At 72.8% G+C, this 230,686-nt stretch carries 151 protein-coding genes, 1 tRNA gene and 4 pseudogenes (1 of these 156 cut by a window edge); 75 read left to right on the forward strand and 81 right to left on the reverse strand.

Going from position 1 to position 230,686, the window contains the following annotated elements:
• The first annotated feature begins 286 nt into the window (after positions 1-286).
• Positions 287-1,180, forward strand: a complete 894-nt coding sequence (locus tag ABT354_RS11470; protein WP_351492606.1) for a glycoside hydrolase family 19 protein — start codon at positions 287-289, stop codon at positions 1,178-1,180.
• Positions 1,181-1,282: 102 nt separating this feature from the next.
• Here the strand turns inward: ABT354_RS11470 and hemB are convergent, their stop codons facing one another.
• The 4 genes from hemB to ABT354_RS11490 form a co-directional block, all read right to left on the reverse strand.
• Positions 1,283-2,272 (reverse strand): porphobilinogen synthase, encoded by a 990-nt coding sequence (gene hemB, locus ABT354_RS11475; protein WP_351492080.1) that lies wholly within the window; start codon positions 2,270-2,272, stop codon positions 1,283-1,285.
• Positions 2,273-2,392: 120 nt separating this feature from the next.
• Positions 2,393-2,938, reverse strand: coding sequence for a DinB family protein (locus ABT354_RS11480; protein WP_351492083.1), 546 nt, complete (start codon positions 2,936-2,938; stop codon positions 2,393-2,395).
• A 40-nt stretch (positions 2,939-2,978) separates the two neighbouring features.
• Positions 2,979-4,103 (reverse strand): transaldolase family protein, encoded by a 1,125-nt coding sequence (locus tag ABT354_RS11485; RefSeq protein ID WP_351492085.1) that lies wholly within the window; start codon positions 4,101-4,103, stop codon positions 2,979-2,981.
• Positions 4,069-4,677, reverse strand: coding sequence for a dTDP-4-dehydrorhamnose 3,5-epimerase family protein (locus ABT354_RS11490; RefSeq protein ID WP_351492088.1), 609 nt, complete (start codon positions 4,675-4,677; stop codon positions 4,069-4,071). The genes ABT354_RS11485 and ABT354_RS11490 overlap by 35 nt, the downstream gene beginning before the upstream one ends.
• A gap of 416 nt (positions 4,678-5,093) precedes the next feature.
• Here ABT354_RS11490 and ABT354_RS11495 point away from each other — a divergent pair, with 416 nt between their 5' ends.
• Positions 5,094-6,326, forward strand: coding sequence for a class I SAM-dependent methyltransferase (locus ABT354_RS11495; RefSeq protein ID WP_351492090.1), 1,233 nt, complete (start codon positions 5,094-5,096; stop codon positions 6,324-6,326).
• 90 nt (positions 6,327-6,416) lie between these two features.
• Here the strand turns inward: ABT354_RS11495 and ABT354_RS11500 are convergent, their stop codons facing one another.
• Both ABT354_RS11500 and ABT354_RS11505 read right to left on the reverse strand, forming a co-directional pair.
• On the reverse strand, positions 6,417-7,424 hold the full coding sequence (locus ABT354_RS11500) for an aldo/keto reductase (RefSeq protein ID WP_351492093.1): 1,008 nt from the start codon (positions 7,422-7,424) through the stop codon (positions 6,417-6,419).
• A 53-nt stretch (positions 7,425-7,477) separates the two neighbouring features.
• A complete protein-coding gene (locus ABT354_RS11505) occupies positions 7,478-8,473 on the reverse strand; it encodes an NAD-dependent epimerase/dehydratase family protein (RefSeq protein ID WP_351492094.1) in 996 nt (331 codons plus the stop codon).
• A gap of 456 nt (positions 8,474-8,929) precedes the next feature.
• Here ABT354_RS11505 and ABT354_RS11510 point away from each other — a divergent pair, with 456 nt between their 5' ends.
• Positions 8,930-10,180, forward strand: a complete 1,251-nt coding sequence (locus ABT354_RS11510) for an IS701 family transposase (RefSeq protein ID WP_351492097.1) — start codon at positions 8,930-8,932, stop codon at positions 10,178-10,180.
• A gap of 74 nt (positions 10,181-10,254) precedes the next feature.
• Here the strand turns inward: ABT354_RS11510 and ABT354_RS11515 are convergent, their stop codons facing one another.
• From ABT354_RS11515 to ABT354_RS11555, 9 genes and pseudogenes are all read right to left on the reverse strand, one after another.
• On the reverse strand, positions 10,255-12,177 hold the full coding sequence (locus tag ABT354_RS11515; RefSeq protein WP_351492099.1) for a helix-turn-helix domain-containing protein: 1,923 nt from the start codon (positions 12,175-12,177) through the stop codon (positions 10,255-10,257).
• A gap of 416 nt (positions 12,178-12,593) precedes the next feature.
• Complete coding sequence (locus ABT354_RS11520; protein ID WP_351492101.1) at positions 12,594-13,316, reverse strand: class I SAM-dependent DNA methyltransferase; 723 nt, start codon at positions 13,314-13,316, stop codon at positions 12,594-12,596.
• A gap of 22 nt (positions 13,317-13,338) precedes the next feature.
• Entirely contained in the window at positions 13,339-14,613 is a 1,275-nt protein-coding gene (locus tag ABT354_RS11525; protein WP_351492103.1) for an activator-dependent family glycosyltransferase, read from the reverse strand.
• 15 nt (positions 14,614-14,628) lie between these two features.
• On the reverse strand, positions 14,629-15,966 hold the full coding sequence (locus ABT354_RS11530) for a cytochrome P450 family protein (protein WP_351492105.1): 1,338 nt from the start codon (positions 15,964-15,966) through the stop codon (positions 14,629-14,631).
• A complete protein-coding gene (locus ABT354_RS11535) occupies positions 15,963-22,295 on the reverse strand; it encodes a type I polyketide synthase (protein WP_502983389.1) in 6,333 nt (2,110 codons plus the stop codon). The genes ABT354_RS11530 and ABT354_RS11535 overlap by 4 nt, the downstream gene beginning before the upstream one ends.
• A gap of 400 nt (positions 22,296-22,695) precedes the next feature.
• Positions 22,696-27,120 (reverse strand): annotated as a pseudogene (locus ABT354_RS11540) (type I polyketide synthase); the annotation flags it as partial.
• A gap of 77 nt (positions 27,121-27,197) precedes the next feature.
• Positions 27,198-38,534, reverse strand: a complete 11,337-nt coding sequence (locus ABT354_RS11545; RefSeq protein ID WP_351492110.1) for an SDR family NAD(P)-dependent oxidoreductase — start codon at positions 38,532-38,534, stop codon at positions 27,198-27,200.
• A gap of 64 nt (positions 38,535-38,598) precedes the next feature.
• Positions 38,599-44,355, reverse strand: a complete 5,757-nt coding sequence (locus tag ABT354_RS11550) for a type I polyketide synthase (RefSeq protein WP_351492112.1) — start codon at positions 44,353-44,355, stop codon at positions 38,599-38,601.
• The gene (locus tag ABT354_RS11555) at positions 44,352-57,500 is read right to left on the reverse strand and encodes an SDR family NAD(P)-dependent oxidoreductase (protein ID WP_351492114.1); all 13,149 of its coding nucleotides are present in this window, start codon (positions 57,498-57,500) and stop codon (positions 44,352-44,354) included. The genes ABT354_RS11550 and ABT354_RS11555 overlap by 4 nt, the downstream gene beginning before the upstream one ends.
• 630 nt (positions 57,501-58,130) lie before the next feature.
• Between ABT354_RS11555 and rfbA the strand changes: the two genes are divergently transcribed.
• The 8 genes from rfbA (at position 58,131) to ABT354_RS11595 (ending at position 69,016) form a co-directional block, all read left to right on the forward strand.
• Positions 58,131-59,018 (forward strand): glucose-1-phosphate thymidylyltransferase RfbA, encoded by an 888-nt coding sequence (gene rfbA / locus ABT354_RS11560; RefSeq protein ID WP_351492116.1) that lies wholly within the window; start codon positions 58,131-58,133, stop codon positions 59,016-59,018.
• 69 nt (positions 59,019-59,087) lie between these two features.
• Positions 59,088-61,394, forward strand: coding sequence for an NDP-hexose 2,3-dehydratase family protein (locus ABT354_RS11565; RefSeq protein ID WP_351492118.1), 2,307 nt, complete (start codon positions 59,088-59,090; stop codon positions 61,392-61,394).
• 114 nt (positions 61,395-61,508) lie between these two features.
• Entirely contained in the window at positions 61,509-62,360 is an 852-nt protein-coding gene (locus ABT354_RS11570) for a putative RNA methyltransferase (protein ID WP_351492120.1), read from the forward strand.
• Between the two features lie 117 nt (positions 62,361-62,477).
• Positions 62,478-63,845 (forward strand): cytochrome P450, encoded by a 1,368-nt coding sequence (locus ABT354_RS11575; RefSeq protein WP_351492123.1) that lies wholly within the window; start codon positions 62,478-62,480, stop codon positions 63,843-63,845.
• A gap of 233 nt (positions 63,846-64,078) precedes the next feature.
• A complete protein-coding gene (locus tag ABT354_RS11580; protein ID WP_351492125.1) occupies positions 64,079-65,482 on the forward strand; it encodes a cytochrome P450 in 1,404 nt (467 codons plus the stop codon).
• Positions 65,479-66,549 carry a terpene synthase family protein gene (locus ABT354_RS11585; RefSeq protein WP_351492127.1) on the forward strand — a complete coding sequence of 357 codons (1,071 nt, stop codon included), beginning with the start codon at positions 65,479-65,481 and terminating at the stop codon, positions 66,547-66,549. The genes ABT354_RS11580 and ABT354_RS11585 overlap by 4 nt, the downstream gene beginning before the upstream one ends.
• On the forward strand, positions 66,546-67,607 hold the full coding sequence (locus ABT354_RS11590) for a polyprenyl synthetase family protein (protein WP_351492129.1): 1,062 nt from the start codon (positions 66,546-66,548) through the stop codon (positions 67,605-67,607). Before ABT354_RS11585 ends, ABT354_RS11590 begins: the two co-directional genes overlap by 4 nt.
• A gap of 68 nt (positions 67,608-67,675) precedes the next feature.
• On the forward strand, positions 67,676-69,016 hold the full coding sequence (locus tag ABT354_RS11595) for an activator-dependent family glycosyltransferase (RefSeq protein WP_351492131.1): 1,341 nt from the start codon (positions 67,676-67,678) through the stop codon (positions 69,014-69,016).
• Positions 69,017-69,265: 249 nt separating this feature from the next.
• Here ABT354_RS11595 and ABT354_RS11600 read toward each other — a convergent pair whose 3' ends face one another.
• From ABT354_RS11600 to ABT354_RS11620, 5 genes are all read right to left on the reverse strand, one after another.
• Entirely contained in the window at positions 69,266-70,537 is a 1,272-nt protein-coding gene (locus ABT354_RS11600) for a glycosyltransferase (RefSeq protein ID WP_351492133.1), read from the reverse strand.
• Between the two features lie 93 nt (positions 70,538-70,630).
• Positions 70,631-71,818, reverse strand: a complete 1,188-nt coding sequence (locus ABT354_RS11605) for a hypothetical protein (RefSeq protein ID WP_351492135.1) — start codon at positions 71,816-71,818, stop codon at positions 70,631-70,633.
• A 29-nt stretch (positions 71,819-71,847) separates the two neighbouring features.
• Positions 71,848-72,843, reverse strand: coding sequence for an NAD-dependent epimerase/dehydratase family protein (locus ABT354_RS11610; RefSeq protein ID WP_351492137.1), 996 nt, complete (start codon positions 72,841-72,843; stop codon positions 71,848-71,850).
• Complete coding sequence (locus ABT354_RS11615) at positions 72,840-73,067, reverse strand: ferredoxin (protein WP_351492139.1); 228 nt, start codon at positions 73,065-73,067, stop codon at positions 72,840-72,842. The genes ABT354_RS11610 and ABT354_RS11615 overlap by 4 nt, the downstream gene beginning before the upstream one ends.
• Before the next feature lie 125 nt (positions 73,068-73,192).
• The gene (locus tag ABT354_RS11620; RefSeq protein WP_351492141.1) at positions 73,193-74,410 is read right to left on the reverse strand and encodes a cytochrome P450; all 1,218 of its coding nucleotides are present in this window, start codon (positions 74,408-74,410) and stop codon (positions 73,193-73,195) included.
• A 322-nt stretch (positions 74,411-74,732) separates the two neighbouring features.
• On the opposite strand from ABT354_RS11620, the gene ABT354_RS11625 reads away from it, so the two are divergent.
• The 8 genes from ABT354_RS11625 (at position 74,733) to ABT354_RS11660 (ending at position 81,229) form a co-directional block, all read left to right on the forward strand.
• Entirely contained in the window at positions 74,733-75,503 is a 771-nt protein-coding gene (locus tag ABT354_RS11625) for a TylF/MycF family methyltransferase (protein ID WP_351492143.1), read from the forward strand.
• Positions 75,496-76,134, forward strand: coding sequence for a dTDP-4-dehydrorhamnose 3,5-epimerase family protein (locus ABT354_RS11630; RefSeq protein WP_351492145.1), 639 nt, complete (start codon positions 75,496-75,498; stop codon positions 76,132-76,134). Before ABT354_RS11625 ends, ABT354_RS11630 begins: the two co-directional genes overlap by 8 nt.
• A gap of 53 nt (positions 76,135-76,187) precedes the next feature.
• Complete coding sequence (locus ABT354_RS11635) at positions 76,188-77,435, forward strand: cytochrome P450 (protein ID WP_351492148.1); 1,248 nt, start codon at positions 76,188-76,190, stop codon at positions 77,433-77,435.
• A complete protein-coding gene (locus ABT354_RS11640; protein WP_351492150.1) occupies positions 77,429-78,520 on the forward strand; it encodes an NAD-dependent epimerase/dehydratase family protein in 1,092 nt (363 codons plus the stop codon). Before ABT354_RS11635 ends, ABT354_RS11640 begins: the two co-directional genes overlap by 7 nt.
• Before the next feature lie 6 nt (positions 78,521-78,526).
• Positions 78,527-79,648, forward strand: coding sequence for a DegT/DnrJ/EryC1/StrS family aminotransferase (locus tag ABT354_RS11645; protein WP_351492153.1), 1,122 nt, complete (start codon positions 78,527-78,529; stop codon positions 79,646-79,648).
• A 101-nt stretch (positions 79,649-79,749) separates the two neighbouring features.
• A complete protein-coding gene (locus ABT354_RS11650; protein WP_351492155.1) occupies positions 79,750-80,385 on the forward strand; it encodes a TetR/AcrR family transcriptional regulator in 636 nt (211 codons plus the stop codon).
• Between the two features lie 147 nt (positions 80,386-80,532).
• Positions 80,533-80,605: transfer RNA gene (locus tag ABT354_RS11655), tRNA-Arg, on the forward strand.
• Positions 80,606-80,809: 204 nt separating this feature from the next.
• The gene (locus tag ABT354_RS11660; protein ID WP_351492157.1) at positions 80,810-81,229 is read left to right on the forward strand and encodes an SANT/Myb-like DNA-binding domain-containing protein; all 420 of its coding nucleotides are present in this window, start codon (positions 80,810-80,812) and stop codon (positions 81,227-81,229) included.
• Positions 81,230-81,305: 76 nt separating this feature from the next.
• On the opposite strand, the gene ABT354_RS11665 is transcribed toward ABT354_RS11660, so the two are convergent.
• Both ABT354_RS11665 and ABT354_RS11670 read right to left on the reverse strand, forming a co-directional pair.
• Complete coding sequence (locus ABT354_RS11665; RefSeq protein WP_351492159.1) at positions 81,306-84,455, reverse strand: NACHT domain-containing protein; 3,150 nt, start codon at positions 84,453-84,455, stop codon at positions 81,306-81,308.
• A 160-nt stretch (positions 84,456-84,615) separates the two neighbouring features.
• Positions 84,616-85,611: a LuxR C-terminal-related transcriptional regulator gene (locus ABT354_RS11670; RefSeq protein WP_351492161.1), complete on the reverse strand. Its 996-nt coding sequence runs from the start codon at positions 85,609-85,611 to the stop codon at positions 84,616-84,618.
• Between the two features lie 277 nt (positions 85,612-85,888).
• Here ABT354_RS11670 and ABT354_RS11675 point away from each other — a divergent pair, with 277 nt between their 5' ends.
• The 4 genes from ABT354_RS11675 (at position 85,889) to ABT354_RS11690 (ending at position 89,498) form a co-directional block, all read left to right on the forward strand.
• Positions 85,889-86,197 carry a hypothetical protein gene (locus tag ABT354_RS11675; RefSeq protein ID WP_351492164.1) on the forward strand — a complete coding sequence of 103 codons (309 nt, stop codon included), beginning with the start codon at positions 85,889-85,891 and terminating at the stop codon, positions 86,195-86,197.
• A 303-nt stretch (positions 86,198-86,500) separates the two neighbouring features.
• The gene (locus ABT354_RS11680) at positions 86,501-86,701 is read left to right on the forward strand and encodes a hypothetical protein (protein ID WP_351492166.1); all 201 of its coding nucleotides are present in this window, start codon (positions 86,501-86,503) and stop codon (positions 86,699-86,701) included.
• Between the two features lie 53 nt (positions 86,702-86,754).
• Positions 86,755-87,966: an aggregation-promoting factor C-terminal-like domain-containing protein gene (locus ABT354_RS11685; protein ID WP_351492169.1), complete on the forward strand. Its 1,212-nt coding sequence runs from the start codon at positions 86,755-86,757 to the stop codon at positions 87,964-87,966.
• Between the two features lie 245 nt (positions 87,967-88,211).
• Positions 88,212-89,498, forward strand: a complete 1,287-nt coding sequence (locus ABT354_RS11690) for a CHAP domain-containing protein (RefSeq protein ID WP_351492171.1) — start codon at positions 88,212-88,214, stop codon at positions 89,496-89,498.
• A gap of 423 nt (positions 89,499-89,921) precedes the next feature.
• Here ABT354_RS11690 and ABT354_RS11695 read toward each other — a convergent pair whose 3' ends face one another.
• The 3 genes from ABT354_RS11695 to ABT354_RS11705 form a co-directional block, all read right to left on the reverse strand.
• Complete coding sequence (locus ABT354_RS11695; protein ID WP_351492174.1) at positions 89,922-90,920, reverse strand: adhesin; 999 nt, start codon at positions 90,918-90,920, stop codon at positions 89,922-89,924.
• A 448-nt stretch (positions 90,921-91,368) separates the two neighbouring features.
• Positions 91,369-93,252, reverse strand: a complete 1,884-nt coding sequence (locus tag ABT354_RS11700; RefSeq protein ID WP_502983390.1) for a DUF8823 domain-containing protein — start codon at positions 93,250-93,252, stop codon at positions 91,369-91,371.
• 258 nt (positions 93,253-93,510) lie between these two features.
• Positions 93,511-96,210 (reverse strand): D-alanyl-D-alanine carboxypeptidase, encoded by a 2,700-nt coding sequence (locus ABT354_RS11705; RefSeq protein ID WP_351492176.1) that lies wholly within the window; start codon positions 96,208-96,210, stop codon positions 93,511-93,513.
• Between the two features lie 231 nt (positions 96,211-96,441).
• Here ABT354_RS11705 and ABT354_RS11710 point away from each other — a divergent pair, with 231 nt between their 5' ends.
• From ABT354_RS11710 to ABT354_RS11720, 3 genes are all read left to right on the forward strand, one after another.
• Complete coding sequence (locus ABT354_RS11710; RefSeq protein ID WP_351492178.1) at positions 96,442-97,161, forward strand: GOLPH3/VPS74 family protein; 720 nt, start codon at positions 96,442-96,444, stop codon at positions 97,159-97,161.
• 371 nt (positions 97,162-97,532) lie between these two features.
• On the forward strand, positions 97,533-98,393 hold the full coding sequence (locus ABT354_RS11715) for a helix-turn-helix domain-containing protein (RefSeq protein ID WP_351492180.1): 861 nt from the start codon (positions 97,533-97,535) through the stop codon (positions 98,391-98,393).
• Positions 98,394-98,642: 249 nt separating this feature from the next.
• Complete coding sequence (locus tag ABT354_RS11720) at positions 98,643-98,852, forward strand: DUF397 domain-containing protein (protein WP_351492182.1); 210 nt, start codon at positions 98,643-98,645, stop codon at positions 98,850-98,852.
• A gap of 87 nt (positions 98,853-98,939) precedes the next feature.
• Here the strand turns inward: ABT354_RS11720 and ABT354_RS11725 are convergent, their stop codons facing one another.
• A complete protein-coding gene (locus ABT354_RS11725; RefSeq protein ID WP_351492184.1) occupies positions 98,940-99,785 on the reverse strand; it encodes a hypothetical protein in 846 nt (281 codons plus the stop codon).
• Positions 99,786-99,881: 96 nt separating this feature from the next.
• On the opposite strand from ABT354_RS11725, the gene ABT354_RS11730 reads away from it, so the two are divergent.
• Both ABT354_RS11730 and ABT354_RS11735 read left to right on the forward strand, forming a co-directional pair.
• The gene (locus tag ABT354_RS11730) at positions 99,882-100,667 is read left to right on the forward strand and encodes an SDR family oxidoreductase (RefSeq protein WP_351492186.1); all 786 of its coding nucleotides are present in this window, start codon (positions 99,882-99,884) and stop codon (positions 100,665-100,667) included.
• A 356-nt stretch (positions 100,668-101,023) separates the two neighbouring features.
• Positions 101,024-102,613, forward strand: coding sequence for a sodium:solute symporter family protein (locus ABT354_RS11735; RefSeq protein ID WP_351492188.1), 1,590 nt, complete (start codon positions 101,024-101,026; stop codon positions 102,611-102,613).
• On the opposite strand, the gene ABT354_RS11740 is transcribed toward ABT354_RS11735, so the two are convergent.
• The 4 genes from ABT354_RS11740 to ABT354_RS11755 form a co-directional block, all read right to left on the reverse strand.
• On the reverse strand, positions 102,504-105,182 hold the full coding sequence (locus ABT354_RS11740) for an NACHT domain-containing protein (protein WP_351492190.1): 2,679 nt from the start codon (positions 105,180-105,182) through the stop codon (positions 102,504-102,506). The genes ABT354_RS11735 and ABT354_RS11740 overlap by 110 nt on opposite strands.
• 264 nt (positions 105,183-105,446) lie before the next feature.
• Positions 105,447-106,574 carry an ADP-ribosylglycohydrolase family protein gene (locus ABT354_RS11745; protein ID WP_351492192.1) on the reverse strand — a complete coding sequence of 376 codons (1,128 nt, stop codon included), beginning with the start codon at positions 106,572-106,574 and terminating at the stop codon, positions 105,447-105,449.
• Positions 106,575-106,710: 136 nt separating this feature from the next.
• The gene (locus ABT354_RS11750; RefSeq protein ID WP_351492194.1) at positions 106,711-107,280 is read right to left on the reverse strand and encodes a hypothetical protein; all 570 of its coding nucleotides are present in this window, start codon (positions 107,278-107,280) and stop codon (positions 106,711-106,713) included.
• Between the two features lie 170 nt (positions 107,281-107,450).
• Positions 107,451-110,033, reverse strand: a complete 2,583-nt coding sequence (locus tag ABT354_RS11755; protein WP_351492196.1) for a bifunctional FO biosynthesis protein CofGH — start codon at positions 110,031-110,033, stop codon at positions 107,451-107,453.
• Positions 110,034-110,085: 52 nt separating this feature from the next.
• Between ABT354_RS11755 and ABT354_RS11760 the strand changes: the two genes are divergently transcribed.
• The 4 genes from ABT354_RS11760 to ABT354_RS11775 all read left to right on the forward strand — a co-directional run bounded on the left by ABT354_RS11760 (position 110,086) and on the right by ABT354_RS11775 (position 114,061).
• Positions 110,086-110,919: an alpha/beta fold hydrolase gene (locus ABT354_RS11760; RefSeq protein WP_351492198.1), complete on the forward strand. Its 834-nt coding sequence runs from the start codon at positions 110,086-110,088 to the stop codon at positions 110,917-110,919.
• 61 nt (positions 110,920-110,980) lie between these two features.
• A complete protein-coding gene (locus ABT354_RS11765; RefSeq protein ID WP_351492200.1) occupies positions 110,981-111,214 on the forward strand; it encodes a hypothetical protein in 234 nt (77 codons plus the stop codon).
• Positions 111,215-111,542: 328 nt separating this feature from the next.
• Positions 111,543-112,922 (forward strand): FG-GAP and VCBS repeat-containing protein, encoded by a 1,380-nt coding sequence (locus ABT354_RS11770; protein ID WP_351492202.1) that lies wholly within the window; start codon positions 111,543-111,545, stop codon positions 112,920-112,922.
• A gap of 110 nt (positions 112,923-113,032) precedes the next feature.
• Positions 113,033-114,061 carry an ArsR/SmtB family transcription factor gene (locus tag ABT354_RS11775; RefSeq protein WP_351492204.1) on the forward strand — a complete coding sequence of 343 codons (1,029 nt, stop codon included), beginning with the start codon at positions 113,033-113,035 and terminating at the stop codon, positions 114,059-114,061.
• A 23-nt stretch (positions 114,062-114,084) separates the two neighbouring features.
• Here ABT354_RS11775 and ABT354_RS11780 read toward each other — a convergent pair whose 3' ends face one another.
• Positions 114,085-114,912: a TIGR03619 family F420-dependent LLM class oxidoreductase gene (locus ABT354_RS11780; protein ID WP_351492206.1), complete on the reverse strand. Its 828-nt coding sequence runs from the start codon at positions 114,910-114,912 to the stop codon at positions 114,085-114,087.
• A gap of 172 nt (positions 114,913-115,084) precedes the next feature.
• Between ABT354_RS11780 and ABT354_RS11785 the strand changes: the two genes are divergently transcribed.
• Complete coding sequence (locus ABT354_RS11785) at positions 115,085-116,764, forward strand: CehA/McbA family metallohydrolase (protein WP_351492612.1); 1,680 nt, start codon at positions 115,085-115,087, stop codon at positions 116,762-116,764.
• Between the two features lie 53 nt (positions 116,765-116,817).
• Here the strand turns inward: ABT354_RS11785 and ABT354_RS11790 are convergent, their stop codons facing one another.
• From ABT354_RS11790 to ABT354_RS11820, 7 genes are all read right to left on the reverse strand, one after another.
• A complete protein-coding gene (locus ABT354_RS11790) occupies positions 116,818-118,377 on the reverse strand; it encodes an APC family permease (RefSeq protein ID WP_351492208.1) in 1,560 nt (519 codons plus the stop codon).
• A 651-nt stretch (positions 118,378-119,028) separates the two neighbouring features.
• Positions 119,029-120,519, reverse strand: a complete 1,491-nt coding sequence (locus ABT354_RS11795) for an aldehyde dehydrogenase family protein (RefSeq protein ID WP_351492210.1) — start codon at positions 120,517-120,519, stop codon at positions 119,029-119,031.
• Complete coding sequence (locus ABT354_RS11800; protein WP_351492212.1) at positions 120,516-122,255, reverse strand: N-acyl-D-amino-acid deacylase family protein; 1,740 nt, start codon at positions 122,253-122,255, stop codon at positions 120,516-120,518. Before ABT354_RS11800 ends, ABT354_RS11795 begins: the two co-directional genes overlap by 4 nt.
• A 143-nt stretch (positions 122,256-122,398) precedes the next feature.
• Positions 122,399-123,523 (reverse strand): LLM class flavin-dependent oxidoreductase, encoded by a 1,125-nt coding sequence (locus tag ABT354_RS11805; RefSeq protein WP_351492214.1) that lies wholly within the window; start codon positions 123,521-123,523, stop codon positions 122,399-122,401.
• A gap of 177 nt (positions 123,524-123,700) precedes the next feature.
• Positions 123,701-124,498, reverse strand: coding sequence for an SDR family NAD(P)-dependent oxidoreductase (locus tag ABT354_RS11810; RefSeq protein WP_351492216.1), 798 nt, complete (start codon positions 124,496-124,498; stop codon positions 123,701-123,703).
• 28 nt (positions 124,499-124,526) lie between these two features.
• On the reverse strand, positions 124,527-125,492 hold the full coding sequence (locus tag ABT354_RS11815) for a TIGR03619 family F420-dependent LLM class oxidoreductase (RefSeq protein ID WP_351492218.1): 966 nt from the start codon (positions 125,490-125,492) through the stop codon (positions 124,527-124,529).
• A 180-nt stretch (positions 125,493-125,672) separates the two neighbouring features.
• Positions 125,673-126,356 (reverse strand): pentapeptide repeat-containing protein, encoded by a 684-nt coding sequence (locus ABT354_RS11820; protein WP_351492221.1) that lies wholly within the window; start codon positions 126,354-126,356, stop codon positions 125,673-125,675.
• A gap of 175 nt (positions 126,357-126,531) precedes the next feature.
• Here ABT354_RS11820 and ABT354_RS11825 point away from each other — a divergent pair, with 175 nt between their 5' ends.
• Positions 126,532-127,392, forward strand: a complete 861-nt coding sequence (locus ABT354_RS11825) for a glycosyltransferase family 2 protein (protein WP_351492614.1) — start codon at positions 126,532-126,534, stop codon at positions 127,390-127,392.
• Between the two features lie 93 nt (positions 127,393-127,485).
• On the opposite strand, the gene ABT354_RS11830 is transcribed toward ABT354_RS11825, so the two are convergent.
• Positions 127,486-128,715 (reverse strand): amidohydrolase family protein, encoded by a 1,230-nt coding sequence (locus tag ABT354_RS11830; protein WP_351492223.1) that lies wholly within the window; start codon positions 128,713-128,715, stop codon positions 127,486-127,488.
• Between the two features lie 306 nt (positions 128,716-129,021).
• Between ABT354_RS11830 and ABT354_RS11835 the strand changes: the two genes are divergently transcribed.
• From ABT354_RS11835 to ABT354_RS11875, 9 genes and pseudogenes are all read left to right on the forward strand, one after another.
• On the forward strand, positions 129,022-129,819 hold the full coding sequence (locus ABT354_RS11835; protein WP_351492226.1) for a polysaccharide deacetylase family protein: 798 nt from the start codon (positions 129,022-129,024) through the stop codon (positions 129,817-129,819).
• A 331-nt stretch (positions 129,820-130,150) separates the two neighbouring features.
• On the forward strand, positions 130,151-133,108 hold the full coding sequence (gene afsR, locus ABT354_RS11840; protein ID WP_351492230.1) for an SARP-family global regulator AfsR: 2,958 nt from the start codon (positions 130,151-130,153) through the stop codon (positions 133,106-133,108).
• Positions 133,109-133,693: 585 nt separating this feature from the next.
• Positions 133,694-134,104 carry a hypothetical protein gene (locus ABT354_RS11845; RefSeq protein ID WP_351492231.1) on the forward strand — a complete coding sequence of 137 codons (411 nt, stop codon included), beginning with the start codon at positions 133,694-133,696 and terminating at the stop codon, positions 134,102-134,104.
• Between the two features lie 414 nt (positions 134,105-134,518).
• Entirely contained in the window at positions 134,519-136,153 is a 1,635-nt protein-coding gene (locus tag ABT354_RS11850; protein WP_351492233.1) for an ATP-binding protein, read from the forward strand.
• Complete coding sequence (locus ABT354_RS11855; protein WP_351492235.1) at positions 136,150-136,581, forward strand: roadblock/LC7 domain-containing protein; 432 nt, start codon at positions 136,150-136,152, stop codon at positions 136,579-136,581. Before ABT354_RS11850 ends, ABT354_RS11855 begins: the two co-directional genes overlap by 4 nt.
• Positions 136,578-137,087, forward strand: a complete 510-nt coding sequence (locus ABT354_RS38045; RefSeq protein WP_502983391.1) for a DUF742 domain-containing protein — start codon at positions 136,578-136,580, stop codon at positions 137,085-137,087. Before ABT354_RS11855 ends, ABT354_RS38045 begins: the two co-directional genes overlap by 4 nt.
• Positions 137,062-137,643, forward strand: a pseudogene (locus tag ABT354_RS11865) (GTP-binding protein); the annotation flags it as partial. The gene ABT354_RS38045 and the pseudogene ABT354_RS11865, both read left to right, overlap by 26 nt.
• A gap of 317 nt (positions 137,644-137,960) precedes the next feature.
• Positions 137,961-139,205, forward strand: coding sequence for a cytochrome P450 family protein (locus tag ABT354_RS11870; protein WP_502983392.1), 1,245 nt, complete (start codon positions 137,961-137,963; stop codon positions 139,203-139,205).
• Positions 139,202-140,440, forward strand: a complete 1,239-nt coding sequence (locus ABT354_RS11875; RefSeq protein WP_351492239.1) for a cytochrome P450 family protein — start codon at positions 139,202-139,204, stop codon at positions 140,438-140,440. Before ABT354_RS11870 ends, ABT354_RS11875 begins: the two co-directional genes overlap by 4 nt.
• A gap of 7 nt (positions 140,441-140,447) precedes the next feature.
• On the opposite strand, the gene ABT354_RS11880 is transcribed toward ABT354_RS11875, so the two are convergent.
• Entirely contained in the window at positions 140,448-142,154 is a 1,707-nt protein-coding gene (locus ABT354_RS11880) for a FadD3 family acyl-CoA ligase (protein ID WP_351492242.1), read from the reverse strand.
• A 102-nt stretch (positions 142,155-142,256) separates the two neighbouring features.
• On the opposite strand from ABT354_RS11880, the gene ABT354_RS11885 reads away from it, so the two are divergent.
• Genes ABT354_RS11885 through ABT354_RS11895 form a run of 3 tightly spaced genes read left to right on the forward strand, consistent with a single transcriptional unit; the run spans position 142,257 to position 144,640 of the window.
• Entirely contained in the window at positions 142,257-143,405 is a 1,149-nt protein-coding gene (locus ABT354_RS11885) for a lipid-transfer protein (RefSeq protein WP_351492244.1), read from the forward strand.
• A gap of 27 nt (positions 143,406-143,432) precedes the next feature.
• On the forward strand, positions 143,433-143,876 hold the full coding sequence (locus ABT354_RS11890) for a Zn-ribbon domain-containing OB-fold protein (protein ID WP_351492246.1): 444 nt from the start codon (positions 143,433-143,435) through the stop codon (positions 143,874-143,876).
• Complete coding sequence (locus ABT354_RS11895; protein ID WP_351492248.1) at positions 143,873-144,640, forward strand: enoyl-CoA hydratase/isomerase family protein; 768 nt, start codon at positions 143,873-143,875, stop codon at positions 144,638-144,640. Before ABT354_RS11890 ends, ABT354_RS11895 begins: the two co-directional genes overlap by 4 nt.
• 194 nt (positions 144,641-144,834) lie before the next feature.
• On the opposite strand, the gene afsK is transcribed toward ABT354_RS11895, so the two are convergent.
• On the reverse strand, positions 144,835-147,315 hold the full coding sequence (gene afsK, locus ABT354_RS11900; RefSeq protein ID WP_351492250.1) for a protein serine/threonine kinase AfsK: 2,481 nt from the start codon (positions 147,313-147,315) through the stop codon (positions 144,835-144,837).
• 370 nt (positions 147,316-147,685) lie between these two features.
• Between afsK and ABT354_RS11905 the strand changes: the two genes are divergently transcribed.
• Positions 147,686-148,333, forward strand: coding sequence for a TetR family transcriptional regulator (locus ABT354_RS11905; protein WP_351492252.1), 648 nt, complete (start codon positions 147,686-147,688; stop codon positions 148,331-148,333).
• Between the two features lie 57 nt (positions 148,334-148,390).
• Here ABT354_RS11905 and ABT354_RS11910 read toward each other — a convergent pair whose 3' ends face one another.
• The 3 genes from ABT354_RS11910 to ABT354_RS11920 all read right to left on the reverse strand — a co-directional run bounded on the left by ABT354_RS11910 (position 148,391) and on the right by ABT354_RS11920 (position 157,534).
• Positions 148,391-149,131, reverse strand: a complete 741-nt coding sequence (locus ABT354_RS11910; protein WP_502983393.1) for a L,D-transpeptidase — start codon at positions 149,129-149,131, stop codon at positions 148,391-148,393.
• A gap of 262 nt (positions 149,132-149,393) precedes the next feature.
• Positions 149,394-156,242: a SpaA isopeptide-forming pilin-related protein gene (locus tag ABT354_RS11915; RefSeq protein WP_351492254.1), complete on the reverse strand. Its 6,849-nt coding sequence runs from the start codon at positions 156,240-156,242 to the stop codon at positions 149,394-149,396.
• 305 nt (positions 156,243-156,547) lie between these two features.
• The gene (locus ABT354_RS11920) at positions 156,548-157,534 is read right to left on the reverse strand and encodes an AraC family transcriptional regulator (RefSeq protein ID WP_351492257.1); all 987 of its coding nucleotides are present in this window, start codon (positions 157,532-157,534) and stop codon (positions 156,548-156,550) included.
• Between the two features lie 176 nt (positions 157,535-157,710).
• Between ABT354_RS11920 and ABT354_RS11925 the strand changes: the two genes are divergently transcribed.
• Positions 157,711-158,604, forward strand: a complete 894-nt coding sequence (locus ABT354_RS11925) for an NAD(P)H-binding protein (protein ID WP_351492259.1) — start codon at positions 157,711-157,713, stop codon at positions 158,602-158,604.
• A gap of 63 nt (positions 158,605-158,667) precedes the next feature.
• On the opposite strand, the gene ABT354_RS11930 is transcribed toward ABT354_RS11925, so the two are convergent.
• Together ABT354_RS11930 and ABT354_RS11935 are read right to left on the reverse strand one after the other, a co-directional pair.
• Positions 158,668-159,210, reverse strand: a complete 543-nt coding sequence (locus ABT354_RS11930; RefSeq protein ID WP_351492261.1) for a nitroreductase family deazaflavin-dependent oxidoreductase — start codon at positions 159,208-159,210, stop codon at positions 158,668-158,670.
• Positions 159,207-160,505 (reverse strand): acyl-CoA dehydrogenase family protein, encoded by a 1,299-nt coding sequence (locus tag ABT354_RS11935; protein ID WP_351492263.1) that lies wholly within the window; start codon positions 160,503-160,505, stop codon positions 159,207-159,209. The genes ABT354_RS11930 and ABT354_RS11935 overlap by 4 nt, the downstream gene beginning before the upstream one ends.
• An 815-nt stretch (positions 160,506-161,320) precedes the next feature.
• Here ABT354_RS11935 and ABT354_RS11940 point away from each other — a divergent pair.
• On the forward strand, positions 161,321-162,505 hold the full coding sequence (locus ABT354_RS11940; protein WP_351492265.1) for a thiolase C-terminal domain-containing protein: 1,185 nt from the start codon (positions 161,321-161,323) through the stop codon (positions 162,503-162,505).
• Positions 162,506-162,579: 74 nt separating this feature from the next.
• Here ABT354_RS11940 and ABT354_RS11945 read toward each other — a convergent pair whose 3' ends face one another.
• Together ABT354_RS11945 and ABT354_RS11950 are read right to left on the reverse strand one after the other, a co-directional pair.
• Positions 162,580-163,140, reverse strand: a complete 561-nt coding sequence (locus ABT354_RS11945) for a hypothetical protein (RefSeq protein WP_351492267.1) — start codon at positions 163,138-163,140, stop codon at positions 162,580-162,582.
• Between the two features lie 107 nt (positions 163,141-163,247).
• Positions 163,248-163,826 (reverse strand): TetR/AcrR family transcriptional regulator, encoded by a 579-nt coding sequence (locus ABT354_RS11950; RefSeq protein WP_351492269.1) that lies wholly within the window; start codon positions 163,824-163,826, stop codon positions 163,248-163,250.
• A gap of 139 nt (positions 163,827-163,965) precedes the next feature.
• On the opposite strand from ABT354_RS11950, the gene ABT354_RS11955 reads away from it, so the two are divergent.
• Together ABT354_RS11955 and ABT354_RS11960 are read left to right on the forward strand one after the other, a co-directional pair.
• Positions 163,966-164,667 carry a pyridoxine/pyridoxamine 5'-phosphate oxidase gene (locus ABT354_RS11955; RefSeq protein ID WP_351492271.1) on the forward strand — a complete coding sequence of 234 codons (702 nt, stop codon included), beginning with the start codon at positions 163,966-163,968 and terminating at the stop codon, positions 164,665-164,667.
• 40 nt (positions 164,668-164,707) lie between these two features.
• Complete coding sequence (locus tag ABT354_RS11960) at positions 164,708-165,574, forward strand: hypothetical protein (RefSeq protein WP_351492273.1); 867 nt, start codon at positions 164,708-164,710, stop codon at positions 165,572-165,574.
• An 18-nt stretch (positions 165,575-165,592) separates the two neighbouring features.
• Here ABT354_RS11960 and ABT354_RS11965 read toward each other — a convergent pair whose 3' ends face one another.
• From ABT354_RS11965 to ABT354_RS11975, 3 genes are all read right to left on the reverse strand, one after another.
• Complete coding sequence (locus tag ABT354_RS11965) at positions 165,593-169,282, reverse strand: TIR domain-containing protein (protein ID WP_351492275.1); 3,690 nt, start codon at positions 169,280-169,282, stop codon at positions 165,593-165,595.
• 312 nt (positions 169,283-169,594) lie between these two features.
• Positions 169,595-169,876, reverse strand: a complete 282-nt coding sequence (locus ABT354_RS11970) for a hypothetical protein (RefSeq protein ID WP_351492278.1) — start codon at positions 169,874-169,876, stop codon at positions 169,595-169,597.
• A complete protein-coding gene (locus tag ABT354_RS11975; protein ID WP_351492280.1) occupies positions 169,869-170,048 on the reverse strand; it encodes an AAA family ATPase in 180 nt (59 codons plus the stop codon). Before ABT354_RS11975 ends, ABT354_RS11970 begins: the two co-directional genes overlap by 8 nt.
• A gap of 615 nt (positions 170,049-170,663) precedes the next feature.
• On the opposite strand from ABT354_RS11975, the gene ABT354_RS11980 reads away from it, so the two are divergent.
• The 3 genes from ABT354_RS11980 (at position 170,664) to ABT354_RS11990 (ending at position 173,588) form a co-directional block, all read left to right on the forward strand.
• A complete protein-coding gene (locus ABT354_RS11980) occupies positions 170,664-172,202 on the forward strand; it encodes an alpha/beta fold hydrolase (protein ID WP_351492283.1) in 1,539 nt (512 codons plus the stop codon).
• Positions 172,203-172,372: 170 nt separating this feature from the next.
• Positions 172,373-172,870, forward strand: a complete 498-nt coding sequence (locus tag ABT354_RS11985) for a hypothetical protein (RefSeq protein WP_351492285.1) — start codon at positions 172,373-172,375, stop codon at positions 172,868-172,870.
• Positions 172,871-172,967: 97 nt separating this feature from the next.
• Positions 172,968-173,588, forward strand: coding sequence for a LysE family translocator (locus ABT354_RS11990; RefSeq protein ID WP_351492287.1), 621 nt, complete (start codon positions 172,968-172,970; stop codon positions 173,586-173,588).
• Positions 173,589-173,634: 46 nt separating this feature from the next.
• On the opposite strand, the gene ABT354_RS11995 is transcribed toward ABT354_RS11990, so the two are convergent.
• The 4 genes from ABT354_RS11995 to ABT354_RS12010 form a co-directional block, all read right to left on the reverse strand.
• Complete coding sequence (locus tag ABT354_RS11995; protein WP_351492289.1) at positions 173,635-173,829, reverse strand: DUF397 domain-containing protein; 195 nt, start codon at positions 173,827-173,829, stop codon at positions 173,635-173,637.
• Positions 173,826-174,017 (reverse strand): DUF397 domain-containing protein, encoded by a 192-nt coding sequence (locus tag ABT354_RS12000; RefSeq protein ID WP_351492291.1) that lies wholly within the window; start codon positions 174,015-174,017, stop codon positions 173,826-173,828. Before ABT354_RS12000 ends, ABT354_RS11995 begins: the two co-directional genes overlap by 4 nt.
• Entirely contained in the window at positions 174,014-174,832 is an 819-nt protein-coding gene (locus ABT354_RS12005; protein ID WP_351492293.1) for a helix-turn-helix domain-containing protein, read from the reverse strand. The genes ABT354_RS12000 and ABT354_RS12005 overlap by 4 nt, the downstream gene beginning before the upstream one ends.
• 814 nt (positions 174,833-175,646) lie before the next feature.
• Entirely contained in the window at positions 175,647-176,093 is a 447-nt protein-coding gene (locus ABT354_RS12010; RefSeq protein WP_351492295.1) for a Zn-ribbon domain-containing OB-fold protein, read from the reverse strand.
• 219 nt (positions 176,094-176,312) lie between these two features.
• Between ABT354_RS12010 and ABT354_RS12015 the strand changes: the two genes are divergently transcribed.
• The 3 genes from ABT354_RS12015 to ABT354_RS12025 all read left to right on the forward strand — a co-directional run bounded on the left by ABT354_RS12015 (position 176,313) and on the right by ABT354_RS12025 (position 180,787).
• Positions 176,313-177,524 (forward strand): flavin-containing monooxygenase, encoded by a 1,212-nt coding sequence (locus ABT354_RS12015; protein WP_351492298.1) that lies wholly within the window; start codon positions 176,313-176,315, stop codon positions 177,522-177,524.
• A gap of 225 nt (positions 177,525-177,749) precedes the next feature.
• Entirely contained in the window at positions 177,750-179,993 is a 2,244-nt protein-coding gene (locus ABT354_RS12020; protein WP_351492300.1) for an acetate--CoA ligase family protein, read from the forward strand.
• Entirely contained in the window at positions 179,984-180,787 is an 804-nt protein-coding gene (locus tag ABT354_RS12025; protein WP_502983394.1) for an enoyl-CoA hydratase/isomerase family protein, read from the forward strand. The genes ABT354_RS12020 and ABT354_RS12025 overlap by 10 nt, the downstream gene beginning before the upstream one ends.
• Positions 180,788-181,011: 224 nt before the next feature.
• Here ABT354_RS12025 and ABT354_RS12030 read toward each other — a convergent pair whose 3' ends face one another.
• Entirely contained in the window at positions 181,012-181,878 is an 867-nt protein-coding gene (locus ABT354_RS12030; RefSeq protein WP_351492305.1) for a hypothetical protein, read from the reverse strand.
• A 291-nt stretch (positions 181,879-182,169) separates the two neighbouring features.
• Here ABT354_RS12030 and ABT354_RS12035 point away from each other — a divergent pair, with 291 nt between their 5' ends.
• Entirely contained in the window at positions 182,170-183,015 is an 846-nt protein-coding gene (locus ABT354_RS12035) for a phytanoyl-CoA dioxygenase family protein (RefSeq protein ID WP_351492307.1), read from the forward strand.
• A pseudogene (locus ABT354_RS12040) lies at positions 183,012-183,485 on the forward strand (DUF6309 family protein); the annotation flags it as partial. The gene ABT354_RS12035 and the pseudogene ABT354_RS12040, both read left to right, overlap by 4 nt.
• Positions 183,486-183,572: 87 nt before the next feature.
• On the opposite strand, the gene ABT354_RS12045 reads toward ABT354_RS12040, so the two are convergent.
• On the reverse strand, positions 183,573-184,319 hold the full coding sequence (locus tag ABT354_RS12045) for an SDR family oxidoreductase (protein ID WP_351492310.1): 747 nt from the start codon (positions 184,317-184,319) through the stop codon (positions 183,573-183,575).
• A gap of 81 nt (positions 184,320-184,400) precedes the next feature.
• On the opposite strand from ABT354_RS12045, the gene ABT354_RS12050 reads away from it, so the two are divergent.
• Together ABT354_RS12050 and ABT354_RS12055 are read left to right on the forward strand one after the other, a co-directional pair.
• Positions 184,401-185,735: an aspartate aminotransferase family protein gene (locus ABT354_RS12050; protein ID WP_351492312.1), complete on the forward strand. Its 1,335-nt coding sequence runs from the start codon at positions 184,401-184,403 to the stop codon at positions 185,733-185,735.
• Between the two features lie 44 nt (positions 185,736-185,779).
• Complete coding sequence (locus tag ABT354_RS12055; protein ID WP_351492314.1) at positions 185,780-186,421, forward strand: flavin reductase family protein; 642 nt, start codon at positions 185,780-185,782, stop codon at positions 186,419-186,421.
• Positions 186,422-186,522: 101 nt separating this feature from the next.
• Here the strand turns inward: ABT354_RS12055 and ABT354_RS12060 are convergent, their stop codons facing one another.
• A complete protein-coding gene (locus ABT354_RS12060) occupies positions 186,523-187,875 on the reverse strand; it encodes an MFS transporter (protein WP_351492618.1) in 1,353 nt (450 codons plus the stop codon).
• 59 nt (positions 187,876-187,934) lie between these two features.
• On the opposite strand from ABT354_RS12060, the gene ABT354_RS12065 reads away from it, so the two are divergent.
• A complete protein-coding gene (locus ABT354_RS12065) occupies positions 187,935-188,948 on the forward strand; it encodes a GlxA family transcriptional regulator (RefSeq protein WP_351492316.1) in 1,014 nt (337 codons plus the stop codon).
• 27 nt (positions 188,949-188,975) lie between these two features.
• Here ABT354_RS12065 and ABT354_RS12070 read toward each other — a convergent pair whose 3' ends face one another.
• From ABT354_RS12070 to ABT354_RS12080, 3 genes are read right to left on the reverse strand one after another with little or no spacing between them, the layout of a single operon-like run.
• The gene (locus tag ABT354_RS12070) at positions 188,976-190,025 is read right to left on the reverse strand and encodes an alcohol dehydrogenase catalytic domain-containing protein (RefSeq protein ID WP_351492318.1); all 1,050 of its coding nucleotides are present in this window, start codon (positions 190,023-190,025) and stop codon (positions 188,976-188,978) included.
• A complete protein-coding gene (locus ABT354_RS12075) occupies positions 190,022-191,263 on the reverse strand; it encodes an acyl-CoA dehydrogenase family protein (RefSeq protein ID WP_351492320.1) in 1,242 nt (413 codons plus the stop codon). The genes ABT354_RS12070 and ABT354_RS12075 overlap by 4 nt, the downstream gene beginning before the upstream one ends.
• A gap of 34 nt (positions 191,264-191,297) precedes the next feature.
• Positions 191,298-192,203, reverse strand: coding sequence for an SDR family oxidoreductase (locus ABT354_RS12080; protein ID WP_351492322.1), 906 nt, complete (start codon positions 192,201-192,203; stop codon positions 191,298-191,300).
• A gap of 103 nt (positions 192,204-192,306) precedes the next feature.
• Here ABT354_RS12080 and ABT354_RS12085 point away from each other — a divergent pair, with 103 nt between their 5' ends.
• Positions 192,307-193,230 carry a cyclase family protein gene (locus tag ABT354_RS12085; protein ID WP_351492324.1) on the forward strand — a complete coding sequence of 308 codons (924 nt, stop codon included), beginning with the start codon at positions 192,307-192,309 and terminating at the stop codon, positions 193,228-193,230.
• A 102-nt stretch (positions 193,231-193,332) separates the two neighbouring features.
• Here the strand turns inward: ABT354_RS12085 and ABT354_RS12090 are convergent, their stop codons facing one another.
• The 4 genes from ABT354_RS12090 to ABT354_RS12105 form a co-directional block, all read right to left on the reverse strand.
• Positions 193,333-193,794: an ATP-binding protein gene (locus ABT354_RS12090; RefSeq protein ID WP_351492327.1), complete on the reverse strand. Its 462-nt coding sequence runs from the start codon at positions 193,792-193,794 to the stop codon at positions 193,333-193,335.
• Positions 193,795-194,287: 493 nt separating this feature from the next.
• Complete coding sequence (locus ABT354_RS12095) at positions 194,288-195,343, reverse strand: acyl-CoA dehydrogenase family protein (RefSeq protein ID WP_351492620.1); 1,056 nt, start codon at positions 195,341-195,343, stop codon at positions 194,288-194,290.
• A 48-nt stretch (positions 195,344-195,391) separates the two neighbouring features.
• Complete coding sequence (locus ABT354_RS12100) at positions 195,392-196,519, reverse strand: acyl-CoA dehydrogenase family protein (RefSeq protein WP_351492329.1); 1,128 nt, start codon at positions 196,517-196,519, stop codon at positions 195,392-195,394.
• A complete protein-coding gene (locus ABT354_RS12105; protein WP_351492331.1) occupies positions 196,519-197,808 on the reverse strand; it encodes an amidohydrolase family protein in 1,290 nt (429 codons plus the stop codon). The genes ABT354_RS12100 and ABT354_RS12105 overlap by 1 nt, the downstream gene beginning before the upstream one ends.
• 170 nt (positions 197,809-197,978) lie before the next feature.
• Between ABT354_RS12105 and ABT354_RS12110 the strand changes: the two genes are divergently transcribed.
• A complete protein-coding gene (locus tag ABT354_RS12110; protein ID WP_351492333.1) occupies positions 197,979-199,475 on the forward strand; it encodes a class I adenylate-forming enzyme family protein in 1,497 nt (498 codons plus the stop codon).
• 272 nt (positions 199,476-199,747) lie between these two features.
• The gene (locus tag ABT354_RS12115) at positions 199,748-200,338 is read left to right on the forward strand and encodes a lytic polysaccharide monooxygenase auxiliary activity family 9 protein (protein WP_351492335.1); all 591 of its coding nucleotides are present in this window, start codon (positions 199,748-199,750) and stop codon (positions 200,336-200,338) included.
• A 193-nt stretch (positions 200,339-200,531) separates the two neighbouring features.
• Here the strand turns inward: ABT354_RS12115 and ABT354_RS12120 are convergent, their stop codons facing one another.
• Entirely contained in the window at positions 200,532-201,047 is a 516-nt protein-coding gene (locus ABT354_RS12120) for an EF-hand domain-containing protein (RefSeq protein ID WP_351492338.1), read from the reverse strand.
• Positions 201,048-201,185: 138 nt separating this feature from the next.
• Positions 201,186-201,563, reverse strand: a complete 378-nt coding sequence (locus ABT354_RS12125; RefSeq protein WP_351492340.1) for an STAS domain-containing protein — start codon at positions 201,561-201,563, stop codon at positions 201,186-201,188.
• A 231-nt stretch (positions 201,564-201,794) separates the two neighbouring features.
• Here ABT354_RS12125 and ABT354_RS12130 point away from each other — a divergent pair, with 231 nt between their 5' ends.
• Together ABT354_RS12130 and ABT354_RS12135 are read left to right on the forward strand one after the other, a co-directional pair.
• Entirely contained in the window at positions 201,795-202,373 is a 579-nt protein-coding gene (locus ABT354_RS12130) for a sigma-70 family RNA polymerase sigma factor (RefSeq protein ID WP_351492342.1), read from the forward strand.
• Positions 202,340-203,647, forward strand: coding sequence for a zf-HC2 domain-containing protein (locus ABT354_RS12135; RefSeq protein WP_502983399.1), 1,308 nt, complete (start codon positions 202,340-202,342; stop codon positions 203,645-203,647). The genes ABT354_RS12130 and ABT354_RS12135 overlap by 34 nt, the downstream gene beginning before the upstream one ends.
• 89 nt (positions 203,648-203,736) lie before the next feature.
• Here the strand turns inward: ABT354_RS12135 and purU are convergent, their stop codons facing one another.
• Both purU and ABT354_RS12145 read right to left on the reverse strand, forming a co-directional pair.
• Positions 203,737-204,588, reverse strand: coding sequence for a formyltetrahydrofolate deformylase (purU, locus tag ABT354_RS12140; RefSeq protein ID WP_351492347.1), 852 nt, complete (start codon positions 204,586-204,588; stop codon positions 203,737-203,739).
• Between the two features lie 116 nt (positions 204,589-204,704).
• On the reverse strand, positions 204,705-205,151 hold the full coding sequence (locus tag ABT354_RS12145; protein ID WP_351492622.1) for an SCO4402 family protein: 447 nt from the start codon (positions 205,149-205,151) through the stop codon (positions 204,705-204,707).
• A gap of 179 nt (positions 205,152-205,330) precedes the next feature.
• Between ABT354_RS12145 and ABT354_RS12150 the strand changes: the two genes are divergently transcribed.
• A complete protein-coding gene (locus ABT354_RS12150) occupies positions 205,331-206,803 on the forward strand; it encodes an ABC transporter substrate-binding protein (RefSeq protein ID WP_351492348.1) in 1,473 nt (490 codons plus the stop codon).
• A gap of 27 nt (positions 206,804-206,830) precedes the next feature.
• Here the strand turns inward: ABT354_RS12150 and ABT354_RS12155 are convergent, their stop codons facing one another.
• Both ABT354_RS12155 and ABT354_RS12160 read right to left on the reverse strand, forming a co-directional pair.
• The gene (locus ABT354_RS12155) at positions 206,831-208,138 is read right to left on the reverse strand and encodes a hypothetical protein (RefSeq protein WP_351492350.1); all 1,308 of its coding nucleotides are present in this window, start codon (positions 208,136-208,138) and stop codon (positions 206,831-206,833) included.
• Positions 208,139-208,494: 356 nt separating this feature from the next.
• Positions 208,495-209,877: an NsdA family TPR-like regulatory protein gene (locus ABT354_RS12160; RefSeq protein ID WP_351492352.1), complete on the reverse strand. Its 1,383-nt coding sequence runs from the start codon at positions 209,875-209,877 to the stop codon at positions 208,495-208,497.
• 425 nt (positions 209,878-210,302) lie between these two features.
• Between ABT354_RS12160 and ABT354_RS12165 the strand changes: the two genes are divergently transcribed.
• The 4 genes from ABT354_RS12165 to ABT354_RS12180 all read left to right on the forward strand — a co-directional run bounded on the left by ABT354_RS12165 (position 210,303) and on the right by ABT354_RS12180 (position 214,472).
• A complete protein-coding gene (locus ABT354_RS12165) occupies positions 210,303-211,001 on the forward strand; it encodes a bifunctional DNA primase/polymerase (RefSeq protein ID WP_351492355.1) in 699 nt (232 codons plus the stop codon).
• A gap of 82 nt (positions 211,002-211,083) precedes the next feature.
• Positions 211,084-211,959 (forward strand): ABC transporter ATP-binding protein, encoded by an 876-nt coding sequence (locus ABT354_RS12170; protein WP_351492357.1) that lies wholly within the window; start codon positions 211,084-211,086, stop codon positions 211,957-211,959.
• Between the two features lie 29 nt (positions 211,960-211,988).
• Positions 211,989-213,623, forward strand: coding sequence for a transporter (locus ABT354_RS12175; protein WP_351492359.1), 1,635 nt, complete (start codon positions 211,989-211,991; stop codon positions 213,621-213,623).
• Positions 213,624-213,905: 282 nt separating this feature from the next.
• Positions 213,906-214,472 carry a hypothetical protein gene (locus ABT354_RS12180; RefSeq protein WP_351492361.1) on the forward strand — a complete coding sequence of 189 codons (567 nt, stop codon included), beginning with the start codon at positions 213,906-213,908 and terminating at the stop codon, positions 214,470-214,472.
• A 33-nt stretch (positions 214,473-214,505) separates the two neighbouring features.
• On the opposite strand, the gene ABT354_RS12185 is transcribed toward ABT354_RS12180, so the two are convergent.
• Positions 214,506-214,850: a peptidase inhibitor family I36 protein gene (locus tag ABT354_RS12185; RefSeq protein WP_351492363.1), complete on the reverse strand. Its 345-nt coding sequence runs from the start codon at positions 214,848-214,850 to the stop codon at positions 214,506-214,508.
• Between the two features lie 180 nt (positions 214,851-215,030).
• On the reverse strand, positions 215,031-216,179 hold the full coding sequence (locus ABT354_RS12190) for a hypothetical protein (protein WP_351492365.1): 1,149 nt from the start codon (positions 216,177-216,179) through the stop codon (positions 215,031-215,033).
• A gap of 378 nt (positions 216,180-216,557) precedes the next feature.
• On the opposite strand from ABT354_RS12190, the gene ABT354_RS12195 reads away from it, so the two are divergent.
• Positions 216,558-217,103: a subtilase-type protease inhibitor gene (locus ABT354_RS12195; RefSeq protein WP_351492367.1), complete on the forward strand. Its 546-nt coding sequence runs from the start codon at positions 216,558-216,560 to the stop codon at positions 217,101-217,103.
• Positions 217,104-217,222: 119 nt separating this feature from the next.
• On the opposite strand, the gene ABT354_RS12200 is transcribed toward ABT354_RS12195, so the two are convergent.
• Entirely contained in the window at positions 217,223-218,236 is a 1,014-nt protein-coding gene (locus ABT354_RS12200) for an alpha/beta fold hydrolase (protein WP_351492369.1), read from the reverse strand.
• Between the two features lie 854 nt (positions 218,237-219,090).
• A complete protein-coding gene (locus ABT354_RS12205) occupies positions 219,091-219,783 on the reverse strand; it encodes an iron-dependent transcriptional repressor DtxR (protein ID WP_351492371.1) in 693 nt (230 codons plus the stop codon).
• A 312-nt stretch (positions 219,784-220,095) separates the two neighbouring features.
• On the opposite strand from ABT354_RS12205, the gene ABT354_RS12210 reads away from it, so the two are divergent.
• On the forward strand, positions 220,096-220,851 hold the full coding sequence (locus ABT354_RS12210; RefSeq protein WP_351492373.1) for an SIS domain-containing protein: 756 nt from the start codon (positions 220,096-220,098) through the stop codon (positions 220,849-220,851).
• Positions 220,852-220,884: 33 nt separating this feature from the next.
• Here the strand turns inward: ABT354_RS12210 and ABT354_RS12215 are convergent, their stop codons facing one another.
• Together ABT354_RS12215 and pdxH are read right to left on the reverse strand one after the other, a co-directional pair.
• Positions 220,885-222,282, reverse strand: a complete 1,398-nt coding sequence (locus ABT354_RS12215) for a PAS domain-containing protein (protein ID WP_351492375.1) — start codon at positions 222,280-222,282, stop codon at positions 220,885-220,887.
• 465 nt (positions 222,283-222,747) lie between these two features.
• Positions 222,748-223,494, reverse strand: a complete 747-nt coding sequence (pdxH, locus tag ABT354_RS12220) for a pyridoxamine 5'-phosphate oxidase (RefSeq protein WP_502983395.1) — start codon at positions 223,492-223,494, stop codon at positions 222,748-222,750.
• A 231-nt stretch (positions 223,495-223,725) separates the two neighbouring features.
• Here pdxH and ABT354_RS12225 point away from each other — a divergent pair, with 231 nt between their 5' ends.
• Positions 223,726-224,817 (forward strand): citrate synthase 2, encoded by a 1,092-nt coding sequence (locus ABT354_RS12225; protein ID WP_351492378.1) that lies wholly within the window; start codon positions 223,726-223,728, stop codon positions 224,815-224,817.
• 30 nt (positions 224,818-224,847) lie between these two features.
• On the opposite strand, the gene ABT354_RS12230 is transcribed toward ABT354_RS12225, so the two are convergent.
• The 4 genes and pseudogenes from ABT354_RS12230 to ABT354_RS12245 form a co-directional block, all read right to left on the reverse strand.
• Positions 224,848-225,597, reverse strand: coding sequence for an enoyl-CoA hydratase family protein (locus ABT354_RS12230; RefSeq protein ID WP_351492380.1), 750 nt, complete (start codon positions 225,595-225,597; stop codon positions 224,848-224,850).
• A complete protein-coding gene (locus ABT354_RS12235) occupies positions 225,594-227,207 on the reverse strand; it encodes a 4-coumarate--CoA ligase family protein (RefSeq protein WP_351492626.1) in 1,614 nt (537 codons plus the stop codon). The genes ABT354_RS12230 and ABT354_RS12235 overlap by 4 nt, the downstream gene beginning before the upstream one ends.
• Positions 227,208-227,448: 241 nt before the next feature.
• Positions 227,449-228,621: an acyl-CoA dehydrogenase family protein gene (locus ABT354_RS12240; RefSeq protein WP_351492382.1), complete on the reverse strand. Its 1,173-nt coding sequence runs from the start codon at positions 228,619-228,621 to the stop codon at positions 227,449-227,451.
• 653 nt (positions 228,622-229,274) lie between these two features.
• Positions 229,275-230,686 (reverse strand): annotated as a pseudogene (locus ABT354_RS12245) (acetyl/propionyl/methylcrotonyl-CoA carboxylase subunit alpha) (its annotated part continues 475 nt past the right edge of the window); the annotation flags it as partial.

Genomic DNA, 230,686 nt, shown 5'->3' on the forward strand with positions numbered 1-230,686 from the left:
CATCCGTCGTCGCCGGGGCCGATGCCTTCAGGTGCGGGGGTGGTGGTCGGCTCGTGGAGGCGGGCCCCGGCCCGCTTCTCATGTTCCGACGCCAACACCGCTGCATTTACTGCGGGTTACTGCAAAAAGGCATTGGTCTATACCTTGACTGGAACCCGTCCCGAACGCTTGGGTGTGCGTACACCCCGCAACGGCGTGCCCAGAGCGGACCCCCGGTGTCCCCCTGGGTCCCACAGGCATGCCCGTTGACGCGCGAAAGGGAAAAATTCTCGTGCTCAGATCACGTATGAAGGCGCTCATGGTCGGCGTCGTCGCCGTCGGATCGCTCGCGGCCACGGTGCTGATGCCCGCCGCGACGGCGAACGCCACGACCCCGAACGAGTGCGCCGAGGCGCCCGCCTGGTCCGCCGGGGCGAACTACAGGACCAACGACATCGTCAAGTACACCGATGGCTCGGTCTACATCGCGGAGCGCAACAACCCGGGCTACAACCCGGTCGTCAGCACCTACTACTGGGACAAGTACGTCTGCGGCACCGGCACCGGCAACCCGCGCCACAACAGCTTCGTGGTGACCGAGGCCCAGTTCAACGAGATGTTCCCGCGCCGGAACCCCTTCTACACGTACCAGGGCATGGTGGACGCCATGCGGGCGTTCCCGAAGTTCGCCAACACCGGCACGGACACCATGCGCAAGCAGGAGGCCGCGGCCTTCCTCGCGAATGTCGGCCATGAGACGGGCGGCCTCTACTACATCAAGGAGATCAACGAGGCCAACTACCCGCTCTATTGCGACCGCGACCAGCCGTACGGCTGCCCGGCGGGCCAGTCCGCGTACTACGGCCGCGGCCCCATCCAGCTCAGCTGGAACTTCAACTACAAGACCGTGGGCGACTACCTCGGCAAGGACCTGCTGAACAACCCCTGGCTGGTCGAGCAGGACCCGGAGATCGCCATGATGACCGGCCTCTGGTACTGGAACACCCAGGACGGCCCCGGCCCGATCACCGGCCATGACGCGATGGTCAGCGGCGCCGGCTTCGGCCAGTCCGTGCGTTCCATCAACGGCGCCCTGGAGTGCGACGGCAAGGGCCCGCAGTATGTGCAGAGCCGCGTGACCCGCTACGAGCGCTTCACCCGGATCCTCGGCGTGCCGACCGGCCCGAACCTGTACTGCTGATCCATCCCCGGCCGATCCCCGGCTGATCCCCGGCTGATCCAGCAGGGGGAAGGGGCCCCGGACCTCAAGGTCCGGGGCCCCTTCCGCATGACATCCGGCCCGTCAGAGCCCGCGGGCGACCTCGGTGGCCCAGTAGGTGAGGATCATGTCGGCACCGGCCCGCTTGATACCGGTCAGGGTCTCCAGGATCGCCTTGTCCCGGTCGATCCAGCCCTTCTCCGCGGCGGCCTCGACCATCGCGTACTCCCCGCTGATCTGGTACGCGGCCACCGGAACGTCGACCGACTCCGCGATCTTCGCCAGCACGTCGAGATACGGCCCGGCGGGCTTCACCATCACGATGTCGGCGCCCTCCGCCAGGTCGAGCGCCAGCTCGCGCAGGGACTCCCGGACATTGGCCGGGTCCTGCTGGTACGTCTTGCGGTCCCCGCGCAGCGAGGAGCCCACCGCCTCGCGGAAGGGACCGTAGAAGGCGGAGGAGTACTTGGCGGTGTAGGCGAGGATCGACACATCCTCCTTGCCGATGGTGTCCAGGGCGTCCCGGATCACCCCGACCTGCCCGTCCATCATCCCGCTGGGGCCGACCATATGGACCCCGGCGTCCGCCTGGACCTGGGCCATCTCGGCGTACCGCTCCAGGGTGGCGTCGTTGTCGACCCGGCCCTCGGCGTCCAGCACCCCGCAGTGGCCGTGGTCCGTGTACTCGTCCAGACAGAGATCCGACATGATCACCAGATCGTCGCCGACCTCGGCCCGGACATCCCGGATGGCGACCTGGAGAATGCCGTCCGGGTCCGTACCCGCCGTACCGAACCCGTCCTTCTTGGACTCCTCCGGCACCCCGAAGAGCATGATCCCGGCGACCCCGGCCTCCCGGGCCTCCACCGCCGCCTTCCGCAGCGTGTCCCGGGTGTGCTGGACCACCCCGGGCATGGCGGAGATCGGCACCGGCTCGGCGACACCCTCCCGCACAAACGCGGGAAGGATCAGATCGGCGGGGGCCAGCCGGGTCTCGGCGACCATGCGCCGCACAGCGGGGGTGGTCCGCAGCCGTCGGGGCCGGGCCCCGGGGAAGGATCCATAGGCACTCATGCCTCTACGCTACGCCCCGCGCCCGGGGTCCCCGTCACGGGGAGCCCGGGTCCGGGGGCCCGGGGGAACCGGGTCCCGAGCGGTGGGGAGCCCGGGTCCGGGGCCGCCCTCGGGCCACCCTCAGGAGCGCTCCCCCGCCGCCCTCAGGGCACCGCGCAGATGGATCACGCCACCGATCTCGGCGACATTCTTCGCCAGCTCGAAGTTGACCCAGGCGGCGATCTCGGCGAGCGTCAGCCCCTCACCGAAGGGCAGCCCCCGGGTCCGCTCCGCGGAGTCCAGCTCCCCGTCACCGAGCGCCACCAGCTCCGCCCGCCAGCGCCCCTTGAGCCCCTCCAGCCACTCCACGGCCTCCCGGCCGCCGCCGGGCCAGCCGATCTCCTCCCTCGGCGGCGCCCCGTCCCCGAAGCAGTGCTCCAGGACGGTGGTCCACCAGTAGCCGATGTGCCAGGTCAGCCAGGCGACCGTGGTGGTGGGCACCGGCTCGGGCTCCACCTGGGCCCAGTCCGCCACCCAGCGCCCGGCCGGGTCCTTCCGTACCGTCCACGCCCCCGGGGCCGGCTCCCAGAGACACATCTCGTCGTCCACCGCCCCCGCATGGTGCTCGAACAGCGCCCACACCATGTCCAGTTGCCTGATCAGAAGATCGCCCCGCGCATCGTCCATCCGCCGACCCTGCCACCGCCCCACCCCCCGCTCAACCGCATTACCGGCCGAGGGCCTCCCCGACGGCCCGGCACAGCTCGGTCCACTCGGCGCGCGCGGCCGTGAGCTGGGCCTGCTGCAACTCACGGCCGAGGAGCCGCACATCCACCCCGTGACGGCGCAGGGTGGAGAGCACCCGGCGCGCGTGCGGCTCCGTACCGCTGACGGTGTCGCCGCGCAGCTCGGCCCGGCTGCGCACGGCGTGCAGGATGCCGGGCCCCGCCGAGAAGGCGCTGTTCCAGGCCACCAGCTCCTCCAGGTAATGGACCGCGTCCCCCACCGGCGCCTCGGGCGACGACCAGACGAAGTGCAGGGGGCGGGCGCCCGCGCGGACCAGGGAGCGCCAGCGGGCACCGTCCATCAGCTGTTCGCGGCGGTGGTGCAGCAGCCGGGCGATGGCCACCGCCCAGTCCTCGCTCGGCCCCGCGGGGCCGAGCCGGGCGGCGATCGACTCGTCCAGCAGCCGCAGCGGGACGGAGGCGGTGAAGTGGATCCCGGCCGGATCGTGGCCGGCGGCGCGGGCCCGCTCCAGACCGGTGAGGAACTCCTCGAAGAGCAGGTCGAACTGTTCGAGCGAGAACAGCGAGCGGACATCGACACCGATGCCCCGCGCCAGCAGATCGCCGACCAGCGCCACCCCGTCCAGGGCCGGGTGCACGGAGAACACCGCGTTGGGCCGGTCCACCGTCCAGCGCATCGCCGAGGCCTCCGCGACCGCCCTGCGGGCGTCGGCACAGGGGTCCAGCGGTACGAAGACACGGGCGCACAGCCCGCCGCTCCCGGAGTGGTGCGGCAGCAGTGTGTCGCAGGCGGTGCGCGCGTCCTCGCAGAGCAGGCTGTGCACCGCCTCACCGGTCGACACCCGGCGGGACGCCAGATCGGCCAGGTGCGCACGGTAGGCGTCGCCGCGGCGGAGGGCCTCGGAGACCGCGGCGGGCTGGACCGCGGCGGCACAGGCGCCGACCTCATGGATCACCTGGGCGAGCCGGCCGGTGCGTTGCAGCTCGCGGGTGACGCCCTCCAGGCGCAGACAGACACCCTCCGCCGAGAGTCTGACCGCCTGCCGGGTCGGCGCGCACAGACCGGTGCGATCAGTCGTCGGGGGAGGGATCGGCGTGGTACACACGCAGGCAGTCCTCGTAGGTGGGTAGCAGACCGGCGGCCTCGGCCGCGGCGAGGGACGGGGCGGCCTCGTCCCGGAGCGACCGGATCGGGGGTCCGGACAGATTCCAGGGAAGGTCCAGGGCGGGGTCCAGGGCATCGACGTCGATGATGGTGCCGTGGACGTACTCCTGTGTGCACAGGTAGTTCACGCAGGTGTCGTCGGCGAGGGCGACATAGGCCAGTCCCAAGCCGTCGGGCAGATACAGGGCGGTCGCGGTGTGCGGGTCCTGCCGGACGACATCATGGTGGCCGAAGGTGGGTGAGCCCACCCTGAGGTCGACGACCATGGTGAGCGCGGCGCCCCGTACACAGGTGACGATCTTGCCCTGGCCGGGCGGCAGTGCGGTGCCGTGGATACCGCGCAGCACACCTCGGTGGGAGACGGTGAAATGGACCTGTCGCACCTCGAACGCGTGACCGGTGGCCGCGCGCAGCGATGTGTGGCGCAGCGCCTCGTAGAACAGGCCCCGCTGGTCGGGAATGGGTTCCGGCTGGATGCGGTAGGCATCGCGGACGGCTGTTTCCGTGATGAGCATGGTGCGATTCCCCTGTCGTGCGGGGTGCGCGGAGCGCGGGCGGAGGGGTTCAGCCGGTGGACGGCGGCAGCTCCCGGGTCGTCGGGGTCCGCCGGTCCTGTCCGCCCTATCGAGGAGCCATTCCAGGATCCGGAGTATCCGACCCTGCCGGTGAACTCCTCGGAATTCCGCCGCGGCGGCATACGGCGGTGGAAATGCCCGGGAACAGGGCGGATGAAGAGGCGATGCGAGCCACGCGGAACCCTTCTGCGGGAGTACGGTGCCACAGATTAGGAGGGCGGGTCGGCCGGGGCAATACCGAGGTGACACAGTACGGTTTCCCGCAGATCCGGGCGGGCCGTGGACGTTTCGTCCCGATGTGACACAGTGCCCTTCGGTTCGGCGGCCGACCGCCCGCGCGGCGGGAGGATCCGGTAATGATCATCACTGCGTGCCGCATCTGCGGCAACCGCGAACTCGTGCCGGTACTGGACCTCGGGGAACAGGCGCTGACCGGGGTGTTCCCCACCAGCCGCGACCAGGTCGTCCCCGCGGTGCCGCTGGAGCTGGTCGTCTGTTCCCCCGCCGGGTGCGGGCTGGTCCAGCTGCGCCACACCCCGGATCCCGGGCTGATGTACGGCGCCGGGTACGGCTATCGCTCGGGCATCCGGCCCTTCATGGTCAATCATCTCCGGAGCAAGGTCGCGGCCGTCCGGGAACTGGTCGCGCTGGGCCCCGGGGACCTGGTGGTGGACATCGGCAGCAATGACGCCACCCTGTTGCGCGGCTATCCCGGGGACGGCCCTCGGCTGGTCGGCATCGACCCGACCGGTGAGAAATTCCGCGACCGCTACCCGGAGAACGCGGAACTGATCGCCGAATACTTCTCCCGCGACATATTCGAGGACCGGTTCGGCACGGCACGGGCGAAGGTCGTCACCTCCATCGCCATGTTCTACGATCTGCCGGATCCCCTGCGTTTCATGCAGGACGTCCATGACATTCTCGCCGACGACGGCATCTGGGTCATGGAGCAGAGCTATCTGCCCGCCATGCTGGCCGCCGACGCGTACGACATCGTCTGCCATGAGCATCTTGAGTACTACGCCCTGCGGCAGATCGAGTGGATGGCGGACCGGGTCGGCCTGAGCGTGATCAAGGCCGAGGAGACCGATGTGTACGGCGGCAGCCTCTGCGTCACCCTGGCCAGGAACCCCGGACGGTACCCCCGGGACGAGGCCGGGCTCGCCCGGATCCGGGCGGCGGAGAGCGCGGCGGGTCTCGACACCACCGCCCCCTTCGAGTCGTTCGCCCGGCGGGTGGAGAACCAGCGGGACGCCCTGACCGGCTTTCTCGCACGGTCGCGGCAGGAGGGGCGGACGACCCTGGGATACGGCGCCTCCACCAAGGGGAACGTGATCCTCCAGTACTGCGGGCTGACCGAGCGGGACCTGCCCTGCATCGGCGAGGTCAGCCCGGAGAAGGCGGGCCGCTTCACCCCGGGGACGGGGATCCCCATCGTCTCCGAGGAGGAGGCCAAGCGGCAGAAGCCCGACCAGCTGCTGGTCCTGCCGTGGATCTACCGGGACGGCTTCATCGAGCGGGAGCGGCGCTTCCTCGCCGACGGGGGCAGGCTGGTCTTCCCGCTGCCCGCGCTCGACGTCGTCTGACGACCGCATCGGTCGGTGCACCGCCGACCGATACGCCGCCGGCCGGTGCGCCACCGGCCGATGCGCCACCGACCGGTGCGCCCGCCGGGCTCACCCGGTCCCGGCCGCCGGGGGCAGGGCGACATCGCCGGGGGCGGGGAAGAGGGCGTCCAGCTCGGCCAGTTCGGCGTCGTCGAGGACCAGGTCGAGGGCGCGCAGGGCGGAGTCCAGCTGAGCGACGGTGCGCGGCCCGATCACCGCGCCGCTGATCCCGGGCCGGGACAGCACCCAGGAGAGGCCGACCTCCGCGGGCTCCTTCCCGATACGGTCGCAGAACCGCTCGTACGCCTCGATATTGGCCCGTAGCGCAGGCAACAGCTCCTGCGCCCTGCCCTGGGCCGACTTCACGGCCGTGCCCTCCGCCAGCTTGCGCAGCGCCCCGCTCAGCAGCCCGCCGTGCAGGGGCGACCAGGCGAACACCCCCACGCCATAGGCGCGGGCGGCGGGGATCAGCTCCGCGTCGGCCCGGCGGCACGCCAGGTTGTAGAGGCTCTGCTCGGAGACCAGCCCCAGGAAGTGGCGGCGGGCGGCGGTCTCCTGGGCCGCGGCGATATTCCAGCCCGCGAAGTTGGACGAGCCGACGTAACAGACCTTTCCGCTGGTCACGAGGTGGTCCATGGCCTGCCAGATCTCGTCCCAGGGCGCGGCCCCGTCCATCCTGTGCATCTGGTACAGATCGATGTGGTCCACATCGAGGCGCCGCAGTGACTGCTCGCAGGCCGCGACGATATGACGGGCCGACAGCCCTCCGTCATTGACCCGGTCGCTCATGTCCTCGCCGACCTTGGTGGCGAGGAGGACGTCCTCGCGCCGGACACCGCTCTTCGACAGCCAGCGGCCCACGAGTTCCTCGGTGTGGCCCTTGTGGACGCGCCAGCCGTAGATGTTCGCCATGTCGACGCAGTTGATCCCCCGGTCGAGCGCTTCGCTCAGCAGCCGCGAGGCGTCGGCGTCCTCGACCCGTCCGCTGAAGTTCACCGTGCCCAGCCAGAGCCGGCTCACCAGCGTCGCGCTGCTTCCGAGCCGTGTGTACGGTGTCCGCTTCCGAGCCTCGCTCACGCTCGGCCACTTCCCTTCGACTCGACCATCGGGGCGCGCGGGGCCGGTGCCCGTCACCGCTCGCGCGATGTGCCCGCCTCCGCGGCGAGCACCGCGGCCACCAGCTCCGCCAGCCCTTCGCGCAGGGGCACGACGGGGGACCATCCCGTCACCGCGCCGAAGGCCGCGGGGTCGCATTCCGGGGTGTGGAAGTCGCCCGCTTCGGCGAAGTCGGGCGGCTCCACGGAGAGGACCGGGACGGGCGGCCGTCCCGTCCGTTCGGCGACGATGTCCGCGAGGGTGCGGAACACCTCGCCGAGGGGGATCCGCCGGCCGCTGCCCACGGACCAGTCGCCGCCCTGGAGCCCCGGCAGCCGGTCCAGGGCCCGGACGAAGGCATCGGCGGCGTCCCGTACATGAAGGAAGTCGCGTTCGACGGAGCCGTCGTGCCACATGGTGAGCGGTTCCCCGGCGAGGGCGCGCCGGGTCATCGCCGCGAGCACGCCCCGCCCGGGGGAACCGGAGAGCGGGGAGCGGCCGTACACGGTCGACATCCGCAGGACGACGCCCCGGACGGTGCCCCGTGCGGATCCCTCGCGCAGCACTTCCTCGGCGGCGATCTTCTGGCGTGCGTAGGCGGCGCGGGGACGGCCTCCCGACGGGCCGGCCTGGACGGTACTGGCGAAGACCACCGCGGGGGCGTCACGGGTCCCGAACGCCCGGACGAGGTCGCTCATCAGACCGACGTTGACCCGCTCGGACTCCGCACCGGCCGCGCGCCAGGAGCGGTCGCCGTCCACCTGGGCGGCGAGATGGAGTACGGCGTCGGCTCCCTCGACGACTCCGGCGAGAGCGCCGGGCCGGGCGAGGTCCACCCGGCACCGCTCGATATCCGCCACGGCCTCGGTGGGTACGGGGCCGGCACCCCTCGCCACCGCGCGGATCGAGACCGGCAGTTCGGCCAATCGGTCGACGACGGCGGACCCCACGAATCCGGATGCGCCGAGCACGACGACCAACGGCCTACGGGTGTTCTTCGACTGGTTGAGCAACGCGGCAGCGGGCTTCACTTGGCTCCTTATCCGCTCCTCACCGGTAGGCCGAACCTAGCAGAGGGGTGATCACGTGGACGAGGTTTGACGTGCTAATTCACCGTCCGCGGCGATGAATTGGCGAAGGTTTGTCAGGTCGCCGCACCCCGGGCGCCGAACGGCGGGCGCAAGGCCCCCGGCCGGGTCGTGCGCCGGGGCGGCACGGTTCCCCGGCCACCGCGCAGACCGCTCCGGAAGGGACAAACGGAATCGGCCACGGTGGCCGGACCACCCCCTCCCGGCCACTGTGGGGGCGTACCGCGCCACAACGGTGAACCGGCCACCACCGCGGGCGGCGAAGTGGGTCGCCCGCCGACCTGTGACGGCGCGAACCGGCCGACAAGGCTGAGACCACGACGAGCCCGTCCTCCGAGCGCTGTGCACTCCCCACGGTCCACCCGCCGTGCGCCCCCCTCTCATTCTCCGAGGAGTTTCATGGGGACTCTGATCACCGCCCCGATGACGCACCACGATCCGGCCCGCCCCTTCGAGTCCCACCTCACCCAGGAGCTGTGCGACTCGGTACTGGCCTCACTCCGCCGCCGCGACCAGCGGCACAAGGGACAGCTCTATGTACGGGGCCTGCTGACCACGCAGGGCCGCAAGACCATGCGCAACCTCGCCACCAGCACCCGCGAGCCCACCGCCGCGCAGAGCCTGCACCACTTCATCTCCGTATCCACCTGGGACTGGTCCGAGGTGCGCACCTCGCTCGCCCGGCGGATGGAGAGCGCCCTGGCACCGCACGCCTGGGTGGTACAGCCCATGGTGACCCCGAAGAGCGGGGTGCACTCGGTGGGGGTCCAGCGGCGTTTCATCCGCCGGCTGGGGCAGGCCGTGACCAGTCAGCACAGCCACGGTCTGTGGCTCGCCGGACAGACCACCGCCGCCCCGGTGAACTGGCAGCTGTCCGTGGGCGACGACCGGCCCCGGGATCCGTCACCCGGTGTACGCGGCGGCGCGCCGGAGCCCTCGGACGGCACCCGGCCCGGTCCCGGGGACGACACGGCGATCTCCGTGGTCCTGGAGGCCGCTTCCTGGGGGCTCACCCCACGGCCCGTGGTGATCGACGCCCGGGATGTGCCGCCGGGGCCGCTCATCGCGGCGTTCACCGCCGCCGATCTGCCCTTTCTGCTACGGGTGAGCGGCAACACCCCGCTGCTGGCCCCGGATCTGTCCGGCGGGCAGCGCAGGGTGCTCACGGCTCCGGCCGAGCATCTCGCCACCCTCGCCAGGTCGCAGCAGCGGCCCGTCGACTGGGTCGACCCGGCCATGCCGCAGGTGCTGCGCACCGGTCTCGCCGCCGTACTGCCGGTGCTGTGGCCCGGGACCACCGGTCCCCGTCGCCCCCGTCCGCACGGGGTGTCCGCCGTCGCGCCCCGCCGGTCCGGTGGCGCGGAGCTGCTGCTGATGGGCGAGTGGCAGCCGAACCGGCGCCGGGTGGCGGAGCTGTGGCTCACCAATATGACCCGCGCGGGCCGCGGCACCCTGCTGCGGCTGAGCAAGCTCACCCGCCGGGCCGAGACCGATTTCACCCGTGTCTGCCTCGATGTCGGGGCCCAGGACTTCGAGGGCCGCTCCTACCACGGCTGGCACCGGCATATGACGATGGTCTCCCTGGCCCACGCCGTACGGGTGTTGCAGCGGGAGGACCACGACCACGCCGGTCTCGAACGGTCCGGATGACGGATCACCGGCCGGTCCGGGTGACGGATCACCGCCGGTCCGGGTGACGGATCACCGCCGGTCCGGGTGACGGATCACCGGTCCCCGGAGGTACAGGGACCGGCGTCCGCCGTCGGCGATGTGTGCCGCGTCCTGTGCAGCCGCAGCGCCAGCTGTAGCTCCAGGGCGTGGTCCGGCTCCTGCCAGTCACGGCCCAGTAGCTGGGTGACACGTTCCAGTCGGCGCGAAACGGTGTTCGGGTGGACATACAGCAGCTCGGCCGCCCGGGTGGGGCTGCACGTCGCCCGGAAGTACGCCTCCAGCGTCTCGACGAGCACGGTGAAGCGCTGGCTGTCGTACTCGATCACCGGGCCGATGGTCCTGTTGACGAATTCGGTGACGTCGTAGTCCTCGGCGAACAGCAGGCCGAGGAAGCCCAGATCCCGTGCGCAGGCCGCCCGCCCGTCGCCGCCCATCGCGATGAGGGCCTCCACACAACGCATCGCCTCCTGGTAGAAGCGCCGGACGCTCCCGGGCCCGTCGGCGGGACCGGCGGCACCCACCGTCACCGGGATCTCCAGCGCGGCGTGGAACCTGGCCGACACCTCGTGCGCCATGGCCGCCGGGTCGTCCCCCGGCAGCAGCAGGACGACACAGTCCTCCCGGCGCATCTTCAGCCCCCGCCTACGTTCCACCCAGGCGGTGACCCAGGACATGGCCTGCTCGGGGACCGGGGTGTCGGGACGGGCGATGACCACGACATGGGGGCGGTCCAGCATCACCTGGAGCCGCCGGGCGCGGGCGACCGCGACCTCCGCCGGATGGTCGATGCTGATCAGATCCTCCAGCAGGTCGTCCCGCCATCGGTGGTCGGCGGGCGCGGACCGCCGCAGCGCCATCACCATGCTGATCACATTGGCCACCGGGAGGAGCAGCTCCGGCGGTCCGGAACACCCCGCCTCGTCCGAGCGGTACAGGAGACAGCCGGGATCGGAGCGGGCGGTCAGCATCGCCATCCAGGTGCCGTCGGCGAGGGCGACGGGCCGCCCGGACTTCTGGACGTCGGCGAAGGCCCGTTCCACCTCCGCCCCGCGGGGCCGGCTCATGGGGCCGGAGGCGCTGATGATCCCGCCGTACCGGTCGTGGACCGCGAGCGCACCCCCCAGCTCATGGGCGCACTGATCGAGCACCTCGGCCAGGTCGGCACCTTCGAGGGCGAGTTGCAGCAGGCGCCGCTGGGTGCGGGCCGAGCGCGGCTCGTCGGGCGGAGGAGCCGCGCCATCGGCCCACCGATCGTGGACGGTCTCGTCCGGCCGCGGCCGGGTCCGGCCCGACTTCACGGCGACGGCCGCTATGTCGGCGAGCGACTGGAGCAGGGCCACATCGCCCGGCAGGAAATCATGGGTGCTGCGGTCCGCCACATAGAGGACACCCAGCTGCTCGTTGTCCGCCCGCAGGGGCACCGACAGCACGGCACGCAGCCCTTCCGCCCGCACCATGCGGTCGACGGTCAGGTCGTGGTCGAAGCGGTCCTCGGTGAGGTAGTCGACCGCCCAGAACGGCCCCTGGTTCTTGACGACGGCTCCGCCGAGCCCGCGCATGACGGGCACCCGCAGGCCGAGGAAGTGCGCGGTGACGGCCCCGTCCACGGCGCTGACCACGACATCCCCGCCGGTCCGGTCCAGCAGGGCGATACAGGCGAGGTCGCTGCGCATCAGCAGCCGGGTCCGCCGGACGATCTGGTCGAGCGCCGCCGCCGGATGGGGGGAGCGGGTCAGCTCCCGCATGACATCGATGATCCCCGCCAGCTCCGCCTCCCGGCGCCGCCCACGGCTGATACGGTCCTCGATCTGCAACGCCAGGCGTTTGGCACGGGCGAGATGTTCGACGGTCTCGCAGTCGGCACCCGCGTCGCTCGCCCGCTGCACCAGCTCCTCGTACCGCCACGCCGACGCGTCCGCGGTGAGGAGCTCCAGGAAGCGCAGCGCCTCCGTGATCCCCTCTAAGCGCTCCTCCACCACAGGTGTCCCCCCTGTCCCTGGTCGTCTGTGCCGGGACCGGAGATCCCGGGGCCCACGCCCCAGGTGCGGAGGGGGCACGGAGGCCGGGCGGGGCCCTGCATGATCGGCCCGGTCCTCGCCCACCGCCGCACCATCGATCACCATCGGTCTCCGGACTCACAGCATCGGTAAAGGTCTCTACCAAGGTTCCCCGCTGCTCACGCCGTAACCGGAAGCGTTCGCCCGGTCACGGCACTAGGATTAAATGATCACCCCGCTCGCCCGTCAAGACGCCCGGCGAAAGCGGTTGATCGCATCAATGTGTTGAGCACGCATCTTTTGATCGCGGACGCCCGGCCCTCCTCGGGGGCCGGACAGAGCCCGGCGGGCCGAGCGAAGGGATCGCGTCGGGAACGGGCCGCGCCGGATCCCCCTCAGTCCCGGACGCCGATGAAGAGCCCGCGGTCGGTGGGGACCCCGGGGAGGTACTCGACGGAGAGCCCCGCCCGGGCGAAGGCCGCCTCGTACCGCTCCCGTTCGAAGAGGGTGATCCGATGGCTCTCCCGCAGATGCTCCACCCCCTGGCCGGGGACGCCGACGAGATAGTCCACATCGATCCGGGTGGCGCCGTCCTCCACCACCGAGTGGGAGAACCGGGCGATCGAACGGCCCTCGGCCTCCACCAGACTCGCGCCGACATATCCCGGCGTGAAGTTCTCCGGGAACCACCAGGGATCCACCAGCACCACCCCGCCGGGCGCGAGATGGGCGGCGAAGCGGCCGATCGCCGCGTCCAGCTCCGTCTGGTCCGCCATATGGCCGATCGAGCTGAACATGCAGATCACCGCGTCGAAGCGGCGGCCGAGGGCGAAGTCCCGCATGTCCCCCCGGTGGATACGGGCACCCGGATTGCGCCGTCCGGCGATGGCCAGCATGTCCGGGGCGATGTCCACCCCCGCCACCTCGGCGAAGATGTCGCCGAGGTGCCGCAGATGCATCCCCGTGCCGCAGGCCACATCCAGCAGGGTGCGGGCCCCGGGATTCCGGGAGCGGACGAGCGCGGCCAGCTCCCCGGCCTCCGCCGGGTAGTCCTTCCCCTTGCCCTGGTGCACCAGGTCGTACAACTGGGCCATGTGGCCGCTGTATTCGAGGATCATGCGTGAACTCCTTGTACGGGGGTCAGCCGCGGCGGTGTACCGAGGTGAGCTGTTCGAGCCGGGGGACGAGCGCGGCCGGAGTGGGCGCGGCGCGCATCTCCTCGCCGAGGCGTCGCGCGCGCTCGGCCGCGCCAGGGCTCTCCAGCACCTGCGCGATGGCGTCCCGCAGGGTGTCCACCCCCAGGCTCCCGGGGGCCAGCTCGATACCGGCACCGGCCTCGGCGAGCTGCCGCGCCTTCAGCGGGGCGTCCCACAGCGAGGCGACGACGATCTGCGGAACGCCATGCAGGGTGGCGGTGAAGCAGGTCCCCGCCCCACCGTGGTGGACGATCGCGGCGCAGCTCGGCAGCAGGGCGTCCAGGGGGACGAAGTCCACCACGCGCACATTTGCGGGGAGGCCCGCGGCCTCCGGGAGCTGCGCGGTGTCCAGGGTGGCGACGATCTCGGCGTCCAGGTCGGCGAGACCGGCGAGCAGCTCGTGGAAGGGCACGTCGTCACCGCCGTAGGTCTCCCGGGTGGAGACCCCGAGGGTGAGACAGACCCGGGGGCGCGTGGGCGGCTCCGCGAGCCAGTCGGGCAGGACCGAGGGGCCGTTGTACGGGACGTACCGCATCGGCACGACCTCGCCGGGCACGGGCAGCCGCTGGCTCGGCGCGCTGGGGTCGATCGTCCACTGCCCGGTGATCAGTTCCTCGACGACGTCCTCGGTGGCGGTGAGTCCATGCCGCTCCAGTGTCCAGGTCAGCCACTCGGCGATGGGGTCCTCGCGCTCCTCGGCGGGGCGCTGTGCGAGCAGCCCGGTGAACTGCCGGCGGGCGTTGAGGACGACGTCGGGGCCCCACAGCAGCCGGGCGTGGGCGGCGCCGACGGCATGCGCGGCGATGGGTCCGGCATAGGTGAACGGCTCCCACAGGACGAGGTCCGGGCGCCAGGAGCGGGCCAGCGCCACCATGTCGTCGATGGTGCTGTCGCCGTTGAGCGGCGCGAAACAGAGGGCCGACATGATCGTCTGCTGTCCCAGGGCGTGCTCCCAGGACTTCGGGGCGTCCCGGGTGTCGACGAAGTCCAGACCCTGCTGGTAGCGGACGATGTCGTCGCCGATCTCCGTGATCAGCTCGATGATGGCGGTGTCGTCCCCCACGGGTACGGCGGTCAGCCCGGAGCCGGTGATGGTGTCGGTCAGCGACGGCTGGCTGGCGACCCGTACCTCGTGCCCGGCGGCACGCAGCGCCCAGCCGAGGGGAACCAGGTTGTAGTAGTGCGTGTTGTGCGCGAACGAGGTCAGCAGAATACGCATCGAGGCGCTCCCTCCTCAGGCGCCAGGGGCGGCGGACGGGTCGGATGCCGCCGGGGCGGCGGCGACGGGGAAGCGGGCGTACCCGTGCAGCACGGGTGAGCGGCGGCGCCGGACGACCGGGCCCGCGGCGCGCAGGCCGGGCAGCCGTGCGGCGAGCGCGCCGAGCGCCGCTTCGGCGACGGCGGCGATCAGTGGTCCGCCGAGGCGGAAGTGCAGATCGGCGGGGAGCCCGAACGGGCCGGGCGAGGGCCGGGCGAGATCGAAGGGGGCCGGGTCGGTGTCGCGGTTGACGGCGGCGACCAGGATGACGAGCCTGCCACCGGCGGGTATCCGCTCCCCCAGGATCTCGGTGTCCTCCCGGGCCACCCGCTGTTCCAGACGTACGGGTGGCATGACGCGCAGGGTCTCCGTCACCGCGGCGGGGGCGAGGCCGGGGTCCTGGGCGAGCGCGGCCCACTGTCCGGGCCGCTCCAGCAGCGTCCGTACGGCGTTGCCGACGAGGGTGGCGGTGGGTTCGGCGGCGCCGACGGCCAGGGCGCGGGCGGCGGCGACCGCCTCGGGGTCCCGGCCGGCCGCCGACCTCCCCAGGACGGCCGTCAGATCGGCCTCGGCCTTCGCCAGGGCGACGGCGTCCGCGAGGAGCTGCGGGCACAGCAGGCTGTCCAGGGTGCGGCGGCAGCCGGCCAGCGCGTCGGCGAAGGGTTCGGTGAGCGCTTCCGGCACACCGAGCTGTTCGCGGATCACCAGGGCGGGCAGCCGGCGGGCGTACGCGTCGAGGAGGTCGGCCGTGCCGCCGAAGGCGAGGGAGTCGGCGAGGGGGTCGAGGAGGGTGCGGGCGTGCCGCTCGGCCGACTCGCGCAGCGCCCGCCGGTGCGGCGCCGGCATCAGCGGCCCGCCCCAGGCGGTGCGGGCGGCCAGCCGTCCGAAGGCCGCGCGGTCCGCGTCGAGCGCGGTGCCGGCGAGCGGCAGCTCCCGGGCGCCGGGGTGCGGGCCGTCGCCGGTGCGGCCGTCGAAGTCCGGCGAGTCGATCACCGTGTCGGCGACGACCCGGCTCGCCGTCACCCAGGTGTCCGGCAGCTCGCCACGGAAGAGCGGACCGAGGGCCCGTACGCGCTCCTCGTAGGGGCCGGGGTCGGCGGCCTCGGCCCGCAGGATCAGCGCGTAGGGGTCGCCGCAGGTGCCCGCGAACCACTGGGCCGCGCGGGTCAGCTGGAGCCGCCGGCCGGTGGCGGCGAGGCCGTCCGTGGCCGATACGTCCGCGGTCGGTACGTCCGCGGCGGGCGCGGGCGCGGTCGGTGGGTGCGTGTTCGGTACGTCCGCGGTCGGTGGGTGCGTGTTCGGTGCGGGGCTCACTCGTTCCTCCCATCGTCGGTGGACCCGGCCGCCGGGCCCGGACGCGGACCGTCGAGCCAATCGAGCACGGCCCGCGCGGCGGCGGGCGCGTACTCGCCCATCAGCGAGAAATGCGTACCGGGCAGCTCCCCGGCGGTATGGGCGTACTCCCAGCGGGACTTCCAGCCGTCCGGCTCGCCCGCCCACGCACCGAACGGCTCGGAGGCGCGCAGATGCAGAACCGGTGCGCGGGTGGGCGCCGGCGACCAGTCCAGGAGCATGCGGTGGTAGGCGCCCACCGCGCAGAGGCGGGTGTCGTCCAGCGGCACGGCGGCGCGGTCGGCGACCAGGTCCAGCATCTCGTGACGCCACAGGCCCATCGCTCCGGGGTCGCGGGGTGTGTAGATGTCCACGAGGACCAGGGCGGCCGGGCCGGCGTCCCGGGCTTCGAGCCGAAGGGTGAGGGCATGGGCCATATTGGCGCCCGCCGAGTGTCCCAGCAGGGCGAAGGGCCGGCCGGCGGTGTGCCGGGCCACGGCGTCGGCCTGTGCGTCGAGGAGCACGTCGAGCGAGGCCGGCAGCTTCTCGCCCGCCGCGAAGCCGGGTTGGGGCAGCGCGGCGAAGTCGCACCGCCCGTCGAGCGCGCGGGCGAGGGGCAGGAACTCATGCGGGCCCGACCCGACGGAGGTACCGGCGCAGCCGATGAGCAGCGGCCGGGCCGGGCCGGTGGTACGGGTGGCGCCGCTCATGGCGACCGGGGTCAGGGGCTGTTCGCCGACGGTGTGGAAGGCGGGGCGGAAGGCGGCGGCCGCGGCGAGCAGGTCGATGGCCTCGCCGACCCGGCGGGTCCGGAGGGCTTCCTCGTACAGGGCGGTGAGGCCGCTCCGTACGGCGGGCGGTGCCGTGTCACCGCCGGCGCCCTCGGCCGCCCTGTCCGTCGCCCCGTCCGTCGCCCCGGCGGGCCGGTTCCCCCACGCGCCGGTGAGCAGGCCGGCCAGATGACCGGCGAGCGCGCGGGGGGTGTCATGGTCGAAGAGCACACCGGCGGGCAGCTCGATCTCCAGCGCCGCGCCGAGACGGCGGCGGAGCCGGACGGTGGCCAGGGAGTCGAAGCCGAGCCCGAGGAACCGCTCGTCGGGGGTGATGTCCTCGGGGCCGGGGTGTCCGAGGAGGCCTGCGGCCTCGTCGCGGATCAGCGCCAGCAGGGCGGCCGGGCGGTCTTCGCGGGCCAGCCCCCCGATGAGGGCGGCGGCCCGGGGAGCGGTCGGCTCCGCGGCCGGCGGGGTGTCCGCGAGGCCGGGGGCGGGCTCCGTCCCCGGCAGTTCGGAGATGAGCGGGCTGGGCCGGAAGGCGGTGAAGCCGTCCGTGAAGCGGGGCCAGTCCATGTCCGTGACGGTGGGGCAGGGCTCCTCGCCGTTGATGGCGCGGACCAGGACATCGAGGGCCGCCGTCGGTGCCATGGCGCGCACCCCGCGACGGCGGAGGTACTCGGCGCCCCCCTCGTCGCCCATGCCCGCGCCCGCCCAGACCCCCCAGGAGACGGAGGTGGCGGGAAGGCCGTCGGCCCGGCGGCGCTGGGCGAGGGCGTCCAGTTCGGCGTTGGCCGCGCCGTACGCGCTCTGGCCGGCGCTGCCCCAGACCCCGGCGCCGGAGGCGAAGAGCACAAAGGCGTCCAGGTCGTGGGAGCGCGTCAGCTCGTCGAGGTGACGGGCCCCGAGGACCTTGCCGGAGCAGACCTCGGCGAACAGGGCGGCGTCGGTGGCGCCGAGGGGGCTCACCTGCGGGACGCCGGCGGTGTGGAAGACCGCGGTGAGCGGGGTGTCCGCCGGTACGGCGGCCAGCGCCCCGGCCAGCGCGTCCCGGTCCGCGACGTCGCAGGCGGCGAAGGTGACCTTGACGCCCAGCTCCAGCAGCTCGGCCTCCAGCGCGGCGGCGGTGGGGCCCCGGTGACCGCGCCGGCTCAGCAGCACCAGGTGCTCGGCGCCGTCGCGGGCCAGTCGGCGGGCGAGATGCCCGCCGAGGGCGCCGGTGCCGCCGGTGACCAGCACCGTGCCGCGCGGCCGGTAGCGGGGGCCGTCCGGGTCGGCCTCGGCTCGGACCAGCCGGCGGCCGTGGGCGCCCCGGTCCCGTACCGCGATCTGGTCCTCGGGGCCGTCGAGCAGCCGGACCGCGGACGCCCAGTGGGTGTCCTGTGCGGAGCCGGGCATATCGAGCAGCCCGCCCCAGCGCGCGGGCATCTCCAGCGCGGCGGTCCTGCCGAACCCCCACAGCTGGGCACCGGCGGCGGTGGGCCGCTCCGTGCGCGCCACGGCCACCGCGTCCTGGGTCACGCACCACAGGCGAGCGGACACGGCCTCATCCTCCATCGCCTGGGCCAGGGCCAGGGTCGCCAGCACCCCGGTGGCCACCGGCCCGTGCCGGGGCTGTTCCCGATCATCGGCGCCCAGCAGGGACAGCACGCCCGGCACGGGGGCGACTGTGTCACCTCGGAGCGGGCCCGGCAGGGACCGGGCGAGGGCGGCGGCGAGCGAGGCCCGGTCGGCGGCGGCCGTGTCGACGGCGAGGCGGGTGACGACGGCTCCGGTGCGGGTCAGCGCCTGCTCGGCGGCGTCGGCGAGCCCGACACCGCCGCCCCGGTCGGGATGGACCACGAGCCAGTGTCGGGGGGCGGCCGGGCGGCCCGGGTCCCGGGGCGCGGCCGGGGGAAGGCGCCGCCAGTCGGTGCGGTAGCGCCAGTCGGCGAGAGCGCGCGCGGCCGGGGTGCCGGGTTCGATCCAGTACCGGCGGTGCTGGAAGGCGTACACCGGCAACGGAACGCTCCGGGCGCCCGAGCCCGCGAAGAGCGCGGTCCAGTCGACGGTGGCACCCCTGGTGTACGCGGTGGCCACCGCCCGCAGCATGCTGACGACTCCGGCGTCCACCGCGACCACCGATCCGGCCCCGCGCCCGGGAGCCCGGCGCAGCACGGGCACGATCACCACCTCGGAGCCGCCACCCCCGACGAGATCGGTACCCCCGGGGCCCCCGGAGGTCTCGGAGACCCTGAGAGCCTCGGCGGTCCCGGGGGGTTCGGTGGCCTTGGCGGCCTTGGCCGCGCCGGAGGCCTCGGGGCTCCCGGAGTTCCCGGCGATCCCGGGGACCCCTGGGACCCCGGGGATCTCGGCCGTCCTGATGGCCCCGGAGAGCCCGGGGGTCCCGAGGACCTCGGCAGTCTCGGCAGCGCCGGAGGTCCCGGAGATCCTGGAGGCCCCGGCGAAATCGGTGACCCCGGAGGTCTCAGGAACCCTGGAGGTCTCGGAGACCCTGAGAGCCTCGGCGGTCCCGGGGGTTTCGGTGGCCTTGGGGGCCTTGGCCGCGCCGAAGGACTCGGGGCTCCCGGAAGCCTCGACCGTCTCGGTGCTCCCGGAGGTCCCGAGGAACTCGGAGTTCCCGGCGATCCACGTAACCCCGGAAGCCCCGGAGATCCCTGGGGTGGTCCCGAGGGCCTCGGCTGTCTCGGCGGAGCCGGAGGTCCTAGAGGCCTCGGCCATCTCGGAGGTCCCGGGGGCCTCGGGGACCTCGGTGGCCTTGGCCGCGCCGGAGGACTCAGGGCTCCCGGAGGCCGCGAGAGTCTCGGAGTTCCCGGCAATCCGCGTAACCCCGGGGAGTCCGGCGCCCCCTGGGATCCCGGGGATCTCGGCCGTCCTGGCGGCGCCGGGGGCCTCGGGGGTCACGAGGACCTCGGCCGCCTCGGCCGCCTCGGCGGTGCCCGGGGCCAAGCACTCCTCGGCCATCGTGCTCAGCGACGCGTCCGGGCCCAGTTCCACGAAGGTGGTCACGCCCTGGGCGCGTGCCGTGCGCAGGGTGTCGTGGAAGCGCACGGTCCGCCGGATGTGGCCCACCCAGTAGTCGGGGTCGCACAGCTCCTCGGCGGTGACGGGCCGCTCGCCCGTCGTATGGGCGACGATCGGGATGCGCGGGACGCGGTAGCGCAGCCCGGCGGCGACCCGGCGGAAGTCGGCCAGCATGCCGTCCATGAGGGGCGAGTGGAAGGCATGGCTCACCCGGAGCCGCTTGATGGCACGGCCCTGTGCGGCGAACCGACCCGCCAGTGCCGTCACCGCCTCCTCGGCGCCGGATATCACCACGGACCGGGGGCCGTTGACCGCGGCGACGCCCACCCGGTCCCCGGCGTCCGACCCGGCCAGCAGGTCGAGGACCTCCGCCTCCGTCGCCCGTACGGACACCATCGCGCCGCCGGGCGGCAGGGCCTCCATGAGCCGGCCGCGCGCGGCGACCAGGGCGCAGGCGTCGTCCAGGTCGAGGATCCCGGCGGCATGGGCGGCGGCGATCTCACCGACCGAGTGGCCGAGCAGCCGGTCCGGCCGCATGCCCCAGCTCTCCAGCAGCCGGAAGAGCGCCACCTCGACGGCGAACAGCGCCGCCTGGGTGTACCGAGTACGGTGCAGCAGCTCCGCGTCGGGGCTGCCGGGCGCGGCCTCCAGTACGGCGGAGAGCGGCCGGTCGAGCCCGGGGTCGAGCCGTCGGGTGACCCCGTCGAGCGCGGCGGCGAAGACCGGGAAGGCGGCGCGCAGTCCGCCGGCCATCCCGGCGCGCTGGCTGCCCTGCCCGGTGAACATGAACGCGACCTTCCCGTCGCGCCGCCGCACTCCGTCGACCACCGCCGGTCCACGGCCACCGGCCGCGAACTCCCGCAGTGTGTCCAGCAGTTCGGCGCGGGAGGAGCCGAGGAGCACGGCCCGGTGCTCGAACGCGGTACGGGTGGCCACCAGCGAGTAGCCGATGTCGAGCGGACGGGCGTCCGGCTCCCCGCACAGCCGGCGGTGGAGCCGGCCCGCCTGGTCGCGCAGGGCGGCCTCGCCGCGCCCCGAGAGGACCCACACCACGGGGACGGCGGCCGCCGGCTCACCCGGCGCGTCGACCGGCCCGCCCGGCTCGTCGGGCGGCGGGGGCGCCTCCTCCAGGACGATGTGCGCATTGGTCCCGCCGACCCCGAAGGCCGAGACACCGGCCCGCCGGGGGCCGCCCGCCCGCTCCCAGGGGACGGCCTCCGTCAACAGCCGCACGGACCCCGCCGACCAGTCCGCGTGCGGGGTCGGTTCCTCCGCGTGCAGGGTCCGCGGCAGCACCCCGTGCCGCATCGCCATCACCATCTTGATGACACCACCGACCCCCGCGGCGGCCTGGGCGTGCCCGATGTTGGACTTCAGCGACCCCAGCCACAGCGGCCGGCCGGGCGGGCGCTCCCTGCCGTAGGTGCCGATGAGGGCGCCCGCCTCGATGGGGTCGCCGAGCCGGGTGCCGGTGCCGTGCGCCTCCACGGCGTCGACCTGGTCCGCGGTCAGCCGGGCATCAGCGAGCGCCTGGCGGATGACCCGCCGCTGGGCCGGGCCGCTGGGCGCGGTCAGCCCGTTGCTGGCGCCGTCCTGGCCGACCGCCGAGCCCCGGACGAGACCCAGGACCCGCCGGCCCTCGCGCCGTGCGTCGGACAGCCGCTGGAGCACCAGCACCCCGACACCCTCCGCCCACCCGGTGCCGTCCGCCGCCGCCGAGAACGCCTTGCAGCGCCCGTCGGCCGCCAGCCCCTTCTGGCGGGAGAACTCGACGAACGCCGCCGGGTCCGGCATGACCGCCACCCCCGCCGCCAGCGCCCGCCCGCACTCACCGCGCCGCAGCGCCGCGACCGCCACATGCAGCGCCACCAGCGAGGAGGAGCAGGCCGTCTCGACGGTCATCGAGGGACCCTCCAGCCCGAGGGCGTACGACACCCGCCCCGACAGCACCGCGTCCGCGCTGCCCGCCAGCAGATGGCCCTCCGAACCCTCCGGGACCCGGCCGGGATCGGAGACATAGTCGGCATGCGCCGCGCCCACGTACACCCCGGTCCGGCTGCCCCGCAGCGTCCCGGGTGCGATCTCGGCCCGTTCGACGGCCTCCCAGCAGACTTCGAGGAGCTGGCGCTGCTGGGGATCCATCACCACGGCCTCCCTCGGCGAGATACCGAAGAAGGAGGCGTCGAAATCGGCGGCTCCGGCGAGGAACCCGCCCTCGCGGCAGTAGGTGGTCCCCCGGGCGTCCGGGTCGGGGTCGTAGACACCGTCGACGTCCCAGCCCCGGTCCGAGGGAAACGGCCCGATCGCGTCCGTCCCGTCGGCGACCAGCTCCCACAGCGCCTCGGGCGAGTCGACGCCACCGGGATAGCGGCACGCCATACCGACGATGGCGATGGGCTCATGGGCGGCGTCCTCAAGTTCACGCGTGCGCTGCCGGAGCCTCTCGACCTCCTTGACGGAGGTACGCAGGGCCTCCACCAGCTTCTCGGTGGAGGTCTGGGAGGAGGACATGGCCATGGGTGGGTGTTCCTCTCGGAGTGGTGCGGAACTGTCCGGCGCGGTGTACCGACGGGGAAGGGACGGGAGGGGAGGGGAGGGGAAAGGACGGCGGGTGCGGTCAGGAACCGGACCCGCCGAGTGCGAGGGCGATCAGCGCGTCGCTGTCCAACTCGTCGATGGCGTCCAGGGCTTCGGCGGTGTCGGCGCCGGTGGATTCCGAGGACCGCACCCGTGACGGTGGCGTCCGGACGGCCCCCTCCTCGCGGGCCGAGGCGAGCGCGAGCAACTCGTCCAGCACCCCCGCCTCCCGCAGCACGGCCAGCGGCAGCGAGGCCAGCGCCGTCCTGATCCGCTGCTCCTCGTCCCGCTCCCCCGCCTCCCGGCGACGGTCCTCCCACACCTCGGCCAGATGGCCGACGACCGCCTCCGGGGTCGGATGGTCGAACACCAGGGTCGTCGGGAGCCTGGTGCCCAGCGCCCGGCCCAGCCGGGTGACGACCTCGACCGCCGTGAGCGAGCTGAACCCGAGATCCTTGAAGGCCTGATCGGCGGGTATGCCCTCGGGCCCGGCATGGCCCAGCACGACGGCCACCTCGCGGCGGACCAGGTCGAGCAGCAGCTCCCGCAGCTCCACCGGGCCGACGCCGGAGAGCCGTTCCGACAGCCCCTGCCCGTCGTCGCTCCCGTTCCCGGGCCGCTCCTCCGCCAGGCCCGTGCCCGGCAGATCGGCGATCAGCGGACTGGGCCGGAACGCGGTGAACGACCGGGCGAACCGGGGCAGATCCAGATCCGCCACGACCACACAGGTGTCCTCGCGTCCCAGGGCCGTACCGAGGGCCTCCAGGGCTCGTTCGGGAGCCATGGCGCGCAGCCCGCGTTCCCGGAGGAACTCCTCGCCCTCCCCCTCACCCATGCCGCCCTCGCCCCACAGGCCCCAGGCGATCGAGGTGGCCGGCAGACCGTCGGCACGGCGCCGCTCGGCCAGCGCGTCGAGCGCCGCGTTCGCCGCGCCGTACGCGCTCTGGCCGCCACTGCCCCAGACACCGGCGCCCGATGTGTACAGCACAAAGGCGTCGAGATCCCGGTCGCGGGTGAGTTCGTCCAGATGGTGTGCCCCGGCCACCTTTCCACCGTGTACGCCGGCCATGTCGTCGACCCGCAGGGACAGGAAGTCGCCCGAGTGCGGAACGCCCGCGGTGTGGAAGACGGCGGTGGGCGGATGCTCCCGCAGCAGGGCGGCGACCGCGTCCCGCTCCGCCATGTCGCACGCCACCACCGTGACCCGCGCACCGAGCGCACCCACCTCCGCCACCAACTCGGCGACGCCCGGTGCCTCCTCGCCCCGGCGGCTGGTCAGCACCACATGACCGGCACCGTTCGCCGCCAGCCACCGCGCCACCCGACCGCCCAGCGCACCCGTACCCCCGGTCACCAACACCGTCCCCCGAGGGGTGTACGCACGGCCGTCACCGGGCGCTCCGCCGGCGGGCGCCAGCCTGCGGCCGTAGACACCGGAGGCGCGTACGGCCACCTGGTCCTCGGCCGCCGCTCCGGACAGCACCCAGACCAGCCGGCGCAGACAGACGGCGTCCGGCACGTCGGGAAGGTCGACCGCGCCGCCCCACACCCCGGGGAGTTCCAGCGCGATGCCACGGCCGACCCCCCAGACCTGCGCCCCGGCCGTGGACGGCCGCTCCCGGGCCGAGACGGCGACGGCCCGGCGCGTGACGGACCACAGCCGCGCCCCCGTACCCGTATCGGATACGGCCTGCGCCAGGAGCACCGTGCCGACGGTGGCACGGTCGAGTACGGGACGGTCCGGGTACGGTCGCTCGTCCATCCCGAGCAGGGAGACCACGCCGTCCCAGGAACCCGAGAGCCGCGCGGCGAGCCCATCGCGCCCCAGGGCCACGGGGTCGGCCACCAGCCGCTCCACGGTGGCGCCGTGGTGGGTGAGCACATCGGCGATGTCCTCCACCGGTACGGACTCCACGCCCTCCGGTACGACCAGCAGCCAGCGCCCCGACAGCCGAGGGGCCTCACCCGCCGACAGCCCCTTCCACACCACCCGGTAGCGCCACGCCTCGATGCCGGTGGGCCGGGCACCAGGGCCCCGATCCAGGCTGCGCGGGGTGCTCTCGATCCAGTAGCGGTGGCGTTGGAAGGGGTACGTGGGGAGGTCGATCCGGCGGGTGGCGAGTCCGTGAGAGGCGTAGGCGGCCTTCCAGTCGACGGTCACTCCGGCGACGAAGGCCTCCGCCATCGACGCCCAGAGGCGGGACAGGCCGCCTTCGCCGCGTCGGAGGGTTCCGACCGCGACGATGTCGTCGCGGGATGCCCGGTCGGCGAGTTCCTGGACGCCGATGGTGAGTACGGGATGCGCGCTCACCTCGACGAACGCGCCGAAACCGTCCGCGAGGAGCAACTCCACGGCGTCGGCGAACCGGACCCGCTGGCGAAGGTTCCGATACCAGTAGCCAGCATCGGCAGACGCCTCAGCGACACGGCCGGGGTTCACTGTCGAGTACCAGGGGATGACCGGCTCACGTGCCACGACCGGCGCCAGCAGAACGGCCAACTCTTCCTCGATCGCCTCCACCTGGTCGGAGTGGGATGCGTAGTCCACCGGCACCCGGCGCGCCCGAACCCCCTCCGTCTCGCAGGCGGTGACGAACTCGCCGACCGCTTCCGCCTCGCCGGAGACGACCGTGATCCCGGGGCCATTCACCGCAGCCACGCCCAGTCGGCCGTCCCAGCTCGTGAGGCGTTCCTCCACCACACTCACCGGCAACGCCACCGACGCCATACCGCCCGCACCGGCCAGGACCCGGCCGATGGCCTGGGACCGCAGCGCCACCACCCGGGCACCGTCCTCCAAACTCAAAGCCCCCGCGACCACAGCCGCCGCGATCTCACCCTGCGAATGGCCCACCACCGCATCCGCCACCACACCCGCAGACGCCCACACCCCGGCCAGCGACACCATCACGGCCCAGGTCACCGGCTGGATCACATCCACCCGGTCAAGATCACCCCCCGAGCGGACCACATCCAGAAGGTCCCACTCAACAAACCCGGAGAGAGCCTGGGCGCACTCGGCCATCCGCGCCGCGAACACCGGCGACGCGTCCAAAAGCTCCGCGCCCATCCCCGGCCACTGGGTCCCCTGCCCGGGGAAGACCCACACCGTCCGACCCACCGACCCCGCCACACCCGAGAAGACGGGAACCCGCAAGCCTTCCAGCAGGCCATCGCGGTCCGAGGCCACCACCACGGCACGATGACCGAACACCGAACGATGAGCCGCAGACCAACCCACCTCACCCAGCCCAACGGAACCGCCCCGCTCCACCACCGAAGCAAGACGCCCCAGACCCGCCCTCAGACCGTCCGCCGACCCGGCCGAAACCACCACCGGCACGGGGGCGGCAAACGAGGAAGGCTCAACTTCCGGCTCTTCGGGAGCCTGCTCCAGTACGACATGCGCGTTGGTCCCACTGACCCCGAACGCGGACACACCCGCCCGACGGACCCGCTGAACATCCGGCCAATCCCGCGCCCGGTCCAGCACCTCCACCGCACCCGACGACCAGTCCACATGCGACGACGGCGTATCCACATGAAGCGTCTGCGGCAGCACCCCGTACCGCATCGCCATCACCATCTTGATGACACCCGCGACACCTGCGGCCGCCTGCGCATGACCGATGTTCGACTTCAACGACCCCACGAACAGCGGACGGTCCGCCCCCCGCCCCTGCCCATAGGTGGCGAGGAGTGCCTGTGCCTCGATGGGGTCGCCCAGGCTGGTCCCCGTACCGTGTGCCTCGACCGCGTCGACCTGGTCGGGGCCGAGGCCCGCGTTCTCCAGCGCCTGGCGGATCACCCGTTCCTGCGACGGGCCGTGCGGCGCCGTCAGGCCGTTCGACGCGCCGTCCTGGTTGATCGCGGAGCCCCGTACAACACCCAACACGCGGTGTCCCAGCCGCCGCGCGTCCGAGAGTCGCTCCACCAGCAGCATCCCCACACCCTCGCCGGGGCCGAAGCCGTCCGCCGTGTCCGAGAACGCCTTGCAGCGGCCGTCCGGGGAGACACCCCGCTGCCGCGAGAACTGCACGAAGACCGCCGGGGTGGCCATGACCGTCACACCACCGGCCAGGGCGAGATCGCACTCGCCCTGCCGCAGTGCCTGCACGGCGAGGTGGAGTGCGACCAGCGACGCCGAACACGCCGTATCCACCGATACCGCAGGGCCCTCAAGCCCCAGCACATAGGAGATCCGGCCCGAGCTGAAGCTCACGACCCCGCCGGTCAGCAGGTCGCCCTCCAGCTCGGCCGTGGAGACATCGATGTCCCTGGTGTAGCCGCCGTCCCAGGCGCCGACATAGACGCCGGTACGGCTGCCGCGCAGGCCCCGGGGGTCGATGCCCGCCCCCTCCAGCGCCTCCCACGAGGTCTCCAGCAACAACCGCTGCTGCGGATCCATCGCCAGCGCCTCACGCGGCGAGATACCGAAGAAGCCCGCGTCGAACTCCCCCGCCCCGTGCAGGAAACCGCCCTCGCGGCAGTAGGTGCGGCCCACCGCGCCGGGGTCGGGGTCGTACAGGCCCTCGACGTCCCACCCCCGGTCCACCGGGAAGCCGGAGACCGCGTCCGTCCCCGACTCCACCAGGTCCCACAGCTCCTCCGCCGAGCCCACCCCGCCCGGAAGACGGCAGGCCATCCCCACGATCGCGATCGGCTCATGGGCCCGTTCCTCCACCTTCCTCAAGCGGGTGGTGGCCCGGTGGAGTTCGATGGTGGCCCGCTTCAGATAGGCGCGTAGCTCCTGCTCGTCAGCCATGTTTCGTCACCCCGTGGTTCGGATGGTCGGTGTGGGCGGTGGTGGGGAGGGGCGGTTCGGAACCGCTCGCCGGGGAATCAGAACCGCTCGTCGAGGAAGGCGAACAGCTCCTCGTCGTCGGCGGCGTCGAGCGCTCCGCTCACCTCGTCGTCGGACCCGGGGACGGCCGCACCGCCCGTGGTGCCGCCGATCCGGTGCCACAGTCCGGAGAGGGCGGCGAGCCGGTCGGTGATCTCGTGCCGGGTCGTGCCGTCGGGCAGGGCGGTGTCGAGCCCGCCCTCTTCGGTGAGGCGGGTGAGGCGGGCGAAGAGCTTCTCCAGGCGTTCCAGCTCGGCCGTGAGCGAGAGGTCGCCGTCCTCGTCGCGGGGGCCCCGGTGCCGGGCCTCCTCGGTGAGACGGGCGTGCAGATGCCCGGCGAGCGCGGCGGGGCTGGGGTGGTCGAACACCAGCGTGGTGTTGAGCCGCAGCCCCGTGGCGGCGGTCAGACGGTTGCGCAGCTCCACCGCCGTCAGGGAGTCGATGCCCAGCTCGCGGAAGTTGCGGTCGACGGCGATGTCGCCCTTCTCCTCGTAGCCGAGTGCCGCCGCCGCATGGGTGCGCACGGCCTCCCGTACCGCCTCCAGCTGTTCGGCGGCCGGCAGAGCGGCGATCCGGTCGCCCAGGGTGCTGCTCACCGTCGCCGCCTCCGGTCGCTCCGGTGCGGGGGACGGGTGCGGGCCGCGCCGGTCCCGTACCAGACCGCTGAGGAAGGGCGGGACCTCTGCCTGGGCCCGGAGCGCGGACCGGTTGATGCGGATCGGGACCTGGAGTGCCGTGTCCCAGCGGTGCGCCTCGTCGAAGAGTGCCACGCCCTCGGCGTCGGTCAGGGGCAGGATGCCGCCACGGGCGAACCGGCGGCGCATGCCCTCCTGGTCCAGGTGTTCCACCATACGGCCGGCGCGGGCCCACAGCCCCCAGGCGAGGGAGAGGCCGGGCAGCCCCTCGTCCCGCCGGTACTGGGCGAAGGCGTCGACAAAGGCGTTGGCGGCGGCGTAGCCGGCCTGCCCCGGGCTGCCGAACAGCGCGGAGGACGACGAGTAGAGGACAAAGGCGGACAGGTCGAGGTCCCGGGTGAGTTCATGGAGGTTGAGGACCGCGTCGACCTTGGGCCGGAGGACGGCGTCCATCCGCTCGGGGGTGATCGAGGGCAGGGTTCCGTCGTCCAGTACACCGGCGGTGTGGACGACGGCGCGGAGCGGGTGGGCGGCCGGGATCGCGTCGATCAGGGCGGCGAGTTGCTCGCGGTCGGCCACGTCACAGGCGCGTACGGTCACCTCGGCGCCGAGTTCGGTGAGTTCGTGGGCGAGGTCGGCGACGCCTTCGGCCGCCTCGCCCCGGCGCCCGGCGACGATGAGGTGGCGTACGCCGTGGGTAGTGACCAGATGGCGGGCGACCGTGCTGCCGAGCGTGCCCGCGCCGCCGGTGACGAGTACGGTGCCCTGGGCGTCGAAGTCGGGCGGCAGGGTGAGGACGAGCTTTCCGGTGTGCCTGCCCTGGCTGAGCGAGCGGAAGGCCCGCCGGGCCTGCCGTATGTCGTGGACGGTGAGCGGCAGCGGTCGCAGGACCCCGGCCTCGAACAGGCCCATCAGCTCGGTCAGCATCTCGCCGACGGCCTCGGGTCCCGCCTCCATGAGGTCGAACGGCCGGTAGACGGTGCCGGGGTGGCTGTCGGCGACGGTACGGGGGTCGCGGACATCGGCCTTGCCCATCTCCAGGAAGTGACCGCCCCGGGGCAGCAGGCGCAGCGAGGCGTCCACGAACTCCCCGGCGAGGGAGTTGAGGACGATGTCGACCCCTTCGCCCCCGGTCTCCGCCAGGAAACGGTCGGCGAAGTCCAGGGTGCGGGAGTTCGCCAGCCGCCGGTCGGTCAGGCCGAGCGCGCGCAGGGTGTCCCACTTGGGGGTACCGGCCGTCGCGTACACCGTCAGACCGAGGTGCCGGGCGAGCTGGAGGGCCGCCATGCCGACCCCGCCGGCCGCCGCGTGGATCAGCAGGGACTGGCCGGGCTTCGCCCGCGCGAGCCGGTTGAGGGCGTAGTGCGCGGTGAGGAAGACGGCCGGGACGGAGGCGGCCCGGGCGTAGGACCAGCCGTCCGGGATACGGGCCACCATGCGGTGGTCGGCGACGGCGTACGGGCCGAAGCCGCCGGTCCACAGACCCAGTACCCGGTCGCCGGGCGCGAGGCCGGTGACATCGGGGCCGACCTCGGTCACCACACCGGCGCCCTCGGCGCCCATGACGCCGTCGCCGGGGTAGGTGCCGAGCGCGATGAGCGTGTCGCGGAAGTTGAGCCCGGCGGCCCGTACGCGGATCCGGATCCGGCCGGGCGGCAGCGGCTCCAGGGTGTCGGGCGCCGGTTCGAGGCGGAGTCCCTCCAGGGTGCCGTCGCCGCCGGTGCCGAGTCGCCAGGCGGCGCGGTCCACGGCCGTGGCGGGGTCTGCGGTGGTGGCGGTGCCGGGGGCGGCGGGCAGCTCCAGGGTGTCCGGGGTGTCCGGGCCCATGGGGGTCAGGCGGGGGGTGTGGACGTGCTCGCCACGGACCGCGAGCTGGGGTTCCCCGCAGGCGAGCGCGGCGGCGAGCGCGTCACCGCTGACGGTGGCGTCGTCCGCGCCGAGGTCGAGCAGGACCATCCGGCCGGGTTCCTCGGACTGGGCGGAGCGCACCAGACCCCACGCGGCGGCGGACGCGGTGTCCCGTACCTTCTCGCCGGGGGTGGTGGCGACCGCGCCCCGGGTGACGAGGACCAGCCGGGACGGCAGCCGTTCGGCGCCCTTCAGCCAGCTCTGGACCGTCTCCAGGGCCATGTGCAGGGTGGCCCGTACAGCATGCGGGTCCGGGGCACCGGCATGGCACGGCAGCGGAACGGCCACGATGTCCGGGGCGGCGCCGCCCGGGGCGTGGGCCTCGAACAGCGATGCCAGGTCGGGGTGGGTGTCGCAGGTGATGCCCGCGCCGAGGAGGGCTGCGGCCAGTCCGCTGGGGTCGTCGCCGATGACGGCCCAGCGCCGGCCGGGTCCGGGGGCGGCGGGCCGTCGCTCCCACCGGACGCGGTAGAGGTTTCCGCCGCCGGTGCCGTGCCGTCCGGAGCCGGGTCCGCCGCCCCGCCCGGTGAGCCGGTCGGCGGGGACCGGGCGTACGACGAGTTCGTCGACGGACAGGACGGGCCTGCCGTCGGCGTCGGCGCAGACCAGGCGTACGGCCTCCGGACCGGCGGGGGAGACGGTGACGCGCAGCCGGTCCGCGCCGGTGGCGTACAGGCGTACACCGCGCAGGGCGAACGGCAGCCGGGCCTGCCCGTCGGCGGGGAAGAAGGCGCCCAGGCTCATGGTCTGGAGGGCGGCGTCCAGCAGGGCCGGGTGGATGTCGTGGGTGTGCGCCTCGCCGGTGGCGGGTCCCGGCAGGGCGACCTCGGCGTGGACGGTGTCGCCGTCGCGCCAGCCGCTCCGGAACCCCCGGAAGGCGGGGCCGTAGTCGTAGCCGCGTTCGGCGAAGGCGGTGTAGAAGGCGGCGGGGTCGGGGACGCCGGCCGCCGCCGCCCCGGGCGGTGGCCAGGCGGCTCCCGGGGTGCCGGCCTCCGGAGTGGCGCCTTCTGGGGTACCGGCCTCCGGAGTGCCGGTGTCCGCCGGGTCGACCGTGGCCTGGGCGTGCAGGGTCCAGGGGGACATCGGCGGGACGCCCGCCTCCTGGGAGTGGACGGTGACCTGACGGCGGCCCTCCCCGTCGGCGGGTCCGACCAGGAGACGCAGATCCACCGGGCCGTCGTCGGGCAGCACCAGCGGCGCCTGGAGGGTGAGTTCGTCGATCCGTCCGCAGCCGGACCGGGCACCGGCCCACAGGACGAGGTCGACAAAGCCGGTCGCGGGCAGCAGGACCGTCCCCAGCAGGGCGTGTTCGGACAGCCACGGCCGGGTGTCCGCGTCCAGCCGGGCCGTATAGACATGGCCTGCGGAGTCGGGCAGTTCGACCCCCGCACCGAGCAGGGCGTGACCGGCGTCGGCCAGTCCGGCCGAGGTCATGTCACCGCGCCGGGCGGACGGGTGGTACCAGTAGGGCTGCCGCTGGAAGGGATAGGTCGGCAGATCGACCCGCCGGGCCCCCGGCCCGTACAGGGCCCTGGCGTCGATGTCGACGCCCCGGCCGCACGCGACGGCCAGCGCCAGGGCGAGGCCCCGCGTACCGCCCTTCCCCCGGCGCAGGGTGTGCAGGACGGCGGCGGGGACACCGGTGTCGGCGACGGTCTGCTCCAGCGACACGGCGAGCATGGGGTGCGGGGCGGACTCCAGGAACACCTGGTGGCCGTCGGCGAGCAGCGCCCGCGTGGCCTGGTCGAACTCGACCGGCTCACGCATGTTCCGGTACCAGTAGTCGGCGTCCAGCCCGGCGGTGTCGAGCAGGCCGCCGGTGACGGTCGAGTAGAACGGCACGGCACAGGACCGGGGCGCGACCGGCGCCAGATCCCGAAGGAGCCGCTCGCGCACCGCCTCCACCTGGGCGGAGTGCGAGGCGTAGTCCACGCCGGGGATCATCCGCGCGCGGACGCCGTCGGCGGCCAGCTCCGCCAGCAGCTCGCGCAGCGCCTCCGGGTCGCCCGCGACCGCCGTGGTCCCCGGGCTGTTGACGGCCGCGACCGAGAGCCGGCCACCGAAGCGCGCCAGCCGGGTGCGTACCTGTTCGGCGGGGAGCGAGACGGCCATCATGGCGCCCTTGCCGGCCAGGGTCAGCGAGGCCCGGCTGCGCAGGGCCACGATCCGGGCGCCGTCCTCAAGGCTGATCCCGCCCGCGACACAGGCGGCGGCGACCTCGCCCTGGGAGTGGCCGACGACCGCCGACGGCCGGACCCCGGCGGCACGCCAGCAGGCGGCCAGCGACACCATCATGGTGAAGAGCACGGGCTGGACGACGTCGACCCGGTCGAACGACGGCGCCCCCGGCAGCTGCCGGAGCACATCCAGGACCGACCAGTCGAGGAACCCGGCGAGGGCGGTGTCGCACGCCTCGGCGGACTCCCGGAAGGCCGCCGACCCGTCCAGCAGCCCCTGGGCCATGGCGGGCCACTGGGAACCCTGGCCGGGGAAGACGAACACCGTGCCGTCGCCGGGACCTGCGGCGAAGCGGGTGACGTGGCGGTGCTCCCGGCCCAGGGCGAGGGCGTGCAGGGCGGCCAGCAGCGCCTCCCGGTCCTCCCCGCCGACCACGGCCCGCCGCTCCAGCCGGGCGCGGGCGGTGAGCAGGGTGAGTCCGGCGTCCTCGGGGCGGATGCCGGGATCCCCGACGAGGGCGGCGCGCAGCCGGTCCGCGTACGCCTGGAGTGCCTCTTCGGTACGGGCGGAGAGCACCAGGGGGGCGGGGTCGGACACGGCCGAGGACGGGGCCGGGGACGGGTCGGCGGCTGGGGACGGGGCCGACGCGGGCGCCGGGGACGGGCGGGGGGCCTCCTCGATGAGAACATGCGCGTTGGTGCCGCTGATACCGAAGGCGGACACCCCGGCGCGGCGCGGTACGGCGCCCTCGGGCCAGGGCACGGGCTCGTCGAGGAGGGCGACCGTACCGGCCGACCAGTCGATGCGCGGGCTCGGCTCGTCGATGTGCAGGGTGCGCGGCAGAACGCCGTTGCGCAGGGCGAGCACCGTCTTCATCACCCCGGCGACCCCGGCGGCGGCCTGGGCGTGCCCGATGTTCGACTTCACCGAGCCCAGGTGGAGCGGCCTGTCGGGCGTCCGGGACCTGCCGTACGTCGCCTGGAGCGCCTGGGCCTCGATGGGGTCACCGAGCGGTGTGCCGGTGCCGTGCGCCTCCACCGCGTCGACGTCCTCGGCGCGCAGACCGGCGTCGGCGAGCGCCTGGCGGATGACCCGCTGCTGGGAGGGGCCGTTGGGCGCGGTGAGGCCGTTGCTGGCACCGTCCTGGTTGACCGCCGAGCCCCGGACCACGGCCAGCACGGGGTGACCGAGCCGTTCGGCGTCCGACAGCCGCTCCAGGAGCAGCACTCCGGCGCCCTCGCCGAGCACCACACCGTCGGCCGCGCCCGCGAAGGCCCGCGACCGGCTGCCGGGCGAGAGAACGCGCTGCCGCGAGAACTCCACCAGCATGTCGGGGGTGGACATGACCGTCGCACCGCCGGCCAGGGCCATCGAGCACTCGCCCCGGCGCAGGGCCTGCACGGCGAGATGGAGCGCGACCAGCGACGCCGAGCAGGCCGTGTCCACGGTCATGGCCGGCCCTTCGAGGCCGAAGACATAGGAGAGGCGGCCGGACATCACACTCGCCGAGTTGCCGGTGCCGAGATAGCCGTCGAAGCTCTCCTCGCCGTTCTGTAGCAGGCCCAGATAGTGCTGGCCGTTGGTGCCGACGAAGACGCCGGTACGGCTGCCGCGCAGACCGGCCGGGTCGATGCCGGCCCGCTCGAACGCCTCCCACGAGGTCTCCAGCATCAACCGCTGCTGTGGGTCCATCGCCAGCGCCTCACGCGGCGAGATCCCGAAGAAGGCGGGGTCGAAGTCCGGTGCCCCGTGCAGGAAGCCGCCCTCCTGGGCATAGGTACGGCCGTCCGCGTCCGGGTCCGGGTCGTACAGCTCCGCCGGCTTCCAGCCCCGGTCGTCCGGGAACCCGCTGATCGCGTCGCCCCCGTCCGCGAGCAGCCGCCACAGCTCCTCCGGGGTGGTCACTCCCCCCGGGAAGCGGCACGCCATCGCGACGATGGCGACGGGTTCGGACTCCTGGGCGGAGGCGGCGGAACCGGCGGCGGCCGTCGGTACGGGGACAGCGCCGTCGGCGCCGTCGCCCGCGAGGTGCGACTGGGCCCGTTCCCGCAGATGGCGGGCGAGCGCGGTCGGGTCGGGATGGTCGAAGACCAGGGAGGCGGAGAGATCGAGACCGGTGGCCTTCCGCAGCCGGTTGCGCAGTTCCACGGCGGTGACGGAGCTGAAGCCGAGAGCCTTGAACGGCTGCCGGGCGTCGATCGCGTCGGGCGAGGGCTGGCCCAGTACGGTCGCGGCGTGCCCGCGCACCAGGCGCAGCAGAATCCTCAGCCGTTCCTCGTCGGACCTGCCCGCGAGCAGCCGTACGATCTCGGGGCCGTCGGCGCTGTCGACCCTGTCGGTGCTGTCGGCGCTGTCGGCGGGGGAACCGCCCGGCTCCGTCGTCGTCCCGGCGGTCCGGAGGCGGCGCGCGTCGGGCAGCCCGGCGAGGAGCATCGACGGTCGTACGGCCGCACGAGCGGCGGCGAACCGCTCCCAGTCGGCCTCGGCGACGGCCACGGCGGCCAGGCCCCGGCCCACGGCACGGGAGAGTTCTTCCACCGCGCGCTCGGGGTCGAGCGGGGAGAGCCCGGCCCGTCGCATCCCGGCGACGACCGGGGACTCCTCGGTCTCCGCTCCCCCCGTCTCCGGTGTGTGCCACGGAGTCCAGGCGACGGAGGTGAAGGGGAGCCCCCGGGCCCGGCGCCGCTCGGCGAGCGCGTCCAGCTGGGCCGTACCCGCCGCGTAGCCGCACTGGCCCGTACCGCCCCACACACCGGCGACGGACGAGAAGACGACGAAAGCGTCGAGCCCCTCGGTGTCCGTGACCGCGTCCAGGCAGGTCACCAGGGCCGTCTTGGCGTGCAGCGCCTGGGCGAGGACCGCCGGGGAGGTCTCGGCCACGGTACTCAGCGGCACCGGTGGCGGCACGGCCAGCACGGCGGCCGGTGCCAGATCGCCGACCAGCGCACGAACGGCGGCGGCGTCCGCCACATCGCAGGGCACCATGGAAACCCGCCCGTCCCACCCGGCCTCGTCGGTGGGCGCGGCGGGGAGGGAAGCGGTGGGGCCGGCCAGGACGACCCGCTCGGCACCGTCGGCGAGGAGCCGCCGGGCCAGCGGCTCCGCCACCGCCGCGACCTCCCCGACCACCAGGACCGTGCCCCGGGGCCGCCAGCCGGCCCCGGCCGAACCGGCCGTGACCCGCACCAGCCTGCGGCCGTACGCCCCGGCGCTCCGGATCGCCAGCTCGTCCTCCCCTCCCCCGGGTCCACCGGGAGCGGCCAGCACACGGGCGGCCCGGCGGAACGACCGCGCGTCAGGCCCGGAACCCGGCCGCCCCGGATCGGCCCGGAAGTCGATCAACCCACCCCAGAGGTGGGGGTACTCCAGGGCCGCCACCCGGCCGAGACCCCAGATCCCGGCCTGTTCGGCGGACGGCTCCTCCCTGGGCAGCACACCCACCGCGTTCCGCGTGACCGTCCAGAGCCGGGCACCGACGGCGGCCTCGCCGGCCGCCTGGACCAGCGTCAACGACGCGGCCACGCCGAGCGGGAGAGCGGGATGGCCGGGGTGCGCCCCCTCGGCCAGTGGAAGGAGGGAGACGATGCCCCGCAGCGGACCCCCGTTCCGCTCGTCGGCCGCCTCGGTGAGCAGGGCGCGCATACGGGAGCGGTCGCAGGCGGGATCCACGGCGAGCGTCATGACCTCGGCGCCGAGGTCGGCCAGAGCACGCGCCATGCCGTCCGCGATATGCGTCGCGGACGGGTCCTCGGCGGGCGCCTCGCCCTTGAGGAGCAGCCAGCGTCCCGACAGCCGCGCCCCGCTCCCGTCCTCGTGGACCGCCTTCCACGACACGCGGTAGGAGAGATCGTCGGCGCTCTCACGCGGGGTGGATTCGATCCAGTAGTGATGGCGCTGGAAGGGGTACGTGGGGAGGTCGATCCGGCGGGTGGCGAGTCCGTGGGAGGTGTAGGCGGCCTTCCAGTCGACGGATACGCCCGCGACGAAGGCCTCCGCGATCGACGCCCAGACCCGGGACAGGCCGCCTTCGCCGCGTCGGAGGGTTCCGACCGCGACGATGTCATCGCGATCCGCCTGGTCGGCGAGTTCCTGAACGCCGATGGTGAGTACGGGGTGCGCGCTCACCTCGACGAACGCACCGAAGCCGTCCGCCAGCAGCAGTTCCACGGCGTCGGCGAACCGGACCCGCTGGCGCAGATTCCGGTACCAATAACCTGCATCGGCAGACGCCTCGGCGATGCGGCCGGGGTCGACCGTCGAGTACCAGGGGATGACCGGCTCACGTGCCACGACCGGCGCCAGGAGACCGGCCAACTCTTCCTCGATCGCCTCGACCTGGGCGGAGTGGGATGCGTAATCCACCGGCACCCGCCGGGCCCGCACCCCCTCCACCTCGCAGGCGGCGACGAACTCACCCACTGCCGAGGCTTCACCCGAGACGACAGTGATCCCCGGACCGTTGACCGCAGCCACGCCCAGCCGGCCGTCCCAGCTCGTGAGGCGCTCCTCCACCACACCCACCGGCAACGCCACCGACGCCATACCGCCCGCACCGGCCAGTACCCGGCCGATCACCTGCGAACGCAGCGCCACCACCCGGGCACCGTCCTCCAAACTCAAGGCCCCCGCGACCACAGCAGCCGCGATCTCACCCTGGGAGTGGCCCACGACCGCATCCGCCACCACGCCCGCCGAGGCCCACACTTCGGCCAGGGAGACCATCACGGCCCAGGTCACCGGCTGGATCACATCCACCCGGTCCAGGTCGGCACCGGAACGGACCACATCGAGCAGATCCCACTCCACGAACCCGGACAGGGCTTGGGCACACTCGGCCATCCGCGCCGCGAACACCGGCGAGGATTCGAGCAGCTCCGCACCCATCCCCGGCCACTGGGTCCCCTGCCCGGGGAACACCCAGACCGTCCGCCCCACAGAACCCGCCACACCCGAGAAGACGGGAGCCCGCAAACCTTCGAGCAGGCCGTCACGATCGGAGGCCACCACCACCGCACGATGACCGAACACCGAACGGTGAGCCGCAGACCAACCCACCTCACCCACCGAACCGCCTCGCTCAACTACGGAAGCAAGACGACTCAGACCGGCCCTCAGACCGTCCGGCGACACACCCGAAGCCACCACCGGTACGGGGGCGGCAAGCGAGGAAGGCTCGACTTCCGGCTCTTCGGGGGCCTGCTCCAGTACGACGTGGGCGTTGGTCCCGCTGACCCCGAACGCGGAGACACCCGCCCGACGGACCCGCTGAACGTCCGGCCACTCCCGCGCCCGGTCCAGCACCTCCACCGCACCCGAAGACCAGTCCACATGCGACGACGGCGCGTCCACATGAAGCGTCTGCGGCAGCACCCCGTACCGCATCGCCATCACCATCTTGATGACACCCGCGACACCTGCGGCCGCCTGCGTATGACCGATGTTCGACTTCAACGACCCCAGCCACAAAGGCCGATCGACAGACCTGCCCTGCCCGTACGTAGCGAGCAGCGCCTGCGCCTCGATCGGGTCGCCCAGCCGGGTCCCCGTCCCATGCGCCTCGACGGCATCCACATCGGACGTCCCCAGACCCGCGTTCTCCAGCGCCCGGCGGATCACCCGCTCCTGCGACGGGCCGTTCGGCGCCGTCAGCCCGTTCGACGCACCGTCCTGGTTGATCGCAGAGCCCCGTACCACCGCCAACACCCGGTGACCCAGCCGCCGCGCGTCCGACAACCGCTCCACCAGCAGCATGCCCGCGCCCTCGGCCCAGCCCGTGCCGTCGGCCCCGTCCGAGAACGCCTTGCACCGGCCGTCCACCGCCAGCCCCCGCTGACGCGAGAACTCGACGAAGACGGTGGGGGTCGCCATCACGGTGACCCCTCCGGCCAGGGCGAGATCGCACTCGCCCTGCCGCAGCGCCTGCACCGCCAGATGCAGCGCCACCAGCGAGGACGAGCATGCCGTGTCGACCGACACCGCAGGGCCCTCAAGGCCCAGCACATAAGAGATCCGGCCGGACGCAACGCTTCCGGATGTCCCCGTACCGAAGTACCCGCCCATGTCGTCGCCGAGGGCGGCGGGCGTGGAGCCGCTGCCGTAGTCGTGGTACATCACCCCCGCGTAGACGCCGGTCGGTGAACCGCGCAGGGTGTGGGGGTCGATGCCCGCCCGCTCCAGCGCCTCCCACGAGGTCTCCAGCAACAAACGCTGCTGCGGATCCATCGCCTCCGCCTCACGCGGCGAGATACCGAAGAAACCCGCGTCGAACTCCCCCGCCCCGTGCAGAAAACCACCCTCACGCACATACGACTTCCCCGCCGCATCAGGATCCGGGTCGTACAACCCCCCGACATCCCAACCCCGGTCCACCGGAAACCCGGACACCGCGTCCGACCCCGACTCCACCAGATCCCACAACTCCTCCGCCGACCCCACCCCACCCGGAAGACGACAACCCATCCCCACGATCGCGATCGGCTCGTGGGCCCGCTCCGCCACCTCGCGCAGCTTCTCCTGGGTGTCGTGCAGCTCCGCCATGGCGCGGCGCAGATAGTCGCGCAGCTTGGTCTCGGTGGAGGTGGATCCGGTCGCGGAATCGGAGTCGTTCGTGGACACAGCTCTCCTGAGAAGGGGGTCGTAGTGCGGTCGTCGGCTCAGGCCGGGTGCATCGGCCGGGTGGTCACGGCCGGAAGCCGTTGTCGAGCAGGTCGAACAGCTCGTCGTCGGATGCCGCCCGCAGACGGTCGCCGACGGCGCCCGCCGTGGGGGCGGTACCGGCGGCGGGGCGCCCGGTTCCGGTGACGGTGGCGAGGAGTGCTTCCAGTCGTCGGGTGACGCGGTCCCTCAGATCGTCGTCACCGTCGCCGGTGTCCGCGCCGAGGGCCCGGTCGAGTCGGTCGAGGGCGTCGAGCACGGCGCTCCCGGGGCCGGGAAGGACCTGGTCGAGATGGGTGGCGAGAGCCTGGGGGGTGGGATGGTCGAAGACCACCGTGGCCGGGAGGCCCACTCCGGTGGCGGCGGCGAGCCGGTTGCGCAGCTCCACCGCCGTCAGGGAGTCCAGGCCCAGTTCCCGGAAGCTGCGGTCGGGTGTGACGGCCGTGGTGTCCGCGTGCCCCAGCACGGCGGCGACCTCCTCCCGTACCGCCGAGGTCAGGGCGGCCAGCCGTTCGGGGCGGGAGGCTCCGGCCAGGCGTTCGGCGAGGGGCTCCGCCGCCTGCGGGGCCGTGGCCCGGGCGGTCACCGGCATGGGCGCGACGAGGGGGCGCAGCAGCTCGGGTATCCGCTCGGGGCTGTCGTGGTCGCGCAGGGCCGCCGGGTCGACCCGTATCGGCAGGAGCACGGCCGGGTCCCCGGCGCCGCCGACCGAGGCGTCGAGTGCGGCGAGCCCCTCGACGGGGTGCAGCGGGACGATCCCGATACGCCGCAGACGCGCGGTGTCCACGGCGCCGAGCGTCCCGGCCATTCCGCCGCCGTGCCAGGGGCCCCAGGCGAGGGAGACCGCCGGCAGCCCCTCGGCGCGGCGCCGTACGGCGAGCGCGTCGAGGTAGGCGTTGGCCGCCGCGTATCCGGACTGGCCGGCGCTGCCGAGGGTGGCGGCGGCGGAGGAGTAGAGGACGAACGCGGAGAGGGGCAGCCCTCGGGTCAGTTCGTGCAGATTCCAGGCGGCGTCGGCCTTGGGGCGCAGCACCCCGGCCAGGCGCTCGGCGTTCTGCGCGGTGACGACGCCGTCGTCCAGGACCCCGGCGGTGTGCACGACGGCGGTCAGCGGCCGGTCGGCGGGGATGCCGTCGAGTACGGCGCGCAGGGCGTCCCGGTCCGCCGCGTCGCAGGCCACGACGGAGGCCTGGGCTCCCAGCGCGGTCAGTTCGGCGACGAGTTCCCCGGCGCCGGGTGCGGTGGCTCCGCGCCTGCTGAGCAGGAGCAGATTCCGTACGCCGTGGACGGCCGCGAGGTGCTTGGCGGCCAGGGCGCCCAGGCTTCCGGTGCCGCCGGTGATGAGGACGGTGCCGGTCTTCCCGGGCCAGGCGGGTGCGGTGCCGGCGGAGGTGACCCGTACCAGGGTGGGGTGGAGCAGGACGCCGTCGCGGAGGGCCAGCGGGCGGCCGAGCGTTGCGGCCGCCGACAGGTGCTGGGACAGGGGGGTGCCGTCGGTGTCCAGCAGACCGACACGGTGGGGGTGTTCGGCCCGTGCGGAGGAGAGCAGACCCCAGGCGGCGGCGGCCGAGGGGTCGATCCGGCCGTCCCCGGTGTCCACCGCCCGGTGGGTGACGAAGGTGAGCCGGGTTCCGCCGTGGCGTTCGTCGGTGACCCATCGCCGGACGAGGGTGAGCGCCCGCAGCGCGGTGTCGTAGGCGGTGTGCGGCTCGGGGCCCGCCGTGCCGCCGAGGTCGACCAGGAGGGGCAGCCCGTCCCGGCCGCTCTCCTCGGCCGCCTTGTCGAAGAGGGCCTCGTCGGTGGGGTCGGCCCAGCGGACGCGGGTCTCCTCCCCGGGTCCGGCCGGGGTGGTGGCGGGCTGCTCCGGGAGGGCGGTCCAGCGCTGCCGGTGGAGCGGGGGAGGTGCGGCGCCCGCGACGGCGAGCCGCTCCGGGTCGGTACGGCGCAGGGCGAGCGCGTCCACCGTGAGGACGGTGTGCCCGTCCGGGTCGACGGCCGTGACGGTGATGGTCCCGGGTCCGGCGGCGCCGGGGGCGGGGGCGATACGGACGCGCAGGGTGTCGGCGCCCGTACGGTGCAGTCGGACGCCGCTCCAGGAGAAGGGCACGAGTCCGTGTTCCAGGCCGAGGCCGCAGGTGGTGGCGTGGAGCGCGGCGTCCAGGAGTGCGGGGTGGACGGTGTAGCGGTCGGCGCCGTCGGCGTACGCGCCGGGCAGTCGCACCTCGGCGAAGGCCTCGCCGTCGCGCCGCCAGGCGGCGGTCAGGCCCCGGAAGGCGGGGCCGTAGCCGATTCCGGCGTCGGCGAAGCGCTCGTACTCGGTGGCGATGTCGAGCGGCTCGGCGCCCTCCGGCGGCCACACAGTGCCGGGGCCGGTCGGGGCGGTGGACGGCCGGGCCGGGCCCAGGGTGCCGGAGGCGTGGCGGATCCATCCGTCCTCGCCCGGGGTGTCCGCGCCGGCCCGCTCCGAGTGGATCCGCAGGGCACGGTCGCCTCGGTCGTCGGGGGCGCCGAGGTGCACCCGCAGACGTACCGCCGTGTCCGGGGGAAGCACCAGGGGGGTCTCCAGGGTCAGTTCCACGACGGTGCCGCCGGTGCCGTCGGCGGACACGGAGCCGGGATCGGAGCCGGCCGAGGTGTCGGCGGCGTGCTGGGCGATGTCCAGCAGGGCGGTCGCGGGGACGACGATCCGCCCGCCCACCGTGTGGTCGGCGAGCCATGGGTGGCTGCGCGCGGACAGACGTCCGGTCCATACCGTGCCCTGGCCCTCGGGCAGGGCCACGGCGGCGGAGAGCAGCGGATGAGCGCTCCCGTCGAGCCCCATGCCCTCCGGGTCCGGGACCGCCGGGGCGTCGAGCCAGTAGCGCTGCCGCTGGAAGGGGTAGGTCGGCAGGCCCGCCGCCACGGCACCGGGGCCGGGGCCGTCGTCCACGGCGGCCAGGGTGACGGGCACACCGTGCGCGTACGCCTCGGCCACCGCCTGGGTCAGGGTGTCCGTCTCGGCGTGGCCGCGCCGCAGCACCGGCACGGTGAGCGGGGAGTTCGTGGTCCGTACGCCCCCGTCGTCCAGACAGGTCCGGGCCATGGCGGTGAGCACCGCGTCCGGGCCCAGTTCGAGGAAGGTGTCGATGCCGTCGGCGCGCAGGGCGCGCATGCCATCGAGGAACCGCACGGGCTCGCGCACATGGCGGACCCAGTGGTCCGGTGTGCACGGATCACCGGCGGTGCCGTTCTCCATGGTCAGGTTCGACATGACAGGAAGCCTCGGTCGCCGGTAGCGCAGTGTGCGAGCAACTTGTTCGAACTGTGTCAGCATGCCGTCCATGTGCGGTGAGTGGAACGCATGACCGACGGCGAGCCGTTTGGTGTCCCGGCCGCGTGAGCGCCACCGTTCGACCACCTCCATGACGGCTTCCTCGTCGCCCGAGACGACGACCGAGCCGGGTCCGTTCACGGCGGCGAGCGCGATCCGGGCGTCCCGGCCCGCCAGGCAGGGCGCGATCTCCGCCTCGCTCGCCGCGACGGCCGCCATCGCGCCCCCGGGCGGCAGCCACTGCATCAGCCGGCCACGGGCGGCGACCAGCGCACAGGCGTCGGTGAGGTCGAGGATCCCGGCGACATGGGCGGCGGCGATCTCGCCGACGGAGTGTCCCGCGACGGCGTCGGGCCGTATGCCCCAGGCCTCGGTCAGCAGCCGGAAGAGGGCGACCTCCAGGGCGAAGAGCGCGGGCTGGGCGTATTCCGTACGGTCCAGGAGGCCGGCTTCCCCGGCGCCGCCGTCCTGTCCCGCCGCGAACATCACGGTCCGCAGCGGCCGTTCGAGACGGCGGTCCATCTCGGCACAGACCTCGTCCAGGGCGCGGGCGAAGACCGGGAAGCGGGCGTACAGCTCGCGCCCCATGCCCGGGCGCTGGCTGCCCTGGCCGGAGAAGAGGAACGCCGTGCGGCGCTCCCCGCCCGCCTCACCGGCGACCAGACGGACGCCCGGCTCGGTACGCCCGGCGGCGAGCGCCCGCAGTCCGTGCAGCAGGGCGGCGCGGTCCTCGCCGACGACGACCGCCCGGTGCCGGAAGGCGGTCCTGCGGTGGGCCAGCGCGCCCGCCACGGCTTCCGGCGGGGCCGCAAGACCGCTGAGGTGGGTGTGGAGGCGGCCGGCCTGGTCCCGGAGCGCGTCGGGGGTGCGGCCCGAGAGCGCCCACATCACGGGCTCGGTACGGGGGGCAGGCGGGCAAGCCGGCGCCGGTACGGCGGGCTCGGTACGGGGGTCCGGGTCGCCGGGCCGTACGGACTCGGACTCGGTACCGGGCTCCGGGGCGCTCTCCAGGATCAGATGGGCGTTGGTGCCGCTCGCCCCGAAGGACGAGACACCGGCCCGCCGTGGTTCACCGTCGGCCCGCCGGGACCAGGGCCTGCTACGGGTCAGCAGCTCGACCCCGCCCGATTCCCAGTCGACATGGGACGACGGCGCGTTCACATGGAGCGTCTGCGGCAGCACCCCGTACCGCATCGCCATCACCATCTTGATGACGCCCGCGACACCTGCGGCCGCCTGCGTATGACCGATGTTGGACTTCAGCGAACCCAGCCACAGCGGCCGGTCGGCGGGCCTGCCCTGCCCGTACGCGGCGAGCAGCGCCTGTGCCTCGATCGGGTCACCCAGCCGGGTCCCCGTCCCATGCGCCTCGACCACGTCGACCTGCTCGGGCCCCAGGCCCGCGCTGCCGAGCGCGGCCCGGACGACCTGCTGCTGGGCCAGGCCGTTCGGGGCGGTGAGGCCGTTGCCCGTACCGTCCTGGTTGACCGCCGAACCCCGGATGACGGCCAGGACGGGCCTGCCGTCGCGCCGGGCGTCGGAGAGGCGCTGGAGCAGCACCATCCCGGCGCCCTCGCCGAAGCCGGTGCCGTCGGCGGCGTCGGCGAAGGCCTTGCAGCGGCCGTCCGCCGCGAGGCCGCGCTGCCGCGCGAAGTCGACGAACATCGTCGGTGTCGACAGCACGGTCGCCCCGCCGGCCAGCGCCAGGTCGCACTCGCGCAGCCGCAGCGCCTGCGCGGCCAGATGCAAGGCGACCAAGGACGACGAACAGGCCGTGTCGACCGTGACGGCCGGGCCGCGCAGCCCGAGGGCGTACGAGAGCCGGCCCGACGCGACGCTTCCCGCACTGCCGTTGACGAGGTAGCCCTCCAGATCGGCGGGGGCACCGGACCGGGGCCGGTGGAGCAGCCGCGCGCCGTAGTCGTCGTACATCACCCCCGCGTACACGCCGGTACGGCTGTCCCGCACGGTCGTGGGGTCGATACCGGCCCGCTCGAACGCCTCCCACGAGGTCTCCAGCATCAGCCGCTGCTGGGGGTCCATCGCCAGCGCCTCACGCGGTGAGATCCCGAAGAACTCCGGGTCGAAGCCCGCGCAGTCGTCGAGGAACCCGCCGCTCCGTGCGTAGCTGGTGCCGGTGGCGGCGGGGTCCGGGTCGTAGAGCGCCGCCAGGTCCCAGCCCCGGTCCTCGGGCAGGCCGGACACGGCGTCGGTCCCGGAGGCGAGGAGCCGCCACAGGTCCTCGGGGCCCGCCACCCCACCGGGGAACCGGCAGCCCATCGAGACGATCGCGATGGGTTCACGGGCGGCGTCCTCCACCGCCTTGAGCCGTTCCCGGGTGCCGACCAGCTCGGCGGTGAGCCGCTTGAGGTACTCGCGCGCCCGGTCGTCCCGGGTGGTGGCACCGGCCCGGTCCCCGGAGTCCCGGGTGCCACCGCGTCGTGCGTCGTCGTATCGGCTGTCGTCGCTCACAGCTGCTCCTCGATGAAGGCGAAGAGATCGTCGTCGTCGGCCACGGAGTCGAGCCGCTCCTCGACCGCCGCCCGGCTGTCGGTGGGGCGCCGGTGCTCCCCGGACCCCCCGGCCGCCCCCATGACCGGGGCGGACACCGCTCCGGTGCCGCCCACCGCCACGAGTGCGGCCTCCAGCCGCCGGCGGATCGCATCGCGCCTGCTGTCGTCCGCCGCCAGGCCCGCCACGGCGGACAACAGGGTCTCCAGGCCCGCCAGGGCGGCCGTCTCCGCCTCCTCCGCTCCCGGGCCGAGGCCGAGTTCCGCGCCGATGTGCTCGGCCAGGGCCCTGGGCGTCGGATGGTCGAACACGACCGTGACGGGGAAGCGCAGCCCGGTGGTGGCGTTCAACTGGTTGCGCAGCTCGACCGACATCAGCGAGTCGAAGCCACTCTCCCGGAACGGCCGCCCGGGGTCCACCGCGTCGGGCCGCGGATAGCCGAGGACCCTCGCCACCCGGGTCCTGACCACCGTGAGCAGCTCCCGGGCACGGGCGGGGCCGTCGAGGGCGGCCAGCCGCTCGGCGAACTCCCGGGGCCGGTCCGCCGCCGGGGCCCCGCCGTCCTCGGGGACGGACGCCCCGGCTCCCTCCGCCGTCCGTCGCGCCGCAGCCGCCGGAGCCAGCGCGCGCAGCAGTACGGGCACGGCTTCGAGGCCGTTCTCGGCCCGCTCCCTGCCCAGTGCCGCCGGATCCAGCCGCATCGGTACGAGCAAGGCGTACCCCGGCGCCATGGCGAGCGCGCGGTCGAAGAGCGCGAGGCCCTGCTCGTCCGCCATCGGGGCGATGCCCGAGCGCCTCATCCGGTGCAGGTCCCGTTCCGAGAGATGCCCGGTCATCCCGCTCGCACCGCCCCACAGGCCCCAGGCCAGGGACAACGCGGGCAGCCCGAGGGCACGCCGGTGGTGCGCCAGCGCGTCGACAAAGGTGTTCGCGGCGGCGTAGTTGCCCTGTCCGGGGCGGCCGAGGAGCCCCGCAGCGCCGGAGAACAGCACGAACGCCGCCAGCCGCCGATCCATGGTCAGCTCGTGCAGATGGGTCGCGGCGTCGGCCTTGGCCCGGAGTACCGCGTCGACCCGGCCCGGATCGAGCGCCGTGACCGGCCCGTCGTCCAGGACCCCGGCCGCGTGCACCACACCGGTGAGCGGATGCTCGGCCGGGATACCGGAGAGCACCGAGAGCAGCGCGTCGCGGTCGGCCGCGTCACAGGCGACGAGATGCGGCTCGGCGCCGCGCTCGCGCAGCTCCGCCAGCAGCTCGTCCGCTCCCGGGGCAGCGGGACCGCTGCGGCTCAGCAACAGCAGATGGCGTACGGCGTGGTGCTCGACCAGATGCCGTGCGAAGAGCCTGCCCAGGGTGCCGGTGGCCCCGGTGATCAGCACCGTGCCGTCGCCCAGCCGAACCGTGTCGTTCCCCGGCCCAGCTGTACCGTCCACCGGCCCAGCCGTGCCGTTCCCCGGCCGAGGACCGCCCGCCGGCCGAGCACCGGGGCCGTCCGCCGGGGCTTCCGTACGGACGAGCGTCGGTACGTACATCTCGCCCCCGCGCAACGCCAGCTGGGGCGCCCCCTCGGCCATCGCGCCCAGGGCGGCCGGGATCGCCGCCGTCGACGCCTCGTGCGCGTCCACGTCGAGCAGCCCGAACCGCCCCGGGTGCTCGGACTGCGCCGACCGCAGCAGCCCCCACACACCCGAGCCGGGAAGATCCGTCACATCCTCGTCCGCGCCGGTGGCGACCGCCCGCCGGGTCAGTACGACGAGCCGGGCATCCGACAGCCGTTCATCGGCCAGCCATTCCTGTACGAGGGCGAGCGCCTCGCGCACGGCGGCCCGTGTCTCCTCGGCGACGGACCGCCCCGCCCGGGAGCCCTGCCCACAGGTGACGACGACCGTCTCCGGCCCCGTACCACCGGCGTCGAGCGCACGGCGCAGATCGTCCAGGCCGGGATGGACCCCCGCCACCGGCCCCGCCGACTCCACGGTCCCGGCCGGTCCGAAACGGTCACCGTCGACCAGCGCCCAGCGCGGCGGCGCGCCGACGGGACCCCGGTGGGAACGCCACGCCACCTCGTAGAGGGGGGCCGCGACCGAGGAGGCACCGAGCAGAGCCGCCAGCCGGTCACGTCCCACGGGCCGCATGACCAGCGCGTCGAGGGAGAACACGGGAGCGCCGGACGGGTCCACGGCCCGGCACGACAGCGCGCCGCCGGGGTCCGGGGCCAGCCGGACGCGCACGGTGTCCGCGCCCGGGGCGTGCACCGACATGCCCCGCCAGGCGAAGGGCAGCAGAACGCCGTCCTCGGGTGTTTCCACCATGTCGTCGGCGATCCAGGGCTGGAGCGCGGCGTCCAGGAGTGCGGGATGCACCGTGTAGCGGGTGGCGTCGGCCGAGACACGTCCCGGGAGCCGCACCTCCGCGAAGACCTCCCCGTCCCGCCGCCACACCGACCGTATGCCGGTGAACACCTCGCCGTACTCGTACCCGAGCGCCGAGAACCGGTCGTACAGCACCGCCGGATCCACCGGCACGGCGTCGACGGGCGGCCATGCCGCACCGCCCCACGCCCAGGCCTCCCCACCGGCCTCCGGTCGTGCGGGGTCCGCCGGAGCCTGGGCGGCCAGCACGCCGACGGCGTGCAGGGTCCAGGGAGCCTCGCCCGGGCCCGTACCGAGGTCTCCGTCGCCGGTCGCGGTGGGGTGGTCGGGCCGTGTGTGTACGGAGAGACTCCGCCTGCCCGAGGTGTCGTCGTCCCCGACACGCACCTGGATCCGGACCCCGCCCCGCTCCGGGAGGACCAGCGGCGCCCGCACCTCCAGCTCCTCGACCACGGCACAGCCGGCGACCGAGGCGGCGTGGAGCGCCAGCTCGACAAAGGCGGTACCGGGCAGGAGCACGGTGCCGGACACCGCGTGATCGGCCATCCACGCATGCGCGGCGAGCGAGAGGCGCCCCGCGAGGACCAGCTCATCGGAGTCGGCCAGCGGCAGGGCACCACCGACGAGCGGATGCTCCTGCCAGGTCATGCCGAAGCGCGCGGCCGCGAGATCACCGACTCCGGCGGGGCTGGTCTCGGCCCAGTAGTGGTGGCGTTGGAAGGGGTACGTGGGGAGGTCGATCCGGCGGGTGGCGAGTCCGTGGGAGGCGTACGCGGCTTTCCAGTCGACGGATACGCCCGCGACGAAGGCCTCCGCCAATGACGCCCAGACCCGGGAAAGACCGCCCTCGCCGCGCCGGAGGGTTCTGACCGCGACGATGTCATCGCGGTCCGCCCGGTCGGCGAGTTCCTGGACTCCGATGGTGAGTACGGGGTGCGCGCTCACCTCGATGAACGCGCCGAAACCGTCCGCCAGCAGCAACTCGACCGCATCGGCGAAGCGGACCCGCTGCCGAAGGTTCCGGTACCAATAGCCAGCATCGGCAGACGCCTCGGCGACGCGGCCGGGGTCCACTGTCGAGTACCAGGGGATGACCGGCTCACGTGCCACGACCGGCGCCAGCAGAACGGCCAACTCTTCCTCGATCGCCTCCACCTGGTCGGAGTGGGATGCGTAATCCACCGGCACCCGGCGCGCCCGAACCCCCTCCGTCTCGCAGGCGGTGACGAACTCGCCGACCGCTTCCGCCTCGCCGGAGACGACCGTGATCCCGGGGCCATTCACCGCAGCCACGCCCAGTCGGCCGTCCCAGCTCGTGAGGCGTTCCTCCACCACACCCACCGGCAGCGCCACCGACGCCATCCCACCGGCACCGGCCAGGACCCGGCCGATGGCCTGCGACCGCAGCGCCACCACCCGGGCACCGTCCTCCAAACTCAAGGCCCCCGCGACGACAGCCGCCGCGATCTCACCCTGCGAATGACCCACGACCGCATCCGCCACCACACCCGCAGACGCCCACACCCCGGCCAGGGAGACCATCACGGCCCAGGTCACCGGCTGGATGACATCCACCCGGTCCAGGTCGGCACCGGAACGGACCACATCCAGAAGGTCCCACTCCACAAACCCGGACAGAGCCTGGGCACACTCCGTCATCCGCGCCGCGAAGACAGGCGACGCGTCCAAAAGCTCCGCACCCATCCCCGCCCACTGCGTCCCCTGCCCGGGGAACACCCACACCGTCCGACCCACCGACCCCGCCACACCCGAGAAAACGGGAGCCCGCAAGCCTTCGAGCAGGCCGTCACGATCGGAGGCGACCACCACCGCACGGTGACCGAATGCCGAACGGTGAGCCGCAGACCAACCCACCTCACCCACCGAACCGCCTCGCTCCGCCACCGAAGCGAGACGCCCCAGACCCGCCCTCAGACCGTCCGCAGACCCGGCCGAAACCACCACCGGCACCGGAACACCAGGCACAGCACGCTCGACTTCGGGCTCCTCGGGAGCCTGCTCCAGCACCACATGCGCGTTCGTCCCGCTGACCCCGAACGCCGACACACCCGCCCGACGGACCCGCTGAACGTCCGGCCACTCCCGTCCCCGGTCCAGCACCTCCACCGCACCCGACGACCAGTCCACATGCGACGACGGCGTGTCCACATGCAAGGACCTCGGCAGCACCCCGTACCGCATCGCCATCACCATCTTGATCACACCCGCGACACCTGCGGCCGCCTGCGTATGCCCGATGTTCGACTTCAACGACCCCAGCCACAAAGGCCGATCGACAGACCTGCCCTGCCCATAGGTGGCAAGGAGCGCCTGCGCCTCGATCGGGTCCCCCAGCCGGGTCCCCGTCCCATGCGCCTCGACCGCGTCGACCTGATCAGGGCCAAGGCCCGCGTTCTCCAGCGCGCGCAGGATGACCCGCTGCTGGGACGGACCGTTGGGCGCGGTGAGGCCGTTCGACGCGCCGTCCTGGTTGATCGCGGAGCCCCGTACCACCGCCAACACGCGGTGCCCCAGCCGCCGAGCGTCCGACAGCCGCTCCACCAGCAGCATGCCCGCGCCCTCGGCCCAGCCCGTCCCATCGGCCGAATCCGAGAACGCCTTGCACCGCCCGTCGACCGCCAACCCCCGCTGCCGCGAGAACTCGACGAAGAGACCGGGCGCGGCCATGACGGTGACCCCACCGGCCAGGGCGAGATCGCACTCGCCCTGCCGCAGCGCCTGGACCGCCAGATGCAGCGCCACCAGCGAGGATGAACACGCCGTATCGACCGACACCGCAGGCCCCTCAAGCCCCAGCACATACGAGATCCGCCCCGAGGCCACACTCGCCGACTTGCCCGTCAGCAGATAGCCCTCGTGCGCCTGGGACGCCTCGTGGAGACGTGCCGCGTACTCCTGGTGCGTGAGTCCTGTGTAGACACCGGTGCGGCTGCCGCGCAGGGCTTGGGGATCGATACCCGCCCGCTCCAGCGCCTCCCACGAGGTCTCCAGCAACAACCGCTGCTGCGGATCCATCGCCACCGCCTCACGCGGCGAGATACCGAAGAAACCCGCGTCGAACTCCCCCGCCCCGTGCAGAAAACCGCCCACACGCACATACGACTTACCGGGAGTTCCGGGTTCCGGGGAGTAGATCGCGTCGAAGTCCCAGCCCCGGTCCATGGGCGGTTCCCCGATGACGTCCCGTTCACCCAGCACCAGTTCCCACAGCGCTTCGGGGCTCTCGACGTCGCCCGGGAAGCGGCAGGCCATGCCGACGATCGCGATCGGTTCGTCGTCCGTGGCGGCGGTGGACCGTTCGGGGAGGTGCCCGTCCGCCCTCGGCCCCCTGTCGCCGGTCACCTGGCCGAGGATGAAACCGGCGAGGGCCGTGGGGTTCGGGTGGTCGAAGACAACGGTGGCGGGAAGGGTCAGACCGGTGGTGGCGTTGACGCGATTCCTCAGCTCCAGCGCGGTGAGCGAGTCGAAGCCGACCTCCTTGAACGCCCGCTGCGCGCCGATGGCGTCCGTGGTGCCGTGCCGCAGTACCGCTGCGGCTTCCCCCCGTACCAACGCGACGAGCCGGTGCAGCCGCTCGGCCTCGTCGCGGCCCTCCAGGAGTTCCGCCAGCGCGACCGCTCCCGGGGTGGCGGGTCGCCGCTGCCGGACGGCCTCCAGCGCCCGGCGCGCCTCCGGCACCGTCGAGAAGAGGAGCGTGGGCCGCAGCGCGTCGGTGCTCGGCGCGAACCGCTCCCAGTCGACGGCGGCGACGGTCACGCAGGGGTCGTCGCGGTCCAGCACCCGCTGAAGTGCCTGGATGGCCGGTACGGGGTCCATGGCGTCGACACCGCGTCGGACCAGGCTCTCCTCGCCCGCGCCCGCCGCCATGCCGGCCCCGGCCCACAGGCCCCAGGCGATCGAGGTGGCCGGCAGACCGTCGGCACGGCGCCGCTCGGCCAGCGCGTCGAGGGCGGCGTTGGCGGCGGCGTAGGCGGCCTGGCCGCCGTTGCCCCACACACCCGTGATGGAGGAGAACAGCACAAACGCGTCCAGGTCGTGGCCCGAGGTCAGCTCGTGGAGCAACTCGGCGGCATCGGCCTTGGGACGGCTGACACGGGTGAGACTCTCGGGGGACAGACCGTCGATGATTCCGTCTTCGAGCACACCTGCGGTGTGGAAGACGGCGGTGGGCGGGTGCTCCCGCAGCAGGGCGGCGACCGCGTCCCGCTCGGCCATGTCGCACGCCACCACCGTGACCCGGGCACCGAGCGCACCCACCTCCGCCACCAACTCGGCGACACCCGGCGCCTCCTGGCCCCGGCGGCTGGTCAGCACCACATGACCGGCCCCGTTCGTCGCCAGCCACCGCGCCACCCGACCGCCGAGCGCACCCGTACCCCCGGTCACCAACACCGTCCCCCGAGGTCGCCACTGCGACTGGGGCCGGGCCGGACCGGGTGCGCGGACCACCCGGCGCCCGTACACCCCGGCGCTCCGGACGGCCACCTCGTCCTCGATGCCGTCGGCCCTCCCGGCACTCCCGGCGCTCCCGGCCGTCCCGGCCCTCCCGAGCACGGCGGCCATCCGGTCCAGCGAGCGACGGTCCGGCGAGGACGACGGCAGATCGATCAGACCGCCCCACACCTCGGGAAGCTCCAGCGCGGCGACCCGGCCGAACGCCCAGAGCCGGGCGCCCGTGCCGTCGGGCACCTCACCCGGCAGGGCGGCCACGGCGCCCCGGGTGACGGACCAGACCCTGGCCCCCGGCCCCACGTCGTTCATCGCCTGGACGAGCGAGACGGAGGCCGGTACGGAAGCGGGCGAGTCCGAGAGCCCGAGAAGCGACAGCACGCCCTGGACGGCCGGTGCCTCGTCGTCATCCGTCCGCCGTGCCGTGAGCAGATCGACAAGGTGAGCACGGTCGCTCTCCAGCGGCACGGACACGCGCTCCACGGTGGCGCCGTGGTGGGTGAGTACGCCGGCGATGTCCTCCACCGGTACGGGCTCCGCACCCTCGGGTACGACCAGCAGCCAGCGCCCCGACAGCCGGGGGGCCTCACCCGCCGACAGCCCCTTCCACGCCACCCGATAGAGCCAGGCATCCGTATCGGAGGGAGTGGCCTCCTGCGGTGTCGGTCCGGCGGGGCCGGTTTCGATCCAGTAGTGGTGGCGCTGGAAGGGGTACGTGGGGAGGTCGATCCGACGGGTGGCGAGTCCGTGGGAGGTGTACGCGGCCTTCCAGTCGACGGATACGCCCGCGACGAAGGCCTCCGCCATCGACGCCCACACCCGGGACAGGCCGCCTTCGCCGCGCCGGAGGGTTCCGACCGCGACGATGTCGTCGCGGGATGCCTGGTCGGCGAGTTCCTGGACGCCGATGGTGAGTACGGGGTGAGCGCTCACTTCGATGAACGCGCCGAAACCGTCCGCGAGGAGCAGCTCCACGGCGTCGGCAAACCGGACCCGCTGCCGCAGATTCCGATACCAATAGCCACCGTCCGCTTCTGCGACACGGCCCGGATGCACTGTCGAGTACCAGGAAATCACCGGCTCACGTGCCACGACCGGCGCCAGCAGCCCGGCCAACTCTTCCTCGATCGCCTCGACCTGGTCGGAGTGCGAGGCGTAATCCACCGGCACCCGGCGCGCCCGAACACCCTCCGTCTCGCAGGCGGTGACGAACTCACCGACCGCTTTCGCCTCACCGGAGACGACCGTGATCCCGGGGCCGTTCACCGCAGCCACACCGAGCCGGCCGTCCCAGCTTGTGAGGCGTTCCTCCACCACATCGACGGGCAACGCCACCGACGCCATACCGCCCGCACCGGCCAGCACCCGGCCGATCACCTGGGACCGCAGCGCCACCACCCGGGCACCGTCCTCCAAACTCAAGGCCCCCGCAACCACAGCAGCCGCGATCTCACCCTGCGAATGACCCACCACCGCATCCGCAACCACACCCGCAGACGCCCACACCCCGGCCAGCGACACCATCACGGCCCAGGTCACCGGCTGGATGACATCCACCCGGTCCAGGTCGGCACCGGAACGGACCACATCGAGCAGATCCCACTCCACGAACACACTCAGGGCTTGGGCACACTCGGCCATCCGCGCCGCGAAGACAGGCGACGCGTCCAGAAGCTCCGCACCCATCCCGGCCCACTGGGTTCCCTGGCCGGGGAACACCCAGACCGTCCGACCCACAGAACCCGCCACACCCGAAAAGGCAGGTGCTTTCAGACCCTCCAGCAGCTCATCCCGGTCCGAGGCCACCACCACCGCACGGTGACCGAACGCCGAACGGTGAGCCGCCGACCAACCGACCTCACCCACCGAAGCGCCCCGCTCCACCACCGAAGCGAGACGCCCCAGACCCGCCCTCAGACCATCCGCCGACCCGGCCGAAACCACCACCGGCACCGGAACACCAGGCACAGCACACTCAGCCTCGGGCTCCTCCGGACCCTGCTCCAGCACGACATGGGCGTTGGTCCCACTGACCCCGAACGCGGAGACCCCGGCTCGCCGGACCCGCCCGACGTCCGGCCACTCCCGTCCCCGGTCCAGCACCTCCACCGCGCCGGACGACCAGTCCACATGCGACGACGGCGTGTCCACATGAAGTGTCTGCGGCAGCACCCCGTACCGCATCGCCATCACCATCTTGATCACACCCGCGACGCCCGCAGCCGCCTGCGTATGCCCGATGTTCGACTTCAACGACCCCAGCCACAAAGGCCGATCAACCGGCCTGCCCTGCCCATACGTGGCGAGCAGCGCCTGCGCCTCGATCGGGTCCCCCAACCGGGTCCCCGTCCCATGCGCCTCCACCACATCCACATCGGACGTCCCCAGACCTGCGTTCTCCAGCGCACGCAGGATGACCCGCTGCTGGGAAGGTCCGCTGGGCGCGGTGAGGCCGTTACTGGCGCCGTCCTGGTTGATCGCGGAGCCCCGTACAACACCCAGCACCCGGTGTCCCAGCCGCCGCGCGTCCGACAACCGCTCGACCAGAAGCATCCCCGCGCCCTCGGCCCAGCCCGTCCCATCGGCAGCGTCCGAGAACGCCTTGCACCGGCCGTCCACCGCCAGCCCCCGCTGACGCGAGAACTCGACAAACATGCCCGGGGTCGCCATGACCGTCACACCTCCGGCCAGGGCGAGATCGCACTCGCCCTGCCGCAGCGCCTGCACCGCCAGATGCAGCGCCACCAGCGACGACGAACACGCCGTATCCACCGACACCGCAGGACCCTCAAGGCCCAGCACATACGAGATCCGCCCCGAGGCCACACTCGCCGACTTACCCGTCAGCAGATAGCCGTCGTGCCCCTGGGACGCCTCGTGCAGAGGTCCCGCGTACTCCTGGGACATGGCACCGACATAGACACCGGTCGGTGAACCGCGCAGGGTGTGGGGGTCGATGCCCGCCCGCTCCAGCGCCTCCCACGAGGTCTCCAGCAACAAACGCTGCTGCGGATCCATCGCCTCCGCCTCACGCGGCGAGATACCGAAGAAACCCGCGTCGAACTCCCCCGCCCCGTGCAGGAAACCACCCTCACGCACATACGACTTCCCCGCCGCATCAGGATCCGGGTCGTACAACCCCCCGACATCCCACCCCCGGTCCACCGGGAAGCCGGACACCGCGTCCGACCCCGACTCCACCAGGTCCCACAACTCCTCCGCCGACCCCACCCCACCCGGAAGACGACAACCCATCCCCACGATCGCGATCGGCTCGGTATCGGCGACAGCGGTGGCGGGGCGAGGGGACCGGGGTGTCGAGACGGGCGCGTCCTCGCCGTTGAGCCGTGCCCGGACATGGCGGGCGAGTGCCAGCGGGGTCGGGTGGTCGTACGCCACGGAGCCGGGCAGCCGAAGGCCGGTGGCGGTGTTCAGACGGTTCCGCAGTGCGACAGCCGTGATCGACTCGAAGCCCAGTTGCTTGAAGGTGCGCTCTGCCTCGATGTCGCGGGCCGTCCCCCGGCCGAGGGCCACGGCCGCGTGTGCCCGTACGGCGTCCAGCAGAAGCCTCTCCTGCTCGCTCGCGCTCAGCCCGCCGATCCGACGGCGCAGAGGCGCGTCGGGACCGGGCGCCACCTCCGCGACCGGGCTCGCCACGCTCTCCTCGGCGTCGATCCAGTAGTGGTGGCGCTGGAAGGGGTACGTGGGGAGGTCGATCCGTCGGGTGGCCAGCCCATGGGAGGCGTACGCGGCCTTCCAGTCAACGGATACGCCCGCGACGAAGGCCTCCGCCATCGACGCCCAGAGGCGGGACAGTCCGCCCTCGCCGCGCCGGAGCGTGCCGACGGCGACGATGTCATCGCGGTCCGTCCGGTCGGCGAGTTCCTGGACGCCGATGGTGAGTACGGGATGCGCGCTCACCTCGACGAACGCACCGAAGCCGTCCGCCAGCAACAGTTCCACGGCGTCGGCGAACCGGACCCGCTGCCGCAGATTCCGATACCAGTAACCGCCGTCCGCTTCGGCGACACGGCCCGGATGCACTGTCGAGTACCAGGGAATCACCGGCTCACGTGCCACGACCGGCGCCAGCAACCCGGCCAACTCTTCCTCGATCGCCTCGACCTGGTCGGAGTGCGAGGCGTAATCCACCGGCACCCGGCGCGCCCGAACACCCTCCGTCTCGCAGGCGGTGACGAACTCGCCGACTGCCGAGGCTTCACCCGAGACGACCGTGATCCCGGGGCCGTTGACCGCCGCGACGCCGAGCCGGCCGTCCCAGCCCGTGAGGCGTTCCTCCACCACCCCCACCGGCAGTGCTACCGAGGCCATACCGCCCGCACCGGCCAGCACCCGGCCGATGGCCTGCGAACGCAGCGCCACCACCCGGGCACCGTCCTCCAAACTCAAGGCCCCCGCGACCACAGCCGCCGCAATCTCACCCTGCGAATGGCCCACCACCGCATCCGCCGCCACGCCCGCCGAAGCCCACACTTCGGCCAGGGAGACCATCACCGCCCAAGTCACCGGCTGAATCACATCCACCCGGTCAAGGTCAGCACCGGAACGGACCACATCGAGCAGATCCCACTCAACAAGCCCGGACAGGGCTTGGGCACACTCCGCCATCCGCGCCGCAAAGACCGGCGAGGATTCAAGCAGCTCGGCACCCATCCCCGGCCACTGCGTCCCCTGCCCGGGGAACACCCACACCGTCCGACCCACAGACCCCGCCACACCCGAAAAGACAGGCGCCCGCAAACCCTCCAGCAGCTCATCCCTACCCGAGGCCACCACCACCGCACGGTGACCGAACACCGAACGATGAGCCGCAGACCAACCCACCTCACCCACCGAACCGCCCCGCTCAACTACGGAAGCGAGACGACTCAGACCGGCCCTCAGACCGTCCGCCGACCCGGCCGAAACCACCACCGGCACCGGAACACCAGGCACAGCACACTCAGCCTCGGGCTCCTCCGGACCCTGCTCCAGCACCACATGCGCGTTCGTCCCGCCCATCCCGAAGGACGACACCCCCGCGACCCGGCGCCTCCCCGGTGCCTCCGTCCATGGCTCCAGGGCCGTCTGCACCCCCAGGTGCAGTTCCTGAAGGGGGATGTCGGGGTTGGGTGTGCGGTAGTTCAGGCTGGGCGGCAGCATGCCCTCGCGCAGGCAGAGCGCGGTCTTGAGCAGACCGACAATGCCGGCCGCGCCCTCCAGATGACCGATGTTGGTCTTGACGGAGCCCACCGAGAGAGGGCTGGCGCCGGCCCGGGCGCGGGCGGCGCCCAGGACCGTGCCCAGCGCTGCGGCCTCGACCGGGTCGCCGGCCCTGGTGCCGGTGCCGTGCAGCTCGACGTACCGGACCGTCTCGGGTGAGGTGCCCGTACGGACATACGCCCTGCGGAGCAGTTCCTCCTGTGCCTCGCGATGCGGTGTGGTCAGGCTGGAGCCGCCACCGTCGTTGTTGACGGCGGAGCCCCTGATGACACAGTAGACGCGATCTCCGTCCTCGACGGCCCGGTGCAGAAGCTTGAGGACGAGTGCGGCACCGCCCTCGCCCCTGACATATCCGTTGGCCCGCGCGTCGAAGGTGTGGCACCGACCGTCCGGGGAGAGGGCACCCATCGTCTCCATGGCGGTGGTGCTCTCGTCGGCCAGGACGAGATGGACTCCGCCGACGACGGCGAGCGCGCTCTCCCCCCGGCGCAGGCTCTCGCCGGCCAGATGTACCGCGACCAGGGAGGACGACTGGGCCGTGTCGACCGCGATGCTGGGGCCGCGCAGGCCCATGAAGTAGGACAGGCGGTTGGGCGCGAGGGCACGGTGCAGCCCGGTCGCGGTGTGGACGCCGGACTCCCGGCCGGCGCGGTGCACCAGAGTCGCGAAGTCGTCGGACGCGATCCCCACGAAGACGCCGGTGTCGGTGCCGGTGAGCCGATCGGGGCGGATCCCGGCGCTCTCCAGTGCCTCCCAGCCGAGTTCGAGCATGATCCGGTGCTGGGGGTCGGTGGCGGCGGCCTGCTCCGGGGACATGCCGAAGAAGGCGGCATCGAAGCCGCCGTGGTCGGTGAGGGCGGCCCGCCAGGTGCCGTCCGGCCGGCGGGTGACCTGGTTGCGGCCGGTGCGCAACAGTTCCCAGAACTCGTCCACGGTATCGGCGCCGGGGAGACGGCAGGACATACCGATGACAGCGATGGCATCGTCGGGCTTCACGACGTCCACGCCGTTCACGCCGTTCTCGCCGAATTCCGAGTTCATCAGGCTCTCCGTACTGGCGGTGGGGAAGAGGTCCGGTGGCACGGAACCGACCGTCGACTCCGCCAGCCAACCTCCGGTTGGGACGGCGACCCGATATCTGTGCGGCAACTGTGTCAGGTCACCCAAGGGCACGGAGGGGTGCATCGCCCCTGGTGGGGCGCGCGCCGGGCACTATGTCAGGTCCCTCTTGCGGACCGGGAAGGCCGCCGTCTAGCTTTCTCGGCAATGCATCGCCTTGCATGGCGATTCTCAGCTTTCCTGTGCCGTCGGCCGACTCACCGCATTGCATTGACAGGGCGGAAATGCACGGTGCGGAACCGGATAACTCTCATGCATTCATCGCTTCGACTGTCGCCCTGGAAAGCCCGACAGCACGACAGTCGAGAGCCGACAGTCGAAAAGCCGGACAACCGGAAGCCGGAAGCCGGAAGCCGGACAGCTGTAGGACCGAGCCTCCCACGAGAGAAACATCCCTCACGAGAGAGTCGAGATGACGACGCAGACCAGGGACACCGCACGCGGTTCGGGGACGGAGAGGAAAGCATCCGGTCATCCGCTCGCCCGGTCGACGGGCGCCGACGCGCGGGAACCGCTGGGTCCATGACAGAGATTTCCGCAGGCCGACGGCCCATGAAGGGCATCATTCTGGCCGGGGGGAGCGGCACCCGGCTGCGCCCCCTGACCGGGGCGCTCTCCAAGCAACTGCTGCCCGTCTACGACAAGCCGATGATCTACTACCCGCTCTCCGTGCTGATGCTGGCGGGGATCCGGGACATCCTGATCATCACCTCGAAGGCGCATCTGGAGATGTTCCGTGTGCTGCTGGGCGACGGCAGCCGTATCGGGGTCCGGGTGGACTACGCCGAGCAGGAGGAGCCCAGGGGCATCGCCGAGGCGCTGCTCATCGGTGAGGAGCACATCGGGGACGATCCGGTGGCGCTCATCCTGGGCGACAATGTCTTCCACGGTCCGGGTTTCTCCTCCGTGCTGGCCGCGAGCGCGGCCCGGCTGGACGGCTGTGAGCTGTTCGGTTACCCGGTGAAGGACCCCCGGCGGTACGGCGTCGGCGAGGTCGACGCCGATGGCCGGCTGGTCTCCCTGGAGGAGAAGCCGGAGAAGCCCCGTTCCCGTCTCGCGGTGACCGGTCTGTATCTCTATGACAGCGGCGTCGTGGACATCGCCCGGCGGCTGACCCCGTCGGCCCGGGGCGAGCTGGAGATCACCGACGTCAACAAGGTCTATCTGGAGCAGGGCCGGGCCCGCATGACCGAACTCGGCCGGGGCTTCGCCTGGCTGGACATGGGCACCCACAGTTCGTTGCTCCAGGCCGGACAGTATGTCCAACTGCTGGAACAGCGGCAGGGCGTGCGGATCTCCTGTATCGAGGAGATCGCGCTGCGGATGGGGTTCATCGACCCCCGCCAGTGTCATGAGCTGGGTCGTGAGCTGGAGAGCTCCAGCTACGGCAGGTATCTGATGGATGTCGCCGAGGCACATATGACCGGCCCGGTCGCCTGAGGCCGACGCCCACCCCCCGAAGCGCCGTCCCGGACAGCGGTCCACCGACCGCGAGGAGCTGCATCCGCCGTGAGCACCCGTTCCGCACCACCCGTTCCCGGAGCCCCGTCCCCGGCCGGTCACCCGGACGAGAGCCTGTGGATCCGCCGCTACCGCCCGGTGCCGGATCCCCGGCTGCGGCTGGTGTGCTTTCCGCACGCCGGCGGGGCGGCCACCGCCTTTCTCCCCCTGGCGCGCGGCCTGGACGAGACGGTGGAGGTGCTGGCGGTGCAGTACCCGGGCCGCCAGGACCGCAGACAGGAACCGTTCATCCCCTCCATCTCCGGACTGGTGGAACAGGTGCTGCCGGAGCTGGCACGCTGGGCCGACCGCCCGCTGGCGCTGTTCGGGCACAGCATGGGCGCCACGGTCGCCTTCGAGGTGGCGCGCCGGCTGCGGGACACCGGGGCGGGGCTCCCGGTCCATCTGCTGGTGTCGGGACGCCGGGCGCCGACGGTGCGCCGCCGGGATGTCGCCCATCTGCTGGACGACGCGGGGCTGATCGCCGAGATCGCCGGGCTCGAAGGCACCGACGCGGCGGTGCTGCGGGACGAGGAACTGCTGCGGATGGCGCTGCCCGCGCTCCGTAACGACTACCGGGCGGCCGGCACCCATGAGTACCTTCCCGGTGCCCCGCTGGACTGCCCGCTGACGGTGCTCACCGGGGACCGGGACCCGAATGTTCCGCTGGCGGAGGCGCGGGCCTGGCAGGAGCAGACCAGCGGCCCCTTCGCGCTGCATGCCTTTCCCGGGGGGCACTTCTATCTGAACGACCGGATCGAGGATGTGTGCCGGACCGTCACCCGGGCGCTCACCGACACGGCACTCATCGATCCGGCGCCCACCGACACGACGGCCGGGTCCACGACGGCGGGGTCCACGGCATCCGGGGCCACGACGGCTCCCCCTCCCCCCGCCCCACGCACCGACCGGCCCGCCGACGCGGCGGACACCGCCCGCCGGATCCTGGTCTCGGCACGGGCCGCCGACAGTCCGGTCACCCCCTTCGAGGGGATCGCCGACTGGTTGGCCGAGCGGCTGGGCGCGGGCAGCTTCGACGTCTCCCGTATCCCCTTCGGGGAGCTGCGGGGCTGGAGCTTCCACCCCGATACGGGCAATCTCCACCATGCCTCGGGCCGCTTCTTCTCCGTGGAGGGGCTGCATGTGCGCACGGACCGGATGCCCGAGCGGGGCTGGGCGCAGCCGATCATCGTGCAGCCGGAGGTGGGGCTGCTCGGCATCGTGGCCAAGGAGATCGGGGGCGTGCTGCACTTCCTGATGCAGGCCAAGATGGAGCCGGGCAATGTCAATGTCCTCCAGGTCTCACCGACCGTGCAGGCCACCCGCAGCAACTTCACCGGGGTGCACCAGGGGCGCCATATCCGGTTCCTGGACCTGTTCATGGGGCCGGGGAAGGCCCGTGTCCTGGTCGACTCCATCCAGTCGGAGCAGGCCGACTGGTTCCTGGCCAAGCGGAACCGCAACATGATCGTCGAGCTGGCGGCCGACGACGACCTGGAGATCGGTGAGGACTTCCGCTGGCTGACCCTGGGGCAGATCCGGCGGCTGCTGCTCCTGGACAATGTGGTCAATATGGATGCCCGGTCGATCCTCGCCTGTCTGCCCACGGCCGGTGCCGACACCTCGGCGTCCGACCCCGTACACCGGTCCTGGTTCGGTTCACCGGCGCACGCACGGCACACCACGGCCGAGTTCCTCACCTGGTTCACGGGCATACGGGCCCTGCGGGAGCTGGTGCAGAACCGGGTGCCGCTCGACTCGGTGACGGCACACGGCTGGTACCGCACGCCGGACGAGATCGCCCATGACAGCGGCCGGCACTTCCGGGTGATGGCCGCCGGGATCAGCGCGAGCAGCCGGGAGGTCGCCTCCTGGACCCAGCCGCTCATCGAGCCTCGGTCACCGGGGCTGATGGCGCTGCTGGTCAAGCCCATCGGCGGGGTGCTGCACGCACTGGTCCGGGCGCGGGTGGATGTCGGTCATCTGAACGTCGCCGAGCTGGCTCCCACGGTCCAGTGCCGGCCGCTGGACCACACCGGCCGGGGCGGGGCCCCGTACCCGCCGTATCTGGAGCAGGTGGAGTCCGCGCCCGGGGACCGCTTCCGCTATGACGCCGTCCAGTCCGAGGAGGGCGGGCGTTTCTACCATGCGCAGAACCGCTATGCGATCGTGGAGGTCGCCCCGGACTTCCCCGAGGACGCTCCGGATGACTTCGCCTGGCTGGCGCTGGGCCAGCTCTCGGATCTGCTGGCACACGGCAACTATCTGAACATCGAGCTGCGCACCCTGCTGGCCTGCGCCCACACCCTCTACTGACCCTTGTCCGAGCCGGTACGGACCGGTATCCGGCGGGCCTGTCCCTGACCTGCGCTTCCGTGCAGATGGCTTAGGCTGGCCCCGGTCACGACAACGGCGGCACCGGGGGACACGATGCGGGAAGAGGCGGTGCGGTACCTTCGCTGCCCCCACTGCTCCGACACGATGACGATGACGGGCGGCACGCTCCGCTGCCCCCTGGGACACAGCTTCGACAGGGCGAAGCAGGGCTATGTGAACCTGCTGCGCGGGGACGTGCGGTTCAGTGCGGACACCGCCGGCATGGTCGCGGATCGCGCGGCCTTCCTCGCCGCCGGTCACTACGCGCCGATCGCGGAGTCCCTGGCGGCGCTGGCGCGCGGGACGGCACCGGCACCGGTCTCCGGGGATCCCGGCTGCGTGGTCGACATCGGCGGCGGTACGGGTTACTACCACGCCCGTGTGGTGTCGGAGTTCCCCGACCGGGAGGGCGTCCTGCTCGACATCTCCAAGTTCGCCACCCGCAGGGCCGCACGGGCGCACCCCCGGATCAGCGCGATCGTGGCCGACGCCTGGGACGGGCTGCCGTTCGGTGACGGGGCCGCGTCGGTGGTGCTCAATGTCTTCGCGCCGCGCAACCCGGTCGAGCTGCGGCGGATCCTGCGTCCGGACGGGGTTCTCCTGGTGGTGACGCCCCGGCCCGACCATCTGCGGGAGCTGGTGGACGCCCTCGGGCTGATGCGGGTGGACGAGCAGAAGGACGAGCGGCTCGCCGAGCGGTTCGCCGGGCACTTCACCGAGGTGGCCGGGGAGCGGCTGCACCACACCATGGCGCTGGATCACCAGGCCCTGACACAGCTGGTGGGGATGGGCCCCAATGCCTGGCACCAGGACGGCGGGCGGCTGGCGGAGCGCGTCTCGCTGCTCCCCGATCCCTGCGATGTCACGCTCTCCGTCACACTGACCGCGTACCGACCGATGGTGTGACCCCCGGGGCGCTCCGATACACCTGACATACCGCCCGCCCGTTGATCGACATCGAAGAGAACGGGCTGGCAGGCTGTCGCGCGACCGGGTTGTCGCATTCTGTATCGGGGGTAAGGGATGACCGCACCGACGCGTGTCACGGAAGTGCGCAGAAATTCCTCGATACCGAGTCTCGGCCTCCGGGGAAGCGTTTCGGGGATCCTGGCCGCACGCCGTAACCAGCTGGATTTCATCCAGCATGCCACCACCCAGGGGGACATCGTCCGGATGCGGTTGGGCGGGATTCCCATGATCCTGATCAACCATCCCGATTATTTCCAGCACGTACTGGTGGATGCACACGCCAACTACGACAAGGACAATTTCCTCTACCGCGCGGTGGAGACCGTTTTCCGGGGTGGCCTGGTGTCCAACCCCGGCGGAGAGTCCTGGCACGCCCGGCGCCGCATGATGCAGCCCTCCTTCAAACGGGGCAGCACCGTCGACTTCACGGCCGGCATGACCGAGCTGACCGACGATCTGCTGCGGCGGTGGGCCGGGCGGAGCGACCAGGGCGCGGTGGTCGACGTCTCCGCCGACATCGGCAACCTCTCGCTCCAGATCGTGCTCCGCTCGCTCTTCGGCGTGGCGGCGGGTGCCGAGGTCAAGGCGTTCGAGCGGAACTTCCTCGAACTGAACACGATCGTCGGCAACTTCTTCCGGATGCCCTTCCCGCCGCTGTCCCGGCGCCCCCGGCTGCGCGCGCTCATCCAGGAGATGGACGACTTCGTGGACCGGCTGATCCGGGCCCGGCGGTCGGGGACGGAGGAGCGGCGTGATCTGTTCGGCGCGCTGCTGGACGCGACGCACGGGGACGACGGCACGGGCTTCACCCAGCAGGAACTCCTCGGCGAGATCCTCTCCACCATTGTTTCGGGTTATGAGACATCCAGTCATTCGATCGCCTGGGTCTTCTACCGGCTGGCCCGGCACCCGGATATCCAGAGCCGTGTGCAGAAGGAAGTCGACGAGGTACTTCAGGGGCAGCCGCCGACCTTCGATTCGCTGGCGAAGCTGCCGTATACCCGTATGGTCATCGATGAGACCCTGCGCCTGCACACCCCGGCCTGGCAGACAATGCGACGGGCGCTGCGCGACGACGAGATCGACGGCTACCGCATTCCCCGGGGGTCGAGCGTCTATCTCAACTTCCTCACCTATCATCGCCACCCGGAGTTCTGGCCGGACCCGGAACGTTTCGATCCGGAGCGATTCACCCCCGAAAACGTGGCGAAGCGGCCCCGCAATGTCTATCAGCCGTTCGGCAGCGGGCCCCGCCACTGCATCGGCAAGTATTTCGCGCTGACCGAGATCCACCTGATCACGGCGATGCTCGCGCAGTCCTTCACCGTGTCGGTGCCCGCGGGGCAGCCGCCGGTCGGCTTCAAGCCCCTGGTGACCCTGCATCCCCGGGGCGGGATACATCTGCACCTCACTCCCCGCTGACCGACCCGCTGACCGACCCGCTGACCGACCCGCCGACCGGCCCACGGCCAGCCCGGCGCCCGACCCACGACCGGCCCGGCGCCCGACCCGCGACCGGCCGGGTGACCGACCCGCGCCACGACCGGCCGGGCGGCCGGTTCCGCTCCCGACCCGCGACCGACCCGGTGACCGAACGCGACCGAGTCGACACCGCCCGTACCGAACCCCAGACCGCACCGATGATCGGGGAGCCGATGTCCTCACACTCGACCGTGTCCGCCCTGGACGACCGGCCGCCCGGCGTCCGGGAGGTCCCCACGATCCGCCGCCGGGACGGCATCGGCGGAGTGCTGGCCTTCCGCGACGACCAGCTCGGTTTCCTGGGAGCCGGTATCGACCGGTACGGCGACATCTTCCGCTTCCGCCCGCTGGGCATCCCCATCGTGCTGGTCAACCACCCCGACCACATCCGGCACATCCTGGTCGAGAACGGCGAGAACTACGACAAGGACGCGGTGCTCTTCCGGGTGGTCCGGCCCGTGCTCCGGCAGGGGCTCATCGCCAATGCCGACATGGAGCTGTGGCGTCGGCAGCGGCGCATGATGGCCCCGCACTTCACCCCGCGCGCGGTCACCAACTTCGCGCGCAACATGACCGACGAGGCCGAGCAGATGCTCCGGCGCTGGCAGCCGCGCGAGGGCGAGATCCTGGATGTCACCGACGAGATCGGCCAGCTCGCGCTGCGGATCGTCAACCGCTCGCTGTTCAGCGCCGAGGTCGGCGCTTCCGCACAGGCCTTCGAGCAGGCCTTCGGGGCCGCCAACACCATCCTGGGCGCGTTCTTCCGCTTCCCCTTCCCCCCGCTGAACGTCCCGACGCGCCGCAATCGCAAGCTGCACCGGGCGATCGACCAGATGGACACCTTTGTCTCCACCTTCGTCCGGGCGCGGCTGGCGGGCGACACGCCCCCGGGGGAGAACCCCGACCTGCTGACCCTGCTGCTCCACTCCGTGGACGAGGAGGACGGCAAGGGCATGGATCTGGAGCAGCTGCACCACGAGGTGCTGAACATCTGCATCGGTGCCTACGAGACCACCACCAACACCCTCTCCTGGGCGTTCTATCTGCTCGCCCGGCATCCGGAGGTGGCGGAGCGGCTCCAGGAGGAGGTCGACACCGTCCTCGGCGACCGGACGGTTCCGGACTTCGAGGACATGGCGCGGCTGCCGTACACCCGGATGGTCATCGACGAGACCCTGCGGATCTACTCGCCGGCCTATCAGTTCATGCGCAGGGCACGGGTCGAGGACACCGTCGGCGGATACCGGATCCCGGCCGGGACCAACCTCCTGATCAACAGCTATCTGCTCCACCGGCACCCGGACTTCTGGCCGGACCCGGAGCGCTTCGTACCCGAGCGGTTCACCCCCGAGGCGATCGCGGACCGCCCCAAGCATGTCTACGCGCCGTTCGGCGCCGGGCACCGGATCTGCGTCGGCAAGCACTTCGCCCTCACCGAGCTGGTCCTGGTCCTGGCGACGGTGGCCCGCCGGTATCGGCTGGCCCTGCCCGACGCCACGACCGAGGTGGTGCCCGAGGCGCTGATCACGCTGCACCCCAAGGGCGGTATCCACCTACGGCTGGAGGAACGCCGATGACCGGCGAAAGAACCGGATCCGTCAAGCAGACGGAGCAGGTGGAGCAGACGGACCTGCCCGACCTCTTCTGTCCCCTCCCCCACCGGATCAATCCCCATGCCGAGCAGGCCCGCCGGCAGCTGAGCGACTGGGTGGGCACGGTGGGGCTGATCCAGCGGGAATCGGCCAGGCGGCGATTCGAGCACGCGGACTTCGGCTGGTTCGCCTCGGTGGTCTATCCCACCGCCGACCGGGAGCGGATCGAGCTGATGGCGGACTGGTTCGCCTGGCTGTTCCTGGTGGACGACCAGTTGGACGACGGTGACTTCGGCCGTGACCCCGAGCACGCGGCGCAGGTGGTCGCCGGGATGCGCGCCGTACTGGAGAGCGCCGACCACGGTGCCGCCGCGGCCCGCCGGACGGACCTGCCGACCTCGGTCTCCTCCCTCGCCGATCTGTGGCGGCGCACCGCGCCGGGGATGCCGGCACCGTGGCGGCGGCGCTTCGTACGGCATCTGGAGCAATGCCTCACCGCGGCGGCGGTCTGGGAGGCGGGCAACCGGGTGCGGGGAGTCGTCCCCGATGAGGACGACTACATCACCAACCGGCGGCACACCGGGGCGATCTATGTGTGCATGGACCTCGTCGATGTGGTGGAACACCTCGATGTGCCGGTGGGTGTGTACGACAGCGAGGAGTTCCAGGAGGCGCTGGACGCGGCCTGCAATGTCGTGTGCTGGACCAACGACATCTACTCGCTGGAGAAGGAACGTTTCCTCGGGGAGGTGCACAACCTGGTGTACGTCGTGCAGCACCACCGCGGACTGGACGGCCGGCAGGCCATGTCCCATGTCTGCGAGGTCACATCGGCCGAGACCCGGCGCTTCCTGGCGCTGGAGGAGAGGCTTCTGCACCGGTACCCGGAGCACTCCGGGGTGCTTGTCCCCTATGTCGAGGGGATGCGCACCTGGATCCGCGGCAATCTGGACTGGTCCAGCCGTACGAAGCGGTACCGGGCGCAGCCGGGGGCCGCCGTGCCACAGCCCGCCTCGTATCTGGAGCGGGATCTGGTGGTGGCCGAGCGATGACCACGACCGCCGGCACGACGGACCCGTACACCTCCACGCGGACACCGGACGCCTGGCGGATACCGCGCCGGGCCGGTGAGCTGACCGGGCCCCGGGTCCGGGCGGCTCTCGACGGGCTGAGCGAGCCGGTCCGCACGGTCGCCCGGTACCACTTCGGCTGGTGCGACGCCGAGGGCCGGCCCACCGACACCGGGTGGGGCAAAGGGCTGCGGGGCGCGCTGGTGCTGGGCGGGGCGGAGGCCCTTGGTGGCACCGCCGGGGCGGCGCTGCCCGCCGCCGCAGCCGTGGAGCTGATCCACAATTTCTCGGTGCTCCATGACGACGTCATGGACCAGGACCTCACCCGGCGGGGCCGCCCGACCGCCTGGACCGTGTTCGGCAGCGCCCAGGCCGTGCTGGCCGGGGACGCGCTGCTGGTCCTGGCGATGCGGGAGCTGGCCGCCGCCCCGCCGCCCGCACGGTGCGCGGTGGCGGTCGACGAGCTGTGCCGGGCGCTGCTGGAGCTGGTCACCGGCCAGGGGTCCGACCTCGCGTTCGAGGAGCGGGCCGATGTGGGCCCGGAGGAGTGTCTCGCCATGGCGGCGGGCAAGACCGGGGCCCTGTTCGCCGCCGCGTGCGGGCTCGGCGCGCTCTCCGCCGACGGCACCGCCGCCCAGGTGGAGGCCCTGCGGAGCTTCGGCAACCATCTGGGTCTGGCGTTCCAGCTGGTGGACGATCTCCTGGGTATCTGGGGCGACAGCCCGACCACCGGCAAGCCGGTGGGGGCCGATCTGCGGCGGCGCAAGAAGTCCCTGCCGGTCGTCGCGGCGCTGTCCAGCGGTACACCGGCCGGCCGGCGGCTGGCGGAGCTGTACCACGACGGGCGTCCGATGGGGACCGCCGAAGTGGCGCGGGCGACCGCGCTGATCGAGAAGGCCGGCGGACGCCGGTGGGCCGTACGGGAAGCGGCCCGCCAGCAGTCCCTGGCCCGGGAACGGCTGGCCGGGGCGGCCCTCGACGCGCGGGCGGCACAGGGCCTGCGGTCGCTGGTGGACCTGGTCACGCACCGCAGCAGCTGACCCGGGGCCGGCCGGGGCGCCGCCCCGCCACCGGCACGGGTCGAACCCATGAGAAAGGGACATCACCGATGCGAGTGCTGTTCGCCACAGTCTCCGAGAAGACGCACATGTACAGCATGGTTCCGCTGGCATGGGCGATGAGCACGGCGGGGCACGAGGTGCGGGTGGCGAGCAGTCCGTCGCTGACCGACGCGATCACCCGTACCGGCCTCACCGCGGTGCCCGTGGGCACCGACCACCGGATGCACGACGGCTTCGCCCCGCACCAGGACCTGGTCGCGCGGATCTACGAGGCCCGTGAGCGGGACGACCGGGCGCAGGCCCGGGAGCTGTACCGCGCCCTGCACGCGCTGCTGGAGAACGAGGTCGGCGACTGGTCCGAACCGTCCGTGGAGCGGCAGACCTGGCAGAGCGTGCTGGCCAAGTACGGGGCCCATGTCGAGTATCTGTACCGGGTCTACAACGACGGCATGGTCGACGATCTGGTGGGGCTGGCCCGTGCCTGGCGGCCGGATCTGGTGATCTGGTCGCCGCTCACCTATGCGGCGCCGGTGGCGGCCCGGCTGGTGGGCGCGGCCCATGCCCGGCTGCTGTGGTCCGTGGACATCTACGCGGCGATGCGCGAGGTCTTCCTCGAACTGCGCGAGCGGCAGCCGCCGGAGCAGCGTGCGGATCCGCTCGGCGCATGGCTGGCCGGTCATCTCGAACGCCATGGCGGTGACTTCGCCGAGGAGGTGACGACCGGGCAGTGGACGATCGACCCGAATCCGGTGAGCGTCCAGCTCCCGACGCGCGTCCACCGTGTCCCGGTGCGCCATGTGCCCTACAACGGCCCGTCGGTGGAGCCGGAGTGGGTACGGCGGCCCGCCGGCCCGCCGAGGATCTTCTTCACCCCCGGGCACTCGTCGGCGGCGGTCATCGGTGCCTCGTTCATGCCGGTACAGGAGATCCTGGACGCCGTGGCGGGGCTGGATGTGGAGTTCGTCGCCGCGCTGCCCGAGCGGGAGCGGGAGGTCGTGCGGCGGATACCGGGCAACACCAGGATCGTGGACTTCGTGCCGCTGCACACCCTGCTGCCGAGCTGTTCCGCGATCCTCCACCACGGCGGCTTCGGCGGCTGGTCGGCGGCGATACTCAACGGGGTGCCCCAGTTCCTGCTGCCGGTGCGCTTCTCCGACATGTGGACGAAGGCCACGCTCCTCGACGCGCAGGGCGGTGGCGCGTATCTGCACGCGTCCGAGGTGACGGCGGAGACCCTGCGCGCGGGGCTCGTCCGGCTGCTGGCGGAGCCGTCCTACCGGACATCGGCGGGCCGGCTGCGCCAGGAGATGCTGGGCGCGCCGACCCCCAACGCGCTGGTGCCGACGTTGGAGAAGTTGACGGAGGAGTGGCGCGGCGCCCGGCCCTGACGGGTCCCACCGAGGTCACCGGGGCCTCGCGCGTGCGGTCGCGGTCCCGGTGACCCCGTACCGCCCCGTACCGCCCCGCACCACCCCGTACCGCCCTTCGGCTGCCTGTCCCGCTCGGCGCCCGGCCGTCCCGCTCCGGCCTCCCTGTCCCCGGTGGATTCCCTTCCCACCGGGGACAGGAGGATGTCCGGCGCCCGCGCCAGGGGGTACCCGGCCGGGAGCCGGGGGATGTCCGGCCGGGCGGGGCGCTCAGCCGGTGGCCGACGCGCTGATTCCCTGGGCCGCGGCCCATTCCTCGATGACCGTGCACGCGGTGTCGACCCCGCGTTCCGCCGCCACGGCCCGCCCGGCCCGGCGGGCGCGCTCCGCCATGGCCGGGTCGGTCACCGCCCGCAGCACGCTCGCGGCCAGCTCCCGCCGGTTCATCCGGCGCATGGGCACCGGCCGCCCTGCCAGCCCCGCCCGGTGGAGCCGGGCCGCCCAGAAGGGGTGGTCCGCGAAGACCGGCACGATGACATGGGGCACCCCCGCGCGCAGCACATCCGCCGTGGTGCCGAAGCCGCCGTGGTGGATCACCGCGGCCGTGCGCGGGAACAGCCAGGAGTAGTCGGCGCCGGTCAGCCGGAAGACATCGTCGGGCAGCGCCCCGTCCGGGCCGCCGACCACCACGAGCCGGCGCCGGGCCCCCCGCGCCGCCGCCATCGCGTACTCCAGGGTCTCCTCCTGCCGGTGCACCGGCCAGGTGCTGCCCAGCGTGAGCGCGACCGGCGGCGCCCCGGCGGCGAGGAAGTCCTCAAGGCCCGGGGGCGGCTGCCACCCCGGCTCGTCCCAGAACCAGTAGCCGGTGACATGGCAGCTCGCGGGCCAGTCCGCGGGCTTCGGCAGGACACTCGGGCTGAACGGATACAGATGGGGCTGGTCATGACCGAGCCGGCGCAGCGGTGAGTCCGCCCCGAAGGGCGGCAGGCCGCGCCGTGCCCGGTACTCGTCGATCTCGGGGCCGCGCCACGCCCAGTCCTCGGTGGCCGCCCGTACATGCGTGTAGTGGTTGTACAGCCCGGTGAGCGGCCCCACCGTCCGCTGGCCCGACTCGATCGCCGGGAAGGCGGTGGTCGCCGTCTCGGGCCACCAGCAGGCGGAGAGCCAGGGGGTCGTGGCTGTCCCGAACGCGGCGGCCACCGTCAGCGGTGAGTGCAGGACGAGGTCCACACCCTCGCCCGCGGTCTCGATCTCGTTGAGTACCTGCTGGTCATGGCCCTCGGGGGCGTTGGGGAGGGCCTTGATGAGGTTCCGCATCGAGGGCGCCCTGCGCAGCGCGTCCCGTACCTCCGGCATGGTGAAGAAGCCGTCCGGATCACCCGGGGTGGTGCGGTGCTCCAGGCCCGCCTTCTCGACCAGGGGGCGCAGGGCCTCGGGTGCGCCGAGCACGACATGGTGGCCCCGGTCGCGCAGACCACTGCCCAGGGCGACGAAGGGTTGTACGTCACCGCGCGAGCCCATGGTGAGCAGTGCTATGCGCATGTCACCCTCCCGTACCGCACGGGGCGTCCGGGGAACCGCACCGGGTGCCCGGCGAACCGTACCGGCTGCCCGGGGAACCGCCGCGGTGCCGGATCACGCCTCACCGCCCGAGGACGCGGCCACCAGGGAGTCGAAGTCGCGCGGGATCCAGGGCGGAATGCCCCCCTCGGCGTTGGCGCCCTTCTCGATGAAGGCCAGGTTGTGGTAGACGTGCAGGCCCGTCACATGGCGGTCGGCGTAGCTGGGGGTGCGGTCCGGCTCGGCGGGCAGTTCCTCGTGCTGGAGGCTGTCGACGAGGGATTTCAGCAGTCCGAGGCTGGTCGCTCCGCTGCGCGCGGGGTCCCGGTCGCCGCCGAAGCCGGGCCAGTAGGCGGTCCACAGGTCCTCGATGACATAGAGGCCCCCGGTGCGCACATGCGGGAAGAGGGCGTGGAACGACGTCCGCACATGTTCGTTGATGTGGCTGCCGTCGTCGATGACGATGTCGAACGGCCCGTACTCGGCGGCGATCTCCGCGAGCCGGTCCGGGTCGTTCTGGTCGCCGATCAGCGTCGTGATGCGCTGCTCGTCGGCGTGGGACTTGTCGACGATGTCGAGACCGTGGATCAGCCCCCGGTGGAAGAAGTGCTTCCACATCCGCAGGGAGCCGCCGCCCCACTGGGGGTGCCGGTAGCCGCCGATGCCGATCTCCAGGACCCGGACCTCCTCGTCGCGGTACGGGGCGAAGTGGCGGTCGTAGTGGGGGGTGAACCAGTGCAGCGAACCCCACTTGGGGGTGAGATAGCGGGAGGTCAGCTCGTTCAGGTCCGGCTTGGCGGAGGTGCAGCCGGCCAGTACGGTCGCGGTCGCCTGCTGGGCGGCGAGGATGTACGGGCCGATCTTCTCGGCCCCGTCGGAGCCGGAGTACGGGAACAGCGTGGTCTCCCGGGCGCCGGAGGGGAGCCCGCGGGAGGGGCCGAACACCTCCCTGACCAGATCGTCCAGTACGTATTCGATCCGCATGGCCACGAACTCCCCGCCCCGCGGCACGGCCCGCACGGGTGCGCCGCTGACGGAGCTGAGCCAGTGGGGCAGCCGCCCGCCGGGGGTGCGCACCACGAACTCGACCAGGACCGGGTCCTCGTTGACGGGGGGCGGGCAGCGGGCGCAGATCTCGTCGATGAGCACCGCGACGATGTCCTCCGCCCGGTGCCGCTCCGTCAGCTCACGCAGGGAAGCGGCGTGCCCCCCTGCTGCCCGGATGATGTCCTGCACAAGGGAGAGGTCGGTCTTCTCGGCCACGGAGAGCCTTCCAGGTCGTGGGTGGGTGACTACGGTTGCGGGCGTTCGTCGCGGCGGTACCGGCGCACGGTGTCCTCAAGACCCGCGCGCAGCGACCTCGGTTCAAAATCGATCACCTCGCGCATCCTGGTGAGGTCCAGCCTGCGGACCGCCGCGCCGGCGGGGCGGTCCGGGTCGGTCCGGACCCGGGAGGGCACCCCCAGCACGGTGGCCACCAGACGGGCCAGCCGGAGAATCGAGACCTCCTCGGCGGAGCCGACGTTCACCACGTCGTACTTGCCGGTCTCGACCACCTGAAGGGCGCAGCTCACCAGGTCGGCCACGTGGATGAAGGACCGGGTCTGGCTGCCGTCGCCCCAGATCTCGATCTCCTCGCCCGCCGCGGCGCGGGCCATCATGCTCGGGATGACCCGGTTGTGGGCGCCGGCGGCGCTGTCCCGGGGGCCGTACACATTGCCCGGCCGTATCCGGAAGACGCGGGTGGCGAACTGCCGCTGGTGCTGGTCGGCGAGGATCTCCCCGAAGATCTTGGAGAGGACATAGCCGTTCTGGGTGTACTGGGGGCTGCGGCGGATGTCCTCGTCCTCGGCGGCCGGGGAGGTGCCGGGTACGCAGTACACCTCGGAGGAGCTGAGCAGCAGCACCCGGTCCACCGCGCACTCGCGTGCGGAGGTGAGGAGATGGGACGTGGTGCGCACATTGGCGTCCAGGATGTCGGCCGAGTGCTCGCGCTTGTACTGGGCGTTGCCGTCCAGGGCGGCGCAGTGGAAGACGGCGTCGATGTGCGGGGCGAGATAGCGGAAGGCGGCCCGGGTCTCGTGCTGGTCGCCGAGGTCGACCCGGACGAGCCGCAGCCGGTCCCCCGCCAGGGCGGTGAGTTCGGCGTGGATCAGGGGCCGGTCGGTGCGGTACAGGCCGAGCACGGTCGCGCCCTCGGCGGCGAGCCGCTCGGCGAAGTGGGAGCCGATGAAGCCCAGCGCGCCGGTGACCAGCACGGTCCGCCCGGCCCAGGTGCCGCTCGTCATGGTGTCTCCCACGGGTCGTGCCGGGTGTCCGGGTCGGCGGTCACCAGGACCGCGCGGACCGGGCAGAGGCTGGCGGCCTCATGGACCGAGGGCCATCGCTCGGCCGCGGGGCTCTCGGTGAGGGCGTGGCCCAGCCCGCTGTCGTCCTGGGCGAAGACGTCCGGGGCGGAGCGTTCGCACTGGCCCGCGCCGACGCACAGGTCCCTGGCGATGCGTACACGCATGTCATGCGTCCTTCGTCTCGCGGTGACATCCCCGGGCCCCGCCGCCGGGGGACCGGACCCCGCCATCGGGGGCAGGCGGTCCACCCGGGCCCGCCACCGGGGAACAGGCGGCTTCCCGGGTCCCGTCACCAGGTGACGGGCAGCTCATGGAGCCCGAAGATGGCGGAGTCCTCCTTCACCCGGAGGGTGTCGACCTCCGTGGCGAGCCGCAGCCCCGGCAGCCGGCGGAGCACCGCGCCGAGGGTGACCTCCAGTTCGAGCCGGGCCAGGTTCTGGCCGAGGCACTGGTGGGGCCCGTAACCGAAGGCGACATGCTGCCGGGCGGGGCGGTGGATGTCGAAGAGGTCCGCGTCGGGGAAGACGGACTCGTCCCGGTTGCCGGAGGCCAGCAGGAAGATCAGCCCGTCGCCGGCCCGGATGGTGTGACCGTCCAGCTCGATGTCGGCGGCGGCGGAGCGGCGCAGCCCGTCGGCGACGTTCAGATAGCGCAGCAGCTCCTCCACGGCGCCCGGCAGCAGGCCCGGGTCCTCGCTCAGCTCCCGCCGGGCCGCCGGGTGCTGGAGCAGGGTGAGCACGCTGAGCGCGGTCATGGCGGCGCTGGTCTCGTGTCCGGCGGCCAGCAGCAGCACGGCGTTGTCGAGGACGTCCGCATGGGTCAGTTCGCCGGTGCGCAGCCGCCCCGTCACGAGGGTGTCGAGCACTCCGCCGTCGGACGACGCCGGCTGCCGGGCCTTCGCGGTGATCAGCCGGTCCAGATAGTCCCGCAGCTCCAGCAGGGCGGTCACCGACTCGTCGTCCCCCATGAGCCGGGTGGCGCGCTCGCTGCGGCTCTGGAAGAACTCATGGTCCTCGTAGGGGACTCCGAGCAGTTCGCAGATGACCAGGGTGGACATGGGCAGCGCGAGTTCGGCCACCAGGTCCGCCGGGCGGTCGAGGGTGACGAAGCGGTCCAGCAGCCCGTCCACGATGCGCTCGATCCCGGGCCGCATCGCGCGGGCCCGCCGTACGGTGAACTCGGGGATGAAGACCCGCCGCAGGGTGCCGTGGTCGGGGGCGTCGAGGGTCAGCAGCGAGCGGGTCACCGGCACCGAGCCGTCGGCCGGCGAGAGTCTCGGCAGCCCCGCGGGGTCGATCCTGACCCTGGGGTCCGCGAGCAGGGCGCGCAGGTGCTCCTGCCGGGTGATCAGCCAGGTCCGCGAGCCGTCCCAGACCCGGGCGGGTGCGATCGGGGTGGTGGCGCGCAGTTCGGCGTACCGCCCGGGGGGCTGGAACGGGCAGGTGCGGGCCATCGGCCAGGAGGTCTCCCGCTGCGCCTCGGCGTCGGCGGCACGTGCTGTGGGCAACGGATCCCCTTACGTCCTGGGCAACTTGCGTCGTGGACAACCGGCACGGCGTACGAGTCGCCGCGTCCGGCCCAACGAAGCACGGGCCCGGAACGAGCGGCAAGGAACGCCGGGCGATCTTCGTCAGGTCGGTGCGGCGGGCCGGGCGGCACCGCACCGCACCCCGCCGGAGGGCCTGGTCAGGCGGGCCGGCCGACCTGACATACGGATCCGCGGGTGAGTGGCGTCGCACCCTTGGCTGTCCTTAGCGTCGAAGCGCGTCAAAGCTCGTACGGGCACCCCGCCAGCCGCCGGTGCTCCCCTTCCCGGTTGGAGGATCCCTATGACCGTCGCCACCGCCGATGGGCGAGATCTCTATCTCGCCCTGCTGAAGAGGACCGTCACCAACATGATCTACGAGGACCCGACGCATGCGGCGGGCCTCATCACGGACCCCCGGTTCGACCAGGAGGCCCGGGAGAGCGGTGAGGACTACCCGACGGTCGCCCACACGATGATCGGTATGAAACGCCTGGACAATGTGCACCGTTGTCTTGAGGACGTGCTGCGCGACGGTGTGCCGGGCGACTTCGCCGAGACGGGTGTCTGGCGCGGCGGTACGTGCATCTTCGCCCGGGGCGTGCTGAAGGCCCATGGCGTGACCGACCGCACGGTCTGGGTGGCCGACTCCTTCCAGGGCTTCCCCCGGACGGAGACGGACGACCATCCGATGGACATCGAGATGGATCTCCACCAGTACAACGAGGCGGTGAGCCTGCCCACGAGCCTGGAGAGCGTACGGGAGAACTTCACCCGCTACGGGCTGCTGGACGACCAGGTCCGCTTTCTGCCCGGCTGGTTCAAGGACACGATGCCGACCGCTCCGATCGAGCGGCTGGCCGTCCTGCGCCTCGACGGCGACTCGTACGGGGCCACCATGGACGTCCTGACCCATCTGTACGGGAAGGTGTCGCCCGGCGGCTATGTCATCGTCGACGACTACTGCATCCCGGCCTGCCGGCAGGCCGTGCACGACTTCCGGGACCGCCTGGGCATCCAGGAGGAGATCCACCAGGTGGACCGGCAGGGTGCCTACTGGCGCATCGGTGGCTGAGGACAGGGGAGCCCCGCGCCCGCTCGGCATCGAGGGCGCCTGGGTGGTGGAGCCGACCGTGCACTCCGACCACCGCGGCGATTTCCACGAGTGGTTCCGGAGCGAGCGGTTCCGGCGTGCCACCGGACACCCGCTGCCCTCGGCCCAGGCGAACATCGCGGTGAACCGGCGCGGTGCGCTGCGCGGCGTCCACTTCACCCGGCTGCCGCCGGGGCAGGCGAAGTACAGCGCCTGCGTCCGGGGCGCGGGCATCGAGGTGATCGTCGACATCCGTACCGGCTCGCCCACCTTCGGACAGTGGGAGGCGGTCCCCGTCGACGAGGACAACCGCACCGCCGTCTATGTGGCGGCGGGCCTGGGACGGGCGTTCCTCGCGCTGACCGACCGCACCACCCTCGTCTACCTCTGCTCGACCGGGTACGCCCCCCGGCTCGATCACGCGATCAACCCCCTCGACCCCGGACTGGGGATCGCCTGGCCCGAAGGGATCGAACCGCTGCTCTCCGCCCAGGACGCCGAAGCGCCCACCCTCGCCGAGGCGGAACGGCTCGGGCTCCTCCCCACCTACCGCGCCTACCGCGAGCACCACGCACGGCTGTGCGGCGCGGGCGCCTCACCCGGGCCCGGGTGAGGCGGGGCCGGGGACCGCGCGCAGAACCCGTACCGCCGATGGCAGGAAGGCCCATGACGTCCGACAGCTCCCCCTCCGGGATGACCCCCGGGGCCGCCACCCAGGCAGGGTCCGGCCCGACCGTATGGCCGTATCCGTTCAGCACCGCCACGGGACTGGGCATGGACCCCTTGTACGGGGCGCTGCGCGAACGCGAGCGGGTCTCGCGGGTCCGGATGCCCTACGGCGGCGAGGCCTGGATGGTGACCCGCCACGCCGACGCCAAACTGGTCCTCGGCGACCGGCGGTTCAGCATGGCGGCGGGCGCGGGCAAGGACGTCCCCCGCCCCACCGAGCAGCTGCTGGAACCCGGCGGGCTGGTCTCGATGGACGCACCCGAGCACACCCGGCTGCGCCGGCTGGCGGGCAGCGCGTTCACCCCTCGCAGGGTGACGGCCATGCGCCCCTCGGTCACCGCCTTCGCCCACCGGCTGGTGGACACCATGACCTCCCGCGGCCCATCCGCGGATCTGCTGGACGCGCTGGCCCTGCCCCTCTCGATCGGCGTCATCTGCGAGCTGCTGGGAGTGGACTACGAGGACCGCCATGTCTTCCAGCGGTTCTCCGACGCGCTGCTCTCCACCTCGCTGCCGCCCGACGAGATCCACCGGGCCGGCGAGGAGTTCGTCGGCTATCTCGCCCGGCTGGTCGACGAACGGCGCGCCGCCCCCACCGACGATCTGCTGGGGGCGATGGTCCAGGCCCGTGACGACGAGGACCGCCTCTCCGAGGACGAGCTGTACATGCTGGGGGCCGGGCTCCTGGTCGGCGGGTACGAGACCACGGCCACCCAGATCGCCAACTTCGCCTATCTGCTGCTGCGCGACCGCCGGCTGTACGAGTCGCTGGTCACCGACCCCGGGCTGATCCCCGACGCCGTGGAGGAACTCCTCCGGTTCACCCCGCTGACCACGGTGGACGGCTACGCCCGGATCGCGCTGGAGGACGTCCTGGTCGGGGAGACCCTCATCCGCGCCGGGGAGGCCGTGTTCACCTCCGTGGCCGCCGCCAACCTGGACCCGGAGGTCTTCCCCGGGGCCGAGCGCATCGACTTCACCAGGGAACACAACCCGCACCTCGGCTTCGGCCACGGCATCCACTACTGCATGGGCGCTCCCCTGGCCCGGATGGAGATCCAGGTGGTCCTGGACGTCCTCACCCGGCGGCTCCCCGGGCTGCGCCTGGCCGTGCCCGCGACGGACATCCGATGGCGGCCGGGCCTGCTGCTGCGGGTGCCGGCCCGACTGCCCGTCACATGGTGACCGGCCCGGAGTCCCGGCCCGGCGGGCCCCGTACCGGTGAGAACGCCCCGTTCGGCACCCCGGCCGCGCCCGCGCCCGGCAGTGTCGTCGTGCTGGGCGGTGCCGGCTATGTCGGACGCCATGTGTGCGCCGCCTTCGCCGCGCTGGGCCACGAGGTCGTCAGGGTGGGCCGCCGCCCGCCCGAGCGGCCGATGCCGTACCGGCAGCTCACCCTGGACCTGGCCGGTACGGACCCGGAAGCGCTGGCCGAGGCGCTGGACGCCGAACGCCCGGACACCGTCGTCAACTGCGTCGGCAGCATCTGGGGCCGGACCGACGACCAGATGTGGTCCGCCACCGCGGTGCCCACACTGCGGCTGCTGGACGCGCTGGCCCGGCTGGCCACGAGACCCCGGCTCGTCCATCTCGGCTCGGTCCTGGAGTACGGGCCGGTACCCCCCGGCACCTCGGTGGGCGCCGACACGACACCGCGCCCCGACACGGCGTACGGCAGAAGCAAGCTCGCCGCCAGCGACGCGGTGCTGCGGGCCACCGCCGACGGACGGGTCGACGGCGTGGTCCTGCGGGTCTCGAACGTCTCCGGGCCCGGCACCCCCCGGATCAGCCTGCTGGGCCAGGTCGCCGAGCGCCTGCTGGCGGCGGACGGCACCGGTACGGAGGCGGTCGTGGAACTCTCCCGGCTGAGCGCGCACCGGGACTATGTCGACGTACGGGACGTCGCCGACGCCGTCATCGCCGCCGCCCACGCACCGGCCGTCCCGGTGCCCGTCGCCATCGGGCGGGGCGAGGCGGTCTCCGTCCGCGCCCTGGTCGACCTCTTCATCGAGGTGAGCGGGGTTCCGGCACGGGTGGTGGAACGCCCGGCACCGGACCCCGGACCCGCTCAGCCTCCCCCCTCCGGTCAGTCCTCCCCCTCCCCCTCCGGCCGGCGGGAGGACAGGCTGCGGGTCGACACCGGCCCGGCACGCGCCCTGCTGGGCTGGGAGCCACGCCGCTCGCTGCGGGAGTCGGTCCTCGACTGCTGGCTCGACCTGGCCCGTGCGCACCGGTCCCCCACCACCCCATCGCAACCCTCTGGAGGTTGAGCCCCCGTGACCACCTACGTCTGGGACTACCTGGCGGAATACCAGAACGAACGCGCGGACCTCCTCGACGCCGTCGAAACCGTCTTCGGCTCCGGGCAGTTGGTCCTCGGCCCCAGCGTGGCAGGGTTCGAGAAGGAGTTCGCGGACTACCACGGCCTGCGCCACTGCGCCGGTGTCGACAACGGCACCAACGCCGTCAAGCTGGGGCTCCAGGCCCTGGGCATCGGCCCGGGGGACGAGGTCATCACCGTCTCCAACACCGCCGCGCCGACGGTGGTGGCCATCGACGGCACCGGTGCCACCCCCGTCTTCGTCGATGTCCGCGCCGAGGACTACCTCATGGACACCGACCGGCTCGCGGACGCCATCACCCCGCGCACCAAGGCACTGCTGCCCGTCCATCTGTACGGGCAGTGCGTCGACATGGCCCCTCTGCTCGCCCTGGCCGAGGAGCACGGACTGGCGGTACTGGAGGACTGCGCCCAGGCCCATGGCGCCCGCCACCACGGCGCGTTGGCCGGCACCCTGGGCGACGCCGCGGCCTTCTCGTTCTACCCCACGAAGGTCCTCGGCGCGTACGGCGACGGCGGAGCCGTCCTCACCGACGACGAGAACGTCGACCGCGCGCTGCGCAGGCTGCGCTACTACGGCATGGAGGACGTCTACTACGTCGTCCGGACCCCCGGCCACAACAGCCGGCTCGACGAGGTCCAGGCCGAGATCCTGCGCCGCAGGCTCACCCGGCTCCCCCGCTACATCGAGGCCCGGCGCGCGGTCGCCCGGCGCTACGCCGAGGGGCTGGCCGGCCTGACCGGGGACGGCGGCCTGGTGCTCCCGTCCATCGCGGCGGGGAACGACCATGTGTACTACGTGTACGTCGTCCGCCACCCCCGCCGCGACGAGATCATCGAGGCCCTCAAGGGCCATGGCATCTCCCTGAACATCAGCTATCCCTGGCCGGTGCACACCATGAGCGGCTTCGCGCACCTGGGCTACGCCAAGGGGTCGCTGCCCGTCACGGAGCGGCTGAAGGACGAGATCTTCTCGCTGCCGATGTATCCGACGCTGCCCACCGATGTCCAGGACCAGGTGATCGCCGCCCTGCACGAGGTGGTGGGCGCGCTCTGAGGGGAGACGGGCGAGCGGCCCCGGCTCCGCCCCGCGGCCGGCCGGGCATCAGGGAAAAGGGAAACGGTCCGTCTCGTCTCACCTGTGGGTACACTGCGCCCATGACCGCCCGGCCACCCGCTCGAAGCGAGTCCCCGCGTCGTAACGAGGCCACCCGCCACGCCATCCTCGACGCCGCCCTGGAGCTGGTCCGGGAGACCGGCCACACCCGCCTGACCATCGAGGGGATCGCCGCTCGGGCGAGGGTCGGCAAGCAGACCATCTACCGCTGGTGGCCCTCGAAGGGCGCGGTCCTCCACGAAGCCCTGGTGGAGCTGGACGCGGCCGACGGGCACGGCGCCGGGGACCTCCCCGACAGCGGCGATCTGCGGGCCGACCTCAAGAGCGCGCTCCGCTCCGCCGTCGCCGAACTCACCGACCCCCGCCGCAGCGAGGCGCTCCGCGTCCTGACCGCCGAGGCCGTTCTCGACCCCGCCCTGGCCGCCGACTACGCCGCCGTACTGGACCGCCCCGGCCGCAACCCCATCCACCGCCGCCTGCGCCGCGCCCAGGACTCCGGACAGCTCGCCCCCGGCACCGACCTCGCCATCATCACCGACCTGCTCCGGGCCCCCCTCCGCCACCGCTGGCTGCACGGCGACACCCCGCTCACCACCGCCTTCACCGACACGGTGGTCGACATCACCCTGACCGGCTCCGGCCACCCCCTTCCCCCCACCCCACCGACCCCCCGGTGATCACCCGACCCCCCACCGACCACCCGCTACACTGTCGGCGGTGGCTCAAGCCCTTGCGCCTGTCCCACCATGGAGCTGCCGGGAAGCCGACGGCCTGGATCCGCCCACTTCTGGGTGGTTTCGGGGACGTTTTCCGACAGATCCCCCGCCTTCGTAGCTCAGGGGATAGAGCACCGCTCTCCTAAAGCGGGTGTCGCAGGTTCGAATCCTGCCGGGGGCACAACGCATGACCGCTCTGACCTGGGGTCTCCCCCAGGGAGGCGCTCCACTCGGCCTCGGACTCCTCGTCCGGGGCCGTTTGCGTGAGCAGGCGGGCGGGCAACCGCCTTCACCTCAGGCCCGGCCCCTGGATGGGCGTCGAGGTGCGGTGGGCGAGGCGGGAAACGGGCTGCCGTGTGCGCGGTGGGCGCGTCAGGATGGTGGCATGGGGGAATCCACCGTGCACACAGCGTTCCGACTGACCTTCACCGACTACCAGCAGGACCCGGACGACAGTGATCTCCTTCGGCGGGCCGTCACCGTCCGGGCCGATCGGATCACATTCGGCGACGGGCAGATGGATCTCTGGCTCGCGGGTACGCATGTCGCGGCGTTTCCGCTCGATGTTGTCGAGTCGGTCTGTCCGCAGGGGGCCGTCGGGAGCGGGAAGCGGGAGTCGCCGGAGGAGTTGCGGGCTCGGTATCCGCGGATGGGACACCCGTGGTCGGCCGAGGACGACGCGCGTCTGCTCGCGCTCTACCAGCAGGGGGAGCGCGACTTCGGCGCGCTCGGGCGGGAGTTCGGGCGGAAGCCGAGTGCGATCCGGTCGCGGCTGGCCAAGCTGGGGCTGGAGAGTCTGGCCTGACAGCGCCGGGGGCCGTGTACGGCATCCCGGAGGCTGGGTCCCGCCGTCGGCCGGGCGGCGGGACCCCGGCCGGGTCTCAGTTGACCGTGGTGCGGACGCCGGGGATGGCCATCTCGGTGAGGGGGTCACCGTCCGAGGTGCGGCAACCCGCAAAGGTGATCCGCTCCAAGCCGTCGAGCCGGGCGAAGGCATCGGGGTCATGGGGTACCACGCAGCCGTAGAAGTCAAGTCGTGACAGCACGGGCGGGGTACTCCGGAGCCTTCGAAGCCAGGCAGCCGCATCGGCCCTGAAGAACGTCAAGCTGCTGAGGCTCGTCATTCCCGCCAGCTCTTCGAACCCTCGCACCCTGCTCACCGCACTCACTTCCAACAGCAGACCCTCCAGACCGGACAGGGCCGTCAGTGGGCCGAGATCGCTGCCCGCACGGACTTTGTGCAGAGCCAGGGAGGCCAACCCGAGCAGGTGCAGTTTGTTGAGATCCAGGTCCGCATGGTCGGGAAGCGCCAGATGACGCAGCTCCTTGAGCTCCTTCAGCGTCGCGCGTCCCCGCACCGACACAGGGCCGAAGAGAAAGAGCCACCGCAGGCCCGGGTGGTCCCGCAGGACGGTGAGGTCGGCCACTCCGTGCGCTGCCATGATCTGCAGCTTCCGCAGGGGTGGAAGGCCAACGAGGAAGTCGAGCCGGTCCACGAGGCATTCCACCCGAAGATTCGTCAACCCTGACAACCGGCGAACCGCGCGCAACTGCCCGGAGTGGGTGAGGTACACCCAACGGCCCTCCAGTGGAAGCCGGGACAGAACCGCATCGACGTAGGACTCCGCCTCGAAGTAGGCCCAGGCCTGGATCAGTTCATCGATCACCGCGTCGCGTTCGTCCCCCACATACGCCCCCAGCCGCTCCAGCCCCTCCTCACCCCCGATCAGCGCCACCGTCCGCACCGTCTGGATCGCCGCCTTCTCCGTCAGCGACGACAGCGACCTCGGCAGCGAGCGGAGGAGTGTGGGGCCCACGGCCGCCAGGGCGGGCGGGTCCGTTTCGCGGCGGGCCGGGAGGAGGCGGTCCACCGCGGCGTCCAGGCGGGCGGCCAGGTCGACGGAGACGGTGGGGAGGGTTTCCTGGCAGGCGGCGGCCAGGAGGCGGAGGGTGCGGGCGGGGCGGGGTTCGGTGTCGGCGCGGTCGAGGATGCCGTGGAGGAGTTCCTCGCGCTGGCGGGTGGTGGCGTGGCCCGCCGCCATGATGATGGTCTCGCGCCAGAGGTCCAGATGGGCGCGGCCGACCAGATTGCCGATGCGGTCCTCCTCCGTCGCCTCCTTCGCGGCCAGATACTCCTGGAAGGTGCGGTGGACGAAGTCCAGCCGGTCGTCGGCGGGGGAACGGAGGACCCCGGAGCGTTCCCTCAGCTGCTCCAGGACCCGGGCGCCGTCGAGGTCGTCGAGATGGCGCATCGCCCGGAGCTTCGCCGTGACATGGCCGGCCGCCTGCTCCAGGGCGATCTCGCTGCGGTTGTTGTCCGACAGCCGCCACGCCAGATCGCGGAGGAGGACGAGCTTGTCGGCGAGCGAGAGCCCGCTCGCCAGGGCGCTCGGCACATTGCGGTCGGCGTCCCGGTCGTGGACCAGGGTGTGCAGGGCGTTGCGGTACAGCTCCATCCGGTCCCGGGGCAGCTGGCGGCCCCGGTGCAGATGCATCGCGCACAACATCGCGGCCAGCAGCGGTGTGCCCGCCAGGGACTGGAGGTGCGGGCGGTCCTTGAGGCCGGCGAGCAGGGACTGTTCGTACAGCGGGAGCTGGTCCACCGTGCAGGGCAGCTCGTCGCCCAGCTCACGGACGGCCTGGTGCCACTGGCGTACGAAGGCCGCCAGGTCCGAGGGGGTCATCCGGTCCAGGTGGAGGGCGGAGAAGCCCTCGTGGCGCAGCCAGTCCGCGCCGGCCGCCGCGGGGCGGGAGGTGACGACGGTGCGGACGGAGCCGTAGCGGCCCAGGAGCTTGCGCAGCCACTCCCGTACCGCACGGCGTTCCCGTTCGGGGAGTTCGTCCACGCCGTCGATCAGCAGCAGGGCGTTGCCCCCGGCGAGCTGCCGTTCCACCCAGCCCCGGGGCATGATCCCGACGATGGGCCCGGCGACCCGGTCCAGCATCGCCTCCGGGTTGGGCGGGGTCCCGCCGCCGTACTCGCGCAGTTTGATGAGGACGGGGGTGAGACCGTTCCACTCGGCCAGCTCCCCCGTGAAGGCGCCGCGCGCGGCCATCACGGCGAGCCAGCGCAGCAGGGTGGTCTTGCCCGAGCCGGCCTCGCCGCGCAGCAGGACCCGGCGGGTGCCGCTCAGGGCGGTCTCCACCCGCATGCCGGAGCCCGCGCTTCCGGCCTTCTCCCAGTCGCTCATGCCGAGCCGGAGCGGAGGGAGGGAGCGGTCGGTACGGTGGCGCCTCCCGGCACCCGCGAAAGCCCCGGCCGCCCCGCCGACCCCGCCCGTTCCCCTGGCCCCGCCGGTTCCGCCGGCCCGCAGGCTGACATACGCGACCGAGAGCCGTACCCGGGGCGCGGCGGCCCGGTCGGAGGTACGGCGGAACAGCTCCACCTCGTCCAGGTCCCGGCTGACCAGCTCCAGATACTCGCGGCGGAAGGCTGTGTCCTGGTCCGTCCCGTCCGGCGCGAGCAGCGAACGGTCCGGCAGCCGTTCGAGGATCCGCGCCACCTCGGTGCCCAGCGTCGCGGTCCGGATCAGCAGCTCCGCCACCGCCCGCTCCTCGAAGACCGGCAGGCTGCGGACGATCCGCACGTAGTACTCGACGCACTCGGCGAGGAGCCGTTCGTAGAGCCGGGTCTCGACCTCGTTCAGCCCGGTCGGCGGGGTCATGGAGCCGGTGATCCGGCGGATCAGTTCGGCGGGGTGGGCGTTCGCGGCGAGCAGCGCCTCGTCGGTGAGGTCCGCGTGGGCGAAGGTGTCGGCCACGGCGTCGATCACGGCCTGCCAGCCTTTCTCCGTCAGGCGCGGGAACTCCTGTCGCAGAAAGGGTTCCAGCCGGTCGTACACCGCGTTGGTGATCTTCTCGAACTGCTGCCGGACCTCGCGCTGGAGCCGTATCCCGGGCAGTTTCACCCGTACCAGTTCCTCCATCGACAGCTGCCGTTCCTGCTGCCGCTGTCTGCTCCCCAGCCACCACTGTCCCGCCGCGTTCGCCACGGTGGTGCCCAGCCGTAACGCGGCTGTCTCCGCGACCATGGAACTCCCCTCCCTCGCCCGGGCAGGCATTCTGTCAGCAGAGGTCGGGCCGGAGTGCGGCGGTGGGAAGGAGAGGTCGGGAAAGGAGCCTCGAAGGGCCCGGAGGGGCGGGAGGGCCCGGAGGGGCGGGAAGGCGGGAGGGGCGGGAAGGCAGGGGCGGTCAGGGCTTCAGCGGGAGCCAGCCGCGGCGCACCGCGCGGACGCCCGCCTCGAAGCGGCTGCGCGCCTCCAGCCGCTCCATGAGGTCGCCCGCGATACGCCGGGCGGTGCGCGCGGAGACGCCGAGCCGCTTGGCGACCGACTCGTCCGTATGGCCGTCGGCCAGCAGCTGAAGGGCGACGGACTGCTGCGGGGTCAGCCCGTGCGGATCGCGGACGGTGGCCTCGGCGAGCGGCTGGGCCGCCGCCCAGGTGGCCTCGAAGAGGGCGCAGAGCGCCGTCAGCATGCCCTGGCCGGTGAGGACGACGGCCCCGGCCGCGGTGTTGTCGCTGCTGACCGGGATCACCGCGGTACGGCGGTCCACGATCAGCATCCGGGTCGGTAGCGCGGCCACCGTACGGACCTGTCCGCCCTGCTCCGCCAGCCAGTTGGCGTGCTCGATGGAGGGGCGGCTGTTACGGACGCTGTCGAGATAGACCGTCCGCATCCGCACCCCCCTCCCCAGGAGCTGTTCGTTCAGCGGCCGGGAGGAGGCGATGGCCGCCTCGGTGAGGACGGAGTCGGGCGAGAACGCCATCAGCTCCGCCTTCAGGTCCCGGGTCAGCGTGATCAGCCTGTCCCGTACGGCGTCGATGCCGACGAGCTGCTCCACCCCCGGGTGGGGGGTGGCGGGGCGCAGTTCCGCGTACTCGGATATCAGCTGGGCCGCCGCGGCCCGGGAGGCTTCGAGGCGCTGCTGCTCGGCGGCGATTTCCGCCTGGCGGCGGGCCATGAGGATCTCCATGCCGATGTCCGGCGAGACCACCCGCAGCCGTCCGGCGTTCTCGGCGGAGGCGCGGACCAGGGCCAGTTCGCTCAGCTCGTCCAGTGCCCGGCGCACCTCCTCCTCGCCGTCGCCGATCGCGTCGGCGAGGGCGGCCACCCCCGCCTCCGGGTGCAGCAGCATGGCGCGGTAGACGGATTCGGCCGCAGTACTCAGTCCCAGGCCCGTGAGCATGAGTCCCCCCCTTGGTTTCCACATGGTCGAGCGCTGTCGATCATCGCAGAAAGGGGCGCATATCTGCACAGAGCAAACACCTCGTCCACGTGATACGCACACGCGACCTCAGTGACGACCTCAGCCAGAACCTCAGTGGCGACCTCGGGCACGAGCAGCGGCGGCCACGACGACGGACACGATGGCGGACGCGGTTGTACGGACGCTTCCGGCCCTGGCCCGAACAGGCCACGGGAACGTGCGGGACGTGGTGGCTCCGGGGCCGGACCCTTGGTGCATGTACCTCGTCCACGCACGGTTCGAAACCGTGTTGCCGTCCCAAGTTCCCTGGGACATCAAGGAATTGAGCCGCTCCCTGCTTCTCCCCGCCGATCACGTGGAGCATCTGTCCGTGCACCGGCGGTCGGCCCGGCACTTCGTACTCGGCTTCTATCTGCTCGCCGGTTCGCTGGCGGAGGCGGAGACCCGGGCCGAGCGGGTGAGTCTGCGTCTGCTCGGTACGGGAGCGCTGCCGCCCGCCCGACTGCTCGCGGCCGAGGCGCCGCTGATGGTGCCCGAGGCGGTCCTGGGATTCGGAGCGCCGTAAAGGTGTAAAGCCGCAGAGCGGTAAAGGCGTAGAGCCGTAATGGCGTAAAGGCGTAGCGGGGGGGGGCGGCCCGGGGTGAACGGAACGGGGGCCGACGGGAGGGGCGGCGATGGCCGGAAGCGGCCGTCATGGCCGCAACCGTCCACGGCCTGTTCGGTCCACCCACATCCCCTTCTCACCCCGCTGAGCTGCGGCTTAGCTATGACTCACCGGAACGGGGAGCGCCAACCGCGGGGCGCCACCGGCCGGAGGACAGAGCCACCGGCCGTCGTCGTACGGCCCCCCGAGAGGACACCCGCAGCCATGAACACCACCCGTATCGCCAAGGCCGCCGCGGTCACCGCCTTCACCGCCTTCGTCGTCGCACTCGGCACTCCGGCCCTCGCCGCCACCGCCACCGCCGACGCCCGGGGATCGGCCGCAGTCACCGTTCAGGCCGCCGCCCACGACAAGGGTCTCGACGGCCCGGTCGTCGCCAAGCCGTACGACATGAGCTGGCAGTAAGCACCCGGCTTCGTCGACGCACCCACCGTCCCGAAACTTCCCAGGGGGAGACCGTGCCCGCCGTCCGTCATGCCCTCCGTGCCTCCACCGGCGCCCTGCTCTCCGGTGCCGTGGGTGCCGGACTGCTCACCGCCGCCACCTTCGCCGCCGCCCCGGCCGCCTCGGCCGCCCCCACGAGCACCACCTGTACCGGTACCGCCTCGGTGTACGGAGTCCTCGACGACGGCCGTATCACCTTCAGCGCGATCAACCCGGCGCGCGGCGATCTGACCCGGGTACGGGTCGGCCCCGACCTCGGCTTCACCCCCAAGGCCATGGCCACCCTCAACTTCAACACGGTGCTGGTGACCTCGACGGCGGGCGCGCTCTACCGGGTCGACGTCCGCACCAACAACACCACCCTGGAACTCGCCGGTGTGGAGAAGATCGCCGCCAGCGGCTGGACCCACGACAAGCTCACCTACGACGGACACGGCCATCTCTACGGCACCGCCGGCGGCACGCTGATCCAGTACCTGGTCTCGCAGGACAAGCCGCAGGGCTCGCAGCACATAGGCCAGCGCAAAGAGATAGGCAGCGGCTTCGTCCTCAAGACGCTCACCGCGGCCGGTGACGACCGGCTGCTCGCCACCACCGCCGCGGGCGCGCTCCACTCGTACAAGATCAACAGCAATGGCTCCTGGGACCGCGACGATCTGAAGGCCGACGGCTGGTCCGGCTTCGACCAGCTGGTCTCGCCGGGCGGCGGCCTCTACTACGGCCGGATGGGCACCACCGGCGCCCTGTACTGGTACAAGGACGCCAACCCCCAGGACGGCAGCGGTGCCGACATCACCTACCACAACGACGACCCGGTGAACACTGATGGCTGGTCGCAGAAGCTGCTCTCGGCCCAGCCGAACACCTTCAAGTGCACCACCACCACGACCCCCGAGACCGTCGACCGGGACAACATCGCCCAGGTCAAGGCCGCCGGCCGCAATCTGATGGCCGCGCGTGGCGCCTCTTGGAACACCGACACCCAGTGGAGCTGCCTGGAGCGGCTGTGGGAGAGGGAGAGCGGCTGGCGCTGGAACGCCGACAACCCGTCCTCCGCCGCGTACGGCATCCCGCAGGCCAACCCGGGTTCCAAGATGGGCCTCTTCGGCGCGGACTGGAAGACCAACCCGATCACCCAGATCAAGTGGGGTCTCTACTACATCGAGAACCGGTACGACACCCCCTGTGGCGCCTGGAACCACTTCCTGAACAACAACTGGTACTGAGCCACAAGAACCACCGGTACCGAGCCACGGCGGCTTGTCGCGGTGCCCGGACGCCCCCGGACGCACCCGGACGACACACCCGGGGTGACACCCCGAGCGACGCACCCGGGTGGCACGCGGAGCGACGCACCCGGGCGACGCACCCGGGTGACACCCCCGCCGCCGCCGCTCGTACCCCCTCCCCTCCTCACAGACCTCCGCCCGGCGCATCTCCGTCCGGGCTGCCCGAGAACTGGAGAACCAGCATGTTCGCGAAGTCCCAGAAGCTCCGTACCGCCGTCGCGGGTCTCGCCCTCTCGGCCGCGTCGCTCGGGCTGGTCACCGTCACCGGCGCACCGGCCACGGCGGCCCAGGTCTGCTCCGGCCAGGCCTCGGTCTACGGAATCCTGGAGGACGGCAGACTGACGTACTCCGCGATCAACACCAGCGGCGACCGCCTCAAGACCCTGATCGGCCCGGACCTCGGCTTCACCCCCAAGGCCATGGCCACCCTCAACTTCAACACCATCCTGGTCACCTCGACGGCGGGCGCGCTCTACCGGGTCGACGTCCGGACCAACAACACCGCCCTGGAGCTGTCCGGCGTCGAGAAGATCGCCGCCAGTGGCTGGACCCACGACAAGCTCACCTACGACGGGTACGGGCACCTCTACGGCACCACCGCCGCCGGAAACCTCCTCCAGTACCTGGTCTCGCAGGACAAGCCGCAGGGCTCCCAGCACATAGCCCAGCGCAAGGAGATAGGCACCGGGTTCGTCCTCAAGACCCTGACCGCCGTCGGCCAGGACCGGCTGCTGGCCACCGCCGCCGACGGACGCCTTCTCTCGTACAAGATCATCGGTAGCGCCTGGAAGCGCGACGACCTCAAGAACGACGGCTGGTCCGCCTTCGACCAGCTGGTCTCCTCGGGCGGCGGCTTCTACTTCGGCCGGATCCCGACCACCGGTGCCATGTACTGGTACAAGGACGGCAATGTCTCCGACGGCAAGGGCGGCGACATCGTCTACCACACCAACGACCCGGTGGACACGTCCGGCTGGACCCAGCGGCTGCTCTCCGCCGCCCCCGACACCACCACCTGCAAGCAGGTCAACACCCTCGGCCAGGACATCGCCGCGGACGCCAACCGCGAGGTCGGCAACAACTTCAACGACTTCGACTTCGTCCACGCCCGCGCCTGGTGCGCCGAGTTCGTGAAGTACATCTGGGCGGGCAACGGCGTCGACCACGCCCGTGAGGTGGACGCCCGCGCCGTCAGTCTCAAGGAGTACGGCCAGCGGCACGGCACCTACCGGACCGGCGCCCCCCGGCTCGGCGACGCGGTGCTGTACGACAAGGACGGCAATCTGAACGACGGCGAGGCCGACCACGTCAACATCGTGGTGGCGGTCTCGGCGGACGGCAAGCAGATCCAGACCGTCGGCGGCAACGAGAGCGGCCAGGTCTCCAAGTCGGGCTGGTTCAGCTGGGACACCGCCGCCAGCCCGGTCGGCGCGGGCCCCGTCCTCGCCTTTGTCTCGCCGAAGGGCTGAACCCCACCCGCGGTACGGGCCCCAACCCATCCGCCGCCGGTCAGCGGTCACCAGCCATCGGCTTCCCGGGAGCCGGCCCCCAACCGGCTCCCGACCGGCCCGCGTCGCCCCAGGCGGCGCGGGCCGGCGCCGTATGCGCGGACACAGGTGGGCCCGCCCGCCGACCGACAGAGGCCGGAGGTCAGAGGTCAGAGGCTAGGGGTCAGCGGCCAGGTGCTAGGGAGTGTCTTCAAAGTAGCGTCGTTCGCCCGGAGGGCGGGCCGGGCGGGGTCTGGTGCGTGCAATCGCAAGGCGGAGGAGGGAGTCCATGCGGTGGGGGCACCTCCCGGGCCGCCAGGCCCAGGGGGCCATCGGCGACCGACGACAACATCGCGAGTGTGCGTGCCAGGGCACGGCCGGCAGACGGGACTTTGAAGACACGACCTAGGACGCCCGGCACTCCAGCCGCATCTGTGCCGCCGCGTGATGGGCGCCCTCGCGGCCCTCGCCCCAGTCCCGGCCCCGGTCGAGGAGCCGGACGGTCACCTGCTCGTCGCTCACCCCGACCCGGCTGATCCGGAGGGCCTTGCCACGCTGTGCCACCTGGTCGACCGCGAAGCTCCGCAGCAGCCCGCCGCCCTGGGAACGAGCGGCCCGCACCTGGTAGACGGAGGGGTCGCCGGCCACATCCCGGCCCCGCTCGGCCCGGGGGACCACCACGGTCAGATCGCACCAGTGGAAACCGGAACCGACGTACCACGACCAGGCCACCCAGCCGCCGCCGTCGGAGTCATCATGGCCGGACATCGGCAGGGCGCTGAAACGGCCGTCGCAGCCGTCGCCCCGATGGCCACCGCTCCACCGTGTGTACCAGCCCTCGTCGCCGTCCTGGTAGCGGCCGTGCTCCTGGTAGCGGCCACCGCCCGAGCAGCCGGGCCCGGCCCAGGCCGTGTAGACCGGGCGCTGGACGTCCCGGCCGGTCCGCCCCGGCTCACGACCGCCCGCGCCCGCCGTGCCCGCCGTGCCGCCGGCGGACGGGGCCGTGGTGCCCGAGGCGGCCTCCCGGGACTTCCGGGGGTCGGGCGACGAGGAGCGCGCGGCGGAACCCGCGCCTCCGGCGGAACCCGCCGACTTGGTGGACTCGGTGGAGCGCCGCTCCCCGGCCCGGTCGCCCGCCCGGCCCGCGCCGGAGGAACCGGCCGGCGGTGAGGGTTCGATCCGCTGCGGTACGCCGCCCAGCCCGCCCAGGTCCCCCAGCTCGTCGGGGAGCAGCCCCGGCTCCCGGGGCGCCCCGTTCTCCTTGGACCGCGAGGACTCTCCGCCGCGCAGGGTCATCACGGAGGCGGCCAGTGCCAGCGCGGTCAGGACGATGCCGCCGACCAGCAGAATCCTTCCTGTACGGGAGAGCAGCGAGAGCCGTCCGAGGACGGTGTCCCGTGCCACCCAGCTCCCGCTCCCCTGACCGGCCGGGGTACCGCAGACCGGGCACCGCATTCCCGGCAGCGCGCCGCCGGGGCCACCGCATCGTTCGCACGCCATCTCACACCTGAACCACGTAGACCGACTGTTCGGTATGCCTGAGAAAACCGTGTCCACTATGCATGAGGAGTCGGTGGGCCGACAGGGGTTAACGGCGGTAAGCCCCTCGGGAGTTCACCGAAGGGCCGGAATCGTATACAGACGGTGATCGCCATGGCCGGAGACCATCGCACCGGCCGGGTGCCGCCGCCGGAGACCGTCGCACCGGCCCGGGCGCCATGGCCCGGGAGCGCCGTACCGGCCGGGCGCCGTCGCCGGGGAGCGCCGTAGCAGTGCCAGAGCCGGTGAGCCCGCAACAGCGCGACAGCCGGGGACCGCTCACGGTCGAGCGGTCCCCGGCTGTCATCGATCGCTACGGGGTGGTCTCCTGCCGCATCTCCTCCGGGCAGGGCGTCCCCCGCTGGAGGTCGTACGGAGCGGCCAGCCGGTACGTCCCCGCCCGGGGCGCCACCAGCTCGGTCCACTCGTCGCCCTCGGCGTCCGCCTCCAGCTTGATCAGACAGCCCGCCGGGTTGTCGAAGCTCTTGGCCGACCCCTCGGGCCGCTGCTTGGACTCCTCGGTCTCCCCGGGGCTCGCGACCTTGTCGCCCTTGTCGTCGACCAGGCCCAGCCAGGGCGAGTACGGGATCCTGATCCGTACCCGGCCCTGCTCCCGTACATGGATGCGGACCTCGCCCGCGGTCGCCTGCTCCACCGTCGCCGGCGGGTCGGCCATGGGTACGGGGTTGCGCACCTTGAAGAGAGCCCAGTTGGAGTCGCCCCAGATCTTCTCCAGATAGGGCAACCCGCCCTTGACCAGCTCGGCCTCCTGCTCCGCGCCGACATCCGGGTCGCCCTTGGGGAGAACGACATAGCGGACCGCCCACCGCTCCAGCCAGGCCCGGTAGTCCACCGAGGTCAGCGGGTTCTCCTGGTCATAGAAGATGGGGTTCCGCTTCATGTCGGCCTGACGGTTCCAGCCGCGCGCCAGATGGACGTACGGGGAGAGCGCGGACGCCTCCCGGTGGCTGCTGGCGGGGACGACCTCGACCCGGCCCTTCTCCGCGTCGACCTTCTGGAGCTGGTCGACCAGCGGGGCCAGCTCAAAGCTCCAGGAGGCGGTGGGGGCGGTACGGACGATGTCGTCCACGCCCTTGAAACCGACCCAGGCGTTCATCCCGATGAAGCCGACGACCAGGGCGTACCACTTCAGCGAGCGCGGCACCGTGTACGGCAGGACCGCCAGCAGCGCCACCCCGGCGAAGAGCATCGGCATCCGGGAGATGTTCGAGCCGATCTGGGAGTCTATGGCCCAGGCCAGGAAGACCCCGAGGGCGTAGACGGCGGAGGCCACCCGGACCGTCCGCCACTCCTTCGGTACGAGGACGGCCACCAGGACGCCGTAGACGAAGGGCAGCGAGGACGAGGCCAGCGACATGGGCTGGGTCCCCGAGAAGGGGAACAGCCATGACGAGAGGCCGACCACCGCGACCGGCGGGAGTCCGATGGCGTACGCGCCGGGTCTGCGTCCGTTGAGGAAGAGCGCGGCGGCCACGACCCCGAGGAAGAGCCCGGCGACCGGGCTGGAGGCGGTGGCGAGCGCGGCGAGCGGCGCCACGACGGCCCCCTTCGCCCAGCGCCGGTGACGCCAGCGGTGCGGCCAGGAGAAGAGGGCGGCGACCGCGGCGACCGCGAACATCATGCCGAGGCCGAAGGTGACCCGGCCCGAGAGCGCGTTGCAGAGGAAGGCGAAGGCCCCGGCGAGCGCGCAGGCCAGCGGGTTGCGGACGGCCCGCAGCCGGACCAGGATCAGCGCGGTCAGGGCGGCCGAGACGGTCCCCGCGACCATCATGGTGGACCGCACCCCGATGAGGGACATCAGATACGGCGACACCACGCTGTACGAGACGGGGTGCATCCCGCCGTACCAGGCGAGGTTGTACGCCGACCCGGGGTGCTGGCCCACGAACTCGGCCCAGGCGTCCTGGGCGGCCAGATCGCCGCCGCTGTTGGCGAGGAAGAAGAACCACAGCAGATGGGCGACGGCGGCGACCACCGTCGTCACCAGTACGGGGCGGCGGGAGAGCCGGTCCCAGACATCCGCGAGCGCGCGGGCGGCGCCGCCCGCTCTCCGTCCGGGCCCGTCGTCCGGCTCCGGTATTCGGGACCCGGCCGACCCGGTGGCGCCGACTGCGGAGCCAGTGGGTCCGGTACGGATGCTGTGGCCGTCCGTACGGACCGGCTCAGCGGTACTCACTGCGGTCTCTCCCCGTCGTCTGTCCGGCCTCTGCCCGGCGTGTCCGTCGTCTTCTGTCGCTGTCGGTCTCCGGACCGGCCTCGACCCGAAGCCGGACCGGCTGCCCGGTCCTGGTCCCCGCGACGCCTTCCGCGCCGGACGGCGCCCTTCGGAGAAGGACGCCGTGCGGGTGCGGCCGGGTTGCCCGGAACTGTCCGGACGCTAACACGAGGGCGCCCCGGCAGGGACGCCCTCGTGTTCCGTACGGCCGGTGATGGCTCAGCCGACCCGGGTCAGCTTCTCCATGAGACCGGGCTCCAGGAGGTCCCGCTGGAGCGCGACCGGTGCGGTCAGCCGGCCCTCGCCGGTGCCGACCGAGATCCGGCCGACGACATCGCCCCGCTTCCCGGTACCGGGGACGGCCTTGTCGCCGTTGTCGATCGCTATCTCGACCTTGTGTCCCGGCCAGCCGACCGCCTTGAGGTCCTTGGTGGCGACCACGGGGGTGGTGCCGCCCAGGCCGTCCTCGACCCGGCCGACGACCTCACCCTTCTTGATCACGACAGCGGAGGTGAGGGAGGACTGGGCCTTCTTGATCACCCGGGCGCTGTGGTCCATGGCCTTGATCAGCCGGTCCCGCAGCTTCTCCGCCTTCTGGATACCGAAGGTGGCCCCGTACACCCGGTGCACCCGGCCGTCGACCACGGCATTGGCCGACCAGAGGAAGTTGCCGCCCGCGGGGGTGGACGAACCGGTCTTGATCCCGCCGACGCCGTCCTGGAGCAGGACCCGGTCGGCGGTGTTGTAGCGGATGCCGGAGATGCCGGGAACGGTGATCTGGGTGGTGTTGACGATCTCCCGGAAGACCTCGTTCTTCATCACCGCCTCGGCCAGCTTGACCTGGTCCAGCGGGGTGGAGACGGTTGTCTTGTTCAGACCGCTGGGGTCGGTGTAGACGGTGTCCTTCATCCCCAGCTCCTCGGCGGCGGCGTTCATCTTCGCCACGAACGCCTTCTCGGAGCCCGCGTCCCAGCGCGCCAGCAGCCGGGCCACATTGTTGGCGGAGCGGACCATCACCAGTTCGAGCAGCTGACGCTGGGTGTACTCCATCCCGGCGGGCACGGGCTCGACGGACTCCGAGTCCTTGCGCTCCTCGTACTCGTCGGCGGTCCGCTGGTCTATCGCGATCTTCGGACCCTTCTGCTTGCCGCGCAGGGGGTGCTCCTGAAGGATCACATAGGCGGTCATCGCCTTGGTGACACTGGCGATCGGCTTCGGCTTGAGCGTGCCGTAGGTGGCGACCGTGCCGACGCCGTCCACGGCGACCGCGCCCTGGCCGTCCTTCGGGAACCCCAGGTCGATCGCGCCGCCCTTGAAGGTGAAGGCGGACTCCGCGGTCAGCCGCAGCTCCGTCCCGGGGAGCGGTCGCACCACCTGGGCGACCCCGAGGACGATCAGCAGAACGATCACCAGGGGGGTCCAGATCTTGACCCGGCGGGCCGCGGTGCGCAGCGGGGTGTCGGGGGTGTTCGTCAGCTGGGCGAGCAGATCGAGCGGGGGCATCGGCTGCTGACGGGTGCGCTCGGCCTCGGCGGCGGCGGCTCCGGGGACCACGGGTCCCGCGGGAGCGGCGGAGGCCGCCACCGAGCCGGGGCCGTCACCCCCGCCGGGACCGTCGGACGCACGGCCCTTGCCGGGAGCGTCGGTCGTACGGTCCTTGCCGGGGGCGTCGGCCGCAGGCTTTCCGGGGGCGGTCGCGGTACCGGCGGCGGCCGGTGTTTCGTTCCTGCTCCAGGACGGGCGCGGGATGTCCTCGTCGGTACGCAGGGGTACGAAGGTGCTGGTCCGCTCGGTGGACTTCTCCTCGGCCGCGGCCCCGGCCGAACCGGCGGCCCCGGCCTTGGCGGCGGAGACCTTCGCGGGGGCGGATTCGGTACGGGGAGCGGGCGGCTTGCGCAGCGCGGTGGTGGGCTGGTCGACGGCGGGACGGGAGTCCTTGCCGGGAGCCTCCTTGCCGGAGGTGTCCTTGCCCGGGGTGTCCTGCTCCGAGGTGCCCTTGCCCTGGTCCCGGGAGGGCTTGCCCGGGAAGGCCTTGTCGCGGATGGGGGTGAGCAGTGCGGTGGGGTGGTCGGTGACGGGCTCCCGGTCCTTGTCGGAGGCCTCGGGGTCGTCACCGGTCGCGTCGGCCGTGTCAGCCGTGTCGGCGTCGGCCTCGGGCTTCTTCTCGGCCTTCGCAGATGCGACGGGCTCCTCGGCGGACCCCTCGGCCGGCTCGTCGTCCCGGCCCTGGTGCTCGTCCGGGCCGTCCGCGTCGTCCTCGTGCTCGTCCGCGCGCTCATCCCGTACCTGCGGCAGCGCGGTCGTCTCCGCCGCGTCCGCCACGTCCGCCGCGTTCACCGCGGGCAGGAGAGCGGTCCGCTCGGCCGGCACCTCCGGCAGCTCGGCGGTCACATCCGCCGCGCCCTTCGGCCCGTCCGGTTCCGGGTCACCGTCGTCGCCCGCGCGGCCGGCGCCCCTGGAGTCCTCGGCATCCGGAGCGCCCTGGGACCCCGCGGACTTCTCGGCGTTCTCGGCGTCGTCGGCGTTCGCGGCGCCCTCGGAGTCATCCTGCGCGTCGTCCTTCGAGGACTTCGGGGAATCCGGGGACTTCGAGGACTTCGGGGACTCCGGCTCGTCATCCGCGGAGGCCACCCACGCCGCCACGGCCGACCGCAGCGCGCGGTCGTTCTCCACCGAGCCCGTCTCCGTACCCGCTTCACGAACGCGCGGACCGGACGCCCCCGGCCCGTCCCCGTCGGCGGTGTCCTTCCCCTCCGACTCCCGCTCCGGCAGGGCCGGAAGCTTGAAGACCGCCGTCGGCTGGTCCGGCTCCAAGGGCCGCGGCCGGCCCGCCATGGCGAGCCTCGGGTCCCGTTCGCCCTGAGCCGACTCCCCCGGCGACTTCCGCTGCTCCGACCTGTCGGGGGACTCGCCCGCCACCGTGCCTCCTCCATGAGTCATGCGCCGCAGCCATACGTACGCACTTGCGGACGCCGATTACCGGCAGCCCGTGTTGTCCGAACCATCTATCAGTGTCCTGTGTGAGAGCACGGCCCCTGCCTCTAGACGAGAACGACATACCTATCGGTTCCCATACAAAGCACTCAGGCACTCTCGACAGACCAATGTGAGAGGCGTCACCCTGTCATTCATCCACGCGGGGAGGCATGGATGGGCAGGAGCCGCAGAACACTTCCGGAGGAGCTTCTGCTGCTCGCTCTGGACCCGACCACGGGTACCACAGCGCAGCCGCAGTCGCTCGACCTCGGCCTTGCCGGAGCCCAGCTAGTGGAGCTGGCTCTGGCAGGACGGATAGCCCCAGACGGGGATCGTATCGCCGTGGTGATGCCACGGCCGACCGGAGATCCGACACTGGACTCCGCACTGGAGCTGTTGCGCAGACGCGGCAGCCCGGTTCGGGCGGTCCACTGGATCGGCGGGCCCCGACTGGGGCTGCGTCAGATCTACCTCGCTCACCTGGAACGATGCGGCATGGTGCATGCCGTGGCGGGCCAGATGTGCGGGGTGCTGCCGACGACTCGCTATCAGGCGACGGACACGGCGATCAGCCGGGACATCCGTACCCGGCTGGACAGTGCGATCCGAACCGGCGTACCGCCGGACCCGAGGACCGCCGCACTGGCCGCGCTGGCCCATGCGGTAGGCCTCGGCAAGCATCTCTACCCCGGTAACGAGGGGCGTTCCTCACGGTCCCGGCTGCGGGATCTGATCCGGCACGACCCCATGGGCGGTCTGGTGGCACACGCCGTCATGGACGTTCAGAACGGTGTCGCCGCGCAGCCGCGCCGCGCGCCCGCGCCGAGTGGCCGACAGCCGGCCGTCTCGATGCAGGCCCGCCGTGGCGGCATGGCCCGGGTCGCGGCCCACTGAGCCGCGACCGCGACCGCGCGCCGTTTCTCGTTCCACCCCACACATCCTGGGCCCGGATTCCCGTACCGAAGCGTGTCATGACGCCTTTGTGGGACCGTGGATCGCAGGACCGCACATCGTAGGACCGACCGCCCGATCGTAGGGAGGCAGCCGTCGCGCCGCCTCCGTACGGTCGGGCGGTGATCCGTGCGGTCGGGATCCGTACGGCCGGGCGGCGATACGAGCGCCCGTACGAGAATTCCCCCGAGGGGTGCGGCGGATGATGTCATGAATGTGCTCCGTGTGGCGATTCCACAGCGCGCCCCGGCCGTTTGGTGGCAGTCTGCTGAGCAGTACATACGCTCAGACAAACAGCCGGAGGTGCAGTTTCCGTGGCGTCCAACGTCAATCCCACCGTCAGGAGACGCCGATTGGGCCTGGAGCTGCGCCGGCTCCGTGAGCTGAAAGGCATGACCGCCGAAGAGGTGGCCGAACGCCTCCTGGTGTCACAGTCGAAGATCAGTCGCCTGGAGAACGGCCGTCGGTCGATCAGCCAGCGCGATGTCCGCGATCTGTGCGGAGTCTACGAGGTGGACGACCACCGCATCGTCGACTCGCTGATGCAAATGGCCAAGGACTCACGGCAGCAGGGCTGGTGGCATGCCTTCGGCGATATCCCCTACAGCGTCTACATCGGGCTGGAGACCGACGCGGCCAGCCTTCGGGTCTATGAGCCGCAGGTGGTTCCCGGGCTGCTCCAGACCCGTCCGTACGCCGAGGCGCTGATCGCGGGAGCCCTCCCGGAGAGCGGTGCGGCGGACATCGAGAAGCGGGTCAGCGTACGCATGCGCCGCCAGGACCGGGTGCACGCGGAGGAGCTTCCGCTGCGGCTGTGGGCGGTGGTGGACGAAGCGGCGCTCCACCGGATCGTGGGCGCCAAGGCGCTGATGCGAGAACAGCTGGAGTATCTGATCGAGCTGTCCCGGCTGCCCCATGTCACGGTGCAGGTGCTGCCGTTCGACATGGGAGCACATCCGGGCATCAACGGTCAGTACGCGATCCTTGAGTTTCCGGACGCGACCGATTCCAGTGTGGTCTATATCGAAGGTGTGACCAGTGACCTCTATCTGGAGAAGGCCAACGATGTACACAAGTACACCGTCATGTACGAACATCTGCGTGCGCAGGCGCTGAATGCTGACCAGTCCCGGGCTTTCATCGAGAACATCGCCAAGCGGTACACGATGCCCTGAGATGTACCGGTGCGGGACCTGTGGCGGCGATAACGGCGGAAACGGCTTCACCGGCGGTAATCAGCCGGGTCGGTGAGCGAGGGGCGCAAGGTACACCCCTGCACCGACTTGCGGAAGAGCCCTCTGGAATATGCCATCCGACCGGGTGAAGGCACGCCTCATGGGGCAGTGGTGACGAGTAGCGTCCAGCACGTCACGCACCGGCAAAATCGTTGGTGCACTCACCTCACTCGTGGAAGCGGAGCGGAAATGGCACTCATCGAAGGCGCCACGGAGTCCTGGACGAAGTCCTCGTACTCCGGGGGCAACGGGGCTTGCGTGGAAGTCAAGTCTCCCGTCACCCGGGCGATTTCGGTCCGGGACTCCAAGGTCCCGACGGGCCCGGAGATCACCTTTGTCCCCGGCTCGTGGAACGCGTTCGTGAACACGGTGGCCCGGAGCGCGTTCGACCTCGGCTGAGCCACACCGGGTCGTACGCGCCTTGGGCGCGGTTGGTGACAGAGCCCTCTCGACCGGTCCGCCGTCCTGGCCGAGAGGGTTCGCACCTCAGCGCAGTTGATCCACATAGCGGTCCGTCCCCGGCACGGTCGGGATGAACGGCGCCACCAGCTCCACCCGCCCGAGGCCGGAGGCCGCGACCTCCTCGCCGAGCCCGCCGAAGGCCGGCTCCCATCCCTCCCTCGGGTCCTCCTCCAGGAACCACAGCAGGGTCAGCCGGGTGTCCACCCCCGCCACCTGCGGCACATAGCTCATCCGGTCCACCGGCAGCGGTGTCGGACGGAAGACCGTCACCAGCGCCGCGCCCGCCGCCGGGCCCGCCAGGCGCTTGGGCAGCTGCCGACTCCGCAGCCACTCCAGCAGCTCCGCCCGCTCCCCGGGGCCCGCCGCGTCCACGACCTGGAGCACCAGCCCCCGATACGGATGGTCCAGCGCGTGCCGGTCCCGGGGTCCGGCGGCGCCGTCCCGGTAGACCGTGGCCTCATGGTCCTGGAACGAGGTGAACACATGGGTACGGGCCCGATGGACCCGGCCGTCCCGGTTGAGCCGTCGGTTGATCGCCACCGTCCAGCGCATATGGTCGTCGTAACGGCCCTCGGTGAGCCAGTAGACGGAGAGATAGCACCCCTCGGTCACCGGCCGGGCCACCGCCGACTCCTCGGGGAAGCGCAGCTCACGCAGCTCCCGGGTGGCGACCCAGCGGCGCCCCGCGCAGATCCAGGGCATGGCCATCGCGCCCGCGTAGAAGTGGTCGTCCTCGTACCAGCGGTTGTACGCGTACTCATGGCCGGGATGCGGTTCGACCAGGGTGATCAGGGCATGGCCCGGGTGCGCCCCATACGGCCCCACCGCCGCCAGCTCGGCATAGAGCCCGCTGCGGGTGTCCTCACTCATCGGCCCCGGCTCCCTTCCGCTCGCCGTCCCCGTCGGCCTACCCTGCCCACTCTGACGGATCGTCAGATACGGCGCCAGAGCGGGGAGGACATCCCGATGACAACACTGCGGGAGCGGACCGTGGTCGTATCGGGCGCGGGCCCGGGGCTGGGCGCGCGGGTCGTGGCGGCGGTGCTGCGGGAGGGCGGGAACGCCGTGCTCGGCGCCCGGGACGGGGAGCGGCTGGCGCGCTCGGCCGCCGCACTGGACCCCGGTGGGGAGCGGACCGCCCACCGGGCGGTCGACATCACCGACGAAGCACAGTGCGCGGCCCTGGCGGAACTGGCCGGGGAACGGTTCGGGCGGATCGACGCGGTGGTGCATGTCGCCGCCCGGGACCAGCTGATCGGCGGGCTGGCCGACGCCGACCTGGACGGGTGGCGGGAGGTGCTGGAGGTCAATCTGCTGGGGACCCTGCGGATGACCCGGGCCTGTCTGCCCGCGCTGCGGGAGCGCGGCGGCTCGGTGGTGATCATCGGCTCGCAGTCCTCGGCGGCGGGTCCCGGCCGGGTCCTCCAGACCGGGTACGCCGCCTCGAAGGGGGCGCTGACCTCGGCGATGTACTCCCTCGCCCGGGAGCTGGGCCCGGACCGGATCCGGGTGAACTCGGTGGTGCCCGGCTGGATGTGGGGCCCTCGGGTACGGGCGTACACCCGGGCCGTCGCCCGCCGTGAGGGGGTGCCGGAGAGCGAGGTACTGACCCGGCTGTGCGAGCGGATGGCCCTGCCGGAGCTGGCCACGGACGAGGATGTGGCCGAGGCGGTGGTCTTTCTCGCCTCCGATCGCGCGCGGGCGATCACGGGCCAGTCGCTGCTGGTGAACGCGGGCGAACTGATGCGATGACCCCGCCCCCACCGCCCGCCGCCCCCCTCCGGTCCCGTCTTCCGGTCCCGCCCGCCGCTCCACCCGCTGGCCCACCGCCGTCCCGCCTGTCCGCCTGTCCTGTCCGCCTGACGAAGTGCCCGCTCATCGTGGGTGCCCCGGCGGGGAAGGGACAACAACCCCGTGGGTCAAGAAGAAGCAAAATCGTTCTGCTTTCTGATCCTTGTTCACATACTTGACCGACATCCTCTTGACCCGCCCCTGCCGGAAGGAGTTCAATCCCGGCACGTCCCCATCCCGCACGGGGGCACCGCCACGCTGACGTCTGACGGAGTGCACTGCCGGTCGTTCACAAGGCGGACCCCAGGAGGGGGCAGATGAACAGTCTCGACTGGACCGTGCTCATCGGCTACTTCGGTGTGATGGTCGCGATCGGTCTCTGGTCGCACAAACGCGTGGACAACGTCAGCGACTTCTTCACCGCCGGCGGCAAGATGCCCTGGTGGCTGTCGGGCATTTCGCACCATATGTCCGGCTACAGCGCGGTGATGTTCACCGGGTACGCGGGCATCGCCTACACCTACGGGGTCACCTCCTTCGTCACCTGGTCCCTCCCCATCGCCATCGGGATCTTCATCGGCTCCAAACTCTTCGCCCCCCGGCTGAACCGGCTCCGCTCACGGCTCCATGTGGCCTCCCCGCTGGAGTATCTGAAGAACCGGTACAACCTCAAGACCCAGCAGGCACTGGCCTGGTCGGGGCTGCTGCTGAAGATCGTGGACGTCGGGGCCAAATGGGCGGCCATCGCCACCCTGCTCTCCGTCTTCACCGGGATCTCGCTCAACCAGGGCATCCTGATCACCGGTGTGATCACCGGTATCTACTGCACCATCGGCGGCCTCTGGGCCGATGCCCTCACCGAACTCGGCCAGTTCATCATCCAGTTGCTGGCCGGGCTCGCGATGCTCTTCGCCGTCATGAACGAACTGGACGGCTTCTCCACGCTGTGGACCGTCTGGGACGAACCGGAACTCCAGGGCCATGCCGAGCCCACCGCCGGTCCCTACACCGTGACCTTCCTCCTCGCCTTCCTCTTCATCAAGACCTTCGAATACAACGGCGGGATGTGGAACCAGGCCCAGCGGTACATGGCCACCCCCAACGCCCGGGAGGCCACCCGCTCGGCACGGCTCTCCGCACTGCTCTGGTTCGTCTGGCCCCTGGTCCTCTTCTTCCCCATGTGGTGCGCGCCGCTGCTGGTGACATCGGAGAAACCGGACGCCTCCGACAGCTACGCCCTGATGACCGAACAACTCCTGCCGCACGGTCTGCTCGGTCTGGTCATCGTGGGCTTCTTCTCCCACACCATGGCCATGTGCTCCTCCGACGCCAACGCCATCGCCGCCGTCTTCACCCGGGACATCGCCCCGGTGCTCTCCCGGAAGGCACGCGGCTGGAGCGACGGCGCGGCCCTGCTGGCGGCCCGCTGGTCCACCATCGCCTTCCTCGCCCTCTCCATGGCGGTGGCCACCCAGGTCAACTCGCCGACCTTCAAGGACATCATCACCGTCGTCATCAAATGGGTCGCCGGTCTGATGGGACCGATCGCCATTCCGTTCATGCTGGGGATGCTCCGCACCTTCCGCCGGTCGGGCCCGACGGCGGCGCTCACCAGCTGGGGCCTGGGGCTGATCGCCTTCTTCCTGGTCAACTATGAGCTGGACGGCAGCCAGCGCACCGATGTCGCCCTCCAGTACCAGGTCTCCGTACCCCTGGCGATCTCGCTGGTGCTCTTCATCCTCCTCGGGCTCATCCGGCCGGAGGACACCCCGGAGCGGGACGCGCTGATCGACCGGATCAACTCGGACGGGGACGGCGGGGACGGCGCGGCGGCTCCGGCTCCCGTGGCTCCGGCGGTCCCCCCGCAGCGGAAGCGGAAGCGGGTGGAGCGGCCAAAGGAGCGCTGAGCCGGCCGACCGGGACCTGGATCGTGAGGCCGGGCGGCAGCAGAGGAGCCACCGCCGCCCGGGCCTCCTCCGTGTTGAGCAGGAGCGCGCGGAGCCGGGGAAGGGCGCCGAGCCACTCCCATTCGGCGGGCAGCCAGCCGTCGAGCCAGAGATGGGTGGTCCGCTCCCGGTCCAGGTGCCCGGTCAGGGAGCGGGTCGGTATGGACAGGGGCAGATGGATCCGCTCCCGGCCGCCCAGCTCCCGCAGCGCCCGCAGATCCGCCTCGTCCACGGCGGTGAAATAGAGCCGGTCGGGGTGGAGATGGGCGATGATCTCCCGGGCGTACCGCGCGCGGTCGAACCGGTGCCAGGACCACACCAGCTGGCTGCGGACGGTGAGCGCGGGGTGGTCGCGGAAGCGGGCGAGCACCGGCAGTGCGGCATCCGTCCCGATGATGGCGGCCGTCGCCGCCGTCCACTCCGCCTGCTCGTCGGTGAGCCCCTCGGGCCCGGGGAGCAGTCCGAGGACCAGCGGGCCGCCGCACTGGGCGAGGACCCGGCCCGCCTTCGCGCTCTTCGGGGGGAGCAGGCCCCGGGTCACCCCGACGACCTGCTCCCGGACGCCCGGCGCGATCTCCGTGGCCTGCTCCAGCGAGGCGAGGGCCAGCAGCGCACGGCGCAGACTGCCGGTGAACTCCGGGTCGTGCCGGACATAGTCGACGGGCTCCACCGGGCCCAGCTCCGCGACCAGCCCGCGCAGGATCCGCTCCCGCTCGGCCGGGCGGCCCAGCGCCACCGCCATCCGCACCACGTCCTCCCACTGGTCGCGGCCGGCATGGGCGAGCAGCAGCGGGAAGTCGCCCTCCTCGACCAGGGCCTTCGCGCCCAGATAGTCCTGGAAGGTGCGGTGCACGAAGTCGACCCGGCCCTCGGCGGGCTCCCGCAGCAGCCCCGAGCGCTCCAGCAGATGGCTCAGCACCCGGCCGGCGGGGGCGCCGACATGGGGCATGTACTCCAGCGCGCGGGCGAGCTGGGCCTCGGCGTCGGCACGGTCCATCTCGGCGGTGTCGTTGCGGATCATCCAGTGGGCGAGCTTCTGGAGCAGCAGGACCTGGGTCTCGTACGAGAGGCGCAGCGCGTCGGCGACACCGCGCTCCAGGTCCCGGCGCTCCAGCAGCATCCGCAGCCCGGCCTCGTACAGCTCCTTGCGGCTGTGCGGGAGGAAGCCGTGCCGCTCCCGGTGGAGGGCGCAGAGCAGTCCGCACATGAGGGGGTTGACGGCGAGACGGCCCAGGTCGGTGCTGGTCCGCACGGCGGTGAGCAGGGCGTCGGCCAGCTCGGGGGCGGCGTCGGCGGCGGTGTGCCAGCGGTGGACGAAGCGGCTCACGTCGTCATGGGAGAGGGTGGCGAGGCTCAGCTCGGTGAAGCCCTCGGCGGCGAGCCAGTCCCCCTCGACGGCGGAGGGGCGGGCGGTGACCAGCCAGAGATTGCCGGGGAAGTCGCCGATCAGCTCGCGCAGCCAGCGGCGGACGGTCCGGCGGTCGCGGTCCGGGATCTCGTCCACCCCGTCGACCAGGACCAGGGCCCTGCCCGCGGTGAGGACGCGGTCCGCCCAGCCGGGTGGCTGGGCACCGGCGACGGCGCTGCGGACGGCGTGCAGAAAGCCGTCGGGGGTGGGCGGGGCGCCGTCCCGCAGGACCCGGCGCAGGGGCAGGACGAAGGGGATCCGGCCGACGAGGTGGTGGAGGTGGTCGCCGAACTCCTCGTACCGCTGGCGGGCGGCGGTCACGGCGAGCCACTGGACGAGGGTGGTCTTGCCGGAGCCCGCGCCGCCGCGCAGCAGGACCCGGTCGTGGCCGCGGAGGGCGCGGTCGGCGGGGAGCGGGACCGAGCCGCTGTCCATGGCCTCCAGGGAGACATAGGCGGTGTCGAGCCGCCACTCGCGGGCCTGGTGCAGATCGAGCCCGTGGATCGTCAGCTCGCTGTGTCTTCGGGCGATGTGCTCGGTGTACCGGGCCTCGAAGCGGGCGTCCTCGGCGAGCCGGGAGGGGACGCGCTCCAGCAGCAGATCGGTGAGGGTGACGAGGCGTTCGAGGGTGCGGGTCTGTTCGGTGAGGGTCCGGGGGACGAAGGAGGACCGCTGGGTGAAGTGGTTGAGGATGTGCAGCCCGGCGGTGTGCAGCAGGGGGGTGTAGTACGGCTCGGCGGCGGCGGAGAGATGCGCGGGGCGGGCGAGGCGGGCGGTGAACGCCTCGGGGCCGAGGCGGACGGCCTGGACATCGTCCATGTCGAGGTCGCCGAGGCTGTGGAGGGCGATGGTGAGGGCGTCGGCCAGCTCCCGGCGGGTGGCTTCGGCGGGGGCCTCGTGCGGGCCGTACGCCTCGGCGGCGCGGTCCACCAGCTCGGCGGCGAGGCGGGCCAGCTCGGGGGCGCCGAGGGGGCGGTGCTCGCCTCGGAAGGAGACGAGGCCGGAGATGCGGACGGGGCGGTCGACGAGGTGGGCGCCGTCGGAAGGGGGGAGGAAGAGCTTGCGGATGAGGGGGGCGGCGAGGGTGGACGCGAGGCGGAGGGTGAGGGTGGTGGCATCCATGCGGCGATCGTAGGCGCGATGCCTTGACCCTGCGGGAGCCTGTGGATAACTCTGTCGGGCCCGCGCCCGACGCCCCGAGTCGCTCACTTTCAGCCGGTTGGGGGTCCCCCCGGACGAAGTCTGGGGGAGATTGAGGACGGACCTCGGCACCGAGTCTGCTCGGGCAGACGTCGGGGCCAGCCCCGAACCCCGCTCCTCAATCGCCGGAGGGGCTGAATTTGCCGGAGGGGCTGGGTTTTCGGAAGGTGCTGAGTTTCGGGAGGGTCAGGCTCGGGGGTAGCGGGTGAGCCAGGCGGGGGTTGCGGTGGTGGGGGTGTGGAGGGCGGGGCCCTGGGTCATTTCGATGGCGAAGTCGTCGGCGAGGGCGAGGAGGGTGGGGCGGCCCTCCAGTTCGCAGAGCCAGGCCGGGGGGAGGGCGGTCTCACCGTGGAGGGCGCCGAGGAGGGCGCCGGTGAGGGCGCCGGTGATGGCGGACGGGCCGTCGTGGTTGACGGCGAGGCGGAGGCCATGGCGGACGTCCTCGCTGACGAGGGCGGCGTAGACGGCGACGGCGAGGTCGTCCTCGGCATGGCGGCCGTCGCCGCTCATGGCCCGGAGCGCGGTGATCCGCTCCGGGCCCGGCACCCCTTCGCGTACCGCTGCGAGCGCGGCGGTCAGGCCGTCGGTGACCGGCTGGTGGCCGGGGCGGGTGCCCACCAGGGCGAGGGCCCGCTGGACGCCGGTCTCCAGGGTCTCGCCCCGGGCGAGGCCATGGACGATGACGGCGAGGGCACCCGCCGAGAGACAGGCGGTGGGGTGGCCATGGGTCTGCGCGGCGCATTCCAGGGCAAGCTGGCACACCAGCTGCGGCTCCCAGCCGACGAGCAGCCCGAAGGGGGCGGAGCGGGCGAGGGCGCCGCCGTCGCGGGCCGTGGGGTTCTTGGGCCTGTCCAGCGTGCCCATGGTGTCGTCGCCGAGCCCCAGCAGGCTGGCGCGGGGGGCGTCCCGGCGGCTGTAGAGCCACTCCTCGCGGGCGAGCCAGCCGTTGTCCTCACGGCGCTCGTCGGGGCCCCAGTCGCGCTGGGTGGCCGCCCAGCGGAGATAGGCGCGGTGCACATCGGTGGGCGGGTGCCAGGCGCCGGTGTCCCGGCGGACCTGGGCGCGGATCAGGCCGTCGACGGTGAAGAGGGTGAGCTGGGTGACGGCGGTGACGGCACCCCGGCGGCCATGGGCGGGGGTGAGGTCGGTGACCCCGGCGGGGCCGTGCGCCTGCTCGATCGCCGCCAGCGGCAGCGGGTCGATCCCCGCCCCGAGCGCGTCGCCGAGCGCGGCTCCGAGGAGGGCGCCGCGTACCCGGGCCCGGAAGTCCTGTTGTTCGGTGCGCCCCCAGACGGCCGTCGCTGCTGTGCTCACCGTGCGCCCCTCCCTGGACGTGGTAGCTGGTGTGGCCGGTGCGGACCGCGGTGCCGAGCCCTCCGGGACCGTCCGGCCGGGGCAGCACTGTAATCGAACAGCGGCGGCCGGGACCGGGGCCGGTGGTCAGTGGTGGTCAGCGCACGACGACTATCTCGCTGCCGACGACGGTGAAGTCCCAGATCCGGTCGCCGTCGGCGGTACGGACCCGTATCGCGCCGGTCTGCTTTCCGGGTACGGGCTTGGGGGACGAACCGTCCACGGCTGCGGAGAAGGCGATGGGCAGCCCTTCCTTGGAGCCGGAGAAGTAGACGATGTTCTCCACGGAGACGCCGTCGTTGCCGGTGATGGACGGGGTGCGGTCGGTGACCCGGTGGGTGCCGAGGGCCGGTTCCACATTGCCGGGCCAGACGGTGAAGGTGGCGATCGGCTTGGACTGGTGGTCCACCAGCCAGACCCGGTCCTGGCCGAGGGAGTACACCACCCGCTTGCCGGTGCCGGAGTCCTTCGGGACGGCCGGGGGGCCGTCCGGGCGCTTGCCCTTCCCGGCGGGGTCGCCGGTGGCTTCGCCGCTGGGGGCGGGCTTGCGGACCGCCGCGTTCTCCGGGGCGTTCTGGCCCGCCTGGACCGCGAGCAGCAGGACTCCGACGAGCGCCGCGGAGGTGAGCCCGGTCACCAGAGCCGCGGACGAGATCTGACGGGCCATCGGGGGTATGTCTCCTCAGCGCGCTCTCCCGCCCCCGGGCGGGGGCCGTCCGGCAGGCAGCTTATCGGTCTGTCCGTCCGGGCCCCGGATCGCCTCCGGGGCCGGACGGCACGGATACGGATACGGGTACCCGCCCCGGCCGGATCACCGGGCCCGGCCGGGGTGCCCGCTCACTCCGTCACCAGGGGCAACAGCTCCGGAAGCTGTCCGTCCGAGGCGTGGGCGGTCCGGATCCGCTCCTCGGGCACCTCGCCGTAGAGCGTGGTCCTCGGCTTCGCCGGGCGCCCGGCCAGCTCGGCGATGGCGACCAGATCCTTGATCGAGCGGTACGAGCCGTACCGGGATCCCGCCATCCGGGAGATGGTCTCCTCCATCAGCGTCCCGCCCAGGTCGTTCGCGCCGGAACGGAGCATCTCCGCCGCACCCTCCGCACCCAGCTTCACCCAGCTTGTCTGGATATTGGTGATATGCGGGTGGAGCAGCAGCCGGGCCATCGCCGTCACCGCCCGGTTGTCCCGGTCGGTCGGGCCCGGCCGGGCGATGCCCGCGAGATACACCGGGGCGTTGGTGTGGATGAACGGCAGGGTGACGAACTCGGTGAAACCACCCGTCTCCTGCTGGATCCGGGCGAGCGTCCGGAGATGCCCGAGCCAGTGCCGGGGCTGGTCCACATGCCCGTACATCATCGTGGACGAGGAGCGCAGACCCAGCCGGTGCGCGGTGGAGATCACCTCGATCCAGGTGGCGGCCGGCAGCTTCCCCTTGGTGAGCACCCAGCGGACCTCGTCGTCCAGGATCTCGGCGGCGGTGCCGGGGACCGAGTCGAGCCCCGCCTCCTTCGCCGCCGTCAGCCACTCCTCGATGGACAGCCCGGTGCGGGAGGCGCCGTTGACCACCTCCATCGGGGAGAAGGCGTGCACATGCATCCCGGGGACGCGCGCCTTGACCGCGCGGGCGATGTCGAAGTACGCCGTGCCGGGGAGATCGGGATGGATACCGCCCTGCATGCACACCTCGACCGCGCCCACCTCCCACGCCTGCTCGGCCCGGTCGGCGACCTGGTCCAGGGAGAGGGTGTACGCGTCGGCGTCCGTACGCCGCTGGGCGAAGGCGCAGAAACGGCAGCCGGTGTAGCAGACATTGGTGAAGTTGATGTTCCGGGTGACCACATAGGTGATGTCGTCGCCCACCACCGAGCGGCGCAGCTCGTCCGCGATCCGGGTGAGCGCGTCCAGCGCCGGGCCGTCGGCGTGCAGCAGCGCCAGCGCCTCGTCGTCGGTGAGCCGGGTCGGGTCGTCGGCGGCGGTCGACAGCGCCTGGCGCACATCGGTGTCGATGCGCTGCGGCACCATCCCGGGGGCCGCCGCCTCCCGCAGCGCCTCCCAGTCCCCGTACACCGCGTCGAAGTCGGCCCGCCGGTCGCCGGTGCGGCCCTCGGTGTCGATGGTGCGGTGCAGATCGGTACGCCCGGACGCACCGAACCCCTCGTCCGGCTCCTGCCAGGGCAGCCCGGCGGGGAGCGCCCCGGGATCGGCGAGACCGGTGGCCGGATCGGCCAGCGCCCGCACATGCGGCAGCAGCCGGGGGTCCAGCCAGGGCTCGCCGCGCTGGATGAACTCCGGATAGACACAGAGCCGCTCGGCCAGCCGGAACCCGGCGGCGGCCGAGTGCGCCGCCAGCTCCTCGATCTGCGGCCAGGGCCGCTCCGGGTTCACATGGTCGGGGGTGAGCGGGGAGACCCCGCCCCAGTCGTCGATGCCCGCGCCGATCAGCCGCGCGTACTCCGCGTCCACCAGATTGGGCGGCGCCTGGAGGCAGCCGGAGGGGCCCATCAGATGCCGGGCCACGGCGACGGTGGCCACCAGCTCGTCCAGCTCCGCGTCGGGCATGCCGCGCATCGCGGTGTCCGGCTTGGCGCGGAAGTTCTGGAGGATCAGCTCCTGGACACCGTGGTAGGCGCGGGAGACCCGGCGGAGCGCGAACAGCGCGTCGGCGCGCTCCTCATAGGTCTCGCCGATGCCGATGAGCAGACCGCTGGTGAAGGGGACGGAGCTGCGCCCGGCGTCCTCCAGGACCCGCAGCCGCACGGCGGGTTCCTTGTCCGGGGAGCCGTAGTGGGGGCCGCCGGGCTCGCTCCACAGCCGGGTGGCGGTGGTCTCCAGCATCATCCCCATGGACGGGGCGACCGGCTTGAGCCGCTGGAAGTCGGTCCAGCTCATGACGCCGGGGTTGAGATGGGGCAGCAGCCCGGTCTCCTCCAGGATGCGGATCGCCATCGCCCGCACATAGGCGATGGTGTCGTCGTACCCCTCGGCCTCCAGCCACTCACGGGCCTCGGGCCAGCGGTCCTCCGGCTTGTCCCCCAGCGTGATCAGGGCCTCCTTGCAGCCCATCTCGGCGCCCCGGCGGGCGATGGCCAGCACCTCGTCCGGCGACATGAACATCCCGTGGCCGGCGCGGCGCAGCTTGCCGGGGACGGTGGCGAAGGTGCAGTAGTGGCACTTGTCCCGGCAGAGCCGGGTGAGCGGGATGAAGACGCTCTTCGAGTACGTGATGACCCCGGGGCGCCCCGCCGCTTCGAGCCCGGCGTCCCGCACCCGCGCGGCGGACCGACACAGATCCTCCAGATCGCTTCCGCGTGCCTGGAGCAGCACCGTCGCCTCGGTGACATCGAGGGCGACGCCGTCCCTGGCCCGCTTCAGGGCGCGGCGCATGGCGTTCTCGGTCGGGGGCGCGGGTACGTGGTCCGTCATGGAACCGAGCATACGTACTGATCGGAGCGGTGGGGCGGGGCAGAATCAGCCTGTGGACAACCCCATCACCCCAGTGTTGCGGCTGGATGAAATCCGGTCCGTCCCAACCCCCTGCGACCCGTGTGTTCCCCGTGCGTGGAGCGGGGGCGCGGGCCCGGCCGTCGTCCTGCTGCACGGCGGGGGCCCCGACCACCACAGCCTGCTGCCGCTGGCCGGCCGGCTCGGCGCGGGCCGCACGGTGGTGCTCCCCGACATCCGGGGCTTCGGCCGCTCGGTCTGCGCCCATGAGGAACACCACACCTGGTCCCGGTATGCCGCCGATGTCGTGGCGCTGCTGGACCGGCTGGAAGTGGAACGGGCGGTGCTCGCCGGTACGGGACTGGGTTCCACCATCGCCCTGCGGACGGCGCTGGAGCACCCCGCGCGGGTCCGGGCGGTGGCCGCCATCAGCCCCGAGGACATCGAGGACGACGCGGCGAAGGAGGCGGAGCGGGTCTTCTTCGAGGAGTTCGCGGCGAGGGTCCGCGCGGGCGGCGTCGCGGCGGGGTGGGAGCCGGTGCTTCCGCGGCTCCATCCGCTGATCGGGAATCTCGTCCGGGAGGCGGTCCCGCGCGCCGACGCGGGGAGCCTGGCGGCCTTCTGCGCGATCGGGCGCGACCGGGCGTTCCGCTCCGTCGACTCGCTCGCGGGCATCACCGCGCCGGTCCTGATCGTGCCCGGGGCCGATGTCCGCCATCCCACGGCCCTGGCCGAGCGGATGGCGGCGGCGCTGCCCCGGGGACGGTGCCACCCGGTCCCGCTCCCGTCCGGTATCCGGACGGCCCGGGAATTGGCGGTGGCGATGGGCCCGGTGATGGCAGACTTCCTGGCCGGAGCGGGGTCCTGACGGCCCGCCGGTAACGCTCCACCGCCGGTTCCGCCGGCGCGATCCTGGAAGGAGACCGGCCATGGCGTCCCTGGTCCATTTCCGTAAGGTCTCCGAGTCGGAGGAGTCCGTGGAGTATCTCTTCGGCTTCGACGGGCGGGAGGAGAGGCGGCGGCTGGTGATGGACGTCCACAGTCGCCGGGCGCGGCCGTCGGACGGGAAGGTGGATTACGAGTTCCTCAAGTCGTCGCGCCGGATCAACGCGTTGTATGTCGAGACGGGGCGGTGGCCCGAGCGGGGCATGAGCGCGAGCTGATCGCACCTGCGGCCCGCCGCGTGAGAACGAGGGCCTTGTGATCCGGCCCCGACGTGCGCCCGAGGTGACTCGGGGCCGAGGTCCGTCCTCAATCTCCCCCAGACTTCGTCCGGGGGGACCCCCAACGGGCTGGATTTCACCTCCCACCCGACGTCCACCCGGGGCCGAGGCACGTCCTCGAACTCCCCCGGACTTCGCCCAGGGGGCGGCGGGTGATCACGGGGTGATGAGGGGGTGGGGTGAACCTCGCGGGGTGGTGCTCCGTCAGAGGAGGGATCGCACCGGCCGCGGCGTCGCAAGGGGTGCCGCCCACCGCAGGAGGATCTGGATGTCCATGCGCACAAGCCTCACCACCGGGGCCGCGACCGTCCTCGCCCTGGCGCTCGCGGGCGGGCTGACCGGGGCCTCCGCCGGGGACGACGCCACCGCCACCGCGCCCGCGAACGGAAACGCGCCCGCCGTCGCCGCCGACGACTTCGACGGGGACGGCCACCGCGACCACGCCACCGCCCTCGACGGGCGGGTCACCGTCGTCCACGGCACCGCCCGGGGCACCGACGGCAGAAGGAAGAGCTTCACCCAGGACAGTCCGGGCATCCCCGGCACGGTCACCGCGACGGACGAGTTCTTCGGGGCTGACCTCGCCGCCGCCGACTTCGACCAGGATGGTTACGCCGATCTCGCGGTGGGCGACTTCTACGAGAAGGTCGGCCGGGAACGGCCCGGCATGGTCATGATCGTGTGGGGGTCCGCCGCCGGACTGGGCTCCCGGGCCACCGTGCTGCCGAACAGGACCACCCAGGGCGGCTTCGGCTTCTCCCTGGCCACCGGGGACTTCGACGCCGACGGCCGGCCCGATCTCGCGGCCACCGGATCGGCCGAGCTTCTCGTCCACCACGGCGGTTTCCGCCCCGGCGGCACGGGCGGCCCGATCAAGAGCATCCCGATCGCCGGACATCCGACACTCGACCACAACGGGACCGTGGTCGCCGGACGGATCGACGGGGACCGCGCCGACGATCTGTACCTCCTCGGCTCCGGCTTCGACCGGGACCGGGGCGAGCTGGCCGCCGCCTGGTTCATTCGCGGCGGCACCACCCTCAGGCCCGGCCGGACCGTCGTCTTCAACTCCCAGGAGTCCTACGGCCGGGCCGATGCCGTCGTCGCGGACTTCGACCGGAACGGCCATGGCGACCTCGCCATCGGCGACTTCATGCACCGGGACGGCCGGGGCGCGGTCGCCGTACTGCCCGGCACGGCGAACGGGCCCGGCGCCCCGTACCGCATCACCCAGGACACCACCGGTGTCGCCACCAGGAGCAACCCGAACGAGGGCTTCGGCGTGGCCGTCTCGGCCGGGGACACCAACCGCGACGGCTACCCCGATCTCGCCGTCGGCGCTCCCTGGGAGAAGGTGTCCGGTGCGACGATCGCGGGTGGTACGCACATCCTGCGCGGCGGCGGCAAGGGCCTCACCGGCGCCGGGTCGCGGTGGTTCACCCGGGCCACGGCCTCGGTGCCCGGGGCGCCGGCGAAGAACGAGAGCATGGGCGCGTATGTACGGCTGCGCGACTTCGACCACGACGGTGACGCCGATCTGCTGATGAGCGGTCATCTGAAGAAGAACCTGCTGCTCCAGGGCGGAGCGCACGGCATCGGCGCCGCCGGGGCCCGCGAGGTCCCGCTGCACGCGGGCCACTCCGAGTGACCTCCGGCACCGGGACCGGGGCGGGGGCAGGGGCCGGGACCGGGCCCGGGACACGGCCAGGACACGCCCGAACGGCCCATACACGGCCGTCGTGATTTAGTCTCGTCTGAATGGTGCAAGTGGGACGTGCCCAAGGTGGCACCGTCGAGATCGAGTTCACGGCGGAGGACATGGCCGGAACGCGGTTCGCCGTCTCCCCCCTGGGGGAGGTGGTGGCCAGCGTCCGGGCGCTCGGGAACAGTGGCGGTGACGGCGGAAGCCGGCACTGGGCGGACCGGGTACGGCCGTTGCTCACGGCGGCCCGGCTCGATCTCACCCCGCTGACCCGGCTGGTCGGCCAGGACTGCTTCCCCGGATTCCCCGCGGTTCCCGGCGCACCCGACGCACCCGGGGTGTCCGGCACTCCTGGCACACCCGGGGTCTCCGGAGCACCCGGGGTGTCCGGCTTTCCCGACTTCCCCTTCCCCGCGCCACGTACCCCCAGACCCTCGATCGCCGTGGAGCTGGCCACGCTGCGGGCGGCCCGTCCGGGCCCGGACTCGGCCCGCCTCGCCGAACTGATCGCCGCGTACTGGGAGGTGGCGCTCGCCCCCTTCTGGCCCCGGATGCTGGCCCTCTTCGAGGGGGACATCCTGGACCGGGCGGTCCGGCTCGCCGAGGGCGGGGCGCGGCGACTCTTCGACGACTTCGGCCCGCAGATCACCTGGGAGTCGGGGCGGCTCCGGCTCGTCCGGTGCGCCGCCGCCGGAACCGGTGTCGACGGCGGCGGGCGGGGCCTGCTGCTGGTCCCGTCGGCCTTCACCGGGCCGGGGATCTGCTCCCATCCGGGCGGTACGGGCGGTCAGCCGACGCTGCGGTATCCGCCGCGCGGCATCGGCACCCTGTGGGGCGGGGCCCCCGAGCCCTGCTCCGACGCGCTGGCGGGGGTGCTGGGGCGGACCCGGGCCCGGCTCCTCGCCGAGCTGGTCCAGCCGGCCAGCACCACCGATCTGGCCCGGCGGATCGGGGTCTCCGCCGGGGGCGTGTCCCAGCATCTGACCGCCCTGCGGGCGGCCGGGCTGGTGAGCGCGCACCGGACCGGACGGGTGGTGCTGTACGCGCGGACGGGCGTCGGGGAGGCCCTGGTCGGCACCCGGTGACCAGGGCCCCGGAATCCGCGCGGCTACAGATACCGGGCGTACTCGTCGAGGGTGCGCAGCACATCGAGGTCGCCGGCGGCGGGCAGCTGCACCACGACCTCCTCGATGCCCAGATCGGCGTAGTGCGCCAGCTTTCCGGCGGTGGGGAGGACCGAGAACGGCACCACCTGGAGCGCCTTGGGGTCCCGTCCCGCCTCCTCCCAGATGGCGCGCAGCCTCGGCAGGGACTCGGTGAGCCCGCCGCCCCCGATGGGCAGCCAGCCGTCGGCGCAGCGCGCCACCCGGCCGAAGAGCCCCGGCCCGGCTCCCCCGCCCAGCAGGATCCTCGGGGCGCCGCCGTGGGGCTTGGGGTGGGCCTGGGAGGCCCGTACCGACCCGTACTCCCCCTCGTACGCGGTGGGTTCGGCGCTCCACAGCGCCCGCATCAGGGCGAGCCGGTCCTCCGCGAGCGCCCGGCGGGATGCCCAGTCGACGCCGTGGTCCTCGGCCTCCTCGCGGTTCCAGCCGTGTCCGACGCCGAAGGTGAAGCGGCCGCCGGAGAGATGGTCGAGGGTGGCGATCCGCTTGGCGAGATCGATGGGGTCGTGCTGGGCGATGAGGGTGATCCCGGTGGCGAGTGCGAGGCGTTCGGTGACCGCAGCCGCCTGGGCGAGGGCGACGAAGGGGTCGAGCGTTCTGCCGTACTCGCGGGGCAGTTCACCGCCCATCGGGGCGGGGGTGGCCCGTTCCACCGGGATATGGCTGTGCTCCGGCAGCCAGAGCCCGGCGAAGCCACGGGCCTCCAGCTCCCGGGCCAGCCGCACCGGGGCGATGGTCTCGTCGGTGAGAAAGATCGTGGTCGCGATGCGCATGGCGGTACGGACCTCCGTGGTCGCTCGGGGCCGGGCGCGGGGCCCGGCGGGGTGGGCGCCGGGAGGCGGACGTCATCCGTCCGCCATCCGGCGGGGTATGTCCCTTGCGTCGCCGTTCACGGATCAGTACCAGAGTTTCAACGCCCGCGAACAGCCTGAGGAGCTGATCTGCATGCGCGAGTGGCCGGGGAGCACGGAGCGGTACGGAAACGGGCACAGGGACGGGGACGGAGATGGACACGGGGACGGGGGCGGGGTGGAGGGTGGCGCGGGAACGGAACCGGGGAAGGGGACAAGCGCAGGAACAGGGACAGGCACAGGGACCGGGGAGCTGGTGGCCGGGGTCCTCGGGCGGCGGCGGCTGCTCGCGACGGGGGCGGGCGCCGCGGTTACGTTGAACGGTGTGAGGTTTTCCGCCGCGCCCCCCGCCCCGGAGGACCCGCCCGACCGCCATGAGGTGGTGCGCGGGGTGCTCCCGCCCGGCGCCCCGGACTATGTCTATCTCCCCGTGGAGCTGCCGCCGGGCGTGTCGGAGCTGCGTGTCTCGTACACCTACGACCGTCCGGTGGTGCCCGCCGGGACCCCGGGCAACGCGCTGGACATCGGCATCTTCGACCCCCGGGGCACCGCACTCGGCGGCGCGGGCTTCCGGGGCTGGTCGGGCGGGGCCCGCTCGGAGTTCTTCCTCCGCTCCGACGACGCGACCCCCGGCTATCTGCCGGGGCCGATACCGCCGGGGACCTGGCACCTCGTGCTGGGCCCCTACACGGTGGCGCCGCAGGGGCTGGCGTACGAGGTGACGGTGGCACTGCGGTACGGGCCCGGGGAGCCGGTGTCCTCGCCCCGGTATCCGCCGGAGCGGGCGCGGGGCCGGGGGCGGGCCTGGTACCGAGGCGACTGCCATCTGCACTCATGGTTCTCCGACGGGCGGCGCACCCCGGGGGAGATCGCGGCGCTGGCCCGCGCGGCGGGTCTGGACTTCATCAACAGCTCCGAGCACAACACCCACGCGGCGCATCCGCACTGGGCGGAGCACGCGGGCGACGATCTGCTGATCCTCACCGGGGAGGAGATCACCACCCGTAACGGCCATGTCGTCGCGGTGGGCACCGACCCGGGCACCTTCGTGGACTGGCGCTACCGGGCCCGGGAGAACCGCTTCGGACGGTTCGCCCGGGAGATCCGCCGCGCGGGCGGGCTGGTGGTCCCGGCCCATCCGCACGCCAGCTGCATCGGCTGCGCATGGAAGTTCGGGATGGGCGAGGCGGACGCGGTGGAGGTGTGGAACGGCTCCTGGTCGACGGAGGACGAGGTGTCCCTCCAGGCGTGGGACGCGGCGCTGGCGCGGGGCCGGTGGACGCCCGCGATGGGCAGCAGCGACGCCCACCGCCACCCGGATCCGGTGGGCACCCCGCAGACCGTGGTGCTCGCCGAGGGGCTGACCCGTGCGGCGGTGCTGGAGGGGCTGCGCCGGGGCCACAGCTATGTCGTGGAGTCGTCGGCGGTGACGCTCGGCCTCACGGTCACGGGGGGCCGGGGGCGGAGCGCGGGCATCGGGGAGCGGCTGCGGGTGTCCGGGGAGACCCCGGTGACGGTACGGCTGGAGACAGCGGGCACCCCGGGGTGCTCGGTCCGGTTCGTCACCGATCAGGGGGTGCTGCACACCTCGGCACCGGTCGGGGAGAGCGGCTCGGCGGTGATGCGGTGGGAGACGACGCCCCGGTACGCAACCTATGTCCGGGCGGAGGTCCGCCATCCGGTGACCGTGGCGGGGGTGCCGGGGCGGATGGCGGCCTTCACCAATCCGGTCTTCCTGGGGTACGGGGAAGGGGGCCGGGACGGGGACGGGTGAGCCTCCCGGGGCGCCGGGAGCCCTGAGGCACCCGGGGCGCGGGCCGCGCGGGGTCAGTCGCGGACGACCAGCGAGGGCGTCTCCCGGGTGAGCACCTCGCCCCGGAAGAAGGCCGGGCTCCGGCGCCCCATCACCAGCATGATCACCACACCGACCAGCAGGAGTCCGACACCGATCACGAAGACCGAGCCGACGCCGAGGACGGCCGAGCCGCTGCCGTACGCCGGGTCCCACATGTCGTACAGCGTCTTGCCGAAGACCGCCGCGAGCAGCAGCCCGCCCACGACCGGGAAGATCCCCTTGAAGACCAGGTCACGGCCGGAGCGCAGCAGCTCGCGGCGGAAGTACCAGGCGCAGGCGAAGGCGGTCAGCGAGTAGTAGAAGCAGATCATCAGGCCGAGTGCGTAGATCGTGTCGATCAGGACGTTCTCGCTGACGAGGGTCATCACGGTGTAGAACGCGCCGGTCGCCAGGCCCGCGACGACGGTGGCCCGGCCGGGGGTCCGGAAGCGCGGGTGGACCCGGGCGTAGGAGGGCGGCAGGGCCTCGTACGTGGACATCGCCAGCACCGTGCGGGCGACCGGGATGAAGGTGGTCTGAAGGCTGGCGGCGGCGGAGGCCAGGACCGCGACGAAGAGCAGGATGCCGAGGCCGGGGCCCATGACCGGGCCCGCGAGGGCGGCGAAGACATTGTCCGAGGTGTCCGGGTTGGCGAGGCCGAGGCCCTTCTCGCCGGAGCCCACGGCCATCTGCGCGGCGACGCCGGTGGCCAGATAGGAGCCGACCAGGACGACCATGGCGATCAGGGCGGCCCGGCCGGGGGTGCGGTCGCTGCCGGTGGTCTCCTCATTGGCGGTGAGACAGGCGTCCCAGCCCCAGTACATGAAGATCGAGAGGGAGAGCCCCGCCGTGAAGGCGGCGAAGGACTGGACGGCGAACGGGTTCAGCCACTCGGCCGAGAAGGAGAGCGAGGTCTCGAACTCCCCGGCCTTGCCGAGGGCCAGCGCCACGAAGAGGCCGAGGACCAGCAGCTGAAGGCCGACCAGGGCGTACTGGACGCCCTTGGTGGCGGTCATGCCCCGGTAGCTGATGGCGGTGGCGGCGGCGATGAGGACCAGCACGGTGCCGATATGGACGGCCTTGTTGTCGTCCAGCGCGGCGATGGAGTCACTGCCGGTGATCTCCCCCGCCAGCAGCCAGAAGAAGGAGGTGGCGACTCCGGCGAGATTGGACAGGACGATGATCGTGGCGATCACCAGGCCCCAGCCGCACATCCAGCCGAGGCGGGGGCCGAACGCCTTGACCGTCCAGGTGAAGGAGGTGCCGCAGTCCGGCATGGCGCGGTTCAGCTCGCGATAGGCGAACGCCACCAGCAGCATCGGCAGAAAGCCCGCCAGGAAGACGGCCGGCATCTGGAGTCCGACCTCACCGGCGGTGGAGCCGAGCGTGGAGGTCAGACAGTAGACGGGGGCGACGGTGGAGATACCGATGACGGCGCTGCCGGTGAGCCCGACGGAGTTCCCGCCGAGCCCCTTCTCGCGCACGCCCCGGGTGCCGCCCGGGGTGCCCCCTGCTCCGTCTCCGGCCAGGGGCCGTGCGTCCAGCTGAGTCATGAACAGGACGTTAAACGCTGCGGTTTCCACATCCGGAAGCCCACCGTCCGGATGGTTCACCTTGGATTCAGCGGGCGTTACGGCAATATCACCTGCGCTTGAAAGTTCGGGAAGCGGAGCGGTGCGCGCCTTGCGAGGATGACAGCGGATTTCCCCTGATGCGATAACCGCAGCAGCGCCCGTTTTGCCCGGTTTCAAAATTTCCCTTTGCGGGGGGGAACGGGATGGGAGCCCCGAGCCCTTTCGGCCACCGGGGAGCACAACTGTCGTCAATTGGTCGGCACATCAGGGCAACCGTGATGTTTCTCACGGACAGTAGCCGTTTTCGCTACGTTCCGTTTCTACCCCCGGACGCTACTGCGGGGGACAGTGATGTCCACGCTGCACCTGACCGCTCCTGTGGTGCAAGTGAATACAGGGGCGGAAAGGCATCGGTGCGAAGCGTGAGCAGCCTGAGGCATCGACGGGGGGAGATGGCCATGAGCGGCAACGATCTGACGGGGATGGTCCTGATGAGGCGCGGCGCGGAGGAGAACGGGGACTCCTGGGACCCGGGCTGACGGGCGGGCCCGGCCGACGGGCCCCGGGGCCGGGTCACCGGCCCCACCGGCCCCACCGGCCCGGCCGACCCCACCACCCCGGCCGGCACCGTCAGCCGGGCCAGACCAGCGCCTGGGTCTCGCTGTACGCGTGCAGCGCGTACGACCCCACGTCCCGCCCCACCCCACTCCTCTTGAAGCCGCCGAACGGCGCCTCCATATTGCGGGCGACGGTGTTCACCCCGACCCCGCCCGAGCGCAGCCGGGCCGCGACCCGGAAGGCGCGGGCCACATCGCCCGACCAGACATAGTCGATCAGCCCGTAGTCGCTGTCGTCCGCCAGCGCGATCCCCTCCTCCTCCGTGTCGAAGGGGAGGACCACCACCACCGGTCCGAAGATCTCCTCACGGACGATCCGCATCCCCGCCGCGCACGCGGTGAAGAGCGTCGGGGCGACCCAGAAGCCCCGCTCGAAGGCGGGCCGCACCCCGCCCGCGACCAGCCGCGCCCCTTCCTGCCGGCCCTGTTCCACACAGGCCTCGACCCGGTCCCGGTGGGCGGCCGAGATCACCGGCCCGACCACGGTCCCCGGATCCGCCGGATGGCCGACGGGGAGCCGGCCCAGATGGCCGAGGAGCCCCTCGACCAGCCGGTCGTGGATCCCCCGCTGGGCGATCACCCGGGTCGGCGCCGTACAGATCTGGCCGCTGTGGAACGAGAACGTGGTGCCGATCCCCCGTACCGCCGCCCCCAGGTCGGCGTCGTCGAAGACCAGCGCCGCGCCCTTGCCGCCCAACTCCATCAGCTGGCGCTTCATCCCGCGCCCGCAGACCTCGGCGATCCGCAGCCCGACGGCGGTGGAGCCGGTGAAGCTGACCATGTCGACCTCGGGCGCCCCCACGGCCGCCTCCCCCACCGCCGCCGACGACCCGCTCACCACATTGACCACCCCGGGCGGCACCCCCGCCGCCGCCAGGGCCTCGGCCATCCGGTAGACGGAGAGGGGGTCCTGCGGCGCGGGCTTCACCACCACCGTGTTGCCCATGGCGAGCGCCGGGGCGACCTTGCCCACCGCGTTGGCCCAGGGGTTGTTGTACGAGGTGACACAGGTGACCACACCGACCGGGCGGCGCACCGCGAGGGCGGAGACGACCGCCGCGCCACCCATCGGGCCCGCCGGGAGGAACTGCGGGGGCAGCGCCCGTTCGACCGGTTCGAGCGCCCCTCTCGCGTACCGCCGCAGCCGTGCCACGGCCACCCCCACCTGCATCGACCGGGCGGTGGCGGTGGTGGCCCCGGTCTCGGCGCGGGCGAGTGCGGTGTACGGGTCCCGCCTGCGGTGGACGATCTCGGCGGCGGCGTCCAGGAGCCGGGCGCGCTCCTCGGGCCGGGTGCGGGACCAGGCGCCGAACGCCTCCCGGGCCGCGACGGCCGCCGCCCGTGCCTGCTCCGGGCTCGCCTCCGGCGCCAGCCCCACGGTCTCCTCGGTGGCGGGGTCGAGGACCGGCCGGTACCCGCCGTCGGGCTCGACCCAGGAGCCGCCGATGAAGAGCGGCTGCCAGCGGTCCGGGCGGTCCTCGGAAAGGTCGGGGGCGGCGGTCACCGGGTCGGGACCGTCTCGGTGTCCCGGCCCGAGCGCAGCACCCGCCCGGGGACCGCGCCGGTGATCCGGTCGTCGCGGACGGTCTCGACGCCGTTGACCCGTACGGAGACGATCCCGGTGGCCGCCGCGTCCAGCCGGGGGCTCGCGCCGGGCAGATCGTGGACGAGGGTGGCCGGGCCAGCGTCGATCCGCTCCGGGTCGAAGAGGACCAGATCGGCATGGTGGCCCTCGGCGATCCGGCCCCGCCCGCGCAGCCCGAAGAGCCGGGCGGGCTCGTCGCTGAGCATCCGTACCGCCCGCTCCAGGGGGACCAGCCGCCGGCCGCGCAGACAGTCCCCGAGGAAGCGGGTGGTGTACGGCGCCCCGCACATCCGGTCCAGATGGGCACCGGCGTCGGAGCCGCCGAGCAGCACATCGGGGTGGTCCCAGGTGCGGCGGCGCAGCTCCCAGGAGGCGGGGTCGTTGTCGGTGGGCATCGGCCAGAGGACCGTGCGCAGGGTGTCGGCGGCGCAGATCTCGACCAGGCAGTGGAAGGGGTCGAGGCCGCGTTCGGCGGCGATGTCGCCGACGACCCGGCCGGTGAGTCCGGCGTTGGCGGCGCTGTAGGTGTCGCCGATGACATAGCGGGCGAAGTCGGCGAGCCGCCGGAAGACGCCCGCCTCGGGGGAGTCGGCGCGGCGCAGCAGCTCCGCCCGGACGGCGGGGTCACGGAGGCGTTCGATCCGCTCGGGGACCGGCAGTCCGAGGACCGGGCCCCAGCCGGGGATGAGGTTGAGCGCGCAGAAGGTGCCCAGGGACATGTTCATCGGGGTGAGGATCGGCATGGTGAGGGCGACGATCCGGCCGCCCGCCGCACGGGCCCGTTCGCTGGCGAGGAGCTGGCGCGGGACCCGTTCGGGGACGGCGGCGTCGACGGTGAGGACATTCCAGTTGAGGGGGCGTCCGGCGGCGGCGGTCATGGCGGTGAGCAGGTCGATCTCGGTGTCGCCGAAGCGGTCGAGACAGCCCGCGACGATCGCCTCCAGCTGGGTGCCCTCGTGCTCGCCGACCGCGCGGGAGAGCGCGATCAGCTCATCGGGGGCGGCATGGCGGGAGGCGACGGGGGCGCCGTCGCCGTCGGAGTGGGTCGAGGACTGGGTGGTGGACAGCCCCCAGGCACCGGCCGCCAGGGCCTCGTGGAGCAGGTCGACCATGGTGCGCAGCTGTACGGGGGTGGGGGTGCCGCCGATCGCGTCGGGGCCCATGGCATGGCGGCGCAGGGCGCAGTGGCCGACCATGAAGCCCGCGTTGACGGCGGTCCGTCCGTCGAGGGCGTCCAGGTACTCGCCGAAGGTGTGCCAGTTCCAGGGCGCGCCCTCCTCCAGCGCGACCAGGGACATGCCCTCGACCCGGGCCATCATCCGGCGGGTGTAGTCGGCGTCGCCGGGGCGGCCGGGGTGGAGCGGGGCGAGGGTGAAGCCGCAGTTGCCGCCGACGACGGTGGTGACCCCGTGGTTCATGGAGGGGGTGGCGTACGGGTCCCAGAAGAGCTGGGCGTCGTAGTGGGTGTGGGGGTCGACGAAGCCGGGGGCGAGGACGAGTCCGGTGGCGTCCTCGGTGGTGGCCGAGGGCGGGGCGGCCCCGCCGGGCGGGGTGATCACCGCGATCCGCCCGGCGCGCAGGCCGACATCGGCGACGCGCGCGGGCGATCCCGTGCCGTCCACGACGGTCGCCGAGCGGATGAGGTGGTCGAGCATGGGGTCCTTCCCTTCCCTTGCCGGGGTACGGGAGTACGGGGGCGGGAGTACGGGGGCGGGAGTACGGGGGTACGCGCCGCACCGCCGCGCCCCCGGGTGCCCGGGCACAAGCGGGGGGGCGCAAGCGGGGCGGGACGGCCGGGTCAGCTCCCGGAGGCGTTCCGGAGCCGGGTGGTGCGGTGGACCGGGTCGGTGTCGATCCGGGGGATCACATGCTCACCGATGAGCCTGATGGTGTTCATGGTCGCCTCGTACGGGATCCCGGCCGGCAGCCCGAAGGAGAGCTGGTCGGCACCGGCCTGCTCCCAGCGCTTGCACTGGGCGAGCACCTCGTCGGGGGTGCCGCAGATCATCAGCTCGTTCTCGATGAGCAGTTCCACGACCTCGGGGGTGTACTCGGGGAGCAGCTCGGGCCACCGGGGGATGCCCTCGGGCCGGGGGAAGGTGTCGTGGTAGCGGAAGAGCAGGGACTGGAGGTAGTGGAGCCCGCTGTCGGCGGCGATGGCGACGGCCTCGTCATGGGTCGGGGCGCAGATCGCGGTGGTGGTGACCATGACGTTGTCGTTGACGAAGGCGCCGACGGGCTCGGCCGCGCGGACCGCCGTACGGTACGAGTCCAGTGCCCACTCCATGTCGGAGACCTTCTGCACGCTGAAGCCGAGGACCCCGAGGCCCTTCCGCCCGGCCATGGCGTACGAGGCGGGTGAGCCCGCCGCGTACCACATCGCGGGGTGGGACCTTCCGTACGGCTTGGGCAGCACCTTGCGCGGCGGCAGCGACCAGTGGGCGCCCTGGAAGCCCTCGTACTCGTCCTGGAGCCACATCTTGGGGAACTCCGCGATGGTCTCCTCCCAGATCTCCCGGGTGTGCTCCATATCGGTGACGCCGGGCAGGAATCCGAGGATCTCGTGGCTGCCGGCGCCCCGGCCGGAGCCGAACTCGAACCGGCCCTCGCTGAGGTGGTCGAGCATGGCGACCTTCTCGGCGACCTTGACGGGGTGGTTGACCGGGGCGAGCGGGTTGAAGATGCCGGAGCCGAGGTGGATGCGGTCGGTGGCGTGTGCCAGATAGCCGAGGAAGACATCGCTGGCGGAGAGATGGGAGTACTGGTCCAGGAAGTGGTGCTCGGTGGCCCAGGCGTACTTGAAGCCGGAGCGGTCGGCCTGGACGACGTACTCGGTCTCCTCCATGAGCGACTTGTGCTCGGCGAGCGGGTCGGTCTCGGCACGCCGCCCGACGTACCCCTGTACGAAGATCCCGAACTCCATGGGGGTTTCACCGTCCCTAGTTTCTGACGAACCGTCAGATTGCGATGGGACGACTGTTCCACCGGGGGTGTCGACCGTCAAGAGCCGGTGTCCGGCCGGACGCGGGACCCGGCAGACGACCGGGCCCGGAGCCTCCCCGACGGGAGGCTCCGGGCCCGGATCGGCCGGCGTGCGGGGTCAGCCGCCCATCGGGAGGCCCGCCAGCCAGCCGCCGTCGACCGCGAAGGGATGTCCGGTGATGTACGAGGAGTCCTCGCAGCTCAGGAAGAGGGCGAGCCGGGCGACCTCCTCGGGCCGCCCGATCCGCCCGAGCGGGACCAGCCTCCGGTAGGTCTCCGCCATCGCCGCACGGGCCGCCTCCGGTTCCAGCCCCTGCTGGATGGCGGCGGCATGGGCCATATCGGTGTCGATGCCGCCGGGGCAGATCGCGTTGACCCGGATGCCCTGGGCGGCCAGCTCCATCGCGGCGACCCGGGTCAGCCCGAGGATGGCGTGCTTGGTGGCGGCGTAGACCCCGACCGTCGGCATCCCGGTCAGGGCGAGGGCGGAGGCGACATTGACGATCGTCCCGCCGCCCGCCGCCACTATCTCGGGGGCGACGGTCCTGATCCCCAGGAAGGTGCCGGTCTGATTGACCGAGGTGATGTACTCGTACTCCTCCAGCGGGGTGTCCACCAGGGTGTTGAAGCGGTTCACCCCGGCGTTGTTGATCAGCCCGTCGACCGGGCCGTAGCTCTCCCGGGCGAAGGCCACGGCGGCGGCCCACTCCTCCTCGCGGCGCACATCGAGCCGGACATAGGCCGCGCGCTCCTTCCCCAGCTCCTCGGCGACGGCCCTGCCCCGGTCGTCCAGGACATCGGTGAGCACCACCTTCGCCCCCTCGGCGGCGAAGAGGCGGGCCGCCTGCTCGCCCTGGCCGCGTGCGGCGCCGGTGATCAGGACGACGCGCCCGTCGAGCTTTCCCGTGACTGTCATGGAGCATGACTCCTTCGGCTGTCGGCACTCACCCCAGCTGTGGGGCGACCTCGGCGGCGAACGCGTCCATCTGGTCGGTCAGTTCGGCGCGGGACCGGCTGCGGAACCGGACCTGGATCTGGCGTACGCCCATGGCGGCATACTCACGCAGGGAGGCGGCGATTTCAGCGGGCTTACCGGCCAGCGTCCTTCGGCCGACCGCCCAGGTGGGAACGCCGAGATAGAGGGGTTCGGCGATGGCCCCGACGGTGAAGGGGCCCGTCGCCCCGGCGGCCTCGCGCAGCCGCCGCAGCAGGGCGATGCGCTCCGGCAGCACGGCGCGGGGGTCCCCCTGGGGCAGCCAGCCGTCGCCGCGCCCGGCGGCCCGGCGCAGCGCGGCGGGCGAGGAGCCGCCGACCCAGATGGGCACCCGCCGCTGGGCGGGGCGGGGGCGCTGGCCGAGGTCGGCGAAGGCGAAGTGCTCCCCGGCGAAGCGGGGGAACTCCTCGGGGCCGAGGGCGGCGCGCAGCGCGTCCAGGGTCTCGTCCAGCACCCGGCCGCGTCCGGCGAAGTCGGCGCCGAGGGCGGCGAATTCCTCCGGGACATGGCCCGCGCCGACCCCGAGGATCAGCCGCCCGCCGGAGAGATGGTCCAGGGTGGCGTACTGCTTGGCGGTGATCAGCGGATGGCGCAGCCCGACCACGGCGACATGGCTGAGCAGGCCGACGCGCCGGGTGGTGGCGGCGAGGAAGGAGAGGGTGGCCACGGGGTCGTACCAGACCGTGGACATGGTGGCGGCCAGCCGCCGGGGGACGGCCACATGGTCGCAGACGGCTACATAGGCGAAGCCGCCCCGGTCGGCGGCGTGCGCCACCTCGGCGAGATCGGCGGGGCCGGCGGCGGACTCCCAGCGCTCGGCGTAGCGGGTGCTCTGGGACTGGACCGGGAGCTGGATGCCGTAGGCGAGCCGGTCGCCGGACGGGGTCGGCGGTACGGGAGGCACGGTCGGGGACACGGTCTCTCCTCGGCTGGATCGGCCGTCGCACGGAGGGCGAGCCCATCGTCATACCTGACGTACCGTCAGACAAGACCCCGGCATCCGCCCGCGTACGCACCCAGCCCGACCGGCGGCCCCGGCGCCGGGCCGCTCCTCAGCCGATCACCCTCCCCCGGCCGCTCCTCGCGCCCCGGGGGGTCAGCCGATCTCCAGGCCCAGCGCCACGGCCACCACCATCGCCTGGGCCGGGTCGATCCTCGCACCGGTGAGCCGGGCCGTGAGCGGGTTCAGCGAGGACAGATCGCTGCCCCGCAGATCCGCCCCGCTCAGCCGGACCCGGTCCAGGGCGGCGCCGGAGAGATCCACCCCGGTCACCCGCACCTTGTCCATCCGGGCGCCCGTCAGCAGCGCCTCCCGCATCCGGACCCCGTCGAACTCCGCGCCGCGCAGATCCTGCCCCGCCCAGTCGGTGAAGGACCAGTCCCCGCCGCTCACCCTCAGCAGCGCGGCCTCGCACTCCCGGAACTCGCTGCCCACCGCCTTGCACTGCTCGAACCGGGTGTCGAAGAAGACACAGCGGCGGAAGGAGCAGTTCAGAAAGGCGGTGTGCGTCAGCAGCGCGGCGTTGAACCGCACCCCCGAGAACGAGCACGCGTCGAAGACGGCGCCCTCGGCGACCCCCTCCGTCCAGTCCAGGTCGTAGAAGGAGCAGCCGCCGAACCGCCGCCCGGAGAGATCCCGGGCGTACCAGTCCTCACCGCTGAAGGTGGCGCCCTCCACCGGGGCCTCCACCGGGGCGCCCACCGGCTCCCCGGCCCCCTCCCCGGCCCCCTCCCCGGCACCCTGATCGGCCCCGCCGTGTCCGTCCCGCCCATCGCTCATGGACCCATGAAACACCCCGCCACCGACAGCCGCCGGAGCGCCGCCCGGGGCAGGCCGCCATGGCCGCACGGTTGCCGCCGGAGCACGGCCGGGTGACCACTGGGTAGCATCGCGCCTCGGGAACCGGAACAGTGTGGACAGTGGTGGAGTGGAGTCGAGCGTGACGCGACCGCGTATGGGTGTGGCCGTACTGACCATGGGCAACAGGCCCGTCGAGCTGCGGGCCCTGCTCGACTCCGTGGCCATGCAGGACGAGAAGGCGACCCGGATCGTCGTCGTCGGCAACGGCGCCCCGCTGCCGGAGCTGCCCGAGGGGGTGACCGGCGTCGAGCTGGCCGAGAATCTGGGCGTCTCCGGCGGCCGGAATGTCGCCATGGAGCGGCTGCGGGAATTCGGGGACGTGGATGTCCTGGTCGACCTGGACGACGACGGCCTCCTGGTGGAGACCGATGTCCTCAGCCGGCTCGCCGATCTCCACGAGGCCGACCCGAAGCTCGGGATCGTCTCCTTCCGGATCGCCGACGAGCAGGGCGAGACCCAGCGCCGCCATGTGCCCCGGCTGCGCGCCAAGGACCCGATGCGCCGGGGCCTGGTCACCACCTTCCTGGGCGGCGGCCACTCGCTCTCCATGAGGATGCTGGAGCGGATCGGCGGCTGGCCGGAGGAGTTCTTCTTCACCCATGAGGAGACCGACCTGGCCTGGCGGGCCCTGGACGACGGGTGGAAGATCCTCTACGAGCCCGCCCTGCTGCTCCAGCACCCCAGGACCAGCCCGGCGCGGCATGCCGTCTACTACCGGATGACCGCCCGCAACCGGGTCTGGCTGGCCAAGCGGAATCTGCCCGCCCCGCTCGTCCCGCTCTATCTCGGCAGCTGGACCGCGATGACGCTGCTGCGCACCCGCTCCGGGGAGGGGCTGAAGGCGTGGTTCGGCGGCTTCGCGGAAGGGGTGCGGCAGCCCTGCGGGACCCGGCGGCCGATGCGCTGGTCCACCGTCTGGCGGATGGTCCGGCTGGGCCGCCCCCCGATCATCTGACCCGGCACCGCCGTGGCGGACCCCCCGTGCGCCCTCGCGCACGGGGGGTCCTTCCCGTCCGGGGGGCCGCGCCCCGACCCCGCCGGCCGGGGCTCAGCCGGAGGCAGCGCCCGCCCAGAGCCCGTCCGGGGTCAGCCCCAGCAGCTCGATCGCGTTCCCCCGGACGATCCGTTCCACCGTGTCGGCGGGCAGATGCCCCATCTGCGCCTCCCCCACCTCCCGTGACCTCGGCCAGGTGGAGTCGGAGTGCGGATAGTCCGTCTCGTACAGCACATTCCCCGCCCCGATGGCGTCCAGGTTCCGCAGCCCGAAGGCGTCGTCGAAGAAGCAGCCGTACACATGCCCGGCGAACAGCTCGGAGGGCGGGCGCAGCACCTTGTCGGCGACCCCGCCCCAGGCGCGGTTCTCCTCCCAGACGACGTCGGCACGTTCCAGGATGTACGGGATCCAGCCGATCTGGCCCTCGGCGTACATGATCCGCAGCCCGGGGAAGCGTTCGAACTTCCCGCTGAGCAGCCAGTCGACCATCGAGAAGCAGCAGTTGGCGAAGGTGATGGTGGAGCCGACGGCCGGGGGCGCGTCGGCGGAGGTGGAGGGCATCTTCGAGGACGAGCCGATATGCATGGCGATCACCGTGCCGGTCTCGTCGCAGGCGCGCAGGAAGGGGTCCCAGGCGTCGCCGTGGATCGAGGGGAGGCCGAGGAAGGGCGGAATCTCGGAGAAGGCGACCGCGCGCACCCCCCGGGCGGCGTTGCGGCGGACCTCGGCGGCGGCGAGTGCGGCGTCCCAGAGCGGGACCAGGGTGAGGGGGATCAGCCGGCCGTGCGCCTCGGGGCCGCACCACTCCTCCACCATCCAGTCGTTGTACGCGCGGACCGCGAGCAGCCCCAGCTCCCGGTCCCTGGCCTCGGTGAAGGTCTGGCCGCAGAAGCGGGGGAAGGTCGGGAAGCAGAGCGCGGACTGGACATGGTTGAGGTCCATGTCGGCGAGGCGCTCGGGGACGCGGTAGGAGCCGGGGCGCATCTGCTCATAGGTGATGACCTCCAGCTTGATCTCGTCCCGCGCGCAGCCGACGGCGGTGTCGAGGCGGGTGAGGGGGCGGCGCAGATCCTCGTACACCCACCAGTCGCCCACCGGGCCGGGGTCGCCGGGCGCGCCCATCACGGGGGCGAAGCGTCCACCGAGGAAGGTCATCTCCTTCAGCGGGGCGCGGACGATCCGGGGGGCCGTCTCCCGGTATCTCGACGGGAGCCGGTCCCGCCAGACATGAGGGGGCTCCACCGTGTGGTCGTCCACCGAGATGATCCTGGGGAAGGTCTCCATGGGGTCACGGTAGCGCCGATCTGACGGTTCGTCAGCTCTGTCGCCGACCCTTCGGGGCACCGCCGACCGCCGCCGCCTCCCGGCCCGGCCCCACCCCTCGGGGGACCGGCGGCCCCGCGACCGCCCGGCCCGCCATCCGCCTTCGTGGCCGATATGTGATCTGGAGCGAACAACCCCACCGGCCCCGCATCCGTCTTATCCGATGCCTATGCATCGCGTGTATACACCGTGTGTATAGTGCGGAACCCTCGCCTCCGGTTATGGCGGGGGCCGTTCGACCAGGCCACCACCCAGGGGGATCCCGCCATGTCCAACTCCGCCGTACGCCGCCGGGCCGTCGCGCTCCGCCGGACCGCCGCCGTGGCGGGCGCCGCCGCCCTCGCCCTGGCCCTCGGCGGCTGTGCCATGGCGACCACCGCCCCCGCCGACGCGCGCTCCGACGCCCTCGCCTCCGGCCGCACCCTCTCCACCGGCGGCGACGGCGAGCGGCCCGTCGACTGCCAGAAGGCCAAGTGCATAGCCCTGACCTTCGACGCGGGGCCGGGCAAGGACACCCCCGAACTCCTCGACCACCTGGGGAAGGAGCAGGTTCCGGCCACCTTCTTCCTGCTCGGCAGGAAGCACGTCGACCGCTACCCCAAGGTCGTCAAGCGCCTCTTCGACGAGGGCCACGAGGTCGCCAACCACACCTGGACCCACCGCAGGCTCGACAAGCTGGACAAGGGCGAGATACGCGAGGAACTGGGCCGCACCCAGGACGCGATAGAGGACATCACCGGCGTCCGCCCCACCCTGATGCGGCCCCCGCAGGGCCGCATCGACGACGAGGTCACCGCCGTCAGCAAGGAACTGGGCCTCGCCCAGATCCTGTGGAGCGCCACCGCCAAGGACTACTCCACCAACGACTCCGCCCTCATCGAGAAGCGCATCCTCAAGCAGGCCTCCCGCGACGGAATCATCCTGCTCCATGACATCTACGACGGAACCGTGCCCGCCGTCCCCGGAATCGTGGCCGAACTCAAGGAGCGCGGTTACACCTTTGTCACCGTTTCCCAGCTGCTCGCCCCGGCCAAGGCGGAGCCCGGGAAGGTCTACCGCCCCTGAGACGGCCGTCCGGGCGGCCCCCTCGGCCGCCGCCGCGCCGGCGCCACCACCCGCCCGGAATACCCCCGTACGGCCCATCACCACGCGGTGCTCCCAGGTCAGCGCCGCCACCGGGCACCCCGGCGGAACCACTCCGGAAGCCCCTCCCGCCGGGGAAAGGTAGAGGCGGCGCGGAAGAACGGTGCAAAACGGATGAAGATCCCAAAGAGCGGGCTATCGTGCATCCGGCTCCGGCCATGGAGCGACAGGGACGCGCCTCGCTGCTGACGGGGCCGCCATGCACAGGGCAGACTGTCGGGTGCTAATCGGCAGTTCGGGGCAGGGGGCACCAATGGACCGTGACAGCGGGCCACGCGTACCGGAACAGCGCGTCCCGGCGCAGCGCGTCCCGGCGCCCGGCGGCGCCGTCGATCTGCGCTTCAGCGTGCTCGGACCGGTACGGGCATGGCAGGGCGGCCAACCCCTGTCGACCGGCTCCCCACAGCAGCGGGCCCTGCTCTGCGCCCTGCTGCTCCGCGAGGGCCGCACGGCCACCGCGACGGAGCTGATCGACGCCATCTGGGAGGACGACCCGCCACCCCAGGCACTCGCCGCGCTGCGCACCTACGCCTCCCGGCTGCGCAAGGCCCTCGGGGCGAACGCGCTGGTCAGCGAGGCCGGCGGCTATGCCATCCGGATCCAGCGGGACGCCGTCGACCTCTTCGAGGCCCGGGAGCTGGCCCTCGACGCCGAGAAGACCCGCGCCGCCGGGGACCTGGCGGGCGCCCGCGCCCTCATCGGCAAGTCCCTCGGCCTCTGGGACGGCGAACCGCTCGCCCATGTCCCCGGCCCCTACGCCGAGAACCACCGCGCCCGGCTGGACGAATGGCGCCTCCAGCTCCTGGAGACCCGTCTCGACCTCGACCTGGAGGCCGGCTGCCACTCCGAGGCCGTCTCCGAACTCACCGCCCTCACCGCCGCCCACCCGCTGCGCGAACGTTTCCGCGAACTCCTCATGGTCGCGCTCTACCGCAGCGGACGGCAGGCCGAGGCGCTCGCCGTCTACGCCGACACCCGCAGACTCCTCGCCGATGAACTCGGCGTCGACCCCTGCCCCGAACTCTCCCAGCTCCAGCAGCGCATCCTCCGCGCCGACGAGGAGCTGAACCGCCCCGGCGGCCGGGAGGCGCCCGCGCCCCGGATCGCCCAGCCCGCCCAGCTCCCCGCCACCGTCCCCGACTTCACCGGCCGCGCCTCCTTCGTCCGCGACCTGGGCACCCAGCTCGCCGCGCCCGACGGGCCCGTGATGGCGGTCTCGGCCCTCGCGGGCATCGGCGGCGTCGGGAAGACCACCCTCGCCGTCCATGTCGCCCACGAGGCCCGCCCGCACTTCCCCGACGGCCAGCTCTACATCGACCTCCAGGGCGCCGGGGCCCGCGCCGCCGAACCCGTCGCCGTCCTCGGCGCCTTCCTCCGCGCCCTGGGCACCTCCGACGCCTCCATGCCCGACACCCTGGAGGAGCGCTCCGCGCTCTACCGCTCCACCCTCGCCGGACGGCGGCTCCTCGTCCTGCTGGACAACGCCCGGGACGCGGCGCAGATCCGGCCGCTGCTGCCGGGCACCGCCGGCTGCGCCGCCCTGGTGACCAGCCGCACCCGGATGGTCGACCTCGCCGGGGCGCAGCTCATCGACCTCGATGTGATGTCCCCCGACGAGGCCCTCCAGCTCTTCACCCGGATCGTCGGCACCGAACGGGTGCGCGCCGAACGTGAGTCGGCCCTCGATGTCGTCGCCGCCTGCGGCTTCCTCCCGCTCGCGATCCGCGTCGCCGCCTCCCGCCTCGCCTCCCGCCGCACCTGGACCGTCTCCGTCCTCGCCGACAAGCTCGCCGACGAACGCCGCCGCCTGGACGAACTCCAGGCCGGTGACGTGGCCGTCAAGGCGACCTTCGAACTCGGCTACGGACAGCTGGAGACCGACCAGGCCCGCGCCTTCCGCCTGGTCGGCCTCGCCGACGGCCCCGATATCTCGCTCGCCGCCGCGGCGGCCCTGCTCGACCTGCCCCCGCACACCACCGAGGACCTGCTCGAAGCCCTGGTGGACACCTCGCTCCTGGAGTCCGCCGCACCCGGCCGCTACCGCTACCACGACCTCGTACGCCTCTACGCGCGTTCCTGCGCCGAGCGCGACGAGCGCCCCGAGGAGGTCGGCGGGGCCCTCTCCCGGCTGCTCGACTTCTATCTGGCCAGCGCCGCGCAGGTGTACGCGATCGAACGGCCCGGCGACACCCTCCCGGACCGGCTGGCCCGTACCGAACAGGCCGGGCTCACCTTCACCGACCGCCAGGAAGCCCTCGACTGGCTCTACAGCGAGGCGCACTGCGTCCTGAACTGCGCCCAGCAGGCGACCTCGGGCCCCGGGCTGCGGCGCGCGGTCGATCTGCTCTGGGCCGCCAAGGACCTCGCCGAGTCCGGGGCCAACTCCAAGCAGTACGAGACCGCCGCGCTCAGCGCCTGCCGGGCGGCCAGGATCGCCGGGGACCTCCACGCCCAGGGCCGTGCCCACACCGTCCTGACCGAGGTGCACCTGGTGGCGGGCCGGTACGAGGAGGCCGAGGAGCACGCCGCGCGGGCGGCCCGGCTGGCCGCGCGGGCGGACGACCCGGCACCGGTCTTCTGGTCCCACAACAACCGGGGCATCATCGCGCTGAACAAGAGCCGGCTGAAGGACGCCGAGCGGTTCTTCGAGGCCGCGATCGAGGGCTCCCGGGCGGAGGGGAACGAGAGCTACGAGGCGAGCGCCCTGTGCAACTACGCCCGGCTCCAGCTCCGCCTCGGCCGGACCGAGCACTCCGTGAACCTGGCCCGGCGCGGGGTGGAGCTGTACCGCCGGCGCGGGGTCACCCTGCGGCTCTCCAACGCGCGGTACGCGCTCGGGGTCGCGCTGACCGAGGCCCGGCGGCTCGGGGAGGCGCTGGAGGAGCTCCAGGACGCCCAGGAGGGGTTCGAGGCCAACCGGCAGCGGCTCTGGGAGGGCACCACCCAGTTCCGGATCGCCCAGGTGCACCTGGCGGCGGGCCGCCCGGCGCGGGCCGCGCAACACGCCGAGCAGGCGCTGGCGATCGGCTGCATCGGCGGTGACCACATCCGGGCGAGCGTCCTGATGACCCTGGGCCAGGCGCTCTCCTCGCTGGGCCAGGCGGGCCGGGCCCGTGCCTGCTGGCAGGAGGCGCTGACGCTGCACGAGGCGTCGGGGGCGGCGGAGGCGGAGACGGTACGGGCCCTGCTGGCGCCCCTCAGCGCCGCCTGACGGCCCTGCGGGGGCGGGGCACCGACGGGGAGACCCCGGGGCGGTACGGGAGGCCATGACGGGCCGCCCTGTGCCGCGCCGGGATCCACCACCGGAAGGGGCGCTCCGGATCCGGCCGGCCCGCACCGGGATCCGCCACCGGAGGAGGCGCTCCGGATCCGGCCGACCGGAATCACACCATCCGCACCGTCGGGCGTGCCAGAGTGGGCGGCTGCGTTCCCCTCGGGGGCCTCCCCGGGTCTTTCTCGGGGCTTTTCCGAGGCCCTCCCGGGGGTTTTCCCAGGGCCCGCACAGGGCCCTCGCAGGGCTTCTCAGGCCTTCTCAGGGCTTTCTGCCAGCCCGTTCATCGAATGTTTATGACGGTTCGGGATGCTCATGCCCATCGATCCGTCGCGTCGGGGGGCAGACGGATCACCAGGGAACCTCACCACACCGGGGGGCAGGTGAGGTTCCCCAGGGCCTTCCGTCCGGCGACCCTCGGGGGAGTCTCCGGGCGGAGGGCCCTGTCCGTTTCACTGTCACATCAGCACCACCCGTACAACAGCACCACTCGCACAACAGCACATCAGCACCATCCGCACATCCATGGGGGACACCATGAACAACACCGAGCAGTTGCACGACCCGACGATCCGTCCGCTGGACAACCACACGCCCATCCGCCCGCCGGTGGGCGGACCGGGCAGCGGCGGCGGACGGCAGGGGAAGCCGAGGACCGGAGGGCTGGGGAAGGACGACAACCACACCCCCGCCCCGCCGCCGGTGAAGGATCCGGACCCGGCGGGACACCCGCTGGAGAGCCCCGTCTCCACCACGGCCGCCACGGCCGGCACCAGCGCCCTGACCCCGGCCACCGCCGGCACCGGCACGGCCGCCGCGGCCGGTGGCGAGACCATCCTCACCACCGACAACCACACCCCGGCCCCGCCCCGGGTCGTCCGGGAGAGCGTGGCCGGACGTCTGGACAACCACACACCCTCGCCGCCGCGCCCCTGAGCCCGCGGGCCGACCATCGGAAAGACCGACCTGCGGAACGGCCGTTCATACGGCCGGCAGGTCCGGACCACACCCTCCGAGCAGCGCCCGATCATCACCCTGCGTAAGGGAACCGGAAACGAAGGACTGAGCGGGACTTCACCCGAAGGTGTACGGCCGTGACCGCGCCCACCGGCGCCGTCACGGCCGTTCGCTGTGGTCCCCGCCGCGCTGTACGGGCGCTCTCACCATGTCACCTCTGCCCCGGAGGACATCTGACGCCCAATCAGCAACACCCCGGGGAGGTTACCGGTCGAACCCGGTCCCTCACAATCAGTTGCGGAAAACCCTCCCGCGACCACTCGACGACGGTGTGTACTTGGCCGGGTCGTTTTCCTGACGAACCCGACTCCCGCCCTCCCCGAGGTCTATTCGATGATCGCGATACCGGATCTGGCCATCGTCGCCGCCGGGGCCCTGGCGGCGACTGCGTTGCTGCTGGGCTGCCCCCTCGCGCTGTCCCGCCGCCGGATCGGGCGACTGCGCGCGGAGACCCAAGGACTCCGCACCCAGCTGGCCGAGGCCCGCGCGGAGGGCGAGCGCGTCGCACGGGCGCACACCGCCGAGATCGTCCAGCTGGCCCATGAGCGCATCCCGGCCGCCGCCACCCGCGCCGCCCACCCCCATGTCCCCGTACCCGGACCGCTCGACCCCGCCATGGCCCACAGCGAGTTCGGCGCCGGGATGCAGGCGGCGCTCCACGGCGTCGCCACCGCGATGTTCCAGGAGCGCAAGCGGGTGGACGCCGCGGCGCGCGCCGGCATGCGCGGCGCCACCCGGGAGATCCAGGCCGGGCTCTACCGCCTCCAGGACGTCCTGCGCGGCCTCCAGCAGCGCTACGACGACCCGGATCTGTCGCAGACCCTCTACTCGCTCGACCACGAGAACGAGCAGTCGCTGCGCCGGGCCCAGGTGGCGGCGGTGGTCTGCGGCGCCTGGGTCGGCCTCGCCCGCCAGGACTCCCACCTGGTCGACGCGGTCACCGGCGGCCAGTCCCGGCTGGTGGGCTATCAGCGGGTGCACATCAGCAACCATCTGGAGCCCGGCACCGCACTGGTCTCGCACGCCGTCGAGCCCGTGGCGATCATCGTCGCCGAGCTGCTCGACAACGCCCTGCGGCACTCCTCGACGGACACCAGCGTCACGGTGAACCTGGAGCGCGCCCACCACGGTGTCACCGTCACCGTGGACGACGCCGGAGTGGGCATGGCCACCGACGAACGCGCCTACGCCCAGCGCATGGTGGCCAGCAGCGAACCCATCCTCCTCTCCGAGCTGGGCGACCCGCCCCGGATGGGGCTGGCCGCGATCGGCCAGCTCACCCGCCAGTTCGACCTCTCCGTCGACCTCTCCTCCCCCTCCCCCTTCGGCGGAGTCCGTGCCGTCCTGCTGATCAGGAACCATCTGCTGAGCCATATCGACCCGGCCGAGCGTCCGCCGTCGGCGAGCGCCCCCCACTCCACCCGTCCGGCGGCCCCCCCGCCCCCGGACCCGTACGCCCCGGTCCTGGGGCAGCCGGTACCGGAACCCCGGACCCTGCCCGCCCCCACCGGACCGCCCCTCTACCCCGGGCCCCCGGACTACCCCGGCGACCGGAGGCCGGAAACCACCCCCCACCGTCCCCCCGACCCAGCCGGAACCACCGCCTCCTACGGGCCACCGCCCCCCGGCACCCCCGGCCCGCACCTTCTGCCGCACCTTCCCCAGGACAGCCCCCCGCCGCCCGGGGCCGTCCCCGTCCCGACCCCGCCGGCGGGCGCCACGGCGCCCGGAGCCGCCCGGTTCCCCACCGTCCCCGACGCCATCACCCATGACCCCGCACCCGGCGACGACACCCTCCCCCGACGGCGCCGCCGGGTGCGCCCCGCCCCGTACACCGCACAGCTCCAGCCGCGGTCCCCCCTCCCCACCCGCACCCCCGATGACGCCGCGGCGGCGCTCGGGGCGCTCCAGGCCGGGACCGCAGCAGCCCGCAATGCCGCCGACCCCGAAGGGAACGACCCCCGATGACCAGCCGCACCTCCCGCGACACCGGTGAAACCGCGTGGGTGCTCGACCCGATCCTGGAAATCCCCCACGTCCGGGCGGCCGTCCTGCTCACCCGGGACGGTCTTGTCTCCGGCTACTCGGACCGGCTCGACCAGGCGTCCGCCGAACGGGTGGCCGCCATCACCAGCACCGTGCAGGGGGCCTGCCGCACCGCCGCCGCCGCCTTCGCCGACCAGAGCAGCGCGGAGGTGCGTCAAGTGGTCGTCGAGTCCGACCACGGCTACATCCTGGTGGCCCCCACCACCCATGGCACCTGTGTGGCCGCCTATGGCGATCCCGAGGTGCGGCTCGATCTCCTCGCCCACCGCGTCCACTCCCAAGTGGCCCGGCTCGGTGAGAAGGCGATGGCAGCCGCGCCCCGCGGAGCCAGTGGCCACACCCCGGCATGACCGGGCGCCGGGGTGGCCGGCCCCTGGTCCCGGCCTATGTGTCCACCGGAGGCAGGACCCGGCCGAGCCGCAACAGCCTGGAACGCCTCTCGGTGCTCACCGGACTGACCACCTGCCCCGACGACCCCGCCCCCGGCGCCGCGGCCTTCCGCGGCGCCGGGCCGCCGCCCTTACCGACCACTCCCCCCGCTCCGGTGGTCACGGTCACCGCGGCCACCGCTCCCCCCGTGGCCGAGGCCCCGGAGAGCGACCAGCACGCCCCGGACGTCCCCTCGGACCTCCCCGCCGCCCAGCGGTCCCTGCTGAGCACGCTGGACGGCGGCTCGCTCACCGTGGTGGAGACGGCGGCCCTGCTCGAACTGCCCGTGTCCGCCGTGCGGGTGCTCGCCGCGCACCTCATCGACCTGGGGCTCGTGAACGCCCGCCCGCCGATCCCGTATGCCGCCCAGCCCGACCCAGATCTGTTGGAGAGAGTCGCCGATGGCCTCCGCGCCCTCAAGCTCTAGCGGCCTGCACCTGCCGGACAGCACCCGCGAGCTGGTGAAGATCCTGATCGCAGGTCCCTTCGGGGTGGGCAAGACCACCCTGATCGACTCCGTCTCGGAGATCCGCCCGCTGCACACCGAGGAACAGCTCTCCGAGGCGTCGGTCGCGGTGGACAGCCTGGCCGGAGTGCGGGACAAGACCACCACCACCGTCGCCATCGACTTCGGCCGGATCTCCCTCACCGGGGGGATCGTGCTCTATCTCTTCGGCACCCCCGGCCAGGAGCGGTTCCGGTCCCTGTGGACGGATATCGCGTACGGGGCACTGGGCGCGCTCGTCCTGGTGGACACCCGCCGCATCGACGACTCGTTCGAGGTGCTGAGCCTGGTGGAGGACTCGGGGCTGCCCTACGCGGTGGCGCTGAACACCTTCCCCGACGCCCGCCGCTACACCGAGGAACAGCTGCGCGCCTCGCTGGACCTGGAGCCCGACACCCCGATGGTGGTCTGCGACGCCCGGGACGCCCATGCCTCCGTGGACGCGCTGATCGCCCTGGTCCAGCATCTGCTGACGCGGATGAGCGGGATGGGCCGCCTTCCCGGGCAGGGCCAGGAGCCGCCGCCGGGGCAACCCCCCGTACCGGCTCCGGGGCACACCGGTCCGCCCCCGGTCCTCCTCGCGCCGGGGCAGCTCGTCCCGCCCCCGCCGGGGCAGCCGCCCGTACCGCCACCACCGGTACCGCCGTACCCCGCCCCGTACTCGGCTCCGCACGCCGGGCCGTACTCCGCTCCGCACCCCGGGCCGTATCCACCCCCGTCGCCGCCCCCGTACGGCACCGGCACCGGCCCGTACCCGGATCCCCGCATCGGCCCCTACCCGGGAGTTTGGTACTGGTGAACACCCCCCGCACCGAGGCCCCTGAGCAGACCCAGGGCCATCCCGCTCCCATCCGGCTGTGGGAGGACGGTTTCGCCGCCGACCCGCACCGCTACTACGAACTGCTGCGCGCCCAGGGCCCGATCGGCTGGGCCGAACTGGCGCCGGGCATCCCCGCGTACATCGTGGTCGACCGGCGCGCCGCCCTCGATCTCCTGCACGACTCCGAGACCTGGTCCCATGACCCGCGCGGCTGGGAGGCGACCGTCACCGAGGACTCCCCCATCCTCGGCATGATGCGCTGGCGGCCCAACACCCTCTTCGCGGACGGGGAGACCCATGTGCGCTACCGGCGCACCCTGGTCGACGCGTTCAGCCGGATCGAACCCCATGATCTGCGCGAACGGGTGCACCGCGCGGTGGACATCCTGATCTCCCGCTTCGGCCCCCGGGGCAGCGCCGATCTGGTCACCGAGTTCTGCCGCCCGCTGATGGGGCTGATCTTCAACAACCTCTTCGGGCTGCCGGACAGCGAGAGCGACCGGCTCACCGACTCCATGGCGCAGATCGTGGAGATCGCGGAGAGTTCGGCGCAGGCCGAGGCGGAGTACGGGGCCTATGTCCTGGAGCTGATCGCCACCAAGATGGCCCGCCGGGGCAACGACCTCACCAGCTGGCTGCTGGACCATCCCCTGGGGCTGACCCCCGAGGAGGTGACCTGGCAGGTCTTCTACACCCTGGGCGCGGGCCATGAGCCCACCGCCAATCTGGTCTCCAACGCGCTCTCCCGGATCCTCGGGAACCCGGCGTACTACACCACCCTCACCAGCGGCTCCCGGCCCGTCCTCGACGCCGTGGTCGAGGTGTTGCGGTACGAGACCCCGCTGGCCAACTACGGGATCCACTACGCCCGTCAGCCCACCGGACTGCACGGGGTGTGGATCCATACCGCCGTCCCCGTGGTCATCTCGTACGGGGCGCTCGCCTACTTCGCCGAGAAGGAGTCCCAGGGCGCCCACCAGCCCGGCGACGCCTCCCATCTCTCCTGGTCGGCGGGGCCGCACACCTGCCCCGTGAAGCAGCACACGCTGCTGATCGCGACCGAGGCGATCGAGCGGCTGACCCAGTGGCTGCCCGACCTTTCCCCGGTGATTCCGAGGAATCGGCTGACATGGCGGCCCGGTCCGTTCCATCGTTCACTGACTGAGTTCCCCGTGCGCTTCACACCCCGTACACCCGATCAGTCAGGAGACCGAGGATGAGCGAGTCCATACCCGTCGTCGCCATCGATCCGTACGGCGCGGACATACCGGACGAGTGGGCGCGGCTGCGCGCCCAGGGGCCCGTGGTCCCAATAGAGCTGCCCGGCGGCATACCCGCCTGGGCGCCGACCCGCTTCAGCAGCCTGAGAACGCTGATCCTGGACCCCAGAGTCAGCAAGGACCCCAGACAGCACTGGTCCCGCTACACCGAGGTGGAGAAACACCCCGCATGGAGCTGGATCATGAGCTGGCTCGGTGTGGTGAACATGCTCACCGCCTACGGGACCGACCACAGCCGGCTGCGCAAGCTGGTCGCGCCGAGCTTCACCGCACGGCGCACGGAGGCGATGCGGCCCCGGGTGGAGAAGATCACCGGGGAGTTGCTCTCCTCGATGGAGGAGTCGGCCGCGGCCTCCGGCGGTGTCGTGGATCTGCGCACCGGTCTGGCGCAGCCGCTGCCCATGCGGGTTATCTGCGAACTCTTCGGTGTGCCGGACGATTTGCGGCCCGGTCTGGTGCGGCTGATAGCCGCGATCATGGACACCACGAACCCCAGCCCGGAGCACGCCGCCTCGGTGCAGGAGCAGATCGGCACGGTGCTGCCCGCGCTGGTCGCCCACAAGCTGGCGCACCCGGGCGACGACATGACCACCGAGCTGATCCGGGTCCGGGACGAGGACGGCGACCGGCTCGGTGACGAGGAGCTGCTGCACACCCTGCTGCTGGTGATAGGGGCGGGGTTCGAGACGACGGTCAATCTGATCGGCAACGCGGTGGTGACCCTGCTGGACCACCCGGAGCAGCTGGCGGCGGTACGGGCCGGGGAGATCACCTGGGATGCGGTGATCGAGGAGGTGCTGCGGGTGCATCCGTCGATCGCGAGTCTGCCGCTGCGGTTCGCGGCGGAGGAGATCACCGTCGAGGGCGTCACGATACCGGCGGGCGAGGCCATACTGACGACCTACGGTGCGGCGGGGCAGGATCCGGCGCGGTACGGGGCGGACGCCGGGGAGTTCGACGCGGCGCGCGGGGTGGACGAGCATCTGTCCTTCGGGGTCGGGGTGCATCGCTGCATCGGTGCCCCGCTGGCGCGGATGGAGGCGCGGACGGCGCTGCCCGCGCTCTTCGCGCGCTATCCGGAGCTGTCGCTGGCGGTGGACCGGTCGGCGCTGCGGCAGGTGCCGTCGTTCATCGCGCAGGGGTGGCAGGAGATCCCGCTGCGGCTGGTGCCGTGACCCGTGGTCAGTGTCCGGCGCGGGCGCGCAGCTCGGTCTTGAGGACCTTGCCGCCGGCGTTGCGCGGCAGCGCGGGGACGAAGGAGACCTCCCGGGGGACCTTGTAGTTGGCCATCTCCCGGCGGGCCCAGGCGATCAGGCCGTCGGCGGTGAGGGTGGCGCCCCGGCGGCGTACCGCGTAGGCCCGGCCGACCTCGCCGAGGCGGGGGTCGGGGATGCCGATCACGGCGACATCGGCGATATCGGGGTGGCGGCCGAGCAGCCGCTCGATCTCGGCGGGGTAGGCGTTGAAGCCGCCGACGACATACATGTCCTTGACCCGGTCGGTGACGGTGAGACGGCCGGCCGGGTCGAGGACGCCGATGTCGCCGGTGTGGAGCCAGCCGTCGGCGTCGACGGCGGCGGCGGTGGCCTCGGGGTCCTCGAAGTAGCCGCACATCAACTGGGGTCCGCGGACCAGGATCTCGCCGGGGCCGCGCACGCCGGGGGCCGTGTCCTGTGCTTGGGGGGTGCCGGGCGGGGCGAGGATCCTGATCCGGGTGCCGGGGACGGCCCGGCCGCTGGTGGCGGCGACAGTCCCGGGCGGGTCGTCCCGGCGGCACATGGTGACGAGCCCGCCCGCCTCGGAGAGTCCGTACGCGGTGAGCACGGTGGCGACGCCGATTTCGCCCCGGAGCCGTTCCACCAGGGCGAGCGGGACGACCGCGGCGCCGGTGACCACCAGCCGCAGGGTGGTGAGGTCGTGCCGGTCCCGGGCGGGGTGGTCCAGGAGCGCCTGGTGGAGGGTGGGCGGCCCGGGGAGGACGGTGACCCGCTCGGCGGCGATCCGGGCGAGGACGGTCCCCGCGTCGAAGACGGGCTGGGGGATCATCGTGGCGCCCCGGGTGAGACAGGCGATGATCCCCGCCTTGTAGCCGAAGGTGTGGAAGAAGGGGTTGACGATCAGATAGCGGTCGTCGGTACGGAGCCCCGCGAGCGCGCTCCAGAGGTCGTAGGAGCGCAGGGTCCGGGCGTGGGTGAGGACGGCGCCCTTGGGACGGCCGGTGGTGCCGGAGGTGTAGAGGATGTCGGAGGGGTCGTCGGGGCGGACGGTGTCGGCGCGGGTGCGGACCTCCGCGCCGGTGACGGCCGTGCCCTCGGCGAGGAACCGCCGCCAGGTGCGGTAGCGGGGGTCGTCGGGGGCGGTGTCGGCGAGGACCACGATCCGCCGCAGATCCGGCAGTGCGGCGGTGTGGGCGCGGAGCGCCGCGACATAGGAGGTGCCGAGGAAGGTGCCGGTGACGAAGAGGAGCCCGGCCCGGCTGCGGGCGAGGACATCGGCGGCCTCGGGGCCCTTGAAGCGGGTGTTGAGGGGGACGAGGACGGCGCCCGCGGTGACCGCGCCGAGTGCGGCGACGATCCAGTCGGCGGTGTTGGGGGCCCAGATCGCGACCCGGTCGCCGCGCCGGACACCGGCGGCGATACAGCCGGCGGCGGCGCGTTCGACACGGGTGCCGAGGTCGGCGTAGGTGAGGGGGGTGTCCCCGGCGCCGGTGCCGGTCCCGGTGACGGCGGTGCGGTCGGGGTAGCGGGCGGCGGAGTCGCGGACCAGCCGGCCGATGGTGCCCCAGCGGAGGTCGCCGCGGGGGTCCTCGCCGTCGGGGTCGTCCCCGTGGATCTCGGCCTCCGGGTCGTCCCGCCGACGGGGGTCCTCGGGGTCGCGCAGTCCCGCCATGGCCGCCTCTCCCGTACACCCGGCACACTTTGCTGACTAACCGTCAGATTACCGCTAGCCTGACGCACTGTCAGCAGTTCGGGGCGGACGGCGGAGGTGCCCGTGGCCGGTCTCAAGGACGCGACGGCGATAGCCGGGATAGGCCAGACCCCGTTCGCCCGGCGGCTGCCCGAGTCCGAGAAGACCCTCGCCTGCCGGGCGATCGTGGCCGCCCTGGACGACGCGGGCATCGACGCCTCCGAGGTGGACGCCTTCGCCTCGTACACCATGGAGACCACCGACGAGGTCGAGGTGGCCAAGGCGGTCGGCGCGGGCGATGTCACCTTCTTCTCCAAGGTCGGCTACGGCGGCGGGGGTTCCTGCGCCACCGTCGCCCATCTGGCGGCGGCCATCGCGACCGGGCAGGCGAGCGTGGGCGTCGCCTGGCGCTCCCGCAAGCGCGGCAGCGGGCCGAGGCCCTGGATGGACACCACCGCGCAACTGGCCACCCCGGCGCAGTGGACCCGGCCGTTCGGGCTGCTGCGGCCCGCCGACGAGATCGGGATGCTGGCCCGTCGGTACATGCACGCGTACGGGGCCACCCGCGACCACTTCTTCCAGGTGGCGCTGGCCTGCCGCAACCGCGCCAACCAGAATCCGGCGGCGGTGATGTACGACCGGCCGCTGACCCGTGAGATGTATATGACCTCGCGGTGGATCAGCGAGCCCCTCTGCCTCTTCGACAACTGTCTGGAGACGGACGGGGCGCTGGCCTGTGTGGTGGTCTCCGCCGAGCGCGCCCGGGACTGCCGGCACCGGCCCGTCCTGGTCCACGCGGTCGCGCAGGGGCTGCCCGCGCAGCACCACGGCATGGTCAACTACTGGAACGACGACCCGCTCGCCGGTCCCGCCTGGACGGCCGCCCGGCAGCTGTGGAAACACGCGGACCTCGGTCCCCAGGATGTGGATGTCGCCCAGATCTACGACGCCTTCACCCCGCTGATCCCGCTGTCGCTGGAGGGATACGGCTTCTGCGGGCGCGGCGAGGGGGCGGCCTTCACCGAGGGCGGGGCGCTGGAGATCGGCGGCCGGCTGCCGCTGAACACCTCGGGCGGCGGGCTCAGCGAGGCGTACGTCCATGGCTTCAACCTGATCACCGAGGGGGTGCGGCAGCTGCGCGGCCACTCCACGGCGCAGGTGCCGGGGGCGGCGGTCTGCCTGGTGACGGCGGGCGAGGGGGTCCCGACATCGGCGCTCCTGCTGAGGAACTGACCTCCTGAGGAGCTGAGAGGAGCGGATATGACTTCGCCGCTGCTGGATCCCGTGCCGGACGACGACGGGGCGCCGTTCTGGGCGTACGCGGCCCGGGGCGAGCTGCGGGTGCAGATCTGCGCGGAGTGCGCCGAGCCGAGGTTCCCGCCCCGGCCGTGCTGCCCGCACTGCCGGTCCTTCGGGAGCGGGTGGCGGCGGATGAGCGGCCGGGGGCGGATCTGGTCCTTCGTGGTGCCGCACCCCCCGCTGCTGCCGGGGTACGCGGAGGCCGCCCCGTACAACGCGGTCCTGGTGGAGCTGGTGGACGCGCCCCGGATCCGGCTGGTGGGCAATGTGGTCGCCGCGCCGGACGCCCCGCTGGACTCCGTCGACCCGGCGCGGCTGCGGATCGGGGCGGGGGTACGGGCCGTCTTCGCCCCGCCCGCGCCGGGCGCGGTGCCGCTGCCGCGCTGGCTGCTGGAGCGGGCGTGACGGTCCGGGTGGAGACGGCGGCGGACGGGGTCGCCACGGTCACCCTGGACCGCCCGGAGCGGCTGAACGCGGTCGACCTGGAGACGGCCGGCCGCCTCGCCCGGATCTGGCGCGGCTTCCGCGACGACGGGTCGGTCCGTGCGGTGGTGCTGACCGGGGCGGGGGTACGGGCCTTCTGCACCGGGATCGACCGCGCCGTCGAGGTGGCGCAGCCCGCGTCCCCGTACTCGCTGGACGATCCGCTGCTGACCATCGGCCCCAAGGCGAACGACCTGTGGAAGCCGGTGGTGGCGGCGGTGGAGGGGATGGCGTGCGGCGGCGCGTTCTATCTGCTGGGCGAGTGCGAGTTCGTGGTGGCCTCGCGGGAGGCCACCTTCTTCGACCCGCATACGTCGTACGGGATGGTCAGCGCGTACGAGGCGGCGTATCTGGCGCAGCTCCTCCCCTACGGCGAGGCGGCCCGGGTCGCCCTGATGGGCACCGCGGAGCGCCTCTCGGCCGTCCGCGCCCATACCCTCGGCCTGGTCACCGAGGTCACCGCCCCGGGCGCCGCGCTCGCCGCCGCCCGCACCGCCGCCGCGACCCTGGCCTCCTACCCCTCCGCCGCCCTCCAGGGCACCGTCCGCGCCCTCTGGTCCACCCGCGCCCCCGCCCTCGCGGCGGCCTCGGCACTGGCCCCGCATCTGATCGCCCTGGGCAATCTGCCCCCGGAGGCCCAGGCGACCCTGTTCGCCTCCCGGAAGCAGGGGTACGAGCTGCGCTGACCCACCAGGGGCCCGGGGCCCCTGGACCCGCGCGGGAGCCTCGACGGGGTCGGTACGGTGGGCCTCCCGTTCTCCCCGCGTGTGCGGGGGTGGTCCCTCAAAGAACTCCTGGCTCAGAAACCGCGCCGCGTCGTCTCCGCGCCTGCGGAGTGGGCCCCCGGGGCCGGCGGGGTCGCCGGGCCCGGGGGAAGGGGTCAGCGGCGGGCCGTGGCCGTGCCCTTGGTGGCGTCGAGGGCGTAGACGCAGCGGTCCTTGCTGCATGCGTAGACGACGCCGCCGCGGACCACCGGGGAGCCGGTGATCTCGCCGCCGGTGGCGAGCTTCCAGCGGAGCTGGCCCCCGGAGGCGTCCAGGGTGTAGAGGACATGGTCCGCGGAGCCGAAGTGGAGGCGGCCGTCGGCGACGACGGGGGCGCCCATGACCTCGCCGCCCGCGGCGAACCGCCACATCGGGGTGCCGGTGACCGCGTCCAGGGTGTAAAGCGCGCTGCCGCTGCCCACATGGACGTTTCCGCCGGTCACCAGGGGCGGCTCGATCGACTGGCGGGACTCCGTCGCGATGCGCCAGCGGTCCTTGCCGGTGGCCGCGTCCAGCGCGTACACCGTACCGAGGTAGTCCGCGAGATAGACCCCGCCGCCGGTGACCGCCGGGCCGGGGGCGAAGGCGGGCGCGGAGAGGAAGACCGCGGGCGCCTCGAAGTGCCAGCGGACCATCCCGCTGGCGATGTCGACCGCGAGGACCCGCGTACCGGCGGCGATATAGGCGTTGCCGTCCGGCGCCGCGCACACCCGTACCGGCACACCCCCGCAGGAGGCCGCGTCGCCGACCGGGTAGGACCAGCGTTCCCGCCCCGTCCGCGCCTCCAGCGCCCGCAGCCGGGCCTCCTTCCAGACGAAGACGGTGTCACCGTGGAGCACCGGCCCCGACTCGGGCGTCTCGAAGTCGGTCTGCGCGCCGGTCAGTTCCCACAGCTTCTCGCCGTTGGACGCCTCCCAGCCCTGGACCCCGCCGCCCCGGGTGCCGGTGACGACGGTGCCCCGGCGGGCCGTGAGCGAGTAGACCCAGGCATCCGCCTGGAGCCGCCAGCGCTCATGCCCGGCGGTCGCGTCGAGGGCGTAGACGGTGGGGCCGTCGGAGGCATGGATCACGCCGCCGTCGACCGCCATCGTCCAGGCCACGTCCTTGGTCTTGAACTGGCGCCGCCCGGTGGCCGTGTCCAGCGCGTGGACCTCGAAGGAGGTGATGTACAGCAGATCACCGGCGACCACCGGGGTGCCCCAGACATCGTTCGACATCCGGAAGCGCCACGGCCGCCAGTGCGCGGGGACCTCGGGCGGTGACGCGGGCGGCGGCACCGGCGGCCGGACGGGGACCGGCGGCGCGGGCGCGATGCCCGGCCCGCCCAGCGGGGGCCGGATCCAGCCGGTCGCCGGGCCCGCCTCGGCGCTCCGGGACCGGGCCGGGTCGGCGGCGCGCGGCCCCGGCCCGATCGGCACCTGCACCCCGGGCAGGACCACCGAGGCGCCGGGCCCGGCGGCCAGCGGCGCCGGAGCCGGGTGGGCGTACGGCAGCGGCGCGGGCGGCACCGGCGACAGCGCCGACGCGGGCGGCACATGCGCGCCCAGCGGCGCCCCGGTCCTGGGATCGGTACCGCCCCAGTCGCCCGGACGTCCGGGTGGCGACGACGGCATCGGCGGCACATCCGGGTGACCGGGGCGCCGTCTCGACGGCGCGGGCAGCGCGGGCGCCGGCGGGAGCGCCGGGGCCACGGGGGCCACCGTCCGGCCACCGCCCCGCCGCGCCTCGATCATCGCGGTCGCCCGCCCCGGCAGCCAGGCCGACGCCGACCCGCTGTCGTCCCCCGCCGCGAAGAGATGCGGCGCGAGCTGCGACTGAAGGTCCTCCGGCGAGGGCCGCCGCGTCTTGTCCTGCTGCATACAGGACTCGATCAGCGGGCGCAGCTCCTCCGGGAGCCCGGTGAGGTCCGGTCCCTCCCGCAGCAGCATGAAGACGGTCTCGACCGGGTTGGCCCCGTGGAAGGGCGCATGCCCGGTCGCCGCGAAGACCAGGGTCGAGCCGAGCGAGAAGACATCGCTCGCCCCGGTCACGCTCCGTGAGTCCCGGGCCTGTTCGGGCGACATGTACGCGGGGGTCCCCACGGCGACGTTGGTCATCGTCAGCCGGGTGTTGGAGACCCCGGAGGCGATACCGAAGTCGATGACGCGCGGCCCGTCCTCGACCACCAGCACATTCGACGGCTTGAGGTCGCGGTGGACCAGCCCGGCGCCATGGATGGACTGGAGGGCCTCGGCGATCCCCGCCGCGAGCCAGCGCACGGCCTGGCCGGGCAGCGGCCCGCACTCGTTCACTATCTCCTCGAGAGAGGGCGCGGGGACATACGCGGTCGCCAGCCAGGGCACCGCCGCCCGGGGGTCGGCGTCCACCACGGCGGCGGTGTAGAAACCGCTGACCGCGCGGGCGGCCTCCACCTCTCTGGTGAAGCGGACACGGAACAGCTGGTCCTCGGCGAGCTCGGTGCGTACGGTCTTGATCGCCACCCGGCGGCCGGACGCCGAGCGGGCGAGATAGACCAGCCCCATGCCACCGGCTCCGAGCCGGCCCAGCACCTCGAACGGACCGATCCGTCTCGGATCGTGCTGCGTCAGCTGCTCCATACCTGCCTGCCACCTCCCCGTATGGGCCCCTGTTCACGTCACCGGCGGTCTCAGCGACCCCCGGTGGCGGTACCCACCCTGATTGTTCCTGTCCGGGGCCGTGGTTGCGAACCCGGGGGCGGATCGGCGTGTGTCCTCCTTGTAGGAGCACGGGACACGACCCGGACCGGTTCCCTCATCCCGGCTTCAACCTGCACAGATACCTCTTTCGGGCGCATGATCCGCACCGTTGCGGGCATCCCGGGGCCGGGTCGGGGGCGCGCGGCCGAGGGCCCGTCCGCCGGGAGGCGCACTCCGGGGCGCGTGTGGGGCGCACCCCATTTGCAGTCGGCCGAATCGCGCGCCGATCACCCCTCGGTAAGCTGACGGCATGACCGGACAAGTACGCACTGTCGACGGCCGGGTGGCCGGTCGACGTGGCCAGGCGACGCGGCAGAAGCTGCTCGACTGCCTCAGCGAGATGCTCAGCTCGTCGCCGTACCGGGACGTCAAAGTCATCGACGTGGCGCGGAAGGCGGGCACGTCCCCCGCGACGTTCTATCAGTATTTCCCGGATGTCGAGGGCGCGGTCCTCGAAATCGCCGAGGAAATGGCCAAAGAGGGCGCATCCCTCACCGCGCTGGTCTCCGGACGGAGCTGGGCGGGGAAGGCCGCGTGGACCAGCTCGGAGGAGCTGGTCGAGGGCTTCCTCGACTTCTGGCGCCGCCATGACGCGATCCTGCGGGTCGTGGATCTGGGGGCCGCCGAGGGAGACAAGCGGTTCTACAAGATCCGTATGAAGATCCTCAATTCGGTGACCAACTCCCTCACGGAGGCGGTGAAGGAGCTTCAGGCCAAGGGCCGGGTCGACAAGGACGTGAATCCCGCCGCGGTGGCCGGGGCGCTGGTCGCCATGCTGGCGGCGGTGGCCTCGCACCAGAAGGGCTTCACCACCTGGGGTGTGAAGCAGGCCGAGCTGCGGCCGAATCTCGCGCTCCTGGTCCATCTGGGCATCACGGGCCGCAAGCCGACGAAGTAGCGGGGACCCGCCGCACCCGAGCGCCGCGGGTCCCGCGCCTTACCGAAGCCGTAGTACTCAGCCCTCCGTACCCGGCTTGACGCCCCAGATGTAGATCTGGTCGTCGATGTCCAGCAGATCCCACAGCTCCTCCGCGTCCGTCAGACGCAGATTCACGCACCCCGCCGAGCCCCCGCCGTCGTAGAGATCGTCGTAGCGGCCGTGCAGGGCCTGTCCGCCGTCGAAGAACTGGGCGTACGGCATGGGCGCGTCGTCGTAGATCGTGGAGACATGGTCGCGGCTGCGCCAGTAGATGGAGTGCCAGCCCAGCCGGGTCTCCTGGGAGTCCCGCCCGGTGCGGATCGGTACGGGGCCGAGGAGCACCTCGCTGTTCCGCTGCACCCACAGCAGCTGCCGGTCGAGGTCCACACAGGTGACCCGGTGACCGCGGACCGGGCAGTCGCCCGCCGCGTTGGGGTTGGCCCGGGCCCTGGCCGCGATCATCCAGCGGTAGGTGGCGAGGCGGGCGTAGCCGTCGGCCGGATCGATCCCCTCGGCCTGCTGGAATCCCCGGATGGCCACACAGTCCGCCGTCGACTGGACGCCGTCGACGGGCCGCCCCAGATACTCCTCCAGGGGGCGCTGGTACGGGCCGGTGCGGGCCGTACAGGGCGCTGAAGGGTCGGCTCCGGTCGCCCCGGCCGCCGGATGCGCCGCCGGTACGAGGGCCAGGGCCGCGCCCAGGGCGAGGGCCGCCGTTGCCGCCCGCCGGATGGATATCGGACCGGTCCGTCCCGCTCCGCCGATTCGAACTCGCACTCGGAACTCCGTTCCCGTACGTCCGGTCGCCGGGCCGGTGCCGGCCCGCTCCCGTTCCCGTACGCCGTTGTTCCCCCCACCCCAGAGGTATCAGCGGTACCCGCCGCCCGCCCTGGGCATTGGGCCGAAGAGGTGAGGACAGAGGAGAGGACGCGGGGGCCGTGGGGCCCCCGCGTCCTCGGGGTGTTCCGGCTGTTCCCTGAGGTCAGCCGGGGTGTTCAGCGCTGTTCAGCGGTAGGTCGGCAGATCGGTGACCGGCCGGTCAGGGCTTGGCCGGGCCTCCCTTGCCGGGCTTACCGGGCTTACCGGGCTTGCCCGGCTCACCGCGCTTGTTGGCGAGGTCGACGGAGATGCCCTCCGCCGCGTTCTCCTCGGTGAGGACCAGCGGCCCGGTGACGGGGTTGTCCGGGAGGACATACCCCTCGGGAACGGCGGTCTCCAGCAGGTAGTACTCGCCCAGCGCCAGCTGGTCGAACTCGCAGACGCCCTGGTCGTCCGTGGCGCAGCCGTCACCGACCGGGGTGTCGGACGGGGTGCCGCCCGAGCCCGAGGTCTGGAGACCCGGGATCCCATTGGTCTCCCGCCACAGCTCGAACACCGCGCCGGCCAGGTCACGGCCGTTCTTGGCGTCGGTCTTGTGGAGGGTGATGCGGCTCTTCACCTCGGGGGTCGGGGTGTTCTCGGCGGTGACCGTGACACCCCGCGAGGCGTTCTCGTCGGTCAGGACGAGGGGGCCGAAGACCGGGTCGGCCGGCAGGTCGTACCCGGGCGGCGCCTGGGTCTCCTGCCAGTAGTAGGTACCGGTCTCCACGGTGCGGGAGCAGCGGCCGTCGGCACCGGTGGTGCAGGGGGTGCCCACGGTGGTGTCCGGGTTGATGCCGACGGTCTGGAGACCGGCGATGCCGTTGGTCTCCTCCCACAGCTGGAACACCGCGCCCGCGAGGGTGGCGCCCGTACCGGCGTCCGTCTTCACGACGGTCACATCGCCGGTGACGGGGGCGGTCGGCTCGTTCTCCGCCGTCACGGTCACGCCCTGCTGGGCGTTCTCGTTGGTGAGGACGAGCGGTCCGAAGACGGGGTTCGCCGGAAGGTCGTAACCATCCGGGGCGTCCGTCTCCCGCCAGTAGTACGTACCCACCGGCACCGTCCGCGTGCAACGACCATCGGCACCGGTGGTGCAGGGACCGTTCAGCTGCGTGTCGGGGTTGGCACCGTCGACCTGGAGACCGGGAACACCATTGGTCTCCTCCCACAGCTGGAACACCGCACCGGCGAGCGGGTCACCCGTACCGGCGTCCTCCTTGACGACCGTGACAGCACCGGTGACCGGGGCGGTCGGGGTGTTGTCGGCGGTCACGGTCACGCCCTGCTGGGCGTTCTCGTTCGTCAGGACGAGCGGACCGAAGACGGGGTTCGCCGGAAGGTCATAACCATCCGGGGCGTCCGTCTCCCGCCAGTAGTACGTACCCACCGGCACCGTCCGCGTGCAACGACCGTCCGCACCGGTGGTGCAGGGACCGTTCAGCTGCGTGTCGGGGTTGGCACCGTCGACCTGGAGACCGGGAACACCATTGGTCTCCTCCCACAGCTGGAACACCGCACCGGCGAGCGGGTCACCCGTTCCGGCGTCCTCCTTCACCACGGTCACGTTCCCGGTGGCGGGGGCGGTCGGCGTGTTCTCCGCCGTCACCGTCACTCCGGTGGGAGCGTTCTGCGCGGTGAGGACGAGCGGTCCGAAGACGGGGTTGGCCGGAAGCTGGTAGCCATCCGGGGCGGCCGTCTCGCGCCAGTAGTACGTACCCACCGGAACGGTCCTGGTGCAGCGACCGTCGGCGGGCGTGGTGCAGGGACCGTTGAGGAGGGTGTCCGGGTCCGCGCCCGAGGTCTGGAGACCGGCGATGCCGTTGGTCTCCTCCCACAGCTGGAACACCGCGCCGGCGAGCGGGTCGCCCGTACCGGCGTCCTCCTTGACGACCGTGACAGCACCGGTGACCACGGCGGTCGGAGCGTTCTCCGCCGTCACGGTCACACCCTGGGATGCGTTCTCGCTGGTCAGGATCAGCGGTCCGAAGACCGGGTTGGCCGGCAGGTCGTAACCCGCCGGGGCGGCCGTCTCCCGCCAGTAGTACGCGCCCACCGGAACGGTGCGCGTGCACCGGCCGTCGGCACCCGTGGTGCAGGGGCCGTTCAGCTGGGTGTCGATGTCGAGCCCGGTGGCCTGGAGACCGGGAACGCCGTTGGTCTCCTGCCAGAACTCGAAGACCGCGCCCGCGAGCGGGTCATTCGTGGTCGCGTCCACCTTGACCACCGTGACAGCACCGGTGACCGGGGCCGTGGCGGTGTTCTCGGCGGTGACGGTGACGCCCTGCGGAGCGTTCTGCGCGGTGAGGACGAGCGGTCCGAAGACCGGGTCCGCCGGCAGGTCGTAACCGTCCGGGGCGGCCGTCTCGCGCCAGTAGTACGTACCCACCGCGACGGTCCGCGTGCAACGGCCGTCGGCACCGGTGGTGCACGGACCGTTCAGCAGGGTGTCGGGGTCGGCACCGGAGGTCTGGAGACCGGCGATGCCGTTGGTCTCCTCCCAGAACTGGAAGACAGCGCCCGCGAGCGGATCACCCGTGGTCGCGTCCTCCTTGACGACGGTGACACTGCCCATGACCGGAGCCGTGGGAGCGTCCTGCGCCGTCACCGTCACACCGGTACCGGCGTTCTCCTCGGTGAGGACGAGCGGTCCGAAGACCGGGTCCGCCGGGAGGTCGTAGCCGGGCGGTGCGGCGGTCTCCCGCCAGTAGTACGTCCCCACGCCGACCGTCCGGGTGCAGCGGCCGTCGGCACCGGTGGTGCAGGGACCGTTCACCTGGGTGTCGGGGTTGGCGCCGCCGGTCTGGAGACCGGGCAGACCGTTGGTCTCCTCCCACAGCTCGAAGGTCGCGCCGGCCAGCGGCTCATCGGTGGTGGCGTCCGTCTTCACGACGGTCACGGCACCGGTGACGGGGGCGGTCGGCGTGTTGTCCGCCGTCACCGTCACACCGTCGGCGGCGTTCTCCGCGGTCAGCCGCAGCGGTCCGAAGACCGGGTCGGCCGGGAGGTCGTAGCCGGGCGGTGCGGCGGTCTCCCGCCAGTAGTACGTACCGGCCGGGACGGTCCGGGTGCACTCACCGTTGGCGGTGGTGGTGCAGGCGCCGGGGAGCAGGGTGTCGGGGTTGGCGCCACCGGTCTGGAGACCGGGTTCGCCGTTGCTCTCCTCCCAGAGCTGGAAGACGGCGCCCGCCAGCGGCGCGCTGGTACCGGCGTCCTGCTTCACCACCGTGACATCCCCGGTGACCGGGGCGGTCGGGGTGTTGGGGGCCGTGACCGACACACCCTGCGAGACATTCTCGGCGGTGAGGACGAGCGGTCCGAAGACCGGGTTCGCCGGAAGGTCGTGACCCGCCGGGGCCTCCGTCTCGCGCCAGTAGTACGTACCCACCGGAACGGTCCGGGTGCAGCGGCCGGTGCCGCCCGTGGTGCAGTCCCCGTTCAGCTGGGTGTCGGGGTTGGCACCATCGGTCTGGAGACCGGGTACACCGTTGGTCTCCTCCCAGAACTCGAAGACCGCGCCCGCCAGCGGATCACCCGTGACGGCATCGGTCTTGATGACCGTCACATCGCCGGTCTCCGGGGCGGTCGGCGTGTCGGCCGCCGTCACGGTGACGCCCTGTGCGGCGTTCTCATTGGTCAGGACGAGCGGACCGAAGACCGGGTTCGCCGGAAGGTCGTACCCCGGAGGGGCCTCGTCCTCGAACCAGTAGTACGTCCCCACCGGAACGGTCCGGGAGCACTCGCCGTCGGCACCGGTGGTGCAGGTGCCGGGCAGCATGGTGTCGGGGTTGGCGCCACCGGTCTGGAGACCGGGCACACCGTTGGTCTCCTCCCACAGCTCGAACACCGCACCCGCCAGCAGCGCACCGGTACCGGCGTCCGTCTTCACGACGGTCACCTCGCCCGTGACCGGGACGGTGGCGGTGTTCTGGGCGGTGATGGTGACACCGTCGGCGGCGTTCTCCGCGGTGAGGACGAGCGGTCCGAAGACCGGGTCCGCCGGGAGGTCGTAGCCGGGCGGTGCGGCGGTCTCCCGCCAGTAGTACGAGCCCACCGGGACCGTACGGGTGCACTCGCCGTCGGCGCCCGTGGTGCAGGGGCCGTTCAGCTGGGTGTCGGGGCTGAGTCCCGTGGTCTGGAGACCGGGGATCCCGTTGGTCTCCTCCCACAGCTCGAAGGTCGCGCCCGCGAGCGGACCACCGGTACCGGCGTCCTCCTTGACGACGGTGACCTCGCCGGTGACGGGGGCGGTCGGGGTGTTCTCCGCCGTCACCGTGACACCGTCGGCGGCGTTCGCGTTGGTCAGGACGAGCGGACCGAAGACCGGGTTCCCGGGCAGGTCGTAACCGGTCGGGGCGTCGGTCTCGCGCCAGTAGTACGTCCCCACCGGGACGGTACGGGTGCACTGGCCGTTGACCCCGGTGGTGCAGGGGCCGCCGAGCAGGGTGTCGGGGTCGGCACCGGAGGTCTGGAGACCGGCGACGCCGTTGGTCTCCTCCCACAGCTGGAAGACGGCGCCCGCGAGCGGGTCGCCCGTGGTCGCGTCCTGCTTGACCACCGTGACATTGCCGGTGACCGGCGCGGTCTCGGTGTTCGGCGCGGTGACGCTGACACCGTCGGCGGCGTTCTCCTCGGTCAGCTGGAGCGGACCGAAGACCGGGTTCGCCGGGAGGTCGTAACCCGCCGGGGCCGCGGTCTCGCGCCAGTAGTACGCGCCGATGGCGACCGTCTGCGAGCACTCACCGTTGACCCCGGTGGTGCAGGGGCCGTTGATCTGGGTGTCGGGGTCGGTGCCGGAGGTCTGGAGACCGGCGATGCCGTTGGTCTCCTCCCACAGCTCGAACACCGCGCCCGCCAGCAGCGCACCGGTGCTGGCGTCCGTCTTCACGACGGTCACCTCGCCGGTGACCGGGGCGGTCTGGATGTTCGGCGCGGTGACGCTGACACCGTCGTCGGCGTTCTCCGCGGTCAGGACCAGCGGGCCGAAGACGGGGTTGACCGGGAGGTCGTACCCGGGCGGTGCGGCGGTCTCCTGCCAGTAGTACGTACCGATCGCGACGGTACGGGTGCAGGTGCCGTCGGCGCCGGTCGTGCACGGGCCGCCGAGCGGGGTGTCGGGGTCGGCTCCGGTGGTCTGGAGACCGGGCACGCCGTTGGTCTCCTCCCACAGCTGGAAGGTGGCACCGGCCAGCGGGGTGTCGGTCGCCGCGTCCGTCTTCACGACCGAGACGGCGCCGGTGACCGGCGCGGTGGGCGCGTTCTCGGCGGTGATCCCGATGCCGAGCGGCGCGTTCTCCGGGGTGAGGACCAGCGGTCCGAAGACCGGGTCCGCCGGAAGGTCGTACCCCGGCGGTGCGCTGGTCTCGCGCCAGTAGTAGGTACCGACCTCCACCATCCGCGCGCACTCACCGGCCGCGTTGGTCGTACAGGGGCCGTTGACCTGGGTGTCCGGGGTGGCTCCGGTGGTCTGGAGACCGGGCACACCGTTGGTCTCCTCCCACAGTTCGAAGACCGCGCCCGGCAGCAGCGCACCGGTGGTGGCATCCGTCTTCTCGACGAAGATCTCACCGATCACCGGGGTGGGGCTGTTGTCGGCGATCACCGTGATCCCGTCGGGCACATTGCCCGGACCGAGCACGATCGGGCCGAAGACCGGGTTCACCGGTAGGTCGTACCCGGGTGGTGGGGTCACTTCCCGCCAGTAGTACGTACCCAGCATGACCGTACGGGAGCAGATGCCGTCGGCTCCGGTGGTGCAGGTGCCGGGCTCCAGGGTGTCGGGGTCGGCTCCGGTGGTCTGGAGACCGGGCACACCATTGGTCTCCTCCCAGAACTCGAAGACGGCGCCCGCCAGCGGGTCCTGGCTCTCCGCGTCCCGCTTCAGCACCCGGACCGGGGCGGTCGGGACGACCACCGCACAGTCCGGCAGGTCGCCGAGGAAGGGGTACGCGTGGAACTCCTGGCCGCCGCCACCGCCCGAGACGCTGGTGTGGGTGATGGAGCCGGTGGAGAAGACCCGGCCGTTCACGCCCGGAAGCGTGACGGTGGTCATCGAGGTCGGGTTGCCGACCAGGACACTGCCCTGGAACTGACCGGTGCCGACCAGCCGCACGGTGTCGGCGTCGGGGAAGTTCCACAGCAGCCGGGGCCGCAGCTGGTTCAGCGGGTCGTTCTCGTCGAAGCTGCCGCTGAAGGTGTTGATCTGCGGGTTGGCGCCGAGCATGTTGACCAGCACCGTGGCGCCCGCGGGGATGTTCGCGAAGCGGATGCCCTGCTGGCCGCCGGTGTTGGCGTTGGCCAGGTTGAAGCTGACATTGAAGACCTGGAGAGCGGAGGTTCCGTCGCCGGTGAGGACCGTCTCGAAGTTGTTGTTGACGGCGGTGCCGGTGGCGGGCCGGGGGCCCATCTCGTTCCGCGCGTAACACTGGCTGGAGGTGGTCAGCTGGTCCCGCAGGGCCGTGTAGGGGGCGGCGGCGTTGGGGTCCTGGACCGTGGTGCCCTCGACATTGCCGGAGAGGGCGCCCGCATGGCGGACCACCCCGCCCTCGACGAGCAGGGACTCACCGGCGGCGATGGTGACACTGCCGCCGGTGGTGAGCCAGTCCGAGCCGAGCGGTGGGGGCACCCGCGAGCCGACGCCGACCTCACCGAGGTTGTAGATGGCGCTGCCGCCCGCGACCTTGTCCTGGTCGTAGTTGCCGAGGACGACGACCTTGCCCTCGGCTTCGGCCGCCCGCTCGCGGACAAGGAAGTTGCCGCCCGCGAAGACATTGATGTTCGCGTCCCGGCCCGCGATGGGGCCGTTGTTGATGCCTGGGTACGGGTCGGGGCAGTCACCGGGGATGCAGGGGCCGAGTCCTCCCGGCAGCGGCGCCGCGGCTCGTACCTCCGCGGTGGTGACCTTCTCCGCGCCCGGCGCGGCGCCGGCCGTCGGCAAGCCCGGCCCGAAGGCCAGTGCGGGCGCGGTCGCGGCCAGGACGGCACACGCCATCCATGACCGTTGTCGCAACCGCGCGACGAATGCTCTCATGCGTCGAGTTCTCCTGTGAGGTCTGTCGGGGCCATCGTTTGACAGTCGTTTGACAGGCTCGACAGCAGAAGATAAAGGGCGTAGCCGACACTCCATTAACAATGGAATAAAGAACGGACAATCACCCGCCCGCCCGATTTATCCCCTCCGGGAGGCGATCGGGGGACGGCCGCCCGCCAGGGACCCGGGAATCGTTCGGGGCCCGCTCGGCGCCCGCCCGGGAATCGATCGATGGGCGCGATATATATGCCTTGAATACGTAATGAGAGTGGAATGAGCGGTAAACGAGGAAATAGGGTCCTTCGCTATCGCGCGGCGCGGGCGAGGCTCCGGTGTTCACTCGGACGGACCCCACGGGTCCGCTTGAAGGCGACACTGAGCGCGTACGCGTTGGAGTAGCCGACCTGGCGGGAGACCGCGTCCACGGTGGCATCGGTCGCCGCCAGCAGATCGGCGGCCCGGCAGATCCGCCACTCGGTCAGATACGCCATGGGCGACTGGCCCACCACCTCGCTGAAGCGATGGGCGAAGCGGGCGCGCGACGCGCCGACGGCGGCGGCGAGGGACGCCACCGTCCAGCCCCGGGCCGGATCGCCGTGCATCAGCCGCAGCGCCCGGCCGACCATCGCGTCACCATGGGCCCGGTACCAGGCGGGGGCGGCCGGGCCGGACCGCTCGAACCACTCGCGCAGGGTGGTCACCAGCAGCAGATCCAGCAGCCGGTCGAGGATCACCTGCTGGCCGGGGACATCCCGGCGCAGCTCCTGCGCGATCATCTCCAGCGGCGGGCAGCTCTGCGGCCCGTCGGGGACCAGGGCGATCCGGGGCAGCGCGGCGAGGACCCGCTCCGAGACACTGCTCCGCACCTGGTAGACGCCCTTGAGCAGCACGGTGGAGCCGGTTTCGGCGCAGGGGTCGAGGGGCAGGGGGGCGCACATCCCGGTGGTGTCGACGAAGGGCCGTCCGTCCGGGCCGGTGCACTGCGCCCCGTCGCAGACAGCGAGGGCGGGGGTGGTGGGCCCGTCGGCGACGGTGTACGGCTCCGGGCCGGTGACCAGGGCGACATCGCCGGGCGCGAGCCGGACGGGATCGCCCCCCTCGGAGCCGCCGGCACCCCCGGCACCCCCGGGTCCGCCGGGGAAGACCCAGGCGGTGCCGCTGAAGACGGTGAACAGGGCGAGCGGGGTGCGGTCCTCGAACCGCAGCGCCCAGGGCGACACCAGCGCCGACTGGTCGAAGAGGGCACCCTGGGGGCGGACGCCGTTCAGCAGGCCGGAGAGTGCGTCGTCCATAGGGGTGATCGTAGTCCCGGGTCCGGTACCGGGTTCGGGACCGGACCCGGGGTCCGGCTCCGGTCCGGCTCCGGGTCCGGCTCCGGGGTCCGATCGGGTGGAACGAGACGATCGGACATCGATACGAGAGTGACAGCCATCGCCCGTATCGCCACCCGGCCGGTTCACTGATCACCATGACAACGAACGAAGCCCCTTCCTCCACCTCCTCTCCTTCCTCCGCCGCCGCTCCCGTGCTGGTACTCGGCGGGACCGGCAAGACCGGCCGCCGGGTCGCCGCCCAACTGGCCGCGCGCGGGGTCACCCCCCGGATCGCCTCCCGCAACCCCGGCCCGGAGGGCATCCGCTTCGACTGGTCGGACCCCGACACCTGGGGCCCCGCGCTCGCGGGCGTCCGCGCCGTCTATGTCGTGGACTCCCAGGGCCCGGACGCCGCCGAGGAGGTACGGGCCTTCGGCCGCGCCGCCGCCGGGGCCGGGGTGGAGCGGCTGGTGCTGCTCTCCGCCCGGGTCTGGGTGGAGCTGCCCGACCCCGACGGCACCCTGCTCGCGGTCGAGCGGGCCGTCCAGGACTCGGGGCTCGACTGGACGATGCTGCGGCCGTCGTGGTTCTCGCAGAACTTCCACGAGGCCGAGTGGATGGCCGTCCCGCTGCTGACCGACGGCGATCTCAGGATCCCCACCGGCGAGGGACGGGAGCCCTTCGTCGACCTGGAGGACCTGGCGGAGGTGGCCGCCCTGGCGCTGACGGAGGACGGCCACGCCGGGCGGGCGTACGACCTCACGGGGCCGGTGGCGCTCACCATGCGGGAGGTGGCGGAGGCGATCTCCCTCGCCTCGGGGCGCACGCTGACGTACACCCCGGTCACGGCCGACGAGTACCGCGCGGAGCAGGCCGCCCGCGCCGTCCCGGAGCACCTCACCGAGCTGCTCATCGGCATCTTCGGGCATATCGCCGTGGACGGCAGCGCGACGATCGGGGACGGGGTACGGGAGGCGCTGGGCCGGGACGCGCGGCCGTTCTCCGCGTACACGGACCGTACGGACTTCTCCGCGCCGTCGCTCGGGTGAGGCGGCGCGGCGGCCGGCGGACACACCGAGGCGGCCGGGACCGGGGGAGCTGGGACCCGCAGCTCAGCCCGTACCACCCGTACCACCCGGACCGCTGCCGGAGGGCGCCCCGGTCCCGTCCTCCGGCCCGTCCGGCAGGCGGACCAGACGGAAGATCCTGATCCGGCGTTCCACCCGGGCCTGGTAGACGGCGAAGGGCGGCCAGAAGGCCAGCGCCCGCGCCCAGACCTCGTCCCGTTCGGCGCCCTCCAGCAGCCGGGCGCGGACCCGGAACTCCCGGCCCCGCCAGCTCATCCCCGCCTCCGGGTGGGCGAGCAGGTTGGCGGTCCAGGCGGGGTGCTGGGGACGGCCGAAGTTGGAGCCGATCAGGATCCAGCTGCCGTCCCGCTCCGGCATACAGGCCAGCGGGTTGGTCCGGGGCAGCCCGCTCCGGGCCCCCCGGGAGGTGATCACCGCCCCCGGCAGCGCCCGGGCGCTCGGCAGCACCCGGCCCCGGGTCAGCCGGTGCACCCAGCGGTCGACGGCGGGGACGACATGGGGGCCGACGCGGGCGAAGAGGGGCGAGGAGGAGACGGAGCGGACCAGCCGCAGGGTGAGCCCGGTCATCGGAGCGCCTCCCCGTACGCGGCGGCTTCGGGCACCGCAGGGGTCACAGGCACCGCCGGGGTCAAAGACACCGCAGGGGCCACGGGCTCCACTGACCCCACCGGCTCCACCGGCTCCACGGCGAACAGCCCCGCCCGGTCGGCGGCGTGCGCGCGCAGCAGATGGACGGGGCCGAAGAGGATGTCGTCGCCCGCCGCGCGCTTGAAGTACAGCTGGGCCTCGTGTTCCCAGGTGAAGCCGATGCCGCCATGGAGCTGGACCGCCTCGGCGGTCACCGTGCGGGCCGCCTCCAGGCACTCGGCCAGCGCCAGGGCGGCACCGTCCGGCTCCCGGGCCGCGTAGTACGCCGCCGAGCGGGCGGCCCGGACCCGTACATGGAGATCGGCGAGCCGGTGGCGTACCGCCTGGAAGGAGCCGATGGGGCGGCCGAACTGCTCGCGCCGGCGGACGTACTCCACCGTCCGCTCCAGCGCGCTCGCGGCGGTCCCGGTGGCCTCGGCGGCGAGCAGGGCGGCGAGGCGGGTGCCCACGGCGGCGAGGGCGGCGGTTACGCCGGTGTCGTCCCCGCTCCCGTCCCCGAGGAGGTCGGCGGGGGTGTCGCGGAACTCGGTCCTGGCCTGGGGTCTGGTCTCGTCCAGCGCGGTGAGGCGGGTACGGGTCAGCCCGGGGGCGTCGCCCCGTACCAGGAAGAGCGCGGTCCGCCCGCGCGGGTAGCCTCCCGTGCGGGCGGCGACCAGCAGCAGCCCGGCGGTGTGTCCGTCGAGCACCCGGGTGGCCTCCCCGTAGAGCAGCCAGCCGCCGTCGGGCGCCCGCCGGGCCTGCACACCGCCGGTCCGGCCGCCGCCCGCCCAGTCGCCCGGGGCGTTGTCGCGGGTCAGACCGAGTGCGACGGGAAGCCCCGGGCCGGGGACGGCCAGCGTGGCGATCAGCTCGCCGCGCGCGGCCCGGGGCAGCAGCCCGGCCCGCTGGCCGGGGGTGCCGAGGGCGTCGACGAGGGGGACGGCGAGCCCGGCGGTGGCGAGCAGCGGCGAGGGGGCGAGGGCGCGGCCGGTCTCCTCGCAGACCGCCGCGAGTTCGGGCAGCGGACGCCCGAGCCCGCCGTGGTCCTCGGGGACGGTGAGCCCCACGGCCCCCAGCTCCCCGGCGAGCCGCCGCCACAGCGCCGGGTCGTACCCGTCGGGGGTGAGGACGGCGCCCCGCACCCGGTCGGGCCCGCTCTCGGCACCGAGCAGGGCGCGCACGGTCCGGCCGATCTCCCGCGCGGGGGCGCCCGGGTCGGGCGCGGTGTCGTTCATGAACACCTCCGGAACTGACGGATCGTCATGTTAGAAGCCCCCGCGCCGGATGCCCAGACCCGGGACACCCCGGCCGCACGCCGCCGCCACCGGGGGCACGGGAGGGGCACGGGAGGGTCGGCACCCGCACCGGGAAAGGCCGAGGGGCGGAGGGCGCCCCGGACGTCCACCCGGGGCCGGTCCGACCCGGGGTCCGTCCTCAATCGCCGGACGGGCTGATCCCGCCTCACCCCCACCCCCACCACCCGGGCGGGTTCCGGGCGCAGGGCGGGTTCCGTGCGAGGCCATCTGATGCACCGGCAGATCCATGTCCCCGGTACCGCACGCCCCGGACGTCCACCCGGAGCCGGTCCGACCCGGGGTCCGTCCTCAATCACCGGACGGGCTGATTCCGCTCACCCCCGCCCCCACCACCCGGGCGGGTTCCGGGCGCGGGACGGGTTCCGTGCGAGGCCATCTGATGCACCGGCAGATCCATGTCCCCGGCACCGCGCGCCCCGGACGTCCACCCGGAGCCGGTCCGACCCGGGGTCCGTCCTCAATCACCGGACGGGCTGATTCCGCTCACCCCCGCCCCCATCACCCGGGCGAGTTCCGGGCGCAGGGCGGGTTCCGTGCGAGGCCATCTGATGCACCGACAGATCCATGTCCCCGGCACCGCGCGCCCCGGACGTCCACCCGGGGTCGGTCCGACCCGGGGTCCGCCCTCAATCGCCGGACGGGCTGATCCCGCCTCGCCCTCGCCCCCACCACCCGGGCGGGTTTCAGGCGCGGGACGGGTTCCGTGCGGGGTCATCTGATGTACCGTCAGATTCATGTCCCCGGTACCGCGCGCCCCGCGCAAAGTCGCCGTCGCCGGTGTCGCCCTCGCCGACTGCGGCCGGAGCGTCCGGCCCGGGGTCACCCCCTGGGCCCTGCACGCCCAGGCGGCGCGGCGGGCGGTCGCCGACTCCGGGCTCGACCGGTCGGTGATCGACGGCCTCGGCTCCGCCGGGCTCGGCACGCTGGCCCCCGTCGAGGTGGCCGAGTATCTGGGGCTGCGCCCCCGCTGGGTGGACTCCACCTCCGTCGGCGGCGCCACCTGGGAGGTCATGGCCGCGCACGCCGCCGACGCCATCGCCGCCGGGCGGGCCCGCGCCGTTCTGCTGGTGTACGGCTCCACCGCCCGCTCCGACATCCGCGCGGGGCGCCGTACCGCCAACCTCTCCTTCGGCGCCCGGGGCCCGCTGCAGTTCGAAGTGGCGTACGGGCACACGCTGATCGCCAAGTACGCGATGGCCGCCCGCCGCCATATGCACACCTACGGCACCACCCCGGAGCAGCTCGCCTCCGTCGCGGTCCAGACCCGGGCGCATGCCGCCCGTAACCCGGAGGCGATGTACCGGGCGCCGGTCACCGTGGACGAGGTGCTCTCCGGGCCGATGATCGCGGACCCGTTCACCAAGCTGCACTGCTGCATCCGCAGCGACGGCGGCTGCGCGGTGCTGCTCGTCGCCGAGGAGCTGGTGCCGGAACTGGCCCGGCCCCCGGTGTGGGTGCTGGGGACCGGGGAGCATGTCTCCCACACCACGATGTCCGAGTGGGAGGACTTCACCGTCTCCCCGGCGGCGGTCTCGGGCCGGCTCGCCTTCGAACGGGCCGGTCTCACCCCCGGCGAGATGGATATCGCCGAGATCTACGACGCCTTCACCTATATGACCCTGGTGACCCTGGAGGACCTGGGCTTCTGCGCCAAGGGCGAGGGCGGCGCGTTTGTCTCCGACGGACGGATCGGCCCCGGCGGGGCGCTCCCCGTGAACACCGACGGAGGCGGTCTCTCCGCCTGCCACCCCGGGATGCGGGGCCTCTTCCTCCTGGTCGAGGCGGTCCGCCAACTCCGTGGCGACGCGGGCCCCCACCAGACCCACCGCCCCGACGGCACCCTCCCCCGCCTGGCGGTCGCCTCGGGGACGGGCGGCTGGTTCTGCTCCTCGGGAACGGTGGTTCTGGGTACGGGGTAGTTCCGCGCGATCACCCCGGGGCCGGCCACCGTACACACGGGTCACCGCACGGACAGGCCACCGCACGGGCAAGGTCACAGATACGCCGACTCGGTCCGCCCCGTGAAGGCACCGCCCACCTGGCCCGCGAGCCACTCGATACGGGCCCGGTGGCTCAACGACGCGACATGCACATGCACGGTGTGATCACCGGAGGGCTCGCTCTGATAGAGGTCGCGGCAGTTCAGGGAGAGCGTGAGGTACGCGTGCTTCTGCGAGACACGGTCCAGTCCGGCGCCGGGGACCTCGGGCCACCCCGCCAGGTCCCAGCGGATCGCGGCGCATTCGGCACCCATCGCCTCGATGAACGGCTCGACCCGGTCCAGCGGACGGCTCCAGTCCAGCACCTGGAGGGGCAGATGGGCGGCCGGGTCCTCGCCCGTCTCCCAGGACGCCCGCCGCCCGCCCGCCTCGGACGACCACTCCAGCCCGGGGAGCACCTCGCGTACCCGCTCCAGCGTCCCCGGTGTCCGGATCAGCGCCTCCAGGTCCACCTCCGGCGGATCCTCCGCGATCTCCAGCAGGGTACGGACGGCGCGCATCGCCTCGTCCGGATCGGGCGTCGTCAGCACGGCGGCGGCCAGGGAGTTGCTCATCCGGGGACGGTAAGGGCGACTTCCGGCCGGCGGCAAACCCTCAAGGAGCAGGCGCCTCGGCCATCGCTGCGGGCCCCTGGGCTGCCGACGGCCGGCCCCGGCGCGGCCTACCCCTCCTCCGGGATCACCCGCTCCACCAGCTCCGTCAGGAGATCCGTCCCCTCCGCGCCCGGCAGCACCCCCGGCAGGGTCAGCCGCTCCACCGTCAGCCAGCTCGCCGCCAGGTGGATCATGCGGACGGCGTCGGCGTCCCCGGGGAGCCCGGAGGCGAGGTGGTTCTCGACATTGAGCCGCATGTCCTCGCGGACCTGCTCGGTCAGGAGCGCGCGCAGGGCGGGGCGGCGGGTGGCCTCCAGGCGGAGTTCCATCAGGGCGAGATAGCCGGTGGGGAAGGCGGCGACCCGGTCCACCGCCTCCCGTACCAGGGCCGCCAGATCCGCCCGCGATGTGCGGCCCGCGAGCAGCGCCCCGGCCGTCGCCTCGTCGGGGCGCAGCCGCTCGTACACCCGGGCACCGGCCTGGTTGAGGAGGTCGTCGCGGTTGGCGAAGTAGTTGGAGGCGGTTCCCTTGGGGACATCGGCCTCCTCGTCGACGGCACGGAAGGTGAGCCCGCGCGCGCCGTCCCGGGCCAGTACCTCGATGGCCGCGTCGACCAGGGCCGCCCGTCGCGCCAGGTTCTGCCGCATGCGTAACCGCTCCGTTTCCCGTTCCCGTTCCCCGTGCTCCGGCGCCCCTGACGGACCCGGGCCGGCCGGGCCCGTTCATCCGGCCCGACGCGGCCACTATAGGCGGAGCACTACATGCGGAGTGGTGTTCACTGGGCGCATGAGCCATGACACCCCGCCCACGGCACGCGATCCGTTCCACGCCCATGAGGCGTTCACCGCGCTCCTGCGCGAGCAGCGGGTCTGGGACATCGATCTGCCGTCGTTCGACCCGGCCACCGCCCCCGCCGATCCGCTGCCGCTCTTCCACGCGTGGTTCGCGGAGGCGGTCGCCGCCGGGCAGCCCGAGCCGCACACGATGACCCTGGCCACCGTGGACGAGGACGGCCACCCGGATGTCCGTACGCTGATGCTGCACGACGCCGACGCCGGGGGCTGGCACTTCGCGTCCCACTCCACCAGCGCCAAGGGCCGCCAGCTCGCGGCCCGTCCGGAGGCGGCGATCGGCTTCTACTGGCCCGCGCTGGCCCGGCAGATCCGGCTGCGCGGACCGGTGACGGCCGCGTCCCCCGAGGAGAGCCGCGCCGATCTGCGGGCCCGCTCCACCGGCGCGCTCGCCGCCGCGCTCACCGGCCGCCAGAGCGAGGTCCTGCCCGACCCGGAGAGCCTGGCGCACGCCTCGGCCGCCGCCTGGAGCCGCGCCCAGGAGGACCCGGACGCCCCCGCGCCCACCTGGACCCGGTATGTCCTGGCCCCGCGCGAGGCCGAGTTCTTCCAGGGCGACGCCTGGCGCCGCCATGTCCGGCTCCGCTACCGCCGCGAGGGTACGGGCCGCTGGGCGCGGGAGCTGCTCTGGCCCTGAGGGGGTCCAGGACGGAGAGGGTGACTTGTACCCTCCGGGCATGGACACCCATCCCCGTACGCCCCAACTTCCGCCCCTGGTGCTGCGGCTGAGACCGGCCGGCAGTCTCGGCATCCAGGACGGGGCCCTCGTCCTGACCCGCCCCGGAACCCGGACACGGATACCCCTGAAGGCCATCGAGACGGTCACCGTCGACCCCGACGGGCAGGCCCTGGAGATCGTGCTGACCCCCGGGGACACCGCGCCCGGCACCGTCTACCGCTGCGGGAGCCGCAATACGGCAGCGGTGGCGACCTTCGCCGAAACGGTCAACTCCGCCCTGCCCCTGCGGGATCCGGACGCCCCCCGGACCCACGGCGACGCCCTGGTCGAGACGGAACGCGTCTCCGGCAGCCCGGGTCCACGGGATCTGCACTGGCTGGCCCGCCTGGCGGCCGTGGTCCTGGTCTTCGGAGCGGGGGCGACGCTGGTGCATCTGAGAGGGCCGCACGAGGAGAGCGCGCTCCTCTGGCTTCTCGGCATCATCCCGCTCGGGATCTCCTGGGCCGCGTCCGAGCTGATCGGCCAGCTCTGGCTGCGACTGCGGCTGCGGAACCGGGGCATCACCGTGATGGGCGCGGTACGCGAGTACGTCAGCGGGCCCGGCGCGGGATACCGGTACCGCTTCACCGATCTGCGGGGTACGGAGCACACCGCCCCGCTCGGCTATGAACTGGGCCGGTTCGAGAAGGGGCCGGAGACGATGGCGGTCACCTATGACCCCGACCGGCCGGACCGCGCCGCGACCGTCCTCCCGGTGGCGAAGGTGGTCGGCAAGGTGGCCACGGTGGTCCTCCTGGGCCTGCCCGCCTTCGCCCTCACCGGCTACGCGTACGGGTACCAGCTGGTCGCGGCCCTGTTCCTGTAATCCTGGCGCGGGCGCGGCTCAGCACACCGCCCGGTACCGCTCCCCCGGTGCCGCCTCCTGCCACCGCGCCGGGCTCATCGGCCCGCCCGCGATCCGGCAGAGCGCGGCCTTCCAGTGGTCCGCCCCGACCAGCAGGGAGAGCAGCTCCCCGCGCCGGGCGACGAGCAGCCGCCCGGGCGCCGCGCCGAACGCGAGCGCGTTGCCGCCGCCCGGGCGCAACTTCGGTACGACGATCCGCCGCCGCAGCTCCGGGTCCCACAGGACCAGACCACCGCTGCCGGTCACCGAGACGACCGTGCGCCCGTCCGGGGCGACCGTGACACCGACGATCTGCTCCCCCGCGTCCGGCGCCGCCGCGACCGGCTTCCGGGTGCGCGGGTCCCATAGCACCACCGCCGGGTTGCCCTGGCCGATGCCACCGGTGAGCAGCATCCCGTCCGGGCGGAAGGCGACAGCTCCCGCTCTCGGCAGCCGCTTGCCGAGCTTCTTTCCCGTCCGGGTGGACCACAGCTGGACCGGCTGCTGGCTACCGCCGACCGCGATGACCGAGCCGTCCGGGCTGACCGCGTGGCGCCTGGGCTTCCCCGTGTCGATGTCCGGCCCGTAGCGGTGGCCGCGCCGCCAGGTCCGTGTGTGCCACTCGTACACGGAGAAGCTGTTCTCCTCACCCAGGTGGAGCAGCCACCCGTCCGGGGAGAACGCGAGTGTGGCGGGCGCGGTCCTCGGTGCGGACGCCCCTCCGCTGACGAGTCGCTTCACCCGCCGCCCGTCGGCCACATCGTGCACATCGACGTAGACCTGCCGCTTGATCCCCTCGCCCTCCACCATGGCCACCGCCAGCGACTTCCCGTCCGGGGAGAGAGCGGCGAGGTATCCGTGGGACGCCGGGCGCACGGTCCTGACCGGCCGCCCGTTCGATGCGCGCACCACCCGGACGGTTCCGTCGGTCGCGGGGAGGGCGGCCAGGTCGGCGCGTACGGCGACGGAGAGGGAGTCGCCCACCGCACCCGGCACCGCACGGCGGGTACGGAGGTTGCCTCCTTCCGGCCCGTGGTCGAAGAGGGTGACCGTGCCCATCGAGGTCGCCGCCGCCACCAGCCGTCCACGGGGGCCGAGGCCGATGATGTGCCCCGGAAGCAGACCGTGCGAACGCCCGGTGCGGACCGAGTAGAGGGTGTACGAGGAGGACTCGACCAAAGCGTTGGTGCCGACGGCCAGCAGGCGCCCGTCACCGCTCAACCGGAGTGAGGGGTCGGACTCCAGGTTCCCCGGCCCGATGACCTTGCCGACACGTCGGCGCTCCCGCAGGTCCCACACCTCGTACCGCCCCCGCCGGTCGACGCCCGAGGCCAGGGCGTACCGGCCGTCGGGGGTCACGGCCTGGCCCGCCAGATCCTTGCCGAGCGTCCATGCGACCTTCCCCGTACGGCGGTCCACGACCCGGAGGGTGCCTGCGTCGTTCATCAGGAGAGAGCCGTCCGAAGCGGCTCCCACCAGCACCATGCTGCGGGGAAGCCGGACGGCGGGCACGGAGCCGAGGAATGGGTGCACGGATTCTCCACCTCCGGCCGCGACCTCCCTGCCCCGCGCACCGTCGATCAGCCTGTCGCCCACGACGGACCGGACGACCCGGCCGGTGGCGACATCCACCTGGGTGACCATTTCGGTTCCGGTGTCCGCATAAGGGTCGACCAGCAGGGACCGGCCGTCCTCGGTCAGTTCGGCGCGCATGAAGAGGCCGACCCCGCCGAAGAGGCTGAGGTCCACCCGGTGCCGGGGACGGAGGGTACGGGTGTCCACAAAGACTGCCTCGACCCCCTGCCGCACGGCCAGCACCCGGCCGTCGGCGCTCAGGTCGCCGCCCTCCCGGTGCGTCATGCGGGCGCCCTTCACGGTCCCCCGGGAGCGCATCGTCCGGGTGTCCCACACCTCGACCGTGTCGTCCTCACGCCAGACGATCAGCAGCCGCTCGTCCCGGCTGAGCGTCAGATGCTCGATCCCGGCCCGGCGCGCCGGGAGCACCCCCCGGACCCTGTCGAAGCGGTCGACCCCGCGCAGCAGGGCCGCCCGCGTCTCGGCGGAGTCGTCCAGGGTGTACGCGGCGGCGCTCAGCAGCGCCGCCTCCCGGATGTCGCCCGGCGCCTGTTCGTCGGCCGCCTTCGCCAGCCGCTGGGAGTCGGTCCGGCGGCGCTCCTCCCGGGCGGCGGTCTCGCTGGAGACCACCAGCCCGGCGAGGGTCGCCATCGCCACCCCGGCGGCGACCGCCGTGACCCGCAGCCGGACCGCACGCAGCCGGGCGGCGCGGTGGCTCGACGCGAGGAAGTCCCGCTGGAGGTCGGTGAGGCCCGCCCGGAACTCCGGGTCCACCGGCTCCCGCCGCCGCCACGCCCGCGCGACCAGCAGCTCATGGCCGCGCAGCAGCAGTCCGGCGCTGCGGCCCGCGCCGTGCCACTCGTGGGCGCGGAGCCCGATCCGGGTGTGGAAGGCGACCCAGCGATGGCGTGCCTCCACGAACGCGCCGATGCGCGCGACCCCGTCCTCGAACCGCTCGGGCGCGGACATCCTCAGCAGCTGGTACTCGGTGAGGCTGTCCCAGCCGTGTTGGCGCAGCGCCCCGCTGGCGCCGGTCTCCAGCGCCGGATCGATGATCACCGGCAGGATCCGTTTGCGCAGCTCGACGGCGCGTTCGCACTCGGCCCAGCAGTACTTGGAGCGCAGCGCGTCCTCGCTGAGCAGCACCACCATGGCGTCGCAGCTGCGGATGGCCTCGTCGATGCTCTCCCGCCACTGGACGGAGGGCTCGATGCCGAGCCAGTCCACCCAGACCTCGCGGATCCGGTCGGACAGCGCGCGCTGGATCCGTTCGGCGACGACGCTGTCCCGGCGGGAGTAGCTGACGAAGACCTTGCCGCTGCGGAGCGGCGCGGGGCCCTCCTCGGTGGCGTCGGCCAGCTCCTCGAAGACCTTCCCGGCCTCCGCGCCCCGGACCACGGCCTCCCGGAGCGCGGCGGCGGTCCCGCCCGCGACGACCCCGGCGCCGGCGGCGATGAGGATCAAGTACGGCCGGTCCAGCGCCACGCCGAACAGGCTCCCCGCGATCTGCCCGTCCAGCCAGCGGATCGCGTCCTCGGCCCGCTGCTGCCCGTCCACGAGCGAACCGGTGCGCCGACCGATCGGTACGGCGGCGAACCGTACGTACCAGGCGGCGAACGCGAAGGCGGCACCCCCGGCGAGCGCGCACCCGGCGACGAACACCTCCGGCCGCGCGGCGGGGGTCCACGCCTCCCGCTCGGGCCGCCACCGCCTTCCCGGGGGTACGAGGGTGAGCGCACCCACCCACGCGAGCAGCACGGCGACCCGTACGAGGTCCACGGCGACGGCCCCGAGCACGGAGAACCCGCCGAGGAACAGCCACGACTGGGCCCCGAGCACCCCGCCGACCAGGACCAGCACCACCAGCCGCTCGGGGTCGGCCAGCACCCGCCAGCTCCGGACGACCCGGGCCTTGCCCCGGGCCCCGTCCCGGTGCTGGGCCCAGGTCCACAGCGGCGCCGCCCGGACGAAGACGGCGGCGGGCACGATGACACCCGCGACGGCGGCCCACACCCCGACGAGCGGCACGGCCACCGCCCACCCGACCAGGCACGCCCCGACCCACGCGATACGCCTGCGCACCCGCCAGGGCCGCTCGACGGTCGTCTCCCCCATAGCTGACTCCCCCGTACGGGCGGCCTGTTGGTCCGGCCGCGCCTGGGGCCATGTTCGATGCGGCGGCGCGGTTACCTCAAGCGGTCGCCGGGAATCGCCCGGGGATGGGACGACTCGCCTTGCGCGCGGGCGCGCGGGTCGGGACGATCACGGGATGTCGGTGTCGCTGTCCCCGCCCAGGCGACGGGGGTGATCCGTACCAGGCGTCGGCGCGACAGTCCGGGGCAGTGCGGTCCCTGCGGGAGCGGGGGTGCTCCCTTGGTATCCGGTTCTTCCGCGAAGAGAAAGCGGCCGTCCCCGCCCTCGCGGGGTTCACCCCCCGACCGCCCTCAGGTCGTACAGATACGCCCGGTCCCCCTTGAAGCTGCGCCACACCCCCAGCGGAGGGTCCGCATCATCCGCATGTCCCGCGAGCGGATACGCCGTGACGAGCCCGCCCGCGATCTCGCAGTGCCAGCCCTCCGCCGGCGACCAGAGACACCACACCGCACCGTCCGCCCGCCGGTAGGCCGCGCGGCCATGACGCTCCCCGTCGCGGACGAAGTCGTAGCGCAGCCCGTCGACATGGCGGACGAAGACCAGAGCCTCAGCCACGGCGGTCCGGCAGCAGCAGCACCAAGGCCAGGCTCCTCAGGAGCGTGCTCTTGCCCGCGCCATTGGGGCCGAGGAGCCCGAAGGCGCCGGTGTCGAGCGTGAGGTCGAGGCCACGGATGACGGGCTTGCGTCTGTATCCCTGGTGGAGGGCGTTCACTTCGAGCAGCGGCATGGCGGGTCCTCGGGGGCGGCGGGGGGCGTACGTGCTCCGCGCCCCGGCGTGGCCGCACCGAGCGACGGCGGCGGCGGTTCCCTCGGTCGCGAAGACGCCCGGGTAACGATAAGGCGCATCTAGTTTTCCGGGGAGTCCGCGTGATGATCTTGGCCGGAAGTGGCCGAATAATCCGGGTGATTCAGGGGCGACGGAGGCAGGGAATCACCGTTGGGGGGTACGTGCGGCGCGATGTGATCCTTCCGGCGGGGTGCCGTGCCGGTTCCGCGCGCATGAGGCACGGAGGCGGCGGGTACGGGTAGCTTGGCGCGGAGCCCGGCGCCTGCCGGGGTGGCCCCGAAACACACCACTGGATCGCGGGCAACGGCGGCCCGTCCCCGCGCCTGCGGGGGTGGCCCCGAAACACACCACTGGGTCCTGGGCAACCACGGCCCGTCCCCGCCTCTGCGGGGCATCCCAACACCCCACCGGCGCACCGTACTTACGTATCGGCGACCGCCCCCCGGTCCTCACTTTCGTCGCTCGCGCCCGCGCCGTTCGGAGGACGCGGCGGCGCCCCCCGTACCGCGAAGCTCCCTTCCGACCGGGAACGCCCCGGACGGAAGGACACCGACCATGCCCGCACGCCGCCGCCACCGAGGCACCGCACCCGCCCTCGTACTCACCGCAGGGCTGCTCGCCGCGCTCACCGCCCCGGCACACGCGGAGCCGAGCCCCGCCGAACCGGACGTGCCGGCCGCGTACACCCAGCAGAAGGTGGTCTGGAAGCCCTGCCCCGACGACGTGTTCGCCGACACCTGCGCCACGATCAAGGTGCCGCTGGACTACCGCGCCCCCGGCGACAGGAAGATCGACCTCGCGCTCTCCCGTATCGCCGCAGACCCCAAGAAGCGGGTGGGCTCCCTGCTGCTGAACCCGGGCGGACCCGCCGGGTCCGGGCTGAGCATGCCGGCCGCGCTGGCGTTCAACGCGGACGCGGCCGTCAGCGACCGGTACGACCTGATCGGCTTCGACCCCCGGGGCGTCGGCGCGAGCACCCCCGTCACCTGCGGCACCACCGCCGCCGAGCGCAAGGGCAACCCCAACAAGGCCGTCGACTTCGCCCGGGACGAGAAGCTGGCGAAGACCATCGCCGACAAGTGCCGCAAGAGGTCCGGCGCGCTGCTCCCCCACATCACCACCGCCAATACCGCCCGTGACCTGGACATCGTCCGGGCCGTCCTCGGCGACGCCAAGCTCAACTACCTGGGCTACTCATACGGGACCTACCTCGGCGCGGTCTACACCCAGCTCTTCCCGAAGACGGCGGGCCGGATCGTCCTCGACAGCGCCGCCGACCCGGCGCTGATGTGGCGGGGCACGTTCCAGGGCATGGCGAAGGAGGCCGAGCGGGCCTTCACCCGCTGGACGAAGTGGGCCGCCGCCCGCCACTCCACGTACAAGCTCGGCGACACCGCCGCCAAGGTCACCAAGACCTACCGCGATCTGCTCGCCCAGGCCGACCGCAAGCCCGTCCCCATGGGCAAGGAGAAGCTGACCGGCGACGGCATACGCGCCAAGACCACCTTCAGCTTCGCCACCGTGAAGACCGCGTCGGACCAGGTCTCCCGGCTCAAGAAGGCGGCGAGCAGCGGTAAGCCCGGCCCCGCCCTGCCGGACTTCTTCGGTGAGTCCACCGACAACATGTACGGCGCGTACTACTCGATCGTCTGCCAGGACACCGCGAACTGGCCGCGCGACCCGAAGACGTACCGCAAGGACGTTACGGCGAACAAGGCCACGTACCCGCTCTACGGTGACCTCTCCTCCGCGATCACCCCGTGTGCCTACTGGGACAAGGGCCGGGAGCCCGAGGTGAAAATCAACAACAAGGTCAAGGTGCTGATCACTCAGAACGAGTGGGACCCGCAGACCCCGCTCTCCTCCGCCCGGGGTCTGAACAGGGCGCTGAAGGGCTCCGTCCTGGTCCATGTCGCCGGTGCCGAGGGACATGGCGCCTACCCGTCGGCCACCGCGAACAACGCCACCCCCTGCCTCGACCAGAAGGTCACCGAGTACCTGGTGAAGGGGAAGCTGCCCGCCCAGAACACCGCGTGCAAGCGCTCCGGCGGGACGAAGCCCTCCACCGCCGTCTCCTTCCTCCCGGCGGGCTGACCCGGGGCGCCCCCGAGCCGCCGCGCCCCTGGCCCGGGGGCGCCTCTGGCCCGAACCGGCCCTGACCGCAAGGGTCCAGGCCCGATCCCTGCCCCTGGCCGGGCCCGCTCCCTAGGGTCATGAGCACGCCCAGTCGGCACCGTCCGGTCCACCAGTCAGGGAGCCCCACCGTGCGCAAGATCGCCACCACCCTTCTCGCCGCCGCAGCCATGGCGGCCGGCACACTGCTGGCCGCCGCCCCCGCCCAGGCCGCCTCCCAGTGGCAGACGGTGCAGACCAACGCCAACTGGAAGTGCGCGAAGACGGTCGTCCACCCCTCCCGGGCGGACCTGGGCTACCAGGCGTGCCTGGTGACCAACGCCCAGGCGCAGGCCCAGGTCGTCATGGTCGTGGTGAACAACTCCACCACCCCCGTGAGCATCTCCGGCAACATCACCAGCGCCTTCGGCGCCGACCGCACCTGCGGCACCCTCAGCCTGGGCGTCGGCGAGCGCCGGGGCTGCTTCGCCCCCACCGGCCCGATCCCCGTCTGTCTGACCGGCGCGGGCCACCCGGACCCGACCGAACAGCTCCACGGCGGCACGATCCGGCTCACGGTGGGCGGCGTCACCAAGGCGATGGACTCCCCGCGCACCGAGTGCTTCTTCGACCCGACCAGCCCCTGGTAGCCCACCCCGGCTCGCCTTGTGCACCGACGGAACCCCGGGCGCGGATGGCCCCCGGGGTTCTGTCCGTACGGGTGGACGACGGCCTACGCTCGCCGCCATGGAGTGGCATCGGGTACTCGGCTTCCTGGCGGCGATCGTCCCGCTCACCCTGATCCCCGGCACCAACTTCACCCTGGTCACCCAGAAGGTGATCGCCGGGTCCCGGTCGGACGGCTTCCTGGTCACCTTCGGGACCGCGTGCGGGCTCCTGGTCCACGCCGCGTTCGCGGCGGTCGGCCTCTCCGCGCTGGTCATGTCGTCCACCCAGGCGCTGACCGTCGTCCGGATCCTGGGCGGCCTCTATCTCGTCTGGCTCGGCGTGACCACCTGGCGCTCGGCCCACCCGAGGGCCCGCGCGAGGACCGGGCGACGGCTGCCGTGGTCGCATCTGGGCGGCTTCGGCCTGGGGTTCTGGTCCAACCTCACCAACCCGAGGGCGGCGACGGTCTATCTCACCCTCGTCCCGCAGTTCCTCGCCCCCGACCGCCCCATCCCGCCCCAGATCGCGGTCCTCACCCTCCTGCACGCGGCCGTGCTCATCATCTGGCTGCTGACCTGGGCCTCCGTCGTCGCCTCCGCCCGAGCGATCACCGAGGCCCCCTGGTTCCGCCGCGTCGTGAGCCGCGTCGCGGGCGCGGTGCTGGTGGCCCTGGGGGTCCGCACCGTCGCGGTGCGGTAGCCCGCACCGGACGCGTTGGGGCGTCCGGTGCGGGTCTGGGGCGTGTCTAGGCGTGCGCCCTGGCCAGGTCGATCAGCCCGGCGAAGGCGGTGGGGCGAACCATGAGGACGGGGCCGTCGGGACGCTTGCTGTCACGGAGCGGGACGACACCGTGGGAAGTGACGTACGAGGGCGCCCACTCGACGCACTGGCCTTCGCCACCGCTGTAGCTGGACTTGACCCAGCTCACGCCGGTCGTCACTCGTGGCCCTTCGCCATGCGGACGAGACCGGCGAACGCTTCCGGGCGGACCATCAGGGTCGGCCCGGCAGGACGCTTGCTGTCGCGGATAGGGACAACGCCGTGGGACGTGGAGTACGAGGGCGACCACTCGACGCACTGGCCGCCTTCGCCACCGCTGTAGCTGGACTTGACCCACACAAAACTCATCTGCCGTACTCCTCTGCGACTTTGGAGATAAAAGCCTGCGATTTCTCGCACGACAGGGCGGCAGCCCGCAACCGATCGTACGCGGACTGACTGTCCAACACAGCCCCCGCCGAATCCGATACATGGCCAAGTCCTCTCGTCTCGGAGTAGAGAACGGTGGCCCCCTCCTCCAAGGTGAGAAGGGTGAACGGAAGGGAGGACGCGGGCGCCCCTGCGGCAAAGGGAAGAACCTGAACCGAGATGTTCGGGCCTACCGACGCGACAAGATGGCGCAACTGCGCTGCCATGGTCTGGCGGTCCCCCACCACCGTCCGAAGTGTCGACTCGTGCAGGATCACCCACAACAGCGGAGGCGAGTCTCCTTCCATCAGGTCTCGACGGCGGACTCGGGCTTCCACCCGGGCCGCGATCTGCTCGTCCGTCTCCCTCGGGTGAGTGGACTTGAAGATCGCGGTCGCGTACGCCTCCGTCTGAAGCATCCCCATGATGAACGCGTTGCTGTAGTCAACGATGTGCGTCGCCTCGCGCTCAAGCCGCAGGTACGGCACGAACCACGAAGGATGCCCCCCGTACTCCGAGATCCGCACCAGCATCCGCTCGAAGTACCCCGACGTCCCGAAGTACACATCGCACTTCTGTGCGAACTCCGGCGACGGCTTCGCCTGGCCGTTCTTGACCTTCGAGACGTACGGTTCCTTGTAGCCGGAGAAGGTGGCAAGCTCCTTCTGCTTGACCCCCTTGTGACGCAGCGCCTCAAGAAGTTCCATGCCGAACCATTCGAGGCCGTTCGCCGGTTCGCCTGACAACTCGGTCATGTGTTCAACTCCTTCCGTTTCCAAACAACTTGGAAAGCGTTTCGCCCTAGTGTCGCGGACGTTGGCACGCCATTGTGGGAGATCCAAGGAAAAGACGCCAGTCCCCCAGGAAGGAAAAGGAACCCGGCATGTTCACGACCCCCCACGGCACCCCCGCCTTAACCCCCGCCGGTCCGGTGGCGCACCGGTCGCCCCCTGCGGCGAAGCCGCCCGTACAGCAGGCTCGACCCGCATGGGGCCAGGTAGAGCGATGATCGACCGACGGCGCGGGCTGTCCGGGGCGAAGGAATTCAATCCGCTCGACTTCGGGCCCTGCCATTGCCCGCACCCCGCCTGCCCGCTGAAAGCGGAATCACGGCGGAGGCCCCCCGTGGAGACCGTGGAGACGGACACCCGGACCGTCGAAGAACGGGTCCGGGCGGAAATCCAGGCGGACATCGCACGGCGGAAGCGATTCGGGACGTGGGGCCGTGACGGATTCTGAAAAGAATCGATCGACGGCGAAAGAGATAAGGCTCCGCGCACCGGAATGGCTGATCACCCTCGCCTGTCTCTCCTCGATAGGGCTGCTCGGCGCGGGAATAGCCGATCGGCTCTGATCGACAGTGCGGAAACAGAAAAAGCCCCGCCCTCCGTGGAACGAGGTTCAGCGGTGATCTCTCGCGGACCACGGAGGGCGGACCGGCCGCCGCCCCGCCCCGGGCGGCGTACCCGGTCGCGCCCGGCTCTGCCCCGGGCGCGGCCGGGACATCAGGGGCCCCGGCCCGGACCCCCGCACACAGCGCGGGCCGGGGCCCCGTACCCCGAAAAGGAACTACGCCGCAGCCACGCCCGTCGCCCGGACCGGGCGGAAGACCGGAAGCGCGATATCGGGCGCCGCCCGGCGGAAGGTCACCTCAAGCGGCATCGCGATCCGCAGCCCCGCCGCGTCGCACTCCACGATCTCGGTCATCATCCGGGGGCCCTCCGCGAGGTCGACCACCGCCGTGATGTACGGCAGCCGCAGGCTGAACGGCTCCAGGTCGTTCCGGTGCACCACCGACCAGGTGTAGAGCGTGGCCCGGCCGCTCGCCGTCTCCCACTCGCACCGCGCGCTCCAGCAGCGCGGACAGAACTCGCGCGGATAGTGGTGCGCCCGCCGACAGTCCCGGCAGCGCCGGACCAGCAGCCGGCCCTCCGCCGCCGCGTCCCAGTACGGGCGGGTGAAGTCGTCGATCTCGGGCAGCGCGTGCGACGGCGGGGTCGGTACGGCGGCGGCCATCGGGGAACTCCGTTCACGGGGTCGAGGGACCCGGTCACCCCGGCCCCGTCCGGCACGTGCTGAGGAGTTGTCCATTGAGCCCAACTCAAGCCGCTTCCGCAAGAGTCATGCAGGAGACGTACCCGATCCGGCGGCCCCGGGGCGCATGTGATCGATTCGGTAGGAAATCCCGGCCGGCACGAGACCCACGGGCCGCGCCCGCCGCTACGCTCACAGCTCATGGAGAGAACGGACGACAGGCCCGTCTATGTCATCGGCGGCGGTCCCGCCGGGCTCGCCACCGCCGCCGCGCTCGGCAAACGGGGCGTCCGGGCCGTGGTGCTGGAACGCTCCGACGCCGTGGGCGCCTCCTGGCGCGGCCACTACGACCGGCTCCGGCTGCACACCACGCGCAAGCACTCCGCACTGCCCGGACTGCCCATCCCCCGCCGCTTCGGGCGCTGGGTCTCCCGGGACAACGTCGTCCGCTATCTGGAGAAGTACGCCCAGTTCCACGACCTCGACGTGGTCACCGGGGTCGAGGTCTCCCGTATCGAACCCGCCGGGGACGCCCCCGGCGCGGGCTGGCTGCTCCACGCGACCGGCGGACGGCGGCTCACCGCGCGGGCGGTCGTCGTGGCGACCGGCTACAACCACACCCCGTATCTGCCGGAGTGGCCCGGCGCCGACGAGTGGAACGGGCGGCTGCTGCACGCCTCCGACTACCGCGAGCCCTCCCCGTTCCACGGCAAGGACGTCCTGGTCGTCGGGGTCGGGAACACCGGCGCCGAGATAGCCGTCGACCTCGCCGAGGGCGGCGCCGGGCGGGTACGGCTCGCGGTGCGGACCCCGCCGTACATCATGCGCCGCTCCACCCTGGGCTGGCCCAGCCAGCGGACGGCGATCCTGGTGCGGCGGCTGCCCGTACCGCTGGTGAACCAGGGCGCGCGGCTGCTCACCCGGCTCTCCATGCCCGATCTGACGCCGTACGGGCTGTCGCGCCCCAAGGCGGGGCTGTACACCCGGGCGCGGCAGGGCGCGATCCCCGTCCAGGACGTGGGGCTGGTCAAGGCGGTCCGCGCGGGCCGGGTGCGCCCGGTGGCCTCCGTGGTCTCCTTCGGGGAGCAGCATGTCCTCCTCGCCGACGGCGGCCGGATCGCCCCCGAGGTGGTGATCGCCGCGACCGGGTACCGGCGGGGGCTGGAGAAGATGATCGGGCATCTGGAGATCCTGGACACCCGGGGCCGTCCGGTCGTACGCGGCGGGCGCACCCCGGCCCGTACCCCCGGGCTCTACTTCACCGGCTACACCAACCCGATCAGCGGGACGCTTCGCGAGATCGCCCTGGACGCCGACCGGATCGCCCGCGCGGTCGGCAGACGCGTACGGGCCGACAAACCGGGCGGACAGGGCGGACCCGGCGGACGGAAGCGGCGAAAGAGTCCCCGGTAGCCGGCGGCGCGAGGGGCGCGAGAAGTCCCCCGCCGGCGGGGGCACATCCCGGGGGCGCGGACGCCCCACCGCGAGGCGCCCCGCCCCGTACACGCCCCATGCGCCCGTGTCCCGCCCGCACCACACCTTCCTGACCACCCTTCCGCTCGGTAACCTGATGGTGCGTCAGCTACGCGTCAGTTACGTGCACCCACGTGACACCGAGAGCGGGAGCGGGGATCGGCGATGCTTGGATCGACTCACGGAACCCTCACCTCCGACCTCCGAGCACGGGTCGTCGCCTGCGGGGAGACCGCGCGGGACGCCGTCGTCCACGACACCGCCACGGCGGCCGTCGCCGACGGGGACAGAGATGTCAGCGGGCGGCCCCTGCACCTCGCCGTGCCCGATCTGGACCGGTTCTTCCGGCCGCGTTCCGTCGCCGTCGTCGGCGCGTCCGACGCGGAGGGGCGCCCGAACACCGGCATCACCCGGCAGCTGATCGCCTGGTCGGAGCGGGTCGGCGCCACCCTCCACCCCGTCCACCCGGTCCGGGAGAGCGTCTTCGGACTGCGCTGCGTCCCCGGCGTCGGCGAGCTGCCCGAGGCGGTCGATCTCGCCGTCCTGCTGGTCGCCGACCCGCTGCCGGTGGTCGCCGAACTCGCCGACGCGAAGATCCCGTTCGCGGTCGCCTTCGCCTCCGGGTACGCGGAGACCGGCGAGGCGGGCGCCGAGGCCCAGCGGCGGCTCGGGGACGCGGCCCGGCGGGCGGGGGTGCGGCTGCTCGGGCCCAACACCAACCTCAACGCCTTCGAGGAGTTCCGCGACGACCTCGACGGGCCCGCCATCGCGCTGATCACCCAGTCCGGCCACCAGGGCAGGCCCGTCTTCGCCCTCCAGGAGCTGGGCATCCGGCTCTCCCACTGGGCCCCCACCGGCAACGAGGCCGACCTGGAGACCGCCGACTTCCTGGCGTACCTCGCCGAACGGCCCGAGGTCGGCTCCATCGCCTGTTACGTGGAAGGGCTCAAGGACGGCCGCTCCTTTCTGCTCGCCGCCGACCGGGCGGCCCGGCGCGGGGTGCCGGTCGTCGCGGTCAAGGTCGGCCGGACCGAGACCGGCGCCCGCACCGCCGCCTCCCACACCGGCAAGCTCACCGGCGCCGACCAGGTGGTGGACGCGGCGATGCGCCAGTACGGAGTGATCCGCGTCGACGGTCTGGACGAACTCCAAGACACCGCCGCCCTCCTCGCCCGCGCCCGCCGGCCGCTCGCCGACGGGGTGGCCGTGTACTCCATCTCCGGCGGTACGGGGGCCCACTTCGCCGATCTCGCGACCTCGGCCGGGCTGCGGCTGCCCCGGCTCTCCGAGGGGAAGCGGCGCGAGCTGCACCAGTGGATACCGGAGTACCTCCAGGTCGCCAACCCGATCGACAACGGCGGCCACCCGGTCGGCGACCACCGGGGCCGGAAGATCATCGACGCGATCCTCGCCGACCCCGAGGTCGGGGTGCTGATCTGCCCGATCACCGGACCGTTCCCGCCGATGAGCGACCGGCTGGCGCGGGACCTGGTCGCGGCGGCCGAGACCACCGACAAGCTGGTCTGCGTGGTGTGGGGATCGCCGGTGGGGACGGAGGCGGCGTACCGCGAGACCCTCCTCGGCTCCTCCCGGGTGGCGACCTTCCGCACCTTCGGCAACTGCGTCGGGGCGGTACGGGCCTGGCTGGCGCACCACCGTTTCGTACGGGACTACCGCTCCCCCTTCGACGAGGCGCCCCGTACCCCCTCCCCCTCCTGCCGCAAGGCACGGGCCCTGACCGAGTCGACACCCCCGGGACAGCAGCTCAGCGAGCACGCGGCCAAACAGCTGCTGCGGGCGTACGGGATACGGGTCCCGCGCGAGCAGCTGGTGACCAGCGCGGCGGCGGCGGTACGGGCTGCGGCGCAGGTGGGGTACCCGGTGGTGCTGAAGGCGTCCGGGGCGCAGCTCGCCCACAAGACCGAACTCGGCCTGGTGAAGGTGGGGCTGACCTCCGCCAGCCAGGTGCGGGACGCCTACCGGGAGATCATGGACATCATCCGGTACGAGGGGGTGGAGCTGGACGGGGTCCTGGTCTGCCAGATGATCGGGCACGGTCTGGAGACCATGGTGGGGATCACCCGGGACCCGCTCTTCGGGCCGACGGTGACGGTCGGGCTCGGCGGGGTGCTGGTGGAGGTCCTCCAGGACACGGCGGTACGGGTGCCTCCGTTCGGCGAGGGCCAGGCGCGGGCGATGCTGGACGAGCTGCGCGGCCGGGCGCTCTTCGACGGGGTGCGCGGGGGGCCGCCACTGGATGTGGACGCCCTGGTGGAGGTGGTCCTGCGGGTGCAGCGGATGGCGCTGGAGCTGGACGGGGAGCTGGCGGAGCTGGATGTGAACCCGCTGGTGGTGCTGGAGCGGGGCCAGGGCGCGGTGGCGCTGGACGCGCTGGCGGTGTGCCGGTGAGCGCCGGGCCGGGGGTCCGCTCGCGGGACGAGGGGGCGGTGCGGTGGATCGTCCTCGACCGGCCCCGGACGCTGAACGCGATCACGGCGGAGATGCGGGAGGCGGTCGTCGCGCTGCTCGCGGGGGCGTCGGCGGATCCGGAGGTCCGGGCGGTCGTCCTGACGGGGGCGGGGGACGGCTTCTGCTCGGGCGCGGATCTGCGGGTGTCGCGCGCGCCCGGCGCCGAGCGGGTGGCGGGCGATGTGGCCCGTACCATCCGGGACGGCGCCCAGCGGCTGATCGCGGCGGTCCTGGAGTGCGAGAAGCCGGTGATCGCGGCGGTCAACGGCACGGCGGCCGGGCTGGGCGCGCATCTCGCCCTCGCCTGCGATCTGGTGCTGGCGGCGCGGGAGGCGCGCTTCATCGAGGTCTTCGTCCGGCGGGGGCTGGTCCCGGACGGCGGCGGGGCGTATCTGCTGACCCGGCTGGTCGGGCCCCAGCGGGCCAAGGAGCTGATGTTCTTCGGAGACGCGGTCCCGGCGGCCGAGGCGGAGCGGCTGGGGCTGGTCAACCGGGTCGTCCCGGGCGACGAGCTGGAGGCGACCGCCCGGGAGTGGGCGACCCGCCTGGCCGGGGGGCCGACCCGGACGCTGGCCCTCACCAAGCAGCTGGTCAACGCGGCACTGGACGGGGACCGGGCGTCGGCGTTCGCGGCGGAGGCGACGGCGCAGGAGATCACGATGACGACGGGGGACGCGCGGGAGGGGGTCACGGCCTTCGTGGAACGCCGGAAGCCGGAGTTCCGGGGGCGGTAGGGGACGCCTTGCGTGCCGGGGCCTGGGGAACCCCGCGCCTGCGGGGACGGCGCCGTTTTCGTCGACGGCGAGAATCACTTTGCGGGACCACCCCCGCGTACGCGGAGACCACACGGTGTTGTCGCCTGTTCCGGCGTCGACAGCCGGATCACCCCCGCGCCCGCAGGGGCGACGTCGGCATTCTCCCTGGCGCGGGTGCATGGTGGGAGTGTCCCGGCGGGAGCCTAGTCGCGCCTGCGGAAGATGTACGGGCCGCCCTCGTACCCCGTCGGCTCGTACAGTTCCGGCTCCTCGGCCGTGCCGCCGATCCACCACTCGGACGCGGGGCACTGCCCGTCGGGTGTGAGGGTGACCGTGTCCCGGTGGGTGCCGTTGGTCTTCGGCCACCAGCTGCCGGTGCCGTCGCAGGAGTCACCCGTACCGTCGTCGAAGTTGATGAGGACGGCCCGTTCGCCGGGCTCCAGCCGGAGCGTGGCGCCGTCCGGGCCCTCCCAGACACCGCGCAGCTCGGCGGCGCCGAGCGCGGGCGGCCGGTACTCCGGGAGGACCCCGGTGGCGAGGGCGGCGAGGACCAGGCCGAAGGCGACGGGCGCGGCGAGGATCGCGGTGGCGATGGACCGGAACCACACCGCGACGGCGCCGAACTCCCGTACCCGCGCCCGGCGGCGGGCGGCGGAGACGGCCAGCAGCGGGGCCACGGCACTGGCGGCGGTCCAGGCCCACGCGGTGAGGAAGCCGAAGCCGAGGAGGGCCCAGACCGTGGCGTGGACGGCGGCGAGCACGACCGCGAGGAGCGCCCGCCACCGGGGTTCGGTGAGCCAGGGGGCCGTGGTGCGGGCCGCCGCCCGTTCGGCCAGGGCCCGGACCGGCAGGGTCAGGGTGACCGCGTGCGCGGGGCCGCAGAGGACGGCCAGCGGTGGCAGCAGGAAGACCAGCAGCAGGACGCTGAAGAAAGGTGTGCCCTCGCCGTAGCCGTCGACCGCGTGGGCGTCCGCGATCACCCAGAGGGGGACGGCGAGCAGGAACTGCGCGGTGGCGGCGGCGATGGCCGCCACGGTGTCATGGCGCGGGTGACCCGGGTGTGTATTCATGATCGCTCCCCCTGGAGGGAGCCTACTTCCGGGGGTTGGGACATCCGCCACCGGCCCGTCCCCACCGGCCCGCCCCCACCGCGCGAACCGGCCGTTCGCCCCCGGCCTCGGCGCCCCAGCCGCCCCTGGGGATGACCCCCGTACCCCCAGATCCCGCCTGCCGCACCCTCAGCACCGGGGGTTCGGCCATTCCCTTCCGTGACGGCATGACTCCGGAGCGCACGGGATATGGATGGCGCAGCCCGATCATCCCCGGGCCGCCCATCGGTGTGACAACGGAGGTTCAGCCGCGTGATCGACTCCTCGGAAGTGGCCGTGCAGATCAAGGAGTTCCATGAGAAGGGCTTCCTGGTGCTGCCCGGGTTGCTGCCCGCGTCGCTGGTCGGGCGTCTGACACGGGAGGTCGACCACTGGGTGGACTCCGGCCTGCGGCAGCGGTCCATAGACGCCTGCTTACGCCCGGAGGAGTGTCCGGAACCGGAGGTGGTCGAGTTACAGCTGCCGGCCCACGGCGAGCTGGCGGCCCACCCGCCGCTGCTGGAGCTGCTGGCGGACGAGCATCTGCTCGGCCCCTCCTTCGTCTTCCACCATCTCCACAGCGACCGCCGGTCCTCGGCCGCCGCGGGCAAGCCCTGGCACCACGACTACGAGCAGCGCCCCCAGCGCGACCGGCGGCTCCCCATGGTCCATGCCCTTCACTATCTGCGGGGTCTGCGGCCGGAGATGGGGCCGCTCGCGGTGTTGCCCGGGTCGCACCACGAGATCGCCGCGAAGGACGCCCGCGCGCATCTGGGGACGGCCGAACTGCCGGGTGAGGTGGTCGTCTCCGAGCTGCCCCCGGGGTCCACCGTGGTGCTGCACTCCGCGCTCTTCCACACCCGGCGCGCCGGGACCGCCTCCGAGGACACCTCGGGCGCCGTCACCGGGGCCGCCTCCGGGATCGAGGGGCCCGGCCGGTACATGATCGACGCGTCGTACTGCCGGACCGGTGAGCCCTGGCCGCCGGTCAAGCCGTACTGGCGTCGGATACTGGCGGTCGGCCGCGAGCGCGGGCTGGGACAGGGGCGGTGGGCGGAGTTGTTCGAGGAACGGCATTTCGGCGCGTACGAGCCGGGCGGCGCCGGGCGGGCGGCATGAGGGTCCTGGAGGCGGTCTCCTTCGACCGGGTCCTCCGCCATCTCGCGCTCCACCACCCCTACGACCCCGAGGACCCCGCCAACTCCAACGACGAGGCGGAACAGCACGTCCGGAGCGCGCAGGCCCTCGCGGATGGCCGGTGGCACCGGGTCCTGCTGGACGGCCCGGAGGTCCGGGGGGTCGTCCTGCCCTGGCATCTGGGCGAGGACGGAGCGGTCGAGCTGATCCCGAGGACGGGTCTCACCGTGGGCGCTGCCGCCGCACGGCTGGCCGCGCTGGGGGACACGTACACCACGACCAATCCGCTGTGCGCCGGCAAGCTGGCCCGCCAGGTCCGCACCCGGCCCACCCCGCTCTTCCTGAGCACCAGGCCCGCGGGAGGGCCGGACTACGCGGAGCTGACCGTCCGGGAGGGACTGATCCATCTGGACGGGCTCCACCGGATGCTGGCCTGGGAGCGGTCCGGGCGGCTGGCGCCGGGGAACCGGCTGGAGGCGTATGTGGCGGGTCTGACCCCGGCCGACGTGGCGGGTCTGACCCCGGCCGACGTGGCGGGTCTATCCCCGGCCGACGTACGGCATGGAACTGGGCATGACCAGAACGGACTGGATGTTCACCCCGACCGGGAGGGCGGCCATGGCGCGGACCATGTCGACCACATGCCGCATGTCCATGGTGGGCTCCACCCGCAGTGAGCCGTCGGGCTGGCGGACGGCGGGCTGCGGCCGGTCGGCGGGGGTCACATTGCCGATGTCGATCTGACCGCAGGAGATGTCGTGGCGGCGGCCGTCGAGGGAGAGCGAGCGGGTGATACCGGCCACGGCGTGCTTGGCCGCGGTGAAGGCGATCGAGTGCGGACGGGGCATCTGGGCGGACGGGGCTCCATTGTTGATGATCCGACCACCCCGGGGGGTCTGCGCCTTCATGATCCGGAAAGCCGCGCGGGAACAGAGGAAGGTTCCGGTGGCGATGGAGTCCATGACCCGGTGCCAGTCGGCCGCGCTCACATCCTCCGTGGGGAGGTACGGCATGGTGTCGGCGGCATTGTTGAACAGCAGGTCCAGCCGGCCCCAGCGGGCCGCCACCTCGGCGAAGAGCCTGTCCACGGCCTCCGGGTCGGTGATGTCGGCGGGCAGCGCCACCGCCCGGTCGCGGTCGTGGGCGTCGGCGAGCAGTGCCGTCGCCCGCAGCCGCTCCTCCCGCCGCCCGATCAGCCCGACCGTCCAGCCGTCGGCAAGCAGTCCCAGGGCGCATGCCTGGCCGACACCGCTGCCCGCTCCTGTGACCAGGGCCGTTTTCAGCACTTCGCACCACTCCCGCAGATCGCGCCGGTTCGGACACCCGGAAGCGTGTCCCGGGGCATACCACAACAAACAGGAGAAACCATGAATGGCCGTTTACAGGCGCTGCACGGCACGGACGGCAGCAGGGCGTGGTTCGAACGCGCACGGAACTCCCTCGCGGGCGGAATCAGTTCGTCCTCACGGCTCACCTCCACGGGGCCGCATCCGTACCCGCTCTACATCCGTTCCGGGAGCGGGTCCCGTATCCAGGACGTCGACGGCAATGAGTACATCGACTACCTCATCTCGTACGGCAGCGCGATTCTCGGCCACGCCCCGCCCGTGCTGACGGAGGCGCTGACCGAGGTGCTGCGGACCGGCACGATGTTCGGCACCTGCAATGTCCCGGAGGTGGAGCTGGCCGAGACGATCAGCCGGATGGTGCCCTGCGCGGAGCTGGTCCGGTTCGCCAACTCGGGCAGCGAGGCCGTGCAGGGTGCGGTACGGGCGGCCCGGGGGCACACCGGGCGCTCCGGGATCCTGAAGTTCGAAGGGCACTACCACGGGTGGTCGGACACCCTGGCCATCTCGAACCGTCCGACGGAGGAGGAGGCCGGGCCGCCCGACGCCCCGCGATCCGTTCCGCACTCGCCGGGGATCCCCCCGGGGGTGGTGGACGATGTGGTGGTCTGCCCCTGGAACGACCTGGCGGCGCTGCGGGAGGCGCTCGACGCGCACGCCCGCGAACTCGCCGCCGTCATCTGCGAGCCGATCGTCGCCAACAACGCCTGCACCATGCCCGACGCGGGGTATCTGGAGGCCCTGCGCGAGGAGTGCACCGCGCGGGGCATCGTCCTGATCTTCGATGAGGTCTGTACGGGGTTCCGCACCGGCCCCGGTGGGGCGCAGGCCCTCTTCGGGGTGGTGCCGGACCTCGCGGTGTTCTCCAAGGCGCTGGGGGGCGGACTGCCGATCGCCGCCTTCGCGGGGCGCCGGGAGATCATGGAGGCGCTGGCCTCGGGGCGGGTCAAGCACGGCGGTACGTACAACGCCTCGCCGCTCTGTGCGACGGCCGCCCTGGTGACCCTGCGGGAACTCGGCGATCCGGCCGTCCGCCGGCGGATCGACGACACCGGCCGCCAGATCATGGAGACGGCGCGGAAGGCGGCGCACGACCACGGGATCCCGTGTGCGGTGCAGGGTGTGGGGGCGATGTTCCAGACCGTGTTCACCCCGGACGGCCGTCCCACCCGGCACTACCGCGATCTGCTCGGCGTCGACCAGGCCCGGTCCCATGTCTTCCGGCATGAGCTGCTGAAACGCGGGGTGCATGCCAACGCCTTCCCGATGGCCTGCTGGTTCGTGTCGAGCACGGTCACGGATGACGATCTGGCGGCGACCTGTGCGGCGGTGACGGAGGCCTTCAAGGCGCTGTGACGGCCCTTTCTATCTGACGGTCCGTCAGTTTCAATGGGAGGGTGATGGGACATGCAGCGATGGCCGAGACCGCCGTCCGCTATCTCCGGTCCGCGCGGGGCCCCGGGGCGGTGGGGCGTCCCCGGGCCCGTACGCCGGGTGCGTCCCCGGGCACGTCCCCGGGTGGGCCCGTGATGGACCCCGGGGAGTTCCGGCGGGTGCTGGGGTGCTTTCCGTCCGGGGTCACCGTCGTCACCGCGCACGACGAGGACGGCCCGGCGGGGTTCGCCTGCCAGTCCTTCGCCTCCCTCTCGCTCGACCCGCCGCTGGTCGTCTTCCTGGTCGGGCGGACGTCGGCGACCTGGCCGAGGATCGCGCGCGCCGGGGCGTTCTGCGTCAATGTCCTGGGCGCGGAGCAGGGGGCGCTGTGCATGGGCTTCGCGGCGAGTGGGGCGGACGGGCGGGACAAGTTCGCGGGGGTGGCGTATCGGGCGTCGCCGGCGACGGGGTCGCCGCTGCTCGCGGGGGTGGTGGCGTGGGTCGACTGCGAGGTGCACGCGGTGCATACAGGGGGCGACCACCTCATCGTGGTCGGCCGCGCCCTGACCCTGGGCACGCCCCCGGGCGCCCCCGCCGCGCCTCTCCTCTTCCACGGGGGCGCCCTGCGGGGCCTTCCCCCGGCCAAAATCAGCCCCTCCGGCGCTTGAGGAGCGGGGTTCGGGGCCGGCCCCGACGTGTACCCGAGGCGACTCGGGCCTCGGGTCCGTCCTCAATCGCCGGACGGGCTGGACTTTGAGGCCCCCGCTCCTCAAACTCCCCCAGACTTCGTCCGGGGGGACCCCCATCGGGCTGGATTTACCGGATCCGGAGGGGCTGGGATTGAGGTGGGGCGGGTGATGATCAAGGCCATCAGCGCGGCCATCGCGCAGAGCGCTCCCGACGCGTACCAGACCACGTCGTACGACCCAAAGGCATCCCGCGCCACACCCCCCACAAACGCCACCACCGCCGCGCCGATCTGGTGCGACGCGAGCACCCACCCGAAGACGATCGCGCTGTCCTCCCCGTACTGCTCCCGGCACAGAGCGATCGTCGGCGGGACCGTGGCGACCCAGTCCAGCCCGTAGAAGACGATGAAGAAGATCATCGGCAGCTCCACCGACGGCGCGAGCAGCATCGGCAGGAAGAGGAGGCTGATCCCCCGCAGGGCGTAGTACACCGCGAGCAGCCGCCGCGCGTCGAAGCGGTCGGTGAACCAGCCGGAGGCGATCGTGCCGATCACATCGAAGACCCCGATCACCGCGAGCAGCGAGGCCGCCGCCGTGACGGCCATGCCGTGGTCGTGCGCGGCGGGGACGAAATGGGTCTTCATCAGGCCGTTGGTGGAGGCGCCGCAGATCGCGAAGGTCCCGGCGAGGAGCCAGAACGGGCCGGTGCGGGCCGCCCGGAAGAGGACGGCGACCGCGCGGCGGGCGGCGCCGGGGACCGGTGGGGGCTTGGGGACGTACTCCGTCGAGCCGTACGGGGCGAGGCCCACATCGGCGGGGTGGTCGCGCAGGAGCAGCACGACGAGGGGGACGACGCCGAGCGCGGAGAGGGCGACGGTGATCGCGGCGGGCCGCCAGCCGTGTTCGGCGACCAGCCAGGAGAGCAGGGGCAGGAAGACCAGCTGACCGGAGGCGCCCGCCGCGGTGAGGATGCCGGTGACCAGGCCGCGCCGGGCGGTGAACCAGCGGTTGGTGACGGTCGCGGCGAAGGCGAGCGCCATCGAGCCGCTGCCGAGGCCGACCAGGACGCCCCAGTAGAGGACGAGCTGCCAGGTCGTGGTCATCACGGTGGTGAGCGCGGAGCCCACCGCGACGACGGTGAGGGCGCAGGCGACGACCCGGCGGATGCCGTACCGGTCCATCAGCGCGGCGGCGAACGGCGCGGTGATCCCGTACAGCGCGAGATTGACCGAGACGGCGAAGCCGATGCTCCCGCGTGACCAGTCGAACTCCTCGTGGAGGGGGTCGATGAGCAGTCCGGGCAGCGAGGTGAAGGCGGCGGCGCCGATGATCGTCACAAAGGCGACGGCGGCGACGGACCAGGCGCGGTGGACCCGGAAGAGGGAGCGGCGGCGGGGCGGTACGGGGCGGATTTCGGTCACGCCCGTCAGCATCCGGGGATCGGCGACCGCCATCGAGTGGCCCGATGGACAGGTTTCGCTAGGATCGGGCCATGGCCCGATCCGCCGCCCCGCCCGTCCCGCCCGCCCCGCACCGGGTGGTGATCCTCGCGCTGCCCGGCTGCATCCCGTTCGAACTGAGCATGCCCGCACGGTTCTTCGGGCGGGCCTGGGACGCCCGGGGCGAGCCGCTGTACACGGTGACGACCTGCACTCCCGTACCGGGAAGGGTGCCCACGGAGGCGGACTTCGACCTCTGGGTGGAGCACGGTCCGGAGCTGCTGGAGACCGCCGACACGGTGATCGTCCCGGCGGCGTACCACCCCGGTGTCCTCTTCGAGGAGGGACGGCTGCCCCAGGAGCTGACCGGGGTCTTCACCCGGATCCGGCCGGGGACCCGGCTGGCGTCGATCTGCACGGGCGGCTTCTTCCTCGCCGCCGCCGGGCTGCTGGACGGCCGCCCGGCGACCACCCACTGGAGCTGGGCCGACCGGTTCCAGCGGCTGTTCCCTTCGGTACGGGTCGATCCGCAGGTGCTGTACGTGGACGACGGGGACGTGCTCACCTCGGCGGGGGTCGCCGCCGGGATCGATCTCTGCCTCCATATGATCCGCCGCGACCATGGCGCGGAGGTCGCCAATGACCTGGCCCGGCGCAGTGTGGTCCCGCCGCACCGAGAGGGCGGCCAGGCCCAGTTCATCCAGCGCCCGGTCCCCCGGCCGGAGATCGCGACGACCTCGGCCGCCCGCCACTGGGCCCTGGACCGGCTGGGCGAGCCGCTCCAGCTGCGGGACCTGGCCGAGCGGGAGTCGATGAGCGTCCGGACCTTCACCCGCCGCTTCCGCGAGGAGGTCGGCGTCAGCCCCGGCCAGTGGCTCACCCAGCAGCGGGTGGAACGGGCCCGGCAGCTCCTGGAGTCCACCGACCTCTCCGTGGACCAGGTCGCCCGGGACGCGGGCTTCGGCACGGCCCAGTCGATGCGGCAGCACCTCCAGTCGGCCCTGGGCGTGGCCCCGACGGCCTACCGCCGCACCTTCCGGGCTTCGTCGGGGGCCGCGCCGGAATGACCCACCGGCGGCCCGGCGGGACACGCCTCAGAACATGAGCACCGTACGGGCCCCGCCGCCCCCCTGGGTGGATGCCACCGCGCGGGCGAAGTCCTCCACCGGGTGGACGGCGGTGACCAGTTCGTCCAGGAGGAGGCGGCCCTGCCGGTAGAGGGCGGCGTAGCGGGGGATGTCGTGCTGGGGGCGGGAGGTGCCGTAGCGGCAGCCGAGGATGGATTTGTCGAGGAAGAGCGCGGCGGGGCGGAAGGCGGCCTCGGCCGTGGGGGCGGGCATGCCGAGGAGGATCGCCTGGCCGCCCCGGTCGAGGAGGTCCACGGCGCGGCGGATCAGGGCGGGGCTGCCGACGCATTCGAAGACATGGTCCGCGCCGGTGGGCAGGACGGTGCGGACCGCGTCGGCGGAGGTGAGGAAGTGGGTGGCGCCGAAGAGCCGGGCGGTCCCCTCCTTCGCCGGGTCGGTGTCGACGGCGACGGCGGTGGCGGCGCCCGCGAGGCGGGCGCCCTGGAGGACATTGAGGCCGACGCCGCCCGCGCCGATGACGACGACGGTGTCCCCGGGGGCGACCCTGGCCCGGTTCAGGACCGCGCCGAGGCCGGTGAGGACCGCGCAGCCGAGGACCGCCGCCGAGGCCGGGGGGATGCCGTCGGGGAGCCGGACCGCCTGGACCGCGCGGACGACGGTCCGTTCGGCGAGGACGGAGGTGGCGGCGAACTGGAACAGCGGCTCCCCGCCCCGCGAGAAGGGGCGCCCGGCGCGGCCGATCGCCCCCCGGCACAGGGTCGGGCGGCCCCGGTCGCAGTCGGCGCAGGTGCCGCAGTTGGCCAGGGTGGAGAGGGCCACCGGGTCGCCGGGGGCCACATGGGAGACCCCGGGGCCGACCGCCTCGACCACCCCCGCGCCCTCATGGCCGAGGACCACCGGGACGGGGAAGGGGATCGTCCCGTCCAGGACGGAGAGATCGCTGCGGCACAGGCCCGCCGCCGTGACGGCGACCACGACCTCCCCGGGGCCGGGGTCGCGCAGCTCCAGATCACGGACGACGGTGTACCGCTCGCCGTCGAAGACCACACCTCTCATCGGGGCTCCCTGGGTAGGCCGAGGACCCGCTCGGCGATGATGTCGCGCTGGATCTCGTCCGAACCGCCGTAGACCGTGTCGGCGCGGGAGAAGAGGAACAGCCGCTGGGCGGCGTCGAGTTCATACGGGCGGGGCGCGCTCCAGTCGTACGGTCCGGTGGCGGCGGACGCCCCCCGCACGGCGACGGCCAGCTCACCGAGACGGCGGTGCCAGCCGCCCCAGAGCAGTTTGGCCACGCTGGGGGCGCCGGGGTCGCCCTCGGTGCCGAGGGTGCGCAGGGCGTTCCAGCGCATGGCGCGCAGCTCGGCCCAGGCGCGCACCAGCAGGGCGCGCAGCACGGGGTCGTCGGCGGCTCCGGTGGTGACGGCGGTACGGATGATCCCGTCCAGCTCGCCGGCGAACCCGATCTGCTGGACCAGGGTGGAGACCCCGCGTTCCCGGGCGAGCAGATCGGTCGCCACCCGCCAGCCGTCGCCCGCCGCGCCGACTCGGTGGCCGGCGTCCGCTTCGGCACCGTCGAAGAAGACCTCGTTGAACTCGCTGTCACCGGTGAGCTGGCGGATCGGCCGGACCTCGACCCTGCCCGGCTGGTCCATGGGGACCAGGAGGAAGGAGAGGCCCCGGTGGCGGGTGGAGCCGGGCTCGGTGCGGGCGAGGACGAAGCACCAGTCGGCCTCCCGGGCGAGCGAGGTCCAGATCTTCTGGCCGGTGATCCGGTAGCGGTCGCCGTCACGGACGGCGGCGGTCCGGACGGCGGCGAGGTCGGAGCCCGCCCCCGGCTCGCTGTATCCCTGGCACCACAGCTCCTCGCCCCGGGCGACGGGGCCGAGGAAGCGGCGCTTCTGGGCGGGGGTGCCATGGGCGATCAGGGTGGGGGCGAGCAGATTCTCGCCGATATGGCCGAGGCGGTCGGGGGCGCCGGCGGCGCTGTACTCCTCGGCCCAGATCACCTGCTGGGCGAGGGTGGCGGTGCGGTTGCCGTGGCCGCCTTCGGGCCAGCCGATGCCGATCCAGCCGGCCGCGCCCAGTTCCCGCTCCCAGGCGCGGCGGGCGGGGAGATCACGGGCCCCGTGAGCCCCGTGAGCCCGGTGAGCCCTGTGAGCCTCGTGGCCCGCCCCGTCCCTGCCGTCCCCGCCGCCCGCAGGGGCCCCACGCGTCCGTTCCCGCAGCCACGCCCGCGCCTCGGCGCGGAACACCCGGTCGTCCGCCCATCCGCCGGTCGTCCCGTCGGTCTCCATCGAGCCTGCCTCCCGTCCGCCGCCGTGCGTACCGTCAGACGTTGGGGCGCTCCCCCGACGCCGCCGCGCGGGCCATCTCCGCCAGCCGGGCCAGCATCGGCATCGGATCCGTCCCGACCGTGCCGGGGAGCAGTTCCGCGATCCGCTCCGGGGTCCAGGCCCCGTCCGCGTAGGCCGCGCGCAGTTCCCTCGGCTGGGCCCAGACCGCGATCTTGGGGCCCGCGACCGTATAGACCTGCCCGGTGATCTCATGGGCCCGCTCGGAGAGGAGATAGACCACGAACGCGGCCACATCCTCGGGCTCCCCGATCTCGGTCAGCTCCATCGGGACCCCGGCGGACATCCGGGTACGGGCCACGGGGGCGACCGCGTTCGCCGTCACGCCGTACTTGTGGAGGCCGAGCGCGGCGCTGCGGACGAGGGAGATGACACCGCCCTTGGCCGCCGCGTAGTTGGCCTGGGAGACCGAGCCCTGGTGATTGCCGCTGGTGAAGCCGATGAGGGTGCCCGAGCCCTGCTTCCGCATCAGCGCGGAGGCGGCCCGGAAGACGGTGAAGGTCCCCTTGAGATGGGTGGCGACGACGGGGTCCCACTCCTCCTCGGACATATTGAAGAGCATCCGTTCGCGCAGGATGCCCGCCGCGCAGACCACTCCGTCGAGCCGCCCGTACGCGTCGACCGCCGTCTCCACCACCCGCCGGCCGCCCGCCATGGTGGCGATGTCGTCGGCGACGGCGACCGCCGAGCCGCCCGCCTCCTCGATCTCCCGGACCACGGCGGCGGCCGGCTCGGAGGTGGGTTCGGCGCCCTGGACGGAGACACCGTGGTCGTTGACGACGACCCGGGCGCCCTCCGCCGCCGCCGCGCGGGCCACCGCGCGGCCGATCCCCCGGCCCGCGCCGGTCACCGCGATGACCCTGCCTGCCAAGAAGTTCCCCATGCCGGCCCCTTCCCGCGGTTTCTGACGGACCGTTAGATTTTAGGGGCAGCCGGACGGGCCCGCACAAGACCCGGGCACACCGGCACCGGCGTTGGAGGACGCGATGGCACTGCCGCCCGAGTTCCACGCCATGGCCCGCCGCGTCAACAACTGGGGCCGCTGGGGCGGGGACGACCAGCTCGGCACCCTGAACCTCATCACCGACGAGGTGGTACGGGCCGCTGCCGCCGGGGTGCGCGGCGGCAGGCGGATCCCCCTGGCGCTCCCGCTGCGCGCGGACGGGGTGCAGACCGGACTGATCCCGGGGCGGATCAACCCGGTCCACACCATGACCCAGATCAATGAGGAGGTCTTCGGCCCGGGAGCGGTCGCCGTCAGCGACGACACCGTCTGTCTGGGGCTCCAGACGGCCACCCACTGGGACGCGCTCGCCCATGTCTCCCACTCCGGGCTGCTCTACAACGGCCGCCCCGCCACCACCGTCACCGCGTCGGGCGCCGCCCATGGCGGCATCGACCGGGTACCCCCGCTGGTCTCGCGGGGCGTGCTGCTGGATGTCGCCCGCGCCAAGGGGGTCGACCGGCTGCCGGGCGGCCACCCGGTGGTCCCCGCCGATCTGGACGAGGCCGCGGAGTTCGGCCGGGTGGTCCCGGGACCCGGAGACATCGTGCTGGTACGCACCGGTCAGCTGCGGGTCTACCGGGCCGGCGACCGGGCGGGGTACGCCTTCCCGGCCCCCGGGCTCTCCGTCCGGACGCCCGAGTGGTTCCACGCCCGGGACATCGCGGCGGTGGCGGTCGACACCCTGGCGCTGGAGATCGTCCCCCCGGAGATCGACGGCCTCTGGCTCCCCGTACACGCCCTCCATCTGGTGGAGATGGGGATGCTCCAGGGGCAGAACTGGGATCTGGAGGAGCTGTCCGGGGTCTGCGCGGAGGAGGGGCGGTACGGCTTCCTCCTCTGCGCCACGCCGGAGCCGTTCGCCGGGGCGACGGGCGCGCCGGTGGCCCCGGTGGCGCTCTTCTAGGGGCCGTTACCCGGTACGGGGCTCAGCGGGGTACGAGGAGCGTCGGGGTACGGGACCCAGCGGGGCACGGGGGGTACGGGGCCGCCGGGCCGGCGGGGGCCGTCACCGGGGCGCGGCGCCCACCGGGTGGCGGTTCGGCCCGCGGTCGTGCCCGCGCTCCGGCTCGGACCGGTCCACCTCGCACCAGATGGACTTTCCGGCGCCCTCCGGCCGCCAGCCCCAGCGGTCCGAGAGACCCGCCACCAGCTCCAGGCCGCGCCCGCCCGTGTCCTCACCGCCCGCGTGGCGCTGCCGGGGCGGCCGGGAACAGCCGTCGGCGACCTCCACCCGTACCGTCCCCGCCTCGACCACCCCGCTGCCGAAGAGCATCCGCAGCACCGCCGGACAGCCGGTGTGCACCACGGCGTTGGTGACCAGCTCGGAGATGAGCAGGATCAGGGTCTCGGCCAGTGGCTCGCCGTCCGCTATCCCCGACCCGACCAACCGTGATCTGGCCCACCGACGGGCCCGCCCCACCTCCGAGGGCTCAGGCCCCACTTCCAACTGAACCAGGAGCTGCTGCACCGCGCACACCATCCGAACCGGCGGACATCTCGCCTCGCGCCTCGACTGGGTCTTCGACTGGGTCATCACACTCGACCGACTCGGCCAGATCACCGAACGTGACCTCGCTCCATGACAGCATGGTTGACGTACAGTCACCGGAACAAGCGCTTCGGGCATATTCCAACGCGAAGGATTACCTTGCGCGTATCCTGTGCGACGCCTGCCGCGCAGAGTCGAACAGAGGCTCGCCAACCGCCTGGCCAGGGGGATCGATCCGACACCCACCCGACCGAGCGTACCGGAGTCGCACCCGCCGCGCGGGACGCGACCGGGCCGGGGGCGGGTGGTCGGCGAGTGGCCGGCGGGCGGCGGCCGGGTGGGGCGGACCATACGCTCACATCGACGCACAGTGACGAAAACACTCCCGCTCCGCCCGCCCGGAGCGCGTCCGGCGCGCCCCGGCGCGCGACGAGCGCCCCGCCCGGGGGTGTGTACCCAGCGCGCCGCTCCCTCACCCCGATCCGAGCGGCGCGGCTCCCGACCCGAGCGGCGCGGAGCCTGTACCGAGCAGCGCGGAGCCTGTACCGAGCGGCGCGGCGCAGATCTCCTCGGCGTGGGCCGCCACCGGCCGCACACGCCCCCGTATCCAGGCACGTTTCAGATGCAGATGGACCTCCGCCTCCCAGGTGAACCCCATCCCGCCGAACACCTGGAGACAGTCGCGGGCGTTCCGCTCGGCCGCCTCGTCGGCGAGGAGCTTCGCGGCGGCGACGGCGACCGGATCGGGGACGGCGGCAGGATCGGGAGCCACAAGGTCGGCACCGGGACCCGGGCCGGGATCCGGGCCGGGACCCGGGCCGGGAGCGAGGGCGAGGACGGGGGCGGCCGTGAGCGCGGCGGCGTGGACCGCGGCACGGGCCAGTTCCCTCCGTACGACGGTCTCCGCGCACAGGTGTTTGACCGCCTGGAAGGACCCGATCGGGCGACCGAACTGCTCCCGCTCCCGGGCGTGGCGGGCCGCGAGCGCTGCGGTACGGGAGGCGCTGCCGAGCTGCTCCGCCGCGGTGAGCAGCGCGCCCACCGGGTCGAACGACCGGACCGGGTCACCGGCGGGCGGTGGCAGCCGGTGCAGCGGGGTCAGCGGGTCCACCGAGCGCAGCGGCACCGCCCCGGCCGGGTCGCCCCCCGGCCAGAGCCCGTCCGCCGCCGCCAGCCAGGCCACCACCGGCCCGTCGTACCAGGCCACGGCCGTCTCCCCGCGCGCCGCCGCCGGGATCGCGCCCGCCGCGAGATGGGTCCCGACCAGCGGCCCCGGCAGCAGCACCCGGCCCGCCTCCTCGAAGACGAGGACCGCCTCCGGGAGTCCGAGCCCCGCCCCGCCCCGCTCCGGCGGCAGCCGCAGCGCGAAGAACCCGGCCTCGCCGAGCGCCCGCCACAGCGCCCGGTCCAGCTCCGGCGCCGGACGGTCGGCGGCGCTCCGCAGCGCCTCGGCGGGCCAGAGCCGGGCCAGCAGCGCCCGGGTGTCCGCGCGCAGCGCCCGCCGGTCCGTGGAGTCCTGTCCGTCCATGGAGTCCTCGCCCCTGGACCCCCGCTCGCCGGTGGGCCGTCCCATCGTTCATCCCCCCTTCGGCAGGCCGAGGATCCGCTCGGCGATGATGTTCCGCTGGATCTGGGAGGTCCCGGCGGCGATGGTGTACGCGAGCGAGGAGAGCCGGGCGGGCACCCAGGGGTGGTCCAGATCGAGGGCGTCGTCCCCCAGCACCAGGGCCGCCAGGTCGAACAGCTCCTGGCGGGCGTGGGCGTACCGGAGTTTGACCACCGAGCCACCGGTGCCGGGTACTCCGCCGGTCCGCTCCGCCTCGGCGACATTCGCCTGGACCAGCCGCCACAACGCGGTGAAGTGGGCGGCGAGCCTGCCGAGTCCGCGACGGATCCCCGGCTCCACCCAGCGGCCGTTCGCCCGTGCGGCGTCGGCGAGTTCGTCCAGGGTGCGGCGGCAGGCGACGATCTCCCCGGCGAAGGCGGTGCCCCGTTCGAAGGAGAGGGTGACCATGGTGACCCGCCAGCCGTCGTTCTCCGCGCCGATCCGGTTGGCCACGGGGATCCGTACCCCGTCGAGGAAGACCTCGGCGAACTCGGTGGACCCGGCGAGGGTGCGCAGGGGCCGTACCGTCACCCCGGGTGCGTCCATCGGCATCGCCAGCCAGGAGATGCCCCGGTGGCGGGGGGCGCCGGGGTCGGTGCGGACCAGCAGTTCGCACCAGTCGGCGATCTCCGCGTGCGAGGTCCAGATCTTGGAGCCGGTCACGGTGTAGCTGTCGCCGTCGCGGACCGCCCGGGTGCGCAGCGAGGCGAGATCGGAGCCGGCGCCGGGCTCGCTGAAGCCCTGGCACCAGATCTCGTCGCCGCGCAGTATCGGTTCCAGCCAGCGTTCCCGCTGGGCGTCGGTGCCCTCGGCGGCGATGGTGGGCCCGGCGTGCAGCAGCCCGACGAAGTTGGCGCCGACATAGGGGGCCCCGGCCCGTTCGGTCTCCTCCAGGAGGATCAGCCGGTGGACGGGGGAGGCGGACCAGTGCAGCCGGGCGTATCCGGCGTCGTGGAGCATCCGCTGCCAGGCGGTGTCATAGGCGCGGCGGCCGGGCCAGTCGTCGGGGGACGGCGGGTCGGGCAGGGTCGGCAGGACCCGCGCGAGCCAGTCGCGCAGGCCCGCGCGGAACTCCTCGGGGTGGGCGAGGTCCCCCATCAGCGCCCCGGAGCCGAAGCCGAAGCCGGGGCCTGAGCCGGTGCGGGGGCGGAGGCGGGCGCCCGGCCCCGGTCCCGGTCCCGGTCCCGGTCCCGGTCCCGGTCGAGATCGAGGCCGAGCATCCGGATCGCGTTCCCCCGCATCAGCTTGTGGACGGTCTCCTCGTCCAGCCCCCGCACATGGTCGAGGGCGACCTCCTTGGTGTGCGGGAAGGTCGAGTCGACATGCGGATAGTCGGTCTCGAAGGTGGCGTTGTCCCGGCCGACCACGTCCAGCGAGGCGATCCCGTGCTTGTCCCGGAAGAAGCAGCAGTAGATCTGCCGGTAGTAGTACGTGGACGGGGGCTCGGGGATCAGCTCCCGCACCCCGCCCCAGGCGCGGTGCTCCCGCCAGACGTCGTCGGCGCGTTCCAGGGCGTACGGGATCCACCCCATCTGCCCCTCGCTGTAGGCGAGCGTCAGCCGGGGGAAGCGGACCAGGACCCCGCTGAAGAGGAAGTCCATCATCGACGCCATCGCGTTGTTGAAGCTCAGCGACGCCTGGACGGCGGGCGGCGCGTCGGGCGAGGCGGCGGGCATCTGCGAGGAGGACCCGATGTGCATATTGACCACGGTCCCGGTCTCCTCGCAGACGGCGAAGAAGGGGTCCCAGTACCCGGAGTGGATCGACGGCAGCCCCAGATGGGTGGGGATCTCGGAGAAGGTGACCGCGCGCACCCCCCGTGCGGCGTTGCGGCGGATCTCGGCGACGGCGAGCCCGATGTCCCAGAGCGGGATGATGCAGAGCGGGATCAGCCGGCCGCCGCTGTCGCCGCACCACTCGCCGACCATCCAGTCGTTGTAGGCGCGGACACAGGCGAGGGCCACCTCCTTGTCCCGCGCCTCGGCGAAGGTCTGGCCGCAGAAGCGGGGGAAGGTGGGGAAGCAGAGCGACGCCTCGACATGGTTGAGGTCCATGTCCTTCAGCCGCTCGGCCGGGTCCCAGCAGCCGGGGCGCATCTCGGCGCGGGTGATGCCCTCCAGGGTCATCTCGTCCCGGTCGAAGCCGACGGCGGCGATATTGCGCTTGTACGGGAAGCGCAGGTCCTCGTAGATCCACCAGTCGGTGGGGGGGCCGTCGGGGTCCATGGTGATCCGGTACCTGCCGCCGACATAGGCCAGCTCCCCGATCCCGGCGGTGAGCGGCTTGGGTCCCCGGTCGCGGTACCGGGCCGGGAGCCAGGTCTCGAAGAGATGGGCCGGTTCGATGACATGGTCGTCGACGCTGACGATCCTCGGGAGTTCGGTCATGGTGTCCCCTTCGCCTGCCGCGCTCGGGTGCGGGACCGGAAACAGAATCTGATGCACCGTCAGACGAAGGCTAACGGCGCACCCCTGGACCGACAAGCGGGTCGGCCGTACGCTCACCCCCGCTGTCTGACACATCATCAGATGTGAACGCACCGAGGAGGTGTACGGGCATGAACGCGACGGCACACGCCCTTGCCGGGTCCCCCACCCTCTGGGAACTGCTCCGCCGGCGGGCCACCCGCTCCCCCGGGCGGACCGCACTGCTCCAGGGCGACCGGGCGATCACCTTCGGGGAGCTGCGCGAGCGCGCCGAACGGGTCGCCGCCGGCCTCCATGACCAGGGGGTGCGGCCGGGGACCCCGGTCGTCTGGCAGCTCCCGACCCGGATCGAGACCGTCCTGCTCTCGCTGGCCCTGGCCCGCCTCGGCGCGGTCCAGTCGCCGCTCATCCCGTACGCCCGGGACCGCGAGGTCTCCTTCGCGCTGCGCGCGGCCCGGGCGCGGTTCTTCGCCGTCCCGGGCGAATGGCGCGGATTCGACCACACCGCGATGGGCCGCAGGATCGGGGCGCCGGGACTCTTCGAGGCGTACGCGCACCTGCCGGAGGGGGACCCGGCGGTACTGCCCCCGCCGCCCGTCTCCGGTACGGAGGTCCGCTGGATCTACTGGACCTCGGGCACCACATCGGAGCCCAAAGGGGTGCTCCACACCGACCGCTCCCTGATCGCGGGCGGTGCGACGCTCGGACACGCGCTCGGGCTCACCCGCGACGACGTGGGGTCGATCGCCTTCCCGTACGCGCACATCGGCGGCGCGGACTATCTGGTGATGCTGCTGCTGTACGGGTTCCCCGCGCTGCTGATCGAGCACTTCGCGCTGCCCCGGTCGCTGGCGGAGTACCGGCGGCACCGGGTCACCACGGCGGGCGGTTCCACCGCCTTCTACTCCCTCTTCCTCGCCGAACAGCGCAAACAGCCGGGGCGTCCGCTGCTCCCCGCGCTGCGGCTGCTGGCGGGCGGCGGGGCGCCCAAGCCGCCGGAGCTGTACCACGAGGTGGTCCGAGAGCTGGGGTGCCGGCTCACCCATGGCTACGGGATGACCGAGGTCCCGATGATCACCATGGGGTCGCCCCGGGACACCCCCGAGGAGCTGGCGACGACGGAGGGCCGCCCGCCGCCGGGGATGGAGATCCGGGTGGTGGACGGGGAGATACGGCTGCGCGGCGAGGCGGTCTGCCGGGGCTATCTGGATCCGGCGCACACGGCGGCCGCCTTCGACCAGGACGGCTTTCTGCGGACGGGGGACCTCGGGCACCTCACACCGTCGGGACATCTGGTGCTCACCGGGCGGCGCAAGGACATCATCATCCGCAAGGGCGAGAACATCTCGGCGCGGGAGATCGAGGAGCTGCTGCACGGCCATCCCGGGATCGCCGACGTGGCGGTGATCGGCCTGTCCGATCCGCTGCGCGGCGAACGGGTCTGCGCGGTGGTGGAGCAGCCGCCCGGGGCTCCGGCGCTGACCCTGGCGGAGGTCGTGGCGCATCTGCGCGAACGGGGGCTCGCGACGCACAAGCTGCCCGAGCGGCTGGAGGTGGTGGAGGCGCTGCCGCGCAGTGACACGCTGCGGAAGGTGCTGAAGTACCGGCTGCGGGAGCGGTTTGCCTGAGGCTGCCGGAGGTTGCCTGGGGTTGCCCGAGGGGCGGCAGAGGTCCACGGGGTGGTCCGACCGGTCGGCATGGGAGGGATCCGGACCGTACGGAGATCGGCTTCCCGCGCACCGCGACCAATTCCGTACTTGCTTCCGTACTCGCTTCTGAATTTGCTGCTGAACTTGCTGTGGACATGACCATGAAATCGGCCCTAGTCTCGGACTTGGTCTAGACCGCAGCTCGTCCTCCTCCGAGCCGTCCCCACGGCTCCCCCACCCAGGAGCGAAGCATGCGCAGAAAACTGACCTCACTCCTCATCGGCCTCGGGCTCGCCGGTACCACGCTGGTCGCCGTGCCCGGCAGCGCCCAGGGCCACGGATACACGGACTCACCGGTCGCCAGCCGCCAGAAGCTCTGTGCCAACCGCACGGTGGCCAACTGCGGCTCGATCGTCTGGGAGCCGCAGAGCGTCGAAGGCCTCAAGGGCTTCCCCGGCGCGGGACCCGCCGACGGCACCATCTGCGCGGGCGGCAACAGCCGTTTCGCGGAGCTGGACGACCCGCGCGGCGGCGCCTGGCCCGCCACCCGGGTCAACGGTGGCTCCTCGCAGTCCTTCACCTGGCGCTTCACCGCACGCCACTCGACAACCGACTTCCGCTACTACATCACCAAGGACGGCTACAACCCCGGCCAGCGGCTCACCCGCGCCGCTCTTGAGTCACAGCCCTTCCTGGTCGTGCCCTATCGCGGCCAGCCGCCCGAGACCCTGACCCACACGGGCAACCTGCCCCGTAAGTCGGGAAAGCATCTGATCCTCGCCGTCTGGACGATCGCGGACACCGGGAACGCGTTCTACGCGTGTTCGGACGTCCAGTTCTGACGGCCTGACGGTCTGGCGGGCTGACGGACCGAAGGGCTGACGGCCTGACGAACCGGCAGTCCGCCAGTCCGGCGGGGGCTCCAGGAGCCGCCCGGCCCCCACACACACGACGGGCCTCACCGGTACCCCCGGCGGGGCCCGTCCCTGTCGTCGGTCCGCCCCGCCCGGGGTGGGCGGGGCAGGGCGGGAGGGTTCAGGGGTGTTCGGGGGTCACGTAGTACGCGGCGAAGGCGGCGAGCACATCCTCCTCGGCGATCCGCCCGTCGCCGTCGGTGTCCAGGGCGCGCCCGGCCTGCTCGGCGAAGGCGGGGGCGACCCCGAGGACCGTCAGGGCGCGGGCGGCCGAGGACGGGGTCAGCCCCGTACCGTCGGCGTCGGCGACCCGGACGACCGCGTGCAGGAAGGGGCGGGCGATCTCCGCGAACCGGCCCGGGTTGTCCCGGAGCCGCTTCACCGCACCCGTCACGAACTCCTGCCGGGAGACCCGCTGGTCCCCGTCCACATCGGCGATACCGGCCATGCCCTGCCAGAACGCCTCCGCCCCGTTGTAAAGGGCCTGGCCGCGCTCGCAGCGGGCCGTGACGGAGAACTCCGCGAGAAGCCGCGCGGCGGCGCCGCTGAAGTCCTCACGGTCGATGAAGCCATTGCCGTCCTGGTCAAAGGCGGCGAAGCGAGACGCGATCTTGCGCTCGTACTCTGCGCTGTCCATGCGGGGAGCGTAAGCCCACCGGTGGCTGACGCGTGCAAGTACCCGCGAATTAAGGAGAATCGTCCGATAGATCACCCCAGCCGAAACCGGCACACGGCACCGGGGGGCCGGCTGACCATGACCCGGTGACCAGGGACGTCACACCGGGACCGTGCCCGGCTCCGCCGCCGCGACGGCCTGGCCGACCTCCCCGTACACCTCGAAGAGACGCCGCACCCCGAGCGCCCCGAGCACCCGCCGGACATGCGCCCCATGGGCCGGATGACGGTCCGGCAGAACCAGCCGCAGCCGGCCGCCGCAGGAGTTCAGCAGCCGCCGCGACGCGACCAGCACCCCTACCCCGCTGGAGTCGCAGAACACCACGTCCGCGAGGTCGAGCACCACATCGCGACGGCCCGCCGCGACCGCCGCGTGCACCTCCCGGCGCACCTCCGACGAGGACATCAGATCCAGCTCGCCACGGATGTGCAGCACGGTCCACGGCCCCTGCCTCGACCCCTTCACCACCAGCGTCACACCGGACCTCCTCATCGTGTTCGCCCCGTTCGCGTCCCGGCATCCAAGCGGACGGATGTTGCGGGTTCCTTGAGGCGCCCGGAACCCCATTACCATCTCGGCCTTCCCCCGGGGGCGCACTTGATGCAAAGGGGCGTACGGATCGAGGGGTGCGCATTACATTCACCGGGGAGGGGGCACGGGTACCCGCAGAACTCGGAAGCGCGACACACCGCACGGTTTGGGGGCCGGATGGCAAGGGACGCAGCGCCACGCTGGGACCGGAAGATGCAGCAGCGGCTGGCCCGGGGCGAGGCCGCGGCACTCGGCGAGCTGTACGACAGATTCGCCTCCCTCGTCCATATGCTCGCCCTGCGGGTGCTGGACGACGAGAGCGCCGCCGACCAGGTCACCCGCGAGGTCTTCGGCTACATCTGGGAGAACCCGGACGCCTACGACCACAAACAGGGCTCGATGCGCTCCTGGGTCGCCAAGCTCACCAACAGCCAGGCCGTCCACCGGCTGCGGCAGAGCGAGGCGGCGGCCGTCGCCCGCGGCAGCGGCTCCCCGGAGGAGCTGGAGCTGAAGGTGCGCCGGGCGGCCGTCGCGGCCCGCGCCGACTACATCGTCACCTCCATGCCGGCCCCGCTGCGGGCCGCCCTGGAGCTGGCGTACCACCAGCGCCGGAACTACCGGGAGACCGCCCGTGACCTCGGGGTGAGCGAGGACGAGGCCCGCCGCCGGCTGCGCCTCGGGCTCCAGCTGCTCTCCACCGCGAACGCCCGGCCGCTGGAGGGATCCTCACCACCCGGCTACGGGCGGCCGTGGTGAGCGGCACCCCCGCCACTCCCCCGGCCAGCCCCCCGGCGCCTTCCCCGCCCGACCCACCGCCGCCTTCCCCGTCCGACCCACCGCCGCACGGCGGACCCGAGACACCGCCCACCCCGCCCGAGGCCGATATGCCCGCAGCACCCACCGACAGCGCCGACCCCTCCGGAGACGGCGACACCGACGAGCACAGCGTGCTCAAATCGTTCCTCGGCGCCTGGGCGCTCTCCGCCTGCTCCCCGGAGGAGACCACCGCCGTCGAGGCCCATCTCGGCGAGTGCGCCCCCTGCGCGGACGAGGCACTGCGACTGCGGGACGCGGTGGGGCTGCTCCACACCGAACGGGACCTCGATCTCGATCCGCTGCTCCGCTTCCGGGTCCTGGAGAACTGCCTGGGCCGCCGCCCCGCCCGTATCCCCGTACCGGACTGGGCGGCTCCGTACGACGCCGAGACCGCCCGGCTGGACGCCCTGCTGCGGGACATAGGCGAGGCGGAGTGGAACGCGCCGGTGCGGCTGCGCTGGTTCGAGGCCGAGGAACAGACCGGCCGTACCACCACCGTGGCCGGGGCGATCGGCCATCTGATGACCATGGACGGGCTGGTCGCCGGGGCACTGGGGCTCGACGACCCGCTGGGGCGGGACGCGCCCTCGTCGGCGGTCGAGCGGACCGAGAAGTTCTGGCGGGCCGAGGACCACCCGGCCGGGCGCGAGGTGCACGGCCCCTGGCGGGACCAGAGCCACACCCTGATCCGTACGGTGTCCTTCGCGGACCGGGGCGTGGCGGAGCTGTCCGTCTCCTACGGCGACTTCTCGCTGCCGCTGCGGGACTCCCTGCTGGACCGGGCCTTCGAGTGCTGGATACACGCCGATGACATCGCGGACGCGGTGGACTATCCGTACGATCCGCCCCGGGGCTCCCATCTCCACCGGATGATCGACCTCACGGTCCGGCTGCTGCCCGCCGCGCTCGCCGGCCGCCGCCGCTCGGGTCTGGCGGGTCCGGCCCGGCAGCTGGTGACGGCGGGGTCGCCGGGGCGCTCGCTCCATCTGGAGATCGAGGGGCCGGGCGGCGGCCACTGGTACATCCCGCTGGACTCGCCCGCGGCCCTGGGCTCACCCGACCACGCGGTGGCGCAGGTGGCACTCGACGGGGTGGAGTTCTGCCAGCTGGTGGCGGGGCATGTGCTGCCGGACGAGGCCGCGGCGGGACAGGACGGGGACCGGGAGGCGGTCCGGGAGGTGCTCTTCGCCGCGGCGTCGCTGAGCCGGATATAGCCCGGCCGGTACGGGCGGGTACGGGCCGTCCCCGGGTACGGACCGGCGGCGGTCGGCCGGTCGGCGGTCAGCCGGGGATCAGTCGGCGGTCAGTCGAAGACGACCGTACGCCGCCCGTTGAGCAGGATCCGGTGCTCGGCGTGCCACTTCACGGCCCGCGCCAGCGCCTGGCACTCCACGTCCCGGCCCACGGCCACCAGCTGCTCCGGGGTGACCCCATGGCCCACCCGCTCGACCTCCTGCTCGATGATCGGGCCCTCGTCCAGGTCGGCCGTCACATAGTGCGCGGTCGCGCCGATCAGCTTCACACCCCGGGCGTGCGCCTGATGGTACGGCTTCGCGCCCTTGAAGCTCGGCAGGAAGGAGTGGTGGATATTGATGATCCGGCCGCTGAGCTGCTTGCACAGATCGTCGGAGAGCACCTGCATATAGCGGGCGAGCACCACCAGCTCCACATCCTCCTCCCGGACCAGCTCCAGCAGCCGCGCCTCCGCCTCCACCTTGGTGTCCTTGGTGACGGGGATGTGGTGGAAGGGGATGTTGTACGAGGAGACCAGCTCCTCGAAGTCACGGTGGTTGGAGACCACGGCGGCGATCTCCACCGGCAGCGCGCCGGTACGGGAGCGGAAGAGCAGGTCATTGAGGCAGTGACCGAACCTGCTCACCATGAGGACGATCCGCATGGGCTCCTCGGCCCGGTGGATCTGCCAGTCCATCTGGAAGGAGTCGCCCACGGCGGCGAAGCTGGCCCGCAGCTTCTCCAAGGTCACCGGGGACTCCGCGGTGAAGTGGACGCGCATGAAGAACAGACCCGTGTCCCGGTCGCCGAACTGCTGGCTGTCCTCGATGTTGCAGCCGGTGATGAAGAGGTAGCTCGACACGGCATGCACGATGCCCTGCTTGTCAGAACAGGAGAGCGTGAGGACGTACTGGTCGGTCATCCTCGTAGGGTGCCATACCGGCGCTCCGGAGACGGCGCACGTCCGCCCAGCGGGACACGGCGTCCGCCCCTCCGTCACCCGGTACTCAGCGGTACGGGCCGGTCCCCGGCCGGTCCTCAGCCGGTACGGGTCATCATCCGCAGCACATCCAGGGAGCGCGGCGGGACATCCGGATCGTCCCCGTCGTTCGCGGCCAGCCGCTGATGGGCGTCCCGGCAGGCCCGGACCGCCTCCGGCCAGCCGTGGTGGGCCATGAACTCCGATACGGGGGCGTCCGCACCCACCTGGTGCAGGATCCGCAGCACCCGCAGCGCGGCCACATCGACCAGCGCGGCCTCGGTCGAGTCGCGGAAGATCGTCCCGACGTACTTCTCGGCCGACCAGTTGTCCAGCCAGGTGTCCTCGACCAGGCGGTAGACGGCGTCGGTCACATCCCCGTACCCGTCCACCCCCGCGAGCCAGGTCTCCTGGTGGAAGACGGGATCGGAGAGCATGTGCAGGGCGGACCGCACCTGGGCGCGCCAGCGCCACCAGGGCATGTCGTTGAGCGGCATACCGCCCATGGTGGAGGAGCGACGCCCGCGACGGGAAGAGGGACCCGGTCCTTGCTGTTGCTGCACGCCCCCGATCGTACGTTCCGCGCGGGCCCGTCCGGCGGGGCCCCCGTAATTCACCTGCCCGACATCCACCGTTGAAGGACGCACACTCCGCCGTTACCCGGACGGCGGAAATGTGATGACCCATGACTGGTAGGCGACGTTCCCCCTCGGCCGACCCCTCGTTTCCCTCCCGTCCGGCCCGGCCGCGCGCGCTGCGCGGGATACCGGTGGCGGTGACCGTGACGGCGGGAGCGCTGCTGGCCTCCGGCTGCGGCGCGCTCCCCGGCTCCGGGGGCTCCCGGGAGACGGTGACGGTGATGACCTTCGCTCCGGAGAAAACCGGATCCACCAATATGCCCGGGATGCCCGCCATGGCCCATGCGTATGCCCGCTGGGTGAACGACGGGGGCGGGATCGACGGGCACCAGCTGCGGGTGATCACCTGCAATGAGCGGAACACCTCCCGGGGGGCCGCCGCCTGTGCCCGCCGGGCCGTGGCCGAGGGCGTGGACGCGGTCGTCGGCTCGTACAGCCAGCACGGCAATGCGTTCATGAGCCCGCTGGAGGCGGCCGGGATCCCGTTCATCGGGGGGTTCGGGGCGTCGAAGGAGGAGTTCCGGAGCCCGCTGTCGTACCCGGTCAACGGCGGGCAGGCGACCCTGCTCGCCGGGCACGGGGTCCAGCTGGCGGATGTCTGCCGGGAGGTGGCACTGGTCCGGCCCGACTCGTACGCGGGGGACCAGCTGGCGCCGCTGCTGAACGCGGGGCTGGCGGAGGCGGGCAACCGGACCACGGATGTGCTCGCGCCGGAGGACGCCACGGAGTACGGGAAGGCGGCGGCGGAGGCCCGACGCACGGCGGGCACGGGCGCCGGGGCCTCTTCCGCGTCCGGTACGGGTGACGCCGGTACGGGCGGCTCCGACGCGGACGGCTCCGGTACGGGCGGCTCCGACGCGGACGGCTCCGGTACGGGCGGCTCCGACGCGGACGGCTCCGGTACGGGCGGCTCCGATGCGGGCGGCTCCGACGACGGGAGCCGCCCGGGGTGTGTCACCGCCGCGCTGGGCGACCGCACGGAGACCTTCTTCGACTCCTTCCGGCGGCTGCCCGAGGACGACCTCGGCGTACGGGTCTCCTCCGTGATCGGCAGCGTCGGCCAGCCCCTCATCGACCGCACCGGCGGCCCCGACGGCCCCTTCGAGGGCGCGTACATCACCGGCTGGTACCCCGCCCCCGGGGACAGCCGCTGGGGCGCGATGAAGCGGGTGATCGACGAGTACGCCTTCGCCGACAACCGCGTCGACCCCGCCGACGCCGGGGTGCAGACCACCTGGATCGCCTACACCGTCCTCCGCTCCGTCCTGGAGGAGCTGGACAGCGACGACGTCACCCCCTCCGCCGTCGCCCGCTCCCTCGACGACGGCACCCGCGTCACCACCGGCGGCCTCACCCCCGAGCTGCGCTGGGAGTTCGACGACATGTTCGGCGCCCCCGACTTCCCCCGGATCGTCAACCTCCGGGTGACCTTCCAGGTCGTCCGGGAGGGCCGGCTGGTGGCCCAGCGGAAGGACTTCGTGGATGTGAGCGACCCCCTGACGGAGTCGGTGACGCTCTGACCCTCCGCGCCCGGCGGGGCCAGGGCCTCAGAGCTGGTCGGCGCGGCGCTGGGGGAGGGAGTGGTCGGTGGCGACCGGGTTCCAGAGCCGGGCGGCCTCGCGCTTGGACTCGGTGGCCTCGGCGCTGGCCTCGTTGCCCTCCCGGGCACGGGGGGTGACGCGGGCCTTGCCCTTGCGGCAGCCCTTGCGGCCGGTGACCTGTTCGGCCCAGGCGGCGTAGTGGTCGTCGGCCTCGGCGGAGGCCTCCCAGGCCTCGCTCAGGGCCTCGGTGAGGTCCTCGTTCCCGGGGAGACGGTCCAGGGCGAGGCCGTCGAGACGGGTGACCAGGGAGCGGCGCTGTTCGGCGGCGGCGCGCAGATCGGTGGCGGCGCGGGACAGCTCGGTGCAGCGCTTGATGTTCTCCACCGAGCGGATCACGGCGGCACGGCTGTCGTTGCTGTCGGCCAGCAGCCGGTCCAGCGCCTGGGCCTGGGTGCGTACGGGGTCCTCGGCGGGGGTCTTCGGGGACGGCGGCGCGTCCGTCGGGGCGGCCGAGACGGCGGGGGCGGTGTCCCGGGCGGGCCCGCCGTCGTCGTCCTCGCCGCCGAAGAGCACCGCGCTGACGCCGAGGCCCAGCACCGCGCAGCCGACGACCACGGCGGCGATCACGGGAACGCCGACCGTCGAGCGGCGGCGCGCCCGGCGCCGGTCGCGCCGCCGGGAGCGGGGCCCGGGGGCCGTACCGGCGGGACCGGCGGGCGGCGGGCGTTCCCCGGCGCGGAAGAGGCCGTCGAACTCGGCGGGGGGTACGGGGGTGTCACCGGGGGCGCCGGGCCGGATGCCGTACGGGGCGCCCGGCGGCGGGGGCGGCACGGGCCGCCCACCGGCCGGTCCCACCGGTCCCGCCGGTACGGGCGGCAGGACGCGGGTGGCCGGGCCCTCGGACCCGGGGTGGCTCTGGGGCGGCAGCGGGCCGGCGCCCACGGGCGGGATCACCTGGGTCGCGTCGCCCGCGCCCGACGGGACCGGCGGAATGACCTGCGTCGCGTCCGCCGGGCCGGGCATCTGCGGCGGCAGTGGGCCGGCACCCACCACCGGCGGGATCACCTGGGTGGCATCCCCCGGGCCCGGCATCTGCGGCGGCAGCGGACCCGCGCCCACGGGCGGGATCAGCTGCGTCGCGTCCCCCGGGCCCGGGGACACGGGCTGGTCCCACCAGTCGTCGGTCGGCTGCGGATCGGGTGTGTGGGCCCCTGGTGGGGCCCACGGGGCGGATCCGTCGGAGGGGAGCACCACGCCCTCGTGGGTGGGGCGGGCGGCGGGGCGGCCATCGTCACCCTGTCCGCTGTGCGTCACCGGGACTCCTCTATCCGACAGAACCTACGGAACCGTCGGGTCACGCTACCCGGTGCGTCACCCCCTCCCGTACCCGAACACCCCTACCGGAACCCGACCGTGACCCGGGCCAAATCCAGCCCGTCCGGCGATTGAGGACAGACCCGAGCCCCAAGTCACCTCGGGCGGACGGTCGCGCAAATCCAGCCCGTCCGGCGTTTGAGGACGGACCCGAGCCCCGAGACACCTCGGGCGGACGTCGGGGCCAGCCCCGAACCCCGCTCCTCAAACGCCGGAGGGGCTGAATGTTGAGGCCCCGCTCCTCAAGCTCCCCCAGACTTCGTCCGGGGGGACCCCCATGGGGCTGACTTTGCGGGTCACGCCGCCTGGAGCTCCACCCTCGCTCCGAACTCCCGCACCGCGGGCTCATCCGCGTACGGTTCCAGCCGCTGCTGAAGGTCCTCCAGATACTCCGCCCCCCGGGTGGACCGCAGCCGGCCGAGCAGCTCCACCGCGCGGGTGCCGGTATGGCACGCCTGCTCGACCTCGCGCTGCTGCACCTGCGCGGAGGCGAGCAGCACCATGCCGATGGCGCGCCGCCGGGCCCGGGACTCCGGGTGGCCCTCCAGCGCCCCCGCCGCCTGCTGTGCCGCGGCGTCGGCGTGGCCGAGGTCCCGGTAGCAGTGGGCGAGTTCGTCCGCGAGGTAGGCGCGGTCGAAGTGGCTGATCCAGGCGGGGTCGTCCCCGGTGTCCGGCTCGGCCCGCTCCAGCGCGGCGGTCGCCTTGCCGGCCACCGCCTGGCAGGTGCGGGCGTCCCCGAGCAGCGCGTGCCCGCGCGCCTCCGCGGCGTAGAACATCGCCTCGGCCCGTGGGGTGACATGTCCGCGCGCGCCCTCCTGGGCGGCCCGCGCCAGCTGGGCGATCTCGCGTGGATTGCCCAGCTGGGCCGCGAGATGGCTCATCGACGCGGCCAGGACGTAGCCGCCGTAGGCACGGTCCCCCGCCGCCTGGGCGAGCCGCAGCGCCTGGATGTAGTAGCGCTGGGCGAGCCCCGGCTGTCCGGTGTCCACGGCCATGTACCCCGCCAGCTCGGTGAGCCGGGCGACGGCCGCGAACAGCTCCCGGCCGACGGACTCCCGGTAGGAGCCCGAGAGCAGCCCGGAGACGACGGAGTTGAGGTAATGGACGACGACGGGACGGACATGCCCGCTGCCGAAGCGATGGTCGAGATCGGTGAGGGCGGAGGTCATCGCCCGTACCGCCTCCACGTCGCTGGCCCCGACCCGGGCCCCCGCCGACCGCGCGACCTGGGTGTCCGCGCCGGTGATCAGCCAGTCACGGCTGGGTTCGACGAGTGCGGACGCGGCGACCGAGGCACCGGAGAGGAAGTCCCGGCGGCCGACGTCGCTCCGCCACAACTCGCATACCTGCTCGATCGCCCCGAGGACGGTCGGGGAGAACTGGAGTCCGACCCCGGAGGCGAGATTCTTGCCGTTGGCCATGCCGATCTCGTCAATCGTGACGGTACGGCCGAGTTTGCGCCCCAGGGCCTCGGCGATGATGCCGGGGGCCCGGCCGCGCGGCTGCTGTCCGCGCAGCCATCGGGCGACGGATGTCTTGTCGTACCGCAGGTCCAAGCCCCGTTCCGCCCCGACCATGTTGACCCGGCGGGCGAGACCGGCGTTGGAACACCCGGCTTCCTGAATGAGTGCCTGCAACCGTTCGTTCGGTTGCCGGGCGACGAGAGGTCTGGCTGCCATGAAAACCCCCTGAGCCTGCGGCGATCCACGGAGGGATCACTGCCCGGCCGATAAGCGGAGAATGCAGAATTGACGGACTTGGTCTGGTTTTTCCAAAGGTGCTTCCCGATGGACGCACCCACGCCTCCGGGCCCCCGACCGGCCGGACATGCCCGGACGTACCGTGAGGAAAGCTCCGTGGATCCCCCGGGCCGTCCCCTGGACGACCGGCCACAACCCCTCGGTTTCCGGATACGCGGCCGTGTGAACCCCTCCCCGGCGCAGGCGACATCTCGCCCCTCTTGTACACGTAGCTACCCGCCGCCGTGGCCCGTCTCCACGCGCGCCCCCATTCGTGCATCGATGCGCCCCATATGCGGGATCATGGGCAAGGGCAAGCCGTAGGGTGCCCGTAACTCAAGGTGACGGCGAGAGTTGAGAGGGACGTGGAAGAGACCATCGGAGTCGAAGAGAGCATCGAGGCCGCCGGAGCGACCGGGCAGATTCCCCGGCAGCGGGGCGGGCAGTTGCTGGACCACGCGGTGCGGTACGCCGAGGAGCGCCACTGGGACGTGTTCCCCGGCACCTGGCTGGAGGCGGCCGACGGCAAGGAGCACTGCTCCTGCGGCGCCGCCGACTGCGAACGACCGGGCGCGCACGCGGCCGGGCCGGACTGGGCGAGCCAGGCCACCGGCAGCGCCACGGCGGCGCGCCGTATGTGGGGCAAGCACCCCAAGGCGTCGATCCTGCTGCCCACAGGACGGACGTTCGACGTGCTCGACCTCCCGGAGTCGGCGGGCTTCCTGGCGCTGGCCCGGCTGGAGCGGATGGAGCTGCCGCTGGGGCCGGTGTGCTGCACCCCCGACCGCCGGATGCTCTTCTTCGTCCTGCCGGGGGCGACGGCCAAGGTGCCCGACCTCGTGCGCGGTCTCGGCTGGGCCCCCAGCGCGCTGGACCTGATCACCCGGGGCGAGGGCCACTATGTGGCGGCCCCGCCGACCCGGGTCGGCGGCCGGGGCGCGGTGCAGTGGGTGCGCCGCCCCACCGAGACCAACCGCTGGCTCCCGGACGCCGAGGAACTGATCAATCCGCTGGCCTACGCCTGCGGCCGGGATGCGGCGGAGGCACGCGCCCGCGGTAACTAGCCACCGCCTCCCTAAGGTGGACCGTACCGATGTGCCCACGACCGGGGCGCACGGGAGATACGGGACATCGAAAGGCGGCATCATGTCGGAGGACCGGGCCACCGGGGCCGGTGGAGAGAGCGCGGGCGGAGCGGCGGAGGGGGCGACGCCCGCCGTTCTCGTGGAGGGGCTGTGGAAGCGGTTCGGCGAGCAGATCGCCGTCTCCGGGATCGACCTCACCCTCCCCGCGGGCAGATTCATCGGCCTGGTCGGGCCCAATGGCGCGGGCAAGACCACCACCCTCTCCATGGTGACCGGGCTGCTCCGCCCGGATCGCGGCCGGGTGGAGATAGCCGGGCACGACGTCTGGGCCGATCCGGTCGCGGTGAAGTCGCGGATCGGCGTCCTCCCCGAAGGGCTGCGGCTCTTCGAACGGCTGTCGGGCCGTGAACTCCTCGCCTACATGGGGCGGTTGCGCGGACTGCCCGGCACCGAGGTCGACAAGCGGGCCACCCAGCTCCTCGACGTCCTCGACCTCGCGGGCGCACAGCACAAGCTGGTGGTGGACTACTCCACCGGGATGCGGAAGAAGATCGGGCTCGCCGCCGCGCTGCTCCACAACCCCGAAGTCCTCTTCCTGGACGAGCCGTTCGAGGGCGTCGACCCGGTCTCGGCGCAGATCATCCGGGGCGTCCTGGAGCGGTACACCGCCTCCGGCGCGACCGTGGTCTTCTCCAGCCATGTGATGGAGCTGGTGGAGTCGTTGTGCGACTGGGTCGCCGTCATGGCGGCGGGCCGGGTCCGCGCCCAGGGCACGCTCGCGGAGGTACGGGGCGACGCGCCCACCCTCCAGCAGGCGTTCCTGGAGCTGGTCGGGGTGGGCGCCCCCGGCACCCATGAGGCCCTGGACTGGCTCGGCGGCGACCGCGCCCCGGCCGCCCCCGGCGACGGCGGCGAGCGCGCGGACGGTGGACGGTGAGCCCCTCCGCGACCCCCGGGGGGACGGCCATGGCCGCACCGGGGCACCCGATCCCGCCCCGGGCACCGGAGGGCGCCCGGCTGGCCGCCGTCTTCGTCCGGCTGAAGCTCTCCCTGCTCCGCAACGGGCTGCGCCAGTCCTCCGCCCGCACCGCCCTCTTCGTCCTCTCGCTGGTCCTGGTGGCGCTGGTCGCCGCCGGACAGCTGCTGGGGCTGGTCATGCTGCGCGGGCACGAGGACGCGGCCACCCTCACCGTCATGCTCATCGGGGTGCTGGGCCTCGGCTGGGCCGTGCTGCCGCTCTTCTTCCACAGCGGCGACGACACCCTCGACGCGACCCGGCTGGCGATGCTGCCGCTGCGGCCCCGGCCGCTGGTCGGGGCGCTGCTGGCGGGGTCGCTGGCCGGCGTCGGACCGGCCTTCGCGCTGGTGCTCGCGATCGGCTCGGCCATCGCCCTGGCGCACGGCGCCGTCGCAGCGGCCGTGGCGGTGGTGGCCGTACCGCTGACCCTGCTGGTCTGTGTGGCGCTGGCCCGCTCGATCACCGCCGCCAACACCCGGCTGCTGACCTCCCGCCGGGGCCGTGACCTGGCGGTCCTGGGCGGTCTGCTGATCGCCGTGGGGGCGCAGATCGTCAACTACGGGGTGCAGCGCGTCAGCGAGCGGAACAGCGCCGCCTCGCTGGAGCCGGTGGCCGAGATCGTACGGTGGCTGCCGCCCGCGTCGGCGGTCGGGGCGATCGACTCGGCGAGCCGGGGCTCGACCGCCGTCGCCCTGCTCCAGCTGGCGCTGACCGCGCTGACCCTGGCGGGTCTGCTGTGGTGGTGGGAGCGGAGCCTGACCCGGCTGATGACCTCCCCGGACGACTCGACGGTGGCCGCGGTGGAGCCCGCCAAGGAGCACCGCGAGGGGCCCTCCGCGCTGAGCCGGCTGCTGCCCGAGGGGCGCGCGGGGACGGCGGCGGAACGCACCCTGCGCTATGTGTGGCGCCACCCCAAGCTCAAGGCGGGGTGGGTGACGGGGCTGGCGCTCGGCCTGTTCATCCCGCTGATGAACGCCTTCCAGGGGTCGGGTTCGGTCTACGGGGCGACCTTCGCGGCGGGGCTGCTCGGCATCAATATGTACAACCAGTTCGGCCAGGACAGCTCGGCCTTCTGGATGGTGGCGCAGACCATCTCGACCTCCCGGGACGCCCGCGAGGAGCTGCGCGGGCGGGCGCTGGCGCTGCTGCTGATCACCCTCCCGTACACCGTGATCGCGGTCCTGGTGGTGGCGGCGGTGGTGGGCGACTGGTCCGAGCTGCCCTCCGCCCTGGGCCTCTCCCTCGCGGCCCTGGGCGCCCTGCTGGCGACCGGCTCGGTCGCCTCGGCGCTCTACCCGTACTCGATCCCCCAGGACGAGGCCCATAAGTCGGTGGCCCCGGGCCAGGGCGCGCTGGCCTGGCTCTCCCTCCTCGGCGGGATCCTGGCCGCGACGGTCCTCTGCGCCCCGGTGATCGCGGCCACGGTCTGGCTCCACCTCTCGGACGGCCACGATCTGCTGTGGCTGATCCTGCCCCTGGGCACGGCCTGGGGCGCCCTCCTCGCCTGGTCCGGCATCCACGTGGCGGCCCCGATGACGGCCCGCCGCCTCCCGGAAATCCTCACGGCGGTGAGCCGCGACTGAGCGAAATCAGCCTCGTGGGGGTCCCCCCGGACGAAGTCTGGGGGAGTTTGAGGAGCGGGGGTCTCGGGGGCTGGCCCCGACGTCCGCCCGAGGCGACTCGGTGCTCGGGTCCGTCCTCAAACGCCGGACCGGCTGAAATACCCGACCGTCCACCCGAGGTCACTCGGGGCCGAGGCCCGTCCTCAATCGCCGGACGGGCTGAAATACCGCGCGTCGCCCGGGCCACACGCCCCGTAACCCTACGATGTCCGGACAAGCCCCACACTCCGGATATGGACCCCCATGGAATCCGAGAGCCACCCCTCACCGGACGGTGAACGATGGGAGGCCACCGCCGCCGTCATCGCCGGCGGCGGCGCCCTCGCCGTCTGGGAGCCCGCGTTCACCCTCGGCGCCTACAACGTGATCTTCTACTACCAGCTGCTGACGCTCTGGGCCGTGTCCAGCGCGGTCCTCCTCAGCGCCCTGCTGCTGAGGGAACGCCTCCCCCGGCACGGCTGGGTCTACCCGGCCTGTCTGGCCCTCCCCACCGTATGGCTGGGCCTCGCCGCCGCCGTGCCCCACCGCGGCGGGACCCCACGGGAGCTGCTCTTCCTGGCGGGCGGCATCCTCAGCATCATCGGCACCCCGCTGCTGACCTGGCTGCTGCTGAGGATCCTGCTGTTCGGGGAGGCCGAACTCTCCGCCCGCCAGCAGCGAAGGATCGTCGGCGCGATCACCGTCGTCGGGGTGCTCGCCTTCACCCTCGGCAGACTCAATGACGTCTTTCTGACCTGCGGCGACTTCGACATCAGCGGAAACAGCGTCCCGCACGGCTGCCGCCCGGGAAGCGCCTCCCCGTTCGGCTGACAAACAGTCGGCACGCCGGGCGGCGGCCCAGGATCAGCAGTTGGCCCACCGAGTGAGCCTGAAGGAGGTCACCACGTCGTCGGCGCCGGGTGGCATCACAGGTGAGACGGCGCCGGGCGGGATGGAGTCGAAGCAACCGCCCCTGTAGTCGCGGCTGTCGTAGAAGGTGACCCAGGACGAGGTGTTGTTACGGAAGGAGCTGGCCCGGTCGTTCATGAGGTCGCCGACGTACGCCATGCTCCCGGTGGAGTAGAGCATCACGCCCCCGTGGTCCACGCTCTCCCACAGACAGAACTGGCCGGGAAGGCAGTTGTCCGGGTTCCGGGCCGCCGCCGGGGGAGCCGTGGCGAGGGCGGTGGCCAGGGCGGTGCCGAGCACGGCCAGGAGGGTCACCCCCCGGGGAGGCCGTGGGGCCGTCCGTGCCGTGGGTGCCCTGTGGGATGTCCGTGCGGTGCGTAAGGCGTACGCCATGGGATGCGGCCTCTCCGGTCCGGTCGTGCTCCGAACGACGTACCGGTGCCATGCCCCCCGGGGTGCGGGCCCACACCCGCGGGCGGCTCAGGCCACGGAGGCGGCCCGGGAGAGGGTCCAGACGTAGTACCAGGCGTTCTCGCGGAGAGCACGGGGGCTGTTGTCGGCGCCCGCCTGGAAGGCGCCCCAGAGGCCGCCCGCCGCACCGCCCGCGACCGCCGCGAGGGCGGGCTGGAGGGCGGGGCCGTAGACGGCGACCAGGCTGGCGCTGACCGTACCGACCACCGCGCCGGTCACGGCCACCGCGCGCTTGCGGCGGACCTGGTTCAGCTGGGCCCGCATGCCCCGGACCTCGTCCTCGATGCGCAGGCCGATCAGGGTCAGCGCCCGCTGGACCTCCTCCGCGCCCAGCGCGGTATCGATTCCGGCCACCTCCATCCGGAGCCGGGAGCGGAAGGCGCGATAGGCGTCGAACTCCCCGACGGTGATGGCGCCGAAGGTCTCCAGCGGGATGCCCTCCAGAAAGGGGAGTTCCAGATCCTCGATGACCGGGAGGACGATCCGGCTGGTCACCGCAGGGGTGTCGCTCTGGGCGACGACCCGGCGCCCGGTGGCGACGAAGTCCAGCAGCCTCGGTACGCCGGAGTGGACGACGGGGCGGGAGCCGTACACATGATCCGCCGGGTAGTCGTTCGGGTCACCCGCCGGTCCATGGAAGTCGCGCTCCTCGGAGACCGAGTACGTCGGCAGGTACCAGGCGGAGCCGGCCCGCATCAGGGGCTCGGCCCGGAGCAGCCAGTCGCCCAGACCGTCCAGGTCCGGGCAGAGCATGTGCAGATGCTCCTCCGTGCTCGACCCCATCGGCAGGACGAGGCTCCGCTCCTCCTCCTCGGTCTGTGGCAGCCAGGCGTCATGGCGGCTGAGCCGGGAGATCCGGTGCGCGGCGCCCTTGCCGTTGTGGGAGAGCAGCAGGGTGTCGGAGACCAGGACCGCCCGCTTGGTCAGCCGGGCGAAGTCCTCGGAGCCGACACCGATTCCGACATGGAAGCGGGAGGCGGCGAAGCGCTTCTCCTCCACGAGCCTGCGGCGGCGGCGGTGGAAGAGATGGGCGCCATAGGCCTCGGCGACCTGCCGGGGGCAGGCGCGGGTCCCGGTCGGCAGCCCCTTGAAGAAGCCGCGCATCTGCCGGGCGACCACCGCGTTCTCGACCGCCTTGGACCGGGGGAGCCATCTCATGGCCGGTGACCCTACGCGGCGGGGCGGACCCGCGCGGGGGATTCCGTACGCCTGTCCCCCGCCCGGGTGAGGGACGCCCCGGGAAGCCGGTGGCCCCTACAGGGATGTTTTCGCGTCGACCCGGGATGACCGAAGAAACGTACCGGCACTACATCGCCGCAGCTCAGCACCGTTTGTTGGACTGGACCAGCCGGGAGTGTCCAGATGCCGGACACCCTCACGAAGGGCCCCGACGACCATGGTCACCAGCCCAAACGACCATTCGGTCAGCCCTCCGCCCCTCCGTACGGCCGGAAAAGGGTGATCGATATGACGCTCACCCTGCGCTTACGTGAGACTCCTCGGCGCAACCATCCCCGGACCGAAGGAGTTCCTCCCATGCGTTCCGTACGCAGCACGATCGCCGTCTCCGCCGCGCTGGTCCTGAGCGGAACGGCGGCGGGCGTGGCCCATGCCGCCCAGGCACCGTCCGGGAGCACGGTCACCGCGGCCGACTCCCGTACCGCCCCGGCTGCCGCGCTCCCGCTCGCGTCCGGGTCGAGCACCGGGACGAAGGCCCCGGCGCACACCACCGGCACGAAGCGGCTCTTCGCGCCCTCCGCCCTGGTGCTCACCATCGGCCTCGGCGACGGGGTGGAGACCGCCGTCGCCGTCCAGCGCGCCGTCACCCTCGCCTGTGAGCCGCGCGCCATCGGCACCCACCCGTCGCCGCGCTCGGCCTGTCGTGAACTGCGCGCCGTGGACGGCGACTTCAACGCGCTCTCCTCGGGGCTGCCGGGGATCAACTGCACCCGCCAGTACGAGCCGGTCACCGTCACCGCCGACGGGGTGTGGCGGGGCCAGCGGGTCGACTGGACCGTCACCTACACCAACAGCTGTGAGATGGCGGCGGCCCTGGGCGGCGGGAAGCTCTACTCCTTCTGACCCCGCCGGCCCCTCGGACCCCTCGGCCGCCCCGGCCGGCCGAGGCGGCCGCCGCCCCCGCTCGCCCGGAGCCGCCCCGGGGCCGGGTCGTCCCCGGCCCCGGGGCCCGTCGGTGGCGGTCAGGCGACCGCGGTGAGCGGGGGCAGCGCGGCCAGGAAGGGCTCCACCACCGCGCGCCAGCCCTCCGGCTGGTCGTAGTGGACGAGATGGCCCGCGCCGTCGACCTCGGCGTACTGCCCGTACGGGAGGACCCGGACCATCTCCGTGGCCTCGGCCCGCCCCAGCTCGCCGTCGAGGCCCCGGACCACCAGGGCGGGGCAGCGCACCTGGGCCAGCTCCTCCCAGTGGGCGTCATGGGCCCAGGCCGAACGGGCCGCGAGCATCTGGCGGCGGGAGAAGACCGGACGGCGGCCGTCCGTCTCCTCCGTCATCACCTCGGCGAAGAAGTCGCCCCGCGCGGGGTTGGGGCGCTCCAGTACGGGGTCGTCGGCGCCGAACCAGCGGCGGGCGTCGGCGAGGGTGGCGAACGGCAGCGGCCAGGAGCGGAACCAGCTCTCCCACTCCCGCTGGGACGCCGCCCCCAGGGCGGAGGCCCGCATCTCGCTGAGGACCACCGCCCGGACCAGGTCGGGCCGGGCGGCGGCGAGCTGCCAGGCGGTCAGCGCGCCCATCGCATGGCCGATCACGACCACGGGGCCCAGGCCCAGCTGTTCGATCGCCGCCGCCGCGTCGGCGACGAAGACCTCCCGGGTGAACGGCCCGTCGGCCGGCTTGCCGCTGTGGCCGTGGCCCCGCTGGTCGAGGGCGACCGCCCGGTGGCGGGCGGAGAGCCAGCGGGCGGTGGCCGCCCAGTGGGAGCCCCGGCCCATCAGTCCGTGCAGCAGCAGGACCCCGGGCGCGCGGTCCCCGCCCGGGCCCCCACCCGGGTCGCCACCCATGCCCTCGGTGTCCCCAGTGACCCCCGTAACCCCTGCGTCCCCCGTAACCCCTGAATCCTCTCGATCCCCGGCTTCCCCCGGATATCCGCCGGTCTCCGGGCCGTCCCCGGCGCCCGTCCCCTTCAGCGGATCGGCGAACTCCCACGCGACGAGCGGAACCCCGCCCGCCCCGGTCACCTCGATGCGCCGCACCATGTGCCTGGCACCTCTTTCCCCTTCCCCGTTCGTCCCGCGGAGGCCGGTTCTCCGGAGCCGGTCCGCGTCGAGTCCCACCGCGTGCTGCCCGGGGTCCGTTCCGGTGCCGTCGCTCCCCCGGATGGACCCTCGCAGACTATCGAACAATCATTCGATACCGCGTGGAGCAGCAAAAACATCGTTCTGGCTCATAACACCCCTCGTTCGAGTGACCGTCCGGCAGGAATGACTCCCGCCGGGCGGGAAAGACCTTCAGCGGGAGGCGGGCCGCTCGGGGAAGACGGTCCGCGGGGAATGACCCTGGGAGCTCGGGGCTCCGGGTCAGCACAGGGGAGGACAGGCCCCGGCGCCTGCGGGCGCCGGGGCACTTCTCCGCCGGGGGCACATGCCCCGGGAGCGGGCCCCCCGGCGGGCGGGGACGGCCGGCACCCCGGGGGCGGGGATGCGCGGAAAGGGCCGGGCGGCTCCGGGAGCGGGAGCGGCCGGCGGGAAACCCTAAGGAACCGAGGCCCGGGGAGCGGACGGTGCCGAAGGCCGGGGAGCCCAGGGCACCGAAGGCCGGGGAGCCGAAGGCACCGAGCGCCGGGGAGCGGAGGGCACCGGGGCCCGGGGAGCCGAAGGTGCCGAGGTCATGGGCGACCCGCCGGGCAGGCCAGGGAAAGCGCTGTCGGGTGCGCGGGGCGCACGGCGGGCGCGTCACCTGATCCCTCCCCGGCCGCGGGTCATATGCCTCAGGAACAGCCTTGCACGCCCGCCGCCTGGACGGCGCTCTTCCGGGGGCAAAAATCGTCAGGGGCGGGCCGGATCCGGCCCGCCCCTGGATCAACTCTCCCGGGGAACCCTCTGGGAGTGGCTCAGCGCTTCGCGACGAAGACGTGCGAGGCCACGTCGGCCCCCAGCTCCGCCGCCTCACCACTGCTTCCCACCAGCACCCCGCCCGCGGACTCCGTCACGCTGACGACCGAGCCGGGCTGCACACCCGCACGGCGCAGGGTGTACATCAGCTGGGCGTCGGTCTGGATGGGCTCACCGATCCGGCGGACCACGACGGTCTTGCCGTCCGCGCCCGGGTCCAGATCGGCCAGCGAGACCATGCCCTCATCCAGGAAGGGATCGGCCTCGGCCTTCTCGCCCAGCTCCTCCAGGCCCGGGATGGGATTGCCGTACGGCGACTCGGTCGGGTGGCGCAGCAGTTCCAGCACGCGCCGCTCCACCGCCTCGCTCATCACATGCTCCCAGCGGCAGGCCTCCGCGTGGACCTGCTCCCACTCCAGGCCGATCACATCGACGAGCAGACACTCGGCGAGCCGGTGCTTGCGCATCACCCGCGTCGCCAGCCTGCGGCCTTCCTCGGTCAGCTCCAGATGGCGGTCCCCGGCGACCTGGACCAGGCCGTCGCGCTCCATGCGGGCCACGGTCTGACTGACCGTGGGCCCGCTCTGGTCAAGCCGCTCGGCGATCCGGGCTCGCATAGGAACCACACCTTCCTCTTCCAGCTCAAGGATGGTGCGGAGGTACATCTCCGTGGTGTCGATCAGTCCGGACATACGTGCCCCTCGATGAAATCGTGCCGCTGCGGCCCCGGAGTCAATTCTTACGCATCACGCCGACAACCGGGCCTTGCCAGGGGGAAACAGCTCTCCCGGGCCGGATCGCGGGCCGAATCGCGGGCCGTATTGACAGCGCAATGGTCCAGACCGCAACGTGATCGACGCCACGGGATGCCCCGGCGCGCTCCATATTTCATGCGGTTCCATCCGGTTCAACACGTTTCCACCCGGTTGCCATCCCCACCGTTCCACACCCATCCGGGCACGCGCGCCGATCCGCGTAACCGCACCACGGGAAAGGGCTCAATGATGAGCGAGAGCAAGCTGGCCGGTCAGTTCTTCGACGCCGCGATCGGTCTGCTGCACCGCGTACGGGACGAGGAGGCGGAGAACATCGCCGCCGCCGGGGAGGCCATCGCCGCCACCGTGACCGGGGGCGGACGGCTCTTCGCCTTCGGCGCCGGGCACTCCTCGCTCCCCGCGCAGGACGTGGTCTACCGCGCGGGCGGACTGGCCCTGATGAACCTGCTGGCCATCCCCGGCATGGTCGGCGTGGATGTGATGCCCGCGACGCTGGGCTCCGCGCTGGAGCGGGTCGAGGGACTGGCGGCGGCGGTCATCGACACCAGCCCGCTGCGCCGGGGTGATCTCCTGGTGATCATCTCGCTCTCCGGGCGGAACACGCTCCCGGTGGAGCTGGCCATGAACGCGCGGGCACTCGGCATCACCGTCATCGGGGTGACCTCGGTGGCGTACACGGAGGGCACCACCCCCCGGAACGCCTCGGGCACCTTCCTCAAGGACCACTGCGACATCGTCCTGGACTCCAAGATCGCCGTGGGGGACGCCGAGCTGACCCATGAGGGCATCGAGGCGCCCTTCGCCCCCGCCTCCACCGTGGTCACCAGCGCGCTGATGCAGGCGACCCTGGCGACGGCGGCCGAGCGGCTGGTGGCGCGGGGGATCGAGCCGCCGCTGCTGCGCTCCGGGAACGTCGACGGCGGGCACGAGTGGAACGGCCGGGTGATGCGGGAGTACGGGGACCGGATCTTCTACAACCGCTGACCCCAGCGCCCCCGCGCCCCCCGCGCGGGCCCGTCAGGGCTCGCGCGGCTCCCGGCCCGCCCCCGCCAGATCGAGGGCCGCCGCCACCAGCGCGGCCATGCTCTCCGCGTGCACCGCGTCCGCGCGGTCGAAGCCGGGCCGGGGCCGGGCCCGCAGAAAGGTGAGCACCCCCAGCGGACGCCCCCGGGAGCGCAGCGGGGTGCAGAGCGCGTGCGCGGTCCCCGGCGGCCACCGGCGGTCCCGGGCCCAGGCCCCCTCCGCCGGAGCACCCGGGGACGCCGAAGCACCCGGGTGCTCGGGTTCGGGGGCGCTCGCCCGGAGCGACCCCGTCCGGTCGGCCGCCTGGAGCGCCGGATGCCCCCGGGGATAGCGCGCCGGGATCCCGCCCCCCGGCAGCGCCACACAGGGCCCCGGCGCCGGCGCCGGGGTGGCCGCCGCCCGCACCAGCCGGACCGGCGCCCCCTCCGCCGTACCCGGCTCCACCAGATCGATCAGCACATGGTCGGCGAACCCGGCCAGCGCGAAGTCCGCGTACGCCGTCGCCGCCTCCATCGGGTCCTCGCACTCCCCCGCCGCCCGGACCGCCCGGTGCAGCTGGCTGGCCCGGAACCGCAGCCGGTCCGCCTCCTGCTCCGCCGTCCTGGCCTCGGTCACATCGTGGAAGAGCCACCCGACGCCCAGCGGCACCGGCTGCTCGGCCAGCGGGGAGGCCAGCCGGACGAACCCGCTGCGCCAGCAGCGCCGTACCGGCTCCCCGTCCGGCCCCGGCAGCGCCACCCAGATCTCGGTGATCCCGCGCGGGACCCCCTCCGACAGGGTGTGCTGGAGCGCCCCCTCCAGCTCGTCCACGCCCTGGAGGACCAGCTCGCCCAGGGGGCGGCCCAGCGGCGGGGTACGGCCCGTGCCCAGCGCCCGCGCGGCGACGGCGTTGACCACGGTGGGCCGCAGATCGACATCGACCAGGACCACCCCCCAGGGGGCGTCCTCGAACAGCGCCTCGCTCAGCGCGATCGACCGCTCCAGATCGATCTGGGCGTGGACCTCGGTGAAGGCGCAGTAGACCCCCGCCGGTTCGCCGTCGCCGCCGAGGACCCGCGCGGACTGGGCCCGTACCAGCACCCGTCCGCCGTCCTTGCGCAGCAGCGCGAACTCATGGACGGTACGGCCCGGTCGGCGCATGGCGGAGAGCAGCCGCTCGGTGGTCCGCCCGGCGTCGGCGGAGCGCGCGGCCCACCCGGCGAAGCCGCGCCGCCCGACGGCGTCCCGGGCGCTCCAGCCGAGGACGCGTTCGGCCTCGCGGTTCCAGTGGGTGATCACGCCGTCCGCGTCGAGGGCGCAGAGGGCGGCGTCCATGCCGTCGAGCAGCGCGGCGAGGAGTTCCGCCCCCGCATGCGCCGCCGCCAGCACCGGCTCACCGTTAGAAGCACTCATTCCCCTGCCCCCCAGGGCCCGACGGTGTGTGCGTTCTCGCACGTCAGGGCCTATTCAACTGGAGCGTGACGCACGACACACCGGTATCCGGCCCCTCGTTGGCCGTGGAACGGTGCCAGAACGGCCGAAATAATTCGCTTGAGCCTTCCGGGGGACCGGTTCTACCGTGAGGGCACACGACGAAAGGAGGTGATCCGGAAGTGGTTGATTCTCGGATGCGTGAGGTGGCTGCGGGCTAAAGGCCCGTCGTCGCACTCCTAGTGCAGTCGGCGGGCCTCCCGCCGCAATCCAGCAGTCACCCGACCCGTGGGCCGCCGGCCATCCGACCGGCATTCTCCGTAACGTACGGCGGAGAAGCAGGCCCACGGGTCGCCTGCGTTCCCGGGCGACCCCGAGAAGGGCCCGGGCGGCCGCGAGAAGGGCCCGGGCGACCCCGACGGAGGACCCCGGGCGGGCGTACGGGGCTCAGGGAGCCAGCCGCTCCACCCGCCAGCCGTCCTCGCCCTCGGCCACGTACCGCAGCCGGTCGTGCAGCCGGTTCTCGTGCCCCTGCCAGAACTCCACCGTCTCCGGCGCCACCCGGAGGCCGCCCCACCCGGCCGGCGCGGGCACCTGCTCCCCCTCCGGATAGCGGGCCGCGAGCTTCTCGTACCGCTCCAGCAGCTCCCCCCGGGAGCCCAGCACCGTCGACTGCTCACTCGCCCAGGCGCCCAGCTGGGAGCCGTGCGGACGGCTGCGGAAGTACGCCGCCGTCTCGTCCCGGCCCACCCGGGCGGCCCGGCCCGTCACCACGATCTGGCGGGCGATCGGATGCCAGGGGAAGAGCAGCGAGACCCGGTCGTTGGCGGCGATCTCCCGGCCCTTGCGCGAGTCGTAGTTGGTGAAGAAGACAAAGCCCCGGGAGTCGTACCGCTTCAGCAGCACCATCCGGGTGGAGGGCCGGCCGTCCGGGGTCGCGGTCGCCACCACCATCGCATTGGGCTCGGGCAGCCCCGCGGCGGTGGCCTGGAGGAACCAGCGGGCGAACTGGTCCATCGGCGTGGCGGCCAGCTCCGTCTCCAGCAGCGGCGTGGAGCGGTACTGCTCCCGCATCACGGCCGGGTCCGGCGGGGTGTCGGCCCGGGTGTCGACCTGCGGGTCGGCCCGGAGATCGGCCAGGGGGTCGGTATCCGGTGTCGGCTTCGGGGCGGCGGCGTCGGTCACACCGCCCATCCTGCCGCAGGGAGGCAGTGTGCCCCCCGTCGAATGCGGTTAATCCTCCCGGAGTGGGTAGCCGGAGTGTGCCGGTTCTCACGCTTCCCCGCACCGGGCGAACCGGTCAAAATCCTGTTCCGGCCGCCGGGGTACCCGTATCCCTGTCCGTATACGCGTCATACGCGTCCGGATCCGGATCCGTGTACGTGTACGTCGTGCCGCCCGCCGTATCCATCGTGAGGAGCGCTCATGTCCGACTTCGTGCCCGGTCTCGAAGGAGTCGTCGCGTTCGAGACGGAGATCGCCGAACCCGACAAGGAGGGCGGCGCCCTCCGCTACCGGGGCGTCGACATCGAGGACCTCGTCGGCAAGGTGCCCTTCGGCCAGGTCTGGGGGCTGCTGGTGGACGGCGCCTTCGAGCCGGGGCTGCCGCCCGCCGAGCCCTTCCCCATCCCGGTGCACTCCGGGGACATCCGGGTCGATGTGCAGTCCGCGCTGGCGATGCTCGCCCCGGTGTGGGGGCTGCGGCCGCTGCTCGACATCGACGCGGAGCGGGCCCGGGAGGATCTGGCGCGGGCGGCGGTGATGGCCCTGTCGTACGTCGCCCAGAGCGCCCGGGGCCAGGGGCTGCCGATGGTGCCGCAGCGGGAGATCGACCGGGCGGAGTCGGTGGTCGAGCGCTTTATGATCCGCTGGCGCGGGGAGCCGGACCCGCGTCATGTGAAGGCGGTGGACGCCTACTGGACCTCGGCCGCCGAGCACGGCATGAACGCCTCCACCTTCACCGCCCGGGTCATCGCCTCCACCGGGGCGGATGTGGCGGCGGCGCTGTCGGGGGCGGTCGGCGCGATGTCCGGGCCGCTGCACGGCGGGGCGCCCTCCCGGGTGCTCGGCATGATCGAGGAGATCGAGCGGACCGGCGACGCGGTGGGGTACGTCCGGAGCGCGCTCGACCGGGGCGAGCGGCTGATGGGCTTCGGCCACCGGGTCTACCGGGCCGAGGACCCGCGCGCCCGGGTGCTCCGGCGCACCGCGAAGGAGCTGGGGGCGCCCCGGTACGAGGTGGCCGAGGCACTGGAGCGGGCGGCCCTGGAGGAGCTGCACCACCGCCGCCCGGACCGGGTGCTCGCGACCAATGTGGAGTTCTGGGCGGCGATCACGCTGGACTTCGCCGAGGTCCCGGCGCACATGTTCACCTCGATGTTCACCTGTGCCCGTACGGCGGGCTGGTCGGCGCACATCCTGGAGCAGAAGCGCACGGGCCGGCTGGTCCGCCCCTCGGCCCGCTACACCGGGCCCGGGACGCGCGACCCGCGCGGGATCCCGGGGTTCACCGGCTGACCGTCCGGCCGGCGGGAGGCTCCGCGGGGGCTACAGCCTCCACGCCGCCTCCCGCCGTTCCAGGAAGGCGGTCATGCCCTCACGGGCCTCGGCGGTGGCGAAGAGGGTGGCCGAGCGCCGCACCAGATCCTCCGCGTCCCGCTCGAACGCCTCCAGCACCCGCGCGGTGACCAGCTCCTTGGCGGCGGCCAGCCCCTGCGGCGAGGCCCGGCGCAGCCCGTCCAGGATGGGTGCGAGGGCCTCGTCCACCCCCTCCGTACCGGCTCTGGCGGCCAGGGTCAGCAGTCCGATCCGGGCCGCCTCCGCCGCGCCGAAGGTCTCCCCGGTGAGGTAGTAGCGCTCCGCCGACCGGGGGTCGAGCCGGGGCAGCAGCGGCAGCGAGATCACCGCCGGGGCCACCCCGATCCGTACCTCCGTGAAGGCGAAGTCCGCCGTCGCCGAGGCCACCGCGATGTCACAGGCGCCCAGCAGTCCCAGCCCGCCCGCGCGGGTCCGGCCGGTGACCCTGGCCACCACCGGCTTGGGCAGGGTGACGATCCGCCGCAGCAGATCGACGAAGGTGTACGGGCTGGGCGGCGCCTTGAGGTCGGCGCCCGCGCTGAAGACCGGGCCGGTGTGGGTGAGCAGGACCGCCCGTACGGAGGTGTCGGCGGCGCACTCCTCCAGCGCCCCGGCCAACTCGCCCACCAGCCGCGCGGAGAGCGCGTTCCGGTTGTCGGGCGAGTCGAGGGTGAGGGTGGCGACGCCGCGCTCGTACGCGATGGCGACCCGTCGTGTCATGGTGTGCCGTCCTCCCGGTCGCCCGGCCCGTCCGGGCCGGGCCGCCTGTCCAGCTTTCTGAGTTCCCGCCGGAGGATCTTGCCCGAGGCCGCTCGGGGCACACCGGAGACGAACGAGACCCGCCGGATCCTCTTGTACGGGGCGACGCGCGCGGCGACATAGGCCATCACCGCCGCCTCGGTGAGCGAGGCGGCGTTCGGGCGGCGGACCACACAGGCGTACGGGATCTCCATGCCGTCCTCGTCGTACCGTCCGATCACCGCCGCGTCGGCGATCTGTTCATGGGTGAGCAGCACCGCCTCCAGTTCGGCGGGGGCGACCTGGTACCCCTTGTACTTGATCAGTTCTTTCACCCGGTCCACGACGAAGAGCCAGCCGTCCGCGTCGACCCGGCCGACATCGCCGGTGCGCAGCCAGCCGTCGGCGTCGATCATCTCGGCGGTGGCCTCGGGGCGGCCCAGATAGCCCTTCATCACCTGGGGGCCCCGGATGGCGATCTCGCCCTCCTCGCCCGGTCCCACGGTCCGTGCCGGGTCGGTGAGGGAGAGCAGCCGCATCTCGGTGGAGGGGGCGAGGAGTCCGACCGAGCCCGGTGGGGCGGTGCGGTCGTGCAGCGGGACGACATGGCTGCCCGGGGAGAGTTCCGTCATCCCGTACGCCTGGCCGATCGGCGGCAGTCCGAGCCGGGTGGCGCAGGCGGTGGCCAGGGCGGCGTCGAGCGGGGCGGCGCTGGAGATCAGGTACTCCAGCGAGGAGAGGTCGTACCGGTCCACGGCGGGGTGTTTCGCCAGGGCCAGCACGATCGGCGGGGCGACATAGAGCGCGGTGATCCGGTGGCGTTCGACGGCGGCGAGAAAGGACTCCAGCTCGAAGCGGGGCAGGACGACGACGGTGGCGCCGTGCCGCAGGGGCGCGTTCATCAGTCCGGCGATGCCGTAGATGTGGAAGAACGGCAGGACGGCGAGGATGCGGTCGCCGGGTGCCATGGACAGCATCGGCTGGAACTGGGCGAGGTTGGTGGCGAGGTTGCGGTGGGTGAGCATCACGCCCTTGGGGGTGCCGGTGGTGCCCGAGGAGTAGGGCAGCAGGGCGACATCGGTCCCGGGGTCGACGGCGACGACGGGTTCGGGGGCGGTGGAGTCGAGCATTCCGGGGATGCCCCGGTGTCCCTCGGCCCGGTCGAAGACAAAGATCTCCTGGATGCCGGGGGCGAGTTCGGCGGCGCGGCGCGCGGTCTCCAGGAGCGGCGCGGCGGTGACGATCCAGCGGGTGCCCGAGTCCCTGAGCTGCCGGGCCAGCTCCTCGGCGGTGGACAGCGGATGGGCGGTGGTGACGGTGGCGCCCGCGCGGCTCGCCCCGTACAGAACGGCGGGGTAGAGCACCGAGTTGGGGCCGTGCAGGGCGAGGACATCGCCCTTGCGGACCCCGGCGTCGGCGAGGGCGGCGGCGATCCGGCGGTGGGCGCGGTCGAGTTCGGCGTAGCTGACGGTGGCGCCGCTCAGCCCGTCGATCAGGGCGGTGGAGTCGCCGTAGGAGGCGGCGGTGGCGAGGACGGCGTCATGGAGGGGGACGGCGACGGGCTCCACGTCCGGGTAGCGGCTGCGGTGGATGCCGTCGGCGGGCCCGGCGCCGCGCCCCCCTGCGGCCCCTGCGACCCCTGTGGCTCCTGCGGCTTCTCCAGCCCTTGTGACTTCTCCGGCCTCGCTGGATTCGGCCGACCCTCTGGCCTCGCTGGATTCGGTGGACTCACTGGCGGTGGATTCGGTGGATTCGGTGGACACCTCGGGGTCTCCTCGCCGTTCGGAGCGGACGCGCGGTGGACTCACGGGAACGGGTTCAGAATCGCGGCTCTCAGTACGACTTGGGGAGACCCAGGGACTGGTGGGACACGTAGTTGAGGATCATCTCGCGGCTGACCGGGGCGACCCGGGCCACCCGGGCGGCGGTGACCAGGGCGGCGAGGCCGTACTCCCGGGTGAGGCCGTTCCCGCCGAGGGTGTGCACCGCCGTGTCGACGGCGGCGACACAGGCCTCCGCCGCCGCGTACTTGGCCATATTGGCCGCCTCGCCCGCGCCCGTGTCGTCGCCGCTGTCATGGAGCCGGGCGGCCTTCGCCGTCATCAGCCGGGCGAGTTCGAGTTCGATGTGGCTGCGGGCGAGCGGATGGGCGATGGCCTGGTGGGCGCCGATCGGGGTGGCCCAGACCTGGCGCTCCCGGGCGTACCGGACGGCCCGCTCCAGCGCGTGGCGGCCGGTGCCGATGGCGAGCGCGGCGGACATCACCCGCTCCGGGTTGAGCCCGGCGAAGAGCTGGAGCAGCCCCGCGTCCTCGTCCCCGACGAGTGCGTCGGCGGGCAGCCGGACCCCGTCGAGGACCAGCTCGAACTGGCGCTCCGGGGAGCGCAGCTCCATCTCGATGGGGGTACGGGTGAACCCTTCGGCGTCCCGGTCCACGATGAAGAGACAGGGCTTGAGCCGTCCGGTCCGGGCGTCCTCGGTCCGGCCGACGATCAGGGTCGCGTCCGCGATGTCCACCCCGGAGATGAAGACCTTGCGGCCGGTGAGGACCCAGCCGTCGCCGTCCCGGCGGGCGGTGGTGGTGATCCGGTGGGAGTTGGACCCGGCGTCCGGCTCGGTGATGCCGAAGGCCATGACACGCGAGCCGTCGGCGAACCCCGGCAGCCAGCTCCGGCGCTGCTCCGGGGTGCCGAAGCGGGCGATGACGGTGGCGCAGACGGCGGGCGACACCACCATCATCAGCAGCGGACAGCCGGCGGTGGCCAACTCCTCCAGCACGATGGCGAGTTCGCTGAGTCCGGCGCCCCCGCCGCCGTACTCCTCGGGGACCGCGACCCCGAGATAGCCGAGGGCGCCCGCCTCGGCCCAGAGCCGCTCCCGGTCGCAGCCGGGTCCGTGCCGCCGCCCGAACTCGGCGACGGCGGCCCGGAGCGCCCGCTGCTCGGGGGTCTCCCCGTCCGCGCCGGGGGTTCCGGCGGGCGGAGTGTGCGTACGGGTGGTGGTCATACGGTCGTCTCCCCCTGTGCGGTAGTGGCGGCCGGTGCGGTATCCGTGGCGCCGCGCGGCGCCACGGGCTGTACGGGTACGGCCCCCTCGGACCCGGGCCCGCCGGGCGCGACGGGCCGCCGCCCGGAAACGGATCCCTCGGGCCCAGGCCGTCCGGCTTCGGGCACTACGGGCACCGACTCGTCCGGACCAGGCTCCCTGGACACGCGCCCGCTCGACGCCATGGACCAACCGGAAACGGCCCGGGGGGATCCGGGCTCCTCAGACCCCGGCCTCTCGGGTCCCGGCCCGCCCGGAGGGCCGACCGCAGGCCTGTCCGGGGGCCCGCCCGGGGCCGCATCCGGATCCGGGGCCGAGGACGGGTCCCGAGTCCCGGCCGAGGGCGAGTCGGGCCCCAGGGACGAAGCCGGGGGCGGATCCAGGGGTCCGGCCGCAGGCATTTCCGAGGCCGAGGCCGGCTCGGAGGCCGAGGGCGTGCCCCGGGTCCCATCCGGGGCCGAGGCCGGGAGTGGGTCGGGGGGCCTGCCCGGGGTCCTATCCGGGCCCGAGGACGGGTGCAGGGGCGGGAGCGGTGGCGGGGCCGAGGGTGTGTCCCAGGGATCGGCCGGGGGCGGGTCCGGGTGTCCGGCAACAGGCGGGTCCGGAGGCCCGGCCGGGTCCGGGTCCTCGTGGACGACCGCCAGCAGCGCCCCCGTCTCCACCACCCGCCCCGCGACCGCGTGCAGCGCGCTCAGCGTCCCGGTCGCCGGTGCCGCGATCAGATGCCGCATCTTCATCGCCTCCAGCCAGACCAGCGGCTGCCCCCGCACCACCCGGGCCCCCTCGGTGAGCCCGTCCGCGACCCGGACCACCGTGCCCGGCATCGGCGCGAGCAGCGACCCCGGCTCCCGCCGCTCGCCCGGCTCCGGGAAGCGGGGCAGCGCGGTCAGGGCGGTGTGGCCCGCGTGCACCCGTTCCCCGTACCGGGACACCTGCCAGCTCCTCCGTACCCCGTAGACCTCCAGGACGACCCGGTCGGGCGCGGCGCCGACCACCCGTACCCCCGGGAAGTCCTCGGCGGTGAGCCCGTCCCGGGTGTGCCGGTAGCGGATCTCGTGCACGGTGTCGCCCGCCGCGTCGCGGTAGCGCCGTACCGCAGGCTGGGAGGGCAGATTGCGCCAGCCGCCGAAGCGGGAACGGGCCGCCGAGACGGTGGCGTCGGCGAGGGCCGCCGCCAGCGGGGCGTACGGATCGGGGGCGGGCCGGGCGAGGTCGGCCCGGTGGCGTTCGAGGAAGCCGGTGTCGATCCGGCCGGCGAGCAGATCGGGATGGCCGAGGACCCGTATCAGCAGGCCGAGATTGGTGGCCGGGCCGTGCGCCCGGGTCCGTTCGAGGGCGCCGGAGAGCCGGCGCAGCGCCTCGTCCCGGGTGGGCGCCCAGGCGATCACCTTGGCGAGGAGCGCGTCGTAGTGGACGGGGACGGTGTCGCCGTCGGCGTACCCGGTGTCCAGGCGCAGCCCCGGCCCCCCGGGGACGTCGAGCCGGTGGAGGACTCCCCCGCGCGGGGCCCACTCCTGGGCCGGGTCCTCGGCGTAGAGCCGGGCCTCGACGGCATGGCCCCGGGGCGCGGGCTGCCCGTGCGGCAGCGCGCGGCCCTCCGCGATCCGCAGCTGCCAGGCCACCAGGTCGATCCCGAAGACCTCCTCGGTGACGGGGTGTTCGACCTGGAGGCGGGTGTTCATCTCCAGGAAGTGCGGCGGTCCGGACGGGGGTACGAGGAACTCGACGGTGCCCGCGCCGGTGTAGCCGACGACCCGGGCGACCGCAGCCGACGCCTCCTGGACGGCGATGACGGTCGCCGGGGGCAGTCCGGGCGCCGGGGACTCCTCGACGACCTTCTGGTGCCGGCGCTGGAGGGAGCAGTCCCGGGTGCCCAGCGTCCAGACGGTGCCCCGCCCGTCGGCGAGGATCTGCACCTCCACATGGCGGGCGTGCTCGATGTACGGCTCGGCGAACACCTCCCCGTCGCCGAAGGCGGACTCGGCCTCGGCGCGGGCCGCCGCGAGCGCTCCGGGGAGTTCGGCGA

It is taken from the genome of Streptomyces sp. NPDC000594, assembly GCF_040299965.1.
Lineage (GTDB): Bacteria > Actinomycetota > Actinomycetes > Streptomycetales > Streptomycetaceae > Streptomyces.

Bases quoted from the DNA above. Each gene is read 5' to 3' on its own strand.
- ABT354_RS11470 (WP_351492606.1), top strand. From the start codon at position 287: ATGAAGGCGCTCATGGTCGGCGTCGTCGCCGTCGGATCGCTCGCGGCC.
- hemB (WP_351492080.1), bottom strand. From the start codon at position 2,272: ATGAGTGCCTATGGATCCTTCCCCGGGGCCCGGCCCCGACGGCTGCGG.
- ABT354_RS11480 (WP_351492083.1), bottom strand. From the start codon at position 2,938: ATGGACGATGCGCGGGGCGATCTTCTGATCAGGCAACTGGACATGGTG.
- ABT354_RS11490 (WP_351492088.1), bottom strand. From the start codon at position 4,677: ATGCTCATCACGGAAACAGCCGTCCGCGATGCCTACCGCATCCAGCCG.
- ABT354_RS11495 (WP_351492090.1), top strand. From the start codon at position 5,094: ATGATCATCACTGCGTGCCGCATCTGCGGCAACCGCGAACTCGTGCCG.
- ABT354_RS11510 (WP_351492097.1), top strand. From the start codon at position 8,930: ATGGGGACTCTGATCACCGCCCCGATGACGCACCACGATCCGGCCCGC.
- ABT354_RS11520 (WP_351492101.1), bottom strand. From the start codon at position 13,316: ATGATCCTCGAATACAGCGGCCACATGGCCCAGTTGTACGACCTGGTG.
- ABT354_RS11525 (WP_351492103.1), bottom strand. From the start codon at position 14,613: ATGCGTATTCTGCTGACCTCGTTCGCGCACAACACGCACTACTACAAC.
- ABT354_RS11535 (WP_502983389.1), bottom strand. From the start codon at position 22,295: ATGGCCATGTCCTCCTCCCAGACCTCCACCGAGAAGCTGGTGGAGGCC.
- ABT354_RS11555 (WP_351492114.1), bottom strand. From the start codon at position 57,500: ATGAACTCGGAATTCGGCGAGAACGGCGTGAACGGCGTGGACGTCGTG.
- rfbA (WP_351492116.1), top strand. From the start codon at position 58,131: ATGAAGGGCATCATTCTGGCCGGGGGGAGCGGCACCCGGCTGCGCCCC.
- ABT354_RS11570 (WP_351492120.1), top strand. From the start codon at position 61,509: ATGCGGGAAGAGGCGGTGCGGTACCTTCGCTGCCCCCACTGCTCCGAC.
- ABT354_RS11575 (WP_351492123.1), top strand. From the start codon at position 62,478: ATGACCGCACCGACGCGTGTCACGGAAGTGCGCAGAAATTCCTCGATA.
- ABT354_RS11580 (WP_351492125.1), top strand. From the start codon at position 64,079: ATGTCCTCACACTCGACCGTGTCCGCCCTGGACGACCGGCCGCCCGGC.
- ABT354_RS11585 (WP_351492127.1), top strand. From the start codon at position 65,479: ATGACCGGCGAAAGAACCGGATCCGTCAAGCAGACGGAGCAGGTGGAG.
- ABT354_RS11590 (WP_351492129.1), top strand. From the start codon at position 66,546: ATGACCACGACCGCCGGCACGACGGACCCGTACACCTCCACGCGGACA.
- ABT354_RS11595 (WP_351492131.1), top strand. From the start codon at position 67,676: ATGCGAGTGCTGTTCGCCACAGTCTCCGAGAAGACGCACATGTACAGC.
- ABT354_RS11600 (WP_351492133.1), bottom strand. From the start codon at position 70,537: ATGCGCATAGCACTGCTCACCATGGGCTCGCGCGGTGACGTACAACCC.
- ABT354_RS11610 (WP_351492137.1), bottom strand. From the start codon at position 72,843: ATGACGAGCGGCACCTGGGCCGGGCGGACCGTGCTGGTCACCGGCGCG.
- ABT354_RS11615 (WP_351492139.1), bottom strand. From the start codon at position 73,067: ATGCGTGTACGCATCGCCAGGGACCTGTGCGTCGGCGCGGGCCAGTGC.
- ABT354_RS11625 (WP_351492143.1), top strand. From the start codon at position 74,733: ATGACCGTCGCCACCGCCGATGGGCGAGATCTCTATCTCGCCCTGCTG.
- ABT354_RS11635 (WP_351492148.1), top strand. From the start codon at position 76,188: ATGACGTCCGACAGCTCCCCCTCCGGGATGACCCCCGGGGCCGCCACC.
- ABT354_RS11640 (WP_351492150.1), top strand. From the start codon at position 77,429: ATGGTGACCGGCCCGGAGTCCCGGCCCGGCGGGCCCCGTACCGGTGAG.
- ABT354_RS11650 (WP_351492155.1), top strand. From the start codon at position 79,750: ATGACCGCCCGGCCACCCGCTCGAAGCGAGTCCCCGCGTCGTAACGAG.
- ABT354_RS11660 (WP_351492157.1), top strand. From the start codon at position 80,810: ATGGGGGAATCCACCGTGCACACAGCGTTCCGACTGACCTTCACCGAC.
- ABT354_RS11665 (WP_351492159.1), bottom strand. From the start codon at position 84,455: ATGGTCGCGGAGACAGCCGCGTTACGGCTGGGCACCACCGTGGCGAAC.
- ABT354_RS11670 (WP_351492161.1), bottom strand. From the start codon at position 85,611: ATGCTCACGGGCCTGGGACTGAGTACTGCGGCCGAATCCGTCTACCGC.
- ABT354_RS11675 (WP_351492164.1), top strand. From the start codon at position 85,889: ATGTACCTCGTCCACGCACGGTTCGAAACCGTGTTGCCGTCCCAAGTT.
- ABT354_RS11680 (WP_351492166.1), top strand. From the start codon at position 86,501: ATGAACACCACCCGTATCGCCAAGGCCGCCGCGGTCACCGCCTTCACC.
- ABT354_RS11690 (WP_351492171.1), top strand. From the start codon at position 88,212: ATGTTCGCGAAGTCCCAGAAGCTCCGTACCGCCGTCGCGGGTCTCGCC.
- ABT354_RS11710 (WP_351492178.1), top strand. From the start codon at position 96,442: ATGGGCAGGAGCCGCAGAACACTTCCGGAGGAGCTTCTGCTGCTCGCT.
- ABT354_RS11720 (WP_351492182.1), top strand. From the start codon at position 98,643: ATGGCACTCATCGAAGGCGCCACGGAGTCCTGGACGAAGTCCTCGTAC.
- ABT354_RS11725 (WP_351492184.1), bottom strand. From the start codon at position 99,785: ATGAGTGAGGACACCCGCAGCGGGCTCTATGCCGAGCTGGCGGCGGTG.
- ABT354_RS11730 (WP_351492186.1), top strand. From the start codon at position 99,882: ATGACAACACTGCGGGAGCGGACCGTGGTCGTATCGGGCGCGGGCCCG.
- ABT354_RS11735 (WP_351492188.1), top strand. From the start codon at position 101,024: ATGAACAGTCTCGACTGGACCGTGCTCATCGGCTACTTCGGTGTGATG.
- ABT354_RS11740 (WP_351492190.1), bottom strand. From the start codon at position 105,182: ATGGATGCCACCACCCTCACCCTCCGCCTCGCGTCCACCCTCGCCGCC.
- ABT354_RS11750 (WP_351492194.1), bottom strand. From the start codon at position 107,280: ATGGCCCGTCAGATCTCGTCCGCGGCTCTGGTGACCGGGCTCACCTCC.
- ABT354_RS11755 (WP_351492196.1), bottom strand. From the start codon at position 110,033: ATGACGGACCACGTACCCGCGCCCCCGACCGAGAACGCCATGCGCCGC.
- ABT354_RS11765 (WP_351492200.1), top strand. From the start codon at position 110,981: ATGGCGTCCCTGGTCCATTTCCGTAAGGTCTCCGAGTCGGAGGAGTCC.
- ABT354_RS11770 (WP_351492202.1), top strand. From the start codon at position 111,543: ATGTCCATGCGCACAAGCCTCACCACCGGGGCCGCGACCGTCCTCGCC.
- ABT354_RS11775 (WP_351492204.1), top strand. From the start codon at position 113,033: ATGGTGCAAGTGGGACGTGCCCAAGGTGGCACCGTCGAGATCGAGTTC.
- ABT354_RS11780 (WP_351492206.1), bottom strand. From the start codon at position 114,912: ATGCGCATCGCGACCACGATCTTTCTCACCGACGAGACCATCGCCCCG.
- ABT354_RS11785 (WP_351492612.1), top strand. From the start codon at position 115,085: ATGCGCGAGTGGCCGGGGAGCACGGAGCGGTACGGAAACGGGCACAGG.
- ABT354_RS11790 (WP_351492208.1), bottom strand. From the start codon at position 118,377: ATGACTCAGCTGGACGCACGGCCCCTGGCCGGAGACGGAGCAGGGGGC.
- ABT354_RS11800 (WP_351492212.1), bottom strand. From the start codon at position 122,255: ATGCTCGACCACCTCATCCGCTCGGCGACCGTCGTGGACGGCACGGGA.
- ABT354_RS11805 (WP_351492214.1), bottom strand. From the start codon at position 123,523: ATGGAGTTCGGGATCTTCGTACAGGGGTACGTCGGGCGGCGTGCCGAG.
- ABT354_RS11810 (WP_351492216.1), bottom strand. From the start codon at position 124,498: ATGACAGTCACGGGAAAGCTCGACGGGCGCGTCGTCCTGATCACCGGC.
- ABT354_RS11820 (WP_351492221.1), bottom strand. From the start codon at position 126,356: ATGAGCGATGGGCGGGACGGACACGGCGGGGCCGATCAGGGTGCCGGG.
- ABT354_RS11825 (WP_351492614.1), top strand. From the start codon at position 126,532: ATGGGTGTGGCCGTACTGACCATGGGCAACAGGCCCGTCGAGCTGCGG.
- ABT354_RS11830 (WP_351492223.1), bottom strand. From the start codon at position 128,715: ATGGAGACCTTCCCCAGGATCATCTCGGTGGACGACCACACGGTGGAG.
- ABT354_RS11835 (WP_351492226.1), top strand. From the start codon at position 129,022: ATGTCCAACTCCGCCGTACGCCGCCGGGCCGTCGCGCTCCGCCGGACC.
- afsR (WP_351492230.1), top strand. From the start codon at position 130,151: ATGGACCGTGACAGCGGGCCACGCGTACCGGAACAGCGCGTCCCGGCG.
- ABT354_RS11845 (WP_351492231.1), top strand. From the start codon at position 133,694: ATGGGGGACACCATGAACAACACCGAGCAGTTGCACGACCCGACGATC.
- ABT354_RS11850 (WP_351492233.1), top strand. From the start codon at position 134,519: ATGATCGCGATACCGGATCTGGCCATCGTCGCCGCCGGGGCCCTGGCG.
- ABT354_RS11855 (WP_351492235.1), top strand. From the start codon at position 136,150: ATGACCAGCCGCACCTCCCGCGACACCGGTGAAACCGCGTGGGTGCTC.
- ABT354_RS38045 (WP_502983391.1), top strand. From the start codon at position 136,578: ATGACCGGGCGCCGGGGTGGCCGGCCCCTGGTCCCGGCCTATGTGTCC.
- ABT354_RS11875 (WP_351492239.1), top strand. From the start codon at position 139,202: ATGAGCGAGTCCATACCCGTCGTCGCCATCGATCCGTACGGCGCGGAC.
- ABT354_RS11880 (WP_351492242.1), bottom strand. From the start codon at position 142,154: ATGGCGGGACTGCGCGACCCCGAGGACCCCCGTCGGCGGGACGACCCG.
- ABT354_RS11890 (WP_351492246.1), top strand. From the start codon at position 143,433: ATGACTTCGCCGCTGCTGGATCCCGTGCCGGACGACGACGGGGCGCCG.
- afsK (WP_351492250.1), bottom strand. From the start codon at position 147,315: ATGGAGCAGCTGACGCAGCACGATCCGAGACGGATCGGTCCGTTCGAG.
- ABT354_RS11905 (WP_351492252.1), top strand. From the start codon at position 147,686: ATGACCGGACAAGTACGCACTGTCGACGGCCGGGTGGCCGGTCGACGT.
- ABT354_RS11915 (WP_351492254.1), bottom strand. From the start codon at position 156,242: ATGAGAGCATTCGTCGCGCGGTTGCGACAACGGTCATGGATGGCGTGT.
- ABT354_RS11920 (WP_351492257.1), bottom strand. From the start codon at position 157,534: ATGGACGACGCACTCTCCGGCCTGCTGAACGGCGTCCGCCCCCAGGGT.
- ABT354_RS11925 (WP_351492259.1), top strand. From the start codon at position 157,711: ATGACAACGAACGAAGCCCCTTCCTCCACCTCCTCTCCTTCCTCCGCC.
- ABT354_RS11930 (WP_351492261.1), bottom strand. From the start codon at position 159,210: ATGACCGGGCTCACCCTGCGGCTGGTCCGCTCCGTCTCCTCCTCGCCC.
- ABT354_RS11935 (WP_351492263.1), bottom strand. From the start codon at position 160,505: ATGAACGACACCGCGCCCGACCCGGGCGCCCCCGCGCGGGAGATCGGC.
- ABT354_RS11940 (WP_351492265.1), top strand. From the start codon at position 161,321: ATGTCCCCGGTACCGCGCGCCCCGCGCAAAGTCGCCGTCGCCGGTGTC.
- ABT354_RS11945 (WP_351492267.1), bottom strand. From the start codon at position 163,140: ATGAGCAACTCCCTGGCCGCCGCCGTGCTGACGACGCCCGATCCGGAC.
- ABT354_RS11950 (WP_351492269.1), bottom strand. From the start codon at position 163,826: ATGCGGCAGAACCTGGCGCGACGGGCGGCCCTGGTCGACGCGGCCATC.
- ABT354_RS11955 (WP_351492271.1), top strand. From the start codon at position 163,966: ATGAGCCATGACACCCCGCCCACGGCACGCGATCCGTTCCACGCCCAT.
- ABT354_RS11960 (WP_351492273.1), top strand. From the start codon at position 164,708: ATGGACACCCATCCCCGTACGCCCCAACTTCCGCCCCTGGTGCTGCGG.
- ABT354_RS11965 (WP_351492275.1), bottom strand. From the start codon at position 169,282: ATGGGGGAGACGACCGTCGAGCGGCCCTGGCGGGTGCGCAGGCGTATC.
- ABT354_RS11975 (WP_351492280.1), bottom strand. From the start codon at position 170,048: ATGCCGCTGCTCGAAGTGAACGCCCTCCACCAGGGATACAGACGCAAG.
- ABT354_RS11980 (WP_351492283.1), top strand. From the start codon at position 170,664: ATGCCCGCACGCCGCCGCCACCGAGGCACCGCACCCGCCCTCGTACTC.
- ABT354_RS11990 (WP_351492287.1), top strand. From the start codon at position 172,968: ATGGAGTGGCATCGGGTACTCGGCTTCCTGGCGGCGATCGTCCCGCTC.
- ABT354_RS12000 (WP_351492291.1), bottom strand. From the start codon at position 174,017: ATGAGTTTTGTGTGGGTCAAGTCCAGCTACAGCGGTGGCGAAGGCGGC.
- ABT354_RS12005 (WP_351492293.1), bottom strand. From the start codon at position 174,832: ATGACCGAGTTGTCAGGCGAACCGGCGAACGGCCTCGAATGGTTCGGC.
- ABT354_RS12010 (WP_351492295.1), bottom strand. From the start codon at position 176,093: ATGGCCGCCGCCGTACCGACCCCGCCGTCGCACGCGCTGCCCGAGATC.
- ABT354_RS12015 (WP_351492298.1), top strand. From the start codon at position 176,313: ATGGAGAGAACGGACGACAGGCCCGTCTATGTCATCGGCGGCGGTCCC.
- ABT354_RS12020 (WP_351492300.1), top strand. From the start codon at position 177,750: ATGCTTGGATCGACTCACGGAACCCTCACCTCCGACCTCCGAGCACGG.
- ABT354_RS12030 (WP_351492305.1), bottom strand. From the start codon at position 181,878: ATGAATACACACCCGGGTCACCCGCGCCATGACACCGTGGCGGCCATC.
- ABT354_RS12050 (WP_351492312.1), top strand. From the start codon at position 184,401: ATGAATGGCCGTTTACAGGCGCTGCACGGCACGGACGGCAGCAGGGCG.
- ABT354_RS12055 (WP_351492314.1), top strand. From the start codon at position 185,780: ATGGGACATGCAGCGATGGCCGAGACCGCCGTCCGCTATCTCCGGTCC.
- ABT354_RS12060 (WP_351492618.1), bottom strand. From the start codon at position 187,875: ATGCTGACGGGCGTGACCGAAATCCGCCCCGTACCGCCCCGCCGCCGC.
- ABT354_RS12065 (WP_351492316.1), top strand. From the start codon at position 187,935: ATGGCCCGATCCGCCGCCCCGCCCGTCCCGCCCGCCCCGCACCGGGTG.
- ABT354_RS12070 (WP_351492318.1), bottom strand. From the start codon at position 190,025: ATGAGAGGTGTGGTCTTCGACGGCGAGCGGTACACCGTCGTCCGTGAT.
- ABT354_RS12075 (WP_351492320.1), bottom strand. From the start codon at position 191,263: ATGGAGACCGACGGGACGACCGGCGGATGGGCGGACGACCGGGTGTTC.
- ABT354_RS12080 (WP_351492322.1), bottom strand. From the start codon at position 192,203: ATGGGGAACTTCTTGGCAGGCAGGGTCATCGCGGTGACCGGCGCGGGC.
- ABT354_RS12085 (WP_351492324.1), top strand. From the start codon at position 192,307: ATGGCACTGCCGCCCGAGTTCCACGCCATGGCCCGCCGCGTCAACAAC.
- ABT354_RS12095 (WP_351492620.1), bottom strand. From the start codon at position 195,343: ATGGACGGACAGGACTCCACGGACCGGCGGGCGCTGCGCGCGGACACC.
- ABT354_RS12100 (WP_351492329.1), bottom strand. From the start codon at position 196,519: ATGGGGGACCTCGCCCACCCCGAGGAGTTCCGCGCGGGCCTGCGCGAC.
- ABT354_RS12105 (WP_351492331.1), bottom strand. From the start codon at position 197,808: ATGACCGAACTCCCGAGGATCGTCAGCGTCGACGACCATGTCATCGAA.
- ABT354_RS12110 (WP_351492333.1), top strand. From the start codon at position 197,979: ATGAACGCGACGGCACACGCCCTTGCCGGGTCCCCCACCCTCTGGGAA.
- ABT354_RS12115 (WP_351492335.1), top strand. From the start codon at position 199,748: ATGCGCAGAAAACTGACCTCACTCCTCATCGGCCTCGGGCTCGCCGGT.
- ABT354_RS12120 (WP_351492338.1), bottom strand. From the start codon at position 201,047: ATGGACAGCGCAGAGTACGAGCGCAAGATCGCGTCTCGCTTCGCCGCC.
- ABT354_RS12130 (WP_351492342.1), top strand. From the start codon at position 201,795: ATGGCAAGGGACGCAGCGCCACGCTGGGACCGGAAGATGCAGCAGCGG.
- purU (WP_351492347.1), bottom strand. From the start codon at position 204,588: ATGACCGACCAGTACGTCCTCACGCTCTCCTGTTCTGACAAGCAGGGC.
- ABT354_RS12145 (WP_351492622.1), bottom strand. From the start codon at position 205,151: ATGGGCGGTATGCCGCTCAACGACATGCCCTGGTGGCGCTGGCGCGCC.
- ABT354_RS12150 (WP_351492348.1), top strand. From the start codon at position 205,331: ATGACTGGTAGGCGACGTTCCCCCTCGGCCGACCCCTCGTTTCCCTCC.
- ABT354_RS12160 (WP_351492352.1), bottom strand. From the start codon at position 209,877: ATGGCAGCCAGACCTCTCGTCGCCCGGCAACCGAACGAACGGTTGCAG.
- ABT354_RS12170 (WP_351492357.1), top strand. From the start codon at position 211,084: ATGTCGGAGGACCGGGCCACCGGGGCCGGTGGAGAGAGCGCGGGCGGA.
- ABT354_RS12175 (WP_351492359.1), top strand. From the start codon at position 211,989: ATGGCCGCACCGGGGCACCCGATCCCGCCCCGGGCACCGGAGGGCGCC.
- ABT354_RS12180 (WP_351492361.1), top strand. From the start codon at position 213,906: ATGGAATCCGAGAGCCACCCCTCACCGGACGGTGAACGATGGGAGGCC.
- ABT354_RS12190 (WP_351492365.1), bottom strand. From the start codon at position 216,179: ATGAGATGGCTCCCCCGGTCCAAGGCGGTCGAGAACGCGGTGGTCGCC.
- ABT354_RS12195 (WP_351492367.1), top strand. From the start codon at position 216,558: ATGCGTTCCGTACGCAGCACGATCGCCGTCTCCGCCGCGCTGGTCCTG.
- ABT354_RS12200 (WP_351492369.1), bottom strand. From the start codon at position 218,236: ATGGTGCGGCGCATCGAGGTGACCGGGGCGGGCGGGGTTCCGCTCGTC.
- ABT354_RS12205 (WP_351492371.1), bottom strand. From the start codon at position 219,783: ATGTCCGGACTGATCGACACCACGGAGATGTACCTCCGCACCATCCTT.
- ABT354_RS12210 (WP_351492373.1), top strand. From the start codon at position 220,096: ATGAGCGAGAGCAAGCTGGCCGGTCAGTTCTTCGACGCCGCGATCGGT.
- ABT354_RS12215 (WP_351492375.1), bottom strand. From the start codon at position 222,282: ATGAGTGCTTCTAACGGTGAGCCGGTGCTGGCGGCGGCGCATGCGGGG.
- pdxH (WP_502983395.1), bottom strand. From the start codon at position 223,494: ATGGGCGGTGTGACCGACGCCGCCGCCCCGAAGCCGACACCGGATACC.
- ABT354_RS12225 (WP_351492378.1), top strand. From the start codon at position 223,726: ATGTCCGACTTCGTGCCCGGTCTCGAAGGAGTCGTCGCGTTCGAGACG.
- ABT354_RS12230 (WP_351492380.1), bottom strand. From the start codon at position 225,597: ATGACACGACGGGTCGCCATCGCGTACGAGCGCGGCGTCGCCACCCTC.
- ABT354_RS12240 (WP_351492382.1), bottom strand. From the start codon at position 228,621: ATGACCACCACCCGTACGCACACTCCGCCCGCCGGAACCCCCGGCGCG.